Here is a 227,177-nt window from a genome sequence, read left to right as displayed (position 1 = left end):
CATGCCTTACCTTCATGACACCTTGGCTCAATTGCAGCAGAGTAGCCCGGCTCAGACCGAGTTCTATCAAGCTACCGAAGAGGTGCTCGACTCGCTGCGACCGCTGCTCGACCTCAATCCCCGGTATCATGAGCACAGCATTGTTGAGCGAATCGTTGAACCAGAGCGACAGATCATGTTTCGTGTTAGCTGGGTTGACGATCATGGCAAGGTTCAGGTCAACAAGGGTTACCGGATTCAGTTCAATTCTGCGCTGGGGCCTTATAAGGGTGGGCTGCGTTTCCATCCTAGTGTGAATGCCAGCATCATCAAGTTCCTTGGCTTCGAGCAGGTTTTCAAGAACGCTCTGACCGGACTGCCGATTGGTGGGGGAAAGGGCGGCTCCAACTTCGACCCCAAGGGCAAGTCTGATGGCGAGATCATGCGCTTCTGCCAGGCGTTCATGACAGAGCTGTATCGGCACATCGGTCCGACGGTTGACGTGCCAGCGGGAGACATCGGCGTCGGTGGCCGCGAGATCGGTTACCTGTTTGGTCAGTACAAGAGAATGACGGGTCGCTATGAAGGTGTGCTAACGGGAAAAGGGCTGGACTGGGGTGGCTCCCTGGGCCGCAAGGAAGCCACCGGATATGGTGCTGTCTACTTTGCCCAGAACATGCTGAAAGCACGCGGTGAGGAGATCGCGGGCAAGACTTGTCTGGTCTCGGGAGCTGGCAATGTGGCCATCTACACGATCGAAAAGCTGTACGACCTGGGTGCAGTTCCCATTACCTGTTCAGATTCCCAGGGTACGATTCATGACCTGCAGGGGATCAACCTAAAAACGCTCAAGTTGCTGAAAGAAGTTCGGCGAGGATCGCTACGCGAGTATGTAGAGCATCATCCGCAAGCGACCTATGTCGATGCTCAGAACTATCCCGAGGGTGGCCACGCTGTGTGGCACTTTGAAGCCCAGCTAGCCTTTCCTTGTGCGACCCAGAATGAGCTGACTGAAGTGGATGCTGTCGCTTTGCTCCAGAATGGCGTCTTCTGCATCAGTGAAGGGTCCAATATGGCCTCTACTGCCGGTGCCGTAGAGCGTGTGCTGGAAGCTAGAATCGCCTATGGTCCTGGCAAAGCCGCCAATGCCGGAGGAGTAGCGACAAGTCAGCTAGAAATGGCTCAGAACAGCAGCATGCAGCAATGGAGTCTGGAGAAGGTGGACGTCAAACTTCAAAGTATCATGGCGGATATTCATCAGCGCTGCGCACATACGGCCGAGGAGTTTGGTCAGCCGCATAACCTTGTTGTAGGAGCCAATATCGCGGGTTTTCGCAAGGTAGCCGATGCCATGATCGAGCAAGGCGTGTACTGACGATCTCTTGTCGCTCTGAAGGTAGCCCGATAAAGGACTCCTGACCCCTGGGCGCAGATATCGAGTGTAACCCTCTGAGCCGGTGTTTGGATTCAGGGTGACGTACAGGGGGCCAGAATGTGCTCTGTCGGAATTCGAGAAAGTTCTGATAAGGGTGGCTGGGCTCCCGGAAGTACCCGAACCCGGAATGTCGGTGCGGGGTCGGTTTGGTGACGCTTGGAATCTGTATGGAAACCAAGGCTGGGGAGGAGAGAATACAACGAAAAACCGCCACTCGGCATGACCCGTAAGTGGCGGTTTCTCTTGGTATCCAGTGGTCGGAGCGACAGGATTCGAACCTGCGACCTTTGCAACCCCATTGCAACGCGCTACCAAGCTGCGCCACGCTCCGACTGGGTTCTCCAACGGCGCTGGCGCTTGGCCAGTTGCCTGAGAACGAGGCGTATACTAGCGCGTTCGTTTGAAAATGAAAAGCCCTGTTTGCGCTTTTATTTCAAGCGCTTGGTCTTTTTTGCATTGCAGCAACTCGGCTCTGCCCAGGCGGAGCGCAGTCTGACACACTATAGACACCATCATTTGATCGTTACGAGAGGACCTCGCGATGCCTTTGATTGTCGGCATGAGCATGTTGCTGGCCTGTCAGTTCGTCGGAGAGTTGCTGGCTCGTACCCTGACGCTGCCGATCCCCGGGCCGGTGATTGGCATGGTGATTCTGTTATGTGCGTTGGGCGTGCGTGGCAAGGTGCCGTCGAGCCTGCGCACTACGGGCGAAGGGCTGCTGCGTTACCTCACCTTGCTGTTTGTACCGGCGGGTGTCGGCCTGATGGTGCATGCCCGGCTGATTCAGAACGACCTGATTGCCATCGTGGTGACGCTGATCGTGTCCACCGCAGTCACCCTGGCCGTCACCGCCTGGGTCATGAACTGGATGGTGCAGCGCCGAGGAGGGCGGTCATGAAGGCCGGGTCGCTGGATGAGCTATGGGTCTATCTGTCGGGGAATCCGCTGCTGTCACTGCTGGTGACCTTGCTCGCCTTTGCCTTGGCGGTTCGTATCAACAAGTGGCTCGGTGGCACCCCGCTGTTTCATACCGTCACGCTGTCGATCGTCCTGCTGATAGCATTTCTGCTGCTCACCGGGATCGACTACCCGACCTATTTCGAGGGCGCGCAGTTCATCCACTTCCTGCTCGGGCCGGCGACGGTGGCGCTGGCGATCCCCCTGTATGACCACCGGGAACGGGTGCGGCAACTGTTGGTGCCCATCACGGTGGCCTGCCTTGCTGGCATCGTTACCGCGGTGGCATCGACCCTGGGTCTGGCGATGGTGCTGGGCGCCAGCCCCGAGACGGTACTGACCCTGGCGCCGCGGTCGGTGACGTCGCCCATCGCCATGGGGATCGCAGAGATGATCGGCGGTATCCCATCGCTGGCGGCGGGCCTGGTACTGATCACAGGTTCCATCGGTTGCGCACTCGGGCCGATTGTCTTTCGGTTAGTCGGTGTGGCCGACCCGGTCGTCCAGGGCTTTACCATGGGACTGGCTGCCCATGGTTTCGGCACCGCTCAGTCCTTCGCCAAGCTGGGCGCCATGGCGGGAGCCTTCTCCGGGCTCGCGATGGGTCTGACTGGCCTCGTCACGGCCTTCCTGTTGCCGTTGATCGTGGCACTTTTCGGTCTCTGAACCGAGTCTGAACGGAGCCTTTTGCGCCCTGATTTGATGTCGGATAGCGGCCTTTGTGAAAAGGTGCCGACGGGGTCAACCGCGCTTGAGCTTACCCTGACACCCGGCACCCTGATGACGGCGTTTTATTCACTTTTGGCCCTGACCTTGGTCGTAGACGCCGGGCAGGCTGCGCGGGCCTGAGCTATGGTCAGGCGTAAGGGACGACGCCGGAGGCAGTCATGTGGAAGACCGTCAAGTCAGTGCTCGCGGCTTTTTTTGGCGTGCAGCGGGAGTCGCAGCGCCAGGAAGACTTCACCTCCGGTAAGCCCGCCAGTTTCATCCTGGTGGGTATTCTCATGGGTATCATTCTGGTGGTTCTGCTGGTTGCCATCGCCATGATGGCAGCCGGGTAATGCGTGTGTGTTGCGTTGGTTGCGTCTGGATAACGACCGTGTCGAATCGCGCCGCTCTTCTATACTCGATCCAGTAGTGACTACTACTACAACAAAAAGCTCCAGGAGGCATCGATGCGCCAGCGGCACGTATGGATGACTGCAGGATGGATGTTGATGGGTCTCGCGGGTCAGCTCCAGGCGGCAGAATGGAACATGCCGGTCGGGGTCACTGACATCAGCAGCGAGGTGTACTCGCTGCATATGACGATTTTCTGGATCTGCGTGGTGATCGGGGTCGTGGTCTTCGGTGCCATGTTCTATTCGCTGTTCCGCTACCGTCGTTCCCGCAGCCCGACCTCTGCCACCTTTCATGAACACACCACCGTCGAGGTCATCTGGACGGCGATCCCTCTGCTGATTCTCGTCGCCATGGCAGTGCCGGCCACGGCCACTCTCAAGTCTATGTACGACGCCTCTAACGCCGATCTCGATGTGATGATTACCGGGCAGCAGTGGCGTTGGCACTATTCCTATCTGGGCGAAGACGTGGACTTCACGTCTAACCTCGGGACGCCAAGAGAACAGATCAGTGGGGCGGCGGACAAGGGCGAGAACTACCTGCTCGAGGTGGATCAGCCGCTGGTCCTGCCGGTGGGCAAGAAGGTGCGTTTGCTGATGACGTCAGACGATGTCATTCACTCGTGGTGGGTGCCGGATCTGGCCGTCAAACAGGATGCCATTCCCGGCTTCGTCAATGAGAACTGGGTGCGTATCAACGAGCCTGGCGTCTATCGCGGTCAGTGCGCGGAGCTGTGTGGCAAGGATCATGGCTTCATGCCGGTGGTGGTCGAAGCGGTGGAGCAGGAGGAGTTCGATAGCTGGATGGCCGAACGCAAGGAGGCCGCGGCCGCGGAGGCGATGGGGGCGGACCGGGAGTGGGCCATGGCGGAACTGATGGAGCGTGGCGAGGCGGTGTATGGCTCCATCTGTGCCTCTTGCCACCAGGTTGAGGGCGAGGGGCTGCCGCCCGCCTTCCCGGCGCTGGCGGGCAACCAGGCGCTGCTGGATGAGCCCGAGCGCCACACGGACACGGTGGTCAACGGGGTCTCCGGTACGGCGATGCCGGCGTTCCGGACCACCTTGAACCCGGTCGAAATCGCCGCTGTGATCACCTACGAGCGTAACGCCTGGGGCAATGATACCGGCGATATCGTGCAACCCTCCGACATCGCGGCGCAGTTGGCCGAGTAAGGCCCTGCGTCGGCGCCCAGTTCGCTGGGCCGACAACCAAGGAGATCCTGGCGATGGCGACACTGCCTCCCAAGCACCGTCTGGAATATGGCGATACGGACACCGCCGGCTCTGCCGAGGTGCATCATGACCGGCCCCGGGGGTTGATGCGCTGGGTGTTGACCACCAATCACAAGGAGATCGGCACGCTCTACCTGATCTTCTCGCTGACCATGTTCTTTATCGGCGGGATCTTTGCGCTGGTGGTGAGGGCGGAGCTGTTTCAGCCCGGGCTGCAGCTGGTCCAGCCCGAGTTCTTCAATCAGATGACGACGATGCACGGCTTGATCATGGTCTTCGGGGCCGTCATGCCGGCATTTGTCGGCCTGGCAAACTGGATGGTGCCGCTGCAGATTGGGGCGCCGGACATGGCCCTGCCGCGGCTCAATAACTTCAGTTTCTGGCTGCTGCCGGTGGCGTTCGCGCTGTTGCTGTCGACGCTGATCATGCCGGGTGGCGCACCCAATTTCGGCTGGACCTTCTATGCCCCCCTGTCCACCACCTATGCGCCGCCTTCGACGACCTATTTCATCTTGTCACTGCATATCGCGGGCATCAGCTCGATCCTCGGGGCGATCAACATTATCGCCACCATCCTTAACCTGCGTGCGCCGGGTATGCGTCTGATGGATATGACGCTGTTCGTGTGGACCTGGTTGATCACCGCTTTCTTGCTGATTGCGGTCATGCCGGTGCTGGCCGGTGTGGTGACGATGATGCTGATGGACATTAATTTCGGCACCAGCTTCTTCAATGCAGGCGGCGGCGGCGACCCGGTAATGTTCCAGCACCTGTTCTGGTTCTTCGGTCATCCCGAGGTCTACATCATGATCCTGCCGGCCTTCGGCATCGTCTCGGTGATTATCCCGACCTTCGCCCGCAAGCGTTTGTTCGGCTATGCCTCCATGGTCTACGCCACCGCATCGATCGCCATCCTGTCGTTTCTGGTGTGGGCCCACCATATGTTCGCGGTTGGGCTGCCCCTGGTGGCGGAGCTGTTCTTCATGTACAGCACCATGCTGATCGCGGTGCCTACCGGGGTGAAGGTGTTCAACTGGATTACCACCCTGTTTCGAGGCTCGATCACCTTCGAGCCTGCGATGTTGTTTGCGCTGGCCTTCGTGGTGCTGTTCTCGATAGGTGGCTTTTCAGGCTTGATGCTGGCCATCGCGCCGGCAGACTTTCAGTACCATGACACCTACTTTGTGGTCGCGCATTTCCATTATGTACTGGTACCAGGAGCCATCTTCTCGATCATGGCGGCGGTCTACTACTGGTTGCCGAAGTGGACCGGGCACTATCCCCATCATCGCTTGTCGCAGTGGCATTTCTGGCTGTCGATCGTCGGCGTCAATCTGACCTTCTTCCCGATGCATTTTGCGGGGCTGGCCGGGATGCCGCGTCGGATCCCCGACTACTCGCTGCAGTTTGCCGATTTCAACATGGTCTCGAGCATCGGTGCCTTCATGTTCGGCGCCTCGCAGCTTCTGTTTGTGGTCATCGTGGTGATGTGTGTTCGCGGGGGGCGGCCGGCCCCGGCGAAGGCCTGGGATGGTGGCGAGGATCTCGAGTGGACCGTGCCGAGTCCGGCTCCGTTGCACACCTTCGAGCACCCGCCGCAGTACCGGCCCTTGAAACATGACTGACCGGCGCCGGCGTCGGTGAAAGACACGAATGGCGGCGTAAACGGTGGAGTCGAGTTCGGGAAGGAGCTTGGGACGCATGGCAACGCTAGCGGATGATAGACAGCCTCAAGTGCGGCGCACCGTGGTCAAGACCCTGGTGGTGCTGGCCGGGATGTTTGGTTTTGCCTTCGCCCTGGTGCCCCTTTATGACGTCTTCTGTCAGGTGACGGGGTTGAATGGCAAGACCACAGACACCGCCCAGTCGCTGGTTGCCCAGGATGCGGATGTGTCGCGAACCGTGACCATGCAATTCATCACCCGATCCAGCGCGGGGCTGCCCTGGCAGCTGGAATCCGATATCAGGCAGGTGAGGGTCCATCCGGGGCAGAGCACCGAGGTGTACTTCACCTTCACCAATCTCAGCAGTCACCCCAGCGTTGCCCGTGCCGTGCCCAGCGTGAGCCCCTCACAAGCGTCCCTGCACCTGCGCAAGCTGGCCTGTTTCTGCTTCGAGAATCAACGCCTCGGCCCAGGCGAGAGTTTCGAGGCACCGTTGGTCTTCCAGCTGACGCGGGAGCTTCCTGAGGAGATCAAGACCGTGACCCTGGTCTATACGCTCTACCCTCAGGACGCCGGGGAGAGCGCCTCAGGCGATGGTGCGCTGTCCTCTGGAGGCGGTGCATGAACGCTGACAACCATTGTTTCCGAAACCCACGACCCTTCGTGCTGGCCACGGGATTTCCAGGAGGTGATGCATGAGCGGCGGCAGCTACTACGTTCCGGCGACCAGCCGGTGGCCCATTCTTGGCTCATTGGCCATGGGCACGATGATGGTGGGAACCGGCACCTGGATGGTGCACGGGTCGATCGGTTCGCTGATCATGCTGGTCGGGCTGGTTGGCATCCTGGTGGTCATGGCGTTGTGGTTTCGCGACGTGATCAAGGAGTCCATGCAGGGGCTCTATGACGCCCAGATGGATCGTTCGTTTCGCTGGGGCATGGCCTGGTTCATCTTCTCAGAGGTGATGTTTTTCGGTGCCTTCTTCGGTGCATTGTTCTACGTGCGCAACCTGGCATTGCCGTGGCTCGACGGCGAAGGTGCCAAAGGTGTCGCGGCCTTGCTGTGGCCAGACTTCACCGCTAGCTGGCCGTTGATGAACCCGCCGGATCCGGCGATTTCGGGGCCTGAGCACACCCTGAGCCCGTGGCAGCTGCCGTTGGTCAATACACTGCTGCTCGTATCGTCGAGCATCACGCTTACGGTGGCCCATGAGGCGCTCAAGGACGGCGAGCGGCGCACGGCTCACAATTGGCTGTTTGGCACGGTGCTGCTCGGGGTGTGCTTCATCACTGTTCAGGCGGTCGAGTACTACGAGGCCTACCACCAGATGGGCCTGACCCTGCAAGCCGGCATCTACGGGTCTACCTTCTTCATGCTGACGGGGTTTCATGGCCTGCACGTCATCATCGGCACGATCATTCTGGCGAGCATGCTGATGCGGGTGCGGCGAGGCCACTTCGGTGCCGAGAATCACTTCGGCTTCGAGGCGGCAGCCTGGTACTGGCATTTCGTCGACGTGGTCTGGCTCGGGCTCTTCATCTTCGTATATGTGTTCTGAGCAAGGCGCAACGCTAGCCGAGTTGACCGCTGAGGAACCCGTAGGCGAGCAGTGCCAGGAGGGTCGCGGCCAGGGAGACACGAATCTTCAAAGAGGTCAGCAACCGCCGAGAGTCGCTGGTGTCCTTGAGCAAGAAGCCCACCCCGGCGGCGAGGCTGGTCAGCATGGCCACGAAGACTATTGCTATCAGGATCTTGAGCAGCATGGTGCGATTCCGTCATGGGGCAGGTGAAAAGGGTCAGGGCGCGCGGCCGCGGGGGCGGCTGGTGGGGTGGTGCCTGCTATGCCTCGCACTGATGGCCTTGGGCATAGGGTTGGGACTATGGCAGTGGGAGCGGGCCGCCGGCAAGCGCGTCTATCTCGAAAAGCTTGCCGCAGCGCCGACGCTTCAGGCGCCGGCCACGCAGCCGATGGACGGCAGCCGGGTGGTTCTGCAGGGGCGTTTCATCGCCGTGGACACGCTGTTTCTCGACAATCGGACCTTCGATGGTCGGCTGGGGGTGGCGGTACTGACCCCGCTTGTCGATCGCAGCGGACGGCGCTGGCTGGTCGACCGGGGCTTTCTGGAGATGGGGGTGTCGCGGCAAGCGCCGCGGGTCGAGACGCCTTCCGGGGAAGTGCGCATCGTGGCACGCTGGCAAGAGGCCGGCGATCGCGCGCCGATCTTCGGTGACAACCGCGAGGGAGAGCGGTTACAGCGGATCGAACTCGGCGCCTGGCGTGATGGCTTCGCCTTTCCGGGATGGCTGCATCAGGAGGCGGGCGATGGGTTTCTGGAAAGCTGGTGGACGCCCAACGTCATGCCGCCTGAGCGACACCTGGCCTACGCGTTCCAGTGGTGGGGGCTCTCGCTGGTGGCATTGGTGGCATTGGTAGTGGGGGCACGGCGCCTGTCGGCAGATCGACGCCAGACACCGTGTCCGGGAAAGCAGGGAACAGGATCCCAGGAGGCAGGCGGATGACTCATCAGGCATGGCAGAAGCTCAAGCTGATCGCGCTGATCGCGATCTTTCTCCTGCCCATGGCGGTGGCCTGGGGGATGGTGCAGTGGGGGGTCGGTATTCCGGAAGGGCGCACGGCCCATGGTGACCTCGACCTGGTCTTGCCGGAGCTCGATGACTGGCCGCTGGAGCGCAGCGGAGAAGTGGGGCCGGATGACTGGGTGATGGTGTATGCCTGCCAGGCCGGCTGCGAGCAGGACGCCGATCGCTGGTGGCGATTGCATCGTGCCCTCGGCAAGGATGCCCATCGTATCAGCCGCATTCGTATCGGCGGGCAGGACAAGGCGCTCCCTGGCGAGCGCTTAGCGCACTGGCGGGGCGAGGCGCCCAAATGGCAGGCCGGGCGCGCGCTGTGGATTGCCGATCCCGAGGGTCGTATTGCACTCGCCTATCCGGCACAGGTGGAGACGGCCGCGGTGCTCGATGATATCGAGAAGCTCTTGAAGATGAATCCGGAATCACCGATGACGCCGCTGCGCGATGAGGGGGAAGGAGGGCGAGGCGATGTCTGAGGCCATCTGTTCACGCTTGACACTGTTGCGCACACTTAGCCTGGTGGGGGCGGTCTTTACGGCGGTGGTGATTCTCGCCGGCGCCTGGACGCGGCTGCTGGATGCAGGCCTTGGCTGCCCCGACTGGCCGGGGTGCTACGGCGCGCTGGTGGTGCCCGATGCCGGCCGCGCATTGTTACATAGCCCCGAGGTGCCGCTGGAGGCCTCGAAGGCCTGGATGGAGATGATTCATCGCTATCTGGCCACCCTGCTGGGGTTGCTCGCCATGACGCTGGTGGTCTTGAGCTGGCGGTTGCGGTGCCTGTCGGGCTTTCCCTGGCGCCTGATCGTGGCGCTGTTCACGATGTTGATGATCCAGGGCGCGTTCGGTGCCTATACCGTGACGCTCAAGCTATGGCCGCAGGTCGTGACCCTGCATCTGCTGGGCGGTTTGTCGGTGATGACGCTGTTTATCTGGTTGCACCTTCGTCTACGCCGCGTGGCGCGTCGTCAAGGTCGCCTGCCGTGTCGCCCGTTGGGCCGCTTGTGGTGGCTGGCGGCGGTGTTGCTGGTGCTGCAGTTGGGGCTTGGCGGCTGGACCTCGAGCAACTACGCCGGTATCGCCTGTCAGGGGTTTCCCACCTGCAATAGTCAGTGGTGGCCCGAGACCGACTGGGGAGAAGGGTTTCATCTCACCCAGACGGTCGGTCCGAACTATCTCTATGGGCAGCTCCATGCGCAAGCTCGCAGCACCATCCACTTGGCCCATCGAGTGGGCGCATTGCTGCTGGCCGTGACGCTGGTCCTGCTGGTCGTCAGGCACTGGCAGGAAGCGCCCCTGAGGCCATGGCTTGCCAGCCTGGTGGGTGCCTTGCTCCTGCAGGTAGCGCTGGGTGTGGCCAATGTCCTGCTGTGGCTGCCGCTGGGGCTGGCGCTCTTGCATACGGCGGGCGCGGTGCTTGTGGTGTTTGCCTTCACGCTGTGTTGCTGGAAACGCCGGCAGGGCCTGAGCCTCGCCGCCGTCGCCAAGACCCAAGGAAAGCGCGGAGGCTGGCTGCATGCGTGAGTCATTGCTGTTACCCCCCCGGTCGGGCAGTCATCTCGCGGTCCTTCAGGACCTGGTGGCGTTGTGCAAGTGGCGAGTCGTGGCGGTCATGCTGGTCTGCTCCCAGGTCGGCATGCTGCTGGCCGCACCAATGCCGCCGCTGTCCACGGTGATCTTCGGGCAGCTCGGGATCGCGCTTGCCGCCGCCGGTGCCGCCGCGATCAATCATGTGGTCGACCGGCGCCTCGACGCCTTGATGCGCCGAACGTCACGCCGGCCTCTCGCCTCGGGCCGTCTCTCGCTGCCGCTGGCGCTGACCTGGGCGATGGCGCTATCGGTTTCCGGCATCGCGCTCCTGGCACTCATGGTCAATACGCTGACGGCCTGGTTGACGCTGGCTTCGCTGATCGGTTACGCCCTTGTCTATACGTTGTTTCTGAAGCGTGCCACGCCACAGAATATCGTGATTGGGGGCGTCGCCGGCGCGGCGCCGCCGCTGCTGGGGTGGACGAGTGTGACCGGTACCCTGGGGCCCGAGCCGCTGCTGCTGATGCTGATCATCTTCGCCTGGACACCACCCCATTTCTGGGCGTTGGCGATTCATAAGCGCGAGGAGTACGCCCAGGCGGGGGTGCCGATGTTGCCGGTGACCCATGGTGAAGCCTTCACCCGCTTGCAGGTCTGGCTCTACGGCTGGCTGACGGTGGCGGCGACCCTGCTGCCGTTTGCCATCGGCATGAGCGGTTGGCTCTATCTGGTCGGCGTCAGCGTATTGAATGTTCGCTTCATGGTCTGGAACCTGCGGGTGTGGCGGGGGCGTGATGAGCAGGCGCCGATCCGCGCCTTCTGGTTTTCCATCCGCTATCTGCTCGGGGTTTTCCTGCTATTGCTGGCCGATCACTACCTGGCGATGGCGTGGCATTGAGCGTGCAAGGCGTCGCGCTGACGGCAGGTTCGTGAGATCGCCTTGTTGGGCTTTTCTGCGCCGGGTGGGTGTGTAGAATGCAGCCTGCACACACCACATCGGGGAAGCTTCATGTCCATGACTCTGGCCCTGGGCCTGCTGGTCCTCGGATTCGCGATCATTGTTGCGTTGGCCTGGTATGCTTGGTCACTGCGAAAGGAAGTTGGCCGCCGGTCGGCTTTTCGTCGCGATGAAGAACGGCGCGCCCAGGAGAATGGCCTGGAGAATCTTGGATTCGTGGCGGCGGCACTCGCGCAGCGTCAAGTTGACGTTACCGAAGGTGCCTGGCGGTGCAAGGTGCTGCTCGAAGTGATCGATCCATCGTTGCTGGATCGGCAGGAATTTCAGGCCTTTGGCGAGGTTTATGAACGCACCCGGCACCTCCATACGCACCAGGCACGGAAAGCCTTGACGGCGCAGCAGCGCTTCGCCGAAGACAAGCAACGTCTGGCGGTGGAGGAGGAGTATCGGGACGCCGTGCTGGCTGCGGCACAGGCCGCGCTGGATTTTCAGGCCCGTTACCCCGACAGTCTCCACTGAGATTTGCGAACAGCGTTCGAAAGGGCGTGACAGCGCATCAATTCTTATGCATATTTGATTGTACAGAAATGATACGCCATCATGTTTTACTGCAAGGGATCGGTCGCGACGGCAGTTCGCTGCGCGATTACGCCGATGGCGAAAGGCGTTGACTTGTTCTCGTCTACAAGACTGGCTAGGCGAAACATTTCATGCTTTTCTTGCCAGTGAGGAAGTGGGGTACTTATCCTGTTTCTCGTTCGGCACATCATTGGACCCGCTGAAGAACAGGGTTACCCGGTATTCAGCATTAGTGTCAAAAGAAGAAGGAGTCTTACATGAAAAAATCAACGACTGGCTTGCTGCTCGGTTCTGCTCTGGTTGTCGGCCTTTCCGGCTGCGCCAGCTCCGCTTCACAGTCTTCCTCCGGCATGAGCGCTTCCAGCGAGAAGGCCTGGTATCAGCATCCGCTGGTCTGCGGTCTGGCTGGCGGCCTGATCGGTGGTGGTATCGGCTACGGCACCACCAGCGATTCCGATGAAGACACCGGTGCTGCTGTTGGCGCAACCGTGGGTACCGTTGCCGGTGCTCTGCTGTGTGCCGAGCCGAACAAGGAGCCGATGGAAGCCGCTCCGACCGACAGCGATGGCGACGGTGTCTATGACGCCAACGACCAGTGCCCGGGTACTCCGGCTGGTGTCGCCGTGGACGCGGTCGGCTGCCCGCTGGACTCCGACAACGACGGCGTGCCGGACTTCCAGGACCAGTGCCCGGGTACCCCGGCTGGTGTCGAAGTCAACGCTCTGGGTTGCGAGAAGGACCTGGTCCTGCGTGACGTGAACTTCGAGTTCGACTCCGCCACCCTGACTGCTCCGGCAGAACAGGTTCTGGCCGGCGTTGCCGAGCGTCTGCGTGCCAACCCGAACGTCGGCGTGCGCATCGAAGGTCACACTGACTCCGTGGGTTCTGACACCTACAACAAGCAGCTGTCCCAGGAACGCGCTACGTCCGTCGCTCGCTATCTGGCCAGCCAAGGCGTTCAGCCGAACCGCATGCGTGCCATCGGTTACGGTGAAGAGCAGCCTGTCGCTACCAATGACACCGACGCCGGCCGTGCCGAGAATCGTCGCGTGGAGCTGGGCGAGTGGCAGTAAGCCTGGTGTAAAAACCGGCTTTGACCCTTCGTGATTCCCGGTGCTGAACCGGAAGTCGCGAACTCAACGAGGCGCCTTCGGGCGCCTCGTTGCGTTTACGACCGGCTGCGCGGTGGCGGAAAGCCGGTGCAGGAGTGGCGCGGCAGCAAGCCATGGCGCACCAGGGGCCGATTCTGCTAGTCTATGGCGCTGTTTCACCCCACGAATCAATCTGATGGCGACACGTGATCCCTGGTATGGATCACCACTGCGCACAAGGACAGCCTTCATGCCCATCGTGACACTGCCCGACGGCAGTCAAAGAACCTTCGATGAACCGGTCAGCGTCATGCAGCTGGCCGAGAGTATCGGGCCGGGCCTTGCCAAGGCCTGTGTGGCCGGCAAGATCGACGGACAACTGGTCGACGCTGCCGACATGATCGATAGCGATGCGACGGTGGCGATACTGACCGCGCGCGACGAGGAGGGCGTCGAGATCATTCGCCACTCCTGTGCTCACCTGATCGGCCATGCGGTCAAGCAGCTCTACCCCGAGGCCAAGATGGCGATCGGCCCGGTCATCGACGATGGGTTCTACTACGACGTTGATTTTGGCCAGTCGATCACGCCAGACGATCTGGAGACCATCGAGAAGCGCATGAAGCAGCTGATCGATGAAGAGTACGACGTCGTTCGCGAATACGTTGATCGCGACAAGGCGATGCTGGCATTTCTGCATCGTGACGAACCGTACAAGCAGGAAATCGTGCGTGATATTCCCGAAGAGGCGACCATTCGTCTCTATCATCACCAGGAATATACCGACATGTGTCGGGGCCCCCACGTCCCCAATACGCGGCATTTGAAGGCGTTCAAGCTGACCAAGCTGGCCGGCGCGTACTGGCGGGGTAACGCCGAGAACGCGATGCTGACACGCATCTATGGCACCGCCTGGGGCGACAAGAAGCAGCTCAAGGCTTACCTGCATCGCCTCGAAGAGGCCGAAAAGCGAGATCACCGCAAGCTGGCGCGTCGTCTCGATCTCTTCCATATGCAGGAAGAGGCGCCCGGCATGGTGTTCTGGCACCCCAACGGCTGGACCCTGTGGCAGCGGGTCGAGCAGTACATGCGTGGCGTGTACAAGGAGGGCGGCTACCAGGAGATTCGTTGCCCGCAGATCATGGACGTGTCGCTGTGGAAGAAGTCGGGGCATTGGGACAACTACGCCGATGGCATGTTCTTCACCGAATCGGAGAAGCGGGAGTACGCGCTCAAGCCGATGAACTGCCCGGGCCACGTTCAGGTGTTCAATTCGGGCCTGCGCAGCTATCGCGAGCTGCCGGTGCGCTTCGGTGAGTTTGGTGGCTGCCACCGCAATGAGCCGTCCGGCGCCTTGCACGGCATCATGCGGGTGCGTGCTTTCACCCAGGATGACGGCCATGTGTTCTGCACCGAGGCTCAGGTCGAGCCCGAGGTCACGAGCTTTCATCGTCAGGCGCTCAAGGTTTACAGCGATTTCGGGTTCGACGATATCGCCATCAAGATCGCCCTGCGTCCCGACAAGCGTATCGGTGACGATGATGTCTGGGATCGCGCCGAGGACGCTTTGCGCGGTGCGCTCAGGGCCTGCGACGTCGAGTGGCAGGAACTGCCCGGCGAGGGCGCCTTCTATGGTCCCAAGATCGAGTACCACATGAAGGATTGCCTGGGGCGTGAGTGGCAGGTAGGCACCATGCAGGTCGATTTCATGATGCCCACTCGCCTCGGGGCTCAGTATGTTACCGAGGCTGGCGAGCGCAAGGCGCCGGTCATGCTGCATCGAGCCATCGTTGGTTCGATGGAGCGCTTCATCGGTATCTTGATCGAGCACTACGCCGGTGCCATGCCGCTGTGGCTTGCTCCTGAGCAGGTGGTGGTCATGATCATCACCGATGCCCAGCGCGATTACGCCGAAAAACTGACCTCTCGGCTGCAAAAAATCGGTCTTCGCGTCAAGTCGGACTTGAGGAACGAGAAGATCGGCTTTAAAATTCGCGAGCATACGTTGCAGAAGGTCCCCTATCTCCTGGTGGTCGGAGATAAGGAAGTCGAGGCCGACTCGGTGGCGGTGCGCACGCGCACCGGCGAAAATCTGGGCACCATGACGGTGGATGCCTTCATCGAGCGAGCCCAGGCCGAGCGGTACTAACGGGGAGGTGGCATGTGGCCGCCCCTCGAGCGACATCTTCCTAAGCAAAAGTGGAGACGGAACCATCAAGCGAAGCAACCCCAGAGGACGCCCCCAAGACAAGCGTCCGCCAATGAACGATCGCATCACCGAAGATCAGGTCCGCCTGATCGCCAGCGACGGCGAACAGCTCGGTATCGTAGAAACCAGCGATGCACTCGAGCGCGCCGAGTCGGAAGGGATGGATCTGGTTCAGATTTCTAATGCCGACCCCATCGTCTGCAAGATCATGGACTACGGCAAATTCGTCTTCGAGCAGAAGAAGCAGAAAGCTGCTCAGAAGAAGAAGCAGAAGCAGATCCAGGTCAAGGAAGTCAAGTTCCGGCCTGGCACCGACGAGGGCGACTATCAGGTCAAGATGAAGAACCTGATCCGGTTCCTCGAAGGTGGCGACAAGGGCAAGGTCACCCTGCGTTTTCGCGGGCGTGAAATGGCGCACCAGGACATCGGCCGCAAGCTGATGGAGCGGATCGCTGCGGACCTCGAGGAACTCGGGACCGTGGAGTCCTTCCCCAAGATGGAAGGCCGCCAGATGATCATGATCATTGCCCCCAAGAAGAAGTGATTCGACGGCCAGTCAAACGGATCGCCGACCCCAGGGTTGGCGATAGGCCCCGAATTTTCTCAATAATCCATGAGCGGAGTTTATCCTCATGCCGAAGATCAAGAGCAACAGTGGCGCCGCCAAGCGCTTCAAGAAGACCGCGAACGGCTTCAAGCACAAGCAGTCTTTCCGTAGCCACATTCTGACCAAGAAGTCCACCAAGCGTAAGCGTCAGCTGCGCGGCATGCAGCAGATCCACGATGCCGACAAGGCACTCGTGCGTCGCATGTTGCCGTACATCTAACACCCTTGGTGAACCGTTTTTAACGTCAGGAGAAAGCTATGACTCGTGTCAAGCGTGGTGTCGTCGCTCGTCGTCGTCACAAGAAGATTCTTAAGCAGGCCAAGGGTTACTACGGTGCCCGTTCGCGCGTTTTCCGCGTCGCCAAGCAGGCGGTCATCAAGGCCGGTCAGTACGCCTATCGCGACCGTCGTCAGCGTAAGCGTCAGTTCCGTGCCCTGTGGATCCAGCGTATCAACGCTGGTGCTCGTCAGCACGGTCTGTCCTATAGCCGCTTCGTCGGTGGCCTGAAGAAGGCCGGTATCGAGATCGACCGTAAGGTCCTGGCTGACCTGGCCGTTCACGAGAAGGCGGCCTTTGCTGCCATCGTCGAGAAGGCCAAGGCTGCCCAGTAAGTGAGTCCGATTATCGGACGGCGCTCTCTGGCCTGCACGCCCCCAGGGCTTGCGAGTCGAGGACACTAGCCAGTCTTGGCTAGGCTCGGAGAGAGCGCCAGACCATGATCGTCCCAGGGGAAGAGCAGCCGCTCTTCCCCTGTTTTTTTAGGCGATTCTTTTTTCTCAATGCGTCAGATCAACGATATCGGAGCTCTACGGATGGACCACCTTCCCGAACTGGTTCAACAAGCTCGTGAGGCCATCCAGGCCGCCGACGGCATCAGCGCGCTGGACGATATTCGCGTGCGCTACCTGGGCAAGAAGGGCGAGCTGACGGCGCTGCTCAAGGGGCTAGGCAAGCTGCCCCCCGAGGAGCGCCCGGCGGCGGGGGAACGCATCAACCAGGCCAAGCAGGCGCTGGCCGGCGAGCTGGAGGCCCGCCGCGAGAGGCTGGCCCAGGCCGCCCTGGACGAGCGTCTCGCCGCGGAACGCCTCGATGTCACCCTCCCAGGGCGTGGGCAGCCCGGTGGCGGTCTGCACCCGGTGACGCGCACCCTCGAGCGCATCGAGGGGCTGTTCCAGCGCATCGGCTATGACGTTGCCGTCGGTCCTGAACTCGAAGACGATTACCACAACTTCGAAGCGCTCAACATTCCGGCCCATCACCCCGCTCGGGGGATGGCCGATACGTTTTACTTCGACGCCACTCGGCTGCTGCGTACCCACACCTCACCGGTGCAGGTGCGCACCATGAAAGACGCCGAACCGCCGATCCGCATCGTGTGTCCTGGGCGCGTCTATCGCAGCGACTCCGATTTGACCCACACGCCGATGTTCCATCAGGTCGAGGGGCTGCTGATCGATGAAGGCGTCAGCTTTGCCGACCTGAAAGGCACTGTGGAAGACTTTCTGCATGCCTTCTTCGAGCGCGACGATCTTTCGGTGCGTTTCCGTCCGTCCTACTTTCCGTTTACCGAGCCGTCGGCGGAGGTCGATATCGCCTGTGTGATGTGTTCCGGCGATGGTTGCCGGGTCTGTTCGCACACCGGCTGGCTCGAGATCATGGGTTGCGGCATGGTGCACCCGGAGGTCTTTCGTCATGGCGGCATCGACCCCGAGCGCTACACCGGTTTTGCCTTCGGCATGGGGGCGGAGCGCCTGGCCATGCTGCGCTACGGCGTGAACGACCTGCGTCTGTTCTTCGACAACGACCTGCGCTTCCTGCGCCAGTTCCACTGATCCATTCGCGGCCGGGCCTGGTCATCAAGGCCCCGGCCGCCTGAACAGAACGCCTCACAGGACGCAACAGGAGTCGTCATGAAAGTTTCCGAACAGTGGCTGCGTGAGTGGGTCTCACCGCAGCTTTCGACCCAGGGCCTGGCCGACCAGATCACCATGGCGGGCCTCGAGGTCGACGCCGTCGCGCCGGTAGCCGCGGCATTTTCCGCGGTCGTGGTCGCCGAGGTGGTCGAGAAGGTCCAGCACCCGGATGCCGACAAGCTCAATGTCTGTCAGGTCGAAGACGGTAGCGGCGAGCGTGTGCAGGTCGTCTGCGGCGCACCCAACGTCGCCGTGGGTCAGCGCATTCCGTTCGCGCGGGTCGGAGCGGTGCTGCCCGGCGACTTCAAGATCAAGAAGGCCAAGCTCAGAGGCGTCGAGTCTCGCGGCATGATTTGCTCGGCCTCCGAACTCGGCCTCGAGGAGGGCACCTCCGAGGGTATTCTGGTGTTGCCCGTCGAGGCGCCGGTGGGCGATAGCCTGCGTGATTACCTCGGCCTTGACGATCACACCATCGAGGTCGACCTGACGCCCAACCGGGGTGATTGCTTGAGTGTCCAGGGCCTGGCGAGGGAGGTCGGGGTCCTGAACCGCCTCCCGCTGACCGCGCCGGCGGCGCGTGAAGTGCCGCCGACTCACGATGCGGTGTTCCCGGTTCGCGTCGATGACCCCGAGCTGTGCCCGCGCTACATCGGGCGCCTGATCAAGGGCGTCAATATCGCCGCCGCGACCCCGACCTGGATGGTCGAGCGGCTGCGTCGAAGCGGCGTACGCAGCATCGACCCGGCGGTGGATGTGACCAACTACGTGATGCTGGAGCTCGGGCAGCCGTTGCACGCCTTCGACGTGGCGAATCTCAGCGGTGGCGTTGTCGTGCGTCTGGCGCGTCAGGGCGAAGAGCTGGTGTTGCTCGACGGGCAGACCGTCGCACTCGATGCCTCGACCCTGATCATCGCCGATGACAAGGGGCCCTTGGCCCTGGCCGGTATCATGGGGGGCGAGCACTCCGGCGTTGCCACCGAGACACGCGACATCTTCCTCGAGGGTGCCTTCTTCACCCAGTTGGCGGTCGCCGGCAAGGCGCGTTCCTACGGCCTGCATACCGATGCCTCTCATCGCTTCGAGCGTGGCGTGGACCCGTCCCAGACCCGTCGAGCCATCGAGCGGGCGACCGAGCTGTTGTTGGCGATCTGCGGTGGCGAGCCGGGGCCGATCAATGATCAGGCCAGCCCCGCTCACCTGCCCGCCGTCCAGCAAGTGACGCTGCGCCGCGAGCGGCTTGCACAGGCGCTGTCCAAGCGCCTTCCCGATGCCGAGGTCGGCGAGATCCTCGAGCGGTTAGGCATGCTGGTCGAGGACGGCGACCACGGCTGGAGCGTCAAGGTGCCGTCCTGGCGCTTCGACGTGTCCATCGAGGAGGACCTCGTCGAAGAGGTCGCGCGTATCCACGGATACAACCGTTTGCCGGTGCGTCGTCCGGCGGTGCGTCTGGCGCTGAGGCCGGACGATGAGGCCGCCAGCCCGCTCGCCAGCCTGCGCCGTCAGCTGACCGCACGAGGCTATCAGGAGGCGATCACCTATAGCTTTGTGGCGCCGGAGCTGCAGCAGGTGTTGCTGCCTGAGGCGGTGTCACCGACGCTTGCCAACCCCATCTCCGCGGATCTGTCGGTGATGCGCGCCAGCCTGTTCCCGGGATTGATCCGGTCGTTGGAGCATAACCTCAATCGCCAGCAGAGCCGTGTGCGGCTGTTCGAGAGTGGCCTGGTGTTTCGCGGCGAGCTCGATGACCTGGAGCAGCTCCCGATGATCGGTGCCGTGGCCTGTGGCTCGCGGCTCCCCGAAGGCTGGACCGGCGGTCGTGAGGCGGTCGATTTCTTCGATCTCAAGGGCGACCTGGAGAGCCTGCTGGGCGTCGCTGGCGATGCCGATGCCTGGCGTTTCGAGGCCGGTGTTCATCCGTCGCTGCATCCCGGGCAGTGCGCACGGATTCTCCATCGCGGCGAGGAGGCCGGCTGGATCGGTACCCTGCATCCCGCCGTTCGCGCCAAGCTCGGCCTCAAGACCGATGCGGTGCTGTTCGAGGTGCGCCTCGATGCGTTGACGCGGGGGCGCGTCCCGGCCTTCAAGCCGTTATCGCGTTTTCCCGAGGTGCGCCGTGACCTGGCCTTCGTAGTGGATGAGCATGTCGCGGTGCAGTCTCTGCTCGATAGCGCCCGCCGTCAGGCCGGTGAATGGCTCAGCGACATCGCCCTGTTCGACGTCTATCAGGGCAAGGGGGTGGCCGATGGTCGTAAGAGTGTGGCTCTAGGCTTGACCTGGCAGCATCCTTCGCGCACGCTAAATGACGATGAAATCAATCAGTTGGTCGATGCCATCGTCGCTGCGGCTCAGCAGCAGCTCAGTGCGGAGCTGCGAGCAGGGTCGCAAGGGTGATCGCCGCCGAAGGGACCGGCGTGGACGGAGGGCTTGACCACCACCGTGAGGAACAGCACATGGGAGCGTTGACCAAGGCGGAATTGGCCGAGCATCTGCACACCGAGCTTGGCCTCTCGAAGCGTGAGGCGAAGTCCATGGTGGAAGCCTTTTTCGAGGAAATCCGCTCCTGCCTGCGGGAAAACGAGCAGGTCAAGCTGTCGGGGTTCGGCAACTTCGACCTGCGCGACAAGCGCGAACGGCCGGGGCGTAACCCCAAGACCGGGGAGGAGATTCCGATCTCTGCCCGGCGAGTGGTGACCTTTCGGCCGGGGCAGAAGTTGAAGAGTCAGGTCGGCAGCGGCGACGACGACGAATGACCCCTCGGCCAGTCCGTCTGGCCGAGGCGCTCGAGACGCTGCATTGGTAGAGAAGTGCCGGCTCCCTCAGGAGCCGGCATTTTTTATGCCCGACGCGGGCAGCCGCAAGGGCGGCGGCCGCTGAGCCGATCTCTCAACAGACCCTTGCGGTCGGCCTTTCTGGTGCGGTGCCCTGAGGGTTATCACAACGGCGCTAGCCGATAGACCGGTTGTCCGCGGCTATGGCTAGACGCCTTGGCTCTCGAGGTACCAGGTGATGACCACCTTCAGCACATAGCCGAGCATGCCGGCGCCGAGGACGATGAACAGCATGATGGTGCCGAAGCGGCCGGCCTTGGACTCGCGCGCCAGGTCCCAGATGATGAAGCACATGAAAATGATCAGGCCGCCGATCATGATCGGTGTGATCCAGGTGTCGAAGGCTGCGCGCATGGTAGGGCTCCTTGGTCGTGGTGGGGGAAGTGGGCATCGGTGTGGCGCGTGGCGCAGGCTTAGGTTGACACACAGGGCGGACGCTGGACTGCCCGGGAGTGAGCCGGGGGGGGCGGCCGCGTGGCAACCGCCGCTGATCGGTCCCCGTCGCGGTGGGCCCATGGTATCGCTTTGCGCCTTTTGGTGCAGGTTGTCCGAGGATGCGCCGGACCGTGCTTGCGTGCTAGAATCCGACCAAAATCCTCAGGTAATTCCACGACATGCCCATGCTTAAGATCCTTGTTGGCACCATGTATGGTGGTGCCCTCGACGTGGCCGAACAGGTCAAGCCGCTGTTTGAAGATGCGGGCTACGAGGTTGCCATCGTTGAGCAGCCGACGCTTGCCGACATCACCGGCGAAGACACCGACCTTGCGCTGTTCTGCCTGTCGACCACCGGTAGCGGTGATTTTCCGGGTAACTTCGTCCCCTTCGTGCGTGAACTTCAGGACAAGAGCCCAGGGCTGGCGGAGCTTCGTTATGGGCTTATTGCCCTCGGTGACAGCTCCTACGGAGACACCTTCTGCGGTGCCGGTCGGCGCCTCGATGACCTGCTTCAGGACCAGGGGGCTCAACGCCTGGATGAGCGTCTCGAGGTCGATGCCATGGAGACCTTCATGGCCGATGATGCCGCGCTTCCGTGGGTCGAGGCCTGGATTGCCGGCCAAGACCTGAAGGTGGTCTGATGGCGACCCGAATCGCGAGTGCGGCTCGCTTGAGCCTGATGGTCGGGCTGATGGTGGTGATGGCGCTGGCGGTGCCTCGCTACCAGATGGAAGGGCATGCTACCCGCGAGACCCTGATGTGGGGGATGCTCGCTGTGGTGGCGGTGGCCACCGTCATTCAATGGCGCCTGCTCGATGGCGACGGCCGCTCGCGCGTATTGCGGCTGTTGTTTATCTTGCTGGGCAGCCTGGTGCTCGGGGTGCTCGGCATGGTGCTCTACAAGCTCGTAGTCGGCGGCGTGGTGGTCAGCGTCATTACGCTTTCGCAGGGCACCACGGCGGGCCTGGTGCTGCATGCGGTGGTATTGCTGTGGCGCGAGAAGGCCTAGTCGGCTCGCGCTGAGAGGCTACGATCCCCTGACGACAACGCCCCCGATACTCGCGTATCGGGGGCGTTGTCGTTAGCGGGAGGCGTCGGGTGCCGATGCCGTCCCGTGCCTGATTCGGTGACGTCGGGCCTGATTAGGCGGTGTCGCCGCCGAGGGTGTAGCAGGGCACGTAGTCGCCGGCGAGCTTCATGCGGCCCTGGGCGACGAAGGACGTCAGCAGCGCATCGAGCTTGGCCATCAGGTCGGGCTCGGCATGCAGGCGGAAGGGGCCGTGGGCCTCGATGGCGCGGATGCCCTGTTCCTTGACGTTGCCGGCGACAATCCCGGAAAAGGCCCGACGCAGGTTGGCCGCCAGCACGTGCTTGGGCAGTTCACGCTTGAGGTCGAGTCCGGCCATGGCCTCGTGGGTAGGGATGAACGGTTCCTGGAAGTCGCGGGCGACGGTGAGGCGCCAGTTGTAGTAGAAGGCGTCCTGGCGGGCTCGGCGATATTCCGTCACCTTGTCGATGTCGGTGCGCATCAGGCGCGCGACCTCGGTGGGGTCGTCGACGACGATACGGTACAGGCGACGCACGGATTCGCCGAGGGTATAGACCAGGAACTCGTCGATGCGCTCGAAGTATGCGGCGGCGCTGGCGGGACCGGTGAAGATGACCGGTAGCTCCATGTCGGCGTTGTTCGGGTGCAGCAGAATGCCGAGCAGATAGAGGATCTCCTCGGCGGTACCGACGCCGCCGGGGAAGACGATGATGGCGTGGCCCAGGCGCACGAAGGCCTCCAGGCGCTTCTCGATATCCGGCATCACCACCAGTTCGTTGACGATGGGGTTCGGCGCCTCGGCGGCGATGATGCCGGGCTCGGAAACGCCGAGGTAGCGTCCGGGGTAGCGCCGCTGCTTGGCGTGGGCGACGTTGGCGCCCTTCATCGGGCCCTTCATGGCGCCGGGGCCGCATCCGGTGCAGATGTCCAGATCGCGCAGCCCCAGGTGATACCCCACATCCTTGGTGTATTCGTACTCTTCACGGGAGATCGAGTGGCCGCCCCAGCACACCACCAGGCTCGGGTCGCGACTCGGCTTCAGGGTGCCGGCCTTGCGCAGGATATGGAAGACGGCGTTGGTGGTGCCTTCGCCCGTCTCCAGGTCGAAGCGGTTGTGGGTCTGGATCTCGTTGTAGACGTAGACGATGTCACGCAGGACCGACGACAGGTGCTCGCGGATGCCACGAATCATGCGGCCATCGACGAAGGCCTCGGCGGGGGCATTGGTCAACTGAAGACGCACGCCGCGGTCCTGCTGGAGCACTTCGATATCGAAGTCGTGGTACATCTCCATCAGGGCCAGGCCATCGTCCATGGGGTTGCCGGAGTTGAGCACGGCCAGGGCGCAGCGCCTGAGCAGGTCGTGCAGGCCGGTGCGCGACGTATCGCGCAGGCGGTTTACCTCGTGCTGGGAGAGGATCTCAAGGCTGCCTTCCGGCGAAATCGTCGTGGAAATAGTCTCGGGCATCTAAGGCTTCCTTGTCAGGGCGTGCCGGCCTGATGGCAGGCCTGGTCGAAGAGGGTGCGCACGGCGTTCTGGTCGGCATCGCTCATGCTGTCCTGGGCGAAGCACCCCTCTAGCCATTCGTGAAATACGGCATCGAAGTCCGCCGCGCTGACGTCGGCGGGGTCGTAGTCGAGCTGGTCAACCAGCAGCGGAATCTGGGGAATCAGGTAGCCCAGAGGAAACAGGTCGTCGGCGGCGGCTTCGCGCTCCATGGTCAGCAAGGCGTTATTGACGGCGTCGGCGCGTTCGACGATGGGGTCAGACATGGGGCGAAGTTCCTGGTGATTTGGCATCGGTAAAGTCATGGTGTCGATGCTATCACGGGCCGGTTCGGGGCGCAGCGCTGCGGGGCGCAAGCCGAGGTGGTAGACTGTCCGCGCTCGCTTAGCCTTGTGTCCTTGCCCATGTTCAACGCCCAATACTTCCGAACCTTCATCACGCTGGTCGAAACCGGCAGCTTTACGCGTACGGCCCACCGGCTGGAGATGACTCAGCCGGGGGTCAGTCAGCACGTGCGCAAGTTGGAGCAGTATCTGGGTAAACCCTTGCTGGAGCGTCAGGGCCGCCGCATTCGGCTGACCGAGGCGGGGCGCAGGGCCCATGACTATGCCTTGAAACTGTTCGCCGAACATGAGGTGTTTCGCCACTCCCTGGACGACGATAGCCTCGACAGCGGTGAATGTCGGATCGCCTCGCCGGGTTCCATCGGCTTGATGCTGTATCCGTTTATCCTCGGGCAGCAGCAATTGCATACTGGACTCACCGTCAATTATTGCTTTGCTTTCCATCACGAAATCGTCACCGACGTGCTCGCCGGTCGCCATGATGTGGGGATAGTCACCGAGGCGGTCAAGGATTCGGAGCTCGATTGCACGGCGTGGCATCAGGAGCCCTTGAGCCTGGTCGTGCCGGCGGACTTTGCCGGTACCCAGCTCTCTGACTTGCTGGGTCTGGGACTCATCGGGTACTCCGATGGCCTGGACAAGGCCGCGCGTCTGCTGCGAGCCAACTTCCCCGATGACTTCCGCTCGATGACTCAGTTTCCCCGTCAGGGCTTCACCAACGAGGTCAATATGGTGCTCGATGCGGTGGCGCGGGGACTGGGCTTTACGGTGGTGTCGCGCCCGGTGCTGGAGACATCACCGTGGCAGCGCCAGGTGCGTGAACTGAGCCTGTCGCAGCCGCTGGACGAAACCCTGTACCTCATCACTCGGCGTGGCTCGCGCATGCCGAGCCGCTATACCCGCCTGCTCGACGGTTTCCGCGAACAGCGTCATCTGGAGCGCTTTGGGCACCCGGAAGGGCGCCCAGTCGTCGAGGCCTGAGCGCGGGTCGATCCCCGCTGCACGGCCCCTCGTACCGGCGTATCGCGCGACCGCGACTTCGCTGTGCAGCGTCAGGTGTCGGCTCGGCCGACCTGTGCGCGTGCCCCTTGTGTTCTGTCGGCCCGGTGCCGAGGTTGGCAGGCGTAGCATCCTAACCGCCGACACCCCGCCTTGGCGGGGTGTCGGGGACCTTCAACTAGCGCATCACGGCGGCCAGTAGCCGGGTGATGCGCTTGCGTGCGAGCTTAATCGCGGTACTCGTCAATGCTCGGGCAGCTGCAGATCAGCTGGCGGTCGCCCAGCACGTTGTCGACCCGGTTGACCGCCGGCCAGTACTTGGCCGCCTTGACCGCCTCCGACGGGAAGGCGCCTAGCTCGCGGGAGTAGGCTCGGTTCCACTCGCCGTCCATGATGTCGGCCATGGTGTGCGGTGCCTTGACCAGCGGATTGTCGTCGACGCTCCAGTCGCCGTTCTGGACCTTGGCGATCTCCGCGCGAATCGCGATCATGGCGTCGCAGAAGCGGTCCAGCTCGTAGCGGGATTCGGATTCCGTCGGCTCGATCATCAGCGTGCCCGGCACCGGGAACGACATGGTCGGGGCGTGGAAGCCGTAGTCCATCAGGCGCTTGGCGATGTCTTCTTCGCTGATGCCGGAGGCCGCCTTGAGCGGGCGGATATCGATGATGCACTCGTGGGCCACGGTGCCGTTCTCGCCCTTGTAGAGGACCGGGTAGTGGCCATCCAGGCGCCTGGCGATATAGTTGGCGCCGAGAATCGCAAGCTCGGTGGCCTCGCGCAGGCCGCGGGCGCCCATCATCTTGATGTAGGCCCAGGAGATCGGCAGGATCGAGGCGGAGCCGAACGCCGCCGCGGAGACCGCGCCGGAGGCCGCGTCGACGCCGTCCAGCGGCGTCACGACGTGGTTGGACACGTACGGCATCAGGTGCGACTTGACGCCGATGGGGCCCATGCCAGGGCCGCCGCCGCCGTGGGGGATGCAGAAGGTCTTGTGCAGGTTCAAGTGGCTGACGTCGCCGCCGAAATCCCCCGGGCGGGCCAGGCCGACCTGGGCATTCATGTTGGCGCCGTCGATGTAGACCTGGCCGCCGTTGGCGTGAACGATGTCGCAGGCGTCGCGCACGCCGGCCTCGAACACCCCGTGGGTCGACGGGTAGGTCAGCATGATCGCGGACAGCTCGCTGGCATGCTTCTCGGCCTTGGCCTTCAGATCCGCCAGATCGATGTTGCCATCCTCATCGCACTCGACGACCACCACCTTCATGCTGCACATGGCGGCCGATGCCGGGTTGGTGCCGTGGGCGGAACTCGGTATCAGGCACACGTGGCGATCGCCTTCGCCCTGGGCGGCCTGGTAGCGGCGGATGGCGACCAGGCCGGCGTACTCGCCCTGGGCACCCGAGTTGGGCTGCATCGAGATGTGGTCATAGCCGGTGATCTCGACCAGGAAAGCGGCCAGTTCATCGATCATCTGGCGGTAGCCGGCGACCTGATCCTTCGGTGCGAAGGGGTGGATGCGGGCGAACTCCGGCCAGGTGATCGGCATCATCTCGCTGGTGGCGTTGAGCTTCATGGTGCAGGAGCCCAGCGGGATCATGGCGTGGGCCAGCGACAGATCCTTGTTCTCCAGGCGCTTCAAGTAGCGCAGCATTTCGGTCTCGCTGCGGTAGCGCTGGAAGGTCGGGTGGGTCAGGAAGTCGCTCTCGCGCTGGCAAACACGCGGAATGCCGCTGGCCTTGGCCGCAACGGCGGCATCGTCCAGCTCGCGAACGCCGAGGCCATGCTCCTCGCCCAACAGGACGTCGAACAGCGTATCCAGGTCATGAGCGGTGGTGGTCTCGTCCAGGCTGACGCCGACGTCGCCATTGTCGAAGTAGCGCAGATTGACTTCGTGGGTCATGGCACGGCCGTGGATCTTGCCGCGGTCGACGCCGGACAGACGCAGGGTGTCAAACCAGCTGTCGTTGGCCAGGGTCACGCCTTTCTGGGTCAGGCCGGCGGCCAGCAGCGTGGTCAGGCGATGGATGCGCCCGGCGATGGTGCGCAGGCCCTCGGCACCATGATAAACGGCGTAGAAGCCGGCGATGTTGGCCAGCAGTGCCTGGGCAGTACAGATGTTGGAGGTGGCCTTTTCGCGGCGAATGTGCTGCTCGCGCGTCTGCATTGCCATGCGCAGGGCGGTGTTGCCACGCATGTCCTGCGAGACGCCGATGATACGCCCGGGGATGGAGCGCTTGAGCTTGTCGGTGGTGGCGAAGAAGGCGGCGTGGGGGCCGCCGAAGCCCATCGGCACACCGAAGCGCTGGGACGAGCCGACGACCATGTCGGCGCCCATCCGGCCGGGTTCCTTGAGCAGGACCAGGGCCATCAAGTCGGTGGCGACGCAGGTCATGACGCCGCGCTCGCGGGCCGCGTCGATCAGCGGCGCGAGATCGTGGACCCGACCATCGTTGCCGGGGTACTGCAGCAGGGCACCGAAGACGTCGTGTTCGACCAGGCTCTCGGCGGGGGCGGTGACGATCTCATAGCCAAACCAGGCGGCCCGGGTGCGCAGCACGTCCAGCGTCTGCGGAAAGACGTCGTCGGCGACGAAGAAGGCGTTGGACTTGGCCTTCTTGTTGGCGCGCCGGCATAGCGCCATGGCCTCGGCCGCGGCGGTCGCCTCGTCGAGCAGAGAGGCATTGGCCAGCTCCATGCCGGTCAGGTCCATGACCATCTGCTGGAAATTGAGCAGCCCTTCCAGCCGGCCTTGAGAAATCTCTGGCTGGTAGGGAGTGTAAGCGGTGTACCAGCCCGGGTTCTCCAGCACGTTGCGCTGAATGACCGCCGGCAGGTGGGTGTCATAGTAACCCTGGCCAATATAGCTGCGGGCCACGCGGTTCTGGCGGGCCAGGCGATAGAGGTAGTCCAGCGCTTCCGCTTCGGCCTTGGGCGGGTCCAGGTCCAGCTCCCTGTCGAGGCGAATGTTGGCGGGGACGGTCTTGTCGATCAGTGTCTCCACGCTGTCCATCTCAAGCGCCGACAGCATGGCGGCTCGATCGTCGGCATGCGGACCATTGTGGCGTCGAATGAAGGCATCGTGATCGGCCAGTTCGGCCAGACGGCGTGAGTCAAAAGCCATGGAACACCCTGATAGCGTGGCGGGCACGGGGCCCGGTGGATAGAAGAACAACAAGGGACAGGACGGAGGCGGTGCTCGCGGCGCCAGGCGCTGGCGACCGCCTCCTGCGCTCGGACTGCCCGGTGGGCAGCCGGGTGCATCAATCGTCGGCGTCGGCCACGGCCTGGTAGGCGTCGGCGTCGAGCAGCTCGTCGAGCACGTTCTTGTCGTCGAGACGAACCTTCATGATCCAGCCGTCCTCGTAGGGCGACTCGTTGACGGTTTCCGGTGCGTCTTCCAGGGCCTCGTTGACCTCGACGATTTCGCCGTCGATGGGCGCGTAGAGGTCGGAGGCCGCCTTGACCGATTCGATGACGCCGAACTCGTCGCCCTTGGCCAGCTGAGTACCGATCTCGGGCAGGTCGACGAAGACCACGTCACCGAGGGCTTCCTGGGCGTGGTCGGTGATGCCGATGGTCACGGTGCCGTCGCCATTGTCGAGGATCCACTCGTGGCTGGCGGCGTAACGAAGATTGGCGGGAATTGAGCTCATCGCGTTTTCCTATACGAAAAAGGTTTTCCGGTTTGGCGCATGCTAACGCCAAAGGAGTCGTTTGGCGAGTCTCTCGGGGTGGGATTTCGCCCCGAGTCAGGGTGCTTCCTCGATCAGGGTGGAACGATACGGCCTTGTCGTCCAGTGCCAAAGGGGGAGGGGCAGCGCGCGGAGCCGTGGTAGATGCCCTGGCGTACCGCGGCGCGGGGCAGGCGCACCGCCGCGTCACGCGGCTCGCTGTTCTGCGAGCGGTGCGCGGGGGCAGGAAGGCGCCCTTGGCGGCACGACGAAAGAGGGGATTGCCAAGCGCGGGATTGGACCCTAGAGTGCCGAAAGTTTCCGATAGGAAAACTATGGCGAGTTGAGAAAACACAAAGGTGTACGGTAGGCGTAGCGTGGAGTGGCTCTGCTGGTGTGACTTCGGCAGTATCCGCTATCGTTAGCGGGTCCGCGCTGGCGATCTTGCGTTGCCGAAGTGGCTTTGCCATAGGTTCAACCTCTGTGCCTATACCTTGGTCGTAGGCGTCAGTGCATAAAAATAAGCGTTAGATAGGGAGATTTCCGTGGAAACACTCAACAACATCTTCGGCGCCATCAACGGCGTGGTGTGGGGGCCGATCATGCTGGTCCTGCTGCTGGGGGTTGGCATCTATCTCCAGCTAGGGCTCAAGCTGCTGCCGATCCGCAAGCTGGGCATGGGCTTCAAGCTGATGTGGGACGGCCGTGACAAGAAGGCCGTCGCGGGCGAAGCCAAGGCCGACGACGGGGAGATATCCCCTTTCAACGCGCTGATGACGGCGCTGTCGGCCACCATCGGTACGGGTAATATCGCCGGTGTGGCGACGGCCATTGCCCTCGGTGGTCCGGGTGCCGTGTTCTGGATGTGGATCACCGCGCTGGTCGGTATGGCGACCAAGTTCGCCGAGGCGGTGCTGGCGGTGCGCTATCGCGAGACGGATGAGACCGGCTTCCATATCGGTGGCCCGATGTACTACATCAAGAACGGTCTTGGCCGAAAGTGGTTGTGGCTCGGTGGCGCCTTCGCCTTCTTCGGTGCCGTCGCGGCCTTCGGCATCGGCAACACCGTGCAGTCCAATTCCGTGGCCGATGCCCTGGAATCCAGCTTCGGGGTGCCCCACTGGGTCACCGGGGTAGTCATCATGGTGCTGGCCGGCGCCGTTATTCTCGGCGGTATCAAGCGCATCGCCAAGGTGGCGGGCAAGCTGGTACCAGTCATGGGTATCGCCTATATCATCGCCGGGCTGGTGGTGCTGGCATTCAACGCCGACCAGATCGGCGCCGCCTTCGGCAACATCTTCTTCTATGCCTTCAACCCTCATGCGGCCATGGGTGGTTTTGCCGGTGCTGCGGTCATGGCGGCCATTCGCTTTGGCGTGGCGCGGGGCATCTTCTCCAACGAGGCCGGCCTCGGTAGTGCGCCGATCGCCCATGCCGCCGCTCAGACCAAGAACCCGGTGCGTCAGGGCCTGATCGCCATGCTCGGTACCTTTATCGATACCATCATGGTGTGCACCATCACCGCGCTGGTCATTCTCACCGCGCCGATCTGGGAGACCGGCGAAGCGGGTGCCTCCTTGACCGCGCTGTCGTTCGACACCGCACTACCGGGCTTTGGTGAGGCTATTGTCGCCATTGCCCTGGCGGTGTTCGCCTTTACCACCATTCTGGGTTGGTCCTTCTACGGCGAGAAGTGCTTCCAGTTCCTGTTCGGCACGCGTTCCATCATGCTCTACCGGGTGCTGTTCGTGCTGGCGATTCCGCTGGGGGCCATGGCGCAACTGGGCTTCATCTGGCTGATGGCCGATACCTTCAACGCCATGATGGCGATTCCCAACCTGATCGCTCTGGCACTGCTGTCGCCGGTGGTGTTCAAGCTGACCAAGGACTACTTCGACGGCAAGGATATTCTGCCGGGCGAAGAACTCGATCACGATAAATCCTAGGCGTCGTCCTGGCGAGGTGCCCGAATAGGCACCTCGCCGCGCGTGGGACACGCCCAACGAGCCGCGAGTGAAATTGCTATGAGTGACCTCAAGACGACACCGCTTCACGCCCTGCACCAGGAGCTGGGCGCGAAACTGGTTCCCTTTGCCGGCTACGACATGCCGGTCCAGTACCCGCTGGGCGTGAAGAAGGAGCACGAGCACACCCGCGCCTCCTGTGGCCTCTTCGATGTCTCACACATGGCCCAGATTCTGATTCATGGCGACGATGCCCTGACGGCCCTGGAAACTCTCGTGCCGTCGGACTTGGTCGGCCTCCCCGAGGGCATGCAACGCTACGGTCTGTTTACCAGCGAAGACGGCGGCATCCTCGATGACCTGATGACCGTCAACGCCGGTGATCACCTGTATCTAGTGGTCAATGCGGCCTGTCGTGAACAGGACCTGGCGCATCTGCGTCGCGGTCTGCCGGATCACGAGGTTGAGATGCTCGATCGTGGGCTACTGGCCTTGCAGGGCCCGAAGGCGGCGTCCGTCATGCAGCGGCTGTGCCCCGAGGCATGCGCGATGGTGTTCATGCAGCACGGACGCTTCGAGATCGACGGCATGCCGGTGTGGATCAGCCGCAGCGGCTATACCGGCGAGGACGGCTTCGAGATATCGGCCGAGGCGGAGCAGACCGACCGCCTGGCACGCTTGCTGCTGGCCCAGGACGAGGTTGAGGCGATTGGCCTTGGCGCCCGGGATTCGCTGCGCCTGGAAGCCGGGCTCTGCCTGTATGGCCACGATATCGACACCACGACCACCGCGGTGGAAGCCGGGTTGATCTGGGCCATCGGCAAGCCACGCCGCCGCGGCGGTGAGCGTGCCGGTGGCTTTCCCGGTGCGGATGTCATCCTGCATCAGATCGAGGTCAAGGATCACCAACGCAAGCGTATTGGGCTGCTCGGCGAAGGCCGTGCTCCGGTGCGTGAGGGAGCAGAGCTCTACAGCGAGGACGATCTTCACCTGGGCAGCGTCACGTCCGGTGGTTTCGGGCCGAGTGTCGGCAAGCCGGTGGCCATGGGGTATGTGGCTATCGATCATGCCGACATCGGCACCACCGTCTACGCCGAGGTGCGCGGCAAGCGCCTGCCGATGACGGTGACCAAGATGCCGGTGGTGGCGCCCGGGTATTACCGGGGCTGAGGCAAGGATCCGGCGGTGGACGCGGGCGGATGACCGTCAGCGTCCCGGGACATGATCGTTATACCGTTATCTTATGGCCTTTGATTGAGTTGGCCTTTGATTGAGTTGGCCTTTGATTGAGTTGGCGCTTGATTGAGTTGGCCTCTGATTGAGTTGGCCTCTGATTGGGTTGGCCTCTGATTGGGTTGGCGCTTGATTGAGATGGCGCTTGATTGAGTTGGCGCGATGCCTTGGCATCGCGCCATTTTTTTACTCGGCGGATGGCCATCACCGCCCTGGGGCATGCCATTGGTACCCGCATCAAACGCGGCCCGGTGGCGCTGGCGCGGTGCCTTGGCATCGCGTTATTCGTGCACTTGGACGGGCCTTTGCGCCCCCGTCTCTGCCCCTCCCACGGCTGTGTGGCGGTGTGGCAGGCGGTGCCTGCGCGGGCGGTCCGACACGTCGGAACGGGCGTCGATCCCGGGGCGCGGGAGACGGGAGTGGCGCCAAGGGCGAGGGGCGCCGACGCCACGTTCGTTGCATGGGGCCGGTGTCACGGGCGTAGCGGCCGGAACACGCCGGGCCGTTCATTGGAGCCAGCGAAAGGTCAGGTTGAGGCGTTCGCCCTCGATCTTGCGTGGCAGAAGGGCGTGTTCGAGGCGCTCCTGGACACCGGCGCCCATCAGCAGCAGGCTGCCATGTTCCAGCCAGACGTTGAAGGCCGAGGCAGAACGGTCCTTGAAGCGAAAGCGTAGCGGGCGAGGCACTCCCAAGGTGACCGCCGCAATGCAAGGGGTGGGGCCGAGCTGTGGCTCGTCGTCGCTGTGCCAGCCCATTCGGTCGGTACCGTCGCGATAGCGATTGAGCAGGACGCTGTTGAAGCGCCAGGTGCCAGCCTGTGAGGCGAGGGACCGCTCCAGGTGGTCGCGTAGTTGACGGACACTGGGATGCCAGGGCGTCGGTGTGAAGGTCTTGCCGGAGTAGCGGTAAGCGCTATCGCCCATCCATACCTGTTGGCGAGGGATCGGGTGCTCGCGACCGTACAGGCGCAGCCGGGGCTGGTGCCAGGGGAGTGCGCGCGTCAACTCGGCCAGCAACCGATCGGCCTCGTCGGCCGCGAGAAAATCCGGGGCATAGTCGATGGCGGGTACGCCGAGCACCCGGCTGGTGTTCGCTCCAAGAGGGTGACTCATGGCCCCAGAATGCCATGGCGCGCCCGTCGAGGAAAAGGTGGGGCGGCTGCTTGAGATAGCCCCCGGCTCCCGGCTCCGGCCGCCGGCGCAGCTCGCGACTGGCCAGGCCTAGCCGGCGACCGTGGTGGCCAACGTCTGCACGGGCAGCGGTGTGCTGGACATGTGCAGACTCAGCACGGCGAAGCCGTAGCCCAAGGCAGCGCCGGCGGCGACGTCGGTGATGTAATGCAGGCCGAGCCCGACCCGTGAGATGGCGATCAGGACGACTATTGGCACGAGCCAGACCAGCAGGCCCGGGGTGTGGGCCGCCACCAGGACGCAGAACATGACCGCGTGCATGGTGTGGCCGCTGGGGAAGCTGTAGCGGTCCCTGGCGGGTTCGTTGCACAGTATGCAACCGTCGAAGGTAATGAAGGGCCGCTCGCGGCACAGGCGCGTCTTGACCAGCTTGTATACCGCGATCGCCACGAGGGCCGTCAGGCTGTACTCGATCATCAGGCGCAATCCGAGGTCGCGGCCGTGCAGCGCTGGCTGGGCCGCGATCACGGCGACCCACAGCGGCCAGTCGCCGAGTTTGCTGGCGATCTTCAGCGTCGACAGCCACGGACGATGAATGCTCAAGCCGGCCATGCGCTGGCAAAGTTGCCACTCGATCAGATCGAGGCGATCAAACACTTGCGGGATTCGTGAGGCCATGACGAGACTCCCTGGCGGTTTGGTGAGCGTCGAGAAAGGTCTGGGCGATGACCGGCCAGCGGTAGGTGAGGGCCCTCTCTCGTGCGGCACGCCCGAGGCGGGCATAGCGGGCCTGCTCACCGGAGAGTCGAGCGGCGGATTCCCGGAAGGCTGAGGCGTCATCGGCGTCGATGCTGATACCGTTACGGTCGTGGCTGATCAGCTCGGCGCCCGCGGCGTGGCGATAGGCCACCACCGCAAGGCCGCTGGCCATGGCTTCCAGGACCACGTTGCCCCAGGTCTCGGACAGCGACGGGAAGACGAAGAGGTCGGCACTTGCGTAGTGCACTTGAAGATCCGCCTTGTCGATGAAACCGGTGAACAGGGCATCGGGCAGGGCCTTCTGCAGGTTGGCCTTGCCAGGGCCATCGCCGACGATGACGATGCGCAGATCTGGCCGTGCCTCCTGCATGTCATGGAAGGTATCGCGCAACAACGACAGGTTCTTTTCCGGTGCCAGGCGGCCGACGTAGAGTGCGACCGGTTGATGGGGCCCCACGCCCCAGCGATCGCGCAGGGCTTGATCACGCTTGTCCGGAGTGAACTGGTCACCTTCGATGCCGCGCGCCATCACGCTCACCCGTTCGAATCCCTTGGCGGTAAGGTCCTTGGCTTGTTGATGGGTCGGCACCAGGGTCGCCGCGCAGCGATTGTGGAATCGGCGTAGGCGCTGGCGCACCAGCGGGGCCATCCAGGCGACGCCGTAGTCGCTGCAGTAGTGATCGAAGTTGGTGTGCCAGCCACTGACCACGGGAATGCCCAGGCGCTCGGCGGCGCGCAGGGCGGACCAGCCGAGGGGGCCTTCCGTCGCCACGTAGACGGCGTCGGGCCGCGTGGTCTGCCATTGGCGCCGCATGAGCCGCCCGGCGGGCATGCCAATGCGCACTTCCTTGTAGCCGGGAATAGACAAGCCGCGGACGCGGAGTTCCGTGGCCATGCCGTCGGCGGCGGGTGCCGAGGCCGCGGCGGGCCTAGGGCGGACAAGGTCCAGGGTCACGCCGCGAGCGAGGAGCTCTTGGCTGATGCGGCCCAGCGTATGGGCGACGCCGTTGATATCCGGCGACCAGGTTTCGCTGACCAGACAGATGCGCATGGGGATCCTCATCCTGTCCGGGCCCGAGTGGCCCGCTCATCCTCAGGATAGGCCCGGTGGATGACAAGCCTGGGTCAGAAGGGTGAACGGGCTGTGACGTCGGGAGCGCAGACGACTCATCGATAGCCCCGGCCGGCAGCGGCGACGGGGCTCGTTCACCGTCGCCATGCTGAGATGATGTCATCGCGTCGACCCCAGGGAGAAGGGCGACGCCGTCAGCGAAGGATGCTGTCCGGATCGACCGGCTTGCCCCCATGGCGCATGTCGAACAGCAGGTCGTAGCGCCCGGTGCTGGCATGTTTGCCGACTTCGCACAGCGGCGTGCCGGTGGTGACCTCCTGTCCGCTCTTGACCAGCAAGGTGTCACATAGGGCGTAGACGCTTTGCAGGTTGTCTGCGTGGTGGACGATGACCACCTGCCCGAGCTGGCGCATGCTGTCGGCGAAGCGTACCTCGCCGTCGGCGACCGCCTTGGCGCGAGCGCCCTCGTCGGTGGCCAGCAGCATCGGCTGCAGGGTGCCGCGCCCGTCGGCCCCGTAACGGCGCACCACCCGATAGTCATCCAGCGGCCAGGGCCAGCCGCGGGCGCGGGACGGCACCTTGCCCGGGTCGGGCAGTCGGACCGAAGGGGCCGGGGCGGTGGCCGACGACGAGCGCGAGGCGGCCGTGGAGGTGCCGGAGAGCGGGACCTGGATCAGTTGGCCGACTTTCAGGTTCGTGGCCGAGACACCGGCATTGGCCGATTGGATGCGACGCGGACTGGCACCGAAGCGTCGGCCGATGGCGCTGAAGGTGTCACCGGGGCGGACCTGGTAGCGGTAGGGGCCACCGGAGGGCGCACGTTCCTGGCGGCTGGGCACCAGGATACGCTGACCCACGGCCAGGCGACGCGAATCGGTGCCCGGGTTGAAGCGCTCGAGTCGCACCAGCGGGACGCCGGCCCGGCGAGCGATATCACCGAGGGTATCGCCTCGCTGCACGGTGACCCAGCCGCCCGCGATGCTGGTGGTGCCCACGGAGGCCGCGCGAGGACTCGTCGCGTTTCCGGGAGTACCAGCGCAGCCGACGAGCAGAAGGCTGACTACCAGCGGTGTGAGGAGAGCGAGGCATCCTTTTCTAGCCACAGCGCGTTGAGCCATGTGTGGAAGCGTTCCTTGTAGTTCGAATCGTCATGATACTGGCCGGCTAGCATCCAGTCGGGGATGGTCAGGCAGCGGGCGTCGAGGCGAATGCTGCCCTCGCGTCCGCAGAGGAAAGCCCAGAAGCTGGGGCGCGGCGATTGGTAGTCGATGGTGACGTCGATGATGCCGCCGAGGCGGTCGCCGAGCAGTCCCATGACCTGGGCGATGCCGCCTGCCTTGGGCCGCAGGAGGTTGGTAAACGGGCTCTGGCGGGCTGCCTGCTTCTGTGGGGTGAAGCGGGTCCCTTCGACGAAGTTGATGATGGCGATGGGCAGGTCCCTGGCGCGCTTGCACATGCGCTCGGTGGCGAGCCGATCGCGCTTTGCGAGCTTCGGGTGGCGTGCCAGCTGTTCCTTGGTGTAGCGGCGCATGAAGGGGAATTCGAGCGCCCACCAGGCCATGCCGACGACCGGCACCCAGATCAATTGCTGCTTGAGAAAGAAGCGTGGCATGGGAATGCGTCGATGGACCGCCATGAACAGCAGGAAGATGTCGGTCCAGCTCTTGTGGTTGGAGATGACCAGCCACCAGGTGTCGGGATGAATCTCGTCGGGCACATCGAAGGCGACGTCCGGACGTACCCAGTGCTTGATCCACCACAGGTTGAAGCCGATCCAGTTCAGCGCGACGGCGTTCAGGCCGGCGAGTACCTTGCGCTCCAGCGCGCGGCCTGGCACCACAAGCTTGAGCAGGGTCAAGACCAGCAGTGGCAGAGTCCAGAATAGGGTGTTCAAAATGAGCAGCAGGACGCTGATCAGGCCCTTCAGGGTCGACATGCCTTGGCTCCTTGCACGGTAAGGCTTACGCAGCGCAATGCTAATGGATTCCGTGGCGGCTGCCCAATTTTGTGCGCCTAGCGCGCGGCCTCGTCTTGGTCTGCGAGCAGCCCCGGCGGTGACACGTGCTCGACGAGCACGTCGACCAGGGCTCGTGCGGCCACCGACAGCTCGTGGGGTGTCCAGGTGATCACCCCGACGTTGCGCTCGATGACCGGATCCGTCAGCGGCAGGCAGACGGCACCGGTTTCCTGCATCTGGCGAATGCACAGCGACGGCACGGCGCTGACGCCGAGGCCGCTGGCGACCATGCGCCCGACGCTTGCCAACTGGTGCGTTTCGAAGGCGACCTTGAGGCCGACATGCCGCGGGCCCAGCTGTTGTTCGAGCAACCGGCGGACCATGGAAGGACGCTGCAAGGCAACGAAATCCCGGGACATGAGGGTGTCCCAATCGAGGGCCGGATGCTGGGCCAACGGCGAATCGGCAGGGACCACCGCCACGAAACGATCGCTGAACAGTGGGGTGAAGGTCAGGCTGCCGGTCGCCTCGGGCTCGAAGACGATGCCCATCTCGACCTGGCGTTGGCGCACCATGTCGATGACCTGTTCGTTGATGACATCGTGTACCGTGACGTTGATGCGCGGATGTCGGCGGCGAAAGACCATCAGCGCCTGGGGCAACAGGTTGCCGGCGAACGAAGGCATGGCGGCCAGTGACAGGCGCCCTAGTTGCAGGGTGAAGCGCTGGCGCAGCACTTCCTCGGTGCTGTCCCAGTCGGCGAGCAGGCGCTTGGCCAGCGGCACCAGGGTCTCGCCTTCCGGGGTCAGGCGCACGCTGCGTGTCGTGCGGATAAGCAGGCGCCCGCCCAGGCTCTCTTCGAGCCCTTTGATCGCCAGGCTCAGCGCGGGTTGCGAAAGGTGAAGGTATTCGCAGGCCTGGGTGAAGCTCAGGGTCCGGGCGACAGCCAGAAAGGCGCGTAGCTGCTTGACGGTCATCACATGCTACCAAGGTCAAATTTATAGGTAGAATAAAACAATCCATAAATAAAACAAACTTAACAAATATATAGTGCCGGGCAACACTGGCTTCAGTCTGATGAAACCCTCCGGTGAGGCCGATTCTGCCGCCCACCTGGCTGGCACGGGCATGGCGCTTGCCGAGCGAGATGCGGCGCGTCAGCGAGGGCCGATACGGGGTAGCGAGGGCGGTCCTTCGTCGTCTTTGCCTACACTCTTCATCGATAGACGAGTCATCCACAGATTTCACCCACAGATGAGGCGCCTCACATGGCCGGATTCGACAAGCGCGTATATTCCTACGAAGAGGCAATGGACGGCATCGAGAGCGGTATGACGGTGCTGGCCGGAGGCTTCGGTCTCTGCGGTATTCCCGAGAACCTGATCGCCGAGATCAAGCGTCGCGGGGTCAAGGACCTGACCGTGGTATCCAACAACTGTGGCGTCGACGGTTTTGGTCTTGGTGTGTTGCTTGAAGACCGCCAGATCGCCAAGATCCTGGCGTCCTATGTCGGCGAGAACGCCATGTTCGAGCGCCAGATGCTCGATGGCGAAATCGAGGTGCAGCTGACGCCCCAGGGCACCCTGGCCGAAAAGATGCGTGCCGGCGGCGCCGGTATCCCCGCCTTCTTCACGGCCACGGGTTACGGCACACCCATCGGCGAGGGCAAGGAAGTCCGTGAGTTCAATGGTCGCCCGCACATCCTCGAAGAGGCGATCACCGGAGACTTCGCCATCGTCAAGGGCTGGAAGGCCGACCGCTACGGCAACGTCATCTATCGCAAGACGGCGCGTAATTTCAACCCGATGGTCGCCACCGCGGGCCGCATCACGGTGGTCGAGGTGGAGGAAATCGTCGAGCCGGGTGAGCTGGAGCCGGACCAGATCCATACGCCTGGCATCTATGTCGACCGGGTCATTCAGGGCACCTTCGAGAAGCGGATCGAGAAGCGTACCGTGCGCGAGGGCTGACAGCCGCCGCCTGGCGCCGGCCCTGTCGACGCGGCTCAACACGGCTATGACTTCTCCACTGAACATCAAGAGGCATCAAGATGGCACTCACTCGTGAACAAATGGCGCAGCGCGTCGCCCGCGAACTCGAAGACGGCTTCTACGTCAATCTCGGCATTGGTATTCCGACCCTGGTGGCGAACTACGTGCCCGATGGCATCGACGTCATGCTGCAGTCCGAGAACGGCCTGCTGGGCATGGGCCAATTTCCCACCGAAGACGAGGTGGATGCCGACATGATCAATGCCGGCAAGCAGACCGTCACCAGTCGTCCCGGCTCGGCAATCTTTTCCTCGGCGGACTCCTTCGCCATGATTCGTGGCGGGCACGTGGACCTGACCGTGCTCGGTGCCTTCGAGGTCGATCAGAACGGCAACATCGCCTCGTGGATGATTCCCGGCAAGCTGATCAAGGGCATGGGCGGCGCCATGGACCTGGTGGCCGGTGCCGACAACATCATCTGCACCATGACCCACGCCTCCAAGGATGGCACCTCGAAGCTGCTGGAGCAGTGTTCGCTGCCGCTGACGGGGGCGGGGTGCATCAATCGGGTACTGACCGATCTTGCCTACCTGGAGATCGAGAACGGTTCGTTCGTGCTCAAGGAGCGCGCGCCGGGCGTCAGCGTCGAGGAAATCCAGGAGAAGACGGCGGGCAAGCTGATCGTGCCGGATCACGTCCCCGAAATGACCTTCGAGTGATGACCGGACGGTGGCGGCGCCCCGTCACACGACAGTAGTCCTGGATCGTCGGCGGGCCGGCTTGCTCGCTCGGTCCCCGAGGGATGACTCCTACGGCCCGGCTCGTCCGGGCCGTCCTGCGTCTGAAGGGGCGTGGCTGTCGAATTTATGACCATCTTGAGTCCGATCCCCTTGTGCCGCTGCCCGCAGCCGTTAAAACGCTATGATGCACAGCCTTATCCACAGAAATTGTGGATGAACGTTTCCAAAGAGGGATGGCGATTTGACGGCCAGCGACTACAATGCCGCCGCATCGCTGGCGCTTGCCTGATCCGCGCATCGCGGCGCGGCCATCGCTTCTTCTCATCGTTCAGAGGGTTGTCTCGTGCGTAGTTTGCCGGCCACCCTGCCGATCCTGTTCCTGTGTGAAATCTGCTTTCTGCTTGGCCACGGCCTGATCATGACCTTGCTCGGGGTCAGAATGTCGCTGGAAGGCTTTCCGTCGCAGATGGCGGGGCTGTTGATGTCGAGTTTTTCGCTGGGCTTCGTGTTTGGCAGCTATTGGCTGGAGAAACGCATCAGAAGCGTCGGGCACATCCGCGTGTTCGCCGCCTGTGCCGCGTCTCTCGCGGTGACGGCGATGCTCCATGGCTTGTGGGTCAACCCCTGGGCCTGGCTGGTGTGGCGATTGCTTGGCGGCGGCGCGACGGCAGGCCTGTTGATGGTGATGGAGTCGTGGGTCTCGGGCGAGTCGACCAACGATAATCGCGGCCGGGTGCTCGGCTGGTACATGGTCATCTCGACGATGTCCCTGGCGGGGGGCCAGTGGATGCTCAACCTGGCCGATCCGGGAGGGCAGGTGCTGTTCTCGGTGGTCGGTATGCTCTTTGCGCTATCGCTGGTACCGCTGTCGATTCATCGCATCCACGGACCGAGCCGGCACCATGATATTCAGCCGCGCAAGATTCGCCTGTCGACGCTGTATCGGCGGGCGCCGGTGGGGCTCGTCGGTGCCTTCACGGGCGGACTGATGGTTCAGGCGTTCTTCGCCATGACACCCTACTACGGCCAGGAAATCGGCCTGACGACGGGGCAGACCGCGCGCTTCATGGCCATCACGACCCTGGTGGCGCTGGTGGCTCAGTGGGGGCTCGGTCGGGTATCGGACCGGCTCGATCGGCGCCGGGTGATCCTTTGGATGGCGGTGGTGATGACCCTGACTGGAGGCATCATGTCGGCCATGGCGGATGCTCGTTTCGGCGTCCTGTTGGTGCTGGCCTGCGCCCATACCGCGATGTTGCACACGCTGTATTCCTTGAGTCTGGCGCACACCAACGATTGGCTCGATCCGGAAGAAGTCGTCGCGGCCAATGCCAAGCTGATGATGTGGTATGGCATCGGGTCGGTGATCGGCCCCTTCAGCGCTTCACTGGTGATGCAGGCAGCCGGGCCTGACGGGCTGTGGCTGTTCCTGGGCGCGGCCGCCCTGGCGCTGGCGGTTTTCGTGTGGCTGCGGCTGTGCGGTGACCGGCGCAGTGAAGGTGTCGCGCAGGAGCCCTTCGTCGCGGTGCCGGTGATGGAGACGCCTCACTTCACCGAACTGGATCCGCGGCTGGAACCTCAGCAGCTCGAGCTATCCTTCGACGATGAATGACAGGAGACTTCGCAGCGGGTGTGATGCGGTAGCAGCAGGGCTGCGCTGCGTTCGGGGCCGGTGTCGAGCTGTTTTTGCACCAGGCTCAATCCGCCAAGGCAGACGCGGTGCTCGTCGCCATCGGCGAAGGCCAGCCGTCGCGAACAGGTGGGGTAGTAGCGATGTTCGACCAGCGCCGACACCGGGAAGATGCCGGCGTCGCTCTTGGCCTGACCCAGGCCAAGGTCGGAGAGCGAGGCGTGAAGCTGGGCAACCGGGCTCCCCAGGCGGTCGCAGTCAAAGCCGACATGGTGGACCCGAGGCCCCATGATGGCTAGCCAGGCGGCCAGCGGGTGGGCGCTCATGAGGAGCTCGTAAGTGCGCCAGTCGGGCATTGGCCAGGGACGACCGGCGCCGATGGCTGGCGCCCCGGTGGCGCTGCCTTGGCCGATGAGCGAGACCAGCGCATCCCGGGGGGCGCGGGACAGCCGCGTGGTCTGGAGCTCGATCAGTATCAGGTAAGCGCCATCGTTGGGCGGGGCGAGGAGGGTAACAAGCAAGCCGCGATCTGCCATCGCGTAGCGCTCGACGTCGGTGTAGCCCAGGTCGATGAACTGCGCGGTCATCGAGTCCATGTTCCAGGGCGACTGGCTGACGGTCACCAGGGAAAAGAATTCCAGCGGCGCATCCACCGGCCACAGGCGCAGCGCACCTACGTCGGGATGGTGGTGAATGTAGTCCAGCCAGAGTTGCTGGACGAAGCGCTCCTGCTCGCTCATTTTTCGTCCCTTTGTGCTTGCCGTGTCGATGCTCGGAGTCTGAGTATAGGCGCGCCAGAGACACGCTCTTTCAACGAGGCGACGACGGTCTGCAGGGAACTCGTAGGCGAAGATATCACCTACATAAACTTAAGCGATATCGTACAAAACTAGCCGGTGATGGCGCCTTTATATTACACGCTGGCCGGCTCCCAAGGGCAGCGTTGTGGGCACGAGCTGCGTGGCCGGGCCTGTGGCACGCCCGGGGTGGCCCTCGCCGGGTGTCGGCTCCACCATTGCAACGCACAACGGCCGCCCCAGGGGGCGGCCGTTGTGATAGAGACGCTGGGCAGTGTTCCCTTGAGAGGGTGAACAGGCGTCAGGGCGCGACCGTTTCCAGGGCATTGTCGCGCACGTACTGGTCGAATTCGGTGAAGCCGCCGACGTGGGTCTGGCCGACGAAGATCTGGGGCACGGTGGTGACCGGCTTGCCGATGGTCTTTTCCATATCGGCTTTGGTGATGCCCTCTTCATGGATGTCGACGTAGCGGTAGCCCTCGATGCTGCCGGCGTCGCTCAAGTTATTGGCAAGCTCCTTGGCGCGGACGCAGAACGGGCAGCCGGGACGGCCGAAGATGACGACGAACATGGAGTCTCCTTGCATCCAGGGATGCATCGGTGAAGGGGAAGGTGGAATCGGCGCATTGTGAACGATTCCACGCTCCTTGGCTAATAGTCCCCTGTGGTCACGCCGATCGACGTTGGCTATCGCGGTCCCTGGGGCGCGGTGCTTGGGGCGCGGTGCTTGGGGCGCGGTGCCTGGGGGCGACGCGGGCGATGTTGCCCGCGCCTCGGCGTGGCCGGCCCGCGCTGCGACGATCAAAGATCGGATAGTTCGCCCGCATCGGCCTGGCGGAGCAGGTTGCCGAGCTCGTCATGAATGTCGGGCGTCGTGACCAGCAGGTTCTCGCCGTACAGGTCTTCGGGCAGGCCACAGGGGCGGATGTACAGGTGCCCGGTGCGCGCGCCTGCCTCGGCGGCGATCAACCAGCCGGCGGCAAAGTCCCAGGGCGAGACGCTCTCGTAGTAAGCGTCCAGGCGCCCACAGGCCACATCGCACAGGTCGAGTGCCGCAGCACCATTGCGGCGGATGTCGCGGCAGCGGCTGAGCACGGCAGTGAGTCGGCGCATCAGTGGCGGGCGGCTATCGCGGCGATAGGGGAAACCGGTGGCGACCAGGCTGTTGGCCAACTCGTCGGTGCCGCTGGGGCGGATCGGCTTGCCGTTGAGCAAGGCACCTTGGCCCTTCGCGGCGGTGAAGGTTTCCTCGAGGAAGGGGGCATGGACCACGCCGATCTGAGTCACGCCATCCTGGACGAAGGCGATGGACACCGCCACATGGCGCAGGCCATGAGCGAAGTTGACCGTGCCATCGATGGGGTCCACCACCCACAGCGCGCCGCCCTGCTCCACGGCATCGCGATCGGGCGCCAGCTCTTCACTAAGGCGGTCTTCGTCGGGGAAGGCGGCGTCAAGGCGCTCGCAAATCAGCTTGTCGACCGCCACGTCGGTGTCGGTGACCAGTTCCTGCCCTTCCTTGAAGTGGTGCTGCAGGTCGTCGGACTCTCGCGCCGCCAGGATCATCTGGCCGGCGGCCTTGGCGATGTCGATGGCGATCTCGAGACGTTGCTCGGGGGACATGGCGTTCTCCTGTCGTGGCGAGCTTGCGGTGGGGCGACCGTATCGGCGTCGATGCCGCATGGCTCGAATGCCGATGGGATTCGATGGTGTTGCGATGCTACCACCACCGGCATTGCGCTGCAGCGTAGAGAGCGATCGAGCACGGTGATCAATGAGCAGGGGGCGGGGCAGCCGTGGCTCGGGGAAGGCTGCGCAGCGAAGCCGCGCAGGATACCCATGACGCGGGGCAGACCCATTGGGATCAAAGGGTGGCCAGGAGAGCTGTCAGGAGAGCGGCGAGGAATGCCATCGGGAGCGAGTTCGGGCGAGCAGGCTAGCGCCGCGCAATCCGTGCGTCGGGTCACTGACCGATACCTCGGCGTCGGGCTACACTGAGCGGATTTCTTCGCGAGGACACCGCATGAGCGCGCTACCCCCTGAGCTTTACCGGCGGCTCGCCGGCCTGGCCGATGCCTGGCAGGCGCGACACTGGCGTGAGCTGAAGCGTGAGACAGGCGTTAATCCCCGACTCACGGTGGATGCGTTGTGTTTTACACCTTGCCCGCAACGTCCAGGCTGGGTGGTCGGCGCCTGGCTGACACCGAAGTGTCTGTCGCTGGCCATGGTCGGCGAGAGCGTCTCGGCCCACGACGAGGACTCGGTGATGCTGTCGCTGCCGAGTGGACGCTACCGGCTTCGGCGTGAAGCGGTGTCTGTCGATGACAGCGTCTGGCTATGTCCGCTGCTCGAGGACTTGCGCGATCTCGAGGGCCACGACGACGCCTGTCGGCTGGCGCAGCGATTGATGGCGAGCGTCATGGCCGAGCCCGGACAGACGCCGGTGGGCTAGCGAGCGCTTTCAAAGAGCGCAGGCGGCGGTGCGCTTTCAAGGAGCGCAGGCGGCGGTGCGCTTTCAAGGCGTACAGGCGGCGGTGTGTCTGTCGAGCGTGAATCGCGGCTGGCGTGGGCCTTGCGTTGATGGTGTGCCTGGGTCAATCGACACGCCGTGCTTGGCTCGGGGTCATGGCATTGCCTATGCTGGTGGCCTGTTCGTGGGCAGGCTAATGGGCTCTGTCGTCATCTACGGGCCGCTTGTGGCCTGGCCAACCTCGCTTGAGGCACCGGCGGTCTACGCGGGTGTCTTAACCGGATGTAAAAGGAGTGTTGCATGTCTCGAGCCATTACCCCCCGAGTCGCCGTTGTCACCGGCACCAGCAGTGGCATCGGCGCCGCCGTCGTGGCGCACTTTTGCCAGCAGGGTCACCAGGTGCTCGCGGTGGACTTCAATCCCGACGGTCGCGAAGTCGCCGAAGCGGCGGGGGCGGTATTCTACCAGGCCGACCTGACCGATGCGGATGCCTGCCGTAGCGCTGTCGCCGAAGCGGTCTCTCGTTTTGGTGGTGTCGATATACTGGTCAATAACGCCGGTATCCAGCATGTCGCTTCCATCGAGGACTTCCCCGAGGCCAAGTGGCGACAGATCATCGACCTGATGCTGACGGCGCCTTTTCTGTTGACTCAGGCGGCGTGGCCGTCGATGCGCGAAAAGGGGTGGGGCCGGATCGTCAACATTGCCTCGGTGCATGCCCAGGTCGCGTCACCGGGCAAGGCCGCCTACATCAGCGCCAAGCACGGGTTGATCGGCTTGACCAAGACCGCCGCGCTGGAAGGTGGCGCCCAGGGCATCACCGCCAACGCGCTCTGTCCGGCCTACGTCAAGACGCCGCTGGTGGACAATCAGATCGCCGATCAGGCCAAGTTGCATGGCATGGAAGAGCAGGAGGTCATCGAGCAGATCATGCTCAAGAATGCGGCGGTAAAGCGCTTGATCGATCCCGCCGAGGTCGCCGAACTGGTGGCGTATCTGACCTCGGATGCCGCCGGTGCGGTCACCGGGTCGAGTTGGAACATCGATCTCGGCTGGACCGCCCAGTAGCGTCATCGGCTGGCCGCCGAGCTTGGCATCAGGGCCCTGACACGAGACCGGCAAAGCCCCTGCCGGCGGTGAACGGATGACAGGGGCGCGGGGCGCGGGGCTCGTGCCGGGGTTTCTCGTTCCAGGGCTTACTCGTTCCGGGCTTTCTCGTTCCGGGGCCTTCTCGTTCCGGGCTTTCTCGTTCCGGGGCCTTCTCGTTCCGGGCTTACTCGTTCCGGCGTCTTCTCGCGCGCAGGGGAAGGCGCCGAACGCGGAGAATAAGAGGGGCGTTGCAGCTTGCTGCGTCAGGCTATTATCGCCGCACCGGACGCTTTTGCAGTTTGCGCTGCAAGGTTCGGCGGTGCATGCCGAGGGCGCGTGCCGTGGCAGAAATGTTGCCGTCGTGCTCCTGCAGGACCTTCTGGATGTGCTCCCAGGTCAGGCGGTTGATCGACGGGGGGTTATCGGCGACTTCCGCCTCCGGGTCGCCTTCGCGCTTCTCCAGCGAGGCCAGCACTTCATCGGCATCCACCGGCTTGCACAAGTAGTTGACCGCTCCCAGCTTGATCGCCTCCACGGCGGTGGCAATGCTCGAATAACCGGTCAGGACAACGATGCGACAGTTCGGCGCGACGTCAAGCAACTCCGGCAGGAGCTTGAGCCCGGACTCGTTCTCGAGCTTCAGGTCCAGGGTTGCGATCTCGGGCTGATGGCGTCGCGCCAGTTCCAGTGCCTGGGGGCCATCGTGGGCCACCGCCACGTCGTGGCCGCGGCGCTGCATGGCGCGTTCGAGCACGTGGCAGAACACGTCGTCGTCATCGATGATCAGTAGCCGTTGTGCGCTGTCTTGCATGATGTCCTCGTGGGGTGAGTGCTCAGCTCGCGCGGGGCAGGGTGACTTCTGTCAGGGTACCGCCGTCGGAGTGATTGTACAGGCTCACGCCGCCGCCGAAGCGATTGATGGTGGCGTGGGTCAGAAACAGGCCGATGCCGAGCCCCTTGCTCTTGGTCGAGACGAAGGTGTCGCCGAGTTGGTCGGCGATGGACATGGGGATGCCGGGACCATGATCGCGGATATCGATCACCACCTGCTCGGGGGTCCAGTCGAGACTGATCTCGACGTCATCTGGCCGGGCATCGGCGGCATTGTTGAGCAGGTTCGTCAGCGCCTGATCCAGGGTCGTGTCCACCGCTATGTCGGGGCGGCCACGGCGTTTGGTCACGTTGAGTCGGTGAGTGACGTCGGGGCGCAGGACCAACCAGCGGTCGATTACGGCTTTCAGCCAGGCTTCGGCATCATGTACTTCGGGCTCGGCCATGCGTCGCCGATCGGCGTTCTCCACCAGATGGCGAAGACGCGATTTGCAGGTGTCGACCTGGTCGCGCAACAGACGAATGTCCTTGCCCAGCGGGCTGTCATCGGCGACCTCCTCCTTCATCTCCGACAGCAGTACCGCCATGGTCGACAAGGGCGTACCCAGTTCGTGGGCGGTGCCGGCGGCCTGGGTGGCAACGGCCAGTACCTGTTCGCTGCGCAGGGCCGTTTCGCGGGTGCGTGACAGCGCCTGGTCACGGTAGCGCAGGGCATGGGCCATCTTGTAGATGAAGAAGGTCACGAGCCCTGCCGAGAGGAAGAAGTTGAGCCACATGCCGAGGACGTGGAGGTTGACGCTGGAGGCGTAGTGGGAGCCGAGTTGGGGCACCGGGTGGTAGACCACCATCAGGACGCTGTAAGCGCTCATGGCGGTCGCGGCCAGAATCCAGGCATAGCGCCATGGCAGCGTCGCGGCGGCGATGGTCACCGGGACGAGATAGTAGGTAATGAAGGGGTTGGTGGCGCCACCGGTGAAGTAGAACAGCAACGACAGGCCGGCGACGTCAAGCATCAGGTGAAGCAGGTACTCCTGGTGGCTGACGTCCCGGGGACGGCCGAGCCGCCACCAGGTCGCGATGTTGATCAGCCCCATGGCGACAATCACGGCGATGACCGCAGGCACGTCCAGGGCGAAACCGAGCAGTTCGATCCCGACCACGATGGCAATCAGAAAACCGGTCCAGGTGATACCGCGAACGAAGGTCAGTCGGACCAGATTGCGGTTGGGCGTCGACAGCGGTAGAGGCAGGGCGGCAGGCATGGTTTCTCCCTTCAGCGAGGCCGACATGATAGCGCATTGTGCTCGACGACGTCCCCCCGGCGCGGCCGGTGACGGCGCGCCGCGGACGACGAGGCCGCCAGCGTCGCTGCGCCTCTGGCGGCCTTGCGCCGGACAAGGCATTGCGCCGCGAGGCAGATTGGGGAACAGTGTTTGTTAATAGCTTGCCAGACAAGGACGGCATCGATGCTCAAGCGGATACTCCCCCTGGTGATTGTCGCCATCGGGGTGGCGGCCTTCGTCGCGCTCAAGGCGACCCGCCCGGCGCCGCCACCGGTGGAGGTGGAGGAACGCGAGTGGCGTGTCGATGCCGCGATGGTCTCGTTGTCCGCGCATTCCCCCGTGCTGTCGTTGTACGGCGCGGTGGTGGCCCCGGATCGGGTGACCCTGACCGCGCCCTTGGCCGGACACATCGCTCGGCGTCCGGTGCGCGATGGCCAGCGGGTGGAGGCCGGCGACCTACTGGTCGCGCTGGACGATGCCGACGTCGCGCCTGTCGTTGCCACGGCGGAGGCCGACGTACAGCGACTCGACGCCGAGATCGAGGCCGAGCGAGTGCGTTTCGAATCGGACCGGCAGGCCCTGGAACGCGAGCAGTCGTTGTTGGCCAACGCCCGCAGTCAGCTCGATCGCATGCGCTCCTTGGTGCAGCGCAACCTGGCGTCACGGGCAGAACTCGATCAAGACGAGAACGAGATCGCCAGGGCCCAGGTGACGCTGGTCACTCGCCAGGGTGAGCTCGACGGGTACCCGTCGCGGGTGGCCCAGTTGCAAGCCCAGCGAGCCAGTGCTCAGGCCGCTCTCGACGAGGCCCAGCGTGACGCTCGGCGCAGTCGGGCCGAAGCGCCCTTCGACGGTATCGTCACGGCGGTCGAGGTCGCGCCAGGGGACCGCGTGGGCGAGGGCGACGCGCTGCTCGATCTGATACCCGTGGAGGGGCTGGAGGTGAGGGCGCGTATTCCGGCCAGCGTGCAACGCGAGGTAATCGAGGCGCTGGCGTCGGCTGAGGTGCTGACCGCCGTCGATGACAACGGGGAGCGTTATCGGCTTCGGGCGTTGGCGGGCCAGGGGGATCCGGCCGGCACGGAGGGCATCTTCGATGCGCTCGACGCCAGTTCCCTGCTGCGCCCCGGGTCGCTGGTGGCGCTGGCGCTTCAGCGCCCGGCCGTGACCAGGAGCGTGGCCCTTCCCTATAGCGCGCTGTATGGCAGTGACCGGGTCTACGCCATCGACGACGGACGACTACGTGCCCTCACCATTGCCCGACGCGGTGATATCGCGGGGCCCGACGGTGCGCCATGGGTACTGGTCAGTGGCGAAGCGCTCGTCGATGGTCAACGCATCATGACCACGCATCTGCCCAACGCCGTCGACGGCTTGCGGGTTGCCCAGGCCGAGACCGGCCGGGCTTCGCCCGCGGTGAACGAGTCATCGTCGAACGCCGCGATACCGAATGCCGAGCCGTCCGGGGACGAGACAAGCGGGGCTCGCGCCGATGGCGTCGATGAGGCGGTGGCGGAAAGTGCACGCGTTGAGGACGCGCCATGAGCGACGCAACCGGTGATGGCGGCGCCGACTCTACAGGGGCCGAGTCCGCCCGCCACGGCGGCCTGATCGGCTTCTTCACCCGCCACAAGGTGGCGGCGAATCTGGTGATGTTGGTCATGCTGATGGGGGGGGCGCTCGGCCTGTCTCGCATGAACATTCAGTTCTTTCCGGACTTCGCCCTCGACATCGTATCGGTCAGTACCGTGTACAGTGGCGCCTCGGCAGAAGACGTCGAGCAGGGCATCACCATTCCCCTGGAGCAGCGCCTGCGATCGATCGATGGTCTCAAGCGCATGACCTCGACGTCGGCCCAGGGGGTGTCGAACATCACCCTGGAGTTCGAGGAAGGCAGCGATCCGATTCTGGCCCTCGATGATGCCCGGGAGCAGGTCGATGGCTTCACCAACCTGCCGGCCGACGCCGAGGAGCCCCGGGTCTCACGAGCCGAGAACTACGAACCCGTGGTGCGCCTGCTGGTGTCTGGTGATGTCGACAGTGCCGCGCTGCGCGCACTCGCCAGGCGCTTCGAGAACGAATTGCTGGAGCGCGGCATCGACCGGGTCGACATCGCCGGGTTACCGGAGCAGCAGATCAGCGTCGAGGTGCCGGTCGAACGGCTTGGCCAGCTTGACCTGACGCTGCCGGAAATCGCCGACCGCCTCGATGGCATGTCGCTGGACCTGCCGGCCGGTCTGCTCGGCGATCAGGATGGCACCCGCGAGCTGCGGGCCGTCGAGCAGCGTCGCGATGCGCAGTCGTTCGGCGACATCGCCGTGCTGGGCGGGGAACGGGTGCGCCTGGCGCTCGGGGATATCGCCGTGCTGCGCCAGGAGGCCCGGCCGCGCCAGGTGACGCTCGGCCATGCCGGCAAACCCGCCGTGGAGTTGCTGCTGCAACGTTCCGAGAGCGGCAACGTGCTGGACTCGGCCGAGGCGTTCAATCGCTGGCTCGACGAGACGCGACCGACGCTACCGGCCAGCGTGACGCTCGAGGTGCATGACGAGACCTGGGCATTGATCAGCGATCGGATTGGGCTGTTGATCAGCAACGGTATCGGCGGCCTGCTGCTGGTCCTGGTACTGCTGTATCTGTTCTTGCCGGCGCGGGTGGCGCTGTGGGTGGCGATCGGGATACCCACGGCCTTTCTGGGGGCCATGGCGGTGTTCTGGGTGATCGGTGGCTCGATCAACATGATCTCGCTGTTCGCGTTGATCATGGCGCTGGGGGTGATCGTCGATGACGCCATCGTGGTCGGGGAGGATGCCGACGCTCACCTGCGCGCCGGCGAGGCGCCGCGGTTGGCGTCGGCCGGCGCGGCGCGGCGCATGCTGTGGCCGGTGGTGGCCTCGTCGCTGACCACGGTGGCCGCGTTCATGCCGTTGCTGCTGGTGTCGGGTATCATCGGCAATATCCTCGGCGACATTCCTGTGGTGATGATCTGCGTGCTGATCGCATCGCTGCTCGAGTGCTTCGTGGTACTGCCTGCCCACCTTCGCAACGCCTTCGTCGCTCGTCGGCCCGGTGTCGAGCCACGCCACCATTGGCTGGGCCGCATCCGAGGGCGCTTCGACCAGGGCTTCGATGGCTTTCGCCAGGGCCCGTTTCGGCGCTTTTCGGCCTTCACCCTGCGCCATCGCGGCGCCACCCTGGCAAGCGCCATCGCGCTGGTGCTGTTCACCCTGGGGCTGATGGCGGGTGGCCGCCTGGCCTTCAATTTCTTTCCGACACCGGAGCCCAATGTCCTCTACGCCAACGTCAGCTTCGCCACCGGGACCTCGGAAGATCGGGTCGCCAGGATGCTGGAGGACATGAACGAGGCGTTGGCGCAGACCGAGGCAGCACTGGGACCGGGACTGATCGCGGAGTCGGTCACCCGGCATGGCGCCACCCTTGCCGCCGGCGCCGAGGGCCGTAGGGGCGACAATGTCGGCTCGATCATGGTCGAGCTCATTGCGTCTGATGATCGCAGTGTGCGCAATAGCACTTTTATTCGAGAGTGGCGCTCGCGACTGCCGCAACCGGCGGGACTCGATAGCCTGACCGTCGTCGAGCGCAGCGGCGGACCACCGGGCAAGGACGTCAACGTGCGTCTGACCGGGGACAGCGCCGAGTCGCTGAAGCTGGCGGCCCAATCCCTGACCCGTAGCCTGGGGCAGATTCCCGGCGTGCTGGATCCGGAAGACGACATGGCCTGGGGACGCGAGCAGCTGATCTATTCGGTGAATGCCTACGGCGAGGCCCTGGGGCTGACGACGCGGGAACTGGGACGCCAGTTGCGTGCCGCCTTCGACGGCGTGCTGGTGCAGAGCTACCAGGATGGGGCCGATGAAATCGAGGTCCGGGTCCTGTTGCCCGAGGCCCAACGGGAGCGCCTGGCGAGCCTGCCTCGACTCCAGATCCGGGTCGACGATGGGCGGCTGGTGCCGGTGGAACAGGTCATGCACCTGAGTCATCGCCAGGGCTTCGAGGCGTTGCGCCATGCCGACGGCGAGCTGGCGGTGGAGGTCAGCGCCGATCTCGATACCGAGATCACCGCCACGGCCACGGTGCTGGAGGCGCTGGAGGCATCGGTCCTACCGGCACTGAGCGAGCGGTATCACCTCAGCTACAGCTTCGAGGGCCAGTCGGCGGATCAGCGCGAGACCTTCGCCGACATGCGCACCGGCTTGCTGGTTGGGCTTGGGTTGATGTACGTGGTGCTAGCCTGGGTGTTTTCGTCCTGGAGCCTGCCGCTGATCGTCATGGCGACGATCCCCCTGGCGCTGGTCGGTGCCCTGCTGGGGCATTGGTTCATGGGCCTGGATCTGACCATGCTGTCGCTGTTCGGGTTGTTCGGCCTCTCCGGTATCGTGGTCAACAATGCCATCATCCTGGTGACCTTCTATCGTCACCAGCGCGATGCCGGCCTCGCGATCGACGCAGCGCTCAACGAAGCGGTGGTGCAACGGGTCAGGGCGGTGCTGCTGACGTCGATGACCACCATTGGCGGCCTGATGCCGTTGTTGTTCGAGACGTCGCTGCAAGCACAGTTTCTGATCCCCATGGCGGTGACGATTGCCTTCGGCCTTGGCATGGCGACGCTGCTGGTACTGGCGGTGATTCCGGTGCTGCTGAGCTATGTCGAGCATCTCCGGGCGGGGCTGGCTTCACGCAGCGGCAAGGGCTCGCCGCCGATCAGGGAAGGCTCGCGACGATAGCGAGCGGGGGGCGCGTCCGTCCCAGCGTTCGTTCGCAGCGACCCGCCCGTCGGGGGTAGGTCGCTGACGCCAGGCGGCTGGGTCGTCTCTCCTGGTGGCTGGCTTAGGCGTGGCGTGCTTGGGGGCTCAGCCGTTGGGTATGCAGCGTGGCGCCCGCGGCGTCCTTGAGCGTCACGGTTAGGTCATGGCTCTCGCCGTCAAGATCGACCTGGCCGAAGAACTGGTAGCCCTCAGTCGGCGGCAGGTTGACCCGGCCATCCGCCGGCGCCTTCTGGAAGACCACCTCGGGGCCGAAGGTGCCATCGAGGCCATTGGGCCCGAAGGTACCGGCATGCAGGGGGCCGCTGACGAATTCCCAGAACGGGGTGAAGTCCTTGAAGTTGGCGCGCTCTGGCGAGTAGTGATGAGCGGCGGTGTAGTGGACGTCGGCCGTCAGCCACACCACGTTGTCGATGTCCTGATCGTGGATGGCCTTCAACAGTCGCGCGATTTCATGCTCGCGGCCCTTGGGAGCAGCGTTGTCGCCATTGGCCACGGCCTCGAAATTGTCACCGTCGGCCACGACCAGGCCGATCGGCATATCCGAGGCGATCACCTTCCAGGTGGCTTGCGATGCCGCGAGGGCGGCGATGAGTTCATCGACCTGGGCGGTGCCCATCAAGGTGGCGGCGGGGTCGCCTGCGTCCTGCAGGTTGCTCGAGTTGGTCCCGCGGTGGCTGCGCATGTCGAGCATGAACATCTCGAGCCCCGGGCCGTAGCTGAAGCCTCGGTGGATGCGCTCCGGCGCGGTGGGCAACTGGCGTATCGGCATGTACTCGAGGAAGGCGCGCTTGGCCCGTGCGGCCAGCAACGAGACGTTCTTCTCCGTATAGCGCGGGTCATCGAGAAGCTCGCCGGGGTACCAGTTGTTGAGGGTCTCGTGATCGTCCCATTGGGCGAACATCGGCACCTCGGCGTTGAAGCGCTTGAGGTTCTCGTCGAGGTGGTTGTAGGCGTACTGGCCACGGAACTCGTCCAGGGTCTCGGCGACCTTGGCCTTCTCCAGGGTCATGACGTTGCGCCAGACCTCGCCCCCGGGCAGGTTGACGGTCTCCTCCAGCGGGCCATCGGCGTAGATGGTGTCGCCGGAATGGAGGAAGAAGTCCGGGGCCTGCTGGCGCATGGTCTCGTAGATGGTCATGCCGCCGCGGGCGGTGTCGATCCCCCAGCCTTGGCCGACGGTGTCACCGGACCACACGAAACGCACATCGCGGGAGGCGCTTCCCGCCAGGCGAAAGCGACCGCTGACCGCATCGCTCAAGGCGCGCTCGTCGCCCAAGGCGGCGAAGCGCACCCGATAGTGGAGCTCATCGGCACCGGCGAGGCCGGTCACGTCGAGCTTGGCGGTCATGCCGGTGGCGGGCAGGGCGGTGGGACCCTGCAGCGTCCTTGCACCGGTGAAGGCGGGGTTGTCGGCGATTTCCAGCAGCATTCGCGCCGGACGGTCGACCCGCGACCAGATCATCGCCCGATCCGCCAGCAAGTCGCCGCTCATCACGCCGGAGGTCATCACCGGTCGACGGCTGTCGGCCAGCACGATACCGGGAGCGCCGGTGATCAGGCCAAGGCCGATGCCGGTCTTGAGCCCCATGCCGAGAAATTCTCTACGTGTGCTGCGCATCTGTTATCTGCTCCTTGAGTCATCACGGTGAAGCTTCCGGCGCCCTTCTAGAATCGCCATGCCGGCGCCTGACGGGTCTCGTCTCGATACCCGGGGCATCGAGCATGACCGGCGTCCATGACAGTATCGTCGCTTTTCGGTGACGGTCGCGTGGCGGGGGATCGCCGTGCCCCGGTAGTCCCCGGGTGGCTGCTCGCGGTATCATGTCGCCGTTCAGTGCGCCCGGCGCTTTCCGGGGGCTCATCACCGTATTAGTCAGCAGGCGACATCCTTCATGCCCAACCCCAAGCAGGCCCAGGAAACCGGCCTACGGCGTACCTTTGCGATCATCAGTCACCCCGACGCCGGCAAGACCACCATCACCGAGAAGATGCTGTTGTTCGGAAACGCTATCCAGATGGCGGGTTCGGTGAAGAGCAAGCGTGATGACCGTCATGCCACCTCGGACTGGATGAAGATGGAGCAGGAGCGCGGTATCTCCGTGACCACCTCCGTGATGCAGTTTCCCTATGGCGGTCGCATGGTCAACCTGCTCGACACGCCGGGTCACGAGGACTTCTCCGAGGATACCTACCGCACCCTGACCGCCGTGGATTCGGCGCTGATGGTGATCGATGCGGCCAAGGGGGTGGAGGACCGAACCATCAAGTTGATGGAGGTCTGTCGCCTGCGTACCACGCCGATTCTGACCTTCGTCAACAAGATGGACCGCGAGACCCGTGACCCCATCGAGGTGATGGATGAAGTCGAGACGGTGCTCGATATCCAGTGCGCGCCGATGACCTGGCCGATCGGCATGGGGCGTCAGTTCAAGGGGGTCTACCACCTCTATAACGACGTCATTCACCTCTATACCCAGGGCCAGGGCAGTCGTATTCCGGATGACAAGCGCATCGAGGGCATCGACAACCCGCAAGTGGAGGAATTGCTCGGCGAAGACGTGGCCGAGGAACTGCGCATGGAAGTCGAACTGGTGCGTGGCGCGTCACACACCTTTGACCATGAGGCGTATCTGCGCGGTGAATTGACGCCGGTGTACTTCGGCACCGCGATGGGCAACTTCGGCGTACGCGAGATGCTCGACGGCTTTGTTGAGTACGCACCGCCCCCTCAGCCGCGGGAAACCGACACCCGGGAGGTGCCCGCCACCGACGAGCGCTTTACCGGCTTCGTGTTCAAGATTCAGGCCAACATGGACCCGAATCACCGTGACCGTATCGCCTTCCTGCGGGTGTGCTCCGGCAAGTACGAAAAGAACATGAAGATGCGCCATGTGCGGATCAAGAAGGATATCAAGATCGCCGATGCCCTGACCTTCATGGCCGCCGACCGCTCCCAGGTGGAAGAGGCCTGGCCCGGCGATATCATCGGCTTGCACAACCACGGCACGATTCAGATCGGCGATACCTTCTCCGTGGGCGAGGACATGCGCTTCACCGGGATCCCGCACTTCGCTCCTGAGCTGTTCAAGCGGGTGCGGCTGAAGGATCCGCTGAAGATGAAGGCACTACAGAAAGGCCTGCAACAGCTCTCCGAAGAGGGCGCTACCCAGGTGTTCATGCCGCTGGACAACAACGACCTGATCCTCGGCGCGGTGGGTACCCTGCAGTTCGACGTGGTCGCCCATCGGCTCAAGGAAGAGTACAAGGTCGACTGCATCTACGAGGGGATCAACGTCAGTACCGCACGTTGGATCTACTGCGACGATGCCAAGATGCTCGACGAATTCCGGCGCAAGGCCAGTGCCAACCTCGCCATCGATGGCGGCGGCTACTTGACCTACATCGCCCCGACCCGGGTCAATCTGCAGATGACCCAGGAGCGCTGGCCGGATGTGCGCTTCAAGGAAACGCGGGAACACTGACGCGAGCCTTGAAGGCGAAAGCCTGAAGCGGGACGCATGACCGTCGCTTACGTAGCGGCGGTTTTTTTCGCGACCTCGAGACGGCTTGCACCCGGAAGTCGTCGCCACGGTGATGGTTTCGCGGGCTCGACGGCGCGAGATCAAACCCTCGTGTGGCACGTTCTGTCGTTGCCCGCCCGATGGCACCCGGCGCAGGCGTTGTTCATATTTACGGCGCGAGCACGGCGCGAGCACGGCGCGAAAACGGCGGGCATCGATGGCGGCAGGCCGGTGTCCAAGGGGTTGACGCCGGTCCCCGGATGGTCGATCGTTTTTTCAGCTTTCAGGTTGGTGCTCCATGTCGCCCTTGATCGATGCCCATTGCCACCTCGACCTCGCCGCCTTCGATGCCGACCGCGACGAGGCGATTCGGCGTGCCCAGGACGTCGGGGTCGGGCACTTTGTGGTGCCCGGCACCACCCGTGCCAGGTGGGGTGGGGTGCTGGCGCTGGGCCGGCGTGCGGACGTCAGCGTGTGCCTGGGGCTGCATCCGTATTTCATGGCGGAGCATCGCCTCGATCGGCCCGCTGGGCATGGACGAGCGAATGACGACGACCTCGCAGCGCTGGAGGTCGCCCTCGATCAGCACCCGGAGGTCGTGGCGCTAGGAGAGTGCGGTATCGACGCACGGTTCAAGGACAGCTGGGCGGATCAGTGGCGGCTCTTCGATGCCCAGTTGCGCCTGGCGAAGGCGCGAGACTTGCCGGTGGTGATTCACTGCGTGCAGGCCAATGACGAGGTGGCCAAGCGATTGCGACAGCTGGCGCTGCCCCGCGGTGGCCTGATTCATGCGTTCGCTGGATCACCGCAACAGGCCAGTCGTTTTCTCGAGCTCGGGTACCTGCTGGGGCTGGGAGGGGCCGTGACCTTCGAGCGCGCCGCCCGGCTGAGGCGGACGGTGGCATCGCTGCCCGATGATGGGTTCGTGCTCGAGACCGATAGTCCCGACATGCCGTTGAGCGGCCATCAGGGCTCTCGCAATGAGCCTGCGCGGGTCGCCGAGGTCTGCCGGGAAATCGCACGGCTGCGCGACGTCTGCGAGGATACGGTGGCCAAGGCGTCCAGCGCCACGGCACGCCGATTGTTCCGCCTGAGCCCGGGCGAGTAAGTGTGCCCCGGACGCCGTGGGCAGGGTGTCCCGGACGCCGTGGGCAGGGTGCCCAGGACGCCCTTGGCAGCGCCCCCCCCGGGCAGACGCTCTCGGCATGGCCGAGCTGACGGTGGCAACAGGGTGACGGCCGCTTGGCGCAATTGCGTTGCACCATTGCGCCGCGCACTCGCGCCGCCGTCGGGGGAATCAGTCGGCCAGGGTTTCCGGATCCAGGCGCGTCAGCGCGTAGGGCAGGCGCAACGGCTTGACGGTCTGGCCGCCGATGGTGAGGCTGGCGCCCTCGGCCCGGGTCGACATCACCGCGAGGACCTCGGCCTGGCCGTAGGCGTCGCGCTGCGCAGCGACCACTTCGCCCACGCGCTTGCCGTCGTCGTCGATCACCTCACTGCCGAGGTCGGGGATGTCGCTGCCTTCGAGCTGGGCGCGAACCAGGCGCTTTTTCACCTGTCCGCGGAAGTGGGCGCGCGCCACCACTTCCTGGCCGGTGTAGCAGCCCTTCTTGAAGCTGATGCCGGCGAGGGCTTCCCAGTTGAACATCTGCGGCAGATAGCTGTCCTGCTGGTCGCGATCGATGAAGGCAAGGCCGGCCTGGATGTCGGCCAGACACCAGACAGCGTTGCCCACCGGGTGGGACTGGTCGGCGAGCCGTTGGAACAGCTCGGGAGCGTGCTGCTGGGGCGTGCAGACCAGGTAGCGAGGCTGTGGGCCGGGGTAGGCCAGCAGCAGCCGATCGCCGGCGCCTGCCTGGTGCCACGTCTTGGGCGGCGTCAGGTCACAGTCCACCTCGACCAGGGCCGTGGCTTCCTGTCCGATGACACCGATCAGCGCCAGGTCGTCACGTGGCGTGAGCGTCGCCTGGTAGAAGGCGGCGAACTTGCCCAGGTGCCGGGCCAGGGGCTCGACCAGGCTGGCGTGAACGATGAGGCGATACTGGTGCTCCCCGACCTTGGCCAGCTGGCCGTTGGCCAGCATCCGTCCCTTGGGCGTACAGAACGCCGTCAGGGGAGCAAGGTTGCCGTCGGCCAGGGTGAGTTGGGCACTGGTCTGGCCCTGTAGAAAGCGCTCGGCGTCCGGGCCCGTGACGTCCAGGGCTCCAAGGTGAGCCAGCGGCGTGGTCACCGTGGCCTCCTGGGCCTTGCGCTGCGAGTCCGGGGTATCGAATTCGACCCGGTAGGGCGCGGTGGTCTGGCCTCCGAGGGAGGAAATCCAGTCTGTCATGATGCCTGTCCTGTCGCGCGGGGTACTGGGTAAGTACCGGGTAAGCGAGTGTCACTCTCATGATGAGAATGTGCGGTCGCGGTGCCTGTTTTGCAAGGTCGGCACAGTGCCGTGTGGTGGATGTTGTTCGGCCAGGTGTTCGGTGTCCCGATCGAAGCAGCGTGATAAGCTGGTCCGATTGTCAAACCGCAAGGAGAGCCCGCGCCATGGCCCAACAGTCACTGACCTTCAAGGGCGTCGACGACGCCGATCAGGTCAACAAGATCACCACCGCGTTGATGATGCTTGACGGCGTCGATAGCGTGGAAGTGGGGCGCCACGGCGCCGAGGTGGACGGGCGCGTTCGGCGCGAGGCGCTGATCAAGGCCATCGAGGCCCTGAAGCTCAAGATCGAGGTGCACTGATGACGATCCACATCACCTCCGAACGCGATGGCAAGCTGCGCCAGCGCGCCGTCATCGAGAGCTTCGATGATCTGCTGGTGGACGTCCCGGTTCCCTTCGGCGGGGACGGTGAGGCGCCTGATCCTCACGATTACTTCGACATGTCGCTCGGTGCCTGCAAGGCGATCACGGCGCAGATGTATGCCAAACGCAAGGAGTGGCCCCTCGAGGGTGTGAGCGTCACCGTGACCCGGGACGAACGCGATGAACGTCGCGGTGTCTATCGCCTCGATGTGGCCATGACCTTTCACGGCATCGATGACCCCGAGCAGCAGGCGCGGCTGGAGGAAATCAGCCACAAGTGCCCGATTCATCGTCTGATGACCAGCTCCACGGTGGAAGTGACGACCCACCGTGTGGCCGCCGAGCATCACGCGCCGGCGGGCTAGCCTTGAACACCGGGTCGGCCGCCCCGACCTTGAGAGGCAGGAGCGGCTAGTCCAATGACCCCGTCGAGGCAAGCACGGGGCCGTCGACCGACGGTAGGGCGCCCGGGCCGGCTCGAAAGGCTCGGTGGCGACCTTACGGTTAAGACGTGCAGTTCGACAGTGCGACCCCGGTGGTGTGAAGCCGCCAGGGCGCCCCCACCAGTCAGACGCCGGTGACTCGGATGTCGCGAAGGCATCGCCTGGCGAGCGGGTCCGAGGCCCGTCGAGCCTCGCTGTGCTGGCCTGTCTGTCCACTTCAGGAGCCGTGATGAGCAAGCCCTTCCGACTGCAATCGAAATTTCAGCCCGCCGGCGATCAGCCCACCGCGATCGCGGGTCTGGTGGAGGGGCTTGACGCGGGGCTCGCACACCAGACGCTGCTCGGGGTCACCGGGTCCGGCAAGACCTTCACCATGGCCAATATCGTCGAGCGCCTGCAGCGCCCGACCATCGTCATGGCGCCGAACAAGACGCTCGCCGCGCAGCTCTACGGGGAATTCAAGGCGTTCTTCCCCGACAACGCGGTGGAGTACTTCGTCAGCTACTACGACTACTACCAGCCCGAGGCCTACGTGCCGTCGTCGGACACCTTCATCGAGAAGGATGCCTCGATCAACGATCACATCGAGCAGATGCGCCTGTCGGCGACCAAGGCGCTGCTCGAGCGTCGCGATGCCTTGATCGTGGTGTCGGTCTCGGCCATCTATGGCCTCGGTGACCCGGACCAGTACCTGAAGATGCGTCTGCACTTCAATCGTGGTGAGGAGATCGACCAGCGGGCGTTCTTGAGGCGCCTGGCGGAGCTTCAATACACCCGCAATGACATGGATTTCAAGCGCGGTACCTATCGGGTCCGCGGTGACGTCATCGATATCTTCCCCGCCGATGCCGAAGACGAAGCGGTGAGGGTGGAGCTGTTCGACGCCGAGATCGATTCGATCAGCCTGTTCGACCCGCTGACCGGGGAGCTCCGGGGCAAGGTCCCGCGCATGACGATCTACCCGAAGAGTCACTATGTGACCCCTCGCGAAACGATCCTTGGCGCCATCGACTCGATCAAGGGCGAGCTCGCCGAGCGGTTGACGTTCCTGCGTAAGGAAGAACGCCTGGTCGAGGCCCAGCGGCTGGAGCAGCGGTCGCTCTATGACATCGAGATGATGCTCGAATTGGGGTACTGCAACGGCATCGAGAACTACTCACGCTATCTGTCGGGACGTAATCCCGGCGAGCCGCCGCCCACCTTCTTCGACTATCTGCCGCCGGACTCGCTGCTGTTCATCGACGAATCCCACGTCAGCGTGCCGCAGGTGGGGGGCATGTATAAGGGCGACCGTTCGCGCAAGGAGACCCTGGTGGAGTATGGCTTCCGTCTGCCGTCGGCGCTGGACAACCGGCCGATGAAGTTCGAGGAGTGGGAGGCCATCTCGCCCCAGACCATCTTCGTCTCCGCGACCCCTGGTAACTATGAGGCCGAGCACGCCGGGCGGGTGGTCGAACAGGTCGTGCGTCCCACCGGTCTGCTCGATCCTGAGATCGAGGTGCGGCCGGCCTCGACCCAGGTGGATGACCTGCTGTCCGAGATCAAGCTACGCACCGAGGTCGGGGAGCGGGTGCTGGTGACCACCCTGACCAAGCGCATGGCGGAGGATTTAACCGAGTATCTCGACGAGCACGACGTCAAGGTGCGGTACTTGCACTCGGATATCGACACCGTGGAACGGGTGGAGATCATTCGCGACCTGCGCCTGGGCAAGTTCGACGTGCTTGTCGGGATCAACCTGCTGCGCGAGGGGCTGGACATCCCGGAGGTGTCGCTGGTGGCGATTCTCGACGCCGACAAGGAAGGCTTTCTGCGCGCCGAGCGGTCCTTGATTCAGACCATCGGGCGGGCCGCGCGTAATGCCCACGGCAAGGCCATCCTCTACGGCGACCGCATCACCGATTCGATGCGCCGTGCCATCGACGAGACCGAGCGGCGTCGGGCCAAGCAGGAAGCCCACAACGCGGAGCACGGGATTGTGCCGACCACAGTGACCCGCTCCGTCGCGGACATCCTCGAGGCCGCCCAGGCCCCCGGTCGCAAGGGCAAGGGGCGCCGAGGCGAGCGTAAGGTGGCGGAGAAGGAGCCGGTCTATGACCTTGCGACCCTGTCACCGGAGCAGATGCGCAAGGAAGCGACGCGGCTGGAGGATGGCATGATGGAAGCGGCGCAAAACTTGGAGTTCGAGCAAGCCGCGCGTCTGCGCGATCAGCTCCATCGGCTCAAGGAGCGTCAGTTGGCCTTCGGGGAAGCCTGATGGCGGCCGACCCCATGGCGACCCGGCGCAGGAGAGACGATGCCCGAAGGACCCGAAATACGGCGTGTCGCCGACCGTCTGGGCCGACAGCTCGTCGGGCGCCGCCTCGATCGCGTATGGTTCGCCTTCGAGGCGCTGAAGCCTGAAGCCCAAGGGTTGGTCGGGCAGCGGGTGAGTCGTATCGACAGTTGGGGCAAGGCCCTGCTGACGTACGTCGAGGATGGCCGAGTGCTGTACTCCCACAACCAACTCTACGGGCGCTGGAAGCTTCACCGGGCGGGCAGGGTGGTGCAGACGGCGAGGTCGCTGCGCGTGTATCTCGAGGCCGAGGGGCGTAGCGCGAGCCTCTATAGCGCCTCCGATGTTTCGCTGTGGCATGCGGCGCGCCTCGGCGATCATCCCTTCCTGTCGCGCCTGGGCCCTGACCTGCTGACCCACGGCGTGTGTGCCGACGCGCTTGCCGCACGCCTGGCCGATCCGCGCTGGTGCCGACGACGCCTCGGCGGCAGCCTGCTCGATCAGGGCCTCGTCGCCGGCATCGGCAACTATCTGCGCTCTGAGATCCTGTTCTTTGCCGGTGTTTCCCATCGCCTGCGGCCCATTGACCTGGAGGCGCCGGCGCTTCACCGACTGGCCACCGCCATGGTCGATGTGACGCACCAGGCGTACCGACTCGCCGGGGTGACCAATCGTGATCATTGGGTGGAGAAGGCGCGACAGTCGGGCGCATCGCGACGTGGCTGGCGCTTCGCCGTGTTCGAGCGCGACGGGCAGCCCTGTCATGCTTGCGGGACGACGATACGGCGCGACAGCGTGGCCTCCCGGCGGTTGTACTATTGTCCGACCTGCCAGTGTTTCCCCTGACAAGGTACTGCGCGCCTGGCGTAGCCTCGGTGGCGTGACAACCGCGCTCACAGGCGTCGCCGTGACGACGTCGCAAGCGCCGGACTTCGCCAGTGCCTTGCCGCCCGTTCTTTCGAGTGCGCTATGAGTCGGCGGTGCGCGGCGGCCGTTTTAGCGTTCTTTTCAGCGTTCTTTTCAGCGGCCTTCTCCATGTCTTTTTATACCGTTATCTTACGGCTTGGCTCATGCAACAGCACAGACCGGATAGCTCCCGAGATCCCGTCGAATAGGGTACACTACGTGCCCGCGCAAGCCCGCCACGCCGGTTCCCATAGGCCAAGAAGCGGGCGTCTCGACCCAGTCAAGGAGTCAGCCATGACCGTGATTCGCCAGGACGACCTCATCACCAGCGTCGCCGATGCCCTGCAGTACATCTCCTATTACCATCCCAAGGACTTCATCGACGCCATGGCGGCGGCCTATGAACGCGAGGAGAATCCGGCGGCAAAGGATGCCATCGCCCAGATCCTGATCAACTCTCGCATGTGCGCGACCGGTCACCGACCGATCTGCCAGGACACCGGCATCGTCACGGTTTTCGTCCATGTCGGCATGAACGTGCGCTTCGAGACCGACATGAGCCTGGACGACATGATCAACGAGGGCGTGCGCCGGGCCTACAAGTTCCCGGACAACGTGCTGCGTGCCTCGGTGCTGGCCGATCCGGACGGCAAGCGCCAGAACACCAAGGACAACACCCCGGCGGTGATTCACCACAAGCTGGTGCCCGGGGACAAGGTTGAGGTCCATGTGGCGGCCAAGGGTGGCGGTAGCGAGGCGAAGTCCAAGTTCGCGATGCTCAACCCATCCGACTCGGTGGTCGATTGGGTGCTCGAGCAGTTGCCGAAGATGGGCGCCGGCTGGTGTCCGCCCGGCATGCTCGGGATCGGCATCGGTGGCACCGCCGAGAAGGCCATGGAACTGGCCAAGGAGGCGCTGCTGGATCCGATCGATATCCAGGATCTGCAGGCGCGTGGCGCCGACAACCGGGCCGAGGAACTGCGCCTGGAGTTGTTCGACAAGGTCAATCAAAGCGGCATCGGTGCCCAGGGCCTCGGCGGTCTGACCACGGTTCTCGATATCAAGGTCAAGGACTATCCGACCCACGCGGCCAACAAGCCGGTGGCGATCATTCCCAACTGCGCCGCGACCCGTCATGCCCACTTTACCCTCGACGGCTCCGGACCCGCGGCACTCAAGGCACCGAAGCTCGAAGACTGGCCGGAGATCACCCGGGAGGCGGGCGGCAACGTCAAGCGCGTCAACCTTGATGAGGTGACGCCGGAGGAGGTCAAGACCTGGCAGCCCGGGGATACCATTCTGCTCAATGGCAAGCTGTTGACCGGACGTGATGCGGCCCACAAGCGGATGGTGGACATGCTGTCCAAGGGCGAGCCGCTGCCGGTCGACCTGAAGGGACGGTTTATCTATTACGTCGGCCCGGTGGATCCGATTCGTGACGAGGTGGTCGGCCCGGCCGGCCCGACCACGGCGACGCGGATGGACAAGTTCACCCGCACCATGCTCGAGCAGACCGGTTTGCTTGGCATGGTCGGCAAGGCCGAGCGCGGGCCGCTCGCCATCGAGGCGATTCGCGATAACGAAGCGGTTTACCTGATGGCGGTAGGCGGTGCGGCGTATCTGGTGTCTCAGGCGATCAAGGCATCCCGCGTCGTCGGCTTCGAGGACCTCGGCATGGAAGCGATCTACGAGTTCGAGATCGAGGACATGCCGGTGACCGTGGCGGTGGATAGCCAGGGCACCTCGGTGCACCAGACGGGCCCGGCCAAGTGGAAGGAGATCATCGCCCAGGGCGCATGATCGACCCCGCAAGTGCCTGACGACCCCGCCAACTGGCGGGGTCGTTGGTGTTGCAGGTATGCTGGACCAGCCTTGTGGGACAAGGACGATCGGAGCGGGCGCTTTCTGGCAAGTTGGCGGCCGGGTGGATAGGACTCGGACTGGGGAGCAGGCATGACCTCCTGGCTGCTAGGGTTGGCCATATTCTTGATTCATCTGGGCGGGGCTATTTCCGCGGTGATGGCGCTCATGTCGAGTCGTACCTCCCAGGGCGCCATCGCCTGGATCATTTCGCTGGTGACCTTTCCCTATTTCGCATTGCCGGCCTACTGGGTCTTCGGTCGCCCTCGGTTCTACGGTTATGTCACCGCCCGGGGCCAGCGAGATACGTTGCTCAGACAGGTGCTGCAGCGCTATCGCGACCGCTTTGACTCCTATCTGGTGCCGACCATCGATCCCGATGTCCAGGCGGTAGAGAAGCTCGCCATGATGCCGCTGACCGGCGCTAACCGCACCGAGTTGCTGGTCGACGGTGACGCGACCTTCGCGAGCCTGTTTGCCGGGATCGAATCCGCGCGCTCCTATATCCTGATCCAGTTCTTCATCGTGCGCGATGATGACCTCGGGCGTCGTCTGCACGATCACCTGGTGCGCGCGGCACGGCGCCAGGTACGGGTCTATTTCCTGTATGACGAGATCGGCAGCCGCCAGTTGAATGAAGGCTTCATCAGGGATCTGCGCGCCGCCGGGGTGAAGGTCAGCGCCTTCCACTCCTCGCGCGGGCTGCGACATCGCTTCCAGCTCAATTTTCGTAACCACCGCAAGATCCTGGTGGTCGACGGCAAAGCGGGGTGGCTCGGGGGGCTCAACGTGGGAGTGGAGTACCTTGGCCAGGACCCCCGGCACGGACACTGGCGAGACACCCACCTGAAGCTGGTCGGGCCCAGTGCGCTGGGGCTGCAGGAGGCATTCTGGGAAGACTGGCACTGGGCCACCGGCGCGATGCTGACCTTGTCCTGGTCGCCCCAGGTAGAGCCGGAGGGTGACCGCAAGGTGGTCATCGTGCCCTCTGGTCCAGCCGACCCGCAGGAAACCGCGAGCCTGCTGGTGCAACACCTGATACATAGCGCCCATCGAAGGCTTTGGGTCACGAGCCCGTATTTCGTTCCTGACGAGGGTGTGCAGGATGCCCTGCGGCTGGCGGCCATGCGGGGTGTCGATGTGCGCATCATGATGCCCGAACGGCCCGATCATCTGCTGGTGTTTCTATCGGCCTTCGCCTTCCTGCCGGACATGGTCAAGGCCGGGGTCAAGGTCTATCGCTACCAGCCCGGCTTCCTGCACCAGAAGGTGATATTGATCGATGACGAGGCGGCGAGTGTCGGCACCGTGAATCTCGACAACCGTTCCTTTCGATTGAACTTCGAGATTACAGCGCTCGTCGCCGACTCGGGCTTCGCCGCCGAGGTGGCCCAGATGCTGGAAGCGGACTTCGCCGGGTGTCGAGAAGTTGGCCTCGAGGAGCTACGCTCGCGCCCGATGTGGCGCAAGCTGGTGTCTCGGGCCGCCTATCTGCTGTCACCGATTCAGTGATGGTGGCAATGTGGGTCAAAGCGAAGGGGCGCCGCTCTGGGCATCGGCAGGACGCTATTCTCACGCCCCCCCTCGACTTGCATCGATCCGGCAACGGCGCCGGGAGGCGCAGGCGCTCGCCGCCGAGTAGCAAGGCTTGGGGCCGCCGCGAAAGCCGAGGGGCGGGCAGGCTTGGGCGCGGCGGCGCTTTGGGGTAAATTAGCGTGTTTTCGACGGCACCGGTGACAGCGCCGAGGCCGATGGCAAGGATGCACTGACTTCTCTCAGTGCCGGGCGACAGGAGCGCTGGTGAATCTCGAAACCAAATGGCTGGAAGACTTCGTGGCGTTGTCCAACACCCGCAGCTTCTCCGCCTCGGCCCGGCAGCGTCATGTGACCCAACCGGCCTTCAGCCGCCGCATCCGCTCCCTCGAGCAGGCCGTGGGTGTGACCCTGGTCGACCGTTCCACGACGCCGATCGATCTGACGCCACAGGGCCAATTGTTTCTGGTCACGGCGCGCAACATCGTCGAGCAGCTCACTGAGTCCCTGGGACACCTGCGGGGGCTCGCCATGGCCAATGAGGCCCTCGATATCGTCGCCGCTCATTCGCTGGCGTTGAGCTTCTTTCCGCCGTGGATCTCGCGCTTGCAGAAGGGCGTCGGCGAGTTGCCGACGCGGCTGTTGGCGATGAACGTCGGCGAAGCCATCCATGTGCTGCGGGAGGGCAACTGTGACTTGATGCTGGCCTACTACGATCCGTATGCCAGCATGCAGCTCGATGCCGAAGTCTTTCCCTCGTTTTCGATCGGCCAGGTCAAGATGATTCCGGTGTGTGTTCCCGATGACGAGGGCGCGCCGCGCTTCCCCCTCGATGGCAAGGAATCGATACCGTACTTGGCTTATACCCAGGGTGCCTTTCTTGGCCGCAGCGTCAGAATGCTGTTGAAGAACGATCCGGCAAGGATGCGCCTGCGCACGGTGTATGAGACCGCCATGGCCGAAGGCCTCAAGGGCATGGTCATGCAAGGGGTGGGCATGGCCTGGATTCCGGACTTCTGCCTGCGTCAGGAGCTAAAGGAGGGCCGCGTGGTGAGGGCGGCCGGCGACGCCTGGGATGTACCACTCGAGATCCGCTTGTATCGCTGCTCGCTGGTCCACAAGCCCGGCGTCGAGAAGCTGTGGCGGCAGATGATGAAACTGCCCCGGGACTTTCTCGAGGCCTGACCGTATCGCCCGAACTCGCCGTCAGAACTGAAGCAAGAACTGAAGCCAGAACTGCCCACGGCCCGCATCGGGTCATGGCGATCGCCAAGGAGGGACACAGGTAGAGCCACCGCTAGGCCCGCGGGATTCGGCCACCTTCCGCACCTTTCGCACTTTTACGCCCGTTTTCGCCAAGGCTGTGCGGTATCACCGTTGGCAGGGACCGAGTGCCGCCGGCTGGTGTGAATGCTAGCGGCATCCCATCGGTCTCCCGCGACTTGCGGGGCTCATTGTTCGGGCTCTTTGTTTGGGGCATTCGTCGCGCTGTCTCTGTAGGCCCTTACTCCACTGCCTCTTTCTCTGGGGAGTCTTGCTCTGGGGTCTCTTGCTCTGTGCATTCTATCTCGGAGCAATTTTTCCGAGCTTTCCCTGTGGGTTCTTTCTCTTCGGACTATTTTGCGGCCTAATTTTCGGACGGAAATTTCCCCGAGTTATCCCTGTAGCCGGATATTCTTCGGACTATTTCCCGGGCTATGATGTATTCGAGATATGGATTATTCGTGATATGAGCCGCGGTTATTATTCAGGCCTGTTGCTGCGAATCGTCTCTGCGAGTTGTTTGTCTCCAAGAATTATCTGCGGGCTCTATTTTGTGGTGTTTTCTCAGGGCTAGTTATTTGGGCTGGCTGTCGGAGCTAGTTGTCCGGGCTGAGCCATCGAAGGGAGACAATTTTCGCTCTTTATCCCCGGTGTCCACGCGACGCTGGTGCCTTGCGAGACAAGGGGTGATCTGCTTGGACGTGCGGTCAATTTGGTCGACTCAGTGGGGGCGAGGGACCGTCGTTTCGCGGTGTTGCCCGGTGGGATGCAACGGAATATAGCCGGCCGTCGGAGCACAGGATAGCTTTTTTTGGCATATTGTATAAGTGATTGGGTGCTACAACGTAGTCGATAACCTATAACTGAAGCGGTATTTTCCACGGTTTCTCCTACAAACAAATCCCATTGGCAGTAGATGTAAATCATTGTCTGATTTGTCATGTTTCTGTCCATTGACTAATGGTCCAATACTGACAGACTCCTGGTTACGAAAATTAACAGATCGGATCGGGGATCCTGTCATCGGACTATTGCGCAGTGAGCGCACTGGTGGCAGATCGCAGCCAGCAACGCCTGGCAGGCTCATCGTGATCCGGCATAAAAAAGCAGGAGAATGACATGGATGTCCGTTCCTTTCGTACCGTGCGTCGGTCCAAGTGGCGCCAGATCCACTGCCTGGGATTATTGGCGACCCTCGCACTGACCGGGTGCGCGGTGACCCCGGAAGTGATGACCGCACCGGCACAGGAAGCGAGGGCAGCAGGCCTGCTGGCTCGGGCGACGGCAGATCAGGAGCCGGTACTGGCGCCGATCGACCTGTACACGGCGATGGCCAGAGCCATCAAGTACAACCTGGATTATCGGGTCGAGATCATGGATGAGGCCCTCAAGATCAAGGATCTCGATCTCGCCCACTACGACATGTTGCCCAAGCTCGTCGGTTCCCTGAACTTCAATGCCCGCGACAATGAGTCGGGAAGTGTGAGCAAGTCGCTGTTGACAGGGAACACGTCCCTCGAGCCCTCGACGTCGAACGAGCGCGAGTACTTCGACGGTGACCTGACCATGAGCTGGGACGTGCTGGACTTCGGTCTGTCCTACGTGCGTGCCCAACAACGCGGTGACCAGGTACTTCAGGCCGAAGAGAACAAGCGTAAGGTCATTCAGCGCATTATCGAAGATGTTCGCTCGGCCTACTGGCGTGCCGCCAGTGCCCAGCGCCTGCTGGGCCGGGCTCGGGAGCTCGAGATCAGCACGCAAGGCGCCATCGCACAGGCCCATCGCCAGCAACGCAGCAGGTTGAGTGCTCCGCTCCCGGCCTTGAGCTACGAGCGTGAACTGCTGTCGATTCGTCGCGATCTGGAGTCGCTGACCCGAGAGCTCAATGTGGCCAAACAGCAACTGGCGGCGCTGATGAATCTGCCGCCGGACCAGGACTACCAGATCGTCGTGCCGCCGCGGGACCTCGCCTGGGATGACTTGAACCTGTCCTATAACGTGATGCTCAAGCTGGCGATTCAGAACCGTCCGGAACTTCGCGAAGTCGCCTACAAGCTGCGCAGCAATGAACGAGAGGGCACCGCGGCACTCCTCCAGGCATTGCCGAATCTCAAGGTGTTTGTCGGTGCCAACTGGAGTGACGACGACTTCCTTTATCACAGCGATTGGGCGAGCTGGGGGGCGCGGGCAAGCTGGAACCTGCTCAACGTCTTCAGCCTGCCGGCGCAGCAGGACCGGATAGACGCTCAGGGACAATTGCTTGATGCCCGTGCCCTGGCCTTGACGACCGCCGTCGCTACCCAGGTCTCCGTGTCGCGGGTTCGCTATGAACTGCGACGCGGTGAACTCGAGACGGCGGCACAGTTCCTTGCCGTTCAGGACAAGATCGAGGGGCAGGTCGAGGCCGGCTATCGGGCGGACCACGTTAGCGAACAGACCCTGATCCGGGAGCAGATGAATACACTCCTGGCCGAGGTACGCATGGATCAGGCGCTGGCCGATCTCCAGGGGGCGTACGGCAATGTCTACACCGCGACGGGCATCGATGCCGTCGACGCCGACATGAGCAGCGATGATAGCGTCTCTGAACTGGCCAGTGATCTGCGCCGGCTCTGGGCCAACCGTGGAGACGGCCTGGCCCTGGCGTGGGGAGCCAGCTCGTGAGTCTCCCTCGTCGTGGCACCGCTGTCGGCACTGTGGTGCTGACATGGGGACTGCTCGTGACAGGCATCGCCTGCGCGGACATCGCGGTGCCGGCCGGCGTCCCCGAGGTCGCCGGCCATCGATCCACGGGTGCGGGGGAGGAATCGGCTCGCGGGGTGCTGAGGGCCGAACACGAAGCGATACTGGCGAGCACCCTGTCGGCGCGGGTCGTCGAGATGCCGTTCCAGGAAGGCGATGCCTTTACCGCCGATCAATCGCTGGTCAGCTTCGACTGCTCTCGGCTGAACGCCGAGTGGCGAGCGGCGAGGGCCCAGGCGTCGGCACAGGCCCGCGACGCTCAAGTGCAGCGTGAGCTGTTGCAGATGGGCGCCACCGGCCGGGCAGACCTGGATATCGCGGTGCTCAAGGTCAGCGAACTCAGGGCGAGGGCGGCGGCCATCCACAGCGAGATCGATGGCTGTGAGGTCAAGGCGCCCTTTGCGGGACGAGTCGTGGAGCCCATGGTGCGCGCCAACGAGACGCCCGCCGCCAACGAGCCGTTGATTCATGTCGTCAGCGACGGCGCGCTGGAGCTGGACATGGTGGTGCCGTCCTGTTGGCTCGCCTGGCTGAGGCCGGGCGTTCCCTTCACCTTTGACGTTGACGAAACCGGCGATGAACTCAAGGCCAGCGTGGCGCGAATCTCCGCGTCGGTGGATCCGGTCAGTCAGACCGTCAAGGTGATCAGCCGCATCGCAGAGGTCCCGGAGCGCGTGTTGCCCGGGATGAGCGGCACCGCGACCTGGCACCGGCTGGCGGCGACGAATAGCTGTGCGGTGGGGCAGCCGTCGTGACCCACTACGAGTCCTCCCCCCAGCTGGCCGGCAGCACCGAGCATAGGCTGCAAGATGCCGAAGAGCCAAACTCGGCGCCCGAGGGGGTGTCTGGTGCCGAGCAACTGATTGCCATCGAGGGGAATCTGCGCACGTGCACCAGTTTCGAGCAACTGTGGCTGCACCTGGCCAATGAACCCTTGACGCTGCTGCCTGCCGGTCAAGCCGTGGTGCTGACGGTCGGTTCTCGCTGGCGACTCGAAGCCGCGTCCGGGGTGTCAAGGGTGCCCCGTGATGCACCGCTGGTGCTGTGGTACGAGAGACTGGTCGATGAGCGCTGGCAGGCATCGGGCGGGGCTCTGGAACCTTTGGCGTTCGAGGCATCTGAGGCCTCGTGTGACGAACGATCCGACGGCGCAGCGGCACTGCGTTACTTCCTGTGGCTTCCGCTGGCGGATGACCAACGCAGCGTCGCTGCGGGGTGGCTGCTGGCCCGCGAGATTCCTTGGGAACCCGGGCATATGGTATTGGCCCAACGACTGGCGGGTGCCTACGCCCATACCGCCGTGGCCATCAACGGCCGACGACGCCCGTTTCGACCGTGGCGCCGGCGTCAATGGTGGCTGGCCCTCGGCGTGGGGGTGACATTGGCCGCACTCCTGGCCCTGGTTCGGGTGCCGTTGACGACCCGAGCGCCGGTGGAAGTGGTTCCGCAGGCGCCCTTCGTCGTGACGGCGCCCTTGGCCGGCGTGGTCGAGCGAATCGTCGTACCACCGGGCGCGGCGGTCAGCCCGGGAGATGCACTGGTGCAGTTCGTCGATGTGGCGCTTGAGAGTGACTACGACGTGGCGCAGCGCAAGGTGGAAGTGGCCGAGGCCAAGATGTTCCGGGTGCAGCAGGCCGCCATCCGGGACCCCCAAGCCAAGCGTGAACTGGCGCTTGCCGAGAGCGAACGTCAGCTGGCCGGCACCGAGCGTGATTACGCCAGGGCGATGCTGGACAAGACGGTGATCCATGCCGTGCGCCCGGGAATCGCGTTGTACAGCGATCCGAAGGACTGGGTGGGGCGTCCGGTGGACGTGGGAGAGGCGCTGATGCAGGTTGCCGATCCCGAGCACGTGGAGTTTCGCCTTCAGGTGCCGGCCGAAGACGCCGCCACCCTGAGCCCGAATGCGCTGGTGGACGTGTTCCTCGATGCCGCACCCCTGGAACCGATCCAGGCCCATGTCGCGCGAGCGGCCTACAAGGCCGAGCCGGATGCCGCGGGTATCGCGGTGTTCGGGGTGACGGCGGTCGCCGAGTCGGGGAGCTGGACGCCGCGACTCGGCCTTCGTGGGACGGCCCGATTGCACGGCGCAAAGGTGTCGCTGTTCTACTACCTGTTTCGCAGGCCCTTGGTGGCGCTGCGTCAGCTGACGGGACTATAGGGCCATGAGCCACACCCAGGCGGTTCCTCTCCCCATCGAACAGGATACCCTTGCGCTACCGCCTCTGCGCCAGGACCTGCGGCTGTTGGCCGGTGGCGCTGAAGGCGAGTCGGTCGGTCGCTGGAAGATCCATGATCCCATCGGACAGCGTTTCTTCGAGGTCGAGCAGCGCGTCGTCGACATCCTGGCGTTGTGGCGCGAAGGCACGGCGCAGGCCTTGATCCGACGCTGGCACCGTGAGCACGGTGATGCGCTTGTCATGGCCGATGTTCAGGCGGTGCTAGAGTTCTTGAACCGTCATGAGCTGTTGCACCCCGTACCCGGTGAGAGCTACCGGCGAGCCTGGACCCGGCGCTGCCAGGGACGCCAGAGCTGCTGGCAGTGGTTGTTGCACAGCTACCTGTTCGTGCGTGTTCCGCTCGTTCGTCCAGCGATGGCCTTGCGCAAGGCCTTGCCCCTGGTCGCGCCCTTGTTTCACCCCGTGTTCTGGGGAGTCACGATGCTCGTCGCGGTCCTGGGGCTGTTTCTGGTCTCACGTCAGTGGCAGGCCTTCATCACGACGCTGCCCGAGATGTTCAGCGTCGGCGGTATCGTCGCCTTCTCGGTGAGTCTGGCGCTGATCAAGACGCTGCACGAGTTGGGCCACGGGTTCATGGCCACGCGCCTGGGGACGAACGTTACCAGCATGGGCGTGGCGCTGATCGTGATGATGCCGGTGCTGTACACCGATACCACCGATGCCTGGCGATTGACGTCGCAGCGTCACCGCGTCTTGATCGACCTGGCCGGGGTGGCCGTCGAGTTGACGGTGGCGGCCTATGCCACCCTGGCCTGGGTGTTCTTGTCCGAAGGGCCGCTGCGTTACGTGGCCTTTGCCTTGGCCACGACTGGCTGGGTGCTGAGCCTGGCGGTCAATCTCAACCCGCTGATGCGCTTCGACGGCTACTACCTGTTTAGCGATCTGCTGGGCATCGCCAACCTGCAGGAGCGCGCTTTCGCCATGGGGCGCTGGTGGCTGCGAGAGTTCCTGTTCGGCTATGGCGATCCCCGGCCGGAGGACTGCCGCCGGGCCAGGCGCGTGCTGCTGATCGGATTCGCCCTGGCGGTTTGGCTCTATCGGTTTTTCCTTTTCCTCGGCATTGCGCTGTTGGTGTATCACTACTTCTTCAAGGTCCTGGGTGTCTTCCTGTTCTGCGTGGAGATCCTGGTCTTTCTCGTCATGCCGATATGGCGAGAGCTCCGCGTGTGGTGGCAAAAACGCCAAGCGGCCGGCCGCCGTGCCTGGCTGACACTCACCGCTCTGGTCCTCGTGACGACGATACTCGTCGTGCCCTTGCCCCATCAGATTCGTATTCCCGCCGTCCTCGCCGCCAGCCAGCGCTATCCGGGCTATTCGCCGCGACCGGCGCGCATCGAGGAGGTGATGGTCAAGGTCGGCGACCGGGTCGCGGTGGGCTCGCCCCTGGTGCGGCTCGCGGCCCCGGAGCTGAACCAGCAGCAGCGCACCGCCGCTCAGCGTTTGAGCCTGGTGGACCGGCGCATCGATCGGCGCAGCGCCGATCGTCAGGATCTGTCCGAGAGCCTGGTGCTGGCCAGCGAGAAGGGCATGCAGCAGCAGACGTTGGATGGCCTTGCGCGCAAGCAGGAGCAACTGGCGGTCCGCTCGGCGATCGACGGCGTCGTGGCCGATGTGGGTGAAAATCTTCACCGCGGCCGCTGGGTCAACGCCAGCACTCGCCTGGTACTGGTGGTGGGCGACGACGGCCTGAGCGCGCGGGGTTACCTGGATAGCGAGGAGTTAAGGCGCGTTCACCCCGGGCAGGTCGGGGTGTTCATCGACGATGGCTTCCTGCGGCCACCTGTGCCGGTGGCCATGACCGATATCGCCGGGGCGGCGAGCGGCGTGCTCGATAACTGGATGCTGGCCTCGGCCCACGGCGGCAAGGTGGCCTCACGGATCGAGCAGGACAGCGCCCGGCCGGAAACCGCCGTGTTCGAGGTCGATGCCCGGGTCATGGATGCCGTCGATGTCGCCCACCAGGGGCGCGTGCGAACACCATCGCCAACCCGCCGGACCGCCACCGGTCCGATGACGGAGCTGCGTGGCGAAATTCACCTGCATGGCGAGCCGATGAGCCTTGCGGTGAGAGCGTTTACCCGAATTATCCAGGTGCTGGTCCGGGAGTGGGGCGCCTAAACGGGCTCGCGCACTCAACTCATCGCCTACTACCAGATGCGCAAGATGGATCGACAAGGAGAGTCGTGATGAAGACCAAACAGCCCAAGTCTCGCAAAAATCAGCGTAGCGGCACGGCGCACAAAGGCGCTGGCCTGCTGCTTCGCGAGCTGGAATCTCGCGTGCTGCTCGATGCCGCTGGCGCGGCCACCACCAAGGCGGTGGCGGATGACGCAAGCCACGCGCAAGGCGATGGACAGAACCCGCAGCTGACCTCGCAGGACTCGGCAGACGGTGGCGATGCCAGGGCCGTCATGCTGGCCTTGAGCGACACCCGAGCCAAGGCCCGGGCCCTGGCTGCCAGTGACATCGATTCCGATGGCGACGGCGTGTTGGATGGCCCGGATATCGACGATGACAACGATGGCATTCTCGACCAACTCGAGAGTCAGGCAACGTCCTATACGCCGGATGCGGGCTCGTCGACGGAGGCCGGCCAGAACTCACGTAATGGAATCGATCGGGCGACCGATGGGTTCACCGACGGCGCCGCGCCGCACTATTATTATTTTACCCGTTCCAATTCGATTGATCTGATGACCTTTTCCTACGATACGCCGGTCGATCAGGTCGAGGCTATTCAGATATACAACAGCTACACCATGGCAGCGACGGGGCGCAGCATTGGTTCCATTGGCGAGATCAGAATCTACGATAGCCACAACGTCTTGATCTATAGCTCGACGGCGTTCTCTGGTGCCGATTCCGTGCCCGACTCCCCGGCGGCAGATCCGTTCGTTATCGATCTGCCGCCGCTTTTCGATGTCGGCCGAATCGAGTTCAGTGATGTCGCGCGGCATACCAAGGCCTCGTCTTATGGTATCGGGCTGCGCGAGGTCAACCTGGTGAGCTATACCGATGTCGACCATGATAGCGATGGTGTCGTCGACCGGCTTGATCTTGACAGCGACAACGACGGTATCACCGACAATGTCGAGGCCCAATCGACGGGCGGCTATATCGCGCCGAGCGGCCAGGGCACCGCCATGACCGACGCCGATGGCGATGGCCTGGACGACAACTACGATGCCGACGCGGCAGACATCTGGGCCCTGGCCAGTGGGGGGCTCGAGCCGATCGATACCGAAGGTGACAAGACCGCGGACTATCTCGATACGGACTCCGACAACGACGGGGCCCTGGACATCGCCGAGCGCAGTGAGAAGGGGCCGACGTCCATTACCAGTACCACCGACAGCGATGGTGATGGCCTTCTGAACATCTTCGAGGGTAGCGATGTCAGCGATGGCTATGATGCCAATGATGAAAACGTCAAGGACGGAGTCTTTACCTTAGCCGATAGTGACGACGATATCGCTGACGATGGCAGCGATGCTGCGCCGCTGCTGTGCGACCTGGATTATCGCGATAACGGCGACGGTATCGACAGCGATGGCGACGGTCTTCTCAATAACGATGATATCGATGACGATAATGATGGGCTGCTTGATTCCGAAGAGTCCTCGATCATTGTCAGGCGCCCCGATAGCGTAACGTCCACCGGGAAAACGTGGTCGGGGTATAATCCTGGATATATGATCGATGGCAACGTTTCCTCAGGGAATTACTACGCGACGGGCGATAACGATATCGATCTTATGACGTTCGGTTTCGATGACCCGGTTACCCTGAACTCGATCGAAATCTATAACAACGGCGGTAATAATCTGTCGGATCTACAGTCCATCGATTCTATCGGTGAGATCCGCTTTTATGATGCCGACGGCAACCTTGTGTATTCGACCACGGCATACTCGGAGCGTGGCTCGATACCCGAAGGCGGGGCAGGTCGGGGATTTAAACTCGACCTGCCTGAAGATATTGCCAACGTGGCGCGCGTGGAGTTCGCCCATTGCCTGGGGCGGCCAGGCGGTAACGCCAACGTCGTGATTAGTGAGATCCGGTTCAAGGTTCGCAGTGACAGCGACGGCGATGGCAATGCCGATTCTGTTGATATCGACAGCGACAACGATGGCATCACCGATAACGTCGAGGCTCAGACGACCGAGGGCTACGTCGCACCATCAGGCGTGGATGCCGATAGAGACGGGCTGGACGATAGCTACGATAGCAACACACAAGACAAGACCGGTGCTGCCAGCGTCGGTCTGACACCGGTCGATACCGACGCTGACAAGACCGCGGACTATCTCGATGCGGACTCCGACAATGACGGGGTGCTGGACATCGCCGAGCGCAGTGAGAAGGGGCCGACGTCGATCACCGATAGCACCGATACCGACGGCGACGGCCTGCTGGACATCTTCGAGGGCACGGATGCCGACGACGGTTACGACGTCAACGATGATAACGTCACGGACGGGAACTTCACCCTGTCCGACAGCGACAACGACACCGCGGCCGATGGCTCGAACGCGAAGGCCCCGGCAATCGACTTAGACTATCGCGACAATGTCCTCCCTCCAGTGGCAACGGGGGATATCGGCGTGACCGATGAGGATACTGAACTTGTTGTCGACGCGGACGCCGGGCTACTCGCCAATGATGTCTTGAACGATGCGACGGCGATCGACAGCGTCATGATCGACACCGATGGCGATGACATTGCCGACAAGGCGCTGACCCTGGGCGTTGCCAATGAAATCGCCGACGAGAGCGGCAATGTCATCGGTCGACTGACGATCAATGCCGACGGGGCGTACAGCTTCGATCCAGCCGCCAACTTTCATGGGCTGGTGCCGCTGATCACTTACACCCTGCGCGGGGCTAGCGGTATCGCGACGGCGAATCTGACCATCACCGTGACCTCGGTGAAGGATGTTCCCATCGCAGTCAACGACACCAATACCACGGCGGAGGATACGACCATCGTCGTCAATGCCGGTAATGGGTTGCTGGCCAATGACAGCGATGGCGATGGCGATCGCCTGAGTGTCACCGGCTTTAGCATCGCGGGCATGACCGAGAGCTTCACGGCCGGTGATAGCGTCACCCTCGAGGGCGTGGGGGAGCTGACGATCAACGCCGACGGTTCCTATCGCTTCGTCCCCGCCCCGAACTACCATGGCAGCGTGCCGGTCGTGACCTACACGGTGTCCGATGGCGATGGCGGCAGCGCCACTGCCACCCTATCGCTGAGCGTGACCGCGGTCGACGATACCGTCACGCTCGGTGGCCTCGGCGATGGCAGCGTCGACGGCACCGATGGCGAGGTCGATGAAGCCAATCTGGCGGGCGGCAGCGATCCGTCGGCGGACGATCTGGCCTCCCGCGGCACCTTCAGCCTCGGCCCCATCACGAGCCTCGATAGCGTCACCATCGGCGGCACGCTGATCAGCGTCGCCGACTTGCTGGCCAGCGGTGAGTCACCGATTACCATCACCGGCGAGTTCGGCACGCTGGTGATCTCGGGCTTCGAGAAGGCCACGGGTAACGTCAGCTACGTCTATACCCTGGGCGAGGTGGCGGATCATTCGCAAGGCGCGGTCAATGACGGCTTCGTCATCGGGGTGACCGACGTCGATGGCGATATCACGGCCAACGCCGGGACCCTGGCCTTCGCGGTGATCGACGATACCCCGACGGCCGCCGCCGACCGCGATGAAACGATCAATGTCGGCAACCAGCCGAGCAGCGTCGCCGACGGTAACGTGCTCACCGGCAGCGGCGGCAAGGACCCCGATAGCCTGGATGGCAAGCCTGACAGCCTGGGTGCCGATGGCGGCGCCGTCACGGGGGTTGCGGTCGGGACCGGAGCGCCGAGTGACGCCAATGTCGGTGAGGGGCTCGCCGGCAGCTATGGCACCTTCACCCTCAACGCCGACGGCAGCTATACGTACGTGCCGGACTTCAGCGACGCCGCGGTCAGCGGCCTGCAGCCGGGAGAATCCTTGAGCGACACCTTCACCTACCGGATCACCGATGGCGATGGCGATGCGGTGACCACGACGGTGACGCTGACCCTCTATGGCTCGCCGGCCGCCGTCAGCACCGATGCGGGTAGCGTGGAGGAGGCCGAGCTTGGCGACGGCTCGGCGCCGGCCACCGGCGGGGCGGTGTATGACGGGGAGTTCATCGTCATCGACCTGGTCGATTCTCCGCTGGCAAGCATCAGCATCGGCGGCGAGACCTTTACCCTGGAGGATCTTGAGGGGTTCAGCGACAGTGCGCCCTCGGTCAAGCTCTTGACCGACCACGGCTACTTTATCCTCACCGGCTTTACGCTGGGTAGCGACAGCGGCAGTGGGGTGCGCGAGAGCACCGTCAGCTATCGCTTCGTGCTCACCGAGACGGCGCAGCATGGCAGCGACCCGGTGACGGATAGCGTCGATGTGGTGGTGACCGATTCGCTGGGCAACTCGACCAAGGACTCTCCCAAGCCGCTGGCCGTCGAGATCCTCGATGACGGGCCCGATGCCACCAAGGACGACGCGACGATCGGTGAAGACGCCTCGTCATCGACCGTGACCGGAGATCTTATCGGCAACGATACCTTTGGTGCCGACGGTGAGGCCGGTGACGGACCGGTGACGGGTGTCGGTGCGGGCAAGGCGGCGCCGAGCGGTAATGTGGGCAGCGCCGTGGAGGGGCTTTACGGCAAGCTCACGGTCAACGCCGACGGCAGCTACAGCTATGCGCTGGATAACGCGAACGCCAAGGTGAATGCCCTGCAGAAGGGCGAGACGCTGACCGAGACCTTTACCTACCAGATCACCGATGGCGATGGCGACACCACCACGGCGACCCTGACGCTGGTCATTCAGGGGGCCAATGACGCACCCACGGCGAGCGCCGACCCGATCGTTGTCGACGAGGATGGTACGGCCAGCGGCACCATTGTCGGCACCGATGTCGACGGCGATGACCTGAGCTTTACCCTCACGACCGCGCCGGAGAACGGCACCCTGACGCTGAACACCGACGGCAGCTTTACCTTCGTGCCGGATCCGGACTTCAACGGCACGGATAGCTTCGAGGTGACGGTCACCGACGGCCATGGCGGCACCACGACCATCACGGTCCCGGTGACGGTCACGCCGGTCAACGACGCCCCGGTGGCGGGTAACGACAGCGCGAGCACGGCGGAGGATACGCCGCTGACGGTTGCCGTCGACGATGGGCTGCTGGCTAACGACAGCGACGTCGATGGCGATAGCCTGAGTGTCACTGGCTTCAGCGTTGCCGGCATGACCGAGCGCTTTGCGGCCGGTGATAGTGTCACCATCGAGGGTGTGGGGGAGTTGACGATCAACGCCGATGGCTCCTATCGCTTCGTTCCGGCGCCGAACTATCACGGCGGCGTGCCTGTGGTGACCTACACCATCGCCGATGGCGATGGTCTCAGCGATAGCGCGACCCTGACGCTTGGCGTGACCGCCGTGGACGACAAGGTCACCGTCGGTGGCCTCGGCGATGGTGATCGCGACGGCACCGATGGCACGGTCGACGAATCGGCGCTCGCAAGCGGCAGCGCCCCAGGGGGCGCCGGTCTGAGCCAGAGCGGCTCCTTCACCCTTGGGCCGGCATCTTCGCTGTCCTCGGTGACGATCGGCACCACGACGATTGGCATCGACGAGCTTGCCGCCAGTGGCGATTCGCCGATCCGCGTCGAGGGGAAGTTCGGTCGCTTGATCATCGACGGCTATGACGCAACCACGGGGACAGTCAGCTACGTCTACACCTTGATGCGTGAAGCAGGCCACCGCGACGGGACGGCGTCGGATCGCTTCGTGATCGGGGTGACCGATGTCGACGGCGACACCGTCGCCAAGGCCGGTACCCTGGCGATTGCGATCCTTGATGACGCACCTACGGCAAGTGGCGATAGCCTGACGGTCGGTGAAGACGGCGACAACCCTAGTTCGGGGTCGGTGCTTTCCAACGATGTCCTTGGCGCCGATGGGGCCAAGGTGAGCGCCGTGACGTCCGGTAGCGGTATGCCGACCTCGCCGCTTGACGGCTCGGCGCTGGCGGGGAATTACGGGGCCCTGATGCTCAACCCTGACGGCAGCTACAGCTATCGCCTGGATAACGCCAATGCCGACGTCAATGGGCTGCAGAAAGGCGAGAGCCTGACCGAGACCTTCACCTATGAGATTACCGACGCCGACGGTGATACCTCGACCGCGAGACTGACGATCACCATCATGGGCGCCAATGATGGCCCCGAAGCCAGTTCATCAGCGCTGGTGACGATGGAGGGAACACCGGTCTCCGGCGCCATTGACAGCTCGGATGTGGATGGCGACCAGCTGTCGTACGGTCTCGCCGGCGATCCAGCGCATGGCGACGTGACCCTTCATCCAGATGGCACCTACACCTACACGCCCGACCCGGATTTCAACGGCACGGACAGCTTTGTCGTTACCGTCGACGATGGCAACGGTGGCAAGGTCGATGTCACGGTATCGATCACGGTCACGCCGATCAACGACGCACCGGTGGCGGCCAATGACAGCGCCAGCACGGCAGAAGACACCCCCCTGGTGGTCGACAAGGATCATGGGGTTCTGGCCAACGACAGTGATGTCGAGGGTGATCCTTTATCGGTGACCGGCTTCACGGTAGATGGGCGCCAGTACCTGCCCGGCGAAACCGCCGAGATCCCGGGCGTCGGTAGCGTGACCTTGAACAGCGATGGCTCCTACCGCTTCGATCCCGCCCCGAACTTCAATGGTGACGTGCCGCCTATTAGCTACCGGGTCGGTGACAGCAGCGGCGGCACCGATACGGGCACTCTGGCGCTTCGCGTGACGGCGGTCGATGACCAGGTTGTCATTGGCGGCCTTGGCGATGGCACCGGTGAGGCTGCGGGCAGCGATGGTCGAGTCGAAGAGTCGGCGCTGGCGACGGGTACCGACGCCGGTGGGGCGGGCTTGTCCCAGTCGGGGACCTTCAGCGTCGGCCCGGTAGACAGTCTCGACAGCATTCGCCTCGGCGGTACGACGATAAGCCTCGCGGATCTTGCGGCGAGTCATCGCTTGCCGATCAGCATCGAGGGCGAGTTTGGCCGTCTGATCATCAACGGCTTTGACTCCACCAGTGGCGTTGTCAGTTATTGCTACACCCTGACCAGAGATGCCGACCACAGCGAAGGCGATGTCGCCGAACGATTCGTGGTCGGGGTAACCGATGTCGATGGCGATGTCACCGCCGATGCCGGCACCCTGGCGATCACCATTCTCGACGACGCGCCCCTGGCGACAGACGATAGTGCCGCGCTGACGGAAGATGCCGGTGATACCCTCCTCGGCGAGGTGATGGGAAACGATGGAGAAGGTGCCGATGGCTGCACAGTAACGGGCATCGCGACCTCCGCGGGGGCGTCGGAGCCGGGGCCGGTCGGAACACCGATCCAGGGAGATTGCGGCGTCCTGGTGCTCAATGCCGACGGCAGCTACCGCTACGTCATCAATAACGACGACCCGGCGGTGAACGGCCTGCAGAAGGGCGAGAGCCTGACGGATAGCTTCACCTACTGGATCACCGACGGCGACGGGGACGTCAGCTCGGCGACGCTAACCATCACCATCGCAGGCAACAACGACATTCCGGTGGTCAGCGTCGAGCCGGTCATCGTCGATGAGGATGGCTCGAGTAGCGGAACCATCACTGCCACCGACGTGGATGGCGATGACCTGAGCTATACGCTCAAGTCGCCGCCGGCGAGCGGTACCCTGATTCTCAATGAGGATGGCACCTTCACCTTTACACCGGGACCCGGTTTCAACGGCAGTGACAGCTTCGTCGTCACCGTCAGCGACGGTCATGGGGGAACCGTCGACGTCACGGTGCCGGTGACGGTCACCGCGGTAAATGATGCGCCTGAGGCTCGTGCGCCGAGTCTCGTCACCGAGACTGGAGATCCCGTCGGGGGGACGATCGATGCCAGTGACATCGACGGCGATGATTTAACCTTTGGGCTGTCGACGCCGGCGTCCCACGGCGAGGTTAGCCTGGCGGCGGATGGTAGTTTCATCTTCGTACCGAACCCGGGCTTCAGCGGCAGCGATAGCTTCGTGGTGGCGGTTAGCGATGGCCATGGGGGAGTGACGTACGTCACCGTGGAGATCGTCGTCAAGGCGACCGATACCTTCTATCAGGGAGAGTACCGGCCAAGGGTGCCATCCCCAGTGGAAGCGCCTGACCGGTCCACCGGCGGGGATGAGTTGCGGGTGGACGGGATCGTCGAGCAGGTCGTCAACGAGGTGGGCGACCTCGGGGGCTTGCCGGATCTGGGCGCCGATGGCGTTGTCCTGACGGCGGTCAACGCCATCAGCGACCTGCAACCCGATCATGATGGCGGTAAGGCCGCGCCGATGTGGGGCGCCTCGGCGCTGTCACGACTGACGGCGGTGGAGGGACCGGGGGAGGCGCTCAACGGCTCCATTGCCAGCGCTGACGGGCGCCTGGCCATGACCCTGAACATCGAACGGGAACGGGCCTGGCTATCCGTGCAGGACAGGGGCGCCGCATCGGCTGAGGTGGGGGTGAGCCTGGCCGATGGCAGGGCGCTACCGGGGTGGATCCATGCCGACCGCCGGGGTGTCGTGACGATGGATCGGCCCGCTGGCGTCGATGTCGTCGAGCTAGGCGTTTCGGTTCCGGCGGACGACGGCGCGGTGCTGCGTTACCGCGTGCGAGTCGATCTAAATGCCGGACAGTTAAGTGTATTCGCCGAGGCCGCGGATCGTCCCACGGGCGCCTCGGCGGTGCCAAGCTTCTCCGAGCAGCTGAGCCGCGCCGGGCGAGACCGCCAAGGGAGCGATGACCTCCTGCGCCAGGCGCTTAAGGATGCGGCCGGCTAGGTGCGGCCGGCTAGATGCGGCCGGCTAGGTGCGGCCGGCTAGGTGCGGCCGGCTAGGTGCGGTGCGAGAGACCATCCGGCTGAGGCTAGGCCCTCGTGACAATGGCTCTTGCATCGCCGCTGGCCACCTTGGCGACAGTTGGCGGCCAGGGTGGCCTGGTCGCTAAATGGCAATGATCGTCCGGCAGCCCGAGAAAGCTCTGGATGTCACCGAAGGGGCCTCGAACAAGCGTTCAGATTGATGGCCAGGGTGGCCTGGTCGCTGAATGGCGATGATCGGCCGGCAGTCCGAGAAAGCTCTGGATGTCACCGAAGGGGTTTCGAACAGGCGTTCAGACTGATGGCCCGGGTGGCCTGGTCGCTGAATGGCGATGATCGGCCGGCAGTCCGAGAAAGCTCTGGATGTCACCGAAGAGTGCGTCGAACAGGCGTTCAGACTGATGGCCCGGGTGGCCTGGTCGCTGAATGGCGATGATCGGCCGGCAGTCCGAGAAAGTTCTGGATGTCACCGAAGAGCGCGTCGAACAGGCGTTCAGACTGATGGCCCGGGTGGCCTAGCTGCGATGATCGGCCGGCAGCCCGAGAAAGTTCTGGATGATAAAGAAGTGATCCTCGAACAGGCTCTCGGGCTCGAGCTCTGCCAGCGGCACCCAGCGGGCATGGTCGCCGCCCTTCACCGGCTTTAGCCTCGGCAGGTTCTGATCCGGGCGCAGGGCGAAGTAGAAGGCCTCGGCCAGTGTCCGCCCGCGCCAGCTGCGATGAGGTTCATCGAAGAGCCGCTGACCGCGGAGCGAGCCTTTCAATACCGGCTCCGGCACCTTCAGCCGAATGCGTTCGCGCAGCTCCCTCAGGCAGGCGTCCATCAGCCGTTCCTGGGAACTGATAAAGCCCCCGGGCAGGGCGTAGAGTCCCTTGCCCGGCGCCGAGGTACGGCGCACCAGCAAGACATGACCCGATTGCACCACCACGGCGCAGACGGTGACGAAGATCGGCGGATAGGGGGCCTGGGCCCAGGCTGAGCGATACTGATCGAGCAGCTGCTGTTCTTCCTCGAGCTGGCGATAGGGGTCTGTGGCCATGAAGCTACGCACACTCGAGACCACCGCCGGCGGCAGGTCATGGCTGGCGTTGGTACTCAGGTATTCCACCGCCGAGCCCTGGGAGCGAAACAGGCGTTCGCGAATCTGGCTGGCCGATATCGCCTCCACCAGGGGCACGCTGACCGATTCCCACTGCGGAAACAGCGATAAATAGTAGCTCGACTGACCGCGACTGGCGCCGATCAGGCCGATACGCGGCAGCCTAGCGCCTTCCGGGTGTGCCAGGTCGCGGACCTTGCGCTGGACGTCGTGGACCCAGACGTCGTCGTTGTACAAGGCGTCGAGCAGCGGAGCGATCTCGAGCCGGGCGTTCTCGTCGTCGTCGAAGGCGTTGCGCAACATGGTGCGCCGCTCGTCGAAGCGCCAGGGGTTGCGTAGCGAGCGCGCCTGCCAGGACGAGCCGACCAGCACGATCACCTGTCGAGCCCGCTTCAGTGCCGCGCGGATGACCGCCAGGTGGCCAAGGTGAGGCGGCTGGAAGCGACCGATGAACACCAGGCAATCGAAATCGCCCCCGGGCGAGGCGGTGTTCGGCGGTGGGCTCATGGGACGCTCCTGATCGAAAGGTGCCGCCATTATGGTGGCGACGATCACCCGCTGCAATGCGCCGGATTTTCGTTTTTGAACCGCCCCTCAACGGCCTATTTCGGTATGCTGACAGCAAATAATCGGTAGGGAACGCCATGATTATCACTTTCGTGCAGTTTTGGTGGGGCGTGCTGCGCAGCGCCGTGGCGCTGTGGCTCGAGCGCAATGCCTTCAGCTATGCGGGCTCCTTGGCCTTCTATACGCTGTTTTCTCTGGCTCCGACCGTGATCATTGCCGTCACGGTCATCGGTTTCGTGCTGGGGGAGGAGGCCGCCCAAGGGCAGATCTTCGCGCAATTGCAGGGCACCATGGGGCCCGATGCCGCTTCCGCCATCGAGCAGGCGGTCGCTCAGTCCAGCATCGATCAGTCGGGCCTGATGCCGACGCTGCTCGGGTTCGGTGCCCTGGCGATTGGCGCCACGACCGTCTTCGGGCAAATGCAGTTTTCCCTCAATACCATCTGGGGCGTGGCCGCGAGGCCGAGCAGCAATAGCCTGTGGATCTTCATCAAGAACCGCATGCTGTCGCTGACCGTGGTGTTGTCGATCGGCTTCATCCTGCTGGTGTCGCTTGGCCTCGGGGTGTTCGTCCGTGCAGCGCTCAAGGCTGCCCATGATGTCTTGCCCTACGTCAGCCTGCTGACCAAGGGCGCCGAGTTCATGGTCTCGCTCGGCGTGATCGCGGCCTTGTTTGCGACCATCTTCAAGGTGCTGCCCGATGTGGTGCTGCGCTGGCGAGACGTTCTGGTGGGAGCCGTGGTCACGGCGCTGTTGTTCGCCATCGGGCGGTCCGCGATCGCCATGTATCTCGCCTACACCGCCACCGCTTCGACGTATGGCGCCGCAGGATCGGTCGTGGTCATTCTGCTGTGGGTCTACTACTCCTCATTGATCCTGCTGTTTGGCGCCGCCTTCACTAAATGCCACCTGCTGGCGAGGCACAAACCGGTCATCCCCCGCAACAGTGCGGTACTGGTCAAGCAAGAGTTGATGGACCAGCAGAGTGTGCGTGACGCCCTGTCGAAGAGCGAACAGCAGGCGTTCGATGAAGAGCAGCGTGAGCGTGAGCACGAAGCCGCACTGGAGCAAGGCCTGCGAGACGAGCCTGAGACGCTGGCGGAACCGGGGCACGTGGCAGGTGCTGCCGATGGTCCGGCAGAGGGGCGCTCGGCCGATGCGCCGGATACCAAGGAGACGCGTTGATGTCTGCCGATGATTCGGTCTGTGTGAAGGCCCTAGTGAGCGGCCAGGTGCAAGGCGTCGGCTATCGCTGGTCCACCGAGCAGCGTGCTCTGGCAGCGGGGCTGACCGGGCATGCCTTCAACTTGCCCGATGGGCGGGTCGAAGTGCTGTTGTGTGGTGCTCCTCGAGCCGTAAAAGAAGTGGTGCAGTGGCTGCACCAGGGCCCGGAGCATGCCCATGTCAGTGACGTGGCCGTCCGCGACCTGGTGCCGCCGACCTGGCCGCAGGCGTTCCGCACGGGGTAGGTCGCGGGGTCGGCCTTCGATGCGATCGCCAGGCATTGGCCGATCGCGGGTGCCGTAGGGAGCCTGGAGCCGTTATCGAGATTGGTCCCGCAACGCGATCGTTACGCGAGCCTTGGTCCGCCAGGGTGCGCGATAGAAAACGCCGCCAGCCCTGGCGGGCGGCGGCGTTTGTGTGTAGCCCCTGGTGGGAGTTCCTCCAGGCCGGCTCTGATGCCCCCATATCACGCCAGGGTGTCGGCGATCCAGTCGCTGACCGCGTCACCATCGACACCGAGGCAGACGTCCATCTCGGGACTGGTGGACCAGCGTTTTTGGATGAAGGCACGGCCGGCGGGGGCGAAGAGTGTCTGGCCCTCGGCCAGGCCGTCGGTGACGACGCTCAAGTGGCCGCGCTGGGTCGTGAACAGTTCCGGGCGTACCAGCCAGGCCAGCGCCAGGCTATCGTGGGGGCAGCAGCCATCGATGCCGAGCGCCTGGCGATAGAACTCGCGATAGAACGCGTAGCTGCCGGCCAGCAGTCGGCCCAGCTCACCCTGGCCCGCTTCGATGCGGGCCATGTGCGCAGGGGTCAGCACGCAGCGATGGGTGACGTCGAGCCCGACCAGGGTGAGCGGCCAATCGGCGCTTAGCACCCGAGAGGCGGCGTGGGCATCGTTGAAGATGTTGGCTTCCGCCACCGGCGTGACGTTTCCGCCTTCCCGGATGGAGCCGCCCATGACGACGACGCCCTTCACCCGGGCGGTGATGCCGGGATCAATCTGCAGGGCTGCGGCGAGGTTGCCAAGCGGTCCCACCGCGACCAGGGTGATCTCGCCTGGGCGGGCGTTGACCGTATCGACAATGAACTGAGCCGCACTGCGGGCGTCGGCCTTGCCCTGAACGTCGGGCAGGTCGATGTTGCCAAGGCCGTTGTCGCCGTGGATGTGCGCAGGCGCCGGATGGCGGGGCTTGACCATTGGCGCCGCCGCGCCCTGGGCCACGGGAACCGGCTTGCCGGCGACTTCCCCAAGCAGCAGGGCATTATGGGTGGCGGTTTCGACGTCGACGTTGCCGAACGTCGTGGTCATACCCACCAGGTCGATGTCCGGGTGACGCAGGGCGATGGCGATGGCTTGGGCGTCGTCCACGCCGGGGTCGGTGTCGAAGATGATCGAATGAGCCACGAGGGTCTCCTTGACGTCGCAAAGGGGGAAGCGGTGAAAAACGGGTGAAGAGTTGGCGTGCGGGAGCCGTTAGCCGGCGAGAGAGGCATCCACTTCGGCGCGGCTTGGAATACTGGCCGCGGCGCCCTGGCGTTGCACGCCGATGGCGGCAGCGGCGGTGGCAAGGATCAAGCACGCCGGCGCCTGCGCGCCATCCTGCAGCGCGGCAAGATAGTAGCCGATAAAGGTATCCCCGGCGGCGGTGGTGTCGACGGCCTTGACCGGCAGGGCCGGCTGGAAATGGCGCGTCTGGCCGTGCTGGAACCAGGCGCCGTCGGCGCCGAGGGTCAATACGGTCTGGGTCTGGGGCAAGCGCTGCGCCAGGGCGTCGAGCAGGGCGGGCGCGTCGGCCGCCTGATCGAGTCCCGCGAGCCAGGCCGCTTCCCCGCGATTGACGAACAGCAGATCGCAGTGCTCGAGCGGCAGGTCGAGCACCGCGTCGCTCATCGGCGCCGGGTTGAAAGCGATACGCATGCCGGCCTGGTGGGCCAGCACAATGGCATCGCCCAGGGCGCTGGTCTCGTTCTGAATCAGCAGCCAGTCGCCCGGTGCCGTAGCGTCGATCAGCGCCGCCAGATCGGCGCGACGGAAGCCGTGGTTGGCACCGGGAAACAGCAGGATAGCGTTCTCTGCGGCGTCATCAACCTGGATGATCGCGTGGCCGGTCGGGCCCTCGACGTCGGTGACGCCGGTCACGCCGACGCCGGCGTCGACGAGCATGTCACGCACCCAGCCATCCTGGCCGTTGATCTGCCCCCAATGGCATACCTCGCCACCGGCTCGGGCCAGGGCGAGGGACTGATTGGCGCCCTTGCCGCCAAGGCCGACGCGATGTTCGTGGCTGGCCAAGGTTTCCCCGGGGCGGACCAGGTGGGGGACGCGATAGACGTGGTCGAGATTGATCGACCCAAAGTTATACAGCATGCAGTTTCCGAATGGCTGACTGGCAGAGAGGGGCTTCCCAGCGCAGAGTATCGGATTCCAGCGTACACGACGCAAGGTAGGGAGAAAGACAATGACGCCTTTATACCGTTATCTTGTACATCGTGACACATTTCCCCGCACCACTGTCCTTAGCCCCTGGACGGGCCATGACCGTCATCACATCACCATAAACGGCGATGCCCCGACGGCCAGGATTCTTGCTCGGGGGCACTGCCATGGACATATCAGCAGGATGGACCCCGACGATCGGCCGCTCAGGTGGCGTTGGTAAGGTTCACGGCGGTCAGGCGAATGATGTTCTGCCGCGCTTCCGGGGTGATCCAGGCGCTGTGCGGCGTCACCATGAGATTGAGCTGCGCATTGTGCATGGCATCGATCAATGCGTGGCCCTGGGTCGGCGGCTCGCTGGGCAGGACGTCCACCGCCAGCCCCCCGAGTCGCCCTTGCTGCAGGGCCGCAAGGGCGGCGTCTTCATCGATGACGCCGCCGCGGGCGCAGTTGACCAATAGCGCCCCTGGCTTGACGGTGGCCAGGTTGTCGGCGTTGATCAGGTGGTGTGTCGCGTCGGTAAGCGGGCAGTGCAGGCTGATCACATCGGCCTCGGGCAACAGGCTCGCCAACGATGCCCGGCGATCATTGGCTTCGTTGCCGGGGCGGGCAGCGAAGGTCACGTTCATGCCGAAGGCCTCGGCCAGGCGAGCGACCTGGGAGCCGAGCTCGCCTTGGCCGACGATCACCAGCTGTTTGCCCTCGAGCTGCAGTGTGGTGTGATCCATCAAGCAGAAGAACGCGCTTTTGCCCCAGCGGCCGGTGGCGACATCGCGCTGATAGAGCGGCGCCCGGGTCGCCAGGCCCAGAATGAGCATCAAGGTGTGCTGGGCAACGCTGGCGGTGCCGTAGGCATTGACGTTGTCGACGCGGATGCCTCGTTGCCGGGCCGTCTCCATGTCGATGTTGTTGGTTCCCGTGGCGAGCACACAGATATGCTTGAGCTCGGGCAGGGCATTGAGCGTTGCTGCGTCCAGCACCACCTTGTTGACGATCGCCACCTGGGCGCCGGCCAACCGCTCTCCGGCCTGTTCGGTGGTGCTGTGGGGATGCACCTCGAGGTCATCGACGCGCTCACGAATCGGGGCGAGATCGATGTCCGGGCCGAGACTATCGGCGTCGAGCAGGACGGCTTTCATGGAGGCTCCTTGTGCGGGTATTGTCGGTATCGGCAGGGCTGTGCCTGGGGACCTTCAACAGGGTATACTACGGGGCTTTGATTCTGGCTTGGAAATCTCGACTTCCGGCCCTATATCGCCAAATGGCAGACAAGGACGGCGATGGCGCATGCCATGGTCCGACCGCATTGCCGCGAGTTTCGATGCGATTTGGAGACTTCAACATGCCCATCTACGAATACCAGTGCAAGGCCTGCGGGCACCGTCTGGAAAAACTGCAGAAGATCAGTGCCGCGGCGCTGACGGATTGCCCGGCCTGCGAGACGCCGGAACTCAGCCGTCTGGTGTCCGCCGCCGGTTTCCGCCTCGCCGGCGGCGGCTGGTACGAGACCGATTTCAAGTCGGGTGGCAGCAAGAAGAATTTGGCCGGAGACGGTGGTGCCAATGACACCAGTAAGGCCGCCCCCGCCAAGTCCGGTGATAGTGCTGCTCCTGCCAAGTCCGGTGATGGCGCTACCGCCTGAGCCGACGAATTCCGCTTTTCCCTTTACGCAACAAGACAGGATCCAACATGCGCAGCCATTATTGCGGCCAGCTCAACGACACCCTGGTGGACCAGACGGTCAGCCTGTGCGGCTGGGTGCACCGCCGCCGTGACCACGGTGGAGTGATCTTCCTCGACCTGCGTGATCGTGACGGCGTCGCCCAGGTCGTGGTCGACCCTGACACCGCCGAGGCTTTCGCCACCGCCGACCGCGCTCGCAGCGAGTATGTACTGCGCATCCAGGGCCGGGTTCGCCTGCGCCCCGAAGGCACCCAGAACCCCAATATGCCGACCGGGCTGATCGAGGTCCTGGCCAAGGACGTCGAGGTGCTGAATAGTGCTGCGACGCCGCCGTTCCAGTTGGACGAGCACGGCAAGGTGGGTGAGGAGACGCGGCTCAAGCATCGCTATATCGATCTGCGTCGTCCCGAGATGATCGAGAAGCTGCGCCTGCGCTCGCGCATTTCCCACAACGTACGTGCCTTCCTCGAAGGCGAGGGTTTCCTCGACATCGAGACGCCGGTGCTGACCCGGGCGACGCCCGAAGGCGCTCGCGACTATCTGGTGCCGAGCCGCACCCACGCCGGCAGCTTCTTCGCCCTGCCGCAGTCGCCGCAGCTGTTCAAGCAGCTGTTGATGGTGGCCGGCTTCGATCGTTACTACCAGATCGCCAAGTGCTTCCGCGATGAGGACCTGCGCGCCGACCGTCAGCCCGAGTTTACCCAGATTGACCTGGAGGCCTCCTTCGTCGAGGAGTCCGACATCATGGGGATCACCGAGGCGATGATCGGCAAGCTGTTCAAGGAAGTGCTGTCGGTGGATCTCGGCGAGTTCCCGCGCATGACCTGGCACGAAGCGATGCACCGCTTCGGCTCCGACAAGCCGGACCTGCGCATCCCGCTGGAGCTGACCGACGTCGATGACCTGATGAAGGACGTCGACTTCAAGGTGTTCTCGGGCCCAGCCAACGCCGACGACGGTCGCGTCGCGGCACTCAAGGTCAGCGGCGGCGCCAAGCTCTCGCGCAAGGAGATCGACGAGTACACCAAGTTCGTCGGCATCTATGGCGCGCGCGGCCTGGCCTGGATCAAGGTCAACGAACGCGCCAAGGGCATCGAGGGCCTGCAGTCGCCGATCGTCAAGTTCATGGAAGGCGTGATCGAGACGCTGCTTGACCGCGTAGGGGCCGAGGATGGCGATATCATCTTCTTCGGTGCCGACAAGGCACGCATCGTCAATGAGGCTCTCGGGGCGCTGCGCGTGCGTCTGGGCGAAGACCTTGAGCTCTACACCCAGGAATGGGCGCCGCTGTGGGTGGTGGACTTCCCGATGTTCGAGGCCGACGACAACGGTCGCCTGAGTCCGCTGCATCACCCCTTCACGTCGCCGGCATGCAGCCCCGACGAGCTCAAGGCCAACCCGGCCGAGGCGCTGTCACGGGCCTACGACATGGTGCTCAACGGCACCGAGCTCGGTGGCGGTTCCATCCGTATCCACGACCAGTCGATGCAGAAGGTGGTGTTCGAGATTCTCGGCATCGGCGAGGAAGAGGCCCGCGAGAAGTTCGGCTTCCTGCTCGACGCGCTGCACTACGGCGCGCCGCCCCACGGTGGCCTGGCCTTCGGCCTCGACCGCCTGGTCATGCTGATGACCGGCGCGCGCACCATCCGTGAGGTCATCGCTTTCCCCAAGACCCAGAGCGCCGCGTGCCTGATGACCGATGCCCCGGGTGAGGTCAGCAGTGACCAGCTCAAGGACCTCAATATTCGCCTGCGCCAGAAGGCCAAGGTCGAAGCCGACAGCGGCGAGTAACGCGTTGCACGACTCGGGCAGGGGGCCGTGACACCGAGGCGGCCTCCTTCGCGTAGACGCATGCAGTAAATGAAAGGCCTGACGCCAAGCGTCAGGCCTTTTCGTCGTCTATCGGCAGACGCGCACGGCCTTGGCCGTGTGACGCGTTACGCAGACACCGGTGGCGCCGTCGTTGCGGCCAGCGTTTCCACGGCCTGTCGGATGCGGCGCTCGGCCTGGTCCAGCGACTCGGCGAGCCGGTCGTCGCCGAATTCATCGTACTCGACCGCAATGCAGTCGACCTTGTCGATGCCCAGGTAGCCGAAGACCGTGCGCAGGTGCGGCTCGACGTGGTTGGCGTGCGCGAGGACCCCTCCGGGGTCATAGCCGGCGTCGCCACGGGCGCTGAGGATGATCAGGTGCTTGTTGGCATCACTCAGCATCGGCCAGTAGGGCGGGCCTTGACGATTGCGGTCGAAACCGAAGGTGCGCCCGACTCTGACAATATTGTCGATGTAGGCCTTGAACCCGGCCGGAACGCCGAAGTTGTACATCGGGACGGCGGCGATGATGACGTCGGCCGCAAGCAGCTCATCCACCAGCCGGTCACTTTCCTTGAGCGCTTCGCGCATCCAGGGCTCGCGGTCTGGCTCCTTGGTGAAGGCGGCGTGAATCCAGTCCCCGCTGATGGGAGAAGGAGACTGGCGACCGATGTCGCGATAGTCGATGTGATCCGTCGGGCGCTGGCGGCGCCATTCCTCGACGAATTGCGCCGAGAGGCGGCGGGTGTGTGAGCCGTGGGGGCGGCGATCGGAACGGCCCGGACGGGCACTGGCGTCCAAATGCAATACTCTGGTCATGCTGGCGACTCCTGCGGACAAGGTAGACTCACCTGTGGTGAGCGATACCCAGCATCCTAGGAGTTGAAATCGGCGACAAACGATCTATTCTCGCCTTATGAACAAGTTCAGCTTATCCATGCGTAACCCATGAAACGACGCGACCTGCCGTTATCACAGCTGCGCGCCTTCGAGGCGGCGGCCCGCCATGGCAGCTTCAAGCTCGCCGCGCAGGAGCTTGCGGTGACGCCTGCCGCCATCAGCCAGCAGGTACGTGAACTCGAAGGGTGGTTGGGGCTGGCGTTATTCGAGCGGCGCACCAGGCAGGTGGTAATGCTCGGCTGCGCCAGGCGCCTGTATCAGGTGCTGCGCCAGGGCTTCGACGACATCGCGCTCGAAATCGGAGCACTGCGCGAGCACGAAGGTTCACCGGCGGTCACCCTGTCCTGTACGCCGGCATTCGCGACCCAGTGGTTGATGCCGCGGCTATCGGACTTTTCGCGCCGATATCCCGGGATCGATCTCCGCCTGCACGCCAGCGAAGTGCCGGTGGATCTCGATCAGGCGTCGACGCTAGCGATTCGCTATGGCCGAGGGGGCTATGCGCCCTACAGCGGTTTCCCCTTGGGCGAGGATGCGTTCGCGCTGGTGGCCAGCCCACACCTTGGCGTATGCACGCTCGATGAACTGCGCGAACAGCGCCACATCGTCATCGACTGGCATGATCCTGGTCTGGGGCAGCCCGACTGGTCGCAGTGGTATCGCGCCATGGGCCGGCAATGGGCGTATGAGGCCGGGGTGCTGACCTTCTCCAACGAGAGTCATGCCATACAGGCGGCGGTCGCGGGTGAGGGGGTGGCGTTGATTGGCGTGACCCTGATTCAGGGCGAGCTCTTGCGCGGGCACCTCGTCGCGCCCTTCGCACTTCGCCTCAATGGGCCTGGCTACCACCTGGTGGCGAGTACGACCAGCCTGCGCGATGCCAAGGTGGCGGCGACCGGCGACTGGATCCGCCAGGGCATGGGGTAGCCCATGCCCTGGCCGCTCGCTAGCGAGTCCGGTCGGACAAGACCAGGCGCGGTAGCCGGGGGTGTGGCAGGTCGGCAAGCGAGGGGACGCTGAGCGTGCCGGTCAACTGGCGCCCGATGGCACTGCGCAACGGGGCCAGCCGCTCGCCGAGCCGCAATCCGGCGTGCCGCAGTGCGCGTGCCGGCAAGCGGTCATCGGTGTAGAGGGACACGATGGCCTGGGTGGCAAGATACAGCGGCCGGGTGGCGAGGCGATGCTCCCGCTCGTAGGCCGCGAGCAGTCGGGCGCCGGCGATATCGCGCCCCTGGCGGTGCGCCGCGATCAGGCGCCGGGCGAGACGCGCCTGGCTGTGGGCGCCGAAGTTGAAGCCGTGGGCGGTGACCGGGTGCATGCCCACCGCGGCGTCGCCCACGAGCACGAAGCGGCGGGCGCAGAAACGCTCGGCGTAGACGCTGACCAAGGGATAGACGTGGGCGTCGCCCTCGAGGGTCATGGTGCCGAGGCGATGGCCGTAACGCTGGCTTAGCGCGGCGGAAAAGGCCTCGGCCGGCAGCGCCATCAAGGCGTCCATCTCGCGGCTTGGCAGGGTCACCACGGCGGACGACAGGTGCTCGGAGATCGGCAGCAGGGCCAGGGTCTGGCCGTGATCGAACCACTCCCAGGCGGATTGGTCGTGGGCGATTTCGTGGCTTATTCGGCACACCATCATCGCGCGGCCGTTGTCGCGCATCTCGGCGGCGATACCCATCTGGCGACGTGACGCCGAGAAGCGGCTATCGGCAGCCACGGCTAGGCGTGCATGGATGTCGCGCCCGTCGGCGAGACGCATGCGGGCCGCCGCGGTGTCGGTGGTGATGCTGGCGACGTCGCCTTCGAACCATTCGATGCCGTCCATGCGCTGGGCTTCGTCGAAGGCCGCGCGACGGATGCAGTGATTGGGCACCATAAAGCCCAGCGGCGCCGAGCCATCACCGCCATCGAATCCCATGCTGAAGTCTGAGGCGCCATTGAAGACCCGGGCGCGTTCGAGGGGCGCCACCTCGGCCGTGGGGATACGCTGCCACACGTCGATGTCGGCGAGCAGGTCGCAGGAGGCCTGGGTCATGGCGATCTCACGGCCGTCGACGGCCGGATTGGCCAGCGCCTCCCGGGGAATTCGGTCGATCAGCGCCACCGACATGCCTGCCCCGGCAAGGGCCCTGGCCAGGCACAGGCCAACGGGCCCCGCGCCGATAATAGCCACATCCTTCATGCTAGCCTCCTCGAAGCCGTTCGCTGGTGGACGCCAGGCACGTTAAAATGCGCCCAGATCGATAGCGGACGCTAGCACGGTTCATGGCGGTGGCGCATGGCGATCCACCCTGTCCTTGATCCGGTACAAACTTTGCCGACTCGCGCCGGGCAGGCAAGGACGCATTCGCCGCCGGTACCGCGCTTCCCATCGCAACAGGAGACGTCATGGCAGGTCACAGCAAGTGGGCCAATATCAAGCATCGCAAGGCCGCCCAGGACGCCAAGCGTGGCAAGGTGTTTTCCAAGCTGATCCGCGAGCTGAGCGTCGCTGCGCGCCACGGCGGCGCCGATCCCGCCGATAATCCGCGGCTCAGGGCGGCGATGGACAAGGCGCTGGCCAATAACATGACCAAGGATACGATTCAGCGCGCGGCCGATCGCGGGGCCGGTCACCATGACGCTGACGAGATGGAAGAGATCGTCTATGAAGGCTACGGTCCCGAGGGCGTCGCGATCCTGGTCGAGTGCATGACCGATAACCGAAACAGGACTGTCTCGGATGTACGACATGCTTTCTCCAGGCATGGCGGCAATCTTGGCACCAGCGGCTCGGTCAGCTTCCTGTTCCATCATCAAGGACGTATCGCCGTGCCCGCTGACGTCTCCGAGGAAGCCGTCATGGCGGCGACCCTGGACGCCGAGCCGGACGATCTCCTGACGCTGGGTCAGGGACGCCTGGAGGTGATTACGTCGCCGCAGCGCTACGGTGCCGTCCAGGACGCGCTGGTAGATGCCGGGATCATGCCTCTGGCAAGCGAAGTGGGGCTGTTTCCCGAGACGATGACCGTCATCGATGACCCGGATCTCGGCCGTCGGGTCATGGCGTTGATCGACTGGCTGGAAGATCTCGATGATGTGCAAAATGTTTACACCAATGCCGACGTCAATGATGCCATTCTTGAGCAGCTGGATGCGTAGTGGGTCCGGCGCGGTCAGCGCTGATCGGCGCGTGGATCATGCCATGCCCGAGCACGCCGGGAAGACCCTGGGCGACGGACCTCAGGGGGGCTCGCCATGAACAAGGATGCTTCATCTTGGTAATTCTCGGTATCGACCCTGGTTCTCGCATCACCGGCTACGGTGTCGTGGACGATTCACAGCACAACCCACGCTACCTGGCGAGCGGTTGCCTGCGGCTCAAGGATGACGATCTGGCTCAGCGCCTGGCTCAGATCTATGCCGGTATCACCGAGCTAATCGCGGTCCACCGTCCCGATGCCCTGGCCATCGAGCAGGTGTTCATGTCGAAGAACGCCGATTCGGCATTGAAGCTCGGGCAGGCGCGGGGCGTGGCGATTGTCTGCGCGGCCAATCACGGCCTGTCGGTGAGCGAGTACGGGCCGCGTCAGATCAAGCAGGCGGTGACCGGGACCGGCGCCGCCGAGAAGGCCCAGGTCCAGCACATGGTCACCGCAGTGCTGGGCCTGTCCGGAAGCCCCCAGGCCGATGCCGCCGATGCCCTGGCCATTGCGCTGACCCATATCTATGCCGGTCGCGGGTTGGTGACCAAGGGCAGTTACGGGGGGCGTCGCAGTGCGGCGAAGGGCGGTTCCTGGCGCCAGTTTCGGCCCTAGGGCCGCCGCCACGGGGAACTGTCGCCGTCGGGCGACGTGGCTGTTGTCGAACGGCGTTTTTCCGTCTGGTCAGCCACCCGGGTGGCCAGTATAGTGAGGAGCGTGTGGCCCCCTGTCGCAGGGCGACCTGAGCCCGCATCGGCCTGAAGACGCAAGAATCATCTGCACGAGCGCCAACCCTGGCGGCTCAAGGTGCTAGCAACGCAAGGATACGACGGCGCCATGATTGGACGCATCACAGGCAAGCTTCTCGAGACACAGCCGCCCTGGCTGGTGATAGACGTCGGCGGGCTCGGTTACGAGCTCGAGGCATCGATGACCACGCTGGTGGCTTTGCCGGCGGTGGGAGAGCCGGTATCCCTGTATACCCACCTGACCATTCGTGACGACGCGCACCTGCTCTACGGCTTCGTCAGGGAGCAGGAGCGGGCGCTGTTTCGCGCGCTGATCAAGGTCAACGGCATCGGGCCTAAGCTGGCCCTGGCGATTCTGTCCGGCATGGACGAAGACGCCTTCGTGCGCTGCGTGATGGAGGACGACATCAAGTCCTTGACGCGCCTGCCCGGCGTCGGCAAGAAGACCGCCGAGCGCCTGATCATCGAGATGCGCGATCGCTTTCCGCACTGGCAGCATCCCGATAGTCTGCCGCTGGAAGGGACCGTGGGCGGCGTCGCGTCCGTGGCGGCGCGGGATCCTTTGGCGGATGCCGAGGCGGCATTGGTCAGCCTCGGCTACAAGCCTACCGAGGCTAGCCGAATGCTCTCGGGTCTCGAAGGCGAGGGCAGCACCGAAGCGATCATCAAGGCGGCGCTTGCACGCCGCATGGCTGGGTGAGGTGGTGATGCGTCGATGTGTATCGCAGCCGAGAGTCGGGACGCCCCCGGAGGGAGAGAGGGCGTCGCTCGGTCGCTCGCGTACCGCTGAGCACTACCCGGAGACGACCTATGTTCAGGGAGCGAGGCCATGATCGAGACCGATCGCTTGATCGCCGGGGCCCCCCACGAGGGTGAGAGCCGCGTCGATCACGCCATTCGCCCCAAACGCCTGGCGGACTATATCGGCCAGCCACGGGTGCGAGAGCAGCTCGACATCTTCATCAACGCCGCTCGGGCCCGCGGGGAAAGTCTCGACCACACCCTGGTGTTCGGGCCGCCCGGGCTTGGCAAGACCACCTTGGCCAATATCATCGCCGCCGAGATGGATGTCGGGCTGACCTCTACCTCCGGGCCGGTGCTGGAGCGCGCAGGGGACCTGGCGGCCATGTTGACCAACCTGAAGGCCGGCGATGTCCTGTTTATCGACGAGATTCATCGCCTGTCGCCGGTGGTGGAGGAAATCCTCTATCCGGCGATGGAGGACTTTCAGCTCGATATCATGATCGGCGAAGGGCCGGCGGCACGCTCCATCAAGCTCGATTTGCCGCCCTTCACCCTGGTCGGTGCGACCACCCGGGCCGGACGCCTGACCTCACCGCTGCGTGACCGCTTCGGTATCGTTCAACGCCTCGAGTTTTACGCCATCGATGAGTTGACCGAGATCGTCACGCGTTCCGCCCGGCTACTCGGCGTCGATGCCGACGAGCAGGGCGCCCGCGAGGTCGCCAAGCGCTCGCGAGGGACGCCACGCATCGCCAACCGCCTGCTGCGCCGAGTCCGCGATTTTGCCGAGGTCCGGGCCGACGGCCACATCGATGCCGAGGTCGCCGACCAGGCGCTGAACATGCTGCATGTCGACCACCATGGCCTCGATCACATGGACCGTCGCCTGCTGCTGGCCATGATCGAGAAATTCGACGGTGGCCCGGTGGGTGTCGATTCGCTGTCCGCCGCCATCGGCGAGGAGCGCGACACCATCGAAGACGTGATCGAACCGTATCTGATCCAGCAGGGTCTGATGATGCGCACTGCCCGGGGTCGGGTGGTGACACGCCAGGCCTGGACCCACTTTGGCATCGCCCCCGATGATCGGGCGGCGGATGCCGCCAACGACTGACCCCGAGACGAGGATTGCCGTGAACGACTCCATGTCCATACCCCACCTGATCATGAACGCCAGCGGCGTCGTGCAGGTGGTCATGCTACTTCTGCTGATCGCCTCGGTGCTGTCCTGGGTGGTGGTGTTCCAGCGCAGTTTCGTGATGCGTCGTGCGCGCAAGGCCCACCGCGCCTTCGAAGACCGCTTCTGGTCCGGTGTCGACCTCAACGAGCTCTATCGGGAAACCCCGGTGGATCAGGAGACCCAAGGTGCCGAGCACCTGTTTCGGTCGGGCTTTCGCGAATTCAATCGGTTGATGCCGAAGACCCGCAGCCCACAGGCGATTCTCGACGGCGTGCAACGCAGCATGCGGGTGGCCTGGTCGCGGGAGGAGGAGCGTCTCAATCTGCACCTGGTGTTCCTGGCCACCGTGGCCTCGGCAAGCCCCTACATCGGGCTGTTCGGCACCGTGTGGGGCATCATGGGCTCGTTCCAATCGCTGTCCATGGCCCAGCAGGCCACGCTTGCCACGGTGGCGCCGTGGATCGCCGAAGCCCTGGTGGCGACGGCGATGGGCTTGTTCGCGGCCATTCCGGCGGTGATCTTCTACAACCGCCTGTCCGCGGAGTCATCGCGGATGCTTGGCAAGTACGAGGACTTTGCCGAGGAGTTCCACTCCATCTTGCACCGCAACCTGCAGGGCCGGCCCGACGCCGGCGCCGCTTGAGGGAGAGACGCCATGCTCGGACCCTTCAACCGCCGCGGCCGCAGCAAGCCCATGGGCGAAATCAACGTGGTGCCCTTCATCGATGTGATGCTGGTGCTGCTGGTGATCTTCATGATCACTGCGCCGATGCTCACACAAGGCGTGAAGGTGGAACTGCCCCAGGTGACCTCGGAGCCTATCGAGGATACCGAGAACAAGGACCCGATCATCGTCTCGGTAGATCGTGAGGGCGAGTATTTCATCTCGCTGGGCGGCGACGAGACCCAGGTCAGCCTGGAAGAGCTCAGTGATAGAGTGATCATCCTGCTGGAGCGGGAGCCCGGCACGCCCGTCATGGTGCGGGGCGATCGTAACGTGCCTTACGGGCAGGTGGTCACGCTGATGAGCACGCTGCAGGTGGCCGGTGTGGCGAATGTCGGCCTGATCTCCGAACCGCCCCCGTCCGACGGCTAGGAGAGGACATGGTGAAATCACATCGTGGCCCCCGGCGCGGACGCGTTGGTTACGGTCTGCCGACGGTACTGGCGATAGGGCTGCACCTGGGGCTGTTGATCCTGAGTGTGATCAAGTGGCCCTCCGGTGAGGTGGCGCCACCGAATAATGCCATCGTTCAGGCGACCCTGGTCAGCACGGAAACCCGCACCGATCAGGCCCAGCAGGCCGCCGAGGCACGCACTCGGGCCGCCGAGCGTGAAGCCGAAGAGGCGGCCAAGGCGGCCGCCGACGAGCAGGCGCGTCAGGAAGCCGAAGCTCAGGCCGAAGCCGAAGCTCAGGCCGAAGCCGAAGCTGAAGCCCAGGCCGAAGCCGAAGCCCAGGCCGAAGCTGAAGCCCAGGCCGAAGCCGCCGAACAGGCAGAACAGGAAGCCGAACGTCGCGCCGCCGAAGCCGAGGCCGCCGCCGAGGCAGCGGCCGAGCAGGAAGCCGAACGTCAGGAGGCGCAGGCCGAAGCCGAGCGCCAGCGTCAAGCGGAGGCCGAGCAGCGGCGCCAGCAGGAGGCCGAGCGTCAACGCCAGGCCGAAGCCGAAGCCCAGGCACGTGAAGAAGCGGCACAGCGCCAGCGTGAGGCCGAACAGGAGGCCGAACGCCAGGCAAAGCAAGAAGCCGAACGCCAGGCCCAAGAGCAAGCCGAAGCCGAGGCGGCGCGTGAAGCCCAGGAGGCAGCCGAGCAAGCAGCGCAGCGCCAGGCCGAAGCGGAAGCGGAAGCGGAGCGTAAGGCTCGCGAAGAGGCCGAGCGGCAAGCCAAGGAACAGGCCGAGCGCGAGGCCCGCGAGGAAGCCGAGAAGGCCATACAGCGCGCCATCGCCGGTGACACCGATGCGGTGTCCAACGCCGAACAGGGTAACGAGGCCGCCAACGGCTTTATTCAGTTGGTTCGGCGTGCGGTGGAGCAGGCCTGGGTGATTCCGCCCAACGTCGGCAACGGCACCACCGCCGAGGTGCAGGTTCGCCTCGGGCCCTCGGGGGAAGTGTTCGCCGTGACCATTGCGAGCTCCAGCGGTGACAGTGCTTTCGACAACTCCGCGATCCAGGCCGTGGAGGCCGCCGCGCCGTTCTCCGAACTGCGCGACCTTCCCAGCGGCGTGCAACGCGACTATCGTCAATTCAAACTACGATTCAGACCGGGAGACATTCGCTGATGAAAGCCTTGATGGGAACGTGGTTGGACATAACAGCGGGCGCGGCGGCCATCTCTGCGCTGCCGGCAGCGCGCAGAACGAGGCGGGGGGTGCGATGGATCGCCGCCCTGGTCATGCTGGTGACACCGCTCATGGCGGTGACTGCCCAGGCCGATCTGACCATCGATATCACTCGCGGCAATGAACGGGCGACGCCGATCGCGGTGGTGCCGTTCGGCGCCGAGCAGGGCAACCTGCCCGAGGATGTCGCTCAGGTGGTGGCCGACGACCTGGAGCGCAGTGGCTACTTCGAGCCACTGCCGCGCTCGGCCATGTTCGAGACGCCCACCAGCAGCGAGGAAGTCCGTTACGGGGATTGGCGCTCACTCGACACTCGCTACCTGGTCGTTGGTAACGTGAGCCAACAGGGCGGCCAGATGGAGATTCGTTTCGAGCTGCTCGACGTTAGTGGCGAGGCGCGCCTGATCGGCGAGATGGTGACCTCGACCGGCGGCGACCTGCGCCGGGCGGCGCACTACATCAGCGATCAGATCTTCGAGGAGATCACCGGGATTCGTGGTGCCTTCTCGACCCGGATCGCCTACATCACGTCTCAAGGGCTCGGAGACAGCACCCAGTATGGGCTCTACGTCGCCGATGCCGATGGTCGCAACAGCCAGCAGGTGCTGAACTCCGACGAGCCGATCATGTCGCCGGCCTGGTCGCCGGACGGTAACAAGCTGGCCTACGTGTCCTTCGAGACCGAGCGTCCGGCCATCTACGTCCAGAACGTGACCACGGGCCAGCGGGTCAAACTGACCGATTTCGAAGGGCTCAACAGCGCGCCGACCTGGTCGCCGGATGGCCGTCAGCTGGCCATGGCCCTGTCGCGTGATGGCCAGCCGGAGATCTATGTCATGGACGTCGGCTCACAAAACGTCCGGCGCCTGACCAACAGTTCCAGTATCGAGACCGAGCCCGCTTGGGCGCCGGATGGCCAGAGCCTGATCTACACCTCGGATCGGTCGGGCGGTCCGCAGATCTATCGCCAGAGCGTATCCGGCGGGGAGGCCAAGCGGCTGACCTATACCGGCAACTACAACGCCAGGGGACGCCTGTCACCCGATGGCAAGACCCTGTTTCTGATCCACCGCGGCAATAACGGCTACCAGGTGGCCAAGCAGGATCTGGACAGTGGCAGGCTGGTGGAAATCAGCGATGCTCAACAGGCGGAATCTCCCAGTGTCGCGCCCAATGGCACCATGGTAATCTTCGCCACCCAGCAGGGTAACACCGGGGTGCTGGGGGCGGTAACAGCGGATGGACGGGCCCAGTTCCGTCTTCCCGCCGCCCAGGGCGACGTGCGTGAACCCGCATGGTCTCCCTTCCTGAATTGATCGATTCGACACATTCCCATGACGCATCACGCAAGGAGTCACACGATGTTTCTCAAGCCCTACGCCCGCTCCCTGGCCATCGCCGCCTCTCTCGCCGTGCTGGCCGGTTGTTCCAGCACCGGCGGCACCCAGGACGGTAGCATGGATGGCACCGGCGGCATGGCCGGCGGCGCTGGCGTCGGTACCGGTACCGCCGGTAGCGGCCAGGCCGGCGGTACCGGCTACGGCGCCAACGGTGCTGGTCAGATGGCCGGCGAGCGTATCCCGGAAGTGCGCACCATCTACTTCAACTACGACAGCGACGCCATTCGTCCCGAGTTCGAGTCGGTGGTGAATTCCCACGCCCAGTACCTGAGCCAGAACCCCAACGCCAGCGTCGTGCTGCAGGGGCACACCGATGAGCGCGGTACCCGCGAATATAACCTCGCCCTCGGCGAGCGTCGTGCCGGCGCCGTGGAGCGTTTCCTCAGCCTCAAGGGCGTATCCCCGTCCCAGGTCGAGGTCGTCAGCTATGGTGAGGAACGCCCGGCGGCCCGTGGCAGTAACGAGGATGCCTTTGCGCAGAACCGTCGCGTGGTCTTTGCTTACTAAAGGCGGTTCGACCCAACGACGCGGGAGTTATCGATGAGACACAGTCTTAGACGACTGTGCGGCGCGGGAGCCTTGGTGCTCCCGCTGTCCGTCATGGTCACGCTACCGGCCCTGGCCCAGCAAACAACGGTCAGGGACTTGAGTGGTGGCAGCAGCTTCTACGATCAGACCGCGACCCGGGCGGAAGCCGGGGGCAGTCTGGCATTGTTCAATGAGGTCGAGCAGCACAAGCGAGAGCTGCGCGAACTGCGCGGGCAGATCGAGGAGTTGCGCTATCAGCTCGATCAGCTCAAGCAGCAGACTCGCCAGCAGTACATGGACCTGGATGGACGTCTGGCCAACATGTCCAGCCTGCCTCCTGCCCCTTCCACCGCGCAGGGGGCATCGGACACCAGCGACCAGGCCTCGTCGGGTGAGTCGTCGAGCCAGGCGTCGAACAGCGACAGCGATGCCGTGGACAGTGATGCGCGATCGGCCTACCAATCGGCGTTCGCCAAGGTGCAATCACGCGATTTCGACCAGGCGATCGGCGAGTTCGACGGCTTCGTCGAGCGCTACCCCGATAGCCCGCTGGCCGCCAACGCCTGGTATTGGCTCGGCGAGCTGCACTCTGCCCAGTCATCCTTTGCCGACTCCGAGTCCTCCTTTGCCCGTGTGCTGAGTGACTTCCCGGACAGTACCAAGGTGCCTGACGCGATGTACAAGCTTGGCCTGCTCAAGGCTCGTCAGGGCGATGAGGATGAGGGCAGGGCGCTGCTGCGCTCGCTCAAGGAAGACTATCCGGACAGCAACGCCGCCGCCTTGGCCGACGATTACCTGCGCCAGTCAGGCGCTTGATCCAGGGGGCATTCCATGAGCAGCTGCAAGTTTGACTATCAGGCACCGGCCGAGCTGTTGAAGGACCGCATCGTCCTGGTGACCGGGGCGGGTGATGGCATCGGCCGCACCGCGGCGATCACCTACGCTCGCCATGGGGCCACCGTGATCCTGCTCGGTCGTACCATCGCCAAGCTCGAGAAGGTCTACGACGAGATCGAGGCGGCAGGGGGGCCTCAACCGGCGATCTTTCCGCTGAACTTCGAAGGCGCCACGTTGAAGGATTATCATGACATGGCCGAGGCGCTCGACAAGGAGTTCGGGCGTCTCGATGGTATCCTTCACAATGCCGGCCTGCTCGGGCGGATCACCCCGTTCGAACAGTACAACCCGGAGCTGTGGGAACAGGTCATGCAGGTCAATATCAACGGCCCCATCTGGATGACCCAGGCGCTGTTGCCGTTGCTGACCCAATCCCGTGACGCCTCGGTGATCCTGACCTCGTCGAGTGTCGGGCGCAAGGGTCGAGCCTACTGGGGAGCCTACTCGGTGTCCAAGTTTGCCACCGAAGGGTTCATGGAGGTGCTGGCCGACGAGGTGGAGCACCTGGGGACACTGCGGGTCAATACCCTCAATCCCGGTGGTACACGTACGGCGATGCGCAAGACGGCCTATCCCGGCGAAGACCCCATGGCATTGCCCACCGCCGACGACATCATGCCGACGTACCTGTGGCTGATGGGAGCGGACAGCAAAGGCCACAACGGACAGCGTTTCGATGCCCAGCCGGCCAAGTCCTGACAGCAGTCTGCGGCGGGAAGGACCGGGCGCTGGGGTACCGTAGAGGTGACCGCAGAAGTGACCGCGCAGAAGTGGCAGCAGAGGTAACGTAGCTCAGCGGCAACAGAGAAGGAACAGAAACGGCGTTGTTCCACCATGCCCGTCATCGCGTCTTGCACCGGCGTATGGTCGGCCCGCACGGCGTCACCAGCAGCGCGCAGCGCCGCTGGTGACGCCGTGCGGGCCGTGGCGACGGCTGGCGTCGTCAGGCCCCCGTCGTGAGGCCCCAGGCGCTAGAGGCTGCTGCGCACCGACCAGAGTTCGGGAAAGAACTGAAGATCCAGCGCCTTGACGAGGTACTTGACCCCCGCCGTGCCGCCGGTACCGCGACGGTAGCCGATGATTCTCTCGACGGTCTTCATGTGACTGAAGCGCCACTTCTGGAAGTTGTACTCCAGGTCCAGGAGCTTTTCGGCCAGCTCATAGAGGTCCCAGTGGCTGGCGGTGTCCCGATAGATCGTCGCCCAGGCCTTCTCGACCTCGTCAGAGGCCACATAGGGATGTGCCCAGTTTCGCTCGGTGACGTCGCTGGCGATGGCAAAGCCACGTCGCCTGAGCAGGCCAAGGGTGATGTCATAGATGCTCGGTTCATTCAGCACCTGGGCCAGGCGATCGTAGTGCTGCGGATGCCCGCGATGGGCATCGATCATCTTCGCGTTCTTGTTGCCGAGCAGAAACTCCAGCTCCCGATACTGGTAGGATTGAAAGCCCGAACTCTGGCCGAGGGAATCGCGAAAACTCATGTAGTCCGAGGGGGTGAGGGTCACCAGTACCTCCCACGCCTTGATCAGCTGCTCTTGAATTCGCGCGACCCTGGTCAGCATCTTGAACGCCGGGCGCAGGTTGTCGTCACGAATGTGGGCCGCCGCCCCATGCGCTTCGTGCAGACACAGCTTGATCCACAGCTCCGACGTCTGGTGAATGACGATAAAGAGCATCTCGTCATGTTCGCTGGACCGCGGTTGCTGGCAGCCCAGCAGGGCATCGAGGTCCAGGTACTGACCATAGCTAAGGTCCTGCTCCCAGTGCACCGACTCGTTGGCCAGGTCGACCTGGCCTGGCTGGGGTGTTGTGTCGGTCATGGCGGATGCCTCCAAGCCTTGATGATGTCCAGTGACGGGCTATGGCGTCAGCGTCAGCGCCGCCACCAGCGCCTGCGTGTCGTCGAACCACAGGTCCGCCGGCCATGCCCGATAGTCGTCCTCGTCGGCGATGTAGCCATAGCCCACGGCGATCGCCTGCATGCCGGCGGCCTTGGCCGCCTGGATGTCGCGCAGGTGGTCGCCAATGTACCAGCATGACGCGCTGCTCACCTGGAGTTGCCGGGCCGCCTCCCAGAGTGGCTCAGGGTGAGGTTTCTTGACCGGCAGGTCGTCAGCGCACAGCAGCACGCCGGGGGTCAGGCCCAGGGCGTCGATCAGAGGGGCCGCGTAGGCGCGAGGCTTGTTGGTGACGATGCCCCAGGGCAATCCGGCGGCGACCCAGGCGTCTATCAGCTCATCCAGCGGCGCAAACACGCAGCTATCGATGGCCACCGCCGCACCGTAGGCATCGAGTAGACGCTGGCGGGCCTCGGCGTGGCGAGGGTGGTCCTTGCCCCAGCCCAGCGCCAGTTCGACCAGGGCGCTGCCGCCATTGGAGACCTGGGCGCGAATGACCGGGTAAGGCAGCTCGGGTAGCTCGTGGTACCGACGCAGGCTATTGGTGGCGCGTGCCAGGTCTGGCGCGGTGTCCACCAGGGTGCCGTCGAGGTCGAACAGCAAGGCTCCGGGCAATGCCGGGTGGCGGGCCGTTGTCGTCTCGTGGGTGCGGGTCATGGTGCTTCCTTCCGGCAATGCATCAGGTAGTTGACCGACACATCGGTCGCCGACAGCCGGAAACGGCGTGTCAGCGGCTGGTAGGTCAAGCCACTCTGCTCGCACACCGTCAGTCCCGCATCACGGCACCACCGTGCCAGCTCCGAAGGACGGATGAAACGGGCGTAGTCGTGGGTGCCGCGGGGAACGAGGTTCAGCACGTACTCGGCGCCGAGAATCGCCAGGGCGTAGGCCTTGGGATTACGGTTGATGGTGGAAAGGACCAGGTGGCCGCCGGGCTTCACCAGGCGCTGGCAGGCGCGCACCACGGCCTCGGGGTCCGGTACGTGCTCCAGCATCTCCAGGCAGGTCACCACATCGAAGCGCTGCGGCGCCTCCTCGGCCATCTGTTCGACGCTGATCCAGCGATACTCAAGCTCGACGCCGGTCTCCTCGGCGTGGCGTCGACCCGCTTCCAGGGCGGCCTCGGAAAGGTCGATGCCGGTGACGTTGGCCCCGCGGCGGGCCATGGCCTCAGACAGAATGCCACCGCCACAGCCCACATCGAGAACGCGCCGGCCGGCTAGGCCGACACGAGCGTCGATGAAGTCCAGGCGCAACGGGTTGATCTCATGCAGGGGCTTGAAGTCGCCTTCGGTATCCCACCAGCGATCGGCAAGTGCCGAGAACTTGTCGATTTCGTTGGGGTCAACGTTTCCAGTGTGCACGTTTGATAGCGTCATCGGTGTCTCCATGACAGGCCGGGCCAGAGTGCCAGGCCGGGTCGAGTTCGGTAATATGCGATATTCTACGCAATCCGCTGGCCGGATTCCCATGACGACGAAGTGCATGGCCTAGGTTTCGACACATTCATCGAAAAGAAAAGGAAGGATTCCATGATTCGCAAGGCCGTTCTGCCGGTTGCCGGCTTCGGGACACGCTGCCTGCCGGCGTCCAAGGCGATCCCCAAGGAAATGATCACCATCGTTGATCGGCCCGTGATCCAGTACGTGGTTCAGGAGGCCGTCGCCGCCGGGATTCGTGACATCGTGCTGGTGACCCACGGCACCAAGACGGCGATCGAGAATCACTTCGACAAGCACTTCGAACTTGAAGCCGGCCTCGAAGCCAAAGGCAAGACCGAGTTGCTCGAGGAGCTGCGCTCCATCGTGCCCGCCGACGTCAATATCATCAGCGTGCGACAACCGGAGCCGTTAGGGCTGGGGCACGCCGTGCTCTGCGCGCGCCCGGTAATCGGTGACAACGAGCCTTTCGCGGTGCTGTTGCCAGATGTCCTGGTCGATGACGACGGTCTGTCACGCAATGACCTGGCCGGCATGATCGCGGCGTTCGAGTCGAGCGGACGCTCGCAGATCATGGTCGAGGAAGTGCCCGCAGAGCTGGTCTACAAGTACGGTATCGTGGCCCCCAAAGGCGCAGCACCAGCGCCTGGCAGCAGCGGTGAGCTTGAGGGCCTGGTTGAGAAGCCCGCGGTGGAAGAGGCACCGTCCAACTTGTCGGTCATCGGTCGTTATCTGCTGCCGGGCAGTATCTTTCCGATGCTTGCCGAGACGCCGCCCGGCGCCGGCAACGAGATCCAGCTCACCGACGCCATCGAGCGGCTGCGTCGCGAACAGGGCGTCAATGCCTACCGCATGCAGGGCAAGACCTATGACTGTGGTCATCAGTTAGGCTACCTTGAGGCTATTCTCGCCTACGGTCGCCGCCACCCGCGCTACGGCAGGGGCTTCATCGAACTCGTCAAGCGTTACGCCGCAGAGGATTAACACCATGCGCGTGGTTATACATGGAAGTGAACTGTCCGCCGCCACTGCGGCAGCGGCCTTGTCCTGGGTGGGACATCAGGTCTGCTGGCAGCCGATCGGCGGCGACTGGGAAGGACTGAAGGACAGCGATTGGTTGAGCCGGGAGCCGCTGGTCGCACAGCGCATCGAGGAGGGCATCGCCAGCGGGCACCTGCGCATCGACGATGCTGCCTGTGCCGACAGCGTCGACGTGGTGTGGCTGGCCCTGTCGCCAGACCAGCGTGATGAGGCCCACCGCATCGTGATTGCGGCGGCATCCCAGATCAGTCCCACGGGCGTGGTGGTCAACAATGCGACCTTCCCGGTCGGGGAGACCGAGCGGCTCGAGGGGTTGATCGCCGATCTCGGGGTAGTGGCCGTCGCCTTGCCCGATACCCTGGAAGAGGGCCGCGCCTGGGAAACCTTTACCCGGGCCAGGCGCTGGCTGCTGGGGTGCGACAGCGATCATGGCGAAGCGCTGGTGCGTGAGCTGATGCGGGCCTTCAACCGCCGCCACGAGGTGTTTCAGCGCATGCCGCGGCGAGCCGCCGAGCTGACCAAGCTCGCCATCAACGGTATGCTGGCCACGCGCATCAGCTACATGAACGAGATGGCCGGGCTTGCCGACTCCCTCGGCGTCGATGTCGAGTTCGTCCGCCAGGGCATGGGCGCCGATCCGCGGATCGGCTATGAGTATCTCTATCCCGGGTGCGGGTTCGGCGGCCCCAACTTTAGCCGTGACCTGGTTGGGCTGGCCGATGTGCAGTCCGCCAGCGGGCGTCATTCCGAGTTGCTCGATCAGGTACTCGAGATCAACGAGCACAAGAAAGAAACGTTGTTCCGCAAGTTATGGGCGCATTTCCATGGTCGCCTCGAGGGACGCCGAGTGGCGATCTGGGGGGCCGCCTTCAAGCCAGGTACGGCGCGAATCGACCAGGCGCCGGTGCTGACCTTGCTGAGAGCACTGTGGGCCCAGGGGGTGCACGTCTGCCTGCACGATCCCGCGGCGCTGCCCGCGGTGCGCGCGGCGGTCGGCGACCACCCTTTGTTGAGTCTGTATGACGACGATCCCATGGAGGCCTGTGAGGGGGTCGACGCCTTGATGCTGGTGACCGAGTGGAAGACCTACTGGAATCCTGACTGGGCTGGGCTCCGCGATAAGCTTTCCGAACGTCTGGTGCTGGATGGTCGTAACATCTACGCCCCCGAATATGTGGCCTCTCAAGGCCTGCATTACCGCGGTATCGGGCGACGTGCCGACCCGGCTGCCTAGGATGGCTGCCTAGGATAGGTCCTGCCGTGGCGCTCGTCGCCGCTGGCAGTTCAGCAAAAAATGCGGCCCCGATGAGGGGCCGTTTTTTTGCACCGGTGGCTCACCGTCATCGTCGCGATCGGCGATTAGCGGAAATTCTGGGCCACGAAATCCCAGTTGATGATGTGCCAGAGGTTGTCGAGGTACTTGGCCCGTGCGTTGCGATAGTCAATGTAGTAAGCGTGCTCCCACACATCGACGGTCAGCAGCGGCGTCTGGCTGCCGCCAATCGGCGTGTCGGCGTTATCGGTGTTGATGATCGCGATACCCCCGTCATCGGTCTTCACAAGCCACGTCCAGCCGGCCCCGAAGTTGGCCATCGCCTGGGTGTTGAATGCCTCCTTGAAGGCGGCAAACGACCCGAAGGCAGCGCTGATCGCCTCACCGAGTGCACCGCCGGGTTCGCCGCCGCCGTGGGGCGAGAGACAGTGCCAGTAGAAGGTATGGTTCCACACCTGGGCCGCCTGGTTGAACAGGCTTCCCGTGGAGCTGGCGATGATCTCTTCCAGGGACTTGCCATCGTCATCCGTCCCTTGAATCAAGGCATTGAGCCTGGTGACGTAGGCGTAATGATGCTTGGCGTAGTGGTAGTCCAACGTCTCTGCAGAGATGTAGGGCTCCAGCGCGTTCCTTTCATAGGGCAATGCAGGAAGCTCGAAGGGCATGGGCTTCTCCTCGGTGGTGGCGGGCACGGCGGTCGATCCGTCTGCACGGGCCGAGAAGCTCGACCTGGCAAGCCCGGCATGACATCGTTGGACGCTGTCCGTGCGATTGGGTGGCAAAAAACCTTACACTATCAGGAAGCTGACGCCTCGGTGCATGCTGTGGGCATCATACCATCCGGTCGCTAGGGCGTAACTTGCCCCCAATGATGCCGACCGTTCATCCCCCAATATCCATCGTCGATGAACCAAGGAGATCGCCCATGGCTCAGCCACCGGACAACGGCCCCAGCGCACGCCCCATCGTGCCGGATCCGGGTGACAGCCTGTCGGGTGGGCGGCGGCGCTATCCGCCGCCGCCCAGGGTATGGCCGCTATGGTTACTAATTGTTGTGCTGATGGGCGTCATGGCTGGGGGGGGGTATCTGGCCTGGCAGGAGCGTGAGCGGTTTCAGCAGCAAGTGAGCGAGCTGCGCGGTGAGCTTTCCAATGTTCATGCCCGCTTTGACACCGAGCAGGGCCAGGGTGACGTCTTGGGTGACATTCAGCGCCAGCTCAAGGCCCTGGACCAAGGCGATCGCTCGCTTGCAGCACAACTCCAGGCGCTCGATGAGCGCCTGGGCGGAGAGCTCGCCGAGACGGCGGAGACTGTGCAGCAGCGACGCTATCAGATGGAGCAAGAGTGGCAGGACGAGCGCCATGAACTCGATGAACGGCTGGGCGCTCTGATGGATACCCTGTCCGCCACGCGCACCTCCTTGACTGCCGTCGAGCAGACCGGCGACAACGCCCGAGATGCGCTGGCATCACGCCTGGCACGCCAGGACGATGCCCGGGAAGCCTTCGCCGGACGCCTGGCGTCGCTGACGACTCGTGTCGACGAGGTCGTAACGCGTCTCGACAGTCGCCTCAGCCAGTTGACACCGCGGCTAGAAACCTTCGAGCAGACGCTTGATTCGCTCAATGATGACGTTGAAGCCGTGGCCCAATCGGGAGAAGATGGGCGCGAACGGCTCGCCGCTCTGACCGAGCGGGCCGACAGGCTGGCGGCGGAGGTGACCGACCTGCGCCAGTCCCAGCTTGCCCTCAGCGCCCAGATTGAGGCGCTCCGTTGAGCCGTTATGATCGTTGGGATAGCAAGGATATGCAGACACGTTTGCCGGGGTGGCAGGGACCAGGGGGTCGGACGTATAGCGACGTGGCGATCGTGGCGAAGTGTCGGCCTGCCTTCGAGCGCTGTCATGTGCTGCGCTTCGCTGGCTGCAGCCTGTTCGTCGGCATGCTCGGCCAAGCGTCGGTCGCCGTCGCGCTGGATGCTACCGTCGAGGGCGTGGACGGTGAGATCGCCGACAATATCGAGGTGTATCTGGAGGGCCTCGATGGCAAGGAGTATGGCACCGACCGCCTGCGCGCCGAGGTCGCTCGGCTGACCCAGGAAGCCACTCGCGTGTTCGGCTACTATGAGCCGCTTTTGGACATCAGCTTCGACGACCCTGAAAATCCCGACGACGTCTTCATCCGCGTCGACAAGGGCGAAGCGGTGAAGATCGAGGTCCTGGATATCACCCTCGATGGCGAAGCCGCCGAGGACGAGCCCTTTCGGCTCGCCGTCGATGCCTACCCGCAGCAGGAAGGCGACATCCTGCTGCACGCCCCCTATGACAGTCTCAAAGGCAAGCTGTCCGGTCTGACCCTGGAGCGCGGCTACTTCGACTGGAACTGGACAGATACGCGCATGGAAGTGCGCCCCTGGGCCAACAGTGCGCGCATCTATCTAGGCCTCGACAGTGGTCCTCGCTATCACTACGGCAATGTGTCCATTTCCGGCAGTCACATCGTCGAGGAGCGCCTGCGCAACCTGATGCCCTTCGAGGCAGGCGATCCTTACCTCGCCAGCGATGTGGCCGAGTACAATAACGAACTCGGCAAGACCGAGTGGTTCAAGTCGATCAGTGTCAGGCCACGCCTGGATCGTCAGAAGGGCGCCTTGGCGCTGCCAGAGCAGGATAGTTGGTGGTACGCCGTCGACACGCCTGGTATCGATGCGCCCTACACCGGGCCCCGAGTCACTCGCCAGGCGCTGGCCAGCGCCCTGGCCCTGAACCCGCCGGACTACCCCAGCATGCCTATCGATGTGGTGGTCACGCCCGCAGACCGCCATCAGTTCGAAGCGGGTATCGGTTTTGCCACCGACGTCGGCCCGCGTCTGCAGTTCTCCTGGGAGCAGCCGTGGATCAATCGTTGGGGCCATAGCCTCGACCATCAGCTTTACCTGTCCGCGCCGGACCAGCAGTTCAGTGGCACCTATAACATGCCGCTCGACGACCCACTGCGCGATAGCTATCGCCTGCAGTACGGCCTGCGTAACCAGGACATCGAGGACACCGAAAGCTTCGAGAGCACCGTGGACTTTGGCCGCCGCTGGCTGTTCGACAACGACTGGGAGCAGATCGTCTACCTGCGTGCGACCTACGAAGACTTCACCCAGGCCGACGAATCCAACCAGGTGCTGCTGCTCTACCCCGGGGTGCAATGGAGCCGTACGCGCACCCGCAATCCTCAGTTTCCGACCTGGGGCGACCGTCAAAGCCTCAACTTGCAGTACTCGAGTGAATCCTGGGGCTCGGACGCCGAATTTTTCCGCATGACCGGCGACACGGCCTGGATTCGCAAGCTCGGTGACGATAACCGTTTCATCGGCCGACTCGGGGTCGGCGTCATCGAGACCAGCGATTTCGAGGATATTCCGCCGTCCCTGAGGTTCTTCACCGGTGGTGACACCAGTGTGCGCGGTTACAGCTACGAGACCTTGTCACCCGAGGACGAGGACGGCCAGTTGACCGGTGGCCAGAACGAGTTCACCGCCAGCGTCGAAGCTCAGCGTCGTATCACCGGCAAGTGGTGGGGCGCAGCCTTCGTCGACGCCGGCGACGCCTTCGACGAGTGGTGGCCGAGCGAACTCAACAAGAGTGCCGGCCTTGGCGTGCGCTGGATCTCGCCGGTCGGGCCGATCCGCTTCGACGTTGCGCATCCCTTCGACGACGAGGACGACAACTACCGACTCCATTTCGCCATCGGCCCCGAATTCTGACGATGCCTTCGATCGCCGCCGCGAGCCGAGGTGGGTTGCTTGAGAAGCCTGGCGCCGCGCCGGTTTCTCGCGAGCTCCATCTGACGAGCCCCCGACTGGCGAAAGCGCTGATATTGAGAGCCCTTCTATTGAGAGCCCTTCCATGAAGAAAGGACGCACGATCTGGGCCCTGACCCGGCTGTTCATTTTATTGCCGCTGTGGCTGCTCGGCTTGGTCCTGCTGCTGGCAGGACTGGTGCTGAGTCCCTGGGGTACGCGAATGGCATTGGACCAGGGCCAGAACATGGGGTTGCTCGAGTATGACAGTGTCCAGGGCGCACTGCTGGACGACTTCGACCTCACCGGCTTCCGCCTGGAACTCGGTGGCCTTCGCGTCTCGGTGGACGACTTGGCGTTGTCCTGGGCAGAAGACTGCGTGTTGAAGGGACGCCTGTGCCTGGATTACCTGCGTGTGTCCGGCACCGATGTTCGGCTCGGGGAGAGCGGGGCGCCGGCGGAGCCGGTAGCCGAGGAGCCCGCGGCCGAGCCTGGTGGCCCGCTGTCGCTGCCGTTTCCGGTCGAAATACGCGAACTCGCGGTCAGCGATGTCACGGTACACCTGGCCGACGGTGCCGAGCTGTACTGGGAGCGCTTCACCACCGGAGCCGTTGCCGAGGGCGACACCCTGAGCGTGGCGCCGACTCGCCTTGCCGGCCTGCGCTTGACATTGCCGCTCACGCCCGGTGCCATGCTGGCCTTGAGCGGTGCCGAACACGAAGGCCCGGTGATGATCGCCGATGCCATCGATGCGGCCATCGCCGTGCGCTCGCCGCTGCCGAGCGAGGCCGCCGCGCAGCTCGAGGGGTTGGCGGCCAAGCCTCTCGATGAGCGCCCGCGGATCGAACTGCCAGACGTCACGCTGCCATTGGCGGTGGAAGTGCCGGAGCTGGTGATCGAGGACGCCGCGGTGGACGGAGCCTTCGAATACGGTGTCGAACGCCTCGACCTGAGTCTCAACGCCCGCGGCCAGGAGGTCACCATCGAGCCGCTGGCGGTGGCAACGGTCGATGCCAACGCCGAGTTGCAGGCCGAGGTCACGCTTAGCGGCGACTATCCTCTGACCGCCAACTTTGCCGCGGACCTTTTTCTGCCCGAGCGTTTCCCGGCATTGAGCGGCGAGCGCGTCGAGTTGGCCTTGGCGGGTAGTCTGGCGGAGCTTGGCGTCGACCTGACCACCAGTGGTCCCATCGAGACGCGGCTGGTCGCTGAACTCGATGCCCTGGATCCGACGCTGCCCTTCACCGCCAGCTTCCAGAGCCCGCGCCTGCAATGGCCGCTGCCCGGCATGGCGACAGCGCCGGAACAGCCCCCGGGCAGCGAGCAAGAAGACCAGGTGCCTGCCGAAGAACAGACCGATGAACAGGCCATGGCGGAGGCGTCTGGCGGTGAGCCGCCGTGGGTCGTTACCGATATCGACCTCAATGCCAGCGGCTCGCTGATGGATTATCAGACTCGCCTGGCGCTGACCGCCGAAGGGCCAAGCTTACCGCCAACCGAGCTGGCTCTCGAAGGCAGCGGTGATCTTCAGCACTACCGCTGGGCGCCGCTGGCGGTGACCACCGACGCCGGCAGCCTGTCCACCGAAGGCCAGGTGCGCTGGTCCGATGGGCTCGCACTCGATGCCACCCTGACACTCGACGACGTCAATCCCGAGCCCTTTGTCGAAGGACTATCCGGCAGTCTGAGTGGTAACGCCGAAGTCTCGTTCGTACAAGACGGCGACGGTTGGCGCCTCGACGTGCCGGCGCTCGATATCGCCGGCAGTCTCGATGACCGCCCACTGTCGCTGGAAGCACGGCTTAGCGGTGACAGCGCCATGCGCTGGGACATCGAGACGCTGGATTTCCGCCAGGGTGAGAATCGTATTCAACTCACTGGCCAGGTCAGCGAGACCCGGCTGGATGTCGATGGTGAACTGGACTTGCCGGCCATGGCCAGCCTCTATCCGGGCCTGGCCGGTCGCCTAAGTGGTGATATCAAGGCCAGCGGTAGCTTGAAGGCGCCGCAGCTGGACTTGGCCCTCGACGGTAGCGGCGTCGCCTTTGGCGAGAACCGGGTCGGTGAGTTGACGCTGGCCGGGCGGGTGGCCGGTATCGAGGATCCCGAACTCGATATCGGCCTTAAGGCCCGCGACGTCGAGGCCGGTGGCCAACGCTTCGCCGATATCGCCTTGGACCTCACCGGCAGGCTGTCGCAGCACCGGCTGGAGCTGTCGGTGATCGGCAGCGAGGCCGGCCCCCTCAACAAGCTGGTGGTCGCCCTCGACGGCGCGATGAACTCGGCGCGGGACCGCTACCAGGGGACGCTATCACCGCTCGAGGTCGAACTTCCTCAGGGGCGTCTGAGCCTCGATGATCCGCTGTCGTTCGAGGCCGATCTGGCGACGTCTGCGGTTACCGTAGAACCGTTCTGCCTGCGACGCGAACAGGGAGGCGCGGTGTGCTCCACCGACACCCTGAGTGCCTCGGCGGACAAGGGCAGCGCAAGCCTCGAGGTGCGCGAACTGCCGATGGATCTGGTCAATGCGTCCCTGCCCGAGGGCTGGCGGATCGAAGGTGACACTCAGGCCAGCGTGACCGCAGGCTGGTCTGCCGGGGGCAGCCGTTGGCAGGCCCAGGCCGAGCTCGGCAGTGAAGTGCGCGTCACCGGTCAGGACGCCTACGGCAACGCCTGGTCGGTGCCGGCCACCAGCCTGTCGCTGCAACTGGATGCCAGTGAAGCGCGGATAGATCTCGACGTGGCACTCGGGCTCGCCGACAGCGGCGACCTGACTCTGGACCTCACCGTGCAGGATCCGATCGGCGCGGGAGGACTCGACGGTCGCTTGACCATCGATGACGTGCGGCTGTCGCCTTATCGCCCGCTGGCCGGTGGTATCGACGAGCTCAAGGGCGGCCTCAACGGCGAGATCCGCATCCAGGGCAATCGTGAAGCCCCTAACCTGAGCGGGGATATCACCCTGTCGGGGCTGAACGTCAAGGGCGCTGGTGTGCCCCTCGTGGTGACCGACGGTCGCGTCGATATCTCCTTGAACGGTAGCAGCGCGGACATTTCCGGTTACATCGACGCCGAGGAAGGCCGCCTGAACATCAATGGTGATGCCGCCTGGCCGGGGGGGAGCTGGGAAGCCAACGTGGCGTTATCGGCGGTGCAGGATCCGCTGCTCGCCAGCATGCCGGCGTTCGGGCGGTTGAAACTGGCACCGGATCTGACCATCTCGGCCAATCCGAACCGGCTACGGGTGCGCGGAGAAGTGCGCATCCCCTGGGCCAGGCTCGAGGTCGGTAAAGTGCCGCCGTCGGCGGTGTCACCGAGCGGTGATGAGATCATCATCACCCGGGAACAGGACGAAGAGGCACGCGAGGCCGAACGGCTGGCGGCGGAGGAGCTGCCTGGCGAGTCGACCGCCGAGGCCATGGCTCAGGCCGGCATGGCCATCGATATCAAGATTCGCCTGCTCCTCGGGCCAGACATGCGCCTCGAGGCGTACGGACTCGAAACCGAACTTGAGGGCGATCTGGAAGTGCGTCAGGCCGATGGTCCGCTGCAACTGTTCGGCGACGTCAACCTGGTCGATGGCCGCTTCCGTGCCTACGGTCAGGACCTGCAGATTCGCGAGGGCAAGCTGGTGTTTGGCGGCCCACCGAGCCAGCCGTTGCTCGACTTCGAAGCGATCCGCAATCCGGCGAGTACGGCCGATGGTGTGGTCGCGGGCTTGCGCGTTACCGGGCTTGCGGCACAGCCGGATCTTGAGATCTTCTCCGAGCCGTCGATGGATGAATCTCGCGCACTGTCCTACGTTCTGCGCGGCCAGGCCCCCGAGGATGGCGGCTCCAGCGGGGCACTGACATCGGCCCTGATCGGGCTGACGCTCGGCAAGACCGGCGGGGCGGTGGGCTCCATGGGTGAAGCCTTCGGCATTCAGGACCTGAGCCTGGATACCTCTGGCGCCGGTGAGGATAGCCAGGTGGTGGTCAGCGGCAAACTGACCGACCGGCTCGAGGTCGGCTACGGCGTCGGGGTGTTCTCGCCGATTGCCGAGCTGACGCTGACCTACCAGTTGTGGCGCAGCCTGTATCTGGAAGCGGTATCGGGGACGGCCCAGGCCGTCGATCTGATCTACACTTGGAGCCTGCCGGGCAATCCGCCGGACCTGTCGGACCCCTGAGGCATCACCCGACGGAGTAACAGACGGCCGGTCCCAGAGCATTCTGGGGCCGGCCGTCGTCGTTGGTCTTGGCATTACAACCTGTTACGTGCCAGGCCCCGGCGCAGATCCATCGCAGACCCATCGCAGACCCATCGCAGACCCATAGGCCGCGTGAACGGATATGACAGCGTGAATGAGTGAGCTAGTTCGGTTGGTCGCGCCTTGACACCTGTCTCGCGCGTTCGACAACGAGGCAAGAGCCAGGGAGTGGCGGACACGCACAGCGTAGCGGGCGAATGCACGGGGGGCAGTCAGTGCAAAGCGTGGCGGCCGAATGCACGGGGTGAGGTCAGGCTAGCGTGTTGGGGGCGTCGCCTGCGCAGCCCTTGTGTTCACTCAGGGGCTCTCGGGTTGCGGGAATGCTGGACCGCCAAGCTCGTCCCGCCACGTCTTGAGCTGGTCACCGACACGCCGCCCAAGCCATGGCTCGAGGCGAGAGCCGCGCCGTTCCATGAAGCCGACGTGGCCGCCATTGCGTGCGACTTCCATGTGCAAGAGTGAAGAGCGTTCGGGAAAACGGTCGATGATGTCCGCCGGCATGAACGGGTCGTCGGCGGCGTGCAGGAGCAAGGTAGGAACACGGATATTGCCCAGCACCGGACCGCTGGACGCTTTGGCGTAGTAGTCGGCGGCGTCCTTGAATCCATGTAACGGCGCGGTGACCACGTCGTCGTAGTCACGCAGGCGCTTGAGCCTGGAAACGGTTCGCGCATCGACTGTCAGTGGCAGTTCGCCGCACTTTAATCGCTCGACGACCTTGCGTTTGAGTGAACCGAGCAGGTGCCGTTCATAGACTCGGGAGAAGCCCTGACCGAGGCGCTCGGCGCAGGCGGCGAGATCCAGCGGGGCGCTGATGGCGATGGCGCCGGATAGGCCCAGCGCATCGACCTCGGGTTCGGCGACGAGCTTGAGCAGCATGTTGCCGCCGAGGGAGACGCCGCAGGCGAATCGCGGCGCCTCGGGGTAGCGCTCCAGCAGCGCCTCGAACAACACGCGGGCATCGCCGGTATCGCCGCTGTGATAGGCCCGAGGACGCCGGTTTGGACGCGCGCCGCAGCCACGAAAGTGCATCAGTAGCGCCCGGTAACCCATGTCCTTGGCGGCACCGAGCAGGTCCCGGGCATAGGGCGAAGCGATGCTGCCTTCGAGGCCGTGAAAGAGGACGAAGAGGGGGGCCGTGGGCGACGGTGGCTCCGGAGTCACCCAGGAAAGCTCCACTTCGTCGCCGTCCGGCAGGTCGAACCATTCACTGCGCCAGCCCAGGGTGCGCGGTCGCAGCAGGCGTGGCGTCAGCGTCTGCAGGTGCGGGTTAGCGAGCCAGCGAGCCGGTCGAAAGCTTGCCAAGGCGATAGCGGGGGCTGGCGAAGGTACTGGTGACGTCATCCTGACTCCTGTTGCCGGCCGCGAATCTGGTGCCATAGGGGGTCGGTGGCGGTGCGCCTTGTGGTCAGGTGGCGATACAGGCGTATCTCGAATTCCACCGTCCAACGTGGCCCCCCCGCGTTGGCCAGGGCCCCTGATGCCAGCGCCCCGCCCAGGGTGCGCTCGGGGAGCCAGCCGAGGCCGTAACCGAGGCTGACCAGTTCGCGGATGTTGCCGCTCTGGACGCTCTCGTTGAGCACCGTCAGGGTGGGGCTATCGCCCAGGCGGTCCAATTGGGCGCGTATGGCAGCATCGATCATGCCGCGCGGATGGTAGCCGATCAATGGCAGCTTGGCGCCACGGCCGAGTTCCAGCGAAAAGCGTGGAAAGCCGGCCGAATCCGGCAGTGACACGGGAATGAAGCGTTCTCGCCCGACGACCAGGTAGTCGGTTTCCTCATTGGCGAGTTCCAACGGGCTTCCGGTGGTCGGCCAGTAGCACAGCGCCAGGTCGACTTCGCCGGAGGCCAGGCCCTGAAAATAGTCGCCGACCAGCCAGGCGGTAGCCCGCAGGTACGGCGTGAGGGGGGGCGGTTGCGTCCAGCCCGCCAGCCAACTCGGTAGAAATTCGGCCAGCAGGCTCTGGGGGGCGCCGAGGCGCAGCTGGCCAGCTTGTTCCTCGGCCATCTGCGCCAGGCGCTGGCGGGTGACTTCTACCCGGCGAGTGACGTCGTGGCACATGGCGTGGAAGGCCTCGCCGGCCGGGGTCAACGATAACGGCAGGGTCTGCCGATTGATCAGGATCGTGCCCATCTCCTCTTCGAGAAGCTTGATGCGTCGCGAAAAGGTCGGCTGGGTGACATTCTGCTCCTCGGCGGCCCGGGAGAAATGCCGAGTGCGTGCCAGTGCCAGAAAATCTTCCAGCCAGCGTATTTCCATGGAGGGTTCACCTGTCCTGCGTAGTCTCATTGTGCCAGATCGCGGCCCTCCCCGTCGCAGGAGAGCGGCAGGGTGCGTGACGGGGGACAGGGTTAGCTGAGTCGGCCCTCCTCGACGCCATGGCAGGCCACCTGACTGCCATCGTCGCTGGCGATCAGCGAGGGAACCTCCTGGCGGCAACGCTCGTTGGCGTGGGGACAGCGACCGTGGAAGACGCAACCCGAGGGCAGGTTGACCGGCGTTGGCACTTCGCCTTCCAGGCGCAGGTGCTGTGGGCGGTCGTCCTCGAGGCGCGGAATCGCCGACATCAAGGCCTGGGTATAGGGATGACGAGGACGGGAGAACAGGGTCGCCGTGGGGGCGACTTCACACACTCTCCCCAGGTACATGACCGCGACACGGGTCCCGAAGTGTTCCACCACGGCGAGATCATGGGTGATGAACAAATACGTTAGATTACGTTGCTGCTGGGCCTCCATCAGCAGGTTCAATACCTGCGCCTGGATCGATACGTCCAGCGCCGAGATGGGCTCATCGGCGACGATGAACTCCGGGTCCACGGCAAGCGCCCGGGCGATGGCGATGCGCTGTCGCTGTCCGCCGGAGAATTCGTGGCCGTAGCGCACCCCCCAGTCCGGCGCGATGCCGACGGATGTCATGACCTCGGCGACCTTGGCCTTGACCTGGTCCGGCTTCCAGTCCGGGTGGTGCAGGCGGATCGGCTCTTCCAGGGTCTGCTGGATGGTCATGCGTGGATTGAGGGACGCGTAGGGATTCTGGAAGATCATCTGCATGCGCCGACGATACGGCATCAACGCCCGGGACTCGAGATGGTCGATGCGCTCACCGTCATAGCGGATTTCGCCGGCAGAAGGGCGCAGCAATCCCATCACCGTGCGCGCCACCGTCGACTTGCCGCAGCCGGATTCGCCGACCACGCAAAGGGCCTCGCCGCGGCGGATGTCCAGATCGATGCCGTTGATGGCGTGAACATGGGCCTGTTCGCGGACGATGCGGCCGCGGCGAAACTTGAGTTGCTCGAGGAAGTCGCCCGAGAGCGAGAAGCGCTTTTCCAGGCCGCGAATCTCCAGCAGCGTTTGATCGGCGTGGGGGCGTGACGCCGGCACCGCTGCACCTGTCTCACCGCTTGCGGCAGGGGTGGGCGCGTCCTGTCGTTGTGGCATGGCGCTCATGGACGCTCCTCCGTGGCTGGAATACGGTCTTGGTTTTGCATCTCGGCGACCATATGGCAGGCCACCTGGCAGTTGCCCGATTCAACGAACCCCGGGACCTCACGCCGGCAGGGCGAACGCTCGCTGCCGTCGGCCCGTGTGGTGAAGTCGCAGCGGGGATGAAAGGCGCAGCCGCTTGGCAGCTTGTCGAGTGACGGCATGCTGCCACGGATCTGGTTGAGCCGTTGGCCCGGGGTGGCCATCTGGGGCAGGGCGTTGATCAGGCCTTGGGTATAGGGGTGCTGCGGATCGTTGATGATCTCCCGGGTGGGGCCCTGCTCGATCACCCGTCCGGCATACATCACCAGCATGCGCTGGGTGACCTGGCTGACGACGCCCAGGTCATGGGTAATCAGGATCAAGCCGACGTTGTGCTTCTCGCACAACTCCAGCAGCAGCGCCATGATCTCGGCCTGGATGGTAACGTCGAGTGCCGTGGTCGGCTCATCGGCGACGATGATGTCAGGGTCCAGCAGCAGCGCAATGGCGATGATGATGCGCTGACGCATGCCACCGGACAGCTCGTGCGGATACTGGTCGAGACGCTTCTCCGGCGAGGGAATCTGCACCTGTTCGAGCTTGCGCAGGCAAATGGCGCGGGCTTCTTTCGATGAGATGCGACGGTGAGCCTTGAGGCACTCCACCATCTGCTCACCGATCGACAGCACCGGATTGAGCGTCATCATCGGGTCCTGGAAGATCATCGAGATGCGGTGACCGCGGATCTTGCGCAGGGCCCGATCGCCCATCGAGGTCAGCTCCTGACCATCGAAGGTGATGCTGCCACCGGCGATGTAGCCTGGCTTGGCGATCAGGTTCAAGAGGGTGAATGCGGCCACCGACTTGCCGGCGCCGGATTCGCCAACGATGCCCAGTCGTTCACCGCGATCGAGGCTGAAGCAGACATCGCGCAGCGCCTTGACGTCGCCCTTGCGCAGGGCGAAGCGCACATCGAGGTTCTTTACGTCGAGTAATGCCATGGTCTCTCCTCGGCCTCAGCCCTTGTACAGTCGCGGATTGAGCACGTCGCGCAGCCAGTCGCCGAGCAGGTTGATCACCAGCACCAGCACCACCAGCACCAAGCCCGGCAGCAGCGTGATCCACCAGGAGCCCGACTGAATGTAGTCAAAGCCGGACTTGATCAACGAGCCGAGCGACGGCTGGGTCTCCGGCATGCCGAGGCCGAGAAACGAAAGCGCCGCCTCTGAGATGATGGCGTTGGCCACCTGCACCGTGGAAATGACGAAGATCGGCGACAGGGTGTTGGGCAGAATATGACGAAACATGATGCGCCGGCTTCTCAGACCCATGACCCGCGCCGCATCCACGTACTCCTTTGACCGTTCCGCCAGCACCGAGGCGCGCACGGTACGCGCGTACTGCGGCCACTCGGCCAGCCCGATGATCAGCACCAGCAGCGGCACGGCGTAGTCACCGTAGGTGGCGCCGCCGAAGATCGACTTGAACAGCGCACCGACGATGATGGCGACCATCAGGGTAGAGAACGATAGCTGGATATCGGCCAGGCGCATCAGAAAAGCATCGATACGACCGCCCATGTAGCCGGCCAGCAGGCCGAAGCAGACACCGATGGTGGCCTGCAGGATCACCGCGCCGAAGCCGATGATCAGCGATACTCGCATGCCGTAGAGAATGGTCGAGAGCATGTCGCGACCCTGGGAGTCGGTGCCCATGCTGTACATGGCGTCGGCACCCTCGACCCAGAACGGCGGAAGCTCCGAGGCCAGAATGTCGATCTGTGCCAGATCATAGGGGTCCATCGGCGCCAGCCAAGGGGCCAGCAAGGCGGCGGCCACCAGGACGATAAAGACCACCAGGCTGACCTGGGCGATCAGATCACGCTTGAAGCTGTAGAGCAGGTAGGAGTCGCGAAACCTCTCCCACCGGCCGGCCTGAGGCGTCACTTGAGTACTCATGCGGGCTTACCTGTGAGCTTGACGGTGGGATTGACCAGTCCGTAGATCAGATCGACGAGGGTATTGGTAATCACGAAGATCAGGCCGACGATCATCAGATAGGTCACGATCAGCGGAATATCGGAGCGCTCGATGGCATCGAGGAACATCAGTCCCATGCCTGGCCACTGGAAGACCGTCTCGGTGAGGATGGTGTAGGCGACCAGGGTACCGATCTGCACGCCACCGACGGTGATCACCGGCAGCATGGTGTTCTTGAGCGCATGCAGGAAGTAGATGCGTCGCATCGAGATGCCCTTGGCCCGGGCAAACTTGACGTATTCCGACTGCATGACCTCGAGCATTTCGGCGCGGATCAGGCGGATGAAGAGCGGCAGCATGATCGAGGCCAACGAAATCGCCGGGAGCACCAGATAGGTCAGCCCCTTGAGGCTCGAGAAGTTGGTGTACCAGGTGCCGAAGACATGCTCGGGGTTGCCACGCCCATACGCGGGCATGCCGCCGTCGGTGGAGATCAGGTCGTTGAGCCAGGTGCCCCAGCCGGTGTCGACGGGGAAGGGGCTCCAGCTGACCCCAATGGCGAATAGCTGGATCAGGACGATGGCGGTCAGGAAGACCGGGATGGAGATGCCGACGATGGACACCCCCATGAAGAATCGTGACAGCCAGGCGCGTGGCTTGATCGCACTGTAGACGCCGATCGGGACCGACAGCAGCACGATCAACAGGGTCGAGGCAAAGACCAGTTCAAGTGTCGCCGGCAGGTGGCGCATGATCACGTCGGTGGTCGGCTCATTGAAGACGTAGGAATAGCCGAAGTCGAACTGGGTGGCGTTGGCCGCGAAGCGCAGGTACTGGACGAAGAAGGGGTCATTGAGTCCGAGTTCCTCGCGCAGGGCCTCGCGTTCGCTCTCGGGCACCGACTGACCGACCATCTGCTGGATGGGGTCGCCGAGATTGTCCTGGATGGCGAAGGCGATCACGCTGATGACGAACATCACCAGCAGCGCGTGAAACAGGCGCTTGATCAGGAATGCGATCATGTTGGTGTACCGAAACGACAGGAACCCGCCCCCGAGGCACTAGGCCTCGGCGGCGTGTCACGCTGTGGGTGGGGTGACGACGAAAGCCGGCCCGGCAGGGCCGGCGGGCGTCCTTACTCTTGCTCGATGACCAGATCCCCTAGGTAGGGGAAGTTCATCACGTTGAGGATCGGCTCGATGTCGACGTTGGCCGCCGAGGCCCAGGCCAGGTCCTGCCAGTGCAGCGGAATGAAGGCGGCATCGTCATACAGCGACTGCTCGACCTGCTGCAGCATCTCGGCACGCTTGGCCAGGTCAACCTCGAGATTGGCCTCGGCCACCAGCTGGTCGAGTTCCGGGTTGCAGTAATTACCGGCGTTGTACTGACCGCCACCGGTTTCCGCGTTGGGACACTCGCTCAGGTACTGGAAGAAGTTCGCCGAGTCTTCGGTATCGGAATGCCAGCCGATCAACATCATGTCGGCGGCACGATCGTCGTACTCGCCCCAGTACTGGGCCTTGGGCAGGGTCTTGAGATCGACCGTCACGTTGATGCGCGCCAGCATCGCGGCCACCGCCTGGGCGATCTTGGCGTCGTTCACGTAGCGGTTGTTGGGCGCCATCATGGTGATCGAGAAGCCGTCTTCATAGCCGGCTTCGGCCATCAGTTCCTGGGCCTTCTCCAGGTCAAAGCGTGGCTCGAGACTGGCGTTGTGACCGCTGTAGCCCTCGGGGGAGAACTGGGCGGCCGGAGTGGCGAAGCCTTTCATCAGCCGATCCGCGATGCCCACCTGGTTAATCGCGTAGGTGAAGGCCTGGCGCACGCGGACGTCCTTGAACGCCTCGACTCGCTCCTGGTTCATGTGCATCAGGATGATGCGGGTGCCGGACATGGTCACTAGTTGGGTGTCTTCGTCGCTCTCGATGCGCTCCAGGTCGTTGGGCGGTACCGGGGCGATGAAGTCCACATCGCCGGACAGCAGGGCGGCGACGCGGGTAGCGTTTTCGCTGATCGGCGTCAGCACGATATTATCGACATTGCCCGGGCTCTCGGTGTCCCAGTAGTCGTCGAAGCGCTCGAACTCGACCCGCACGCCCTGCTGACGCTCGGTGACCATGAACGGACCGGTACCGGAGACGTTACGCGACGCATAGGAATTGCCGTTCTTGACGATCTCGTCGCGTGTCTTGCCATCGTCGGTCTGGCCGCTGTAGAACTCGGCGTCCATCGGGAAGATGTAGGTCGCCATGTTGAGCATCAGCGGGTTGGGCCGCTTGGAGACGATTTCCACGGTGTGGTCGTCGATGACGTTGACCGTTTCCACCGGCTCGAAGATGGCCTTGAAATCAGGGCTGCGCTTCAAGCGCTCCACGGTGAAGGCGACATCCTCGGCGGTGAACGGATTGCCGGAGTGAAAGGTCACGCCCTCGCGCAGGGTCATGCGCATGGTGGTGTCGTTGACCTGTTCCCACTCGGTGGCCAGGCGCGGCTCGAATTCGAAGTCCTTGGTCCAGCGGACCAGGGGATCGAAGGCCATGTGCGAGAGCTGAAGGATACCGCCGGAGAGTTGTTCATGGATGTCCAGCGACACCGGGTCGGCATCATAGGCCATGCGCAGCGTATTCTCGGCGAATGCCGCCTGGGGGGCGGAGGCTGCGAGCATGGCGGCGCCGAGGGCACCGGCCAGCATGGTCTTCTTGAACATGGGCTGATTGAACATGAAAGGATTCCTGCTTTATGAGGTTGTTGTGGGTAGTGCAGACCGGGCGTACGGAAATCTCCGATCCCTGCCCGGCGTCTAGCCATTGTCCTACGCCAACATAGAGATATGCAGCGTTGGAACACAATCGAAAATGTGACAGGGGCCATGCGCCTGGTGAATACGAGCGTAACAGAGGGCGAGGGAGCGCATTGTGTGAGCGTTGATAGAGCCGGCGGGAGCCGAGGCGGCGGGGAGGACGGCGCGCGGCCGAGGAGCCAAGGATAGATCGCGCGCCGGGCACCGGCCACGCCTGGCGGGGAACCCCGTCAAGCGTCGGTCCTTGACGTCAACACGGCAAACGGGGGAGTCCGCGAGCTTGCGACCGCCAGCCGTCGCCTGACCGGCCACGGGAATGAAGGGCAAGGAATGGACGGGATCGCAGGGGCAAGCGTCAGCAGGGAGCCCGACCGGAGCGGGTTCCCTGCGGCCGGGCATCAATCGTTGGGCGGGCAGACTCGATCGATGCGATACAACTGTGCGACTTGATCGAGGCCATGCACGCTGCACTCGAGATCTGTCACCCGTCCATCGCTCAAGCCGTAGACCCAGCCATGTACCGAGAGCTGCTGGCCGCGTTGCCAGGCACGTTGGATGATCTTTGTACGGCACAGGTTCTTGACCTGGGCTTCGACATTAAGCTCGCACATGCGGTCGACCTGCTCGTCCAGTGGCAGCGTCTCGAGGTCCTGGCGATAGCGACTGTAGAGTTCACGCACGCTGTGCAACCAGTAGTCGACCACGCCGCATTCGCCGCCCATTACCGCAGCGCGCACGCCGCCGCAGCCGTAGTGGCCGACGATCATGATGTGGCGTACCTTGAGCACGTCGACGGCGAACTGCACCACCGACAGGGCGTTCATGTCGTTGTGATGCAGCAAGTTGGCGACGTTGCGATGGACGAAGACCTCGCCGGGAGGCAGGTCGATGATCTGGTTGGCTGGCACACGGCTGTCCGAGCAGCCGATCCAGAGGTATTCCGGGCTTTGCTGACGGGCGAGGCGGGCGAAGAAGTCAGGGTCGTCCTGACACATCTTGTCTGCCCAGGCGCGGTTGTTGGCGAGAAGGGTATCGATATCGCTCATGGCGGGCCCTTGATCGAGAGGAGGACGAGGAGGTTTAAGGTGCCTTCTTTTACCCCTGGCGCGCGAAAGGGTCAAGCGGCCTCCCTGCGCACTACCTCTGCTGGTATGATGCGGCCCATATCAGGTTATTGCGGCAGTAGGCCAACGCCGCCGCAAGCCCGTCTCGTCTTTATCACAGCCTGCGATAGGAGAAGCACGTGTCGAATTTTGACTATGACCTCTTTGTCATCGGAGCCGGGTCCGGTGGCGTGCGCGCCGCACGCACCGCGGCGGCCACCGGAGCACGCGTCGCCGTGGCAGAGGATCGCTATCTCGGTGGCACCTGTGTCAACGTCGGCTGTGTGCCCAAGAAGTTGTACTCCTACGCGGCCCATTTCCACGAGGCCTTCGACGATGCGCGTGGCTTCGGCTGGCGGCTCGGCGAAGCGCCGACCTTCGACTGGCCGACCCTGCGTGACAACAAGATCGGCGAGATCAAGCGTCTCAATGGAATCTACGGAAAGCTGCTCGATGGTGCCGGCGTGCGCCTGATCAATGGACGCGCCAAGGTCGTGGACGAGCACACCGTTGAAGTGGCCGGCGAGCGCGTCAGCGCCGAGAAGATTCTGGTGGCCGTCGGCGGGTGGCCCTGGGTGCCGCCGTTCCCTGGCAGCGAACATGCCATGAATTCGAACCAGATCTTCGACCTGGACGAGTTTCCCCAGCGCTTCCTGGTGCTCGGCGGCGGTTATATCGCGGTGGAGTTCGCGAGCATCTTCAATGGTCTTGGCGCAGATGCCCACCTGGTCTATCGCGGCGAGCTGTTCCTGCGTAGCTTCGACCAGGAGGTTCGCGAATTTACCCGTGATGAGATGGCCAAGAAGGGCGTCAACCTGCACTTCGGCACCAACATCGAGTCCATCGAGAAGGTCGATACCGGGCTCAAGGTTAGCCTCACCAACGGCGAAAGCCTGGAGGTCGACGCCGTCCTCTCGGCCACCGGGCGCAAGCCGCACCTCGAGGGACTGGGGCTCGACAAGCTCGATATCGCCCTGAACGAGAACGGCAGCATCGAGGTCAATGATCGTTTCGAGACCTCCATACCGTCGATCATGGCGCTGGGAGACGTCACCGGGGGGCCGGAATTGACGCCGGTGGCACTGGCCGAAGCCATGCATCTGGTCGCGCACCACTACGGTGATGCCCCCAAGGCGCCGATGAACTATGACAACATCGCCACCGCGGTGTTCTGTCACCCCAATATCGGCACCGTGGGGCTGTCGGAAGAGAAGGCTCGCGAGACCCATGAGGCGATCCGCGTCTACAGTGCCGACTTCCGCCCCATGAAGCACACCCTGTCCGGCAGCGACGAGCGTTGCCTGATGAAGCTGATCGTCGACGACGCGACTGACGTTGTCGTCGGCGCTCATATGGTCGGTGAGGAAGCTGGCGAGGTCATCCAGGGCATCGCCATTGCCGTACGTGCCGGCCTGACCAAGGCGGATTTCGACGCCACCGTGGGTATCCATCCCACCGGCGCCGAAGAGTTCGTGACCATGCGCACACCGACTCGCCGCTGATCGATCTGCGTCAGACAGCTGGGTGGCGAACGTCGCGCCCAACGGGCCGCTCTCCGGAGCGGCCTTTTTTGTGCCCGCGGTGTTACACGGAGGAAGCGGCGGACCCAGTCTCAGGCGGGGGTCGCGGCCGCAGGTCCCGTCGATGGTGTCAATTTCGCACCGGGGTCTATACTCCAGATCAAGCGTCTGACCTCGGAAAAACCGAATGCATCTTTAAGGTTTGCTCCGACAAGATGTGCATAACCGAGCATGACGCCCCGGCAGGCGATGCCGAGGGTGAGATCGGTGGCAACCGCCACGGGGTATGGCACCGGCGAGGGGCCGGGTCCTGGCCTTGTGGGCAGGAGTGGACGCGCGTTGCTCCACGTCAGTGGCGTTGTGGGGGAGGGGGAACCCGCCCTAGCATAAATTTCTATTATAGTTTTGCGGCCTAAAGATAATCTCGTTTTTGAAATGTCATAATCAGCTGTTATAATGGCCCGCAAATTCGCAACAGGCGAAGCATAACGAACATGACTGCAAGCACTCAGCCGTTTACACCATCCGCCGATCTCGCTCGGCCCAGCGTGGCCGACGCGGTGGTCGGCAACGAAGCGGCACCGCTCTTCATTCGCAAGTCCAACCCCGACGACGGTTGGGGCATCTATGAGCTAGTCAAGTCGTGCCCCCCGCTGGACGTGAACTCGGCCTACGCCTACCTGCTGTTGGCGACCCAGTTCCGCGACAGCTGCGCCGTGGCCACCAACGAGGAAGGAGAAATCGTTGGCTTCGTATCGGGCTACGTGAAAAGCAACGCCCCCGACACCTATTTCTTGTGGCAGGTGGCCGTGGGTGAGAAGGCCCGCGGTACCGGCCTGGCTCGCCGGCTGGTCGAAGCCATCCTGTCGCGCCCGGAACTGATCGGGGTGCATCACCTCGAGACCACGATCACGCCTGACAACCAGGCGTCGTGGGGGCTGTTTCGCCGCCTTGCCGATCGCTGGCAGGCGCCGCTGAATAGCCGCGAATACTTCTCCACGGATCAGCTCGGTGGCGAGCACGATCCGGAAAATCTGGTGCGCATCGGTCCCTTCCAGACATCGCGCATCTGACTCCTCTTCTTGGGAATGACGCGGCAGCGAGCTGCTGCGTCGCCCATCATCGACTCACTCTTTATCCCTCAGGAGGTCGCCAATGCAGACCCAGACGCTCGAACGCATGGAATCTGAAGTTCGTACCTATTCACGCTCCTTCCCGGTGGTCTTCACCAAGGCGCTGAACGCTCGCCTGACCGATGAGGATGGCCGCGAGTACATCGACTTCCTCGCCGGCGCTGGCACCCTGAACTACGGCCATAACAACCCGCATATCAAGCAGGCGATGGTCGATTACCTGGCCACCGACGGCATCATCCATGGCCTCGACTTCTGGACAGCCGCCAAGCGCGACTATCTCGAGACCCTCGAGCAGGTCATCCTCAAGCCGCGTGGCCTGGACTACAAGGTGCACCTGCCGGGCCCGACCGGTACCAATGCCGTCGAAGCCGCTATCCGTCTCGCCCGTGTCGCCAAGGGCCGGCATAACATCGTGACGTTCACCAATGGGTTCCACGGCGTGACCATGGGTGCGCTTGCCACCACCGGTAACCGCAAGTTCCGCGAAGCCACCGGTGGCATCCCGACCCAGGGGGCGTCATTTTTGCCCTTCGATGGCTACCTGGGCGAGGCCACCGACACCCTTGATTACTTCGAGAAGCTGCTCGGCGACAAGTCCGGCGGCCTGGATGTCCCGGCCGCGGTGATCGTGGAAACCGTGCAGGGCGAGGGTGGCATCAACGTGTCGGGCCTTGAGTGGCTCAAGCGCCTGGAAGGCATCTGCCACGCCAATGACATTCTGCTGATTATCGATGATATTCAGGCGGGCTGCGGACGTACGGGCAAGTTCTTCAGCTTCGAGCACGCCGATGTGGTCCCCGACATCGTCACCAATTCAAAATCGCTGTCCGGGCTCGGCCTGCCGTTTGCCCATGTGTTGATGCGCCCGGAGCTCGACAAGTGGAAGCCCGGCCAATACAACGGCACCTTCCGTGGCTTCAACCTGGCCTTCGTCACCGCGGCGACCGCCATGCGCAAGTACTGGAGCGATGACACCTTCGAGCGCGACATCCAGCGCAAGGCTCGGATCGTCGAAGAGCGGTTTCAGAAGATTGCCGCCTGGATCAGCGAGCAGGGTATCGCGGCTTCCGAGCGGGGTCGTGGCCTGATGCGCGGTATCGACGTGGGCAGCGGTGACGTGGCCGACAAGATCACCGCCAAGTGCTTCGAGAATGGCCTGGTCATCGAGACCAGTGGCCAGGACGGTGAAGTCGTCAAGTGCCTGTGCCCGCTGACCATCCCCGATGAAGACCTGCTCGAGGGCCTGGATATTCTGGAGCGCAGCACCCACGCCGCACTGAGCTAAGGCGCTCGCAAACTCGCTGGCTGAAGCAGGGGCGGCTCACCGCCTCTGCTCGAAGCGGAGCAGGATGTGAAACTTAGGCAGCGAACTGATAGCCTGCATTTCGCCCTCGGCGAGACGCTGCGGCTGGCCTGATCGCCAGCTCGTGAAGGACCCAAACGGAGAACACCATGATCGTTCGCAATCTTGAAGAAGCCCGCAAGACGGATCGCCTGGTCAAGGCCGACAACGGTAACTGGGACAGCACTCGCCTGTCTCTCGTCGATGACGGCGGCCATTGCTCCTTCCACATTACTCGGATCTTCGAAGGGACCGAGACCCACATCCACTACAAGCATCACTTCGAAGCGGTCTACTGCATCGAAGGAGAGGGAGAAGTGGAAACTCTGGCCGACGGCAAGATCTGGCCGATCAAGCCTGGTGATATCTACATCCTGGACCAGCACGATGAACATCTGCTGCGCGCCAGCAAGACCATGCATCTCGCCTGCGTGTTCACGCCCGGCTTGAGCGGCAACGAAGTTCATCGCGAGGACGGTTCCTACGCGCCGGCTGACTGATCGCCTGCCGTAGTCTTCCTGGCGGTTCTAGACAGCGCCCCGGCCTCCACGGCCGGGGCGCTGTCGTTGGGACCCACAACGGGGACGAGTCCGGTCAGCATTCGGGAGTGCACGGAGCGCCATCCACCCCTCACCCGCGGTATAGCGAGTGGCGCCTCATTCTATTGTGCGTATTCGATCAGTCGTGAGAACCCTGACGGGTGATCATTCCATCTGCTGATATAGTTCATTCGTGTCACATCCGCCTTCAGCTCGCGTACCGGGGCTGACGCTTGATGCCCAAGGGACACGCGGCGGGCACGCCTCGGCAGCGTGCCGGGCCCGTGACTACGCCGGTTCCTTCCTTATCCCACCGCCGGGAGCGACAAGAATGGTGAAACCTTTTCTGACCTGTGTGGCTGCGCTGTTGCTGAGCGGGTGCGACAGCGGTTTCGATATCGAGTTCTTGCGTCCCGTAGGGGACCGAGTACTGGCCGAGTCTCAGGTAGAGCAAGCCCTGAAGGAGCTCGGCCATGAAGGCGTAGAGACGAAATGGAACGACGACAAGGCCCTCAGCATTACCTTCGACGACGATGACGACGTCGATACGGAAGGGCTGGGCCTGCAGCTGCGACAGCGCCTGATGCCAGAGATTGAGCCGAGCCTGGCCCTGGTCGACTTTCTGTCCGGCGCGGTGGCGCTTTCGATGCGTCAAGGCGCGAGTGCCGACAGCGTCGATGAGAACCTGATCGTCAGCGTCGGGCTCCGCTGGAAGGAAGCACAGGTGGGGCGGTTTGCTCAGTCGTCGTTGTCGTTCGAGCGGCCGGGTGGCGAACGTGTCGAGGTCACTAGCCTATGCGGGGTGAAGGTCGAGTTGTTGGTTCCGATACAGCGATCTCCCTTCCAGGACGTCGTGACGTGGGACCTGCGGTATCGCCCCGTGGCGGAGGTCGTCCAGAACCTCGACGTAGGCTGGATCAATCGTGTCTTCTATTTCCCCCCGGGAGAGATCGTACTTGCCAGTTCGCTATCAGGACGCGTCGAACCGGCGTTGGAGGATGGTGCAGGCGGCCCGTTGTTCGAGGCAACGGACTCGGACACCGCCTGTCTCGAGCAGATTGTCGAGCGTGCCAACGGCGACATTCATGGCTTACTCGACACCCGGGCGGCACTGTTCAACGTCGCTACGGTGTCTTCCGGGTGGTCAAAGTGGTGACAGGGCGGCGACGGCTGAGCCGATAGCCGGATGGTTGAATTGGCGAGCGTTTCGCAATGGCCGAGATGACAGTCGGGCGATCGCAATGACGAACTTGTCGTAACGGCCGACGTCACCGACGGCTGGTTAAAGTGGTGAGCGTGTTGCAACGGACGAAATGGCGGTCGGGCAATAGTCTTGGCAGGTATTCAACGCTACGGCAAGACGTTATCAAGGCTCGGCCTATACTGTGCTTAAAACGCTAATTCCTTCGTCCAGGATGCCACCATGCGAAGCCTGTCTTGTCGCGCCGCCATCGCCATCGCCATCGGTCTCGCCATGGCGCCGTCCGGTGCCGCCATCGCCTCCGAAGGCGGAACCAGTGTCTACCTCCCGGGTGCCTATAACGATTTCGCGGCGGGGCTGGCACCGCCGCCCGGCGTTTATGCGCGCAATGACCTGATCCGTTATGACGCCGACATTGGCGCTCGCCCGCTCGGCGGGCGCTTGTCTGCCGGCATCGACCAGACGCTATGGCTGAACCTGTTGAAGCTGACCTGGGTGTCGGAGATCGAACTGCTTGGCGCGACCTATATTGCCAGTCTGAACCTGCCCTATGTCTTCGATGTCAGCGTCGACGCCAACAGCGCTTTCGGCGACCAGGAACGTTTCAGTCAAGGCAGCAACGACGGCTTCGGCGACCCTTATCTCATTCCCATCGCGCTCAACTGGGCCAATGGCTCCCACCATACGACCGCGGCGCTGGGCATCAGCATGCCTTTCGGCCGTTACGACAGCGACGACCGAGTCAACCTGGGGCGCAACTACTGGGCCCTGGACCCGACACTGACCTACAGCTTTCTGCCCGCCAGCGGCTGGGACCTGTCGCTCACCGCGGGGCTGCTGATCAATTTCGAGAACCAGGACACGGACTACACCACCGGAGACGAGTTTCACCTCGATGTGCTGGCCGCCAGATACGTCACGCCGACCTTTGGGCTCGGCCTGGCCGGCTACTGGTACGAGCAGATCGAATCCGATAGCGGCCCGGTGCCGGATCGTCTGGAAAGTGGCTTTCGCAGCAGCGGGGCAGGGGTAGGGCCCGCGGTGATGACGAGCTTGCCCGTGGGAGGCGTGCCCTTGACGCTGATCGGCAAGTGGCTGCATGACGTCAGCGCGGAGAATCGCTTCGATGGCGATACGGTCAGCCTGTCGGCGGCCTGGGCCTTTTGAGGTAGGCCCGCTGCTCGGCTCCCGACCGTGAGCGTCCGGTGCGAGGACAATCGAGGGGGCAATGAATTACCCACGAGCCACCTTTCTCCAGTGGCTCCCCTTAGCTGCGTTGAAACTGCGTAAAGCTATCGACTTTAGGCGTAAAACTGCATTTTTCTCTTGAGTGTACGGCGGCGACTTCCTACTTTGTCATACATAGTACGTCATATAAGGCAGGCTACGGTTTTCCGTCCGTTGCAGCGTGGCGTGCCGGCATCGACGTACTCGTACTAGGGCGCTCAAGCATTTGTGACCCAATTGACACAACTGACACAACAACGCCAAGAGGTCGAACATGACACACCCGCTCTCCACTTCACTGCCCCGCACTCTGTCGTTTACTGCCCTGGCCACGGCGCTAAGCCTTGCCTCGATGTCGGCGATGGCCGATCAGTGGAGGGGCTGGAACATCCATCCGCCCGAGTACCCCAACAGCATCGCGCTGGAGAGCTTCGCCGAGGAGGTCACCGCGAACACCGAGGGTCGCGTTGAGCCGAAGGTCTATCACAACGCGGTGCTCGGCGATCAGCCCGATGCCATCGAACAGACCCGCAACGGCGCCCTGGATTTTGCCAATTTCAACATGGGGCCGATGGGACCGATCGTACCGGCGACCAATGTGCTGTCACTGCCGTTCGTGTTCAGCAGTGAAGACGACATGTATCGGCTGATGGATGGCGAGATCGGGCAACGTTTTGCCGATGCTCTTGAAGAAAAAGGCTTGGTCGCGCTGTCCTGGTTCGGCTCCGGCGCCAGAAGCCTCTACAACACCAAGCATGCCGTCGAGACGCCGGAGGATGTCCAGGGCCTGAAAGTTCGGGTGATGAACAACGACCTCTACGTGGAAATGATCGATGCCCTTGGCGGCAACGCCACACCGATGGCGTACAGCGAGGTCTATCAGTCGCTGAAGACCGGTGTTATCGACGGTGCCGAGAACAACTACCCGTCGTACGAATCCAGTGGCCACTACGAAGTGGCGGGGTACTACTCCAACACCGACCATCTGGTGTTGCCGGAGTGCCTGTGTGTCGCCAAGGCCAGTTGGGATGAGCTGTCGTCGGAAGATCAGGAGATCGTGCGCCAGGCGGCGCAGAACGCTGCGAAGGAACAGCGCCAGCTGTGGGCCGAGCGCTCCGAGGCCAGCCGAGAGAAGGTGCTTGAAGCCGGCAGTGAAATCAATGATGTGGCCGACAAGGGCGCCTTCCAGGCCGCCATGCAGCCGATCTATGACGACTTTACCGCCGCCCACCCCGACCTTGCCCCGCTGATCGACGATATCAAAGCCGCTCAGGCGGAGTGATCAGCCAGTTCGTTGACTCGCCCCGGTCGCTGAGACCGGGGCCCAACCGGGAGGTTGCAAGACGTGACTCACCCTTCTGACGTGGTGGATGCCGACGCCGAGGCACAAGGCGACCGCGGTCGCCTCGACACCTGGCTCGATGGCATCGCCCATCTTTGCATCATGGTTGCCGGTGTCTTGTTGGTCTGGTTGATTGCCACCTTTGGCTGGCTGGTATTCGGCCGCTATATCCTCAACAACACGCCCACCTGGGTCGAGCAGTCGGCGCTGCTGTGCGTGGTCTACATCACCTGTCTCGGCGCCGCCGCAGGAGTTCGCAACAACACCCATCTGAGTATCGACATGGTTCGCGAGCGCATGCCGAGTGCATGGCGCAAGGCGATGTGCCATGTCGCAGATCTCTTTGTCACCTGCTTCGGCGTGTTCATGGCCTGGCAGGGCGGTCTGCTGGTACTGGACAACCTGGAGCGTCCGATTCCGATGATCGGACTGTCGGAAAGCTGGCGCGCCGCGCCCTTGGTTATCTGTGGTCTGCTGATGGTGCTGTTTTCACTGGTCAATATTGTGCGTCGTCTGGCGCCACGCCCCAAAGGGGAGGGCTGATCATGGGCTTGACGATTCTTTTCGGTGTGTTTTTCCTCGGCTTGATCGTGGGCGCGCCGGTGGCATTCGCCGTCGGGTTGGCTGCGGTCAGTGCCTTTCTGTATGAAGGGCTACCGATGTTCGTGGCCTTCCAGCGTATCCTGTCGGGAATCTCGGTCTTCTCTTTGCTGGCCATTCCGTTCTTTATCTTCGCCGGCGAACTGATGCTTCACGGCGGTATCTCCCAGCGCTTGGTGCGCCTCGCGTCGGCGGCGGTCGGTCGAGTACGCGGGGGCCTTGGCATGGTGAACGTCAGCTCTTCGATGCTGTTTGGGGGGATATCCGGCTCTGCCGTTGCCGATACCTCGGCGCTAGGCTCCATCCTTATTCCGGTGATGCGCGAGAAGGGCTATGACGCCGACTATTCGGTCAATGTCACGGTCACCTCCTCGATCGCCGGCGTGGTCATCCCGCCCAGCCATAACATGATCCTGTACGCGGTGGCAGCCGGTGGCGGAATTTCGATCACCAAGCTGTTCATGGCGGGCATCCTGCCGGGCATTCTGATGTGTGGTCTGCTCGCGCTGGCGGCCTACGTCGTCGCCGTGAAGCGCGGTTATGCGGGTGAGCCGTTTCCGGGCTGGAAGGCACTGGCGGTGAGCTTCGCCGTCGCCTTGCCGGGCTTGATGACGGCCGTGATCATCGTCGGTGGGGTGCTGTCCGGTGTGCTCACCGTCACCGAATCGGGTGCCTTCGGCGCCATCTATGCCATCGTGGTCACCGGCCTGGTGTACCGCGAGTTGCGCTGGGAGTCGTTCAAGCTGGCGGTCTACCAGGCGGTTCGCACCACGGCGCTGGTCATGATCCTGGTCGGTTGCGCCTCGGCCTTTTCCTATCTGTTGGCCTTGTACAGCGTTCCGCAGCTGCTGACCGATGCGCTGATCGGTATCACCGACAACCCTTACATGATCCTGCTGATGCTCAACCTGATCCTGCTGGCTCTCGGCATGATCATGGACATGGCGGCGCTGATACTGATCTGCACCCCGATCTTCCTGCCGGTGGCGACCCAGTTCGGCATGGATCCGATCCAGTTCGGCATCATCATGATGATCAATCTGGGGCTTGGCCTATGCACGCCGCCAGTGGGTGCTTGCCTGTTCGTCGGTAGCGTCATCGGCAAGATCAAGATCGAGGAGGCGGTACGCACCATGTGGCCGTTCTACCTGGCGCTGTTCGCGGCCTTGATGCTGGTGACCTATGTCCCGGCTCTGTCCATGACGCTGCCGGGGCTGATCGAATGATGCGGGTTCACTCTAGTGAGCTCAACGACACGTGCCACGGGGAGGCGTGATGAAAATTGCAAGCGTCAAGACACATCTGCTCGACTATGGTCTGGATACCGCCTTCGAGAGTGCGTCGATGCGATTCGAGAGGCGCCAGCATTGCCTGGTCGAGATCACCTGCGACGATGGCACCGTCGGCTGGGGCGAGTGCCTCGGGCCGGCTCAGGCCAACGCTGCCGTGGTCAAGACCTACGCCACTGGCATGATCGGCACCGATCCACTGGCCAATGAGAAACTCTGGCTTACGCTCTACAATCGCCTGCGTGATCAGGGCCAGCGCGGCCTCAGCGTCACCGCCTTGAGCGGTATCGATATCGCGCTGTGGGACATCAAGGGCAAGCACTACGGCGCACCGATCTGCGAACTCCTTGGCGCACGCTACCGCGACAGCGTGCGTGCCTATGCCACGGGATCGTTTCGCCGTGACGGGGTCGACAGGGTTCAAGACGTGGCCGAGGAGGTCAGCGGATACGCCAAGGAGGGTTTCCACGGCGTCAAGATCAAGATCGGCTTCGACGTCGAAGAGGACCTGCGGGTAATCGCCGCCGTGCGGGAGTCGATCGGTCCGGATCGCCGCCTGATGATCGATGCCAACCATGGCTACGATCTCCTCGAAGCCCTGGAAGTTGGCCGGCGCGCGGCGGCGTTCGGCATCGACTGGTTCGAGGAGCCTGTGCTGCCCGAGCAGATTGGCACCTACCGCGCCGTGCGTGAGGGGCAGCCACTGCCGGTGGCCAGTGGCGAAAACTGGCATGGCCGCTACGCCATGCTCGAGCCGTTACAAACGCGGGCCATCGACATCTGCCAGCCAGACATCTGTGCGGTCGGAGGATTTACCGAAATCCGCAAGGTAGCTGACCTGGCGGCCATCCACGGTGTTCGGCTGGTGCCGCACGTGTGGGGCACCGCGGTGTGTATCGCCGCGAGCCTTCAGTTCATGGCGTCCTTGGCGCCCAATCCACCGCGGCGCGAACCGATCGAGCCGATCATGGAATTCGACCGCACCCGCAACCCCTTCCGTCAGGCGGTGGTCACCACCCCCCTTGAACACGTCAACGGTGTGGTCCGGATTCCCGATGGCCCGGGGCTTGGCATCGACATCGACCGCCAGGCACTGGCCGACTATGCCCTCAAGGAGCAACAAGCGTGAGCGTAATCCCAGCCAATACTCGGCCTCTGGATGGCCCCAGCCCAAGACTCAAGGCGCCGGCCGGCGCCACCGACTGTCACGTCCACCTGTATCTGCCCGAGTACGAGGCTCAACCGGGTGGGCCGGGCATCGCCGAGCTTGCTACCGTCGAGGACCTCAAGCGCTATCAGCGTTGGATGGGCCTGGAGCGAGTGGTGGTCACCCAATCCAACGCCTATCAGTTCGACAACGCGGCGCTGCTCGCGGCGCTCGACCAGATGGATGACGCTGCCGCACGTGGCGTCGCGGTCGTGACACCGGATAGCGACGCCAGAACCCTCGAGGCCTGGCATGCCAAGGGCGTTCGTGGCGCACGTATCATGAACCTCGGCGGCGGTGCCGTGCCCGTCGCTCGCATGCACGAAATCGAACCGCTGACGCGCCCCCTCGGATGGCATCTGATGGTTCAGTTCAATGGCCGCGAGCTCGACGATCATCTCGACAGCCTCAAGCGCCTGGAAGGCGACTTCATCATCGACCACCTCGGCAAGTTCATGCCCCCAGTGGCGCCTGACGATGCACGGGTCGATGCCATTGTGCGCCTGCTCGATAACGGCAACGCCTGGTTCAAGGTCTGTGCGGGATACGAGTCGAGCCAGACCGGCGCGCCTGAGTACGCCGATGTCGGCGCCGTCGCCAAGCGTGTCATCGCCCATGCGCCCGAACGGATTCTATGGGGCAGCAATTGGCCCCATGTCGGTGTGCCCCGAGCCCAGTACCCGGATGACCCCGAACAGCTGGACGTCTTGTTGGACTGGGCCACCGACGCTCAACGTCAGAAGATTCTGGTCGACAACCCGGCGACACTGTACGGCTTCTAACCTCGCGATCGCCAAGCAGGGTCCCGCACCGGCGGAGAGAGGGCGACGCGCTGCGGGAGCTTCGTTGACATCCTTCGCCGCGATGTCACGCTCAATATGAAAGTTTTTACTAATATAAACATCCAGCAAGGAGAATCATGATGCTCGATAGAATGCTCGTCACCGGCGCCGCCGGCGGACTCGGACAGGCGCTTCGTCCGCACCTCAAGCGCCTCGCGCGGACCGTGGTGTTGTCCGATATCACCGATATCACCGATCTGGCCGAACACGAAACCTTCGTTACCTGTGAGCTTTCCGACGCCGAAGCGGTATCGGCCCTGGTCGATGGCTGTGATGGCATCGTCCACCTCGGTGGGGTATCGGTGGAAAAATCCTGGGACCTGATCCTGCCGGCCAACATTGTCGGGGCCTACAACATTTACGAAGCGGCCAGGCGGCTGGGCAAACCACGCATCGTGTTCGCCAGCTCCAATCACACCATCGGCTTCTATCCGCGTACCGAGCGGCTGGACAGCAGCGTCGTTCGGCGGCCGGACTCGCTGTATGGCCTGTCCAAGTGCTTCGGTGAAGACCTGGCGAGCCTCTACCACGACAAGTTCGGCCTCGAAACGTTGTCGGTGCGCATCGGTTCGTGTTTCCCGAAACCCGCCGATACGCGAATGATGGCAACATGGATGAGCATCGAGGACTTTGTTGCCTTGCTCGAGCGCGCGTTCATCACCCCGAAGCTCGGCTACACCGTTGTCTACGGAGCCTCGAACAACAGCGAGCAGTGGTGGGACAACCACCGCGCGTCGTTTCTTGGCTGGGTACCCAAAGACAGCTCCGAGCCCTGGCGCTCAGAAACCGAGGCGAAGGACGGGCGCCTTGACCCCGATGACCCTGCGGTCGTCCACCAGGGAGGAAAGTTCGTGGCCCAGGGGCACCCTGACGACGAGTAATGGCTAGGCGACCGTACCAGAACGGCCTGTTAAACTTGCGCCAAGCCACGTATGCATTCGCGCGAATGGACGCGCGCATCGAAGAGGAATCGTTATGGTAGCCAAGCCCGAACCCCGAAGGGAGGCGCCGCCGCTCAATGTTCAGAAGCTGTCCCGAGAGGGCAGCCTGTCGCTGAACGTTGCCGACCAGCTTGAGCGGTTGATTACCGACGGGTCGATTCATGTCGGCGAGCGGTTGCCGACGGAAAGTGGACTCTGCGAGTCTTTCGGTGTCAGCCGTACCGTCATTCGTGAAGCAGTGGCGCACTTGAAATCCCTCGGCCTGGTCGAGGCTCGGCGTGGCGTCGGCACGACGGTGCTGCGCTCGACCCCCGCGGAAGCGATGCCCGCCAAACGCATTCGACCGACCACGGTGGAGGATATTCTTCACGTCCTCGAGCTACGCCTCAACCTGGAGCCAGCGGCGGCGGCGCTGGCGGCCACGCGCCATACCGAGGATGATCGGCGCGACATCGAGCAGTGTCATGCCGCCTTCGTCGTGGCCCGGGAGCAAAGGACCCTGGCACGCAATGAAGACTTTGCCTTTCACCGAGCGATCGCTGTCGCAACACACAATCCCTTTTTCAGCGTGCTGTTCGAGCAACTCAATACCAGCGCAATCCCCCGTGCCAAGCTGGTCAGTAGCGAGGTCAACACGGCATCGTCGAATAGCTACTTGAGCCGCGTGGAACAGGAACACCTTGAGGTCGTGGAAGCGATACTGGCACGCGACCCACAGGCGGCGCATGACGCCATGCGTCGCCATCTGGTACGTGCCCGTGAGACGTACCAGCAGTTCCAGATCGGACGATGAGGTGCAGCGTACTCCGCCTTCGGCGCCAGACGGTGGATCACGCCTCGAGCGATGCAAGGCACAAAACGGGCGCTGTCACCTTGTCCAGCGGCTAGCCGCGGCGGCTATCAGCAACAAGGCAGACAGCAGCAGAAGGGCACCCACGAGACTGCTCAACCCGGCGATCAACCCGATGACGGCAGGTCCTGCCAGTACGCCGGCATAACCCAGGGTGGCCACGGCGGGGACCGCGACACTTTCAGGCATCAGCGTCTGACGCCCGGCGCTGGAGAACATCACGGGAACGATATTGGCACAGCCTAGCCCGGCGAGTCCGCAGCCGAACAGGGTGACTGGCCAGGCCGGAACGAGACACATCAGCAAGATCCCACCGGCGGCTAACACGCCGCCGCAGGCCACGACGCGTACCGCGCCCAACCGCTGTATCCAACGATCTCCCTGGAGACGGCCTAGCGTCATCGCCAGGCAGAAGACTGCGTAGGCCGCTCCGGCATAGGCGGTCGGCACGCCGCGATGTTCTGCGAGCAACACGGCGGCCCAGTCGAGCATGGCGCCTTCGGTAAGAAAGCTGACGAAACAGACAAGGCCCATGACCAGCACCACCCCTCTGGGCACGGCGAACACCGGCCCCGCGGCGGCCCCCTGGGCATCGGCTATCAATCCCGGGCAAGCGACAGCGAGAGCCGCTAGCAGGGTGGCCACCAGCACCAGCGCGGTGATAAGCGGGGAGAGACCGCCGGCGAGCAGTGCGATCGCGACACCGGCACCGAGAATCGAGCCGAGGCTGAAGAGCCCGTGAAAGCCGGACATCATGGTGCGCCCGCTGTCACGTTCTACCGTCACGGCCTGCAGGTTCATGGCCACATCAAGAGAGCCGATGCCGCCACCGAACAACAGCAGACTGATGGCCAGCACCGGCATCAGGGTGGCTGCGGCCAATAGCGGCAGGCAGGTCGCCGCCAGCAGCGTCGCGACGACGATAACGCGCCGGCAGCCGAACCGAGCGACCAATGGGCCGGTGACAGGCATCGCCAGAATCGACCCGGCGCCCAGACACAGAAGCAACAGCCCCAGGGTGCCTTCGTTCAAGGCGAAGCGCTCCTTCACGTAAGGCACCAGCGGTGCCCAGGAAGCAAGGCCGACACCCGCGATCAGGAAAATCAGACGGGTCGCGCCTTGGCGGGCGCGCTGGGCGCCATGGGGCAGGGCAGAGGCAGATATCATGGGGACTCTTGAAGGTGCATTCTGCGCTCCAGTATGGCGAAGGCAAGCCTTGGCTTCGAGTGGCGTAGCGATCGGTGAGTTGCAGCGTTGCCATGCCGAGACGAAACCAATCTCGCGCTCGCGTGCTAGTGTCGTTCGAATCCCTATTGCCAACGAGCCACAGGAACGAGTCCATGTCGAACTCAGCGCAACCTGACGTCGCGGGCGCCACCGACGCGAAAGTCATTCACATCGGACACGAAGAGATCGTGATCCGCCAACGCTATGAAGTCATCAGCATCGTCAACGACCTGCTGATTGGCATCTGGTTCTTGATCGGATCGGTCTTTTTCTTCTTCGACTCTCTGGTCGACGCGGGGACCTGGCTGTTCGTGGTCGGGAGTGTCGAGATGCTCATCCGGCCCAGCATTCGCTTCGCCAGGCGCGTGCATCTGAAGAGGTTTCACCCAGAGGGGCCCGGGAGCTCGGACGCCGCGCATGACTTTTGATTCGGCGGCTGCGGTTTTGTCGGTCGCATGACTCCTACGTTGCCGATATCAAGCCGGTATCAAGGCGCAGGTATCGCGATCGCCGTTGACGCTCCGGTTGGAAGATAGGAATCAATGCCCCGGCGATGATGCTGACACCGAAGGCCCTCGGGTATCCAATCCACTGGCGGACGGTTACCAACGCGCCCGTTCCCAGTCATAAAAAGCCAAACGGGGATTGGCGTGAGCCACGCCCAGAACAGAGCCATGCCGGCCAGCACGCCGACAAACACGGATTGGTGCATCAGCCGCATGGCGCTGGTTTCTGTCGGTGATAGTGTTGGCCCCGCGACTCATGCCCGATGGTTCGCATAATGTATATTATGTTAAATTCGATACAGGGAAGGACACTCATGAGCCTCGGCGCTGCCTTCGTCAACCTTCCACGTCCTGCAGGAAACTCTTCAACACGCCTCGGCTTTGCATCAGCTTCTCCATCTTCTGATCAGCCAGACGTAGCTGTTCATGCAAAACGTTGCGCAACTCGTCACACGGCTCGAACACTGGATCATCTCCCCTCACGCACGGCAGGAACGCCCGAATCGTCGCCAGGGTCATGCCCGCCGAGCCAAGCAATTTGATCCGCTCGACGGTACGAATCTCTGCAGGTTCATAATCGCGATAGCCACTTTCCGTTCGTTTCGGCTTCAGCAATCCCTCGGCCTCATAGTAGCGCAGCATCCGCACGCTCACGCCGGTGCTGGTCGCCAGCTCGCCTATTCTCATATTTTTCTCTCGCTTCACTCAGTTGCTCTTGACCCTGACAGTACTGTCAGGGTCTAAGGTACAGGCTCTGTGAGTCACGTTCACCAAGGAGCAGAAAATCATGTCCAGCGTACCCAGACGCTATCCAGTCCAGATCAATGGCCAAGCGGTAAGCTCCCGAGAGCTGACGCCAATCGCCTTTGCAGGGTTTGCACACTTCACGGCAATGCAGGTTCGAAACCGCAAGGTCAAAGGAATGGACCTGCATCTGACTCGCCTTCGCGAAGCCTCGGTGGAATTCTTCGGTCGAGCCTTGCCCGACGAACAGGTTCGATCCTATATCGAGATGGCTATCAGCGAGGGGCCGGTAGACCAGTCATTGACGGCCACTGTCTTTTCCCGCGGCGGTGAGTTTACCGCTGACAGCATGGACGCAGATCCTGAGGTTCTCGTTCGAACAGCGGCGCCATCCAATGGCCCAGAGGGCCCGCTCAGGCTGGACGCAATACACTATGAGAGGCCGCTAGCCAAGATCAAGCATGTCGGCGAGTCTGCCAAGACCTACTATCTGCATCAAGCCATCCGCCGGGGCTTTGACGATGCCGCGTTCGTGGACCGGCAGGGACGATTGAGTGAGGCGACTATCTGGAATCTTGTCTTCCAGGATGGTGAAACGGTGGTCTGGCCAAGGGCCGAGATTCTGAAAGGGACCATGATGGGCATCGTTCAACGGCAGTTGGAACGCGCAGGTATTCCTCAGACGCATGAGAATGTCAGTTTAGCGCGGCTTGCCACGCTATCAGGCGCAGCAGTGATGAACTCCTGGACCCCCGGGATCGCCGTGACGGCCATTGGTTTACAGGAAATCCCTGAATCGGCATCCTTCATCCGTCTGCTGCACGAGTCTCTTGCATCAGAGCCCGCCCGCCACGCTTAGCCCCAAGGGAGTTGGCCTAGTCGCGACTTGGGAGTGCCCAGTGTCCTGCCGGGTCGGCACGCCCTGACCTTCCCTCCATGATTTACCGCATCAACGACGTAGCAGAGGTCATCGCGCGCTCGTCGCGCATTGTCCTGTTATTGGGACGATCCGTGTCGTATCGCCCACCTAGTGGAATTGCCGTTCTTGAAATAGGCTGCATGACATCGACGCCAAACGCCTCTCCTGTCGGTGCGAGGCCCCGGATGATGAAAGTGATCCAGACGGTTGTCGTCACACCGCGTGAGGACAGGGTTCGCAACGACTTCCTTGTGCGGTCTCTGTTCCACGACGAACCGGGCGGGGAGCCTCAGGCCTTTCCTGTTCTGGGCCATGCGGACCCCTGGTCTCAAGCCGGCCAAGCATCCACGTGGAGTACCACGGGGATGTGCGGGTAGCACCGATAGGAGGCGTCGTGTTGCCGGTGCCGGAATGGCATACCACACTGTGAGTGACTCTGGATGAGGCAGTCTTGGTCAGTAGCGGGACTATCGTCAGTGACGAGTCCGTAGCGAACTTCGAATGACATCGCCATGAACGGCACCTCGAAGCCAGTCACGAGGCCCGACTGCTACTGGCAGGCAGTGAGCCCAGCAATGAGCCAATAGAAGGCCAACGGCCCCTTCGTGATGAACACGTTTCGAGGAGGTTCACCAGGTGGTCACTGATTTCCCATAGGACAAGTACGGCGCTTAGAACAACTCGCGGGAAACGGCGTCGTGGGTGGTCCTGTCCGACAGGCAATCTGCCGGACGCTTCTCAACCTGATGAAAACGGAGAACCAATATGTCTTTTGTTTACAATCGATTGAACAAAGATGATGTGGCGCTGCTGATGATCGACCACCAAGCCGGTCTACTGTCGCTGGTGCGGGACTTCAGCCAAGATGAGTTCAAGAACAGCGTCATGGCCTTGGCGGATATAGGCGAATTCTTCGATCTCCCAACCATCCTGACCACCAGCTTCGAGGATGGTCCTAACGGGCCGATGGTGCCCGAGTTGAAAGAGAAATTTCCGCATGCGCCCTATATCGCTAGGCCTGGACAAGTCAATGCGTGGGACAATGACGACTTCGTCAAGGCCATAAAAGATACCGGTAAGAAACAACTTATCATCGCAGGCGTAGTGACAGAGGTATGCGTGGCCTTCCCTGCGCTGTCGGCTCTCGAAGAAGGCTATGAAGTATTCGTGGTCACCGACGCCTCCGGCACGTTCAATCAAACGACTCGGGATGCTGCGTGGGATCGCATGTCACAGGCTGGTGCGCAATTGATGGGATGGTTTGCGGTGGGTTGCGAACTGCATCGCGATTGGCGCAACGACATCGAAGGCTTCGGAGGCATTCTCGCGAACCACCTACCCGCTTATGCAAACCTCATTCAGAGTCGCGACTCCGCGCTTCAACATAAATAAATTCATGACGATCGGTGGCGGTCGTTCACGTATGAAATGGCTGCCATCGGTGGCACGTTACGCGAATCCATCGTCACGACGTGACGATGGTTAGCATCGGGCCAGCGCAGGCACACGAATGGGCACGACTCTGTGTCGCGTCGATGCCACGATTGAATCGCCACGAATTCTCTAGGCACCCGTCGGGCGCTGCGTGTCACGCCGTGCGCATTCAATGGGAAACTGGTCAATTGCTGGACCACGGTCTCGTTGCACGGCACTTCGCGTCCATTCCCTTGAGCGTAGCCTCAAACGATGCCACCCGAAGCCAAGCTTGACTGCCTTACCCTTCTATCTGGCCGCGGGGTTCGAAACGCCTGAAGGGTATCTCGGGGACAGGACGATGTTGCGCAAGCGTCTCGTTTGATGCTTGGCGGATGGCCTGCAAGCTCGTTGCGTCGTCGACCGACTGCCCTCGGCTGATCGGGACCGTTAGGTGGCCAGCAGCCCTTCCATCTCGCGCTCATCCACGCCCAGCATCAATAGAATCTGCTTCTGGGCCGCCTCAAGGATGTACGCCCTCTCCTCTTCGTCCGGCAGGCTCTTGGCGATCGCCACGGCGCCGACCAGTGATGCCAGAATCGCCCGTGACTTCTCGGCGATGGCGTCGCGGTCTGGCTCGAACGGCAGTTTCTTCAGTCGGCTTAAGGCGATGAGGCGGGTTTCCAGCATCTTGCGCATACGCTGGTAAGACGCCTGGAAGAGCGTCCTGATCTCGGGGTTGTCGTTGCCGATCTCGTTGAACAGTACGGTTTCCGGCCCCGGCTGGCTCTTGCGTTCGAGTTCCTGAAGGTTCCAGTAGTTGGCGACCAGCGCGGTCAGGTGCTTGATCGACAGCGGCCCCTTGACCAGTCGCGCGGCACGGCTGCCCTTCAGGGTCTCATGGACGGAGGCATTGTACAGCGCTTCCTTCGACTCGAAGTGCGAATAGAAGGCGCCATGGGTGAGCTTCGCCAGCTTCATGATCTGGCCGATGGAGACCTTATTGAAGCCGTTGCGGCAGAACAGCTCAATGGCGGACGTCAGGATCCGCTCCCGGGAACTCGCCTTGTGGTCGCTTGAGTAGGGCATGACGTCCTCGCCGTCGGCAGACAATATTATCTTGATCATATTTAGCGCGATGCTAGCGTGGCGGCAATCGTCAGCCTTCTGGAGACAGCATGCAATCACCTATCGTCATCACCGGCATGGGAATGATCAGTCCCCTCGGATGCGGCGTCAACCCGAGCTGGGAACGGCTGGTCTCCGGGCGTTCCGGCATTGGCCTGATCACGCGCTTCGATAGTGGCGACTTGCCGATCAAGATCGCCGGCCTGGTGCCTGACATCGATCAGGACCCCGACGCCGGATTCGACCCGGATCGTGTCGCCGATGCCAAGGAGCGCCGCAAGCTGGACCTGTTCAGCCTCTACGCCCTGGCCGCCGCCCACGAGGCCTTGAGTCAGGCCGACTGGTTCCCCCAAGGCGAGGCCGAGCGACGTGCCACGGCAACGATCATCGCCTCCGGCATCGGTGGCTTTCCGACCATCACCCAGGCGCAGAACACCCTGACCGAACGCGGGCACCGCCGGCTTTCGCCCTTTACCGTGCCGGCCTTTCTGGCCAACATGGCGGCCAGCAACGTTTCGATCCGCTACGGCTTTCGCGGGCCCCTTGGCTGCCCTGTCACGGCCTGCGCGGCGGGTATCCAGGCGATCGGTGACGGCATGAGGATGCTGCGCAGTGGCGAGGCCGAGGTCGCGCTCGTGGGTGGCGCCGAGGCCTGCGTCGATCCGTTGTCGCTGGCAGGCTTCCATGCGCTGAAGGCTCTGTCGACCGAGCAGGAGCATCCCGAGCGCGCCTCGAGGCCGTTCGACAAGTCGCGTAGCGGCTTCGTCATGGGCGAAGGTGCCGGGCTCATGGTCATCGAGACTCTGGCGCACGCCCAAGCCCGCGGCGCCACACCGCTGGCGGTGCTGAGCGGTTATGGCACCAGTGCCGACGCTCATCACATCACCGCCGGGCCCGAAGACGGCGCCGGGGCGGCCGATGCCATACAGGCCGCGCTGCGCATGGCGAATCTCGGCGGCGATGATATCGACTACATCAATGCCCACGCGACCTCGACGCCAGTCGGGGACCGTGCCGAGATCGCGTCGCTACGGCGCGTGTTTGGTGATGCCCTCGGTGGTATCCCGATCTCGTCGACGAAATCCGCCACCGGCCACCTGCTTGGCGCCGCCGGCGGTGTCGAGAGCCTTTTCGCGGGGCTTTCGGCTATCCACGACCGTCTTCCACCGACCCTGAACTTCCTCGGTGCCGACGACGAGATGCACGATCTGGACTTTGTGCCGGACACGGGCAGAGCGCATCGCACACGCCACGCCCTGTGCAATGGCTTTGGTTTCGGTGGCGTGAACGCGGCCCTCATTGTCAGCAAGTTGGCGTGATTCGTAACCTTCGTCATGCAGTGAGTACTGCCCGGTCATGGCGTAAGTAGAGCGCCACGATGACCGGACACCTGCAGCCAACATCGCACAGCGCCGCCCTCGCCGGTACCACCACACCCACCGGGGGCGGCCTGTCACCTTCCCAGGCCTTTTTGCCTTGTGGTGCGCCCCAGACCATCGGTCGCTGGGACTTGCCCAGTCCTCGGGGCTAATCTACCAGGGACACGGTTTTTTCCAGGACGGCAAACCCTGGGTATCTCACGTACATGCTTTGCCGTGGGCGGCGCGCGGATGACGCACCCACGACGTTGTCCTGAGCCGACCAGCGCTCGTCGCAAAGCCACCTCCAGAGCCGGCACTGCCCTTGCGCCACCCCAGGAACCATGCCCGGTGCTTAACCCAGATTCATGCCCCGCCTGACAGAATCTATGCGATTTTTGCGCTAAGCCTTTGGCGTGATGGCACCTTTTTCTTCGCCGACGGTCATATCGCCTGGATCACGTGATGCCGGTCGTCGGCACAGCCGTGGGGTGCGGTGAATCGGCAAGAGAGACACCGATTCGGTCATTCTCAGACGCTGAAACCTCGTTGGCTGCGCCAGTTCCGGCATGGACAGGAGGCGGCGCGCTCCTTATCATCGCGTCAATTTACCGATTTTCACCGGCGTTCCAGACACCGTGGATAGCGGGCTCTACACTCTGATTCATGCCGACAGAAGGACGCAAGCGCGATGCCCTTTCGACCGTTTTCCCTGATGCCCATCGTGGGCGCCATGTTACTGGGTGGGTGCGCCCTGGCTCCGGTCGATCGGACTCCTCCTCCTACGCCGGTGTCTCCGGCCCAGTTCGAGGCCGGGATCGATCGCCTTGAGGCTCAGCTCGTCGGTCAGTGTGGCCTGACCCAGGACATGCTGGCGGAGCGAGCCGGGCAAGATCGGCGCATGAGCGCCGATATTCGTGAAGTTGGCGGGTTGCTGCGCGGTTTGCGGGGGGATGTGGCGCGGCTTGACCAGGGCGATAGTGAAACGCAGACGGTCGTCAGCGAGTGCAGTGCCGAAGCGGCTGGTCTCGGCAACAAGGAGCTTGTCGGTCGCAGCGAATGGGTGGGCTTGCCGGATGTGGGGACCTATCTCAAGGCACGCATCGATTCCGGGGCCAATACCTCGTCGCTGTCCGCCACGGAGGTCACGACCTTCGAGCGTGATGGCGAGGACTGGGTGCGCTTCAAGTTGGGGCTCAGCGACGACGATGTCGTCGTCGAGAGCGTCAGGGACGAATGGATCGAGGCGCCGGTGGAGCGTGAGGTGCGCGTCGTCCAGTCTTCCGGCGAGGAGAGCCGGCCGGTCGTCAGCCTGCTGATGACGCTGGGCCCACTGCGTGAACCGGTAGAGTTCACGCTCAGTGACCGGACGCACCTGAGCTACCCCATCCTTCTTGGCCGCCGCTTCTTGATGGATATCGCCGTCATCGATGTGGCCGAGCACTATGTCCACCCCCGCCCGGAGTTTTCTGGCGGCGAATCAGCCGAAGAGGCGGATGATGACGAAGCCTCCGATCTCGACGATCAGGAACAGCCCTAGGCCATTCGTCGTCCCGCCGGGGCACTTTTCTCGCCGGCCCCGGCAGCCCGTTTTCAGCAAGGAAGAATCATGTCCAGACTGCCCTTTTATCTGATCGTCGCCCTGCTACTGGTCGTCGGGATCGTCATGAGCGTTCATCGCCACGTTCAGTTCGAGGTCCCCTGGACGCCGGGCGAACAGCGTCAGGTATGGGAGATTGAAGCCCAGGTAACCTTCGATGGCGAAGGCGAGTCGGCCAAGGTCGACATGGCCCTGCCCTCGTCTCAGCCGGGCTTTCGTGTGCTGACCGAGCATACGGCGTCACCCGGCTATGGCCTGGCGTTTTTACAGGAGAATGGGGCACGTCGTGCCGAATGGTCGACCCGTGAGGCCATCGGTGACCAGCGCCTGTACTACAGTGCCCAGGTACTCGTCGCCCCCAGCGCCCGCAAGGCAGGCTCCCTGCCACCGGCGCCGGAGGTACAGGACGTAGCCTGGGAGCGCCCCTATGACACCGCCGCCGATCAAGTCATCGCGCGGGCCTGGTCGCGTTCCTCCGATGCGTTCACCTTCGCTCGGGAACTGCTGCTCGACTTCACCGATGAGCGTCAGGGCGAGAACGCTCGCCTGCTGTTGACCCAGTTCGACCGTGTGCCGTTGCTCGTTCGCCTGCTCAACCAGGCCGGCGTCGCCGCTCAGGAAGTCAGCGGCCTGGTGCTCGATAGCGGCCGCCGTCGTCAGAGCCTGGCCTCGTGGGTGGAGGTCTATGATGGCGACAAGCGCGAGTTGTTCAATCCGGTCAATGGCGCCCAAGGCCGTCCGGATAACCTGTTGCTGTGGGAGAACGCCGGCCAGGCCGTCCTGGAGGTCGAAGGCGGCAGCAATTCACGCATCTCCTTCTCGATGCTATCGCGCAATCAGCCCGCTGCCGCCGCGGTGCGCAGCCAGTTGGCCAAGGACGAGGACACGCTGCTCAACTTTTCCATTCATAGCCTCCCGCTTGAAGAGCAGGCGCTGTTTCAGACCATCCTGCTGATTCCCATTGGGGCCTTGGTGGTCGTATTGCTGCGGGTACTGGTGGGGATCAAGACCTCGGGCACCTTCATGCCGGTATTGATCGCCCTGGCCTTCATTCAGACCACCCTGCTCACCGGCCTGGTCGGCTTTCTGCTCGTGGTCGCGGTCGGCCTTGTCATCCGAAGTTATCTTTCACACCTGAACCTGCTTCTGGTGGCGCGAGTGTCGGCGGTGATCATCACGGTCATCGCCATCATCTCTATCTTCACCGTGATGTCCTATCGCTTCGGCTTGAACGCGGGTCTCACCATCACCTTTTTCCCGATGATCATCCTGTCCTGGACCATCGAGCGGATGTCGATTCTGTGGGAAGAGGAAGGCCCCAAGCAGGTGCTGGTTCAGGGCGGCGGCAGCCTGCTGACGGCGGTGCTGGCCTACCTCGCCATGAATAACCCGTGGATTCGCCATATCACGTTCAACTTCCTCGGCGTCCAGCTGATCCTGATGGCATTCATCCTGCTGCTGGGTAACTACACCGGTTATCGCCTGCTCGAACTGCGCCGGTTCAAGCCGGTGACGGAGGACTGAGGCATGCGCAACTGGACCACGCCAGCGAAGCTCGAGGCCAAGGGCATCATCGGCATGAATCGGCGCAACATTCGCTACATCGGACGTTATAACAGCCGCAAGCTTTACCCGCTGGTCGATGACAAGCTCAAGACCAAGCTCCTGGCAGAAGAATATGGCATCGCCACACCGCGTCTGATCGGCACGGTGACCACCCAGTTCGGGGTCAAGCATATTGCCGAGATGCTCGCCGGTCAGACAGGGTTCGTGATCAAGCCGGCCAAGGGCAGTGGCGGCAAGGGCATCCTCGTCATCGAACGGGTCGAGGGCAAGCACTTCATCAAGCCCAGCGGCGCCGAGCTCGACATCGAGGATATCGAGCGGCATGTGTCCAATATCCTGTCCGGACTCTACTCGCTGGGCGGGTCGCCGGATGTCGCCCTGGTCGAGGCCCTGATCAATTTCGATACTGGGTTTGCCGCCTATAGCTACGAAGGTGTTCCGGATATTCGAGTGATCGTTTTCAAGGGCTATCCGGTGATGGCGATGATGCGGCTATCGACCGCGGCCTCGGACGGCAAGGCCAACCTGCACCAGGGTGCTGTGGGGGTCGGCATCGACATCGCCAGTGGGCGAGCCGTGCGCGGTGTTCAGTTCGACCGTTCCCGCAGTGACCATCCGGATACCGGGCATGAACTGGCCAGCCTGCAGATTGGCGGCTGGACCACCCTGCTGGAGCTGGCCTCGAGCTGCTTTGAGATGACCGGACTTGGCTATCTGGGCACCGACATGGTGCTGGATCGCGATCTCGGGCCGATGTTGCTGGAGCTCAACGCGCGCCCTGGCCTGGCGATTCAGATGGCTAACGGCGAAGGACTGCGCGGTCGCCTCGAACTGATCGAGCAACAACCGGAAGGCGTTTCGGTCGCCGAGCGCGTCGCCTTCGCCCAGCACCATTTTGCGCGACAAGGTGAATTGCAGGACGCGCCGGCCGTGGCCATCTGAATTTCTCGACGGCAGCGCAGCAGCCCCAGCCGACGAGGCCGTCGGCTGGCCGCCCCGTCGGCCAGCGGGTAGAATGGGGCTCCGCTCTTTGTGATGGGCCCTTCGCGCTTCGTGAAGTGGCCGTCCGACATCCGCTACCAGGGACGCCATGACCGACTCTGCCCTGCTTCATCAGGCCGAACAGCAATGCCAGCGACGCGGCGTTCGCTTCACCCCGATTCGTCGCCGGGTGCTCGAGCTGATCGCCGAGGCCAGCGGTGGGTTGAAAGCCTATGACCTGCTCGATCGGCTCGCCGAGGGCCATGCCGCGGCCAGGCCACCGACGGTCTATCGGGCGTTGGAGTTTCTGATCGAACAAGGGCTCGTGCATCGCATCGAGTCCCTCAACGCCTACGTGGCTTGCCCGTGTCCCGAGCACGCGCATCGCTTTCAGCTCCTGATCTGCCGCGATTGCGGCCTGGTCGAGGAGCTGCACCTGGACGAGATCAATGACCAGTTGTCGACCCAGGCCAAGGCGCTTGGGTTCAAGGTTCAGCGCCAGACCATCGAGCTGCTCGGGTTGTGTCAAGCCTGCCAACCTCATTGACCCACGTGGCGGCCCGCCGCCTCGCACTGCCTGGATCGCCCCATGTCTGAGATCTTCAAGCGCCTCGAACGCGCCGCCACCGACAGCACCATGGCCATTGGTCAGCTACTCGACGCCATACGTTTCAACGACGACGGCCTGCTGCCGGCCATCGCCCAGCAGCACGATAGCGGTGAGGTGTTAATGATGGCGTGGATGAATCATGAAGCCTTGCTGGAGACGTTGTCGACCGGTCGGGTGTGCTACTTCTCCCGCTCCCGCGCAAGACTCTGGCGCAAGGGCGAATCCTCCGGCCAGCAGCAACGGCTGGTCAGCGCGGCACTGGATTGTGATGGCGATACCCTGTTGCTGCAGGTGGATCAGACTGGGCCTGCCTGCCACACCGGGCGCAGGAGCTGCTTCTACCTGGGCCTGGAAGGCGACACCGCCCGTATCACCAGTGCCCCTCTGATCGATCCTGATGCGCTGTATGCCAACAAGGGCTGACCGGCGAAGTGATCGTCGGCGGGGGTATCGCCCATGACTCGGTTCGCGCCCCTTGTTGCCCTGCCAAGGCGATGCATAGCCGCCTTGGCCATCGGCCTGATCGCCGTCTACCAGAAGCTCTTAAGTCCCCTGCTCGGCCCACGCTGTCGCTACTGGCCGAGCTGCTCGCACTACAGCCGTGAAGCCATCGAAACTCACGGCCCGTTGCGGGGCGGCTGGTTGGCACTGAAGCGAATCCTGCGCTGCCACCCCGGCGCCGAAGGCGGCATCGACCCTGTGCCGGGAGGCCCGAGCGAGACGATCTGTCGTGAGGACCCGGATCTCGATGATCGCTACCGTCTTCGCACCGACGCATTCGGCCATGACGTGCTAGACGAGACAGCCGGTATCGATGCTAGCGCTCGAGCGGAGCGTCCATCGGAAGATAAGGCGTGCGGAGCGCGGCAAGGCCAGCGGCGCTCCTCATGATCGTCTCGCCGTTCGCGTTACTGTACTCGAGAGGGGCTTAGCGTGCCTTAGGCGATCTCTTGCCCCGCCACCTGGTAGATACGCTCGAGCATGCTGTTCAGGCCGTTGCTGCGCGTCGGTGACAAGTGCTTATCCAGGCCCAGGTCCTTGAGGAAATGGGGGCTGGTAGCGACGATGTCGGCGGGCTTGCGGTCATTGTAGATGCGCAGCAACACGGCAATCAGCCCCGAGACGATGGCGGCATCCGAGACGGCATCGAAGTGCAGTGCATCGCCGCGGCGCTCATGGCGCATCCAGACGTTGGACTGGCAGCCCTGAATCTTCAGCTCATCGGCTTTCCAGGCCTCGGGGAACTCCGCCAGCGCCTTGCCCATGTCGATGATGTACTGATAGCGATCCATCCAGTTGTCGAAAAGCTCGAATTCCTCTACCAGGTCCTGTTGAGCCTGTTCGGGGGTTATCTCGGTGGTCATGGCAACTCCTTGGGTCATCGCGCGATTATACCGTTCGCCGGCGGTCCCCGTCGTCCCCTGGTCGGCGTGACCTTCACCGTCCGCCGAGGCCAGATGCGCAAGACCCGGGCTTGGCGCAGGCGGGACAATGCTACACTGTGGCGCCCGCCTGACTCGCCGCCGACGTGTCCGCCGAGTAGCACCGCGGCTGTCGCTGTTGGGGCCGCCGGGTTCCGAGGCGTCAAGACGCGGAGGATACCCCGAGGGTCGGGGCTCGCAGAGCGAAACCGGATGCCAGGAAAGGAGTGCCAAGGATGACCACCGAGCGAAAGGACAGGAAGCTCGATGCGCTGGAACGGGAGCTGGACGAGTATCTCGACGAACCTGGCCTTGGCAGCGTCACAGAGCAATCATCGACACCCGCAAGGTCGCGGCCGTCGCTCTCGCGGCAGCAGCTCGAGGACATCATCGAGCACCTGGCCGCCGAACGGCGCGCCAAGCGCGCCGCCATCACCGCCAACCTGCTGGACCTGCTGGATCGCGCGGGGACCACCGTGGGCGCACTCTCCTTGATCGCGCTGTTCTTCGCCGACAAGGCCGGCGAGCATGGCGACCTGCTGGTCGCCAACACCGCGAAGCCGCTGTGGGGCGCGGCTATTGGCTTCGGCCTGGCCGTCGTGGCATCCTACAGCAAAGCCCTACTCACCTGGAGGGGTAAGTGATGACCTTTCATATCGCCATGTTGATCATGCTGATGGCCACGCTAGGCCTGTCCTACGCCGCCTACCGGCTCGACAAGGGCTACAAGTCAGACGTCAAGGCGCTAACCGATCACGCACAGCGCTACATGGCCCGCAAGCACGGCTCGATGAAGCCCTGACCGCTCTGCGCGGATGATTGCCCTCAGATCATGACAATCAGACCATGAACCCCCCTGCCGGTGAGCCGGCAAGGGGTTTCGTCGTGCGCCTCGGCGGCGGTGCCGACCGATGTCGCCGCCAGCACTTATCTCAGCGCTCTGCTGCGTCGGGCAGCTGATGCGCCGACTGCTGGCGATGCCATTCCTCGTCTTCGGCATGCAGGTAGCGAGCGGTGGTGTCGAGGCGCGAATGGCGTGCGGTTTCGGCCAGGTAGCGAAGCTCGACGCCGGCCTGAGCCTGGTGCGTCAGCGCCGTGTGCCGCAGCCAGTGCGGCGTCGCCTCACGCAGGCGTGCCACCGCCTGAGGACTACCCTCTTCAGCCTCCAGAGCGTCTGCGGCACGCTGGAAGGTGCCTCGAATCAATCGATATAGCTGATTGTCGCCGAGCGGCGAGAGGCCATCACGCCGCCGCAAGACCGGCCCCCGGTCTCCGGCAGGCCGGGCCGGCAATCCCCACGCCAGGCGTGACTCACCGAGCAGGTCGAGCAGGTCCGACGGCACAGGAATGCTCGCCGCCTTGCCGCCCTTGCCGACGACGTTCCACCACCAGCGCCCCTCCCTGACAATGAAGTCATCCATGCGCGCGGCGCTCATCTCGCCGATGCGCGGTGCCAGCAGGTAAGCAAACCCGAACACGAGGCGCATGCGCCGCGCCTCACGCCCTTCCGCATCGGACTGTGCCTTGTTGTCTTGCTCGCACAGCCACTGCCACAGCCAATCCCACAGCGGTCGCTCCAGGTAGCGCTCGATCCGGGCACGGCGATTGTCGAGTCGCCGGCCCTTGTCTCGCATCAAGCGAAAAGGGTTGTGGGATACCCAGCCGGCCTCGCCAAGCCAGGCCATCATGGCTTGAAGAATGACCATACTCTGCCGCCGACTCGCCGGCGACAGGGGACCGCGAAACGGGCGCCAGCGCGGGTCGGTACGTGGCCTGACCGGCCCGATCCAGCGTTCGCGGGGGGACGGATCGCCGAGAAAGCTCTCGTAATCGTCGAGGTGATGGCGGCGCAGTGCACTCAGCGTCAGGGCGTGCTCGCCAAGCCACAGCAGCAGCCGTTCGGCCTCGCGGCGATACGCACGCCGAGTGCTTGGGCTCTGTTGGTACTCGGACAGCCAGGCCGCGACGGCCTGGGCATCGGTGTCGGCGACGATGCCTGGTGCCGAGTTACCCGCAACGACCGCCCCATGCGGCAGGGCGATCGCACCGGGGCCATCGGCAGCCTCAAGCTCAGGGGAACGTCGCCTGCTCATGACATGCTCATCGGTCGGCTCCGTTGCCGGCGTTACTGCCCCCGCACTGGGGGCCGGTCCTGTTCTGACGCCCCGCTGTCAGGGGCCCCGGCTAGCGCCATACGGCGTGGAAGCCAGGCCGCGCACGCATCGATTATGCCAGATTTCGACCTCGCCGGAGAGCTGGTGGACCTCGACCGGCGCCCTTTCCTGGCGGAGGCGAGATGGCGCCCCCGCCCTTGCCGGCGGCTCCTTGCTTGCGATTGCTTGAGATAGCTGGCGCAGGCAAACTCAGTGCGACAGCATTTCCTCCACGATCTCCTCGCCATCCAGGTCGGCAGGATAGTAGGTCGGCCAGTTCGTGACCTCTTCCAGCAGCGCTTCTCGATCATCCCCCCAATAGAGGTGGTAGTGACCGGCATCGGTCGGGTAGATCGCATGATCGCTGAACTGAATGAACGCCGGAGCGCCCTGGCCATCGCCGTGTTCGAGCGCGAAGATGTACCTCACGCCCCGATTTCCGGCCTCGTACGTCAGGATCTCATAGCCATCGTAGGCGTACTCGCCAACGCTTTCGTGCCCGTCGGCAAAAAAGGAGACGGAATCGCCTTCGATCACCACGCGGTCGACGTCCGTGCGATACCCCCTGTCATAGTACTGCTTGATCTCTGCGACGGTGCTTTCGTCATTCTGCTCGACCTTGTGCGCAAAGACGTCATCGAGGGTGCCATCTTGCAGATAGGGATACACCGACTGCCAGTCGCCTTCCCAGTCGGACAGCGAGCGATCCTCGACCTGGCTATCCTCGAAGTGTCCGGCATAGATGTCGTTATCATGGTCATGGTCGTGGTCGTGTCCATGGTCATGACCGTCTTGCTCGCCGGAAGCGGATGGACCGCTCTCGGCGGTGGCTATGGGGGCTCCCGCCATGGTCAGCAAGCCGATGACAACGACACCCATGGTCTTGGGTAATACTGGATTCATGCTAAAGGTTCCTTGCCTGATTCTTGAGTAGTTCTTGCGTGGTTGATGCGTGGTTGATACGTGGTTGATGCGTGTGGTGGATGGAGAGGGCCGAGACAGGCGCTGCCGGCCTTGGGCCTGCCGCCATGGCCTAAGGCAAGCCCCGTGACGGCGAACTCTCCAAGGTATTCACTACGACGTTCTTTGTAACGTTCTCTACAACGCTCGGCGCGACGTTCTGTCTGGCGGGCCGTGCAACTTCCAATGCCATTACCAAGAGAGGACTCTGCCGCCAGGCCGATCCCCTTCCCCACCCTGTCTTGCGTAGATCACGCCAGGGGTGTGGGCGAGATATGCACGTTATGTTATCTCATATCATTAAATCTGCAAGCCTCATGGCGATGACCCCCTTCAGGCCCTCTCCTCCCAGGCCATCTCCTCCCAAGCCATCTCCTCCCAAGCCATCTCCTCCCAAGCCATCTCCTCCCAAGCCATCTCCTCCCAAGCCATCTCCTCCCAAGCCATCTCCTCCCAAGCCATCTCCTCCCAAGCCATCTCCTCCCTGGTCCTCGGCCCATCCACATGGATCATCGCTGGGCATGGAGCCGGCCGTAGTGGCATAAAATCAAGATAAGGCGCGTAATCTTGATTATATGTTCATATCCGTAATATAAATTACGTATTTAAACAATACGTAATTACAGCTATTCTGTCGTGAAACGGCGTCTCGCGCCATGCCAAGGCTCACCCGGGCGGCATGTCAGCACCCTGTCAGCACCCTGGTCCGGGCGGGTCGGCAGCCTTCGATAGCCACGGGCCGTCATCGGCGTGGCGTTAGCCGGCATCGATCAGGCATCATTCACTTACGCAGGGGAGTTCCCCTCCGCCCAAGGAGAGAGTCATGGCCCGAACCGGGATCACATTCGATGACGTGCAGCGCGCCATCGATACCCTGCTGCAACGCCAGGAGGCCCCTAGCGTGCAGAAGGTGCGCGACATTCTCGGCACCGGCAGTTTCACCACCATCAGCGATCACCTGCGGGAATGGCGAACCCAGCGCGAGCAGCGTCGCGATGTGCCGCCGCCCCAGGGCATGCCGGTGGAACTCCAGGGCCTGGCAGAAGAGCTATGGGGCCAGGCTCAGGCGCTGGCCACCGAGAATCTCGGTCACTACCGCGAGGAGGCCAACCGCCGAGTGGAGGCCGCCCAGGAGGCCGTCGCCGAGGCCAATCGCCGCGCCGAGGACGCCGAACAGCGTGAATCCGCCCTCGCCGCCCACATGGCCACCACCGACAAGCGCCTCCAGGAATGCGTGGCCGAGTTCACCCGCCTCGAGTCGACGACTCAGGGATTGGAGCAGCAGGTCGAGAAGGAGCGCCATCGGGCCGCTCAGCTGGATGACCAGCTAGGCCGTCTGCAGCAGGAGAACGAGCGTCAGGGCAAAGAACATCAGGAGGTGCTGGCGACGCACCAGGCCGAGCACAAAGAGCGCTTGCGTCAGGAAGAGCAACGCCACGAAAGTGCGGAGTCGCGCTTGATGGCCCTGCTCGATGGTGCCCGCCAGGAGCGCCAGGCCGCCGAGAAGTCTCACGCTCAGCGACTCAAGCAGGCAGAACACCGCAACGATCTCGTTCAGCAACAGCTTCATACGGCCCGCTCCGATCTGGGCGAAGAAGAGAAGCGTCATCGCGAGACACAGCTGGCGAAATCACGCGCCGACGAGAACGCCAGGGCCAAGGCCAACGAGATCGCGATGCTTAACGAGCGCATAGAGGAACAGCGGCGTCAGGCATCGATGCAGGCAGAGCGCTTGAGTGCCCTGGAGGCCAAGCTCGACGAACGGCTGTGGACCCTGACACGTGCACAGGAAGCCGAGCACAAGACCGAGCAGGAACAGAAGAGTCGCAAGCAGCGGGTCAAGGAAGACGCGCAGGCATCAAGAGACGCCGCCCGGGAGGCCGGAACCGATTCGCGTGGCGAGTAAGGGGGCTGTGTTGCGCCGGTGGCGACAAGGCGCCCCACCGGCGCGTTGAATCCCGTGCCTGGCGCTGTGACGCCCTGGTAACGCGCGAAGGTGCGAAGGTGCGAAGCCACAAGAAGGCGCAGCCCAAAAAGAGACGCGCCGCCCCCGAGGGGCGGGGCCGCCGCGTCTCGCTTCAATCTTCTATGTGCCGGGCGATCGCTCGTCGGCAAGCTGTGGGCTGTCTATTCTAACGATCACCATCAGCAATAGCCTAACGACCACCATCAGCAATGGTCTAACGACCACCATCAGCAATGGTCTAACGACCGCCATCAGCGATAGTAGGCATTGGTGGTGTCGGTATGGTCGGTGACGTCACGAATACCGGCGAGCTCGGGAATACGCTCCATCAGGGTCTTTTCGACGCCTTCCTTGAGGGTCAGGTCGACCGCCGCGCAGCCCTGGCAGCCACCACCGAAGGCGAGCACGGCAATCTGCTCCTCGGTCAGCTGGACCAGCTTGATCTCGCCACCGTGGGCGGCAAGGCCTGGGTTGATCTCGCTATACAGAATGTAGTTGATACGGTCCTCAAGCGGGCTATCGGCGTTGACCTTGGGCATCTTGGCGTTAGGCGCCTTGATGGTCAGCTGCCCACCCATGCGGTCGGCATTGAAGTCGACGACCGCCTCTTCAAGAAACGCCAGGCTGTTGGCGTCCAGATACACGGCGATCTTGTCGAGCTCCAGGCGCTCGTCGCTCGGCTCTTCCTCGCCCGGGCGACAGTAAGCCAGGCAGGTCTCGGCGTAGGGCGTGCCCGGCTGGGTGATGAAGATCCGCACCGCAATACCCTCGACGCCCTGCTTTTCGAGCAGTTCCGCCAGATAATCCTGTGCGCTGTCGGTGATCTGGATGTTCTCGCTCATGGGTCTCTCGCTACTGTTCGTCCCGCAGGTTCGGCCGTTGGCCTCGCGGGGTAAGGATGGGGTCATGGTAAGCGACACCATGCCGAGACACAATCCCGAGCAATTCACTCGGGATTGTCTTTCCCCTGCCGCCGGGCCGCGCACTTTGGTAACATGACGCGCCCCGACGAGTCCCTAGGGCCTGGCGCCTAGAGATGGGGGCACTCGTCCACCGACACAAGATCACGACCACAAGAATCTGTTCGTTGACCCTGACACTTCGCTCTTCGCTGGAGACACCTCTGCCCATGGCCGCCGTTTCGACCGCCCAGACCGCCCATCTGACCGACAGCCTCAACGAGCGCATCCTGATGCTGGATGGAGGCATGGGGACCATGCTCCAGAACGCCTCACTCAGCGAGGCCGATTTTCGCGGCGAGCGTTTCAAGGACTGGCCAAGCGATCTCAAGGGCAACAATGACCTGCTGGCGCTGACCTGCCCGGAGCTCGTCTCACGAATTCATCGCGCTTATCTCGAGGCCGGTGCCGACATCATCGAGACCAACACCTTCAACTCGACGCAGCTGTCCCAGTCCGACTACGGCATGGAAGCGCTCGCCGCCGAGTTGAATCGCGAAGCGGCGCGGCTAGCGCGCCAGGTCTGCGACGCGGTCGGCGCCGAGACCGGCATTCCTCGCTACGTGGCCGGCGTGCTGGGGCCGACCTCGCGTACGGCGTCGCTGTCCCCGGACGTCAATGATCCGGCCAAGCGCAACGTCACCTTCGACGCATTGCGCGACAACTATCGTGAAGCCGCCATTGCGCTGATCGACGGCGGGGCCGATCTGATCATGATCGAGACCATCTTCGACACCTTGAACGCCAAGGCCGCCATCTACGCCCTCGAGCAGCTCTTCGACGAAACCGGCGTGCGCCTGCCGGTGATGATCTCCGGGACCATCACCGACGCCTCCGGTCGGACGCTGTCGGGCCAGACCACCGAGGCATTCTGGAACTCGGTGCGCCACGCGCGTCCCTTGAGTGTGGGCCTCAACTGTGCCCTGGGTGCCGAGGAGCTGCGTCCGTACGTCGAGGAGCTGGCGACCAAGGCCGACACCTTCGTCTCGGCGCACCCCAACGCCGGCCTGCCCAACGAGTTCGGCGAGTACGACCAGACGCCGGAAGAGATGGCCGAGATCGTCGCCGAGTTTGCCGCCAGCGGTCTGGTCAACATCATTGGCGGCTGCTGTGGATCGACCCCGGAACATATCGCCGCGATCCACCGTGCCATCGCTGGCCTCAAGCCCCGCAAGCTGCCCGAGCGCAGCGTAGCCTGTCGGCTGTCGGGTCTCGAGCCGTTCAACATCGAGCACGAGTCGCTGTTCGTCAACGTCGGTGAGCGCACCAATATCACCGGCTCTGCCCGCTTCAAGCGCTTGATCGTGGAAGAAGACTTCACCACCGCGCTGGAGGTGGCCCTGGAACAGGTCGAGAACGGCGCCCAGGTCATCGACATCAACATGGACGAGGGCATGCTCGAGTCCCAGGAAGCCATGGTCCGCTTCCTGAACCTGATCGCCGGCGAGCCGGATATCTCCCGGGTGCCGATCATGGTCGACTCGTCCAAGTGGGAGATCATCGAAGCCGGCCTCAAGTGCATCCAGGGCAAGGCGGTGGTCAACTCGATCTCGATGAAGGAAGGTGAGGAAGCCTTTCGTCATCAGGCCACCGAGTGCCGACGCCATGGCGCGGCGGTGGTGGTCATGGCCTTCGACGAAACCGGCCAGGCGGATACCTTCGCGCGCAAGACCGAGATCTGCGAGCGGGCCTATCGCCTGCTGGTCGATGAGATCGGCTTCCCGGCCGAGGACATCATCTTCGACCCGAACATCTTCGCCATCGCCACGGGTATCGAGGAGCACGACAACTACGCCGTGGACTTCATCGAGGCGACGCGCTGGATTCGCGAGCACCTGCCCCACGCCATGGTGTCCGGTGGCGTCTCCAACGTGTCCTTCTCGTTTCGCGGGAACAACGCTGTGCGCGAGGCCATTCACTCGGTATTTCTCTATCACGCCATTCGCGCGGGACTGACCATGGGCATCGTCAATGCCGGCCAGCTGGCCGTCTACGACGACCTGCCCGAGGAGCTGCGCGAGGCGGTCGAGGACGTGGTGCTCAATCGCCGCACCGACAGCACCGAGCGCCTTCTGGAGATCGCCGACAAGTTCAAGGGTGACGGTTCCGGCGGCGAGAAGAAAGAAGACCTGGAGTGGCGCAGCTGGGAGGTCGAGAAGCGTATCGCCCACTCGCTGGTCAAGGGCATCACCGCCTACATCGTGGAAGATACCGAGCTCGCTCGCCAGCGGGCCGAGCGTCCTATTCAAGTCATCGAAGGCCCGTTGATGGACGGCATGAACGTGGTCGGCGACCTGTTCGGTGCCGGCAAGATGTTCCTGCCCCAGGTGGTCAAGTCGGCGCGGGTGATGAAACAGGCGGTGGCCTATCTGATTCCCTATATCGAAGCCGAGAAGACCGAAGACACCAAGGCCAAGGGCAAGATCGTCATGGCCACCGTCAAGGGCGACGTCCATGACATCGGCAAGAACATCGTCGGCGTGGTGCTTCAGTGCAACAACTACGATGTGGTCGACCTTGGCGTGATGGTGCCCGCCGAGAAGATCCTGCAGACCGCCCGCGAGGAGAAGGCCGACATCATCGGCCTCTCCGGCCTGATCACCCCGTCGCTGGACGAGATGGTCCACGTCGCCAAGGAAATGAAGCGCCAGGGCTTCGAGCTGCCCTTGCTGATCGGCGGGGCCACGACCTCCAAGGCCCACACCGCGGTCAAGGTCGACCCGCAGTACGACAATCCGGTGATCTACGTTACCGATGCCTCGCGTGCCGTGGGGGTCGCCGGCCGCCTGCTGTCGGGCGAATTGAAGGGGCCCTACGTCGCCGAGATCGCCGCGGAGTACGAGAAGGTTCGCGAGCGCAACGCCAAGCGACGCCCGAAGGCCGCGGATCTTGACTACGCCAGCGCCTGCGCACGCAAGCCGGCCATCGACTGGCAGGGCTATACACCGCCAGAGCCCAGCTTTACCGGTCTCAAGGTGTTCGATGACTACGACCTGCACGAATTGCTCGAGCGCATCGACTGGACGCCCTTCTTCATGAGCTGGGAGCTGGCCGGCAAGTACCCGAAGATTCTCGATGACGAGGTAGTGGGTGAGGCGGCGCGCAGTCTATTTCAGGACGCCCAGGTCATGCTCCAGCGCCTGGTCGATGAAAAGCTGATCAAGGCCCGCGGTGTCATCGGTATGTGGCCGGCTAACACCGTCGACAACGACGTGATCGAGGTCTATGGCGATGCCAGCCGCACGACGGTGGTCGAGCAGCTGCACCACATTCGCCAGCAGACCACCAAGAATCGTGAAGGTGTGTGCTACAGCCTGGCCGACTTCGTGGCACCCAAGGAAGCCGGCAAGGCCGATTGGATCGGCGGCTTTGCGGTGACCGCAGGTCACGGCGTTGAGGAGCTATCGGCGGCCTACAAGGCCAAGGGCGATGACTATAACGCGATCATGGTTCAGGCCCTGGCCGATCGCCTCGCCGAGGCCTTCGCCGAACATATCCACGAGCGTGTGCGCCGTGAGTACTGGGGCTACGTGCCGGAAGAACACCTCGACAACGAGGCCCTGATCGCCGAGAAGTACCAGGGCATCCGCCCTGCCCCCGGCTACCCGGCCTGCCCGGACCATACCGAGAAGGCGACCCTGTTCCGAATGCTCGATGCCACCGCCAACACCGGGCTCGACCTGACCGAGAGTTTCGCCATGTGGCCGGCCGCGGCGGTATCCGGCTGGTACTTCGCGCATCCGCAGTCGAAGTACTTCTCCACCGGCAAGATCACCCGCGATCAAGTCGAGGCACTGGCTCGACGCAAGAACATGCCGCTTGAAGACATGGAACGCTGGCTATCGCCGGTGCTGTCCTACGACCCGGCATGATGGTAACCGGGCCCGACTCGCCGGCGGCTAAACGGATAGACCCGCCGTCGGGTTGCACGTTCTCGAATGCTGCCCCGGGGGACGAGCCCCCCGGGTCGAGGAACGGTCCTCGCCATGCTGCCTGAGGCCAAGCGTTGCCAGACCATCGTCAGGCTGGCCCTGCCGATCGTGGCGGCGATGCTGACCCAGAGCCTTTTGAACCTGGTCGATGCGGCCATGGTCGGCACCCTCGGTGACGTTGAGCTGGCCGCGGTAGGCATCGGCGGGTACGCCACCTTCCTGATCAGCGCCTGTGTGTTCGGACTGTCGTCCGGCGTCCAGGCCCAGGTCGCACGCCGCCACGGTGAGCAAGCATTGGCGCGACGCGGCGACGGTCTGGTGGCGGGGCTGGTCATCGCGCTGGTGGTCGCACTGCCGCTGTCCGCGGCGTGCCTGTGGTGGGCGCCACGGCTGCTGAGTGCGATCAACTCGGACCCGGCAGTCACCGCGATCGCCGTCGACTACTTCCGCTGGCGGGTGGTGTCGCTGACGCCCGTGGCCTTGATCCTGTGTTTTCGCGGGTACTGGAACGGCGTGCAGCAGACCGGCATTGCCCTGCGCATCATCGTGCTCACGCATCTGGTCAATATCGTCATCAGCTACGCCTTGATCTTCGGCCACTGGGGGCTGCCTGCCATGGGAGCCAGCGGAGCCGGGCTCGGCACAGCACTATCGCTATGCGTCGGCCTCGCGGCCTGGGCCGCCATCACCATCAAGCGGGCGCCCGGCATCGCCTGGCGCCGCCCCGACCTCGCCACCCTGACGACGACGCTGCGCCTCGCCACCCCCCACTCCTTTCAGCAACTGTGGTTTGCCGCAGGCTACGCCGTCTTGTTCTGGATCCTTGGTCAGATCGGCACCAGCAGCGTGGCCGTGGGCCATGTGCTCGTCAACCTGTCACTGCTGCTGATCCTGCCCGGGGTCGGCCTTGGCATGGCGGCGATGAGCCTGGTCGGCGAGGCCCTCGGCCAGCAGACTCCCGAAGACGCCCACCGCTGGGGCTGGGACGTGGTACGCATGGCGTGGCTCAGCTTATCGACGCTGGCACTGCCGATGCTGATCTTTCCCGAAACGATACTGGCCGTGTTCCTGCACGACCCGGACTTGATCGCCCTGGGGATCGAGCCGCTGCGACTTACGGCCCTGATGATCGTCATCGACGCCGCCGCCCTGGTGTTCACCCAGGCCTTGCTGGGGGCTGGCGCCAACCGAGCCGTCATGTCCGTGACGCTCGCGACCCAGTGGCTGGTGTTCCTGCCGCTGGCCTGGTGGCTCGGCGTCCACCAGGGCCTGGGGCTGGCCGCCATCTGGTGGTGCCAGCTCGGCTATCGCGTGCTCAACTCGACGGCTTTTGTGTTGATCTGGCAACGTCGGCATTGGCAGGCGATACCGGTCTGACAGATGCCTAATTACTTTTTGCACGTAAACTATGAAGATTTATTCTTTTATAGAATAATGGCGGGCAGGTAAGGTTGCCCGCAACGTCCCGTCATTCTCAGGCTGCAGGAACGCGCTGAATGTATCGCTACGACAATCATGATCAGACCCTGGTCGACGAACGCGTCGAGCAGTTCCGTGACCAGATGCGCCGCTATCTCGAGGGCAAGATCAGTGAAGACGAGTTTCTGCCCATCCGGGTGCAGAACGGTCTTTACGTGCAGCGTTACGCTCCGATGCTGCGCATCGCCATTCCCTACGGCATGCTGGCCTCCTATCAGCTGCGTAAGCTTGGTGAGATCGCCGCACGCTACGATCGTGGCTACGGTCATTTCACGACCCGCACCAACCTGCAGTTGAACTGGCCGAAGCTCGAGGACGTGCCGGACATGCTGGCCGAGCTTGCCAGCGTCCAGATGCACGCCATTCAGACCAGCGGCAACGACATTCGCAACACCACCACCGACCAGTTCTCCGGCATCGCCGGCGACGAAGAGGTGGATCCGCGTCCGTGGTGCGAACTGATTCGCCAGTGGTCGACCTTCCACCCCGAGTTCTACTATCTGCCGCGCAAGTTCAAGATCGCCGTCACCGGTGCCGATGAGGACCGTGCCGCGATTCAGGTTCACGATGTCGGCCTTCGCCTGTGGCGTAACGATGCCGGCGACGTCCGCATCAAGGTGCTGGTCGGTGGCGGCCTCGGCCGCACGCCGATGATCGGCGCGACGATCCGCGAAGACCTCCCGTGGCAGCACCTGCTGACCTACCTGGAGGCGATCCTGCGGGTCTATAACCAGTTCGGGCGTCGCGACAACAAGTTCAAGGCGCGCATCAAGATCCTGACCAAGGCGCTCGGCATCGACGAAATGCGTCGCCGCGTCGAAGAGGAATGGGCGCATCTGAAAGACGGTGTCCAGACCCTCAATCAGCAGGCCATCGACGATATGGCCAAGCACTTCGTCGAGCCGCCGCGTCGCACCATCGACACGTCTGCCATCGAGGCCTACGAGGCCCTGCGTCGCGATAACCGCGCCTTCGCCCGCTTCGTCACCAATAACGTGACAGACCACAAGGTGGCGGGCTACAAGGCCGTTACCTTGTCGCTCAAGCGCAAGGGTCAGTCACCCGGCGACGTCACGTCCCAGCAGATGGCCGACATTGCCGATCTTGCCGATGACTACAGCTTCGGTGAACTGCGCGTGACCCACGAGCAGAATCTGGTGTTGACCGACGTCGCCGTCGACCGCATCGAGGCCCTATGGCAGCGCCTCGAGGAATTAGGCCTCGCCAACCCGACCGTGGGCACCCTGGCGGATCTGATCTGCTGCCCCGGTGGCGACTATTGCGCCCTGGCCAATGCCAAGTCGATTCCCATCGCCGAGGCCATTCAGGAACGCTTCGAGAGCCTCGATTTCCTGTATGACCTGGGGCCGCTGGATCTCAATATCTCGGGTTGCATGAACGCCTGTGGCCACCACCACGTAGGCCATATCGGCATCCTCGGCGTCGACAAGAAAGGCGAGGAGTACTACCAGATATCCCTCGGCGGCAGCCAGGGTAATAGCTCGTCGCTGGGCAAGATTCTAGGGCCGTCGTTCTTCCGTGAAGACGTGCCTTCGGTCATCGACAAGGTGCTGCAGGTGTATGTTGGCGCCCGTCAGCCCGACGAAGCCTTCATCGACACCTATCGCCGCATCGGTCTGAAGCCGTTCAAGGAGCACGTATATGCCTGAGCAGTCCACCCCACGTCCGCTGATCAAGGATCGCCAACTGGCCGAGGATGCCTGGGTCCGCCATGACGACGACGGCGCGCCGCAAGGCGTTCGGGCCATCGTGCGCCTCGACCTGTGGCTCGCGGCCGACGAGCGTGAGTCCCTTGCCCCGTGGCTGCCGAGCGACATCGAGCTCGACGAGTCCACCGTCGAGGCGCTGCGTAAGGCCCCCGTGATTGCCATCGACTTCCCCAAGTTCACCGACGGTCGTGGCTACAGCCTGGCTCGGGTGCTGCGCGAACGCCATGGCTACACAGGCGAGATCCGCGCCGTGGGCGACGTGCTGATCGACCAGCTGTTTTCCATGTCGCGCTGCGGCTTCAATGCCTTTTCGCTGCGTGAGGATCAGGTTGTCGAGGACGCGCTCAACGCCTTGAACACCTTCTCGCGCCATTACCAGGTCTCCATCGACAATCCAGAGCCGATGTTCCTGCGCCGCCAGCGTGAGGCCCGTGAACGCCAGCGTGAGACAGCCGTGGCGTGATGGGCCGATGAGCCTCGGCTCACCCGTTTCCCTAGCCGTCGCCGCAGACACGCCAACGCCGCCCTATGGGGCGGCGTTGGCGTGTCTGGGGAAGAATCGCTGGTCATCTCGCCCCTTGCTTGGCATCGCCGTCACCGACCGGCATCGGCCACCGGCGTGTCTCTGCGCGAATTGGACTACCCTTATCCGATCGGACACTTATCGAGTCGGAAAAGGGGCGGCCCGACGCTGCCCCATTGCCGCTCCATCTTGGCCGGGGCCCGACTCCGGCACGGGTTGCACCGCTGATCCTGCGCATGGGACCCAGGACCGCTGGATATCGCTATGGATACCGAAGACTCCCGCCGGCCGCAGGCGCCGGACACCGAAGCCTCGTTCCAGCGTTTCTCGACCGACAGGCTGCACCGAGATCAGCGTTTCGAGTATTGGCGCCACCTGCACCCCGGCATCCGTCTTGACGTGCCTCAGGGGCGGGCCGCTGCCGGCTACCGAGCGCAACTCCTGGTCGCCACGACGCCGCAAGGCGTCTCCTTTGGCTGGTGCCAAAATGACGATACGCTTGCGCACTTCGCTCAAGCGACCAGCGACTTCATCCTCATCAGCCAGACGCTTACCGGCGAAGCACGACTGCGCCAGAGCGGCGATAAGCGTCTGCGGGTCACCCGCGCCAGCGGCTTTGTCGTCGTGGATGGGCGACAGCCGCTGTCGAGCCTGGCGATCGATCATTCGCTGCTCTACTTGATGTTGCCCTGCGATCACGTGACGGCGTTGGCACCCAGCAGTATCGAGCGAGCCAAGGCTGGCGCCTTTAGCCTCGATGAGAATGGGCTGACTCGGGTACTGCGCGCCCACATGACGGCGCTGGCACAGGAAGGAGAGCGGCTCGATCCGGCGGCGGCAGGAGCGGCCCTTCGCTCGGCGGCGGACATGGGCATGACGGCGCTGGCGAAAGGGCTTGCTGGGCTCTCTGCGCAATGGGACCAATGCCACCCCGAGACGCTCTACCACGCCGCTCGGCGACTTATCGAAGTACGCTACGCCGACCCCGGGCTCGACGTCGACTGTCTGGCCAAGGCGCTCGGTACCTCACGTACGGCGCTGTATCGCGCCTTTTCGGGTCGGGAGCGAAGTATCGCTCAAACGCTCCGCCGAGTCCGCATAAGCCGTGCGTGTGCCCTGCTGGCCTGCCGGCGCCCACCGCATGTGGACCGCCTGGCCTATGAATGTGGCTACCTCAGTGCGGCCAGCTTTGCGCGGGCCTTTCGCCGAGAGATCGGTGTCACTCCGAGCCAGTACCGTGAACAACAGTGGACCCAACGCCTGCGTGAGCCCGGGCTCGATTGAGGGCCTGAGGCCCGCCGGAACGCCGGCATGGAGGGCCCCAGCGCCGAGGCCGGGGCAGGGTCACCGATGTCGCTCACCGAAGGCGTCATCCCGGCAGCCGGTCAAGGCAAACCGGTAGTCGTCCAGCGGCTCCAGAATGTTCGTGATGAAGAGCCTCTTCAGCAGATCACGCTGCTCGCTGGACAGTTCGGCTGTTTCTGCTTCGCCCCCCTGCTCGAGACGCGCAAGGCAGGCCGTCGAGGCCAACCAGGCGGGCTCGAGCACCGCCATGGCGTCGCCGCGTAGCTGATCCAGGCGCTGTTGCTCCCGGTCGGTGAAGACCGGACCGAACTCCGTTACCCGGCGATAGGCCCGGTCGAGCCGGTCCAGCAAGGGCATGAGGTCGTCGCAGTGCCAGTAGCGCCTCCCGACACTCGGCGTCGAGCGTGTCTTGAACAGTTTCCAGCGGTGATGAAGTTCCAGCGTCGTCATGGTCCTGCTCCCGGTGCAACAGCCTGACGTGGTGTCAGTGGCTGGTGGTGTATGCCACACCGTAGAGCAGGCGCCAGGTGCCGTTGGTACCAGAGTGATGCCGTATGTTCCGGTGTTGCACGGGCAGTACCGCCTGCGGCGCCGCCCGCGGCTTCGTCATCCGCGCCTTTTCTGCTGCCGCTCGCGATTGGCGGCACGGGCACGCTCGCTCTTTCTGAGCATGACCCAGGTCGCGCCCAGGCCGCCGTCGCCCTCGCCGGCAGAAACGAAGGCCTGGACTTCGTCGAAGGCCGGCAGCCACTTGGCTAGATAGGAGCGCAGCACGTTGGGCCCGCTGTCGATCTCGCGTCCACGGCCATGCACGATGAGTACCGAACGCAGGTCGGCAGCATAGGCATCGCGAATGAACTGGGGCAGGCTACGCCGACACTCATCCAGCGGGCGCCTTAGCAGGTGCAGACTGGCCTGGATCGGGTAGCCACCCTGGCGCAGGCGCTCGACGACACCGGTCTGGATGCCGTTGCGTCGATACTCGAGGGGGTCGAAAGGAGGCACCAGGTCGACGAAATCATCCGATAGACCATCGAGGCCGTCGCCATTGGCTTGCGCCTGGCGGCGCCTGGCTAGCTGCGACTCGCTGGGCGCGGCGCGGCGATGGCCGGTCTCGGCACGATTGAACCCTTGGGCAATCGGCCGCACATCCGCCATGAGGGCCCGAAAATCCATGTCGTCGTGGCGACTGTCTGTCATGGGGCACCTCCATCTGTCGTTCGGGAAATTTTATCCTAGCAAGCCTCGGTCCAGAACTTAACATCTGGGGACCGCCCACGGCGCTGGCCAGGGCGAGACGAGACTGGCACGATAACGGCGCCCATGCCTTCCCGAGTCCGAGCCCGAGCCCCGCCATGTCACGCCGCCACCGACCCCAGCGCCCCGCCTCGAGTCGCCCCTTGCTTCGCGCCCTCGCCTGGGCACTGAGCCTGGTACTGATCGGTATGGCGGTGGTCAGCGCCTGGCTATGGTGGACCTACAAGAGCCCCTGGACCTATCAGCGCCCCGCCGACCTGCCTGACATCACCGCCGGACCGCATCAGGTGTTCGTCTATGGCACCCTGCGCTATCCCCTGGTGCGCTGGTGGGTGATGGGCGAGCAAGGCAGCCCTGAGCCGGCTGCGCTCGACGACTTCACGCGTCGTGGCCTGGATATTGTCACCGATAGCTCGGCCCGGGTAGACGGCCTGGTGCTGGAGGTCGATGGTACAGCGCTGGCCGATCTGGATCGCTACGAGCGCCTCGGTGTCCGCTACGCGAGAACCCGCGTCACGCTGGCCGATGGCACCCAGGCCTGGGTCTACCGACGCCTGTCGCAACCCTCGACCCAACCCGCCCAGGCGCCCTGATGGCCTGCCGCGAGCGGCGCCGCCCTTGCTCCCGACCACCACCATCGCCACGCTGCCCGCGGTTGTGGCCGTCGTGATGCTAGCCCTACAATAGTCGCCATTTCAGCGCCCACTGGAGTCGCCATGTCTTCGATTACCCTGTTGCACAACCCGCGTTGCTCAAAGTCCCGTGAAGCCCTGGCACTGCTGGACGAGGCTGGCATCGATGTTTGTGTGCGCCGCTACCTCGATGACCCGCTCAACGGCGAGGAGCTTCGCGCCCTGCTCGCTCGCCTGGACGGAAGCCCCCGGGATCTGGTGCGCGCCAACGAAACCGAGTGGAAGACACTCGGCGCCGACCGGGATGACGCCGAACAGGTGATCGCCGCGATCGTGGCACACCCGCGCATTCTGCAGCGTCCCATCGCCGATGACGGCGAACGCGCCGTCATCGGACGCCCGCCGGAAAACGTTCAAGCACTGCTCGACTGATGCCGGCTCTCCGGGTGTATCAAATTGCCTCTCGACCAAGGACTTTCGATGTCTGACTCCCTGCCTTATGTGCTGGTCCTTTACTACTCTCGCCACGGGGCGACCAAGGCCTTGGCAGAACGCCTGGCCGCGGGCATTGCCTCCCAGGCAGGCATCCAGGCCCGGCTGCGTACGGTGGCGCCGGTGTCGGCGACCTGCGAAGCCGTTGACCCGGAGATTCCCGCGGAAGGTGCCGTCTACGCCAGTCTCGATGACCTTCGTCATGCCAGTGGCCTGGCCCTCGGCAGCCCGACGCGCTTTGGCAACATGGCGGCGCCGTTGAAGTACTTCATCGACTCGACCAGCGAGCTGTGGCTGTCGGGCGCCCTGATCGACAAGCCGGCCACGGCATTCACCTCGACGTCGAGCCTCCACGGTGGCCAGGAAACGACCTTGATCTCCATGCTGCTGCCTTTGCTGCACCACGGCATGGTCTATGCGGGCGTGCCTTACAGTGAGACGGCGCTCACGCGCACCCAGGGCGGCGGCACGCCATACGGCGTTAGCCATGTGGCCGGCACACGCAGCGACCGCCCGCTGGACGACGAAGAGCGCGAACTGGCATTTGCCCAGGGCGCGCGGCTGGCACGCCTGACCCTGGCGCTGGAAAACGCCCGCAGGCAGGCACCATGAGGGCCTGGCTCGAAGGGGTTGAGGCTCGCCGTGGCCTCGACCGGCTCACCGCCCAGTCGCGCCAGCTGGTATTGGCGAGCTATGTGGTCCTGATCGCCCTGATGGCCTATCGGGGCATGGCGATCGAAGCCGATGGCAATCGCTTCGGCCCGTTGATCGCCTTCGTGCTGCCGCTGGTGCTGTTTCTGCCGTCACTGCTGACCCGACGGCCGCGAGGCCATGCCTGGCTCGCCTTCGTCAGCCTGCTGTACTTCGCTCAGGGCGTCATGGTCGCCACGCTGCCGGGTCAGGGCCTGCGCGGGATGCTCGAGTCCGTCGTGTCGCTGGCGCTGTTCACCGGCTGCATGGGCTACGCGCGCTTTCGCTCCCGCCAGATGCGCAGGGACGCCTGAGGGCTAGCCTGGGGAGCGAAGCGCCGGCACGCGTGCCACCCTTCGATGCGCGCTATAGCGCACCATCGTGGCCAGCAGTGCCGTCAGCGGCCTGCTATCTTGAGGGAGTCGCGACCCGCTGCGACGCCCTTCAAGAAGCTCCCCAGGAGACACTCATGACCGTGATTCGCCGTATCTCTCGCGTGCCCAACCTCCTCGTCCTGGCACTAGCCGGCGCCTCGTTCTTCACCTGGACCACGGCCTCTGCAGACGACATCGAAGATGCCATCGAGTATCGCCAGGATGCCCTCGGTGTCATGGCCTGGCAGATCGGTCCTCTGGGCCAGATGGCTCAGGGCAAGCGTGAGTTCGATGCAGAGATCTTCGCTCAGCGTGCCGCCAACCTCGCCGCCGTCGCCCCTCTTCCCTGGGAAGGATTCGTGGAGGGCTCCTTGCAGAACGATGACCATGGGGCCGAAACCGACGCCCTCCCCGCCATCGCCGATGACCGTGCCGATTTCGATGAGCGCAATCAGGCCCTGGTCAAGGAAACCGCCACCCTCGCCGAACTGGCCCGGGGCGAAGATCGCGACGCCATGTTCGAGCAGGTGGCCAAGGTGGGAAATACCTGCAAGGGCTGCCACGATAACTTCCGCGCCGAGTAGCCAGAAGCTAGAAGCGAGAAGCGAGAAGCGAGAAGCGAGAAGCGAGAAGCGAGAAGCGAGAAGCGAGAAGCGAGAAGCGAGAAGCGAGAAGCGAGAAGCGAGACGCCAGCAGCCGGAAGCGAAAACCCAGAACCACCCAACGAGTCGCGTGCGCCAGCCCCGAAAGCTCTCTTGGCGTTCTCTCTTGGCGTTATAGCGGCTCGGTGTTGACCGGCTCGCGGGTCCTCACTGCTTGTTCTAGTGGGCCGTTTCGGCTGTCCTGGCGGTAGATCTGCCGTCGCCTTCGGCCACCGCTCGATAGAGCCGGCGGCTGGACTCCCGCGGCGCGTCAGGCCTCAAAGTCGACTCCACAGCCACACGACGATGCCGGCACTGGCCGAAGCCAACAGCAGTGCCTTCCACCACCAGTCGGCGCTCTCCTCGGCGCCAGCGACCCCTGTGAGTGCCTCGTCCTCGTGGGGCTCTACCGCCTTTTTCCCAGTCACCATGGCGCCGACCAGGTGCTCGCCCAGCAGCCTGTGAACCACCAGTGCCGTTAGATGGAGCACGATCAGGACGATCACGACCTGGCCATTGACGTGATGAATGCCAAGCAGCACATCGCTTACCGCACTCGAAACGGTGGTGTGCAAGGGCGCGTCGAAGAAGACATCATCACTGAGGAAGAGTCCCGTCAGCGCCTGCAGGGTCAGGCTGATCAGCATCGCCATGACCGCCCAGCCACCGAGCGGGTTGTGTGCGGCATGCGGTGGAGGCCGACGACGCAGCAACGCGCCGACGTAATGCCCCATTACCCGGGGGCCCGCCAGCCAGTCGCGTGCCCGCGAGTGTCGGCTACCACATATCAGCCAACCCCAACGGAACAGCAGCAAGCCAAGGCCCACCAGGCCGGCCTGAGCGTGGATCGTCTGGGGAAAGGCGAAGGGCGCTCCTTGGGTCTTCATGGTATAGAGCGACACGCAGACACTGGCAACCAGGCCCCAGTGGAAGAGCCGCAGCGGCAGGTCCCAGACGAGATAGCGGGCCGAGTGCCGTTCTGGCTCGCGGGTGGCAGCAGACTTGGGGGGCGGTGGTGGCATGCGGGTCCTCCGAACGAGTACTGGGTTTAGGTTCATCATCGAGATCGGCTCGACGCTCTTGGCTCAGGCGATATACTGGGTGCCCTCGTTCGACTACCAGTATAGAGGCCGTGACTCCGGGAAGGGTCGAGAAGCAACACCACAGGAGCGCTCCATGGAAGGTCTGTCGGCTTGGCGTAGGGCTGCGGCCACGACGCTGCCGGTCATGTTTGGCTATTTGCCCCTCGGGGCGGCGTTCGGCATCCTCGCCGTCAAGGTCGGAATCCCGCTGTGGGGAGCCATCGCGATGTCCGTGGTCATCTACGCCGGTGCGGGCCAGTTTCTGGCCGTGGCACTGCTCGGCGCCGGCGCCGGACTCGTCGAGGTCACGGTGGCCACCTTGATGCTCAACTCCCGCCACCTGTTCTACGGCCTCTCCCTGCTCAAGCGTTTCTCCGGCGCTGGGTGGCGCAAGCCGTACCTGATTTTTGCGCTGACCGACGAGACGTATTCGCTGCTGACATCCCAGGTCGCAGGGCGTCCCGGCGAGCAGGCTCAGGCGTTTCGTATCAGCCTGCTCAATCAACTCTGGTGGGTGCTGGGTTCGGTGGCGGGCGCCTTGATCGGCAGTCACGCCACCTTCAATAGCCAGGGCATCGAATTCGCGCTCACCGCTTTGTTTATCGTGCTGACCCTGGAACAGGCCAAGCGCCTGCGCCAGTGGCTGCCGTTTGCGGTGGGCTTCGGCTGTGCTCTAGCGGCTATTCTGCTACTGCCCGAGCGCCACCTTCTGCTGGCGGCCATCGGTGCTGCCACCCTGCTGTTGTGGGCGCAGTACCGGCGCGATCGCAAGAGGACTACGGCATGAGCGATTCACAGCTGTTGGCGTTCATCGGTCTGTGCGCGCTGGCCACCTTCGCCACCCGGGTCGTGCCCTTCCTGTTCCTGTCGCGTCACGCCGATCACCCGCTGATTCTGCACTTGGGCCGCTACCTGCCGCCGGCGGTGATGATGATCCTGGTGGTGTATGCCCTCCGGGATCTGAGCGTGTTCGACGCCGGCCACTTCAACGGCGCAGACAACGGCCTTCCGCTCGTCATCGCCTCCTTGACCGTCGTGGTGCTACACCTGTGGCGGCGTCATGCGCTGATCTCGATCATGGGGGGCACCTTGGTGTACATGGCTATCGTACAAATCGGGGCGACAGGCTGAGCATGAGATGCGATGATTTTCCCATTGCCCGTCCGACCGATGCCGGTCAAGACGGCGCCACGCAAATGGACACGCTACGGAGAACGACATGACGCGCAATATCGCCGACATTCGACGTGACTACGAAGGCGGCACCCTGGACCAGACGCAAGTGCCCACGGATCCTCTGGCCCTGTTTGACGAGTGGTTGACCCTGGCGCTCGACGTCGAGCCCGACGATGCCAACGCCATGACCCTGGCCACGGTAGACAGCCAAGGGATGCCCCACGCCCGCATCGTGCTGCTGAAGGGCGTCGATGACGCGGGACTGGTGTTCTACACCAATTATCACAGCCACAAGGGCAGCGAGCTGACCAACGTCCCCCATGCCGCGCTGACGTTCTGGTGGCCCAAGCTATCGCGTCAGGTACGCATCGAAGGGCGGGTGGAACGAGTCGCCGAAGCAGAGTCCGACGCCTACTTTTCGAGCCGCCCACGGGGCAGCCAACTCGGCGCCTGGATCGCGACCCAAAGTGTCGTGATCCCGGATCGCGACTGGATCGAACAACGCCAACGGCGCTTCGAGACGGCGTATGACGGCCAGGACATTCCACGCCCGGTGCATTGGGGCGGCTATCGGGTTCATCCTGAAATGATCGAGTTCTGGCAGGGCCAGCCCAGCCGCCTTCACGACCGGATCCGTTACCAGCGCCGCGACAACCAGGCCTGGGAACATTTGCGCCTGGCCCCCTGACGGGCAAGCGCGCCTCGCAGTCCTCTACGGTGAGAGCGGCGGCGAGGTCAGCGTAGCCGCTACCAGCGGGTGTCGATACGCCGGGCGTCGACACCCCGGGCGGCGTTGGTAGGACGACAGCCGCTTTGGCCGGGCTCAGCCGGCCTCCCTCCTGGGAGCGGGTTGGCCGTTCTCTTTGTTCCCAGTCGTTCCGAGTCGTTCCTAGTTGCTCACCGTGCCTGGCCTCTATTCGATCGGCCGCTCGAGGCGATGTCTCTGCCACTCGGTGCGTGGCTCATTGAGTCGCAGCACCGCATCCACCACCTGTTCTTCCATGTTGAAGGTCTGATGAAAGCCCAAGTGCTTCATCAGCGCGCGCATGGGATGGTTGTCGATCAATATCTTGCCGACCATTTCCAGTGTCCCCACGCCCTTGCAGTAGCCAATCATCTTGTTCATCAGCAAGCTGCCGATGCCGAGGCCCTGAAGGTCGTCGCGAATGATGATCGAGAACTCGGTGCGGATGTTGTCCGGGTCGTTCCAGACCCGGACCACGCCGAGCATTTCTTTGTCGCCGTCCGGGCACAGTCGCTCGGCGATGAAGGCCATCTGCCGATCGTAGTTGATATGCGAAAGGGTCGAGAGGTCACGCTGGCTCAGATCCGCCTTGTTGTGAAAGTAGCGAAAGCGAATACTCTCCTCGGACAACTGGCGGTGAAATGCCGTGATCAGGGGCGCATCCTCGGCCCGAATCGGCCGTACCTCCACCTCCCAGCCGTTCTTGAGCTCGATCCACTCCCTGAGTTCTTCCGGGTACGGCATGATCGCAAAGCGCGCTGGCTGGCCAAGATCCATGGCGAAATCCACCGCGACCATGCCGTCTCGATTGAGCAGCAACGGATTGATCTCCAGGCCCCTCAACCGCGGCAGGTCCGTCGCCATCTGTGACAGCGTCACCAGCAGTTGCGCGATGCGATCGACATCGCGTTGCGGGTCGCTTGAGTGTTCCCGAATCAGGCGGGAGGCATGGGTGCGGGCGATGGTATCCCGGGCCAAGGTCATGTTCAGGGGCGGCAGCGTCACCTGCCGGTCGGCGAGGATATTGACCTTGTAACCGCCGATGCCGAACACGATCAGCGGTCCGAAGACCGGGTCCCGGGTAATGCCGGCACACAGTTGCATGGAGTGCTTGCCGCGCTGCATGGGCTGCAGGCAGTACTCGAGAATACGCAGGCCCGGAAACTTCTCGGCCACGCGACGGCCGAGACGCTCGAGCCCGTCGACGACCTGATCGGTGCCTTCCAGATCCTGCAATAGCCCCGCCGACAGCTTGTGCGGATGCTGACGATAGCGGAACGGACGGCAGTTGCCGTCGTGGACAACCTTCAGGGCGAAGGGACCACGCAGCGCCTGGGTTGCCTCTCTGGCACTCTCGGCGTCGGTCACGTAGCGACTGCTGGCGGCCGGGATGCCATAGGCCGACAGGACCCGCGCCGTTTCCGAATGGGTGAGCCCTTCGCGGCCTTGTTCAAGCGTTTCTTCGATCAGCCGGTGGCACTCGCTGCGGATAGCCGCCGTGGTGGCAAAGGGCAGGCTCGGTGGCGTCTCCTGGAGTAGCCGTTGAACACGCTGATAATCGACCATATGCATGAAGGCCTTGACCGCCTTCTCCGGCGACAGGTAGGTCGGAATTCCCGCCTGATGACAGGCATGACGTGCCGCCAGCGCCTGGTCGAGCCCCATCCAACTGGTCAATAGATTGCGTCGAAAGCGCTTGCGGTTGTCCACCAGAGCGGCGGCGGTCGCCGCCGAGGGAGCCAGCCGCGTCGGGGCGTGCACCACCAGAACCGCGTCGACATCCGGGTCACTGGCGACGACCTCGAGGGCGGCAACGAAACGCTCCGGCGTCGCATTGCCGCCCAGGTCGACCGGGTTCTCTCCGGGCTTGCTGATATCCAGGTCGTTGTCGCGCAGTGCACGCTGGGTCGCCTTCTCGAACTGCGCCAGGCGCCCGCCTGCGTTGATCAACTTGTCGATGGCCAACATCGCCGGCCCAAGTCCGTTGCTGACGATGGCCAACCGGTCGCCCTTGAGCGGCTTCACCCGCGACAGCGTTTCGAGGGCATCGAACAGCTCATCGGAGTCGTTGACACGCACCACCCCTGCCCTGGCGAAGGCGGCATCGAAGACCTGGTCACGGTTGGGAATACCCGGGGTCGGTGGCAGGCCGGACATGTCGGAGGCCTCGGTGCGACCGCTCTTGATGGCCAGGACCAGACGGTTGCGAGAGGCATCCCGCACCGCCGTCATGAAGTGCTGGGCATCCTGAACCCGCTCCAGGTGCAGCAGGATGGCTTGGGTCGGCGAGCTCTGGTTGATGTAATCGATAAGGTCGGGAAGCATCACGTCGACGCTGTCGCCCACTGTCAGCAGATGCGAAAAGCCGATGCCGCGTCCCGCGGCCCAATCGATCATGGCATTGGCCAGCATGCCCGACTGCCCCAGGTAAGCCACTCGTCCTGGCGGCACCGTATGACTGGCGTAGGAGGCGTTGAGTCGGCTACCGGGAACGATCAGCCCCATGCATTCCGGCCCCAACACCCGCACATCGGAGGCTCTGGCGGCCTTGAGCATGCGTGAGCGAATCGATTCCTTGCCCTCTTTCTCGTCATCCAGGTGGCCGCCACCGGAGAGCACCAGCGCCGCACGCACGCCCTGGTTGCCCAGGGTGCCGATCAGCTTCGGAACGGTCTCGGCCGGCGAGCAGATGACCGCCAGGTCCACCACCTCATCGAGCTGGCTGGGCCTTGCCACGCAAGGCACGCCGTAGACCTCGGCGTAGCCTTTCGGGTTAACCGCCGACAGGCGCCCGCGGTAACCGCCGTCGAGCAAGTTGCGGATGACCTGTCCACCGACGGAATGAGGCTTCTCCGAGGCGCCGATGACGGCGATGGAGGCAGGATGGAAGAAGCGACGTAGAAATTGCGTGCTCACTCGTTGGTCTCCCTAGGCCCAGGCGTTGTGCTGCATCATACTCTTGTACCGTCGCAAGCGCCTGCCACGCGGGTCATGGTTTCGACTGCGGCACTAGGTCACGGCCATCTCCAGGCCGCGCCGGAGGCACTCAAGCGCTCGTGTAAGACCATTGGTTAGTGTCCCGGGCGACGCCCTCGCCGATATGGTGACGCGAAAGCTCCGGAGCCCACGATGATTACCTCCTATCTGACCCATCCCGACTGCCACCATCACGACATGGGCCCCGAGCATCCCGAAAGCCCGCTGCGCCTGGATGCCATACGGGCGCAGCTGATGCGCTCCGGCGTACTCCAGCACACCATGCAATCCGATGCCAAGGAAGCCAGCGCCGAACAACTGCTACGCGTTCACCCCCAGGCCCATCTGACCCGGCTCGATGCCACCGCGCCAGACACCGGCCACGCTGCGATCGATGCAGACACCCTGATGAATCCGCATAGCCTCACGGCGGCACGCCTGGCCGCGGGAGCCGCGGTCAAGGCGGTCGACCAGGTCTTTCGGGGCCAGGCCGACAACGTCTTTTGTGCGGTTCGTCCCCCCGGCCACCACGCCGAGGCAGACGATGCCATGGGCTTTTGCTTCTACAACAATGTCGCCGTCGCCGCCGCCCATGCACGGGCGAGCTACGCAGCCCGACGCATCGCCATCCTCGATTTCGATGTCCACCAGTGCAACGGCACCATCGACATCTTCAAGGACGACCCCGACATCCTGATTTGCACCAGTTTCCAGTACCCGTTCTACCCGTGGCGCTACCTGGATGCTCGCCATGACAACGTGATCAACACGCCACTGGCGGCAGGAACCGCAAGCGCGGCATTTCGCCAAGCCATCGAACGGGACTGGCTGCCGGCGCTGCATGAATTTCGCCCGGATCTCGTACTGGTCTCGGCGGGCTTCGACGCCCACCGAGAGGACCCGATGGCCGAGCTGTGCCTCGAGGATGACGACTACTACTGGATCACCCAGCTGGCAGTGGATATCGCCGCTCGCTACGCCGACGGCAAGCTGGTCTCGGTACTCGAAGGCGGCTACGACCTGAAGGCCCTGGGACGCTCCGTCGAGGCCCACCTGCGCGCCCTGCTGGGGCTGGCCGATACCGCCTGAAGCCATGACCTGAGCCCGACAACATGAAACGGGCAACCTGAGCCAGCTACCAAGAGCCACCGGGGGCGTCTGCAGCAATCATCGACTCGGCAACGGCGGGCGGGCGGGCGGGCGGGCAAGGCGAGTCGACCGCGAGTTTCCAGCCACCGAGAAACTTCCCTGCGCAGGCACGGGCTAAGCAAGGCGCTGAGGCACCAGAACATGTCGTTCAGGACCACGTAGGGAGGCTTGGCTGTGATAGCCTAGAGGAAACTTGGTTTCCTATTGTGAATTGCCCCATGTCTCAGCAAACCGACCAGCAGGCCGCCCTGCGTATCGCCTCGGGCCGTAAGGCCTTCGTGGAGCCTCTGCGTCTAGGCGAGCGCGTCAAGGAGATTCGACTGGCCAACCAATGGACGCTAGAAGACGTGAGCCAGCGTACCGGTCTTGCCCGCTCGACCCTGTCGAAGATCGAGAACGATCAGATATCGCCGACCTTCAGCGCCGTACAGAAGCTGATTTCCGGGCTTAACATCGACCTCCCGCAGCTCCTATCGCCGCCCAAGCAACAGACCCGCACCATGGGCCGGCGCGACATGACGCGCCGCGGCGAGGGGCAGCGCCATCCGACACCGACCTACGAGCACGAGTTACTTAGCTGCGAACTGGCGCAAAAACGCATGATCCCGTTCAAGACCATTGTACGGGCACGAAGCTTCGAGGAATTCAGCGAGTGGGTGCGTCACGATGGCGAAGAATTCCTGATGGTGCTGGACGGCGACATTCGACTCTATACCGAATTCTATGAACCGCTGGCCCTGACCCAGGGCGACAGCATCTACTTCGATAGCGACATGGGCCATGCGCTGGTCTCCGTCGGCGACGAGGACGCGGTGGTGCTGTCGGTGTGCACACGTCGCGAGGGCGCCTGACCCCCTAGGCTGGCGCGCTTCAGCGTCCCTCATCGCCCCCCTTCGCCGATGGTCCAGCGCCTGAGCGCCGACGGTCGCCGGGACGCTCGGGGGGCGGTGCGTCGAAGACGAAACGGTCCGCGGCGTTGATCAGCTGCAGGCGCCTGCCCTTGGCCCGGGCGATCAGCATCACGCCAAAACGTTCGGCGAGTTCAACCCCCTTCTGGGTCACACCGGAGCGAGAGATCAGCACCGAGATACCCATCTGGGCAACCTTGAGCACCATTTCCGAGGTCAGCCGCCCCGTGGTGTAGAACACATCTGCCTGACCGGATGCGGCACCATCAAGCCATTGGCGTCCGGCCAAGGTATCCACGGCGTTGTGGCGGCCAACATCCTCGACGAAATCCAACACCGTCGTCTGTCGGCACAGGGCGCAGCCATGCACGGCGCCGGCGCTACGATAGGTCTCGTTGTAGGCACCGAGATTATCGAGCAAGCCGTAAACCACCGACTGGCGTAGCGACTCGGCTGCCAGGGGAGCCTGGGGAATGGCATCCAGCAGGCGCCCAAACACGGTGCCCTGGCCGCACCCGGTGGTCACCGTGCGAGTGCTGAGGCGCTCTTCCAGGTCCTCCGGGGCATGTCGAGTCACCACCGCCGCCGCTTCCACTTCCCAGTCGACATACACCGCGTCGAGATCATCCCGCGCGGCAATCAGGCCTTGGTTGCGCAGGTAGCCGACCACCAGCGCTTCGGGATCATCACCGAGCGTCATCAGGGTGACGATTTCGCGCCGGTTCAGATACACCGTCAAGGCCCGCTCGGCCGCGATGGCCTGGACTCGGGCCTCGCCGAACTCGTCAAGCACCTGGATCTCGAGGGTGGCCGGCAACCGTTCTCTGCTGCGCTGTATCTCTCTCATTCGCGATCCTCACCCTGGGGTTCCACACTCGTTCGTTGGCGCAGACGAGCCGCCGTCCTTCCCGCTGCCGAGCTGAACTGTCGAACTGAACTGTCGAGCTCACAAGCATGGACACGAGAAGACGCTACGACGATCGTCAGGTTTGACGATAGTGGCATCTGCTCGCTCTACTGTCTGCATCGACTCATCACGGCTTTGGTCGTCACATCGGCGGCCCCTGCCATCAGCGTTCAAGGACACCGTCATGCCCGAAGTCACTAGCCATCGTTCGCTGAGCCTGTCGCTCGACGAGCAGGTGCAGGAGGTCAAGGGGTTTCGGCGCCGCGATTGGCGCGTCGGTGACGTGACAATCGGCGATGCCGGCCCCTGGGTGCTGACACTGCAACTCACGTTGACCGAGCGCGCCGCCTATCGCTTCAATCTCAGTGCCGATCAGCCCCGCCTGTTCGTTCATGCTGGGCACTGCGACGATATCGCTCGGCCCTGCTCCGTCAGCGCGAGCCAGGACGTAGCGGCCGGCTGGATGGACGGTGAGCATCGCGTTTTGGAGGTTGCGATGCCATGGGCGCTACGGGTCTGGATCGAAGCCTACCTGGCACACCACGGCGAAGCTCCCGAGGAAGGACGCAAGAAAAAGCGTCAGGGAGCCGGGCGCGCCAAGGATACCCCCACCTGAGCGCCACTCACTCAAGGAGAATGCCATGAGCCGATGGCAACGCTGGTCCCGGCGCAAACTCGGTGATGAAGATGAATCGCCAGTTGACGCCGGCGCCGCCCCCGGGTCGGGGGCCCCCCCACCTCTTGCCTGGGGCACTGACGACGCTAGCGTTGACGACGCGACTGCCACGACCGGGCGAGATACTCCACCCTCTCCGGCCCCGAAGTATCCGTCTGGTGACGAGCGCACGGACGCTAGCGTCTCGGCGGAAGGCGAATCCGGTGCCTGGGGCAGCGAGGAAGGCGTCGTCGCCGAGCTACCGGATCCAGACTCCCTGGCAGCGGGCAGCGACATCCGGGCCTATCTGGCGCCTGGCGTGGGTGAGGCGATCAGAAAGCGGGCGCTGCGCCGGCTGTTCAGCGCCGAGCGCTATGGCGTTCGTGACGGGCTTGACGACTATGACGATGACTTCCGTGCCCGCATGGCGCCGATGTCACAGGAGGTCGCCGAGCGAATGCGTCAATGGTGGCAGGACAGTCGCCGCGAGCCACCAGACGACGACATCGCCGACGCGGCAGATGGCAGCGCCACCGGCGACGGCCGCGAGACCGCGATCCAGGACCTGCCTGAGACGCCACCAGACACCCAGACCGAGGTCGACGCTGTGCCCGTGCAGGAGTCCGTGCCGCCCCCGGAACCCTCGCCGCCGTCCGGCGTTGCGGGTGCCGCCCCGCCCCCGCCCCGGTCGACGCCAGAGCATGGTTCAGACGACGAAGGCGGGCCAGAGCCGAGGTCCCGATAGGCGTGTTTTCGTTGACGCTGCGTTCACGCCTTAGACCAAGGTGGATTGGCGCCTTTGGGCATCACGGACAACACTGAGACATGGCATATAAGAAAATACACAAATGCCGGCAATGTCCCAGACCGTGAGACAGCATGAATCAACGAATCGAAGTGGCGCCGGTCGACCCGGACGCCAACTACCGAGCACGTGAGCAGGCCCGCGAGCGCGTGTCCTGGCCGATCAATCTGGCCGCCACTGGCGTGGAGTATCGTAGCCATGGGCATGCCCTGGTGATCGGCGACAGCTTGGCCTTGGGCCAGGTCCTCGCGCGCCACGCCGTGGCCGGCTCGGCACTGGCTTCTCTCACCCTGGTGACCACCGATGAGCCCGACGACGCCCTGCTTGAGCAGGTGGCGGCGCAGACCGCCGGCGAGCCAAGGACCGCATCGGTCGATGCAGCAAACGGTAGGCCAGGAGCCGCTACCGCTGCCACAGCAAGCCCTGCGCTGGCGCTGCAGCCACTCTCGATGTCACGGCTATCGAAGCTGCGCCTGGCGGGCTATCTCGGGCGATTCAGCGCCACGTTGGACACCGGCGATGGCCCCCTGAACCTCGCCAAGGCATTGATCGGTCGCGATCACTTCGATGCGGTGCTCGATCTCGCCGACCCGCCGCGTCTCGAGTTGGAGCTGCCGCCGCCAGGCTACTTGCGCCCCGCGCTTTCTCGGGAGGCGGTCATCGAGGCGCTCGGCGAGCTGACAGGTGACTTCGAGAAGCCCCGTTACTTTCAGATCCAGTCTGCGGTCTGCGCGCACTCCACCCGAGGACTGAGCGGCTGCACTCGCTGTCTCGACGTATGCCCGGCCGACGCCATCTCGAGTCGTCCCGGGCGCATCGACGCGACCATCGAGATCGACCCTCACCGCTGCCACGGCGTCGGCAGCTGCTCCAGCGCCTGCCCTACCGGTGCCATCGAATTTCGTCAGCCCCATAGTCACCACCAGCAGGACGCCCTGGTGGCGTGGCTCGCCGCCTACCACGATGCCGGCGGACGCCAGGCGGTGGTGCGCTTCGTTCAAGCCGACCCTGGCGCGGCTCCCGGGCAATCGCCCGCCACGGCGGGACACGTGATCGATGTTCCCCTCGAGGAACTGGGCGCGGCGGGTGCCGATCAGTGGCTGACGGCACTCGCGGCGGGTGCCGCCGAGGTGCGTCTGCAGCGCCACACCGAGATGCCCGCTACGCTCCAGAGCGTCCTCGAACAACAGCTGAGTGAGGCTCGCGCCTTGCTCTCGGCCCTTGGTCACGACCCGCGGCGCATCGCCTGGCTCGATATCGACGACAGCCACGGCCGCGATGCCCTGCCGCGGTTCTCGGCGCTTGTGGACACCCCGGTAGACCTGCATGCGCCGGCACGAGGCGCCGGCGAGCAGATCGCCGAACTGCCGACTCCCGGCACCAGCACAAAGACCGGCGCCCAGCAGCTGGGGAAGCCCAATGCCCATGGAGCGGCGCAGGACGACGGCAAACGCCATCGGTTCAATCGCGTACTCGACCACCTGGCGCTGCAGGGTGAGCTCGACGGTCATCGTCATGGGCTGGGGCCCAACACCGCCTTCGGTGGGCTACGGATCGATGCCGGCGCCTGTACGTTGTGCATGGGGTGCGTCGCCAGTTGCCCGACGTCAGCGTTGGAAGCCGGGGGCTCCCTGCCCCGGCTCACCTTTCGCGAAGCGGACTGCGTGCAGTGTGGCCTGTGTGAGAAGGCCTGCCCGGAGCAGGCGATTACGCTGTTGCCCGGGTTCCTGGCGTCGCCTGAGCGCTCGACGCGTCGCGTTTGCCACGAGGACTCGCCTTTTGCCTGTATCTCCTGCGGCAAGGCCTTCGCCAACACAGGCACCATCGCCGCGATCAAGACCAAATTGGCCGATCACCCCTACTTCGCCGGGGAAGCCGCCGCGAGATTGGAAATGTGCGAAGACTGCCGGGTAAAGGATGTCTGGCAGGCCTTGGCCAAGGATCCAGAATCACAGTTGAAGGTATAGACCATGACCGACCTCGCGCCTGACGCCTCCACGGCGCCGGAGGCAAGCACGGACGATCGGGCTCTCAGGGCCGACATCTACGGCTTGATCGCGGCCCTGCTACGCGCGCCACCCGAACCTGCGGACCTGGCCTGGCTCGGCGGCCTTGAGATAGACGACGATGGCTCGGCCCTGGCGATGGCATGGCGGCGACTGGCCCGCTGCGCCGCTCAAGCCGAGCCAGAAGATCTGCCACGGGCGCACTTTCGTCACCTGATCGGCGTTATTCAGGGCGACGTGCTGCCCTACGCTTCGTACTACCGCGATGGTGCCCTGATGGAAACGTCGCTGGTGGCGTTACGCCAGGACCTCAAGGCGCTGGGTATCGCACGTTCCCCGGGGATTCACGACCCGGAGGATCATCTCGCCGCCCTGTGCGACGTGATGGCGATACTGATCATGGAGGGCCCATCGGCCGAGAGCGCCTTCTTCCATCGCCACCTGGCCCCTTGGGCGGGTCGCTGCCTTGCCGACCTGGCCCTGGTGGACACCCCTTTCTACGCGGCCCTGGGGGAGCTTGGAAAAGCCTACATCGATGACGAATGCGAGCGACTCGGTGCCGCCACCGAGTCTCGCCGGATCCGCCTGATTCCGACCGACCTTCTGCCCGGCCAATACCGCGGCAACGAGCCAACGCGGCAACGAGGAGAGACTAGCCATGACCCAGACTCCGACATCTAACCCCGAGCGACGCCGATTCCTCAAGATCCTCGGCTCCGGCTCACTGGCAGCGGGTGCCGCGGCGGCGGTGGGTCACGTGACCCTGGCCCAGGCCGACAGCGCTCAGCCAGCCGCCGGAAAGCCCCGGCAGGGGTATCGCGAAACGCCTCATATCCAAGCCTTCTACGCTTCCCTGCGCGACTGACCCCGCCGGACACCTCGGGAGATCGACACCATGCGATTGACGCGAACCTCCAATACCCCCAAGGGGTCGGGACTGGGCATTTCCCGGCGCCAGTTTCTCCAGCGTAGCGCCGCCACCACCGGAGGGATAGCCGGTGCCGGCCTGGTGGGCAGCGGCATGATGCAGCGTAGCGAAGCCGCCGAGAAAACGCCGTACAGCGACGCCCCGGTGGAAACCCGCCGAACCATCTGCTCCCACTGCTCGGTGGGATGTGGTGTCTACGCCGAGATCCAGGAAGGCGTCTGGACGCGTCAGGAGCCGGCGTTCGATCACCCGATCAACCGTGGTGCCCACTGCGCCAAGGGTGCCTCCCTGCGCCAGCATGGACACTCGACGCGGCGGCTGAAGTATCCGATGAAGCTGGTCGGCGGCGAGTGGCAGCGCCTTTCCTGGGATCAGGCCATTGATGAGATCGGGGCCAAGGTGCTGGAACTCACCGAGCAGCACGGTCCGGATAGCGTCTACTGGCTCGGGTCGGCCAAGTTCAACAACGAACAGGCGTACCTGATGCGCAAGTTCGCCGCCCTGGCCGGCACCAACAATACCGACCACCAGGCCCGCATCTGTCACTCCACCACCGTTGCCGGCGTCGCCAACACCTGGGGCTACGGGGCGATGACCAACTCGCTCAACGACATACAGAACAGCCGCTCGATCATGTTTATTGGCTCGAACCCGAGCGAGGCGCACCCGGTGGCCATGCAGCATATCCTGCTGGCCAAGGAGCGCAGCCAGGCCGAGATCATCGTGGTGGATCCACGCTTTACCCGCACCGCCGCCAAGGCCGATCACTACGTTCGCATTCGCCCGGGGTCGGATGTGGCCTTCATCTGGGGATTGCTGTGGCACATCTTCGAAAACGGCTGGGAAGATCAGGAGTACATCGACCAGCGCGTCTACGCCATGGACGAGGTGCGCACCGAGGTGACGAACTACTCCCCGGCGGAAGTCGAGCGCATCACTGGGGTACCGGAAGACGTCATGCTCGACACCGCGCGTCGGCTGGCGGACAACCGACCTGGCTGCATCGTCTGGTGCATGGGCGGGACGCAGCACACCACAGGCAACAACAACACCCGGGCCTACTGCATTCTGGAACTCGCCTTGGGCAACATCGGAAAATCCGGCGGTGGCGCCAATATCTTCCGCGGTCACGACAATGTGCAGGGGGCCACCGATGTGGGACTGATGTCTCACTCGTTGCCGGGCTATTACGGGTTGGCCGAGGGGGCCTGGCGGCACTGGGCCGAGGTCTGGGATCTCGACTACGAGTGGCTCAAGAGCCGCTTCGACCAGACCGAGTACACCGACGGCTATCCGATGTACTCCAGCGGCATCACCGTCTCGCGCTGGATCGACGGGGTCCTCGAGCAGGAAGCCGACATTTCCCAACGCACCCAGCTCAAGGCGATGTTCTACTGGGGTCACGCCGTCAACTCGCAGACGCGCGGCACCGAGATGCGCCAGGCCATGAACCAGCTGGAGATGATGGTCGTCGTCGACCCCTACCCCACCGTCGCCGCCGTCATGCATGAACGCACCGATGGTGTCTACCTGTTGCCGGCCGCGACGCAGTTCGAGACCACCGGCAGCGTGACCGCGACCAACCGCTCGATTCAGTGGCGCGACCGCGTTATCGAGCCGGCCTTCGAGGCCAAGCCCGACCACACCATCATGTATCTGCTGGCACGCCGCCTCGGCTTCGACAAGGAGCTGTTCAAGAACATCCAGGTCCAGGGTGAAGAGCCGCTGATCGAGGATATCACCCGGGAGATCAATCGCGGCATGTGGACGGTCGGCTACACCGGCCAGAGCCCCGAGCGTCTCAAGGCGCATCAGAAAAACTGGCATACCTTCAGTTTCCGCACCCTCCAGGCCGAAGGCGGCCCGGCGAACGGTGACTACTACGGCCTGCCCTGGCCGTGCTGGGGGACCGCCGAGATGGGCCATCCCGGCACCCCTATTCTCTACGACACCAGCAAGCCGGTGTCCCAGGGTGGCCTGACCTTCCGGGCCCGCTTCGGGATCGAGCACAACGGCATCCCTATTCTGGCAGAGGATTCCTTCAGCGCCGGCTCAGAGCTTCAGGACGGCTACCCCGAGTTCAGCGCCGACATGCTCAAGGACCTCGGCTGGTGGGACGATCTCAGCGATGCCGAAAAGGCCGCCGCCGACGGCAAGAACTGGAAGACCGACCTGTCCGGTGGCATCCAGCGGGTGGCCATAGCCCATGAGTGCGCGCCCTTCGGCAATGCCAAGGCCCGGTGCAATGTCTGGACCTTCCCCGACCCGATTCCCAAGCACCGCGAGCCGCTGTATACCTCGCGCCGCGACCTGATCAAGGACTACCCCACCTGGGACGACGTCGCCTCCCACTATCGCCTGCCAACGCTTTACAAGAGCATTCAGGACCGAGACGCGGCAGCCGACTATCCGATCATCCTGACCTCCGGGCGACTGGTCGAGTACGAAGGGGGCGGCGAGGAAACCCGCTCAATGTCCTGGCTCGCCGAATTGCAGCAGGAGATGTTCGTCGAGATCAATCCGGCACTGGCCAATGACGTGGGGGTGAAGGATGGCGAGATGGTGTGGGTCGAGGGCGCCGAGGGCGGTCGAGTCAAGGTCAAGGCGTTGGTGACGCCACGGGTTGCACGCGAAGTGGTGTTCATGCCCTTCCACTTCGGCGGCATGTTTCAGGGGGAAAGTCTCCACGACCGCTACCCGGAAGGCGCCGCCCCTTACGTGCTTGGCGAGGCGGCCAACACCGCCACCACCTATGGCTACGATTCGGTGACTCAGATGCAGGAAACGAAATGCACCCTGTGTCGTATCGAGCGGGCCAGCTGATACGCAGCGCGAATCGAGGAGAAACACCATGGCTCAGATGAAATTCATGTGTGACGCCGAGCGCTGCATCGAATGCAATGGCTGCGTCACCGCGTGCAAGAATGCCAACGAGGTCGAGTGGGGAATTCAGCGCCGCCGCGTCGTGACGCTCAACGATGGCGAGCCGACGGAGGTCTCGATCTCCGTGGCCTGCATGCATTGTGATGATGCCCCGTGCATGGCCGTGTGTCCCACCGACTGTTTCCACAAGACCGACGATGGCATCGTCCTGCACGATAAGGACCTGTGTATCGGCTGTGGCTATTGCCTGTATGCCTGCCCCTTCGGCGCGCCACAGTTTCCTCAACAGGACGCCTTCGGTGAGCGCGGCAAGATGGACAAGTGCACCTTCTGCGCCGGCGGGCCCGCCGACAGTCCCGAAGAGGAATACGAGAAGTACGGCGCGAATCGTATCGCCGAGGGCAAGCTGCCGCTGTGTGCCGAGATGTGCTCCACCAAGGCGCTATTGGCGGGCGACGCCCAGACCGTGGCAGACATCTTTCGTGAGCGGGTCGTGCAACGCGGACACAAGGATGGTGCCTGGTCATCCATCGGCAACGGCTCGTCTTCTGCCATCGATGACATGGTTGTTGATGCCACCCGCGGCCAGTGAGGAGGTCCCATGAATCAGTCCATGACCTGGCGACGGCTACTCCCTGTCCCGTGGCTAATGCTCGTCACCGCGGTGTTCTTGAGTACGTTTCTCGGTGTTAGCGGCAATGCCCTGGCGGCGGATCCCGATGCCGAAATTGGTATTGCGGTACCGGCGGTGGACGCCGACACCTGGCGGCAGGTGAAGGACGGCGAGTCCTTCATCGATTCGCGGCATGACTCCACGTACAGCCTCATCAACCAGAGCGGCGAGACCTGGCGCTACCTGCGCAACAAGTGGGTGTCGCCGTTTGGCTTGATCGCGGTGGGGGGCATGCTGGCCATGATCCTGCTGTTCTACCTGATCGTCGGACGCAGCCGACTGGACGAGCCTCGCACGGGGCGCAAGCTGTTGCGCTGGTCGGCCCTCAGCCGCGCCTTGCACTGGACCCTTGCCAGCCTGTTCCTGGTGCTGGCGCTGACCGGACTCAACCTGCTCTACGGCAAGTTCGTCTTCAAGCCGATCTTCGGTGACGGCTTCTGGGCCGCGATGATGAGCGGCACCAAATTCCTTCACAACTACATGGGCCCGTTGTTCGGCATCCTGCTCGTGATCGTGCTGTTGCGCTTTCTCAAGCACAACTGGATCAAGCGTCACGACATCGAATGGTTCAAGCAAGGCGGCGGCATGGTCGGCAACAAGCACCCGGCCGCGGGCTTCGCCAACGGCGGCGAGAAGGCCTGGTTCTGGCTGCTGGCGACCGCCGGCATCGTGGTCATCGTCAGCGGCCTGGTGTTGGACTTCCCCAACTTCTCCCAGAGCCGGGACACCATGCAGTGGGCCAACGTCATCCATGCCCTTGGGGCGCTGGGCCTGACCGCCGTGGCCTTTGGTCATATCTACATCGGGACACTCGGTACCGAAGGGGCGCTGGAAGGCATGACCACCGGCTATGTCGACGAAACCTGGGCCAAGCAGCACCACAGCCTGTGGTACGACGAGGTCAAGGATCAAGCGGTGGATGCGGACGCCCTGGAGGCCGAGAACGGCTCCCACCCATCGGCGCCGGGAGCGCAAGGCAATGCCGCCCCGCCCCCTGGGTAGCTGGATAAGCTGGGTAGCTGGATAGCTGAGCAAGGTCGGCCGAGCCGGTCGCGCAGGGCCGACTGTCTAGGGTCGCCAACACGCAGGTGCTGACCGCTGGCGAAGCGGGCCTTGCAGAGCGCAAGGCGCATGGCCCGCCCCATCAACCACCGCCCCGACACCGTTGGGGCGGTGTTCTTTTGAAGGTCCTAAGGTAAGCTGTGTAGTCATCGTTTTTTCTCACGCTCGGAGTCACGTCATGGACCAACTCGACGACGCCACCCGTACCGAACTGGAGGCTGCTGCCTTCCGTCGCCTGCTGGAACATCTGGACAAGAACAAGGACGTACAGAACATCGACCTGATGATCCTGGCCGATTTCTGTCGCAACTGCCTGTCCAAATGGCTGGTCGCCGCCGCCGAAGAGCGCGGCGAGACGCTCGACTACGAGAGCGCCCGTGAGCATGTCTACGGCATGCCCTACAGCGAGTGGAAAGCCCAGTATCAAGCCAAGGCAACCCCCGAACAGATGGCCGCGTTCGAACAGCGCCAGAACGCCAAGACGGCCCAATCAGACCCAACTCGCCAGGAGAACAACAGCTGATGACAGCGGTGAAGGACGAAGCGATGATCGGCCTCAAGATTGCCGTTCTCACGGTCTCCGATACGCGGACCGAAGACACCGATCGTAGCGGCCAAGCGCTGGCGGAGCGGCTTACCCGTGCCGGCCACCATCTTGCCGCCAAGTGCATCGTTCCCGACGATGTCTACGCCATGCGAGCCATCGTCTCGACCTGGATAGCCGACCCGGAAGTACAGGTGATTCTCACCACCGGTGGTACCGGCTTTACCGGCCGCGACTCCACGCCGGAAGCCGTGTCCGTACTTCTCGACAAGCGCATCGAAGGGTTCGGCGAGTTGTTTCGCCAGCTCTCCTGGCAGGAAATCGGCAGCTCTACCGTGCAGAGCCGATGTCTTGGCGGCATGGCCAATGACACCGTCGTGTTCTGCCTGCCGGGGTCCACCGGTGCCTGCCGCACCGCTTGGGATGGCATCCTCGCCGAACAGCTCGATAGTCGCCACCGGCCCTGCAACTTCGCCAACCTGGTGATTCCCGAGCGAGGTCAACATGGCCTCTGACCTCAAGCCCATGTCTGAGGCACTGCTGACGCTGCTGGACGATGTGCGGCGGCTACCCAGCGAAAAGATTGCACTGTCCCGGGCCGCGGGCCGAGTACTGGCCGACGCCATGGTGGCCCGCCTCGACGTGCCGCCCTTCGACAATAGCGCCATGGATGGCTACGCCTTGCACCACGACGACGCCGGCAAGGCTCTGCCGGTCGTCGCGCGCATTGCCGCCGGCCAGGATGCCGCCCCCCTCCAGCGGGGCAGCTGTGCGCGAATCTTCACCGGGGGAGAGATTCCGCCGGGAGCGGATTGCGTGGTCATGCAGGAAGACGTCCGCCGCGAAGGCGATATCGCCGCCCTGCCGGACGGGGTACCAGCCGGCAACAACGTGCGCCGACGGGGACGGGATGTGAGTCGGGGTGACACCCTGCTGGCTGCTGGCACGCGGCTGGATGCGGCCGCCCTCGGTCACCTGGCGGGCCAGGGGATCACCGAGGTGGCGGTCGTTCGCGCGCCTCGGGTCGCCTTGCTGTCGACCGGCGACGAAATCGTCGATCCAGGCACTCCCCTGGCCCCTGGCCAGATCTACAACTCCAATCGTCCCATGCTCAGATCGCTGCTGGAACGGTTCGGCGCCGAGGTCATTACCACGATCCGGGTGCCCGACACCGCGACGAGTACCGAGCGCTGCCTGCGTGACGCCGCGACAGACGCCGATCTGGTCGTGTCCACCGGCGGCGTGAGTGTCGGCGAGGAAGACCACGTCAAGGCCGCCGTTGAACGCCTGGGCGAACTGGCGTTGTGGCGGCTGGCCATTCGTCCGGGTAAGCCACTGGCACTGGGCAAGCTTCCCCGGGGGCACGCACAAGGTCCTGACGGCGGTGATCCCGTTGAGGATAACGGCCAGGCACACTTTGTCGGTCTGCCGGGCAACCCCGTCTCCAGCTTCGTCGGCGCTTGGCTGTTCCTGCGCCCGCTGATCGGTGCCCTGCTTGGCAGCCCTGAGCTATCCGAGTTGCCTCGCGTGTGGGCGAACAGTGGCTTTGCGACGTCCACCGGACCACGCCAGCATTACATGCGAGTGCGCTTGGCGTTCAGCGCTCAAGGCGTGACCGCCGAGGCCTTCGAGGATCAGAATTCCGGAGTGCTGTCATCGTGCATCGGTGCAGATGCCTTCGCCGTGGTGCCGCCACACAGCGATGTGGCGATCGGTGACGTGGTGGAATGCCTATGGCTCAAGGTGCCCTGATGAGACGGGCGGCGCTATCCATGACCAGCTACCCATGACCGGCTACCCATGATCGGCTACCCATGATCGAGTGGGAGGCCGCAAGCGGCATTGACGCTCGGCCACAGCACCTCGAAGTCGCGCTCGAGGCGTGGGTAGTCGTCTTCCAGGTGAGGAATCAACTCTGCCAGGCGATTGGGTCCGCGTAAGCGAGTACCGATGCCGCAGATGGCTCGGCAGGTGAAACCGAAGTCGGCGTAGCGGTGTAGCCAGTCCTGTTCGATAAGCACCGGCACCATCGACGCGAGTCGTGCCGGTGCCGTCTCACGCCCCATTAGCCGATAGCTGCGCCGTATGAGCGCATCACGCTCTTGCGTCGGCAGACGGAGGGCCGCAAAGTGGTCCCAGACCAGATCGAGGGCGATGCCGGCGAAGCGCCGCTGTCCTTTTGGGGTGCGTTCAAGCGCCCCGCGCACCGTGTCATGCCGGTCGACAAAGGCATCCACGCGACGATGATGGCGAACGCCTTCGGCGAAGGGCGCCGGCCATCCTGACAAGTCGCTGCCCTTGATGCCATCGGCAACGAGGTTGCCAAGGAGAAAGGCGTCGCTGCCACCGCGAGCCAACCAGGCGTGGGCGAGAAAATTCAAACCATCGGCTCCGCAGCAACAATGAGGGTGGACACTGTTCGGTGCATGATCAGGTGATGCCTTTGCCGATGCAACGGTGGGACCCGCGCGTCACAGGCAATTGGTCGGCTTGGGCAGCCCCGCAATTCGTGCGCCGAGTTTCGGCGGGCTTCCGGGAAACAGCGTCATGAGATGAATCGACCGGCCCTTTTCCTCGCCAAGGGCCCGGCTCACGGCCTTGACCAGTGGGCGCATCGCCGGAGACTGCTCGTAGCGATCGTAGAAATCACGCAGCACCGCGATCACTTCCCAGTGCTCCGCGGTCAACGCCAGGCCTTCTTCCGCGGCCAGGCGTTCGGCGACGCTGGGTGACCACTGCGTCAGGTTGACAAGATAGCCCTCGGGGTCGAGCCCGACCGTGCCGTCGTCCGCGTCCAGATACCGGGTAATTTCGCTACTTGCCATGGGACTTGTCTCTCGCTTGCGGTTGTCGTCTCGCGCCTGCTGGTCCGCCAATATTTACCGGTCTTGTCACGTGCCAGTGGTGGCCACCCTGGGCGCCATGTCTCAGTACCAGCTGATCACCTTGTCGGCCTCGGCGGTAAGATCGACAAACCCATCGACATCGATGATCTGAATACCCTCGGCACAACGCTCGAGCAAGCCGCGCGCCTCGAGGTCCTCGCGCAACGCGAAGAGTCGTCCCTTGATCTCCGCAAACCGCCCCGCCTGGGGCGCCAGTGCTCCCTGCACGGCGTCCTCGATCAACAGCAGACGATCGTCGCCGGACATGGCCGTCAGTGCCTGACGCCAGACGTTCGATGCCAGCGGTGACCGGTTCAGGGTGTGCAGTTGCATAGGGTGCTCTCCTTCGACATGCCGGCGTCCGTAGCGGCACTCTCTATAACGTCCTATAACGTCCTATAACGTCATCGTCAGGCTAGAACGTCATCACCAGGGCATGTGCCGCGACCTGGTCAGCGACCTCCGCCGCGCTCACTGGATAGACGTCCATCTCGGCATCCGCGATGACGAGTCCGAGCCCTTCCAGGGCCTCGGCCTCGACCAACAGTGTCTCGATATCATACATTTCGAGCATGGCCAGCGTCGCATGGGTTCCCTTCTGACCCAAGGCACCCGCGGTCTGTCCAGTGACGAGCGCCGCCGCCCCTTCCCCCATGAACAGCAACGACACTCGCTTGCCGAAGGCCGCCGCCACCAATGCCGCATCGAGGCCTTCTTTCAGCAAGCTGCCACCGTGGGGACCATGACGCAGGATCACTAGCACATCGCCACCGGTCGAGACGTTATCGGTCATGATGACCTCACCATGAGCATTCCCATCGCAAGAGCTCCCTCAGGGCGCAAAAGTAACTAGCCGATCACAGGAAAGCCCCAGATCGATCAACTGACCCAGCCCAGTCAGCTCAAAGGGAGCTTCGACGCTGTGTCCCTGCTTGCCGTGGCGCTGCGCCTCGCCCTCGTCCAGAAGGCCTCGCCTCAGGGACGCCGCGATGCACACGTCGAGTCGCACATTGTGTTGGTGGTGCAGCTCCACCCAGCCATCGACGAGATGAGGTTCGTCCTGCGGCGGAGCCGCAAGACGCGCGGCGTTGTACACCCCATCATGATAGAAGAAGACGGCTTCCAGCTGGTGGCCACGAGCAATCAGCGCTTTGGCGAATCTCAAGCCGCTGTGGCTTGCTTGATGGCTGTAGGGTCCACCAAGCACGACGATGGCGTAACGCATGTCTCATCCTTTCGGCACCATGGACAACGGGAAGAGTGTACCAAAAAATAGACCCCGCCTAGGAGGCGGGGTCTGGTGTCCGGCGTAGGTTCGAAGACGGCTACCCTGACAGAAGCTGCGCGGGTAGCGGCCGTCTTAGTCCTGGCTGACGATGCCCAGCAGCGACAGCAGGCTCACGAACAGATTATAGATGGAGACATAAAGGGTGATCGTCGCGAGGATGTAGTTGGTCTCGCCCGAGCGGTGCACGATCTCACTGGTCTGGTACAGGATCGCCGCAGAGGAGAACAACACGAAGCCCGCGGAGACCATCAACGACAGCGCCGGAATCTGGAAGATCAAACCGGCCACCATCGCCAGAATCAGCACGATCGCCCCGGCCATCAGGAAATTCGCCAGGAAGCTGAAGTCCTTGCGGGTAATCAGCGCAACGGCGGAGAGACCGAAGAACGTGAGTCCGGTCATCCCCAGCGCCGTCATGATCAGTTGCGGTCCATTGGACAGCGTCAGATAGGCGCTCAGGATCGGGCCGAGCGTGAACCCCATGAAGCCAGTGAAGGCAAAGGTTGCCAGCAGCCCCATGGCCGAGTTGGCAGTCTTGTGGACGAGGAACATCAGCCCGTAGGCGCCGATAAAGAACACCAGGATGTTCAGTTGCTGGACGCCGAGGGCGACAGCCGCACTCGCGGTGAACGCTGAGAACAGCAGTGTCATCGCCAGCAAGCCGTAGGTGTTGCGCAGTACCTTGTTTGTCGCAGCAACCTGCGTGGTCTGACGATTCACCTGTGACTCTTGGTAAGCCATGTATCCAAAGCTCCCTGTTGATGGAGTAGCAATGGACACAGCATGACCCCGTGAAGTTCCCGACGCAAGCCGCTCCGGGGGTCCCTTTCAACGCCTTTCACGCGCAAAAAATGACCCGGCGCAGCACTGGCAAGGCTCGAACAGCGTTTCCTTTTGGCGACGATGCTGTCGCATTTTTGCACAATTCGGCCCTGTCGCTGGCCCCTGCTTCCTGACTCTCTTCGTTTGAGGCCCTGTCTGTGACATCGCGCTAACGTATTGATCGCACACAACTGTTGACGGCTGCGAAAAATCTGGTAGAGTACATCGCCGTAAGCCGGAGGGATGGCAGAGCGGTTGAATGCACCGGTCTTGAAAACCGGCGTAGGTTAATAGCCTACCCAGGGTTCGAATCCCTGTCCCTCCGCCACCTTATTCAAGGGGATCAGCGACTTAGCTGGTCCCCTTTTCTTTGTGTTCTGGTTAAAAAACATCCAATAGTGCAACGGGTGCAACGTTTGGCGTTGCACCGCCGCAGTTAGACCAGCAGCGAATAGACTAAAGCCTTAATCTTTAGGCGGTTCGATCGTCTTACGGCCTGGATAGAGCACCATCTTGATCCTCACCCCTCGCCAGGTCCTAGCAGGTTCTGGCACATGAGATTTAGCTGACCTACCTTGACGGCGTCATCGACAAGGATCATCTCATCAAAAATCTTATCGCCGCCTTTCTCCCTGCGATTACCGCTTTGGTCGTGAGCGCCCGTCAGGTCATCCCGCGACTTCTCGTTACGACCACCATTCGAGGTAGGCGGACAATCTTCGCGTTCACAGAAGATAATTCGTGCAATCAACAGGCAGACGCTAGGTTTGCATGAATATCCGGCTCTGCACCGCTGCGCATATCAGGACATTCCGCAAGAGGTAACCATGGACACAGAAACCATCCTTGGACTCGCCTTCACCTTGCCCCTCCTCGGGCTGCTGACGATGATCGGCGCACCCCGGGACTGGCAGAACGTGCAGGGCTGGCTAATCATCAGCTACCTGGGTATCCCCGGGTTCTTGATCATCATCGCCCTGCTCGTCAACATGCCGGCCCTCCTCTTCGGAGCGCTCTTCCTGGTCGGTATCTTTGCGGCCGGCAAGTGATCAACCAGTGCGTGCCTCCAGCACGCGCTTACCAAGAGCACGCTGAATCTGGTTTTTCATTGCCGACAGACGGTCAATGCGCTGCCGCTTAAGCTCGCCATCAATGCTAGATCGACGGATCAAATCGATTTGCTTGTTGAGGCCACTCAGGCGGCGCTGAGCACGGTTGAGGGGCTTTCGGAGGGCCAGCACATCCCGCTGAGATTCCGCCACTTCAGCGGCCTCGGCCAAGCGTCTCATCTCATGCAGTTCCTTCACATCGGCATAAGCCCTGCCGGCTTCGCGGAGCCCTTCATAGAACACCGTGCCGTATCGGGTGTATCGGTCTTCCTCGCCGAGGTCCCGGTAGAAACGGCGAATTGGCTGATACTCGTGCCAACGACTGGCCGGAGCTTCGATCCCGGTGTTGGCGCGCCATGCGACATCTCCACTGGAAGCCACCCAGGTGCCGACCTGGCCTAAGTATCCACCAATCAGGTGATCGACCTGCACCGGCGACAGTGCGAGTGGGTTCTTGTCAGGGTCGCCGATGGCGCCAACGGTATTGTTGAGCCCCTGGGAAATCCACTCGCCAACCTTCGATGTTCCCGCACGCTTGCGAAGCTCCGGACTCAGCCTATCCATGCCCATGCTCTCGATCGGTCGGCCGGTGAAGGCGTCATAGTTGGCGTAGATGTCGAGCGCCGGCTGGGCCATCTGCGGCACCGGGCTGAACGAGAAGGTGTCGGTCAGCATATGCATCAGCCGCTGACGGAAGACTTTGCCCGTGGCTTCGTCGTCCACAAACTGCTGGGTGATACGCTCTGCCATCGTGGCAATAGCCCCCACCTCGAAAGGCTTCGGGATGAAGAAGGCGTTGTCTCCAAAGCGGATAAACCAGTAAGTGTCCTTCTGCCAGTCCTCGAGCTTCTGGTATTCCTCGTCGTCCTGGTTGTGCAGGTAAAGCGCCACGGTGGCCATGGCCAGCGCCCCGCTCACCGTCCAGAAGCGCCCGGCGGCCTGCTTGTCGGTCACGTTGGCCTTGCCCTTGCCGAAGGCCTCAGCCACCACGCTGGCCCCAGGCTTCACGCCACTGCGGTAGATTTTGTCGAGACCCTGAATCCTGGCGTTGAGGAACGGCACGATGTCGATCAGGATCCGCACAGCCGGCCAGGCGCCATGGGCTGAGAAATCGATCAGGTCGCGAGCCTCGAAGGCCGCGCGCAGCTCACCACTCTCGCGGTTCTGGCTGTAGATCGCCGCGCGGTTGACGTTCTCCGCCGCGTTGTTGACGTCATTCCACCAGGCCCAGCCCTTGCGCAGCACGTTGGGCACAGCCCAAGGGCCATCCACCAGCTCGGCGTCGCGCATATTGCGCGTCAGCTGGGCGCGCAGCTCATCAGGGTTGTTGCCATAGAGGTGGCCAAAATTGAAGCTGGCCCCACTAGCCAGCATCTGGGCGCGCAGCCGCTGGTCGCGGTAGGCGCCGGCACCATCAATCACGTTCTTGAAAGAGTTCTTCGAGACGTTGTTGGTGGCGGTGGCCTGCAGCGAATCGCGGATCAGGTTGGCGACCATAAACTGCGGCGTGGTGGTGGTCAGGTTGGTAAACACGCGCTTGAAGCCGCGCATCACCTTCATCATCGCGCTGTTCATGCCGGGATGCGCCAAGGCGGTAAGCGCCTCGAAGACTAGTGGGTCGTCGATCTCGTAGAAGACCTTCTTGCCGCCCTCCATCACGAAGGTGCTCTTCTTTGTATCGCGGTTGCTCTCCGGCACCATTTCCACCATGCCGAGCTGCTTGGCGTTCTCCACCGCCTGCGCCGCCGCCTGATTCTTCAGGCTGGCATCCAGCAGGTGGTGGAAGTTCATCATGGTGTTCTGCAACAGGTCGTTGAGGTTCTGGGTGCCACCCTTCAGCCGCTTGTAGGCCTGCTGGCGGGAGAGTCCGCTGGTGGCCATCATGCCGCTGACCTGGCCGTAGTTGTCCTCGGCCAAGCGGTAGAACGGCACATAGAACTCGTCCCGCCACATCGTCCGCTGGTCGGCACTGATGATGCCGCCCTGCTCGGCCACCGCCAGTACATCATCGCGGTAGGCCTGGAATTCGTCGAACACTTCACGATAGACCGACTCACGGCTGCGCCCATCATCCATCTGGCCGCGGTTCCAGCCCTTCATCGCCTCGATGTCGCCGACGTCGAACAAGTTCTCACGGCCGTCCTGCGCCAGTCGTGCCGCCCGGTTGCCGGCGATCCAACCCATGAAGCGCTCGATCTCGGCAGCACTGCCCAGCCGGCCCAGCACCTCGCCCAGCCCCTTGGAGTCACCGTCCTGCAGGGTGATGACCTTCTGCTTGGCGTCGAGCTTGATGCGCCCGTTGTGCAGCAGGGCATGCAGGGCGCCATTCGCGGCACCGCTCATACGAGCCAGCACCCAGCTCGAGCGGGTGATGTTCTCACCCAGGGCTGACTCGCCATAGAGTCGCTCGTCGATCTCCTTGAGTGCGGCCACGCGATCCACCATGCCCTGGCGGATCTTGAGCCCGGCACGGTCGGCCTTCTCCTTGAACCAGTCCATGGCGCGATGGGGCGGCGTACGGGCGCCGATCTTGGCGGCCGCGTCCCGGTCAGCATCGGTGAAGTCGTCAAACTGGCTCTCGAAGGCGACGCGCTCCTTGCCGCGCAGGCTGTAGAGCTCGCCGTTATCGCCCCGGCGCTCGGCCTTCTGATTGCGCAGGTACTGCCGGCTCTTCTCGCCTAGGGCCAGGGCATCGGTGTGGGTCCAGCCGATGGAGGGGAGCAGCCGGCGCAGCAGATCGCGAATCTTCGCTACGGCGCGCTGCCAGGCCTTGGGCCGCAGCCCTTTCTCCAGCAGGTGGGCGACCATCTCCTCGCCGATAGTGACGCGGTCCTCGCGCTTCGATGGATCGAGGAAGGGGTAGTCACGACGCACCTCGGCGAGCGCGGCGCGGCCCTCCTTGCTGTTGGGCAGGCTGCGGAACAGCGAGAGCATCACCCGCTCGAGGTCGGCGCCCAGCACGCCTCGCATGCCCTTGTGGCCCACGGCCTCATGAACAGCAGTGCGCACGCCCTCCTGCACGCTGTCCACGTTGTCGGCGATGACGTAGAGCTGATCGCCCACGAACAGCCCGCGAACGTCGCGGGGGTTCACGCCCTGCAGCGTCATGCCGATGAGCGAGGCGGGCGGCAATTCGGACGCTGACTGAATCACCGTCACGTCCCCAAGTTCTGGGGTGCCGACCAGTGCCGCTTCGATGGCTTCCCGCCCCACCGGGCGGGCATCGCTTTGCCCAATGGCGTAGCGCTGATCGGTCTCGGTCAGGCCGTCAAGGCGCTCGGCCTCACGGGCGGCTCCTTGTGGGCCGGCCATCTGGCTGACGGCTTGTCCGTCAGGGTCGATCACCTCGTAGAGGCTGTCGTTGACCTTGGCGATGCGGTAGTCGCCCAGCTCCTGGTAGCTGCGCACGCTGCGCTCTTCGCCGGAATAGCCGGCATAGATCAGCGGCTTGTTGTGCCGCTTGGGCTTTGGCGCTTCATCGGGCTGTTCGGGTTGCTGGACAGAATCGAAAGCACTGCCGTCATCTTGCGCAGCATCGTCGGTGGTATCGGTCAGGTCCTGCTGCCCGCCGGCGGCGGCGACATCGGCGGCGCGGTCGCTCCCGGAGAGGCGGAAGTCGTCGGCCTCGGTATCGGCCTGGGCGCGATCCTCCTCTTGGCGGCGGCGGTCGGTCTCGGCATGCTCCGCCTGCTGCTGGGCATGGTCGCGGGCGGCCAGCGCCTGCTCGTCGTAGGTGGCGAGTAGCGAGGTGCTGTCGTTCACCTCGCTGCTGGGAAACTCCCGCGCCGCCTCGAGCACCTGGTCGATGGGCGCATCTAGCTGGATCACGCGGACGTCCTCGCCCTGATCAGCCCGGGCCAGCCACTGGTGGTGGCCGTCCACCACATGGCCATCGGCGGACACGAGAATGGCGCGGTCGCCACCTTCGCGGGCCTTGGCCGCCTGGACACGATCTTCGGAGAATTCGCGCTGTGTCGGACGCAAGGAGCGCGCCGGCACCGTGGCCTCGTTACTCTGGATGCCGCGGGCTGACAGGAAATTGGCTAAGGCGCCGCGGTGCTCTGCTTTGATCTGCGGCATCTCGGCACGGGGAATGCCGCGCGAGCCAGAGGCTTCTGAGAACGCTGTCCATTCTGCATCGATTGGCTGCCCTCTCAGGGCATCCGCTTGCTGGCCTTGTGCAATCCCTTGGGAATCTTCAGTTTCTCGCCCGCCGGCAGTGTTTCGTTGGCGCCGTGAAGTGCCTTGCTGAACATCTGCCTGAGGTGATCGTTGTTCGGTGCTCGCAGCTGGATCTTCGGTCTGGAAGGAGGCATTGAAGACGTCCTCGTTGGTGGTAGTGTCCTCAAACAGGGCACCGTTGCGCTCATTCTCGGCGCGCGTTCGCACAGCCTGGCCAATGTAGCGCATCGCCTCAGTCAGTGCCCGGCGGCTGCGCAAGTTGGACTGCATGGTCACCGCCAGAAGCGCAGTGGCATCGGGAACCGGTTCGCTGAACGCGTCACCCTGGCGGGTCAGCTCGCGCACGCCGATCCCATCTTGGCGAGCCTGGCGCACAATGCGGACGGCATCAATGATGGTGCCGATGGCATCACCGGCATCCTGACTGCCGGTCTCACGACCGATGGTTAGATCAGGAGCCGCGACTTGTAGCGCCGCGGTCAGGTTGCGCATCTGGTCACCCTGCTCGGTGGCCATCTCCACCATGTCGGCATCTTGAAAGGCCTTGGCGAAGACGGCTCGCTGCATGCGACTTCCTAATTCCGGGCTGGCCTGGCCATCCCGGGTGGTGTAACGAGCCGCCTCGTTATTGCCAAGACGCTGCACGAACACACGCTGGAAGTCGCGATTGCTGGCCGCCAGGGGGTCGCCCGACTGGTCCGGGGCCCAGGCTTGCACATCATCTCCGTTGAGGCTGTCGGCATCGGCCAGCGCCTGCTCGTAGGCAGTCATGCCAGCCACCTGACTTTCATTGGCGCGCCGCGCGAACTCGGCCCGATCAATGCTGGTCAGCCGCTCGCGAACCAGCACGGGGCTTGTCATCTCGTCTACTGCGACCGGGTCCATACCTAGCGCTTCGGCCTGACGCCTGACAAAAGCTCGGTAGTCGCCGGCACGTTCACTGCCTTGCCGGTAGGCCTGAGCGATCGCCATGGTTCGACCATTACCAGACTCGACTACGCCATCAGAGCCGATGATCGGCGCGCCGGCGCCGGCATCGCGACTGGAGCCCAGCCGCTCCGGGTTGAGGCGAGCGGCGATATTACGCACTTGGACCTGGCTGTTGGCGTTGGTCCGGTCACGGGGCTGAAGCTCAGCCGGATACCCAGGGTTCACGCGACCATCGGGAGTGTTCGACGGGCGCAGGTCGGCGGCCTCCGCCACACGGAAGCGGGTTCGGATGGCGGTATTATCGGGGAGGTATGCGGTTTCGCCGCGTCCCCGGGTACGGGCCAGGCGGGCGACGTCGGCGGCGTTCTGCTGCTGGCGGACGCGGGCAGCCTCAGCATCGGTGCCAACGGCGGTGTCGGTGAAGGCAGCTCGTTCGAAAGACTGATCGAGGCCGTTGTTGGCATTTCCGGCCACTGGGCCGTCACCGTAGACGATACCCTGATCGCTGATCTGTGGACGAGCATTGGCCTGTTGTTCGCGCATCCGCTCGGCTCCCTGGCGTTGAACGGCCAGAGCCTCGTCACGGCGAACCTTGCGTGCCTGAGGTTCATACTGGGTCGTATCGGCGGTGGGACCACCGGCGAAGATGGTGCCGGCATCTCCCGGCGGAAGCCGCCAACCATCCTGTTCGAGGAGCCCGGCTAACCGGTCCCGTGACGCATCATCAACAATCTCGCCTTCTGACTGCACCGGACGTTCGTCGCTTCCTGTACGAGTGAGAGCAATTCTCAGACTACCGGCAATACTTTGGGCGCGGCCGGCGAGACGAGCCGCCGAGTCAACTTGACCATTTTCGAGCGCTTGCTCGGCACGATCCAGGATCTTGCCCATGTTGCGAAGACGGGTCTGCCCTTGAAAGCTTGAGCCACGGGCGAGGTTCTGGAGTTCATCGAGCTCATCCATGGCCAGTTGGATCCGATTCCCGGCGTCCGCCATCACCGCCGGATCTTGAGGCTCCTGGACAATGGGTGAGGCTTGCTCGGCACCTTGAGCCGCCATCGATTGATCTAGAGCATCACCGCCTTGCTGTTCAGTTTCTTTGCGAGCTGCCTCAATGCGATCCACCTGCTGGCGGGCCTGGCCACGCTCGCCGATGCCAGCCGGTACACCGATGATGCCGCCCATCAGGCCGCCGGCTGCCGCCTCGTCTACCATGGCTTTAAGGTCTACGTCGGACGGATTCTGGAATAGTGACTTGCCCTCATTCTCGGACCAATAAACGGCGTGCTGTTCCATGAGGTTCTGCAGGCCTTCGGTGCCCATCTCTTGCAGAAGATTAAGCGCCAATCCGCCACCTGCGGCACGCAGAGTGCCTTGTTGGGCCTGACGTCGCAGGTCTCCTAGAACGCCATCGCTAATCTCTCTTGCTGCCTTGTCGGCCAATTCGTTTCGTCCCAGGCTGCGCAGTACCTTGACTGGCACCAGGGCGTCGGCCGCCCCCATGACGGAGGCGTGAGCCAAAGAGACGCCGGCCTCGCCGGTCTGCCCCATCAGGTTACCCGCCTCCATGCCGGTGGAGGCGGCGTAAGTGCCGAGGGCCTGGCCAGCGCGCTTGGCTCCCTCCTTGGCGGCGGCCCCGGCGAGCATTCGCGCGCCGATACCGCCCACGCCGCCCCCAGCGATAGAAGTGGCCATCATCGGCAACAGGTTACCGGCGGTGTAGGCCGCCCAGTCGAGGGCGCTAGTTTCGGGGTTAGAGAAAAGATCGGTGAAGCCATAACCAAGTGAGTTTTCAGCCGCCTCGTCCATGTTCCGCTGATACAGGCCCCGCCCCGCGTTCAAAAGTCCCTCAGACTCCAGCCCTTCGCCGGCAGCCATGACCAGGCCGCCCCCCATGGCTTGGAGCTGATCAACGCCCGCGGAAAGGCCCGCCATGAAGCCTGGATCGTCTTTCGACTCGCTTGGTCGCGCGGCGGGCGCGCCAAGTACAGCGGCGCTGAACTCATCATCTGAAAGGGATTGGAACTGTGGTTTACGGCGCAACGTCTGCGCGATCTCTTGATCACTGAACTGCTGAAGGCGCGGATTCTTACGGCGAAGATCTTCGATAAGTGCCATGTAGCGTTGTCTCCCGACAAGGCATGATAATCACCGGATGACCAGGGCGAGACACAGCCGCAGCCGCCCGGCGGACGATCAATTTTCTAGTTCAATGGGTACGCCCATATCTCGCAGGCGTATGATCCGCTCGGAAATCCACCGGCGCTGATCTTCGGACACGTACTCGCTTTTGCTGGACTCAAGCAGACGGGCAGCGACTGACGCTGCTTCGTCCAATGTTTCCTCGCTGGCACGCCCAGCCGTCCCCCTCGCGGTATTGATGCCTGCCATCATCCCACCGGACGACGCATTGCCAGCCATTTCATACTCAAGTCGGTCCAGCACATCATCAGCAGCATCACGCGCTTGTGTGGCTGCCTGACGAGCGGAATCCTCTGCCTGGCGGTTCTCTCGATCGGAGTCTGCCCGCTGGATCATGCCCGCCACACTCTCAGCGTCGCCAGTGCGATCCGCTCCCATGCCTTGCTGCAGGAGGCCTGTGCCTGCCGGCGCCGGGCCAGTGACGTCGTCGAGTGCGGCATCGATTTCTGCGTCAATGCTCTGAGTACGTTGCCCGCCGACCAATCGATCGATCTGGGAGTTGATGGTCCCCAACTGGCTATTCAGGCTCTCAGCTTCTTCAGGGCCTGGCGGAATATCACCATTCAACTGATTGGCAATCAGTTCGCGACGCGATTGCAGATCTTTGATCCGGATCTCGTCTCGAGACGTTAGTTCCTGGCCACCCATTTGGGCACCGTCAGGCAAATTCGCATCTCGATAAGCGTTGCGGCTTGGGCTCCATTGAGCATAACCATCGTCGGTTTGGACCAACTGCCAGTCGTTGCTCCCTTCCGCCTCACGAGAAGAAATCGTGCGATTGGTGCGATAGTTCTGCTGACCCTGACGATAACGCTCTTGCTGCATGCTGAGGTCATGGGTAAGGCGGGTGTTGTCCTGTTGGTAGCCTTGAAGTGTCTCGTCTCGCCCAGACTGATACTGCTCGCCAGCTACTCGCTCGCCGCGGCTAAATTCTTGCTGATCATCCTGCCGGACCATCGCTTGATCATGCTCGAGTTTGGCAAGCGCGGCTCTCCGACGACTTTCCAGTTCGCCCAGGGCATTTGTTTGAACGGCCTTGCCACCCCCAGCCACGCCGCCGGCCAGCAGCCCGCCGATCATTGCTCACCTCCCGCGCCACGCTGGGCAGCAGCTGGTTGAGCGGGTTCTTGTGCTTGCGGCCGCTGGGTACCACGGCTCTTCTGTTTCGCTTCCCGCAGTCCGCGAATCAGCTCGGCATACCGCGCTCGCTGCTCCGGTGCCATGTCTCGAGATGCCTGCTGGCCAAACTGCGCCATCGCCGCCATAAAGCCACCCTCGATGGTGTCGCCGTCTTCTGGTGAGATAATGCCCATCTTGATTGCCATTTCGCCGACCGCTTGTGCGGCAATCATTGCCGCCTGCACCATCACTCCAGGAGGAATAGTCGAGCCCTGGTCAGCAATTGCCTGGCGAACCATGAGCATTAGCTGCGCGACAAGGCGACCAATAGCCTGCTCCGGCTGGTCTCGAACCTGCTCCAGCATGTCCCGGGCTTGTTCCAGCATCGGGCCATAGAGGGATTCCAGCATCGCCTTAACGATCAGATCACGCTGTTGAGCGCCCTGACTGGGGTCCATGTCAACACGAGGGTCGCCGCCTTCTCGCTGGCCTGGTGACACCTGAGGGGATTGGCCGGGTTGGGCCTGGGGGGTAGGTGCTGATCCGCCTGAAACTTGATCAGCGCCTTGTTGCAGAAGTCCTGCCATGTGTCGTCGCCTCCCGGCGAGTTATGAGAAGAACTGTTCGGCGTAGCTGGCGTATCCGTCGAAGTCCACGGGACCATAACTGGGCGTAGGGGCAACGGACTCCGCCTGAGACGGCGATGGTGCTGCGTTACTGGCCATCATACCAGCACTGGGAGGCCCGTTCAGGCCATCTCCCATGCCATCACTAGGCCCTGGGCCCGGGCTCGGATTCAACCCCATCCCTCTACCGACACTACCACCAACCACGCCACCCATTAGTCCACCAACAAGCCCGCCATAAGGACCAGCTACCGACATGCCAAGCTCGCTACCAACTCGGCTTCCAGTCATGCCGCCGAGCGTTCCTGTCACGGTTCCCAACGCCTGCCGGCCAAAACTGTGCCCGTAGCCGTCATCGATGCTGAGACCGAATTCGGCGTTGTGATCCTGGATCGCATTCTGAGCCTCGTTGGCGGCTAAGGCCGTACTGGCCACCTTGCCCGCTACCATTCCCGGCACGCCAGTGAGTGACAGCGCGCCTTGTAATGCGGTATTCAAGAGACCAGGCCTTGCTTGGTCGTGAATATTGGCCTCGGCTTGGGTCCGGTTCGTCGCTGTGGTGGTTGATTGGGCACCGATCCGATCCATGAATCCTCTAGCCGGCTGGCGATCGGCACTGGCCTCATCCATGAAGCTCCTTTCGGCTGCCTCATCGAGGCTGGCTACAGCACCGGTTGTCACTCCACCCAGGCTAGATGTCGAGCTTTCTTCGTCGTATGCCGCTCGACGTGAACTTGTCCGCGTCTGCGTTGCCAGATCCGCACGAGAACTCGGCGTGCTGTTCGAGGGTGGTGCTGCCGGCTTGCTCGCGGCTACCGTTCGCGTGTCAGTATCTCGGCCTGTACTGGTGTGACCGCTCCCATAGCCACTGCCAGTGCCTACTGTGCCGAGCTCCGAACCCAGCCGACCGCCGCCAGCACTACTCGAATTACCGGAGCTCCCACGGCTGCTGGTGTTATCAATGTGATTGTTGCGGCTCGAAGCTGTTCGGTTGCTGCGATTTCCCGAAATGCTGGAGCCGTACGGATTGCGACTAGACGTGCGCCCTCCTCCGGCCGACCCTCGACCGCGGCTTGATGCGTCTACCGCATTACCGATGGCGCCGGAATACCCTCCGCCACCACGACCACTGGATCGGCCACCGCCGCCATATCCGCCTCCTGTAGCCGAATCAGCCCATCCCATTGCGCAGCCCTCCCGAGACCTGGCCTCTGGTGATCAGGCCATCGGTCAGCGAATTGACGTGTGTATCGTAGCCCGTCACTTCGCCCGGACGAGCGAAACGGTCTTCGCGCTCGCGGTTGTACATCTCCTGCTTAAAAGCCCATTCGTCGCGTTGCCTTTCTCGCTCGCGGTCCGCTTGCTCGCCAGCAAGGTAGGCTTGGCCGACGCCTGTGGCGATACCGCCAATTAGGTTGGCGGCTTCCGGATTGTCTCCCAGCCAATCGAAAGCAGGAGTGGCATACTTGGAGGCCGTTTTAAAGCCAGCGCTCACGGCGCTGGAAATACCATCAAACCAGCTCATGGCTTACCTCCGCTCACAAGTTGGGAAAAAGGCCAGTGTTCCGCAGATACCCTTGCAGGTTCTGGTACAGGCCTTTCTGGAAGTTGATGTCCGAGTCGCGCATAGACGTGATCTGGTTGATCATCTTGGTTTTGTCAGACGCCGAGATATCGGGATTGGCTTGGATGTTGGCGATGCCTTCCATGCCTTGAGCAACGATGTCGGTAATATTGTTGGCCATCATGCCCCAGGCATTTGCCGTGCTGGATGCTTGAAGCTCGTCCAGGCCATAGTCACGATCACGCTTCATCTGCTCGAGCGTGTTCTTCTGCTGAAGGTTGGCCATGCCTGTGTCGTACTGGTTTCCACGAGCCATCTGTTCGAGCGTGTTCTGCTGCTGCTGGGCCATCTGGCCTTTCTGAAACTGCTGACTCGCATCCTGCTGCGCGATAGGCATCGCTGCATCAATCATGGCGCCCTGGGAGGCTCCGACAGCCATAGAGCTATTGAGGAGGCCACGTCGATTGGCCTGTTGTTTGCCGAAAGTATCGGCTCGCTTCATAAGAGGGGAGTCGCTGTTCAGGATGCCATTGAGCTGGCCTTGAACAGTGTCACTTGCTGCCATTTTCGTCACCTCACGGCGAGTGGGAAGAAAGGGGCGCTTGTCTCGCACCAGGTTAGGAATGGAAGAGCCTATAATCTGCGCTCAGTTTATACGCACTATCAGTGATGCATCGTCGTTCTTCACATTGCCGACGCGCTGGCTAACCGGCCAATGGACGAGGGCATCGGACTCGATGTGCTGCACAGTGCTGCGCAGCGTCTCTCTATCCGTCAGGTCAGGGTCGAGCCACAGGGGTAGGCTTTCGCGTGTCAGGCACAGCGGCATCCTGTCGTGAACGTCACGGGCCGATCCTCGAGCAGGCTCGGTGATGATGGCACAGCCCAGGCGATCGTCCTCTCTCTGCGTCCAGAGGGCGGCAAACCACAGCAGCTCGCCGTCGCCCCTGGTGATGTAGTGAGGCTGTTTGCCGTCGGCGGTGGGGAGCCATTCATACCAGCCATTGGCCGGCACCAGGCAGCGGTGGCGGGCGAAGGCGCCGCGCCAGTACTTCGACGTGGCCACGCCCTCGACCTTGGCATTGATCGGCTGTGGCCCACCTCCATCCACCCAGGCAGGGCGGAAGCCCCACCAGAAGAGGTCTAGCTGTGGGTCAGACTCTGGATCCGGCAGGAATACGGCAGAGATGTCGGTGCCCGGGGCAACGTTGTATCGCCGAGAGGGAGGCACGACGTCGTCGAGCCCCGGTATCAGCTGCCGGAGCGTGTCGATGGCTGGCATGTCGTGGAGGTTGTAGCGTCCGCACATGGCTGAAGCATAGGCGAAATTCGGAGGAGTGGCGGTACCAGTCGTGTGTGGCGTTATCGGCGACAGAGGGCAGTCAATGATTCGCATCTAGCAACGATTCCTCACTGCCACTAAGCCCAAAGGCTGGGCTTTCTTTATGCTCTAATGCTATATGCTATGCTCGTTAGTGCACATTCACTCGTGCAGAGTAAGGATAGATATGGCCTTTCAGAGCGGAGACACAATAGCCCTTCCGCATGAGACTTATATCGAAGGGCTGGCTGTAGGCGAGAAGCGGCCCTACCACGGCATCGTTGACAGGAGCGAGCCGGGGTCGCCTCTGCAGGACCTCCTGCTCCAGGTGGTGCAGGTAGAGAAGTACGAGTACGTCTTCCAAGTCGTTGAGCTGTGGTAGCGCCTGGACCGTTGAGCCGTTCGACTCTTCGAGAGGTCGTGGTGACCTAAACTGATCTCGAGCGCGCAGACGGCGGAGGTGGCATGGAACATCAGAAAATCACCTACAAGGTCGTCGCTGGTGGGCTGCAGATGTTCTGTACGGCCTGCCAGACGCTTGAGTTCACACCATCGGGGCATCAGGGGTGGGAGCATTTCTACGTCATGCCAGCGAGTCCTCACAGCCGATCCTACTGCGTCGAGTGCAAGAGTTGTGGTAACACCTACCTCTGGGCATCGCTGATCCCAGACTGGTAGCGCCGTCCCTGGCGCCGGCTCAACCCTTCCAGGTGATCGCTTCGACAGCCTCAACCGTCTTAGCAGCAGTGATCTGCGCTGCCAGCGCTCCCTCCTGTGCAATCAGGTCACCGCGGCGAGCTGCGATATCGAGAAGCGCTTGGCGAACGTCGGCGACCGGATGGTCGGAGTGAAATTGATCATCGCTATCCTTCCACGCTGAGATGATCGTCGTGTCAGTGGCCTCGGCCAGGTCCAGCACCTCCGACAGCGCCTGCCGGTTGCTCGGATCACCAGCATAGCGGATGCCGTTCAGATTGACGCCATAGGCCTCGGCGTCTTTGCGGGACTGCTCGATTTTGGTGAGCTGCGTGATCTTGGTATCAGAGAGCTTATCCGCTTCGCTCTTGGGTGCGATCCACGATACGTTACCCATCGGCGCTCTCCTTCTTGCGAACGGTCCATCCGGTGCTGCCGGCGACATCTACGCCCTGCACGATCTCGTAGTCGTCTACGCCTGCCATGCCTGTGGGGATGACGTAGCAGGTATCGGGGTCGTAGTCAGCGGCGTCGATGAAGGGGGACTCTCGCCAGTGAGCTTTACGACCGGGGTACTGTCCGGCTATAACCTTCTGCACGAGGGTTACGTACAGCTCCCCATTGGTTCGCTCAACCCATCCGATGGCCCGTATCCCCGACGGCAGACTATCTGCCCCCTCGAATGTCCCACCTTCGGGGAAGGAGGATAGTTCGTATGCTTCTTCGTACCGATCCTCATATGCAATAACTTTTTCCCCGGAGAAGCTGTAGTGGCTGGGGGCTTGCCCGACCGCCCGTATCTTAATTTTCATCTGAGCTTCTCCTTAATTATTTCCAATCACCACGGGCAATTATCGAGTAACGCATACTCTCTTGGACCGCCCCCCATATCTGCGCATTTTCAAATCCCGTCGCATCTACAATAGGAGTTGAGAAACCGCAGCACGCATTTGCACCCGCAGTATTACCACTGACCCCTGTAGCAAACTGAGGTGTGTTTATAAAAGGCACGGGAAACGGCCTTTGAATGACCGAAGTTCTGTACGGGTCGTCGAACGTCCCAACGCCCAGGGGGCCTGGCGATACTAAAGTAGACTGCCCCGTCTCCTGGGTACCGTCAGCCCATCTTGTCCAAGCCCCGTCACTGTTACTATCCGACTCTACAATAGGCCCCCCACCGACCTCTGGCATGGTATCGAAGTTATTAGGCCCCGACAGCTGTGCATACCGCGTATCTGCCTGCGAGATATTGGGAACGTCATCCGCACCGGTGCCCACATTGGCGGTGGAGGCGGTTCCCAGCCCGTTAATCTTCTGTTGGTTGGACAGCGTCTGGCCTGCCCACTCCGCCGCGGTTCGGGTGTCGGCGGTGCCGTTGGCGGTAACATTGTGCTGATTCGGGTCCCCATAACTGGCAGCAGCTTGTGCCCAGCTCTTCGCGGACTTGCTCCCTGCCTCCGGCGCAGTATCACTCTCCGCCCACTCCTGGGCCTTATCTCGGGCCGTCCGCGCGGCAGACTGCGCCTGAATCGCCGCGGCGGCACTTTGTCCCGCGGTAGTGGCACTGTCGCCGGCATTGCTAGCTGCCTGAAGAGCCTGGTCACGCGCAGCGTTGTAGTCGGTACCTCGGAGCAGCATGCCTTCCCAATAGGTGACGCCGCCCGCGTCGTTGGGCCCGGTGCCGGTGACGTCAGCGATACAGGCATAGGACTGACCATCGTCCGTCACCACGTCGTGTTCAAGATACGGCGTGCCAGGATCATAGGGGCCACGCAGGTTGAACCGTACCCGTCCGAGATTGAGTGTTGGCATTACAGGATCACCTCCAGTTCGCCGACGTCGTTGATGGTGAAGTTGCTGGCATCCGAGTAGCCCGCGAAGTGGGCTATAAGATCAGGCCCGGACAGTTCAAAGTTGAGAAAATCCATGGTCGTGGTGTCGTTGATGCGCTGGCTGACGGATTCCGCATCGGCAGCAGCGACACTGGCGGCTTGAGCATTGGCGTTTACCTGCTGCGCCGTAGCAGTCACCACCTGCTGAGCGGCCGCAGCAGTGATGGCACTCTGTGTTGCCGTGTTGGCAGATTCAGAGGCACTTGAAGCGTGCTGTTGGGCCTGTTCTTCCAACTGCTGAACACGTTCCTGCATCGTCTCGATGTGAGCCTCAGCCGCCTGAACCTCGATCAGGTAGGCCCTGGTAGCCTGCTCATCGCCTTGGGCGCTGCGTGCGTAACCCTGGGCGTCATCTCGTGCCTGCTCGGCTGCGATCTTTGCGAGGCGCACAGTGTCCGCGTCCACGGCCAGATACCACCTAGTCGCATTGCTCAGATCCGACGTGGCTCCAGACGTCTGGCGAGCCACCGAGACGTAAAGGTTCGTGGTGACCGGATCGCGCACGATATCGTTGAGGAAGTAGTCGGTGTTCGGCTGCCAGTCGCCGCGGAAGTAGAAACCCGAGACCAGGGCCAAATTGCCTTGCTGATCAAACCCCAGCACCCGATTGCGTCGCTGCAGTGCCGTCGCCACGAACTCCTGACTCGGCATGCCGTCTTCGTAGGGAAATTTAAGTGCTCGGGTCGTATCCTTGAACGTCTCGTCCAGGCCGGTGGCAATCGCGTCAAATTTCTCATCGACCGCTTCGCCCTCGGCAGTCGTGCCGGGCTGGAATCGCTTACCCGGGTCGCTGTTGTCGAAATAGGGGTTACCCACGGCGCTGCCTCCTCAAGTCGAAATGCAGGTCGTATCCCAGAATCTCGTGCGGCGAGCTCTGTGATTCGGAGAAAAGCGAGAAGTTGACAGAGGTGCCCGTGCCGGTGATGTCCATAGTCTCCTGCCCCATGCCAGGCACGGACCAGCGGAATTCACTCCAGTTATCGACGCCCCAAAGGCCACCGCCCAGCATGAAGTCCAGATACTCCCGGCGAGGCCGGCCTGTTTGGTTGTCGCCGTAGTCGAAGTCCGGCTGCATCCAGAGCCTGGCGTCGCTGCCCGATCGGATATCCCAAAACACACGGCGAAAGCGCTTTCGAGCACTCGGCGATTGAAGATCGGTGTAGGCCAGAGTCAGGTAAGCGCGAATGGGGGTGCCGTTGAAGTCTTCGCCATCGTCCAGCCGGTAGACGTTGCCGGCATCGTCGCCGACAAGGATCTGCTCCTGGCCAGACTCAAGCTCTCCGGAGTGCGCCACTACCACCTGGTGGGGATATTCGGTGGCGGTGATTCCGTTCCCGCTCAGGTACAAGCCGGTGCGATCATCGAAGAATATCCGGTACTGCCCTTTGGAGCGGGCAATACAACTGGCGATCACGCGATTGGCCTTGCCCCCTTGGGAGAACATCGGCTCCACCACACGACCTGGGTACAGTGCTGAGAAGTCGCCATAACGCTGAGTGGCTTCGAGTGAACTGATCCCCCGCTCGCCGATAAAATAGGGCTGTTGCATGGACTGGCATGAGTTTGCTCGGGCACCACTGTTGGGCACCGTCACCTCCAGCACGAAGTCAGCCTCGCTGGTGCCCCGCAGTGTCTTAATGGAGTCACGACACAGCACATGCAGGACACCACCGACACCGGAAAGTAGCCCGGTGAGCCGGTCACTGGTACCGATCTCGCCCGCACCGCCGGTAGATGCATCCCAGTTGGCGGGATCTCCGATGCCTGAGTGCTGAACACTACCGATGGGAAAGCCCAAGAACAGGTGGTTCTGGTGGAGTGCGATCATCGTCGCGCCGCTGGGGGCATTGGCTAGCGTGGTCAAAGTGCCGTCAAGGGCCAACTCGAAGGGCTTCCCTCCGCCGACGCCGTAAAGCGACCTGCCAGAGTCAGTAGCATAGACGTTGCCTTCGATGAACTCGTGCCGGCCGGCGGCCAGGGTCCCGGCGCTACCGACAACCTCCCAGGCGTCTCCTGTGCCGCTGAGCTTGTAAAGCGTCGCAGTCTCGGCCCCGGTATCCTTGCGCGAACCGTAGGTGCCATCAGCGAAGGTCGCCACGCCCAGGGTCGGCCCCTCGCCCGGAAGCGTAGGCCCTCGTTGGGAGTAGCCATCGATTCGCCGATAGCCTCCGGTCACCGGACATTCGTAGTTGATGCAGGAAAGCGCAGCACCAGGGCGAAGCTGCTCGGGCGGCGTCACCAGGTCGATGCCCCCACCGAGGCGGATATAGGCGGAGCGACTCATACCAACGGCCCTCCGATTTCAACGGCGGGAAGCTCCCGGCGCATCATCTCAGCCGTGATCTTGGTCTCACCTGCTCGAGCGGCGGTGGCCACCTCCGGCGCGTTCTCATAGAGTGCATACGCCAGCATCGCCCGGTAAACGATCACCATGTGGTACTGCGAAGGCATCCGCGGTTGGTCGATGTTTGCCACCAGTTGCTGTGGCGTTCGCCAATACTCGAACGTCAGCCAACTCAGCTGGGCGGGACTGGAATCCATGCGCAGATTGCCGTTAGGCAGCCGAGTAATATCAGTCGGCCATTCGCGCTCACTGTCCTCTCGGTACCAATCACGAAAAACCGACCAGGCGACTTCCCGTAAGGGTCGGCCGTTGACACGTAGGGTTGAGCGATCCCAGCGATCGAGGTCAACCGGCGGCGAGTACTCGCGGAAGTCGGCATCTAGCTCGATGCTCGCCTGCGCCCAATTGAATCGCCACTCGTCCTGTTCCTGCTGGATTTCCAGCCAGGCCTGCCGAACCCAGTCGATCAATCGCTGATATTCACCATGCTGGCCAGTCACCGCCGCCGGCCCATCGCCAGCGGCACCTACCTCCTGGCGCAGCCGCTTACACAGCTGCAGGAAATTCATCGATCAGACCTCGCCGTGCGAAGTGAAGGGGTAGGAGTGAACCTCGCGTGGCTCCATGCTCTCCGGATCATGGGTGACGCGTACAGCGGTCTCGAGCACCCGTACAACGGCCTCAGGCACGACTACCTTTTTGCCGCGCTCAATAACGTACATGCGGCCATTGACGCCGACCTGCACCGGTTGTTTGTCGCGTTCATGAGTGTGGACGGTAATCTCGAAACGCTTGCTCTGGGACGGAGCAGCCGGCGCCGGGTTGTCGTTACTCGCAATTGGTGCCGGATTGCCCAGGGCCTCGTCGATCTTCTTGCGCAGGGTGTCGTCTTTGGTATTTCCCTGGAAGGAGATGTCGAGGTCTTTGGCGACAGCTTCTAGCTGATCGCGATTCATGGTGGCGGTATTGATGTCGCTCACGGGAGATACCTCTCGGCATGTCTGAAAGAGAAGGCCCGCCAGAGGGCGGGCCAGGGTGTGACGGTCAGGACAGGTCTTACGCCAGATCGGAGGCCGCGACCTCAAGTCGGGCCATCCAGCCCTCATTGAGGATTACCGCCTCGAAGTAGGCCTTCCAGCCAACGGTGCCGCGCTGACCCAACGGATCACCGCCACGCGGATTGCCGGGATTAAGCACTGACGGCTTGATGGCGTTAGCGCCCTTCAGCGGCACCAGCCCGTAGGACTCCTTGCCGATGTAGACCACCGGATAGACGTCGGCGCTGGTACCCGTGGTGGTGATGGTGCCGGAAGCCGCGCCACCGGCATCGGCCCACTTGGTCAGTACCGGGCTGAGGATGTAGCGCACGTCCTCGACCTTGCCGATCTCGTGTGGCAACGCCTTCATGGAGCCGTACTTTTCTGTCGGAGTGAAACCCTGCATGTCGCGGATATCAGCCTCGAGATCCGTGTGAGCGAAGGCAATGTAGGCCGCGTCCACAGGCTCGGTGGAGTAGTTCGGCGAACCGCCCACCATGCTGGTGACCTTCTTGGCCCGGTTACCCTTGATCGAACGGGTGATGGCCCGCTGCTTGCTCAGGCTGATAGTGGCGCTGACATCACTGCGCTGAGAGCCATTGGCGAAGAACACGTTAGTGCCTGCACGGATCGCGCCCCAAGTCTGAAGCTCGATCGTTTCCGAGGCCTGTTCACCACAGAGCTGGTTGGCATCGGCTAGTACCGGATCCTCGGACAGGTCATTGACGTAGTCAGTGATCTCAACCACATCGCCCCACTGCTTGATCTGTACAGTCACGTCTTCGTAGGCCATCTGGCGCGCGGTTGGTGTGACGCCCTCGGTCAGAGGAGTGGTGACCACCGGGAAGGGAACCGGGCGGCGGAACTTCACCGTATCGGCCTTGTTCTTCGGCAGCGGCTTGGACTGGCCAAACTTGGAAAGCACCAGAATGGGCTCTGCGTGGTTCAGCATGTCGCTGGCGGCCCAGGCGGCGGTGCGCTGGGAGATGTCACCGTAAGTAGTCGTCGGCATTGCTCAGTACCTCTCGGTCTTAGCGTTTCTGTTTGGCGAAATGGGCGAACTGCCCTTCCCAATCGTCGGGAACGGCATCGCGCTTGGCCGCGCCGCGTCGTTGCGGTGTAACGGCACCTGCCAGGCGCTGCTGGCGTTTCGCACGCTCGGCCTCGGCGGCTGCCGTGTCGCCTTGCGCACTGTCACTGCCTGCCGTCTGGCCTTTGTAGAAGTCGAGCAACGCGGACGCATCGTCGGCGTTCTCGGACTCCATCTGTTGCTGGAGCCAGATCGGCTGTTGCTGCAGCCACTGCTGAAACGCGGGCGCATTCACCACATCACGCCAGTCTGAGTGGCGGGCCTCAAGGGCGCGCATCTGACTGTCGAGGTACTGGTCATGGGCCTGCTGCTGAATGGGCTGCACGGATTGCTCAACACCAGCAATCCGCTGGTTGAGGCGCTCTTCAATCCGGCCTGTTTCTGCCAGGCGGGCATTGATCGCGCTTGCCATCTCCGGGAAGTCTTCCTCGAACGCCTTCCAGTCCTCGCTTCCGTTCTGCTCAGCGATGGCTTGCTTCTGGTCGGCTTCCGGTGACGACTTCTCGGAACTGCTCTGAGCGGGTAACTTCCCACTCGGTGATTCTTGCTGCGACCCATCGCTCTGCTGCTGAGCCAACTGACGCTTGAGTTCGTTGATCTGGCGCTGGTAGGCACCGACGCGCCCACGTTGACTGGCTTCGCTTTGGGTTAGTCGGTCCAGATTGGCCTGCAGCTCCCGCTCGCGCTCGGTCGATTCCGGCTGCTCGACGCCGCTCGGCGTGCTTTCAGCGCTCTTGCCCTCCTCACCACCAGCGCCGCCGCCCTCTCCGTTCTTCGTGTCGTCAGCGCTTCCCTCTCCATCACCACCACTGTCGTCGGCGGATAGGCTACCCGAAGAGAATGCATCGAAGTACGACTCGAAGTCGTCTTCACCAGAAGTCTCAGGGCGGTTCTCGTCGTCATTGTTCAGCGCCTGGTCTTCAGGGGCTGACGGGTTCTGGTGTGACATTTAGCGGATCTCCCGATCGGCTGGTTACAGAAGGACCCGCGCAAGGCGAGCCGGTCGTACTAATAGGACGGCTGGGGAATGCCTGGCTGGGGGTCTGAGACCAGCCCCAAAAGCTCATCCATGGACTCAATTTGGCCGCGCAGATGATCATCACGAGAGCTGCCTGCGATCAACTGATCCACGGCATCTTGACGATGCTTGGCAGCCCAGGCCGCGACTTCACGCCAGGTATCGCTATTGCAGTTGATATCAGCCATAGCTATCGAACCCCTGGTTCATATTCTGCTGCCGTGCGTGACGCTCATTCTGACGGTCTGTGAGCTCCGCGGCTTTTGCATCACGCTGGGTCTGAAGCTTGGCCGATGTCTCTCGCATCTGGAGCTCGAGCTTTTGGGACTCCAAGCCGAGCTTGGCCTCCAGCTGCGCCAAGGTGAGGTTTTGCTTGAGTGCTAGCTCGGCGCGGTCTCGCTCCTGCTGACTCTGCAGTTCGGCGGACTTGTACTGCTGCTGGAACTGCTGTTCTTGAACGCGCAACTGGTAGTCGGCCTGGTCTCGCTGAGCCTTCATCTTGAGCTCTTGGCCTTTCATCTGCTGTTCTTGTTGCTTGAGTTGCAACTCCATTTGCTTGAGCTGCATCTCCGGGGGCATCTGCTGGCCAGCCTGCTGCTTCTCTTGCTCGATCGTCTCTTCGTCCTTGAGGACATTGTCGGCCGATACCGACATGGAGCGGACGATTTCGCGATAGAGACCCTGCCACTCGGTGGACTGCGCGAACTCAGGATTTGAGGCGGCGATCTGTGCCAATGCCAACAGCTTCTCCTGCTGTTCTTGTCTGGCAATCAGCACGCTCGAGCCCCGGGCCACGATGCTGAAGTCGCCCTTGATCTCCTCACGCTCGTCGTAGGCCATGTGCCAATCGTAGAAGCGGCGCACGACCGGCTCGGTGATGCCGTCGTCGTAGTTCTTCACCGCCGAGCGGAGCACGATATTGCTATTGTTCATCAGCATCTGCATGCCGCCATACGTCTTGGCACCAGGACCGCCGCCAGCGCCCTCTCCTTGTAAAAGGATTGGCAGGTTGGTCTCAGTATCGGCCAGCTGCTGCGCGGCCTGGAAGATGCTGTAGAGGTCGCCCTGGTTGGACGGAATGTTGTAGGCGTAAAAGGCCTGGTTTAGCGGCACCTTGCCGGTGCTGATCCACACCTTGCGTGGGCGTAGCCGCCAATCTCCGTCCTGCGGGTAGACTGCACTTTTATCCACGGCAATCTGCGGACCCGCCGAAAGGCCGGCGTTATCCATGATCATGCGCCAGGCGGTGGACGCGACCTTTTGCGGGTTACGCATCAGGAACGGCACACCAAAGCCAAAAATGCTCGAAGGGTCTTCTTCCCAGTTGTGAACGCTCCAGGGCAGTTCACCACTGTCTAGCGGATTGATGGCAGCCTTGATGACATGCTCACCGACAAACAGCACGCAGCCGCTGTATTCAGCCAGCGGATCTTCGTCGATCTGGACGCCGGCAGCGATTAGCTCTTCTTTGTCCAGGGGACCCCAGTATTCCCACAACTCCCAACGCTTGTTGTTGGCGACCGTATCCACGCCGGTGATATGGCGCAGCTCGTCGCGGCGATCCTGACTGATATGAGTGCCATCTGGGTCTGTCTCGAGCACCTTGCGCAGCTGATTGTCGATGACCCCGGGCAAGTTACTCAACTCTCGCATCTGCTTCTTGTTGAGCAGCTTGCGCTCGAAGCCGAACTCGGCCTCTTCCATCGTGGCAGCACTCATGTCCGGGAAGAAGTCCCAGGCATCTACTCGCTCAAGCCCAGCGCGAAACTCCTTCTGGACCTCCATGACCTGCAAACCGCTGTTCTCGTCACGGCGCCAGGCACGGCGCTGACGATTGACCACGACGGGCCCTTTCAGAACACCGGTACCTAGCAGGCAACTATCACCGATCACGTCACGGGCCTTGCCGTTGTAGCGAGCCTCCGTGAAGTCATCATCAATGGCCGTCTGCATCAAGCGAGCTTTCTGCTCGGCACGCTCACGCTGTTGACGGGCTTGGTCTTTCTCGGCCGGGTCTCTACTGTTCGCGAGGACTGAAAGCTGAGGCTCGGGCGTTGGCTTGATGCCCCAGTTTCGGTCATCGTTGGGAAGGAGCATGTCAGATAACCGAGCAATGGCCGCCCTGGTCTTATTGCGCGTCAAGTTGACGTAGATGCTCGAGGTGCCGCTTTCCTGCATTCGAGCCAGCTCATCCGCGGTGTACTCGCCGTGGTACTGACGCAAGTCATTCAGCCACCGAGTCTCGATCAATTGTCGGGAGGACACCTGTTCGCCGGCCAATTGGCTTAGCTTGGATCCTAGGCTGGACAGCATCACGCCAAGGCGCTGCTTCTCGTCCTCCATAGACTCGATGTCGTCTGTCATCTCGACAGTCGCGTGATCGGGCATCTCAATATCCTGTTGTGGTGTCGCCGGGGCTGACGGGCATCATCGAACGATCGACGGGCCGAGTAGTGGCCTGGTGGAGCCCCATGACCAGATAGCGCGTCGCATCCATCAAGTGATCGTTCTCTTTGACGATGCGGCCCTTCTCACTGCGACGATACAGCCGGTACTCGCCGAGCCAGTGTTGGAGCGTCGAGAACACCTTGAGCCGTCCTGTCGATAGGCGGTCCAACATGGCCAGTAAACCGGCCTCCACCGCCTTATCGGCGTTGTGGAGAATCAGCCCTTCATCCTGGTAGAGGTCCATCAGTTTTTTGCCGTCGTGCTGACTTGAGCCGTGGGCCGCGGTGTCGATGACGCCGGGAATCCACTGGCCCCGCATGCGAATCGACTTGGCGTGAACGCTCGGCTCTGCCATGCCGCGATAGTGTTCGCTGTTGAGGTAAACGATATCGGTGTCGCGGTCCCAGGCGCTCCAAATAGCAGCGGTCTTCTTCCAGCCGACGTCGAGGCCATAGATGCGTGCCCACCAGGTGGGTATCTGGAACGGCTCCACCACGATGTCTTCTTCGGGAACCGGGAAGATGGCACCGGCGCCAAGGGTAGGAATCCCGTTCATACGCGCTTCCAATTGGTGAGCGGAGATCGACCCAGTCAGGTCATCGATATCTTGCTGACTCAGGTGCGGTGCATGCTTCCACCCTGCTTGCACGACGTAGCGACTCACGGCACAACCGTGAAGTCAGCTCCGGCGATCATCATCGTTTGGCCGAGCCGTGCTTGAGAATCCACCCGGCGCGCCATGCGTAGGCCGAGAGTGCCACGAGAGATGCCACGCTCCTCGACCATGTCAGCCAGGCGCTTCGCCGTGCTGGTGGTGCGACGCTGATAGGTAGCTGAGACCGGTGGCATGTCGAGGTTCGCTACGTCTTCAGGTGTCAAACGCTGGTCGGTCATAACGGCTCCTGTTCATGCATGGATTCAAGGAAGGAAACGACCAGCTCCGTGAGGCCGGACAGTGGCGTGAACGTCATCATCACGATGCCGCGGGTCGTCATCGTCCTCACCAGGGCCTCGTCGTAGACGTCCTTTGGCACCTCCTCATCCAGCCACACCACATCCTGCTCGGTCCCCTGGAAGATTCGGCGCCCCTGGTCATAGCTTCGAAGCATGAGCCGCGACCAGCTGCCACTGGTGTGCTTTACCATGATCTCTTCGTAGAGATTGGCCACGCCTCGAGCAGGCGTCGGCTTTCCAAGCAGGTGCAGCGGGACAAGGCCGGTGCCGAACTCAGGTGTGCCGTACAGGCCGCCCAGCAGCTTGCTCTGGATGATGTCTCGAGTTGTCTGGCTGGTGTCGCCGGCCGCCAGGGCTGTGACCGCTCCATCAAAGGTTCGCCCAGGCCACCACTCTGGATATTTCCCGGTGAGATGAAAGGTCAGCTCCATCCCTCCCGCTACTGTCTTTCCGCAGTTGTGGTGGTAGACGCCAGCCGCCCGGTAGTTGTTGAGCTTAGGTATATGTGCGTCTATTATTGGCTGGTAACCAATGGGTACAATGGCTTCTACTGTCTCTCCCCCTACCAAACGAGGAGTTCTCGATGGGTAGAAAATCCCCAATTGATCAGCACTTCCCTGAAATACGTCAACGCATTGAATCGGGCGAACCGACGTATCAGATTGCTGACTCTCTGGGACTGACTCGGGCATCGCTTCAGGCGTACCTGAGACGACGCGGAATATCGAACCCGGCAGGCCGTCTGCACCGGAAGCGACTTGATGATGCCGAGCTTCGTCGCCTGATCGAGTCTGAGCACCTGACGCAAGCGCAAGCCGCCGAAGCGCTCGGTGTATCCACGTCAGCGGTAGAACGTCGCTGTCGGTCGCTGCAACTGAAAACAGCGCGGACAGGGCCTCGACACGGCGACGGTCATCGAAGCTGGCAGGGTGGCCGCCGCGTTGACAAACATGGATATGTCGAGGTGTTCGCGCCTCTGCATCCGCAAGCGAAAGCGCCAAGCGGCTATGTGTTCGAACATCGTCTGGTAATGGAGGTCTCGCTGGGCCGCTACCTGACTGCCGCGGAAGTGGTCGATCATCGAGATAACCACCCGCGGCACAACTGGCCTGATAACCTCCGGCTGTATGCAACCAATGCAGACCATCTGCGCGCGACACTAACTGGTCGAGAGAAAGCCACCCCTCGTCGGTCAATACCTGGTGCCTACGGGAGCAGTCAAAGAACCGACCGCTGCCCAGCACTACACGAAACGCTGGCTCAATGCCCACCAGATGTGCGTCAACGGGTCGAACGTCACGCTCAGATCCACCAGCCCACGCCCGAAGACTACCAGCGCAGCCGAACAGCGCTTCTGAGGCGCGGACCGAACCAGACGCCGTTTCAATAAACGTCCAGGGTGTGACGCAACGGTTGCCGGCCATGAATAGCCGTTCCTTGTGAAAGGCGCCGGCGCGGAAGAACTCCATGTGCTTTGGGTAAGCGCTGCGGGCCAGCCTACCGTCCTCAGGGAACAGCTGATCGACCAGGTTGTAGCGTCGGCGTCGGTCACGCTCTTCCAGCAAACGCAGATAATCGAGACGTTCGGCCCTGGTCACGACTGGTCGTCCGCCCCCCGGGACTCATACGCCTTGATCTTGGCCTCGAGCTCGTCATCTGTGAGCGCGTGCTCAGGAGGCGTCTCCTCGCCGGCAGGAAGGTCCATGCCATAGGACTGACGCTCGAGTTTGATCACTCTCTCCAGGGCCTGAGTACCGTAACCGATGCATTTGCCGGCGTACTCGAGATCAACGTCCACCTCGATGACGTCCCCGTCTCTTGTCTCGACCTCACGCTTGCCAGTAGAAAGCTGAGTATCAAGCTGCCCCGCGAAGGTGTCTTGGATACGACGCCAGCGCTGCAGCATCTGCCGGTGGCCATTGACGACCGAAGCGTTCTCGCATGCCGCTTGCTCGATCAGTTCAGCTTCCGGGACGTCAGGTGCCGCAGACTCTGGACGGCTTAGCTTCTCCCGTGTCCGCTGTTGTACGGCACCGGTGAGATCCTTGCTCCATCCGTGGGTCGTGGCACGCTTGCTGATCGCGCCCTTGCTGGGGCCATGGCGATCGGACAACTTCTGAAGGCTGAATCGCCCCGTGCGAAAGTCGGCCTCGATAGCCTCCCAGTCATAGCGTCGTGCCATAGGTGTCTGCGCGGCCCTCACGGGCGGCGCCTCCATAAGAAGGTGCCGGGCGTCTCACGACGTGCCGGCAGGGACGCCTCACGGCGTGCCGAAACGGTTGATATAAAAAAACGCCCCGAGAAAACTCAGGGCGTGGGTTCGTGCGTGTCTGAAGGGAAATCGCTTCTTGCCTAGTACTCTAGAAAGCTGTTTGGCAAGGGAATTCTGGTGTTCCCCATGCTGGTAAAGCGCTAGCGGAGCCCTTACTTGGCAACTCAATATAGTCATTGTCGGAAGTGACTGCGGCAATGCTGTGCGCTTTGCGCAACGCATCCCAAGCAAAATAGAAGTTGTTTGACCCGACACGAGAATCCGTTTCATAAGGATATTGGACTTCCGTGCCATCTATGATCAGTGAAAAATCACCCTCGTAACCTGACCCATAGCTCCGATCACCACTGGTCAACGTCATACGCACTGGATCGTAATCGCTACACGCGATGTATAGCTCATCGCCATAAGCGTTAACCGCCGCGTACTCCGATACGCCCTGGCCCCAACCAGAGGACCAGCTGTCGGGCTCTCCAAACGCCAGAGTACTAGTCGCGGCGGCAGTGGCGGCCATGGCAAAGCAAACTGAGGCAAACGTCTTCATCGGAGTTCCTTGAATGAGATCAAAGACACTCTTATCGGCGACAATCACTGAAGCTTTAGCGATGGAAACCGAGGCGCCGACGACCCATCGTTGATAAAAGGCGTATGCTCGAGGCACTCCCATGCCCCGGCATGAATGAATCTAAGAATTCACATCCATTCATGAGCATTAGGTACCGACGTTCCCCAGCAACTATCCTCGAGAGATCACGAGACCGGAAATCCATCATGAAAATGTATGAGATCAACTTTACTCGAGACGGACAACGAGCGATGAGGTGCTGCCACTTCGATGGCCCTCCTACACTCGAGGATGCATGCACTGCACTGGTTGAGCGTCTGCAATTTCCAATCAACGATGGCCTGTCAGTTGTCGCACAACTTGACGCCCGAGGTATCACGGACGTGCAATGGAAACCCGTTGACACGCTGCCCCCGTGGCGTCCAGCACGGAGCTAGTTGGAAATGCACTGCCTTCATGCATAAACAGGGGCGGTGAAGCAGTCACCTACTGTCTCCGGAGGAAAGGTAAATCATTGCTTACCGTTCAGTCGTAGGACTGAGACATGGAGCCATCTGGTTCTTCAACCAGCCTCCTGTCTAGTGCTCAGGTTGCAAAGTGTCGTGGCCCAGTCAATCGCTGAGCAGACTCGCCGGCTCTGGCCCTTCCTCTCTGGCCAATACAGCACCTACCGCCCTCTATGTGTCTATGCGGCAGAGTGTCTAGCGAGACTATAGACGATGACTCGCACGGTCTTTTCGCTTGATTTTCCCACTCCAACCTCCTAAACCATAACCACACTCTTCATCACAAATGGTGACATATCCTAAGACTTTCTGGCCGCAAAATTGACCATGCCGGAACATCTATCGCACCAGCGAATCCGAGGTAAGAGACTGAAACAATGGTAAAATTTATCGTTACAAAGCAACCTGTCGCCGAAACCGTCGGTAGGTCTGCTTGGCACGTTCAGCGAATCGGCAGAAAGGGGGCCAAGCCAAAAACCGTATCATCTCACGAGTCATACGTAGAAGCTGTCAGCGCCGCCGCGTGCTTGGCTTTTGCAGACGAAATTGAGCATGGAAGTCTTTCGAAGAAGGTGGTTTCAGCAAGAAGCAAGAACCGAAGACTACGAGGCTTGTCTAAGGCCTTATACTAGTGGCACCTATGCCGCTCAGCCCCTGCTTCTTTCTCTTCACAATACGAAGGCGGGTCACCTTGTCTTCAGCTCACTCATGAAGCTGCGGGGCATTGGGCTGTCAATCTGCCGTTGCTTCCCGCCTAGGAAAAAACCGGTCACGCTGCCGATAAGGCCACCGGCGATACCAGTCACCGCGATATCGGCGTAGCGCTCTCCCGTGGGAGACAGCTCGACGAATGTGATGGCGCCGATGTATCCGAACACAGCGAAGATCACCACACCGGCCATCAAGTAGATGAAGTTGCGGGCCAACCATCCAGCATTCTGCGACTGGAGCACGGCCAGTTGCATGTCCCGTGCGCTCTGCTGGTCTTCCAGATAGAGGCGGGTCACCTCGATATCCAACGCTCGCAGCTTGGCCTTGGCTTCGCCCGGGCTCGCCTGTACCTCTTTAGCTACCGCTTGCGGCGTCGCCTCAGTGCCGAGCGCATCAGCGACGCGACGACCCAGAGCAGCACCGACCAAGCCACCAGCGCCAGGCAGCACGGCATTGCCAGCCGCGGCTCCAGCGACTTGGACCATGCCCGGTGCAGCTTCTTTGAGTGCTTGGCCAACGCCTGGCGCGATCTCGGACAGAAAGCCACCTACTTCGCTCCATTTCATTGCATACCTCACTTGCGCAGGCGGCCGACAAGGACCTCGTAAAGGTCGTCGGCCTTGTTGCGGATCCACTCAGTACCCAAGAAGCCCAGGAAGACGCAAGGCGCCAAGGCTAGCTCACTCGGCCACCCTCGCGACTCGGCAAGCCAGAGGAATACGGGATAAAGCCCGACCGCCAGCAAAGTGCATACAACGGCACCGAGAAAGGCTTTCTTCCAGGGACCACCGTCATGCACACCGCGGGCGAAGGCGATGCAGAATGTCAAGGCCGACATCAAGAACCAAGGAAGATGCTCGAACAATGCCTGCCAGTTGCCTGGGTCTTTATTCGGCATGCCTCGACTCTCTTTGTTGCTTCGTTTCATAGGGCGCACCTCTGGGGCCGCCTGCGTATTCAAGCTATTCATCAGGAGAGGTTCTTTTCGACCTCATCCCACCAGTGCAATGAGTCACCTGCCATCTGACCGCCTGCCGTGGTGTAGGCCTTGGCCAACCGCTCAAGTGTGTTCTCGTGCTGGCCGTAGCCGGCACCTGGCAGTGATGCCCAGATATTCCGGCAACGATCCACCGCCTCGACGAACTCACCGACCTTGATCGGGTCCAGCGCACGCTGCTCCTTGATCTGCTGAATGGCGTAGCGATCTTGGCTTTCGGGTCCGAAGTCCGGTAGGTCCAACTGATCACGGTAGTGCGGCCAGTAGCGGGACAGGATCTGATAGCGACCGGCGGCGGTAGACCAAAGCCCATCGCGGTACTCGAGGGCATGACCCCGGGGCAGCGGATGATCACCGTAGCCTGAGAACACGTGCATGGCATTGGGCAGTGATCCCACCAGCACGTCATAGCCGTCGTCAGACAAGGCCAGCATCTTCTCGCCGATCTCGGACACGGCCAGCGTATCGAGGAACGCGCAGACGTTGAGGCCGCCCGCAGCTTGGAGTGAGATACGTGGCATAAAGGTCTCCGGCGCCTCACGGCGTGAGAGAAAAAGGGCTCCGGCGCCTCACGGCGGGGGAGAAACCGAAAGGCCCCACCAGTTATGAGCTGACCCCCAATAGTTGGACGGTTCACTCAGCCGGCGCCCAAGGCCTGAGTCCTGTACTGTACGGGGCTCAGGCCTTTTAGTTTCAGGCGGATGCGTTCGTGGTTGTAGTAATGGATGTACTT

General features: G+C 63.2%; 205 protein-coding genes, 2 tRNA genes and 2 pseudogenes. 125 read left to right on the top strand and 84 right to left on the bottom strand.

Annotated features, from left to right (window positions below):
* Position 1 precedes the first annotated feature (1 nt).
* Positions 2 to 1,354, top strand: coding sequence for an NADP-specific glutamate dehydrogenase (gdhA, locus tag ACUN9Y_RS14235; protein ID WP_445461373.1), 1,353 nt, complete (start codon positions 2 to 4; stop codon positions 1,352 to 1,354).
* Between the two features lie 314 nt (positions 1,355 to 1,668).
* Here the strand turns inward: gdhA and ACUN9Y_RS14230 are convergent.
* Positions 1,669 to 1,745: transfer RNA gene (locus tag ACUN9Y_RS14230), tRNA-Pro, on the bottom strand.
* Between the two features lie 210 nt (positions 1,746 to 1,955).
* Between ACUN9Y_RS14230 and ACUN9Y_RS14225 the strand changes: the two genes are divergently transcribed.
* The 7 genes from ACUN9Y_RS14225 (at position 1,956) to ACUN9Y_RS14195 (ending at position 7,948) form a co-directional block, all read left to right on the top strand.
* On the top strand, positions 1,956 to 2,312 hold the full coding sequence (locus tag ACUN9Y_RS14225; RefSeq protein ID WP_445461372.1) for a CidA/LrgA family protein: 357 nt from the start codon (positions 1,956 to 1,958) through the stop codon (positions 2,310 to 2,312).
* The gene (locus ACUN9Y_RS14220) at positions 2,309 to 3,037 is read left to right on the top strand and encodes an LrgB family protein (protein ID WP_445461371.1); all 729 of its coding nucleotides are present in this window, start codon (positions 2,309 to 2,311) and stop codon (positions 3,035 to 3,037) included. Before ACUN9Y_RS14225 ends, ACUN9Y_RS14220 begins: the two co-directional genes overlap by 4 nt.
* Before the next feature lie 221 nt (positions 3,038 to 3,258).
* Positions 3,259 to 3,432 carry a DUF2970 domain-containing protein gene (locus ACUN9Y_RS14215; RefSeq protein ID WP_445461370.1) on the top strand — a complete coding sequence of 58 codons (174 nt, stop codon included), beginning with the start codon at positions 3,259 to 3,261 and terminating at the stop codon, positions 3,430 to 3,432.
* 114 nt (positions 3,433 to 3,546) lie between these two features.
* A complete protein-coding gene (coxB, locus tag ACUN9Y_RS14210; protein ID WP_445461369.1) occupies positions 3,547 to 4,665 on the top strand; it encodes a cytochrome c oxidase subunit II in 1,119 nt (372 codons plus the stop codon).
* 53 nt (positions 4,666 to 4,718) lie between these two features.
* Positions 4,719 to 6,350 carry a cytochrome c oxidase subunit I gene (gene ctaD / locus ACUN9Y_RS14205; RefSeq protein ID WP_445461368.1) on the top strand — a complete coding sequence of 544 codons (1,632 nt, stop codon included), beginning with the start codon at positions 4,719 to 4,721 and terminating at the stop codon, positions 6,348 to 6,350.
* A 76-nt stretch (positions 6,351 to 6,426) separates the two neighbouring features.
* Complete coding sequence (locus ACUN9Y_RS14200) at positions 6,427 to 7,014, top strand: cytochrome c oxidase assembly protein (protein WP_445461367.1); 588 nt, start codon at positions 6,427 to 6,429, stop codon at positions 7,012 to 7,014.
* Between the two features lie 70 nt (positions 7,015 to 7,084).
* Positions 7,085 to 7,948 (top strand): cytochrome c oxidase subunit 3, encoded by an 864-nt coding sequence (locus ACUN9Y_RS14195; RefSeq protein ID WP_445461366.1) that lies wholly within the window; start codon positions 7,085 to 7,087, stop codon positions 7,946 to 7,948.
* Between the two features lie 13 nt (positions 7,949 to 7,961).
* Here the strand turns inward: ACUN9Y_RS14195 and ACUN9Y_RS14190 are convergent, their stop codons facing one another.
* A complete protein-coding gene (locus ACUN9Y_RS14190; RefSeq protein ID WP_445461365.1) occupies positions 7,962 to 8,153 on the bottom strand; it encodes a DUF2909 family protein in 192 nt (63 codons plus the stop codon).
* Here ACUN9Y_RS14190 and ACUN9Y_RS14185 point away from each other — a divergent pair.
* From ACUN9Y_RS14185 to ihfA, 13 genes are all read left to right on the top strand, one after another.
* Positions 8,152 to 8,910: an SURF1 family protein gene (locus ACUN9Y_RS14185; RefSeq protein ID WP_445461364.1), complete on the top strand. Its 759-nt coding sequence runs from the start codon at positions 8,152 to 8,154 to the stop codon at positions 8,908 to 8,910. The genes ACUN9Y_RS14190 and ACUN9Y_RS14185 overlap by 2 nt on opposite strands.
* Positions 8,907 to 9,461, top strand: coding sequence for a hypothetical protein (locus ACUN9Y_RS14180; protein ID WP_445461363.1), 555 nt, complete (start codon positions 8,907 to 8,909; stop codon positions 9,459 to 9,461). The genes ACUN9Y_RS14185 and ACUN9Y_RS14180 overlap by 4 nt, the downstream gene beginning before the upstream one ends.
* Positions 9,454 to 10,506 (top strand): COX15/CtaA family protein, encoded by a 1,053-nt coding sequence (locus tag ACUN9Y_RS14175; RefSeq protein ID WP_445461362.1) that lies wholly within the window; start codon positions 9,454 to 9,456, stop codon positions 10,504 to 10,506. The genes ACUN9Y_RS14180 and ACUN9Y_RS14175 overlap by 8 nt, the downstream gene beginning before the upstream one ends.
* Entirely contained in the window at positions 10,499 to 11,410 is a 912-nt protein-coding gene (cyoE, locus tag ACUN9Y_RS14170) for a heme o synthase (RefSeq protein WP_445461361.1), read from the top strand. Before ACUN9Y_RS14175 ends, cyoE begins: the two co-directional genes overlap by 8 nt.
* A 111-nt stretch (positions 11,411 to 11,521) precedes the next feature.
* Positions 11,522 to 11,989 carry a DUF2489 domain-containing protein gene (locus ACUN9Y_RS14165; protein WP_445461360.1) on the top strand — a complete coding sequence of 156 codons (468 nt, stop codon included), beginning with the start codon at positions 11,522 to 11,524 and terminating at the stop codon, positions 11,987 to 11,989.
* Positions 11,990 to 12,306: 317 nt separating this feature from the next.
* Positions 12,307 to 13,122: an OmpA family protein gene (locus tag ACUN9Y_RS14160; protein ID WP_445461359.1), complete on the top strand. Its 816-nt coding sequence runs from the start codon at positions 12,307 to 12,309 to the stop codon at positions 13,120 to 13,122.
* A gap of 268 nt (positions 13,123 to 13,390) precedes the next feature.
* Positions 13,391 to 15,289 carry a threonine--tRNA ligase gene (gene thrS / locus ACUN9Y_RS14155; RefSeq protein ID WP_445461358.1) on the top strand — a complete coding sequence of 633 codons (1,899 nt, stop codon included), beginning with the start codon at positions 13,391 to 13,393 and terminating at the stop codon, positions 15,287 to 15,289.
* A gap of 7 nt (positions 15,290 to 15,296) precedes the next feature.
* A complete protein-coding gene (gene infC, locus ACUN9Y_RS14150) occupies positions 15,297 to 15,893 on the top strand; it encodes a translation initiation factor IF-3 (RefSeq protein ID WP_445461408.1) in 597 nt (198 codons plus the stop codon).
* Positions 15,894 to 15,981: 88 nt separating this feature from the next.
* On the top strand, positions 15,982 to 16,176 hold the full coding sequence (rpmI, locus tag ACUN9Y_RS14145; protein ID WP_021817420.1) for a 50S ribosomal protein L35: 195 nt from the start codon (positions 15,982 to 15,984) through the stop codon (positions 16,174 to 16,176).
* 38 nt (positions 16,177 to 16,214) lie between these two features.
* Entirely contained in the window at positions 16,215 to 16,568 is a 354-nt protein-coding gene (rplT, locus tag ACUN9Y_RS14140) for a 50S ribosomal protein L20 (protein WP_021817421.1), read from the top strand.
* Between the two features lie 201 nt (positions 16,569 to 16,769).
* Positions 16,770 to 17,789, top strand: coding sequence for a phenylalanine--tRNA ligase subunit alpha (gene pheS, locus ACUN9Y_RS14135; protein WP_445461357.1), 1,020 nt, complete (start codon positions 16,770 to 16,772; stop codon positions 17,787 to 17,789).
* 78 nt (positions 17,790 to 17,867) lie between these two features.
* Positions 17,868 to 20,261: a phenylalanine--tRNA ligase subunit beta gene (gene pheT / locus ACUN9Y_RS14130; protein WP_445461356.1), complete on the top strand. Its 2,394-nt coding sequence runs from the start codon at positions 17,868 to 17,870 to the stop codon at positions 20,259 to 20,261.
* Positions 20,262 to 20,320: 59 nt separating this feature from the next.
* The gene (ihfA, locus tag ACUN9Y_RS14125) at positions 20,321 to 20,620 is read left to right on the top strand and encodes an integration host factor subunit alpha (RefSeq protein ID WP_445461355.1); all 300 of its coding nucleotides are present in this window, start codon (positions 20,321 to 20,323) and stop codon (positions 20,618 to 20,620) included.
* A 225-nt stretch (positions 20,621 to 20,845) separates the two neighbouring features.
* Here ihfA and ACUN9Y_RS14120 read toward each other — a convergent pair whose 3' ends face one another.
* Positions 20,846 to 21,052 carry a DUF2788 domain-containing protein gene (locus ACUN9Y_RS14120; protein WP_445461354.1) on the bottom strand — a complete coding sequence of 69 codons (207 nt, stop codon included), beginning with the start codon at positions 21,050 to 21,052 and terminating at the stop codon, positions 20,846 to 20,848.
* 260 nt (positions 21,053 to 21,312) lie between these two features.
* Here ACUN9Y_RS14120 and ACUN9Y_RS14115 point away from each other — a divergent pair, with 260 nt between their 5' ends.
* Both ACUN9Y_RS14115 and ACUN9Y_RS14110 read left to right on the top strand, forming a co-directional pair.
* Positions 21,313 to 21,777, top strand: a complete 465-nt coding sequence (locus tag ACUN9Y_RS14115; protein ID WP_445461353.1) for a flavodoxin domain-containing protein — start codon at positions 21,313 to 21,315, stop codon at positions 21,775 to 21,777.
* Positions 21,777 to 22,145, top strand: a complete 369-nt coding sequence (locus ACUN9Y_RS14110) for a hypothetical protein (protein WP_445461352.1) — start codon at positions 21,777 to 21,779, stop codon at positions 22,143 to 22,145. Before ACUN9Y_RS14115 ends, ACUN9Y_RS14110 begins: the two co-directional genes overlap by 1 nt.
* A gap of 133 nt (positions 22,146 to 22,278) precedes the next feature.
* Here ACUN9Y_RS14110 and ppnN read toward each other — a convergent pair whose 3' ends face one another.
* Entirely contained in the window at positions 22,279 to 23,652 is a 1,374-nt protein-coding gene (gene ppnN / locus ACUN9Y_RS14105; RefSeq protein ID WP_445461351.1) for a nucleotide 5'-monophosphate nucleosidase PpnN, read from the bottom strand.
* Between the two features lie 14 nt (positions 23,653 to 23,666).
* Positions 23,667 to 23,957 (bottom strand): hypothetical protein, encoded by a 291-nt coding sequence (locus ACUN9Y_RS14100; protein WP_445461350.1) that lies wholly within the window; start codon positions 23,955 to 23,957, stop codon positions 23,667 to 23,669.
* 138 nt (positions 23,958 to 24,095) lie between these two features.
* On the opposite strand from ACUN9Y_RS14100, the gene ACUN9Y_RS14095 reads away from it, so the two are divergent.
* Positions 24,096 to 25,016, top strand: a complete 921-nt coding sequence (locus ACUN9Y_RS14095; protein WP_445461349.1) for a LysR family transcriptional regulator — start codon at positions 24,096 to 24,098, stop codon at positions 25,014 to 25,016.
* A gap of 245 nt (positions 25,017 to 25,261) precedes the next feature.
* On the opposite strand, the gene gcvP is transcribed toward ACUN9Y_RS14095, so the two are convergent.
* Both gcvP and gcvH read right to left on the bottom strand, forming a co-directional pair.
* Positions 25,262 to 28,156 (bottom strand): aminomethyl-transferring glycine dehydrogenase, encoded by a 2,895-nt coding sequence (gene gcvP, locus ACUN9Y_RS14090; protein WP_445461348.1) that lies wholly within the window; start codon positions 28,154 to 28,156, stop codon positions 25,262 to 25,264.
* Between the two features lie 139 nt (positions 28,157 to 28,295).
* Complete coding sequence (gcvH, locus tag ACUN9Y_RS14085; RefSeq protein ID WP_445461347.1) at positions 28,296 to 28,688, bottom strand: glycine cleavage system protein GcvH; 393 nt, start codon at positions 28,686 to 28,688, stop codon at positions 28,296 to 28,298.
* 563 nt (positions 28,689 to 29,251) lie between these two features.
* Between gcvH and ACUN9Y_RS14080 the strand changes: the two genes are divergently transcribed.
* A complete protein-coding gene (locus tag ACUN9Y_RS14080) occupies positions 29,252 to 30,652 on the top strand; it encodes an alanine/glycine:cation symporter family protein (protein WP_445461346.1) in 1,401 nt (466 codons plus the stop codon).
* 78 nt (positions 30,653 to 30,730) lie between these two features.
* Positions 30,731 to 31,840, top strand: a complete 1,110-nt coding sequence (gene gcvT / locus ACUN9Y_RS14075; RefSeq protein WP_445461345.1) for a glycine cleavage system aminomethyltransferase GcvT — start codon at positions 30,731 to 30,733, stop codon at positions 31,838 to 31,840.
* Positions 31,841 to 32,409: 569 nt separating this feature from the next.
* Here the strand turns inward: gcvT and ACUN9Y_RS14070 are convergent.
* The 6 genes from ACUN9Y_RS14070 to ACUN9Y_RS14045 form a co-directional block, all read right to left on the bottom strand.
* Positions 32,410 to 33,015 (bottom strand): alpha-ketoglutarate-dependent dioxygenase AlkB family protein, encoded by a 606-nt coding sequence (locus ACUN9Y_RS14070; RefSeq protein WP_445461344.1) that lies wholly within the window; start codon positions 33,013 to 33,015, stop codon positions 32,410 to 32,412.
* Between the two features lie 108 nt (positions 33,016 to 33,123).
* A complete protein-coding gene (locus ACUN9Y_RS14065) occupies positions 33,124 to 33,711 on the bottom strand; it encodes a phosphatase PAP2 family protein (RefSeq protein ID WP_445461343.1) in 588 nt (195 codons plus the stop codon).
* Positions 33,683 to 34,843 carry a glycosyltransferase family 4 protein gene (locus ACUN9Y_RS14060; RefSeq protein WP_445461342.1) on the bottom strand — a complete coding sequence of 387 codons (1,161 nt, stop codon included), beginning with the start codon at positions 34,841 to 34,843 and terminating at the stop codon, positions 33,683 to 33,685. Before ACUN9Y_RS14060 ends, ACUN9Y_RS14065 begins: the two co-directional genes overlap by 29 nt.
* A gap of 215 nt (positions 34,844 to 35,058) precedes the next feature.
* Positions 35,059 to 35,982, bottom strand: coding sequence for a LysM peptidoglycan-binding domain-containing protein (locus ACUN9Y_RS14055; protein ID WP_445461341.1), 924 nt, complete (start codon positions 35,980 to 35,982; stop codon positions 35,059 to 35,061).
* Positions 35,925 to 36,800 carry an acetyltransferase gene (locus ACUN9Y_RS14050; protein WP_445461340.1) on the bottom strand — a complete coding sequence of 292 codons (876 nt, stop codon included), beginning with the start codon at positions 36,798 to 36,800 and terminating at the stop codon, positions 35,925 to 35,927. Before ACUN9Y_RS14050 ends, ACUN9Y_RS14055 begins: the two co-directional genes overlap by 58 nt.
* Positions 36,801 to 36,877: 77 nt before the next feature.
* A complete protein-coding gene (locus ACUN9Y_RS14045) occupies positions 36,878 to 37,798 on the bottom strand; it encodes a LysR family transcriptional regulator (RefSeq protein WP_445461339.1) in 921 nt (306 codons plus the stop codon).
* A 291-nt stretch (positions 37,799 to 38,089) separates the two neighbouring features.
* Between ACUN9Y_RS14045 and ACUN9Y_RS14040 the strand changes: the two genes are divergently transcribed.
* The 3 genes from ACUN9Y_RS14040 to ACUN9Y_RS14030 all read left to right on the top strand — a co-directional run bounded on the left by ACUN9Y_RS14040 (position 38,090) and on the right by ACUN9Y_RS14030 (position 41,164).
* Positions 38,090 to 38,791, top strand: coding sequence for a CoA transferase subunit A (locus tag ACUN9Y_RS14040; protein ID WP_445461338.1), 702 nt, complete (start codon positions 38,090 to 38,092; stop codon positions 38,789 to 38,791).
* 80 nt (positions 38,792 to 38,871) lie between these two features.
* The gene (locus ACUN9Y_RS14035) at positions 38,872 to 39,531 is read left to right on the top strand and encodes a CoA transferase subunit B (RefSeq protein ID WP_445461337.1); all 660 of its coding nucleotides are present in this window, start codon (positions 38,872 to 38,874) and stop codon (positions 39,529 to 39,531) included.
* A gap of 364 nt (positions 39,532 to 39,895) precedes the next feature.
* A complete protein-coding gene (locus ACUN9Y_RS14030; RefSeq protein WP_445461336.1) occupies positions 39,896 to 41,164 on the top strand; it encodes an MFS transporter in 1,269 nt (422 codons plus the stop codon).
* Here ACUN9Y_RS14030 and ACUN9Y_RS14025 read toward each other — a convergent pair.
* From ACUN9Y_RS14025 to ACUN9Y_RS14015, 3 genes are all read right to left on the bottom strand, one after another.
* Positions 41,131 to 41,922 (bottom strand): DUF1338 domain-containing protein, encoded by a 792-nt coding sequence (locus tag ACUN9Y_RS14025; protein ID WP_445461335.1) that lies wholly within the window; start codon positions 41,920 to 41,922, stop codon positions 41,131 to 41,133. The genes ACUN9Y_RS14030 and ACUN9Y_RS14025 overlap by 34 nt on opposite strands.
* Before the next feature lie 358 nt (positions 41,923 to 42,280).
* Entirely contained in the window at positions 42,281 to 42,550 is a 270-nt protein-coding gene (locus tag ACUN9Y_RS14020) for a GrxA family glutaredoxin (protein WP_445461334.1), read from the bottom strand.
* 230 nt (positions 42,551 to 42,780) lie between these two features.
* Complete coding sequence (locus tag ACUN9Y_RS14015) at positions 42,781 to 43,602, bottom strand: inositol monophosphatase family protein (RefSeq protein WP_445461333.1); 822 nt, start codon at positions 43,600 to 43,602, stop codon at positions 42,781 to 42,783.
* A gap of 400 nt (positions 43,603 to 44,002) precedes the next feature.
* Here ACUN9Y_RS14015 and hybE point away from each other — a divergent pair, with 400 nt between their 5' ends.
* Both hybE and ACUN9Y_RS14005 read left to right on the top strand, forming a co-directional pair.
* A complete protein-coding gene (gene hybE, locus ACUN9Y_RS14010) occupies positions 44,003 to 44,431 on the top strand; it encodes a [NiFe]-hydrogenase assembly chaperone HybE (RefSeq protein ID WP_445461332.1) in 429 nt (142 codons plus the stop codon).
* Between the two features lie 318 nt (positions 44,432 to 44,749).
* The gene (locus ACUN9Y_RS14005; protein ID WP_445461331.1) at positions 44,750 to 45,517 is read left to right on the top strand and encodes a 3-hydroxybutyrate dehydrogenase; all 768 of its coding nucleotides are present in this window, start codon (positions 44,750 to 44,752) and stop codon (positions 45,515 to 45,517) included.
* Between the two features lie 292 nt (positions 45,518 to 45,809).
* Here the strand turns inward: ACUN9Y_RS14005 and ACUN9Y_RS14000 are convergent, their stop codons facing one another.
* Positions 45,810 to 46,349: a response regulator transcription factor gene (locus tag ACUN9Y_RS14000; RefSeq protein ID WP_445461330.1), complete on the bottom strand. Its 540-nt coding sequence runs from the start codon at positions 46,347 to 46,349 to the stop codon at positions 45,810 to 45,812.
* Positions 46,350 to 46,371: 22 nt separating this feature from the next.
* Complete coding sequence (locus ACUN9Y_RS13995) at positions 46,372 to 47,631, bottom strand: ATP-binding protein (protein ID WP_445461329.1); 1,260 nt, start codon at positions 47,629 to 47,631, stop codon at positions 46,372 to 46,374.
* A gap of 204 nt (positions 47,632 to 47,835) precedes the next feature.
* Here ACUN9Y_RS13995 and ACUN9Y_RS13990 point away from each other — a divergent pair, with 204 nt between their 5' ends.
* The gene (locus ACUN9Y_RS13990; RefSeq protein ID WP_445461328.1) at positions 47,836 to 49,197 is read left to right on the top strand and encodes an efflux RND transporter periplasmic adaptor subunit; all 1,362 of its coding nucleotides are present in this window, start codon (positions 47,836 to 47,838) and stop codon (positions 49,195 to 49,197) included.
* On the top strand, positions 49,194 to 52,394 hold the full coding sequence (locus ACUN9Y_RS13985; RefSeq protein WP_445461327.1) for an efflux RND transporter permease subunit: 3,201 nt from the start codon (positions 49,194 to 49,196) through the stop codon (positions 52,392 to 52,394). Before ACUN9Y_RS13990 ends, ACUN9Y_RS13985 begins: the two co-directional genes overlap by 4 nt.
* A gap of 103 nt (positions 52,395 to 52,497) precedes the next feature.
* Here ACUN9Y_RS13985 and ACUN9Y_RS13980 read toward each other — a convergent pair whose 3' ends face one another.
* A complete protein-coding gene (locus ACUN9Y_RS13980; RefSeq protein ID WP_445461326.1) occupies positions 52,498 to 54,054 on the bottom strand; it encodes an alkaline phosphatase D family protein in 1,557 nt (518 codons plus the stop codon).
* 274 nt (positions 54,055 to 54,328) lie between these two features.
* Here ACUN9Y_RS13980 and ACUN9Y_RS13975 point away from each other — a divergent pair, with 274 nt between their 5' ends.
* Complete coding sequence (locus ACUN9Y_RS13975) at positions 54,329 to 55,918, top strand: peptide chain release factor 3 (RefSeq protein ID WP_445461325.1); 1,590 nt, start codon at positions 54,329 to 54,331, stop codon at positions 55,916 to 55,918.
* Positions 55,919 to 56,255: 337 nt separating this feature from the next.
* A complete protein-coding gene (locus tag ACUN9Y_RS13970) occupies positions 56,256 to 57,065 on the top strand; it encodes a TatD family hydrolase (protein WP_445461324.1) in 810 nt (269 codons plus the stop codon).
* A gap of 189 nt (positions 57,066 to 57,254) precedes the next feature.
* On the opposite strand, the gene ygfZ is transcribed toward ACUN9Y_RS13970, so the two are convergent.
* Complete coding sequence (gene ygfZ, locus ACUN9Y_RS13965) at positions 57,255 to 58,286, bottom strand: CAF17-like 4Fe-4S cluster assembly/insertion protein YgfZ (protein WP_445461323.1); 1,032 nt, start codon at positions 58,284 to 58,286, stop codon at positions 57,255 to 57,257.
* A gap of 206 nt (positions 58,287 to 58,492) precedes the next feature.
* On the opposite strand from ygfZ, the gene ACUN9Y_RS13960 reads away from it, so the two are divergent.
* From ACUN9Y_RS13960 to ACUN9Y_RS13905, 12 genes are all read left to right on the top strand, one after another.
* Entirely contained in the window at positions 58,493 to 58,690 is a 198-nt protein-coding gene (locus ACUN9Y_RS13960; RefSeq protein ID WP_445461322.1) for a hypothetical protein, read from the top strand.
* Entirely contained in the window at positions 58,690 to 59,118 is a 429-nt protein-coding gene (locus tag ACUN9Y_RS13955; protein ID WP_445461321.1) for an OsmC family protein, read from the top strand. Before ACUN9Y_RS13960 ends, ACUN9Y_RS13955 begins: the two co-directional genes overlap by 1 nt.
* A gap of 307 nt (positions 59,119 to 59,425) precedes the next feature.
* A complete protein-coding gene (uvrB, locus tag ACUN9Y_RS13950; protein ID WP_445461320.1) occupies positions 59,426 to 61,453 on the top strand; it encodes an excinuclease ABC subunit UvrB in 2,028 nt (675 codons plus the stop codon).
* A gap of 39 nt (positions 61,454 to 61,492) precedes the next feature.
* A complete protein-coding gene (gene nei / locus ACUN9Y_RS13945; protein ID WP_445461319.1) occupies positions 61,493 to 62,317 on the top strand; it encodes an endonuclease VIII in 825 nt (274 codons plus the stop codon).
* A 354-nt stretch (positions 62,318 to 62,671) separates the two neighbouring features.
* Positions 62,672 to 64,177 (top strand): fumarate hydratase, encoded by a 1,506-nt coding sequence (locus ACUN9Y_RS13940; protein WP_445461318.1) that lies wholly within the window; start codon positions 62,672 to 62,674, stop codon positions 64,175 to 64,177.
* Between the two features lie 153 nt (positions 64,178 to 64,330).
* On the top strand, positions 64,331 to 65,749 hold the full coding sequence (cls, locus tag ACUN9Y_RS13935; RefSeq protein ID WP_445461317.1) for a cardiolipin synthase: 1,419 nt from the start codon (positions 64,331 to 64,333) through the stop codon (positions 65,747 to 65,749).
* Between the two features lie 288 nt (positions 65,750 to 66,037).
* The gene (locus ACUN9Y_RS13930; protein WP_445461316.1) at positions 66,038 to 66,955 is read left to right on the top strand and encodes a LysR substrate-binding domain-containing protein; all 918 of its coding nucleotides are present in this window, start codon (positions 66,038 to 66,040) and stop codon (positions 66,953 to 66,955) included.
* Between the two features lie 1,197 nt (positions 66,956 to 68,152).
* Positions 68,153 to 69,697, top strand: coding sequence for a TolC family protein (locus ACUN9Y_RS13925; protein WP_445461315.1), 1,545 nt, complete (start codon positions 68,153 to 68,155; stop codon positions 69,695 to 69,697).
* Positions 69,694 to 70,530 carry an efflux RND transporter periplasmic adaptor subunit gene (locus ACUN9Y_RS13920; protein ID WP_445461314.1) on the top strand — a complete coding sequence of 279 codons (837 nt, stop codon included), beginning with the start codon at positions 69,694 to 69,696 and terminating at the stop codon, positions 70,528 to 70,530. The genes ACUN9Y_RS13925 and ACUN9Y_RS13920 overlap by 4 nt, the downstream gene beginning before the upstream one ends.
* Positions 70,527 to 71,936 carry an HlyD family efflux transporter periplasmic adaptor subunit gene (locus ACUN9Y_RS13915; RefSeq protein ID WP_445461313.1) on the top strand — a complete coding sequence of 470 codons (1,410 nt, stop codon included), beginning with the start codon at positions 70,527 to 70,529 and terminating at the stop codon, positions 71,934 to 71,936. Before ACUN9Y_RS13920 ends, ACUN9Y_RS13915 begins: the two co-directional genes overlap by 4 nt.
* Positions 71,937 to 71,940: 4 nt before the next feature.
* On the top strand, positions 71,941 to 74,133 hold the full coding sequence (locus ACUN9Y_RS13910) for an HlyD family efflux transporter periplasmic adaptor subunit (protein WP_445461312.1): 2,193 nt from the start codon (positions 71,941 to 71,943) through the stop codon (positions 74,131 to 74,133).
* Positions 74,134 to 74,201: 68 nt separating this feature from the next.
* On the top strand, positions 74,202 to 82,940 hold the full coding sequence (locus tag ACUN9Y_RS13905) for an Ig-like domain-containing protein (RefSeq protein ID WP_445461311.1): 8,739 nt from the start codon (positions 74,202 to 74,204) through the stop codon (positions 82,938 to 82,940).
* A gap of 553 nt (positions 82,941 to 83,493) precedes the next feature.
* Here ACUN9Y_RS13905 and ACUN9Y_RS13900 read toward each other — a convergent pair.
* Positions 83,494 to 84,585, bottom strand: coding sequence for a bifunctional nicotinamide-nucleotide adenylyltransferase/Nudix hydroxylase (locus tag ACUN9Y_RS13900; RefSeq protein ID WP_445461310.1), 1,092 nt, complete (start codon positions 84,583 to 84,585; stop codon positions 83,494 to 83,496).
* Between the two features lie 137 nt (positions 84,586 to 84,722).
* Between ACUN9Y_RS13900 and ACUN9Y_RS13895 the strand changes: the two are divergent.
* Positions 84,723 to 85,619, top strand: a pseudogene (locus ACUN9Y_RS13895) (YihY/virulence factor BrkB family protein); the annotation flags it as partial.
* A 209-nt stretch (positions 85,620 to 85,828) separates the two neighbouring features.
* Positions 85,829 to 86,113, top strand: coding sequence for an acylphosphatase (locus ACUN9Y_RS13890; protein WP_445461309.1), 285 nt, complete (start codon positions 85,829 to 85,831; stop codon positions 86,111 to 86,113).
* A 221-nt stretch (positions 86,114 to 86,334) separates the two neighbouring features.
* On the opposite strand, the gene ACUN9Y_RS13885 is transcribed toward ACUN9Y_RS13890, so the two are convergent.
* From ACUN9Y_RS13885 to ACUN9Y_RS13875, 3 genes are all read right to left on the bottom strand, one after another.
* Positions 86,335 to 87,276: a nucleoside hydrolase gene (locus ACUN9Y_RS13885; protein ID WP_445461308.1), complete on the bottom strand. Its 942-nt coding sequence runs from the start codon at positions 87,274 to 87,276 to the stop codon at positions 86,335 to 86,337.
* A 69-nt stretch (positions 87,277 to 87,345) separates the two neighbouring features.
* Entirely contained in the window at positions 87,346 to 88,239 is an 894-nt protein-coding gene (locus ACUN9Y_RS13880) for a ribokinase (RefSeq protein ID WP_445461307.1), read from the bottom strand.
* 275 nt (positions 88,240 to 88,514) lie between these two features.
* The gene (locus ACUN9Y_RS13875; RefSeq protein ID WP_445461306.1) at positions 88,515 to 89,447 is read right to left on the bottom strand and encodes a D-2-hydroxyacid dehydrogenase; all 933 of its coding nucleotides are present in this window, start codon (positions 89,445 to 89,447) and stop codon (positions 88,515 to 88,517) included.
* Between the two features lie 203 nt (positions 89,448 to 89,650).
* On the opposite strand from ACUN9Y_RS13875, the gene ACUN9Y_RS13870 reads away from it, so the two are divergent.
* The gene (locus ACUN9Y_RS13870) at positions 89,651 to 89,950 is read left to right on the top strand and encodes an FmdB family zinc ribbon protein (RefSeq protein ID WP_445461305.1); all 300 of its coding nucleotides are present in this window, start codon (positions 89,651 to 89,653) and stop codon (positions 89,948 to 89,950) included.
* A 47-nt stretch (positions 89,951 to 89,997) separates the two neighbouring features.
* Positions 89,998 to 91,782, top strand: coding sequence for an aspartate--tRNA ligase (gene aspS, locus ACUN9Y_RS13865; RefSeq protein ID WP_445461304.1), 1,785 nt, complete (start codon positions 89,998 to 90,000; stop codon positions 91,780 to 91,782).
* A gap of 146 nt (positions 91,783 to 91,928) precedes the next feature.
* On the opposite strand, the gene ACUN9Y_RS13860 is transcribed toward aspS, so the two are convergent.
* A complete protein-coding gene (locus tag ACUN9Y_RS13860; RefSeq protein ID WP_445461303.1) occupies positions 91,929 to 92,621 on the bottom strand; it encodes an FMN-dependent NADH-azoreductase in 693 nt (230 codons plus the stop codon).
* A gap of 129 nt (positions 92,622 to 92,750) precedes the next feature.
* On the opposite strand from ACUN9Y_RS13860, the gene ACUN9Y_RS13855 reads away from it, so the two are divergent.
* Entirely contained in the window at positions 92,751 to 93,629 is an 879-nt protein-coding gene (locus tag ACUN9Y_RS13855; RefSeq protein WP_445461302.1) for a LysR substrate-binding domain-containing protein, read from the top strand.
* Positions 93,630 to 93,648: 19 nt separating this feature from the next.
* Here the strand turns inward: ACUN9Y_RS13855 and ubiM are convergent, their stop codons facing one another.
* Positions 93,649 to 94,881, bottom strand: a complete 1,233-nt coding sequence (gene ubiM, locus ACUN9Y_RS13850; RefSeq protein ID WP_445461301.1) for a 5-demethoxyubiquinol-8 5-hydroxylase UbiM — start codon at positions 94,879 to 94,881, stop codon at positions 93,649 to 93,651.
* A 206-nt stretch (positions 94,882 to 95,087) separates the two neighbouring features.
* On the opposite strand from ubiM, the gene ACUN9Y_RS13845 reads away from it, so the two are divergent.
* From ACUN9Y_RS13845 to ACUN9Y_RS13795, 11 genes are all read left to right on the top strand, one after another.
* Positions 95,088 to 95,840 carry a YebC/PmpR family DNA-binding transcriptional regulator gene (locus ACUN9Y_RS13845; protein WP_445461300.1) on the top strand — a complete coding sequence of 251 codons (753 nt, stop codon included), beginning with the start codon at positions 95,088 to 95,090 and terminating at the stop codon, positions 95,838 to 95,840.
* A gap of 116 nt (positions 95,841 to 95,956) precedes the next feature.
* Entirely contained in the window at positions 95,957 to 96,496 is a 540-nt protein-coding gene (gene ruvC, locus ACUN9Y_RS13840; RefSeq protein WP_445461299.1) for a crossover junction endodeoxyribonuclease RuvC, read from the top strand.
* Between the two features lie 222 nt (positions 96,497 to 96,718).
* Positions 96,719 to 97,330 carry a Holliday junction branch migration protein RuvA gene (gene ruvA / locus ACUN9Y_RS13835; protein ID WP_445461298.1) on the top strand — a complete coding sequence of 204 codons (612 nt, stop codon included), beginning with the start codon at positions 96,719 to 96,721 and terminating at the stop codon, positions 97,328 to 97,330.
* Between the two features lie 129 nt (positions 97,331 to 97,459).
* Positions 97,460 to 98,488 carry a Holliday junction branch migration DNA helicase RuvB gene (gene ruvB / locus ACUN9Y_RS13830; RefSeq protein WP_445461297.1) on the top strand — a complete coding sequence of 343 codons (1,029 nt, stop codon included), beginning with the start codon at positions 97,460 to 97,462 and terminating at the stop codon, positions 98,486 to 98,488.
* A 31-nt stretch (positions 98,489 to 98,519) separates the two neighbouring features.
* Positions 98,520 to 99,197, top strand: a complete 678-nt coding sequence (gene tolQ / locus ACUN9Y_RS13825) for a protein TolQ (RefSeq protein WP_445461407.1) — start codon at positions 98,520 to 98,522, stop codon at positions 99,195 to 99,197.
* Positions 99,198 to 99,209: 12 nt separating this feature from the next.
* Positions 99,210 to 99,650, top strand: a complete 441-nt coding sequence (gene tolR, locus ACUN9Y_RS13820; RefSeq protein WP_445461296.1) for a protein TolR — start codon at positions 99,210 to 99,212, stop codon at positions 99,648 to 99,650.
* An 8-nt stretch (positions 99,651 to 99,658) separates the two neighbouring features.
* Complete coding sequence (gene tolA / locus ACUN9Y_RS13815) at positions 99,659 to 100,834, top strand: cell envelope integrity protein TolA (protein ID WP_445461295.1); 1,176 nt, start codon at positions 99,659 to 99,661, stop codon at positions 100,832 to 100,834.
* Between the two features lie 113 nt (positions 100,835 to 100,947).
* Complete coding sequence (tolB, locus tag ACUN9Y_RS13810) at positions 100,948 to 102,210, top strand: Tol-Pal system beta propeller repeat protein TolB (protein ID WP_445461406.1); 1,263 nt, start codon at positions 100,948 to 100,950, stop codon at positions 102,208 to 102,210.
* Between the two features lie 45 nt (positions 102,211 to 102,255).
* The gene (gene pal, locus ACUN9Y_RS13805) at positions 102,256 to 102,801 is read left to right on the top strand and encodes a peptidoglycan-associated lipoprotein Pal (RefSeq protein WP_445461294.1); all 546 of its coding nucleotides are present in this window, start codon (positions 102,256 to 102,258) and stop codon (positions 102,799 to 102,801) included.
* 33 nt (positions 102,802 to 102,834) lie between these two features.
* A complete protein-coding gene (ybgF, locus tag ACUN9Y_RS13800) occupies positions 102,835 to 103,638 on the top strand; it encodes a tol-pal system protein YbgF (protein ID WP_445461293.1) in 804 nt (267 codons plus the stop codon).
* 15 nt (positions 103,639 to 103,653) lie between these two features.
* Complete coding sequence (locus ACUN9Y_RS13795) at positions 103,654 to 104,418, top strand: YciK family oxidoreductase (protein ID WP_445461292.1); 765 nt, start codon at positions 103,654 to 103,656, stop codon at positions 104,416 to 104,418.
* 272 nt (positions 104,419 to 104,690) lie between these two features.
* Here the strand turns inward: ACUN9Y_RS13795 and kynA are convergent, their stop codons facing one another.
* The 3 genes from kynA to ubiG are packed head-to-tail and all read right to left on the bottom strand — an operon-like array spanning position 104,691 to position 106,996.
* Positions 104,691 to 105,539 carry a tryptophan 2,3-dioxygenase gene (gene kynA / locus ACUN9Y_RS13790; protein ID WP_445461291.1) on the bottom strand — a complete coding sequence of 283 codons (849 nt, stop codon included), beginning with the start codon at positions 105,537 to 105,539 and terminating at the stop codon, positions 104,691 to 104,693.
* A 39-nt stretch (positions 105,540 to 105,578) separates the two neighbouring features.
* Positions 105,579 to 106,274 carry an HAD-IA family hydrolase gene (locus ACUN9Y_RS13785; RefSeq protein WP_445461290.1) on the bottom strand — a complete coding sequence of 232 codons (696 nt, stop codon included), beginning with the start codon at positions 106,272 to 106,274 and terminating at the stop codon, positions 105,579 to 105,581.
* The gene (ubiG, locus tag ACUN9Y_RS13780) at positions 106,271 to 106,996 is read right to left on the bottom strand and encodes a bifunctional 2-polyprenyl-6-hydroxyphenol methylase/3-demethylubiquinol 3-O-methyltransferase UbiG (RefSeq protein WP_445461289.1); all 726 of its coding nucleotides are present in this window, start codon (positions 106,994 to 106,996) and stop codon (positions 106,271 to 106,273) included. Before ubiG ends, ACUN9Y_RS13785 begins: the two co-directional genes overlap by 4 nt.
* A 153-nt stretch (positions 106,997 to 107,149) precedes the next feature.
* Here ubiG and galU point away from each other — a divergent pair, with 153 nt between their 5' ends.
* Both galU and ACUN9Y_RS13770 read left to right on the top strand, forming a co-directional pair.
* On the top strand, positions 107,150 to 108,040 hold the full coding sequence (gene galU, locus ACUN9Y_RS13775; RefSeq protein WP_445461288.1) for a UTP--glucose-1-phosphate uridylyltransferase GalU: 891 nt from the start codon (positions 107,150 to 107,152) through the stop codon (positions 108,038 to 108,040).
* Between the two features lie 4 nt (positions 108,041 to 108,044).
* Positions 108,045 to 109,331 (top strand): nucleotide sugar dehydrogenase, encoded by a 1,287-nt coding sequence (locus tag ACUN9Y_RS13770; protein ID WP_445461287.1) that lies wholly within the window; start codon positions 108,045 to 108,047, stop codon positions 109,329 to 109,331.
* Positions 109,332 to 109,456: 125 nt separating this feature from the next.
* On the opposite strand, the gene ACUN9Y_RS13765 is transcribed toward ACUN9Y_RS13770, so the two are convergent.
* Positions 109,457 to 110,035 carry a Fe-Mn family superoxide dismutase gene (locus ACUN9Y_RS13765; protein ID WP_445461286.1) on the bottom strand — a complete coding sequence of 193 codons (579 nt, stop codon included), beginning with the start codon at positions 110,033 to 110,035 and terminating at the stop codon, positions 109,457 to 109,459.
* Between the two features lie 260 nt (positions 110,036 to 110,295).
* Between ACUN9Y_RS13765 and ACUN9Y_RS13760 the strand changes: the two genes are divergently transcribed.
* The 3 genes from ACUN9Y_RS13760 to tamB all read left to right on the top strand — a co-directional run bounded on the left by ACUN9Y_RS13760 (position 110,296) and on the right by tamB (position 117,330).
* Positions 110,296 to 111,147 (top strand): hypothetical protein, encoded by an 852-nt coding sequence (locus ACUN9Y_RS13760; RefSeq protein WP_445461285.1) that lies wholly within the window; start codon positions 110,296 to 110,298, stop codon positions 111,145 to 111,147.
* Positions 111,148 to 111,239: 92 nt separating this feature from the next.
* Positions 111,240 to 113,123, top strand: coding sequence for an autotransporter assembly complex protein TamA (tamA, locus tag ACUN9Y_RS13755; RefSeq protein WP_445461284.1), 1,884 nt, complete (start codon positions 111,240 to 111,242; stop codon positions 113,121 to 113,123).
* A gap of 142 nt (positions 113,124 to 113,265) precedes the next feature.
* A complete protein-coding gene (gene tamB / locus ACUN9Y_RS13750) occupies positions 113,266 to 117,330 on the top strand; it encodes an autotransporter assembly complex protein TamB (RefSeq protein WP_445461283.1) in 4,065 nt (1,354 codons plus the stop codon).
* A 378-nt stretch (positions 117,331 to 117,708) separates the two neighbouring features.
* On the opposite strand, the gene ACUN9Y_RS13745 is transcribed toward tamB, so the two are convergent.
* The 8 genes from ACUN9Y_RS13745 to can form a co-directional block, all read right to left on the bottom strand.
* Positions 117,709 to 118,755 (bottom strand): hydrolase, encoded by a 1,047-nt coding sequence (locus ACUN9Y_RS13745; protein ID WP_445461282.1) that lies wholly within the window; start codon positions 118,753 to 118,755, stop codon positions 117,709 to 117,711.
* Positions 118,752 to 119,672, bottom strand: coding sequence for a LysR family transcriptional regulator (locus tag ACUN9Y_RS13740; RefSeq protein ID WP_445461281.1), 921 nt, complete (start codon positions 119,670 to 119,672; stop codon positions 118,752 to 118,754). Before ACUN9Y_RS13740 ends, ACUN9Y_RS13745 begins: the two co-directional genes overlap by 4 nt.
* Positions 119,673 to 119,764: 92 nt before the next feature.
* Entirely contained in the window at positions 119,765 to 120,865 is a 1,101-nt protein-coding gene (locus ACUN9Y_RS13735; RefSeq protein WP_445461280.1) for an ABC transporter ATP-binding protein, read from the bottom strand.
* The gene (locus ACUN9Y_RS13730; RefSeq protein WP_445461279.1) at positions 120,862 to 121,884 is read right to left on the bottom strand and encodes an ABC transporter ATP-binding protein; all 1,023 of its coding nucleotides are present in this window, start codon (positions 121,882 to 121,884) and stop codon (positions 120,862 to 120,864) included. Before ACUN9Y_RS13730 ends, ACUN9Y_RS13735 begins: the two co-directional genes overlap by 4 nt.
* 15 nt (positions 121,885 to 121,899) lie before the next feature.
* Complete coding sequence (locus tag ACUN9Y_RS13725) at positions 121,900 to 122,841, bottom strand: ABC transporter permease (RefSeq protein ID WP_445461278.1); 942 nt, start codon at positions 122,839 to 122,841, stop codon at positions 121,900 to 121,902.
* On the bottom strand, positions 122,838 to 123,884 hold the full coding sequence (locus ACUN9Y_RS13720; protein ID WP_445461277.1) for an ABC transporter permease: 1,047 nt from the start codon (positions 123,882 to 123,884) through the stop codon (positions 122,838 to 122,840). The genes ACUN9Y_RS13725 and ACUN9Y_RS13720 overlap by 4 nt, the downstream gene beginning before the upstream one ends.
* 113 nt (positions 123,885 to 123,997) lie before the next feature.
* The gene (locus ACUN9Y_RS13715; protein WP_445461276.1) at positions 123,998 to 125,584 is read right to left on the bottom strand and encodes an ABC transporter substrate-binding protein; all 1,587 of its coding nucleotides are present in this window, start codon (positions 125,582 to 125,584) and stop codon (positions 123,998 to 124,000) included.
* Between the two features lie 476 nt (positions 125,585 to 126,060).
* A complete protein-coding gene (gene can, locus ACUN9Y_RS13710) occupies positions 126,061 to 126,708 on the bottom strand; it encodes a carbonate dehydratase (protein WP_445461275.1) in 648 nt (215 codons plus the stop codon).
* 197 nt (positions 126,709 to 126,905) lie between these two features.
* On the opposite strand from can, the gene gorA reads away from it, so the two are divergent.
* The 13 genes from gorA (at position 126,906) to ACUN9Y_RS13645 (ending at position 140,744) form a co-directional block, all read left to right on the top strand.
* A complete protein-coding gene (gene gorA / locus ACUN9Y_RS13705; RefSeq protein WP_445461274.1) occupies positions 126,906 to 128,267 on the top strand; it encodes a glutathione-disulfide reductase in 1,362 nt (453 codons plus the stop codon).
* 512 nt (positions 128,268 to 128,779) lie between these two features.
* Positions 128,780 to 129,358: a diaminobutyrate acetyltransferase gene (gene ectA / locus ACUN9Y_RS13700; protein ID WP_445461273.1), complete on the top strand. Its 579-nt coding sequence runs from the start codon at positions 128,780 to 128,782 to the stop codon at positions 129,356 to 129,358.
* Between the two features lie 82 nt (positions 129,359 to 129,440).
* Positions 129,441 to 130,706 carry a diaminobutyrate--2-oxoglutarate transaminase gene (ectB, locus tag ACUN9Y_RS13695; RefSeq protein WP_445461272.1) on the top strand — a complete coding sequence of 422 codons (1,266 nt, stop codon included), beginning with the start codon at positions 129,441 to 129,443 and terminating at the stop codon, positions 130,704 to 130,706.
* A gap of 167 nt (positions 130,707 to 130,873) precedes the next feature.
* The gene (locus tag ACUN9Y_RS13690; protein WP_445461271.1) at positions 130,874 to 131,263 is read left to right on the top strand and encodes an ectoine synthase; all 390 of its coding nucleotides are present in this window, start codon (positions 130,874 to 130,876) and stop codon (positions 131,261 to 131,263) included.
* Positions 131,264 to 131,633: 370 nt separating this feature from the next.
* A complete protein-coding gene (locus tag ACUN9Y_RS13685; protein ID WP_445461270.1) occupies positions 131,634 to 132,458 on the top strand; it encodes a hypothetical protein in 825 nt (274 codons plus the stop codon).
* A gap of 267 nt (positions 132,459 to 132,725) precedes the next feature.
* Positions 132,726 to 133,670 carry a SphA family protein gene (locus tag ACUN9Y_RS13680; RefSeq protein ID WP_445461269.1) on the top strand — a complete coding sequence of 315 codons (945 nt, stop codon included), beginning with the start codon at positions 132,726 to 132,728 and terminating at the stop codon, positions 133,668 to 133,670.
* Between the two features lie 334 nt (positions 133,671 to 134,004).
* Positions 134,005 to 135,012 carry a TRAP transporter substrate-binding protein gene (locus tag ACUN9Y_RS13675; RefSeq protein WP_445461268.1) on the top strand — a complete coding sequence of 336 codons (1,008 nt, stop codon included), beginning with the start codon at positions 134,005 to 134,007 and terminating at the stop codon, positions 135,010 to 135,012.
* 63 nt (positions 135,013 to 135,075) lie between these two features.
* Positions 135,076 to 135,615 (top strand): TRAP transporter small permease, encoded by a 540-nt coding sequence (locus tag ACUN9Y_RS13670; protein ID WP_445461267.1) that lies wholly within the window; start codon positions 135,076 to 135,078, stop codon positions 135,613 to 135,615.
* Between the two features lie 2 nt (positions 135,616 to 135,617).
* Positions 135,618 to 136,898 carry a TRAP transporter large permease gene (locus ACUN9Y_RS13665; protein WP_445461266.1) on the top strand — a complete coding sequence of 427 codons (1,281 nt, stop codon included), beginning with the start codon at positions 135,618 to 135,620 and terminating at the stop codon, positions 136,896 to 136,898.
* A gap of 49 nt (positions 136,899 to 136,947) precedes the next feature.
* Complete coding sequence (locus tag ACUN9Y_RS13660) at positions 136,948 to 138,090, top strand: mandelate racemase/muconate lactonizing enzyme family protein (protein WP_445461265.1); 1,143 nt, start codon at positions 136,948 to 136,950, stop codon at positions 138,088 to 138,090.
* The gene (locus ACUN9Y_RS13655; protein WP_445461264.1) at positions 138,087 to 138,950 is read left to right on the top strand and encodes an amidohydrolase family protein; all 864 of its coding nucleotides are present in this window, start codon (positions 138,087 to 138,089) and stop codon (positions 138,948 to 138,950) included. The genes ACUN9Y_RS13660 and ACUN9Y_RS13655 overlap by 4 nt, the downstream gene beginning before the upstream one ends.
* A 140-nt stretch (positions 138,951 to 139,090) precedes the next feature.
* Positions 139,091 to 139,891 (top strand): NAD-dependent epimerase/dehydratase family protein, encoded by an 801-nt coding sequence (locus tag ACUN9Y_RS13650; protein WP_445461405.1) that lies wholly within the window; start codon positions 139,091 to 139,093, stop codon positions 139,889 to 139,891.
* Between the two features lie 94 nt (positions 139,892 to 139,985).
* Entirely contained in the window at positions 139,986 to 140,744 is a 759-nt protein-coding gene (locus tag ACUN9Y_RS13645; protein ID WP_445461263.1) for a FadR/GntR family transcriptional regulator, read from the top strand.
* 75 nt (positions 140,745 to 140,819) lie between these two features.
* On the opposite strand, the gene ACUN9Y_RS13640 is transcribed toward ACUN9Y_RS13645, so the two are convergent.
* On the bottom strand, positions 140,820 to 141,968 hold the full coding sequence (locus tag ACUN9Y_RS13640; RefSeq protein WP_445461262.1) for an MFS transporter: 1,149 nt from the start codon (positions 141,966 to 141,968) through the stop codon (positions 140,820 to 140,822).
* Between the two features lie 173 nt (positions 141,969 to 142,141).
* On the opposite strand from ACUN9Y_RS13640, the gene ACUN9Y_RS13635 reads away from it, so the two are divergent.
* Entirely contained in the window at positions 142,142 to 142,456 is a 315-nt protein-coding gene (locus ACUN9Y_RS13635) for a YrhK family protein (RefSeq protein ID WP_445461261.1), read from the top strand.
* A 414-nt stretch (positions 142,457 to 142,870) separates the two neighbouring features.
* On the opposite strand, the gene ACUN9Y_RS13630 is transcribed toward ACUN9Y_RS13635, so the two are convergent.
* Positions 142,871 to 143,239: a MerR family transcriptional regulator gene (locus ACUN9Y_RS13630; RefSeq protein WP_445461260.1), complete on the bottom strand. Its 369-nt coding sequence runs from the start codon at positions 143,237 to 143,239 to the stop codon at positions 142,871 to 142,873.
* Positions 143,240 to 143,321: 82 nt separating this feature from the next.
* On the opposite strand from ACUN9Y_RS13630, the gene ACUN9Y_RS13625 reads away from it, so the two are divergent.
* Together ACUN9Y_RS13625 and ycaC are read left to right on the top strand one after the other, a co-directional pair.
* Positions 143,322 to 144,137 (top strand): aminotransferase class IV family protein, encoded by an 816-nt coding sequence (locus tag ACUN9Y_RS13625; RefSeq protein WP_445461259.1) that lies wholly within the window; start codon positions 143,322 to 143,324, stop codon positions 144,135 to 144,137.
* A gap of 825 nt (positions 144,138 to 144,962) precedes the next feature.
* Positions 144,963 to 145,589, top strand: coding sequence for an isochorismate family cysteine hydrolase YcaC (ycaC, locus tag ACUN9Y_RS13620; RefSeq protein ID WP_445461258.1), 627 nt, complete (start codon positions 144,963 to 144,965; stop codon positions 145,587 to 145,589).
* 471 nt (positions 145,590 to 146,060) lie between these two features.
* On the opposite strand, the gene ACUN9Y_RS13615 is transcribed toward ycaC, so the two are convergent.
* A complete protein-coding gene (locus ACUN9Y_RS13615; RefSeq protein ID WP_445461257.1) occupies positions 146,061 to 146,699 on the bottom strand; it encodes a TetR/AcrR family transcriptional regulator in 639 nt (212 codons plus the stop codon).
* Between the two features lie 89 nt (positions 146,700 to 146,788).
* Between ACUN9Y_RS13615 and fabF the strand changes: the two genes are divergently transcribed.
* From fabF to yidD, 7 genes and pseudogenes are all read left to right on the top strand, one after another.
* Positions 146,789 to 148,057: a beta-ketoacyl-ACP synthase II gene (gene fabF, locus ACUN9Y_RS13610; RefSeq protein WP_445461256.1), complete on the top strand. Its 1,269-nt coding sequence runs from the start codon at positions 146,789 to 146,791 to the stop codon at positions 148,055 to 148,057.
* A gap of 730 nt (positions 148,058 to 148,787) precedes the next feature.
* Positions 148,788 to 149,636: an ATP-dependent zinc protease family protein gene (locus ACUN9Y_RS13605; RefSeq protein ID WP_445461255.1), complete on the top strand. Its 849-nt coding sequence runs from the start codon at positions 148,788 to 148,790 to the stop codon at positions 149,634 to 149,636.
* 69 nt (positions 149,637 to 149,705) lie between these two features.
* On the top strand, positions 149,706 to 151,220 hold the full coding sequence (locus ACUN9Y_RS13600; RefSeq protein ID WP_445461254.1) for an inactive transglutaminase family protein: 1,515 nt from the start codon (positions 149,706 to 149,708) through the stop codon (positions 151,218 to 151,220).
* 3 nt (positions 151,221 to 151,223) lie between these two features.
* Positions 151,224 to 152,204, top strand: coding sequence for an alpha-L-glutamate ligase-like protein (locus tag ACUN9Y_RS13595; protein ID WP_445461253.1), 981 nt, complete (start codon positions 151,224 to 151,226; stop codon positions 152,202 to 152,204).
* Between the two features lie 148 nt (positions 152,205 to 152,352).
* On the top strand, positions 152,353 to 152,790 hold the full coding sequence (locus ACUN9Y_RS13590; RefSeq protein WP_445461252.1) for a transcriptional repressor: 438 nt from the start codon (positions 152,353 to 152,355) through the stop codon (positions 152,788 to 152,790).
* 42 nt (positions 152,791 to 152,832) lie between these two features.
* Positions 152,833 to 153,276, top strand: coding sequence for a phosphoribosyl-AMP cyclohydrolase (gene hisI / locus ACUN9Y_RS13585; protein ID WP_445461251.1), 444 nt, complete (start codon positions 152,833 to 152,835; stop codon positions 153,274 to 153,276).
* Between the two features lie 33 nt (positions 153,277 to 153,309).
* A pseudogene (gene yidD / locus ACUN9Y_RS13580) lies at positions 153,310 to 153,600 on the top strand (membrane protein insertion efficiency factor YidD); the annotation flags it as partial.
* Between the two features lie 191 nt (positions 153,601 to 153,791).
* Here the strand turns inward: yidD and ACUN9Y_RS13575 are convergent.
* The gene (locus ACUN9Y_RS13575; RefSeq protein ID WP_445461250.1) at positions 153,792 to 154,217 is read right to left on the bottom strand and encodes a SufE family protein; all 426 of its coding nucleotides are present in this window, start codon (positions 154,215 to 154,217) and stop codon (positions 153,792 to 153,794) included.
* 293 nt (positions 154,218 to 154,510) lie between these two features.
* Between ACUN9Y_RS13575 and ACUN9Y_RS13570 the strand changes: the two genes are divergently transcribed.
* A complete protein-coding gene (locus tag ACUN9Y_RS13570; protein ID WP_445461249.1) occupies positions 154,511 to 154,918 on the top strand; it encodes a hypothetical protein in 408 nt (135 codons plus the stop codon).
* Complete coding sequence (locus ACUN9Y_RS13565; RefSeq protein ID WP_445461248.1) at positions 154,918 to 155,076, top strand: hypothetical protein; 159 nt, start codon at positions 154,918 to 154,920, stop codon at positions 155,074 to 155,076. The genes ACUN9Y_RS13570 and ACUN9Y_RS13565 overlap by 1 nt, the downstream gene beginning before the upstream one ends.
* A gap of 130 nt (positions 155,077 to 155,206) precedes the next feature.
* On the opposite strand, the gene ACUN9Y_RS13560 is transcribed toward ACUN9Y_RS13565, so the two are convergent.
* From ACUN9Y_RS13560 to ACUN9Y_RS13550, 3 genes are all read right to left on the bottom strand, one after another.
* Positions 155,207 to 156,367, bottom strand: coding sequence for a tyrosine-type recombinase/integrase (locus ACUN9Y_RS13560; protein WP_445461247.1), 1,161 nt, complete (start codon positions 156,365 to 156,367; stop codon positions 155,207 to 155,209).
* A gap of 270 nt (positions 156,368 to 156,637) precedes the next feature.
* On the bottom strand, positions 156,638 to 157,330 hold the full coding sequence (locus tag ACUN9Y_RS13555; protein WP_445461246.1) for a metal-binding protein ZinT: 693 nt from the start codon (positions 157,328 to 157,330) through the stop codon (positions 156,638 to 156,640).
* 390 nt (positions 157,331 to 157,720) lie between these two features.
* The gene (locus ACUN9Y_RS13550; RefSeq protein WP_445461245.1) at positions 157,721 to 157,864 is read right to left on the bottom strand and encodes a hypothetical protein; all 144 of its coding nucleotides are present in this window, start codon (positions 157,862 to 157,864) and stop codon (positions 157,721 to 157,723) included.
* 346 nt (positions 157,865 to 158,210) lie between these two features.
* Between ACUN9Y_RS13550 and ACUN9Y_RS13545 the strand changes: the two genes are divergently transcribed.
* Positions 158,211 to 159,293 (top strand): DNA-binding protein, encoded by a 1,083-nt coding sequence (locus ACUN9Y_RS13545; protein ID WP_445461244.1) that lies wholly within the window; start codon positions 158,211 to 158,213, stop codon positions 159,291 to 159,293.
* Between the two features lie 311 nt (positions 159,294 to 159,604).
* Here ACUN9Y_RS13545 and nfuA read toward each other — a convergent pair whose 3' ends face one another.
* Positions 159,605 to 160,195, bottom strand: a complete 591-nt coding sequence (gene nfuA, locus ACUN9Y_RS13540; protein WP_445461243.1) for a Fe-S biogenesis protein NfuA — start codon at positions 160,193 to 160,195, stop codon at positions 159,605 to 159,607.
* A gap of 287 nt (positions 160,196 to 160,482) precedes the next feature.
* Between nfuA and metH the strand changes: the two genes are divergently transcribed.
* The 5 genes from metH to ACUN9Y_RS13515 all read left to right on the top strand — a co-directional run bounded on the left by metH (position 160,483) and on the right by ACUN9Y_RS13515 (position 169,260).
* The gene (gene metH / locus ACUN9Y_RS13535; protein ID WP_445461242.1) at positions 160,483 to 164,184 is read left to right on the top strand and encodes a methionine synthase; all 3,702 of its coding nucleotides are present in this window, start codon (positions 160,483 to 160,485) and stop codon (positions 164,182 to 164,184) included.
* 114 nt (positions 164,185 to 164,298) lie between these two features.
* Positions 164,299 to 165,621 carry an MATE family efflux transporter gene (locus tag ACUN9Y_RS13530; RefSeq protein WP_445461241.1) on the top strand — a complete coding sequence of 441 codons (1,323 nt, stop codon included), beginning with the start codon at positions 164,299 to 164,301 and terminating at the stop codon, positions 165,619 to 165,621.
* A 119-nt stretch (positions 165,622 to 165,740) separates the two neighbouring features.
* Positions 165,741 to 167,393 (top strand): nitrite/sulfite reductase, encoded by a 1,653-nt coding sequence (locus tag ACUN9Y_RS13525; protein WP_445461240.1) that lies wholly within the window; start codon positions 165,741 to 165,743, stop codon positions 167,391 to 167,393.
* Positions 167,386 to 167,916 carry a DUF934 domain-containing protein gene (locus ACUN9Y_RS13520; RefSeq protein ID WP_445461239.1) on the top strand — a complete coding sequence of 177 codons (531 nt, stop codon included), beginning with the start codon at positions 167,386 to 167,388 and terminating at the stop codon, positions 167,914 to 167,916. Before ACUN9Y_RS13525 ends, ACUN9Y_RS13520 begins: the two co-directional genes overlap by 8 nt.
* Positions 167,917 to 168,240: 324 nt before the next feature.
* Positions 168,241 to 169,260, top strand: a complete 1,020-nt coding sequence (locus tag ACUN9Y_RS13515; RefSeq protein ID WP_445461238.1) for an AraC family transcriptional regulator — start codon at positions 168,241 to 168,243, stop codon at positions 169,258 to 169,260.
* A 60-nt stretch (positions 169,261 to 169,320) separates the two neighbouring features.
* Here the strand turns inward: ACUN9Y_RS13515 and ACUN9Y_RS13510 are convergent, their stop codons facing one another.
* Both ACUN9Y_RS13510 and smrA read right to left on the bottom strand, forming a co-directional pair.
* Entirely contained in the window at positions 169,321 to 169,731 is a 411-nt protein-coding gene (locus tag ACUN9Y_RS13510) for a hypothetical protein (RefSeq protein ID WP_445461237.1), read from the bottom strand.
* Between the two features lie 156 nt (positions 169,732 to 169,887).
* Positions 169,888 to 170,481, bottom strand: coding sequence for a DNA endonuclease SmrA (smrA, locus tag ACUN9Y_RS13505; RefSeq protein WP_445461236.1), 594 nt, complete (start codon positions 170,479 to 170,481; stop codon positions 169,888 to 169,890).
* A 200-nt stretch (positions 170,482 to 170,681) separates the two neighbouring features.
* Between smrA and ACUN9Y_RS13500 the strand changes: the two genes are divergently transcribed.
* From ACUN9Y_RS13500 to ACUN9Y_RS13480, 5 genes are all read left to right on the top strand, one after another.
* Positions 170,682 to 171,131: a gamma-glutamylcyclotransferase family protein gene (locus ACUN9Y_RS13500; RefSeq protein WP_445461235.1), complete on the top strand. Its 450-nt coding sequence runs from the start codon at positions 170,682 to 170,684 to the stop codon at positions 171,129 to 171,131.
* 123 nt (positions 171,132 to 171,254) lie between these two features.
* The gene (arsC, locus tag ACUN9Y_RS13495) at positions 171,255 to 171,602 is read left to right on the top strand and encodes an arsenate reductase (glutaredoxin) (protein WP_445461234.1); all 348 of its coding nucleotides are present in this window, start codon (positions 171,255 to 171,257) and stop codon (positions 171,600 to 171,602) included.
* Between the two features lie 48 nt (positions 171,603 to 171,650).
* A complete protein-coding gene (gene wrbA / locus ACUN9Y_RS13490; RefSeq protein ID WP_445461233.1) occupies positions 171,651 to 172,274 on the top strand; it encodes an NAD(P)H:quinone oxidoreductase in 624 nt (207 codons plus the stop codon).
* On the top strand, positions 172,271 to 172,666 hold the full coding sequence (locus tag ACUN9Y_RS13485) for a DUF2069 domain-containing protein (RefSeq protein WP_445461232.1): 396 nt from the start codon (positions 172,271 to 172,273) through the stop codon (positions 172,664 to 172,666). Before wrbA ends, ACUN9Y_RS13485 begins: the two co-directional genes overlap by 4 nt.
* A 155-nt stretch (positions 172,667 to 172,821) precedes the next feature.
* Positions 172,822 to 173,310, top strand: a complete 489-nt coding sequence (locus ACUN9Y_RS13480; RefSeq protein ID WP_445461231.1) for a c-type cytochrome — start codon at positions 172,822 to 172,824, stop codon at positions 173,308 to 173,310.
* Positions 173,311 to 173,645: 335 nt separating this feature from the next.
* Here the strand turns inward: ACUN9Y_RS13480 and ACUN9Y_RS13475 are convergent, their stop codons facing one another.
* Entirely contained in the window at positions 173,646 to 174,389 is a 744-nt protein-coding gene (locus tag ACUN9Y_RS13475) for a cytochrome b/b6 domain-containing protein (protein ID WP_445461230.1), read from the bottom strand.
* 154 nt (positions 174,390 to 174,543) lie between these two features.
* Here ACUN9Y_RS13475 and ACUN9Y_RS13470 point away from each other — a divergent pair, with 154 nt between their 5' ends.
* The 3 genes from ACUN9Y_RS13470 (at position 174,544) to pdxH (ending at position 176,313) form a co-directional block, all read left to right on the top strand.
* Complete coding sequence (locus tag ACUN9Y_RS13470) at positions 174,544 to 175,236, top strand: AzlC family ABC transporter permease (RefSeq protein WP_445461229.1); 693 nt, start codon at positions 174,544 to 174,546, stop codon at positions 175,234 to 175,236.
* Positions 175,233 to 175,580 (top strand): branched-chain amino acid transporter permease, encoded by a 348-nt coding sequence (locus ACUN9Y_RS13465; RefSeq protein WP_445461228.1) that lies wholly within the window; start codon positions 175,233 to 175,235, stop codon positions 175,578 to 175,580. Before ACUN9Y_RS13470 ends, ACUN9Y_RS13465 begins: the two co-directional genes overlap by 4 nt.
* Positions 175,581 to 175,668: 88 nt before the next feature.
* Positions 175,669 to 176,313: a pyridoxamine 5'-phosphate oxidase gene (pdxH, locus tag ACUN9Y_RS13460; protein ID WP_445461227.1), complete on the top strand. Its 645-nt coding sequence runs from the start codon at positions 175,669 to 175,671 to the stop codon at positions 176,311 to 176,313.
* A 225-nt stretch (positions 176,314 to 176,538) separates the two neighbouring features.
* On the opposite strand, the gene ACUN9Y_RS13455 is transcribed toward pdxH, so the two are convergent.
* On the bottom strand, positions 176,539 to 179,286 hold the full coding sequence (locus tag ACUN9Y_RS13455) for a bifunctional acetate--CoA ligase family protein/GNAT family N-acetyltransferase (protein ID WP_445461226.1): 2,748 nt from the start codon (positions 179,284 to 179,286) through the stop codon (positions 176,539 to 176,541).
* A gap of 213 nt (positions 179,287 to 179,499) precedes the next feature.
* On the opposite strand from ACUN9Y_RS13455, the gene ACUN9Y_RS13450 reads away from it, so the two are divergent.
* Together ACUN9Y_RS13450 and ACUN9Y_RS13445 are read left to right on the top strand one after the other, a co-directional pair.
* Positions 179,500 to 180,435, top strand: coding sequence for a histone deacetylase family protein (locus ACUN9Y_RS13450; RefSeq protein WP_445461225.1), 936 nt, complete (start codon positions 179,500 to 179,502; stop codon positions 180,433 to 180,435).
* A 278-nt stretch (positions 180,436 to 180,713) separates the two neighbouring features.
* Complete coding sequence (locus ACUN9Y_RS13445; RefSeq protein WP_445461224.1) at positions 180,714 to 181,346, top strand: helix-turn-helix domain-containing protein; 633 nt, start codon at positions 180,714 to 180,716, stop codon at positions 181,344 to 181,346.
* A gap of 19 nt (positions 181,347 to 181,365) precedes the next feature.
* Here the strand turns inward: ACUN9Y_RS13445 and ACUN9Y_RS13440 are convergent, their stop codons facing one another.
* Positions 181,366 to 182,250 (bottom strand): formate dehydrogenase accessory sulfurtransferase FdhD, encoded by an 885-nt coding sequence (locus ACUN9Y_RS13440; RefSeq protein ID WP_445461223.1) that lies wholly within the window; start codon positions 182,248 to 182,250, stop codon positions 181,366 to 181,368.
* Between the two features lie 244 nt (positions 182,251 to 182,494).
* On the opposite strand from ACUN9Y_RS13440, the gene ACUN9Y_RS13435 reads away from it, so the two are divergent.
* The 11 genes from ACUN9Y_RS13435 to ACUN9Y_RS13385 all read left to right on the top strand — a co-directional run bounded on the left by ACUN9Y_RS13435 (position 182,495) and on the right by ACUN9Y_RS13385 (position 193,618).
* Positions 182,495 to 182,926: a DUF3305 domain-containing protein gene (locus ACUN9Y_RS13435; RefSeq protein ID WP_445461222.1), complete on the top strand. Its 432-nt coding sequence runs from the start codon at positions 182,495 to 182,497 to the stop codon at positions 182,924 to 182,926.
* Between the two features lie 25 nt (positions 182,927 to 182,951).
* Positions 182,952 to 183,710: a DUF3306 domain-containing protein gene (locus ACUN9Y_RS13430; protein WP_445461221.1), complete on the top strand. Its 759-nt coding sequence runs from the start codon at positions 182,952 to 182,954 to the stop codon at positions 183,708 to 183,710.
* A 134-nt stretch (positions 183,711 to 183,844) separates the two neighbouring features.
* Positions 183,845 to 185,737: a 4Fe-4S binding protein gene (locus ACUN9Y_RS13425; protein ID WP_445461220.1), complete on the top strand. Its 1,893-nt coding sequence runs from the start codon at positions 183,845 to 183,847 to the stop codon at positions 185,735 to 185,737.
* 3 nt (positions 185,738 to 185,740) lie between these two features.
* Positions 185,741 to 186,457: a TorD/DmsD family molecular chaperone gene (locus tag ACUN9Y_RS13420; protein ID WP_445461219.1), complete on the top strand. Its 717-nt coding sequence runs from the start codon at positions 185,741 to 185,743 to the stop codon at positions 186,455 to 186,457.
* Positions 186,435 to 186,641 (top strand): twin-arginine translocation pathway signal, encoded by a 207-nt coding sequence (locus ACUN9Y_RS13415; RefSeq protein ID WP_445461218.1) that lies wholly within the window; start codon positions 186,435 to 186,437, stop codon positions 186,639 to 186,641. The genes ACUN9Y_RS13420 and ACUN9Y_RS13415 overlap by 23 nt, the downstream gene beginning before the upstream one ends.
* Before the next feature lie 30 nt (positions 186,642 to 186,671).
* On the top strand, positions 186,672 to 189,527 hold the full coding sequence (locus tag ACUN9Y_RS13410) for a formate dehydrogenase subunit alpha (protein WP_445461217.1): 2,856 nt from the start codon (positions 186,672 to 186,674) through the stop codon (positions 189,525 to 189,527).
* 28 nt (positions 189,528 to 189,555) lie between these two features.
* The gene (gene fdh3B, locus ACUN9Y_RS13405; protein ID WP_445461216.1) at positions 189,556 to 190,179 is read left to right on the top strand and encodes a formate dehydrogenase FDH3 subunit beta; all 624 of its coding nucleotides are present in this window, start codon (positions 189,556 to 189,558) and stop codon (positions 190,177 to 190,179) included.
* A 9-nt stretch (positions 190,180 to 190,188) separates the two neighbouring features.
* On the top strand, positions 190,189 to 191,262 hold the full coding sequence (locus ACUN9Y_RS13400; RefSeq protein WP_445461215.1) for a formate dehydrogenase subunit gamma: 1,074 nt from the start codon (positions 190,189 to 190,191) through the stop codon (positions 191,260 to 191,262).
* A 238-nt stretch (positions 191,263 to 191,500) separates the two neighbouring features.
* A complete protein-coding gene (locus ACUN9Y_RS13395) occupies positions 191,501 to 191,845 on the top strand; it encodes a DUF1244 domain-containing protein (protein ID WP_445461214.1) in 345 nt (114 codons plus the stop codon).
* The gene (gene moaB, locus ACUN9Y_RS13390) at positions 191,845 to 192,381 is read left to right on the top strand and encodes a molybdenum cofactor biosynthesis protein B (protein ID WP_445461213.1); all 537 of its coding nucleotides are present in this window, start codon (positions 191,845 to 191,847) and stop codon (positions 192,379 to 192,381) included. The genes ACUN9Y_RS13395 and moaB overlap by 1 nt, the downstream gene beginning before the upstream one ends.
* The gene (locus ACUN9Y_RS13385; RefSeq protein ID WP_445461212.1) at positions 192,371 to 193,618 is read left to right on the top strand and encodes a molybdopterin molybdotransferase MoeA; all 1,248 of its coding nucleotides are present in this window, start codon (positions 192,371 to 192,373) and stop codon (positions 193,616 to 193,618) included. The genes moaB and ACUN9Y_RS13385 overlap by 11 nt, the downstream gene beginning before the upstream one ends.
* A 56-nt stretch (positions 193,619 to 193,674) precedes the next feature.
* On the opposite strand, the gene ACUN9Y_RS13380 is transcribed toward ACUN9Y_RS13385, so the two are convergent.
* The 6 genes from ACUN9Y_RS13380 to ACUN9Y_RS13355 all read right to left on the bottom strand — a co-directional run bounded on the left by ACUN9Y_RS13380 (position 193,675) and on the right by ACUN9Y_RS13355 (position 196,780).
* Positions 193,675 to 194,247 (bottom strand): acyl carrier protein phosphodiesterase, encoded by a 573-nt coding sequence (locus tag ACUN9Y_RS13380; RefSeq protein WP_445461211.1) that lies wholly within the window; start codon positions 194,245 to 194,247, stop codon positions 193,675 to 193,677.
* Between the two features lie 90 nt (positions 194,248 to 194,337).
* Positions 194,338 to 194,691, bottom strand: a complete 354-nt coding sequence (locus ACUN9Y_RS13375; RefSeq protein ID WP_445461210.1) for a TusE/DsrC/DsvC family sulfur relay protein — start codon at positions 194,689 to 194,691, stop codon at positions 194,338 to 194,340.
* A gap of 102 nt (positions 194,692 to 194,793) precedes the next feature.
* Positions 194,794 to 195,084, bottom strand: a complete 291-nt coding sequence (gene tusB, locus ACUN9Y_RS13370) for a sulfurtransferase complex subunit TusB (RefSeq protein WP_445461209.1) — start codon at positions 195,082 to 195,084, stop codon at positions 194,794 to 194,796.
* A gap of 82 nt (positions 195,085 to 195,166) precedes the next feature.
* Positions 195,167 to 195,544, bottom strand: coding sequence for a DsrE family protein (locus ACUN9Y_RS13365; protein WP_445461208.1), 378 nt, complete (start codon positions 195,542 to 195,544; stop codon positions 195,167 to 195,169).
* Between the two features lie 39 nt (positions 195,545 to 195,583).
* Positions 195,584 to 195,976, bottom strand: coding sequence for a sulfurtransferase complex subunit TusD (tusD, locus tag ACUN9Y_RS13360; RefSeq protein WP_445461207.1), 393 nt, complete (start codon positions 195,974 to 195,976; stop codon positions 195,584 to 195,586).
* A gap of 135 nt (positions 195,977 to 196,111) precedes the next feature.
* Positions 196,112 to 196,780 (bottom strand): Bax inhibitor-1/YccA family protein, encoded by a 669-nt coding sequence (locus ACUN9Y_RS13355; RefSeq protein ID WP_445461404.1) that lies wholly within the window; start codon positions 196,778 to 196,780, stop codon positions 196,112 to 196,114.
* A 318-nt stretch (positions 196,781 to 197,098) separates the two neighbouring features.
* On the opposite strand from ACUN9Y_RS13355, the gene ACUN9Y_RS13350 reads away from it, so the two are divergent.
* A tRNA-Ser gene (locus ACUN9Y_RS13350) sits at positions 197,099 to 197,189 on the top strand.
* A 499-nt stretch (positions 197,190 to 197,688) separates the two neighbouring features.
* Positions 197,689 to 197,910 (top strand): hypothetical protein, encoded by a 222-nt coding sequence (locus ACUN9Y_RS13345; protein WP_445461206.1) that lies wholly within the window; start codon positions 197,689 to 197,691, stop codon positions 197,908 to 197,910.
* Here ACUN9Y_RS13345 and ACUN9Y_RS13340 read toward each other — a convergent pair whose 3' ends face one another.
* From ACUN9Y_RS13340 to ACUN9Y_RS13310, 7 genes are all read right to left on the bottom strand, one after another.
* On the bottom strand, positions 197,911 to 205,017 hold the full coding sequence (locus ACUN9Y_RS13340; protein WP_445461205.1) for an LPD38 domain-containing protein: 7,107 nt from the start codon (positions 205,015 to 205,017) through the stop codon (positions 197,911 to 197,913). It abuts the gene before it with no gap.
* Between the two features lie 261 nt (positions 205,018 to 205,278).
* Positions 205,279 to 206,364: a hypothetical protein gene (locus ACUN9Y_RS13335; RefSeq protein ID WP_445461204.1), complete on the bottom strand. Its 1,086-nt coding sequence runs from the start codon at positions 206,362 to 206,364 to the stop codon at positions 205,279 to 205,281.
* Complete coding sequence (locus tag ACUN9Y_RS13330) at positions 206,361 to 206,990, bottom strand: hypothetical protein (protein ID WP_445461203.1); 630 nt, start codon at positions 206,988 to 206,990, stop codon at positions 206,361 to 206,363. The genes ACUN9Y_RS13335 and ACUN9Y_RS13330 overlap by 4 nt, the downstream gene beginning before the upstream one ends.
* Before the next feature lie 21 nt (positions 206,991 to 207,011).
* Positions 207,012 to 207,659, bottom strand: coding sequence for a hypothetical protein (locus tag ACUN9Y_RS13325; RefSeq protein ID WP_445461202.1), 648 nt, complete (start codon positions 207,657 to 207,659; stop codon positions 207,012 to 207,014).
* A 541-nt stretch (positions 207,660 to 208,200) separates the two neighbouring features.
* A complete protein-coding gene (locus tag ACUN9Y_RS13320; RefSeq protein ID WP_445461201.1) occupies positions 208,201 to 208,554 on the bottom strand; it encodes a hypothetical protein in 354 nt (117 codons plus the stop codon).
* A 13-nt stretch (positions 208,555 to 208,567) separates the two neighbouring features.
* The gene (locus ACUN9Y_RS13315; protein WP_445461200.1) at positions 208,568 to 209,158 is read right to left on the bottom strand and encodes a hypothetical protein; all 591 of its coding nucleotides are present in this window, start codon (positions 209,156 to 209,158) and stop codon (positions 208,568 to 208,570) included.
* An 81-nt stretch (positions 209,159 to 209,239) separates the two neighbouring features.
* Positions 209,240 to 209,902 carry an SOS response-associated peptidase gene (locus ACUN9Y_RS13310; RefSeq protein ID WP_445461199.1) on the bottom strand — a complete coding sequence of 221 codons (663 nt, stop codon included), beginning with the start codon at positions 209,900 to 209,902 and terminating at the stop codon, positions 209,240 to 209,242.
* A gap of 199 nt (positions 209,903 to 210,101) precedes the next feature.
* Between ACUN9Y_RS13310 and ACUN9Y_RS13305 the strand changes: the two genes are divergently transcribed.
* Together ACUN9Y_RS13305 and ACUN9Y_RS13300 are read left to right on the top strand one after the other, a co-directional pair.
* Positions 210,102 to 210,296, top strand: a complete 195-nt coding sequence (locus tag ACUN9Y_RS13305; protein ID WP_445461198.1) for a hypothetical protein — start codon at positions 210,102 to 210,104, stop codon at positions 210,294 to 210,296.
* An 83-nt stretch (positions 210,297 to 210,379) separates the two neighbouring features.
* The gene (locus tag ACUN9Y_RS13300) at positions 210,380 to 210,592 is read left to right on the top strand and encodes a hypothetical protein (protein ID WP_445461197.1); all 213 of its coding nucleotides are present in this window, start codon (positions 210,380 to 210,382) and stop codon (positions 210,590 to 210,592) included.
* A gap of 19 nt (positions 210,593 to 210,611) precedes the next feature.
* On the opposite strand, the gene ACUN9Y_RS13295 is transcribed toward ACUN9Y_RS13300, so the two are convergent.
* From ACUN9Y_RS13295 to ACUN9Y_RS13230, 14 genes are all read right to left on the bottom strand, one after another.
* Positions 210,612 to 211,007, bottom strand: a complete 396-nt coding sequence (locus ACUN9Y_RS13295; protein ID WP_445461196.1) for a DUF4376 domain-containing protein — start codon at positions 211,005 to 211,007, stop codon at positions 210,612 to 210,614.
* Complete coding sequence (locus ACUN9Y_RS13290) at positions 211,000 to 211,422, bottom strand: hypothetical protein (protein WP_445461195.1); 423 nt, start codon at positions 211,420 to 211,422, stop codon at positions 211,000 to 211,002. The genes ACUN9Y_RS13295 and ACUN9Y_RS13290 overlap by 8 nt, the downstream gene beginning before the upstream one ends.
* A 16-nt stretch (positions 211,423 to 211,438) precedes the next feature.
* A complete protein-coding gene (locus ACUN9Y_RS13285; protein WP_445461194.1) occupies positions 211,439 to 212,422 on the bottom strand; it encodes a hypothetical protein in 984 nt (327 codons plus the stop codon).
* Positions 212,422 to 213,318 (bottom strand): hypothetical protein, encoded by an 897-nt coding sequence (locus tag ACUN9Y_RS13280; RefSeq protein ID WP_445461193.1) that lies wholly within the window; start codon positions 213,316 to 213,318, stop codon positions 212,422 to 212,424. Before ACUN9Y_RS13280 ends, ACUN9Y_RS13285 begins: the two co-directional genes overlap by 1 nt.
* Complete coding sequence (locus ACUN9Y_RS13275) at positions 213,311 to 214,786, bottom strand: hypothetical protein (protein ID WP_445461192.1); 1,476 nt, start codon at positions 214,784 to 214,786, stop codon at positions 213,311 to 213,313. Before ACUN9Y_RS13275 ends, ACUN9Y_RS13280 begins: the two co-directional genes overlap by 8 nt.
* Positions 214,783 to 215,415: a phage adaptor protein gene (locus ACUN9Y_RS13270; RefSeq protein WP_445461191.1), complete on the bottom strand. Its 633-nt coding sequence runs from the start codon at positions 215,413 to 215,415 to the stop codon at positions 214,783 to 214,785. The genes ACUN9Y_RS13275 and ACUN9Y_RS13270 overlap by 4 nt, the downstream gene beginning before the upstream one ends.
* Positions 215,416 to 215,418: 3 nt before the next feature.
* Entirely contained in the window at positions 215,419 to 215,826 is a 408-nt protein-coding gene (locus tag ACUN9Y_RS13265) for a hypothetical protein (RefSeq protein WP_445461190.1), read from the bottom strand.
* A 76-nt stretch (positions 215,827 to 215,902) separates the two neighbouring features.
* Positions 215,903 to 216,895: a N4-gp56 family major capsid protein gene (locus tag ACUN9Y_RS13260; protein ID WP_445461189.1), complete on the bottom strand. Its 993-nt coding sequence runs from the start codon at positions 216,893 to 216,895 to the stop codon at positions 215,903 to 215,905.
* A gap of 19 nt (positions 216,896 to 216,914) precedes the next feature.
* The gene (locus tag ACUN9Y_RS13255) at positions 216,915 to 217,922 is read right to left on the bottom strand and encodes a hypothetical protein (protein WP_445461188.1); all 1,008 of its coding nucleotides are present in this window, start codon (positions 217,920 to 217,922) and stop codon (positions 216,915 to 216,917) included.
* Positions 217,923 to 217,981: 59 nt separating this feature from the next.
* Complete coding sequence (locus tag ACUN9Y_RS13250) at positions 217,982 to 218,179, bottom strand: hypothetical protein (RefSeq protein ID WP_445461187.1); 198 nt, start codon at positions 218,177 to 218,179, stop codon at positions 217,982 to 217,984.
* Positions 218,172 to 220,379, bottom strand: coding sequence for a portal protein (locus ACUN9Y_RS13245; RefSeq protein ID WP_445461186.1), 2,208 nt, complete (start codon positions 220,377 to 220,379; stop codon positions 218,172 to 218,174). Before ACUN9Y_RS13245 ends, ACUN9Y_RS13250 begins: the two co-directional genes overlap by 8 nt.
* A 1-nt stretch (position 220,380) precedes the next feature.
* Positions 220,381 to 220,995: a phage terminase large subunit family protein gene (locus tag ACUN9Y_RS13240; RefSeq protein ID WP_445461185.1), complete on the bottom strand. Its 615-nt coding sequence runs from the start codon at positions 220,993 to 220,995 to the stop codon at positions 220,381 to 220,383.
* 104 nt (positions 220,996 to 221,099) lie between these two features.
* On the bottom strand, positions 221,100 to 221,333 hold the full coding sequence (locus ACUN9Y_RS13235; RefSeq protein WP_445461184.1) for a hypothetical protein: 234 nt from the start codon (positions 221,331 to 221,333) through the stop codon (positions 221,100 to 221,102).
* Positions 221,330 to 222,085 (bottom strand): terminase large subunit domain-containing protein, encoded by a 756-nt coding sequence (locus ACUN9Y_RS13230; protein WP_445461403.1) that lies wholly within the window; start codon positions 222,083 to 222,085, stop codon positions 221,330 to 221,332. The genes ACUN9Y_RS13235 and ACUN9Y_RS13230 overlap by 4 nt, the downstream gene beginning before the upstream one ends.
* Between ACUN9Y_RS13230 and ACUN9Y_RS13225 the strand changes: the two genes are divergently transcribed.
* Entirely contained in the window at positions 221,977 to 222,783 is an 807-nt protein-coding gene (locus ACUN9Y_RS13225; protein ID WP_445461410.1) for a hypothetical protein, read from the top strand. The two genes, ACUN9Y_RS13230 and ACUN9Y_RS13225, sit on opposite strands and share 109 nt — an antisense overlap.
* A 204-nt stretch (positions 222,784 to 222,987) precedes the next feature.
* On the opposite strand, the gene ACUN9Y_RS13220 is transcribed toward ACUN9Y_RS13225, so the two are convergent.
* From ACUN9Y_RS13220 to ACUN9Y_RS13195, 6 genes are all read right to left on the bottom strand, one after another.
* A complete protein-coding gene (locus ACUN9Y_RS13220; RefSeq protein ID WP_445461183.1) occupies positions 222,988 to 223,575 on the bottom strand; it encodes a hypothetical protein in 588 nt (195 codons plus the stop codon).
* A 178-nt stretch (positions 223,576 to 223,753) separates the two neighbouring features.
* Positions 223,754 to 224,209, bottom strand: coding sequence for a hypothetical protein (locus ACUN9Y_RS13215; protein WP_445461182.1), 456 nt, complete (start codon positions 224,207 to 224,209; stop codon positions 223,754 to 223,756).
* A gap of 1,213 nt (positions 224,210 to 225,422) precedes the next feature.
* Positions 225,423 to 226,013 carry a hypothetical protein gene (locus ACUN9Y_RS13210; protein ID WP_445461181.1) on the bottom strand — a complete coding sequence of 197 codons (591 nt, stop codon included), beginning with the start codon at positions 226,011 to 226,013 and terminating at the stop codon, positions 225,423 to 225,425.
* A gap of 8 nt (positions 226,014 to 226,021) precedes the next feature.
* Positions 226,022 to 226,417 (bottom strand): phage holin family protein, encoded by a 396-nt coding sequence (locus tag ACUN9Y_RS13205; protein WP_445461180.1) that lies wholly within the window; start codon positions 226,415 to 226,417, stop codon positions 226,022 to 226,024.
* On the bottom strand, positions 226,417 to 226,965 hold the full coding sequence (locus ACUN9Y_RS13200) for a glycoside hydrolase family 24 protein (RefSeq protein ID WP_445461179.1): 549 nt from the start codon (positions 226,963 to 226,965) through the stop codon (positions 226,417 to 226,419). Before ACUN9Y_RS13200 ends, ACUN9Y_RS13205 begins: the two co-directional genes overlap by 1 nt.
* 116 nt (positions 226,966 to 227,081) lie before the next feature.
* Positions 227,082 to 227,177 (bottom strand): IS3 family transposase (locus tag ACUN9Y_RS13195; protein WP_445461402.1); only part of this gene is annotated, 96 nt, incomplete at its 5' end.

This window comes from Halomonas sp. V046 (assembly GCF_052645355.1).
The sequence above is the reverse complement of the archived record's forward strand: the minus strand, read 5'-3'. Positions and strand labels throughout refer to the sequence as shown.

Coding starts and splice junctions, on each gene's coding strand:
- hybE (WP_445461332.1), top strand. CDS start 44,003: ATGAGCGCGCTACCCCCTGAGCTTTACCGGCGGCTCGCCGGCCTGGCC.
- ACUN9Y_RS14120 (WP_445461354.1), bottom strand. CDS start 21,052: ATGCGCGCAGCCTTCGACACCTGGATCACACCGATCATGATCGGCGGC.
- can (WP_445461275.1), bottom strand. CDS start 126,708: ATGAGCGATATCGATACCCTTCTCGCCAACAACCGCGCCTGGGCAGAC.
- arsC (WP_445461234.1), top strand. CDS start 171,255: ATGTCTTCGATTACCCTGTTGCACAACCCGCGTTGCTCAAAGTCCCGT.
- ACUN9Y_RS13910 (WP_445461312.1), top strand. CDS start 71,941: ATGAGCCACACCCAGGCGGTTCCTCTCCCCATCGAACAGGATACCCTT.
- ACUN9Y_RS13760 (WP_445461285.1), top strand. CDS start 110,296: ATGGCTCAGCCACCGGACAACGGCCCCAGCGCACGCCCCATCGTGCCG.
- ACUN9Y_RS13985 (WP_445461327.1), top strand. CDS start 49,194: ATGAGCGACGCAACCGGTGATGGCGGCGCCGACTCTACAGGGGCCGAG.
- nfuA (WP_445461243.1), bottom strand. CDS start 160,195: ATGAGCGAGAACATCCAGATCACCGACAGCGCACAGGATTATCTGGCG.
- ihfA (WP_445461355.1), top strand. CDS start 20,321: ATGGGAGCGTTGACCAAGGCGGAATTGGCCGAGCATCTGCACACCGAG.
- ACUN9Y_RS13285 (WP_445461194.1), bottom strand. CDS start 212,422: ATGCCAACACTCAATCTCGGACGGGTACGGTTCAACCTGCGTGGCCCC.
- ACUN9Y_RS13260 (WP_445461189.1), bottom strand. CDS start 216,895: ATGCCGACGACTACTTACGGTGACATCTCCCAGCGCACCGCCGCCTGG.
- ppnN (WP_445461351.1), bottom strand. CDS start 23,652: ATGCCCGAGACTATTTCCACGACGATTTCGCCGGAAGGCAGCCTTGAG.
- ACUN9Y_RS13200 (WP_445461179.1), bottom strand. CDS start 226,965: ATGCCACGTATCTCACTCCAAGCTGCGGGCGGCCTCAACGTCTGCGCG.
- ACUN9Y_RS13525 (WP_445461240.1), top strand. CDS start 165,741: ATGTATCGCTACGACAATCATGATCAGACCCTGGTCGACGAACGCGTC.
- ACUN9Y_RS13295 (WP_445461196.1), bottom strand. CDS start 211,007: ATGGGTAACGTATCGTGGATCGCACCCAAGAGCGAAGCGGATAAGCTC.
- ACUN9Y_RS13205 (WP_445461180.1), bottom strand. CDS start 226,417: ATGAATAGCTTGAATACGCAGGCGGCCCCAGAGGTGCGCCCTATGAAA.
- ACUN9Y_RS14095 (WP_445461349.1), top strand. CDS start 24,096: ATGTTCAACGCCCAATACTTCCGAACCTTCATCACGCTGGTCGAAACC.
- ACUN9Y_RS13940 (WP_445461318.1), top strand. CDS start 62,672: ATGACCGTGATTCGCCAGGACGACCTCATCACCAGCGTCGCCGATGCC.
- ACUN9Y_RS13400 (WP_445461215.1), top strand. CDS start 190,189: ATGAATCAGTCCATGACCTGGCGACGGCTACTCCCTGTCCCGTGGCTA.
- ACUN9Y_RS13290 (WP_445461195.1), bottom strand. CDS start 211,422: ATGAAAATTAAGATACGGGCGGTCGGGCAAGCCCCCAGCCACTACAGC.
- ACUN9Y_RS14225 (WP_445461372.1), top strand. CDS start 1,956: ATGCCTTTGATTGTCGGCATGAGCATGTTGCTGGCCTGTCAGTTCGTC.
- ACUN9Y_RS13680 (WP_445461269.1), top strand. CDS start 132,726: ATGCGAAGCCTGTCTTGTCGCGCCGCCATCGCCATCGCCATCGGTCTC.
- ACUN9Y_RS14220 (WP_445461371.1), top strand. CDS start 2,309: ATGAAGGCCGGGTCGCTGGATGAGCTATGGGTCTATCTGTCGGGGAAT.
- ACUN9Y_RS13340 (WP_445461205.1), bottom strand. CDS start 205,017: ATGGCGGGCCTTTCCGCGGGCGTTGATCAGCTCCAAGCCATGGGGGGC.
- ACUN9Y_RS13320 (WP_445461201.1), bottom strand. CDS start 208,554: ATGAGCTGGTTTGATGGTATTTCCAGCGCCGTGAGCGCTGGCTTTAAA.
- ACUN9Y_RS13860 (WP_445461303.1), bottom strand. CDS start 92,621: ATGACCAGAGTATTGCATTTGGACGCCAGTGCCCGTCCGGGCCGTTCC.
- ACUN9Y_RS14160 (WP_445461359.1), top strand. CDS start 12,307: ATGAAAAAATCAACGACTGGCTTGCTGCTCGGTTCTGCTCTGGTTGTC.
- ubiM (WP_445461301.1), bottom strand. CDS start 94,881: ATGAAGGATGTGGCTATTATCGGCGCGGGGCCCGTTGGCCTGTGCCTG.
- galU (WP_445461288.1), top strand. CDS start 107,150: ATGATTCGCAAGGCCGTTCTGCCGGTTGCCGGCTTCGGGACACGCTGC.
- ACUN9Y_RS13545 (WP_445461244.1), top strand. CDS start 158,211: ATGGCCCGAACCGGGATCACATTCGATGACGTGCAGCGCGCCATCGAT.
- ACUN9Y_RS13955 (WP_445461321.1), top strand. CDS start 58,690: ATGACGATCCACATCACCTCCGAACGCGATGGCAAGCTGCGCCAGCGC.
- ACUN9Y_RS13880 (WP_445461307.1), bottom strand. CDS start 88,239: ATGCTGTATAACTTTGGGTCGATCAATCTCGACCACGTCTATCGCGTC.
- ACUN9Y_RS13345 (WP_445461206.1), top strand. CDS start 197,689: ATGGACACAGAAACCATCCTTGGACTCGCCTTCACCTTGCCCCTCCTC.
- ACUN9Y_RS14025 (WP_445461335.1), bottom strand. CDS start 41,922: ATGAGCGAGCAGGAGCGCTTCGTCCAGCAACTCTGGCTGGACTACATT.
- ACUN9Y_RS13730 (WP_445461279.1), bottom strand. CDS start 121,884: ATGGCATTACTCGACGTAAAGAACCTCGATGTGCGCTTCGCCCTGCGC.
- ectB (WP_445461272.1), top strand. CDS start 129,441: ATGCAGACCCAGACGCTCGAACGCATGGAATCTGAAGTTCGTACCTAT.
- ACUN9Y_RS13230 (WP_445461403.1), bottom strand. CDS start 222,085: ATGCCCGAGTCAGTCCCAGAGAGTCAGCAATCTGATACGTCGGTTCGC.
- thrS (WP_445461358.1), top strand. CDS start 13,391: ATGCCCATCGTGACACTGCCCGACGGCAGTCAAAGAACCTTCGATGAA.
- ACUN9Y_RS13520 (WP_445461239.1), top strand. CDS start 167,386: ATGCCTGAGCAGTCCACCCCACGTCCGCTGATCAAGGATCGCCAACTG.
- ACUN9Y_RS13770 (WP_445461287.1), top strand. CDS start 108,045: ATGCGCGTGGTTATACATGGAAGTGAACTGTCCGCCGCCACTGCGGCA.
- ACUN9Y_RS13925 (WP_445461315.1), top strand. CDS start 68,153: ATGGATGTCCGTTCCTTTCGTACCGTGCGTCGGTCCAAGTGGCGCCAG.
- ACUN9Y_RS14000 (WP_445461330.1), bottom strand. CDS start 46,349: ATGCAAGACAGCGCACAACGGCTACTGATCATCGATGACGACGACGTG.
- ACUN9Y_RS13605 (WP_445461255.1), top strand. CDS start 148,788: ATGCCCTTTCGACCGTTTTCCCTGATGCCCATCGTGGGCGCCATGTTA.
- ACUN9Y_RS13365 (WP_445461208.1), bottom strand. CDS start 195,544: ATGACCGATAACGTCTCGACCGGTGGCGATGTGCTAGTGATCCTGCGT.
- ACUN9Y_RS13595 (WP_445461253.1), top strand. CDS start 151,224: ATGCGCAACTGGACCACGCCAGCGAAGCTCGAGGCCAAGGGCATCATC.
- nei (WP_445461319.1), top strand. CDS start 61,493: ATGCCCGAAGGACCCGAAATACGGCGTGTCGCCGACCGTCTGGGCCGA.
- tusD (WP_445461207.1), bottom strand. CDS start 195,976: ATGCGTTACGCCATCGTCGTGCTTGGTGGACCCTACAGCCATCAAGCA.
- ACUN9Y_RS14200 (WP_445461367.1), top strand. CDS start 6,427: ATGGCAACGCTAGCGGATGATAGACAGCCTCAAGTGCGGCGCACCGTG.
- tolQ (WP_445461407.1), top strand. CDS start 98,520: ATGTCCATACCCCACCTGATCATGAACGCCAGCGGCGTCGTGCAGGTG.
- ACUN9Y_RS13450 (WP_445461225.1), top strand. CDS start 179,500: ATGATTACCTCCTATCTGACCCATCCCGACTGCCACCATCACGACATG.
- tolB (WP_445461406.1), top strand. CDS start 100,948: ATGCTGGTGACACCGCTCATGGCGGTGACTGCCCAGGCCGATCTGACC.
- ACUN9Y_RS13650 (WP_445461405.1), top strand. CDS start 139,091: ATGCTCGATAGAATGCTCGTCACCGGCGCCGCCGGCGGACTCGGACAG.
- ACUN9Y_RS14050 (WP_445461340.1), bottom strand. CDS start 36,800: ATGTCGACCCTGAAGGGCCTGATCAGCGTCCTGCTGCTCATTTTGAAC.
- ACUN9Y_RS14115 (WP_445461353.1), top strand. CDS start 21,313: ATGCCCATGCTTAAGATCCTTGTTGGCACCATGTATGGTGGTGCCCTC.
- ACUN9Y_RS13395 (WP_445461214.1), top strand. CDS start 191,501: ATGGACCAACTCGACGACGCCACCCGTACCGAACTGGAGGCTGCTGCC.
- ACUN9Y_RS13635 (WP_445461261.1), top strand. CDS start 142,142: ATGTCGAACTCAGCGCAACCTGACGTCGCGGGCGCCACCGACGCGAAA.
- tamB (WP_445461283.1), top strand. CDS start 113,266: ATGAAGAAAGGACGCACGATCTGGGCCCTGACCCGGCTGTTCATTTTA.
- ACUN9Y_RS14175 (WP_445461362.1), top strand. CDS start 9,454: ATGTCTGAGGCCATCTGTTCACGCTTGACACTGTTGCGCACACTTAGC.
- aspS (WP_445461304.1), top strand. CDS start 89,998: ATGCGCAGCCATTATTGCGGCCAGCTCAACGACACCCTGGTGGACCAG.
- ACUN9Y_RS13225 (WP_445461410.1), top strand. CDS start 221,977: ATGGGTAGAAAATCCCCAATTGATCAGCACTTCCCTGAAATACGTCAA.
- tolR (WP_445461296.1), top strand. CDS start 99,210: ATGCTCGGACCCTTCAACCGCCGCGGCCGCAGCAAGCCCATGGGCGAA.
- ACUN9Y_RS14180 (WP_445461363.1), top strand. CDS start 8,907: ATGACTCATCAGGCATGGCAGAAGCTCAAGCTGATCGCGCTGATCGCG.
- ACUN9Y_RS14020 (WP_445461334.1), bottom strand. CDS start 42,550: ATGTTCGTCGTCATCTTCGGCCGTCCCGGCTGCCCGTTCTGCGTCCGC.
- ACUN9Y_RS13530 (WP_445461241.1), top strand. CDS start 164,299: ATGCTGCCTGAGGCCAAGCGTTGCCAGACCATCGTCAGGCTGGCCCTG.
- coxB (WP_445461369.1), top strand. CDS start 3,547: ATGCGCCAGCGGCACGTATGGATGACTGCAGGATGGATGTTGATGGGT.
- pdxH (WP_445461227.1), top strand. CDS start 175,669: ATGACGCGCAATATCGCCGACATTCGACGTGACTACGAAGGCGGCACC.
- ACUN9Y_RS13590 (WP_445461252.1), top strand. CDS start 152,353: ATGACCGACTCTGCCCTGCTTCATCAGGCCGAACAGCAATGCCAGCGA.
- ACUN9Y_RS13745 (WP_445461282.1), bottom strand. CDS start 118,755: ATGACGTCACCAGTACCTTCGCCAGCCCCCGCTATCGCCTTGGCAAGC.
- ACUN9Y_RS13990 (WP_445461328.1), top strand. CDS start 47,836: ATGCTCAAGCGGATACTCCCCCTGGTGATTGTCGCCATCGGGGTGGCG.
- ACUN9Y_RS14165 (WP_445461360.1), top strand. CDS start 11,522: ATGTCCATGACTCTGGCCCTGGGCCTGCTGGTCCTCGGATTCGCGATC.
- ACUN9Y_RS13270 (WP_445461191.1), bottom strand. CDS start 215,415: ATGAATTTCCTGCAGCTGTGTAAGCGGCTGCGCCAGGAGGTAGGTGCC.
- ACUN9Y_RS13510 (WP_445461237.1), bottom strand. CDS start 169,731: ATGACGACGCTGGAACTTCATCACCGCTGGAAACTGTTCAAGACACGC.
- ACUN9Y_RS13600 (WP_445461254.1), top strand. CDS start 149,706: ATGTCCAGACTGCCCTTTTATCTGATCGTCGCCCTGCTACTGGTCGTC.
- ACUN9Y_RS13905 (WP_445461311.1), top strand. CDS start 74,202: ATGAAGACCAAACAGCCCAAGTCTCGCAAAAATCAGCGTAGCGGCACG.
- ACUN9Y_RS13305 (WP_445461198.1), top strand. CDS start 210,102: ATGGCCTTTCAGAGCGGAGACACAATAGCCCTTCCGCATGAGACTTAT.
- ACUN9Y_RS13245 (WP_445461186.1), bottom strand. CDS start 220,379: ATGCCCGATCACGCGACTGTCGAGATGACAGACGACATCGAGTCTATG.
- ACUN9Y_RS13255 (WP_445461188.1), bottom strand. CDS start 217,922: ATGTCACACCAGAACCCGTCAGCCCCTGAAGACCAGGCGCTGAACAAT.
- ACUN9Y_RS13445 (WP_445461224.1), top strand. CDS start 180,714: ATGTCTCAGCAAACCGACCAGCAGGCCGCCCTGCGTATCGCCTCGGGC.
- tusB (WP_445461209.1), bottom strand. CDS start 195,084: ATGCAACTGCACACCCTGAACCGGTCACCGCTGGCATCGAACGTCTGG.
- ACUN9Y_RS13420 (WP_445461219.1), top strand. CDS start 185,741: ATGACCGACCTCGCGCCTGACGCCTCCACGGCGCCGGAGGCAAGCACG.
- ACUN9Y_RS13735 (WP_445461280.1), bottom strand. CDS start 120,865: ATGAGCGCCATGCCACAACGACAGGACGCGCCCACCCCTGCCGCAAGC.
- ACUN9Y_RS13570 (WP_445461249.1), top strand. CDS start 154,511: ATGACCACCGAGCGAAAGGACAGGAAGCTCGATGCGCTGGAACGGGAG.
- ACUN9Y_RS14195 (WP_445461366.1), top strand. CDS start 7,085: ATGAGCGGCGGCAGCTACTACGTTCCGGCGACCAGCCGGTGGCCCATT.
- ACUN9Y_RS13740 (WP_445461281.1), bottom strand. CDS start 119,672: ATGGAAATACGCTGGCTGGAAGATTTTCTGGCACTGGCACGCACTCGG.
- ACUN9Y_RS13625 (WP_445461259.1), top strand. CDS start 143,322: ATGTCCAGCGTACCCAGACGCTATCCAGTCCAGATCAATGGCCAAGCG.
- pheS (WP_445461357.1), top strand. CDS start 16,770: ATGGACCACCTTCCCGAACTGGTTCAACAAGCTCGTGAGGCCATCCAG.
- ACUN9Y_RS14035 (WP_445461337.1), top strand. CDS start 38,872: ATGGCACTCACTCGTGAACAAATGGCGCAGCGCGTCGCCCGCGAACTC.
- ACUN9Y_RS13715 (WP_445461276.1), bottom strand. CDS start 125,584: ATGTTCAATCAGCCCATGTTCAAGAAGACCATGCTGGCCGGTGCCCTC.
- ACUN9Y_RS13330 (WP_445461203.1), bottom strand. CDS start 206,990: ATGGCAGGACTTCTGCAACAAGGCGCTGATCAAGTTTCAGGCGGATCA.
- ACUN9Y_RS14005 (WP_445461331.1), top strand. CDS start 44,750: ATGTCTCGAGCCATTACCCCCCGAGTCGCCGTTGTCACCGGCACCAGC.
- ACUN9Y_RS13250 (WP_445461187.1), bottom strand. CDS start 218,179: ATGGCTGATATCAACTGCAATAGCGATACCTGGCGTGAAGTCGCGGCC.
- ACUN9Y_RS13435 (WP_445461222.1), top strand. CDS start 182,495: ATGCCCGAAGTCACTAGCCATCGTTCGCTGAGCCTGTCGCTCGACGAG.
- ACUN9Y_RS13975 (WP_445461325.1), top strand. CDS start 54,329: ATGCCCAACCCCAAGCAGGCCCAGGAAACCGGCCTACGGCGTACCTTT.
- ACUN9Y_RS13550 (WP_445461245.1), bottom strand. CDS start 157,864: ATGGCTTGGGAGGAGATGGCTTGGGAGGAGATGGCTTGGGAGGAGATG.
- ACUN9Y_RS13555 (WP_445461246.1), bottom strand. CDS start 157,330: ATGAATCCAGTATTACCCAAGACCATGGGTGTCGTTGTCATCGGCTTG.
- ACUN9Y_RS13240 (WP_445461185.1), bottom strand. CDS start 220,995: ATGAACGGGATTCCTACCCTTGGCGCCGGTGCCATCTTCCCGGTTCCC.
- ACUN9Y_RS13900 (WP_445461310.1), bottom strand. CDS start 84,585: ATGAGCCCACCGCCGAACACCGCCTCGCCCGGGGGCGATTTCGATTGC.
- ybgF (WP_445461293.1), top strand. CDS start 102,835: ATGAGACACAGTCTTAGACGACTGTGCGGCGCGGGAGCCTTGGTGCTC.
- ACUN9Y_RS13375 (WP_445461210.1), bottom strand. CDS start 194,691: ATGGCAAGTAGCGAAATTACCCGGTATCTGGACGCGGACGACGGCACG.
- ACUN9Y_RS13215 (WP_445461182.1), bottom strand. CDS start 224,209: ATGAAGACGTTTGCCTCAGTTTGCTTTGCCATGGCCGCCACTGCCGCC.
- ACUN9Y_RS13440 (WP_445461223.1), bottom strand. CDS start 182,250: ATGAGAGAGATACAGCGCAGCAGAGAACGGTTGCCGGCCACCCTCGAG.
- fabF (WP_445461256.1), top strand. CDS start 146,789: ATGCAATCACCTATCGTCATCACCGGCATGGGAATGATCAGTCCCCTC.
- ACUN9Y_RS13465 (WP_445461228.1), top strand. CDS start 175,233: ATGAGCGATTCACAGCTGTTGGCGTTCATCGGTCTGTGCGCGCTGGCC.
- ACUN9Y_RS13425 (WP_445461220.1), top strand. CDS start 183,845: ATGAATCAACGAATCGAAGTGGCGCCGGTCGACCCGGACGCCAACTAC.
- ACUN9Y_RS13385 (WP_445461212.1), top strand. CDS start 192,371: ATGGCCTCTGACCTCAAGCCCATGTCTGAGGCACTGCTGACGCTGCTG.
- ACUN9Y_RS13430 (WP_445461221.1), top strand. CDS start 182,952: ATGAGCCGATGGCAACGCTGGTCCCGGCGCAAACTCGGTGATGAAGAT.
- ACUN9Y_RS13560 (WP_445461247.1), bottom strand. CDS start 156,367: ATGAGCAGGCGACGTTCCCCTGAGCTTGAGGCTGCCGATGGCCCCGGT.
- ACUN9Y_RS14190 (WP_445461365.1), bottom strand. CDS start 8,153: ATGCTGCTCAAGATCCTGATAGCAATAGTCTTCGTGGCCATGCTGACC.
- ACUN9Y_RS13890 (WP_445461309.1), top strand. CDS start 85,829: ATGTCTGCCGATGATTCGGTCTGTGTGAAGGCCCTAGTGAGCGGCCAG.
- smrA (WP_445461236.1), bottom strand. CDS start 170,481: ATGACAGACAGTCGCCACGACGACATGGATTTTCGGGCCCTCATGGCG.
- hisI (WP_445461251.1), top strand. CDS start 152,833: ATGTCTGAGATCTTCAAGCGCCTCGAACGCGCCGCCACCGACAGCACC.
- ruvB (WP_445461297.1), top strand. CDS start 97,460: ATGATCGAGACCGATCGCTTGATCGCCGGGGCCCCCCACGAGGGTGAG.
- ACUN9Y_RS13765 (WP_445461286.1), bottom strand. CDS start 110,035: ATGCCCTTCGAGCTTCCTGCATTGCCCTATGAAAGGAACGCGCTGGAG.
- ACUN9Y_RS14055 (WP_445461341.1), bottom strand. CDS start 35,982: ATGGCTCAACGCGCTGTGGCTAGAAAAGGATGCCTCGCTCTCCTCACA.
- kynA (WP_445461291.1), bottom strand. CDS start 105,539: ATGACCGACACAACACCCCAGCCAGGCCAGGTCGACCTGGCCAACGAG.
- ACUN9Y_RS13960 (WP_445461322.1), top strand. CDS start 58,493: ATGGCCCAACAGTCACTGACCTTCAAGGGCGTCGACGACGCCGATCAG.
- ACUN9Y_RS13645 (WP_445461263.1), top strand. CDS start 139,986: ATGGTAGCCAAGCCCGAACCCCGAAGGGAGGCGCCGCCGCTCAATGTT.
- ectA (WP_445461273.1), top strand. CDS start 128,780: ATGACTGCAAGCACTCAGCCGTTTACACCATCCGCCGATCTCGCTCGG.
- ACUN9Y_RS13575 (WP_445461250.1), bottom strand. CDS start 154,217: ATGACCACCGAGATAACCCCCGAACAGGCTCAACAGGACCTGGTAGAG.
- ACUN9Y_RS13665 (WP_445461266.1), top strand. CDS start 135,618: ATGGGCTTGACGATTCTTTTCGGTGTGTTTTTCCTCGGCTTGATCGTG.
- ACUN9Y_RS14015 (WP_445461333.1), bottom strand. CDS start 43,602: ATGTCCCCCGAGCAACGTCTCGAGATCGCCATCGACATCGCCAAGGCC.
- uvrB (WP_445461320.1), top strand. CDS start 59,426: ATGAGCAAGCCCTTCCGACTGCAATCGAAATTTCAGCCCGCCGGCGAT.
- rpmI (WP_021817420.1), top strand. CDS start 15,982: ATGCCGAAGATCAAGAGCAACAGTGGCGCCGCCAAGCGCTTCAAGAAG.
- ACUN9Y_RS13410 (WP_445461217.1), top strand. CDS start 186,672: ATGCGATTGACGCGAACCTCCAATACCCCCAAGGGGTCGGGACTGGGC.
- ACUN9Y_RS13675 (WP_445461268.1), top strand. CDS start 134,005: ATGACACACCCGCTCTCCACTTCACTGCCCCGCACTCTGTCGTTTACT.
- ACUN9Y_RS13475 (WP_445461230.1), bottom strand. CDS start 174,389: ATGCCACCACCGCCCCCCAAGTCTGCTGCCACCCGCGAGCCAGAACGG.
- ACUN9Y_RS14045 (WP_445461339.1), bottom strand. CDS start 37,798: ATGACCGTCAAGCAGCTACGCGCCTTTCTGGCTGTCGCCCGGACCCTG.
- ACUN9Y_RS14065 (WP_445461343.1), bottom strand. CDS start 33,711: ATGGCCTCACGAATCCCGCAAGTGTTTGATCGCCTCGATCTGATCGAG.
- tolA (WP_445461295.1), top strand. CDS start 99,659: ATGGTGAAATCACATCGTGGCCCCCGGCGCGGACGCGTTGGTTACGGT.
- gcvP (WP_445461348.1), bottom strand. CDS start 28,156: ATGGCTTTTGACTCACGCCGTCTGGCCGAACTGGCCGATCACGATGCC.
- ACUN9Y_RS13785 (WP_445461290.1), bottom strand. CDS start 106,274: ATGACCCGCACCCACGAGACGACAACGGCCCGCCACCCGGCATTGCCC.
- ACUN9Y_RS13485 (WP_445461232.1), top strand. CDS start 172,271: ATGAGGGCCTGGCTCGAAGGGGTTGAGGCTCGCCGTGGCCTCGACCGG.
- pal (WP_445461294.1), top strand. CDS start 102,256: ATGTTTCTCAAGCCCTACGCCCGCTCCCTGGCCATCGCCGCCTCTCTC.
- ACUN9Y_RS13725 (WP_445461278.1), bottom strand. CDS start 122,841: ATGAGTACTCAAGTGACGCCTCAGGCCGGCCGGTGGGAGAGGTTTCGC.
- ACUN9Y_RS13855 (WP_445461302.1), top strand. CDS start 92,751: ATGAAACGACGCGACCTGCCGTTATCACAGCTGCGCGCCTTCGAGGCG.
- gcvH (WP_445461347.1), bottom strand. CDS start 28,688: ATGAGCTCAATTCCCGCCAATCTTCGTTACGCCGCCAGCCACGAGTGG.
- ACUN9Y_RS13795 (WP_445461292.1), top strand. CDS start 103,654: ATGAGCAGCTGCAAGTTTGACTATCAGGCACCGGCCGAGCTGTTGAAG.
- ACUN9Y_RS13660 (WP_445461265.1), top strand. CDS start 136,948: ATGAAAATTGCAAGCGTCAAGACACATCTGCTCGACTATGGTCTGGAT.
- metH (WP_445461242.1), top strand. CDS start 160,483: ATGGCCGCCGTTTCGACCGCCCAGACCGCCCATCTGACCGACAGCCTC.
- ruvA (WP_445461298.1), top strand. CDS start 96,719: ATGATTGGACGCATCACAGGCAAGCTTCTCGAGACACAGCCGCCCTGG.
- ACUN9Y_RS13315 (WP_445461200.1), bottom strand. CDS start 209,158: ATGGCAGCAAGTGACACTGTTCAAGGCCAGCTCAATGGCATCCTGAAC.
- gdhA (WP_445461373.1), top strand. CDS start 2: ATGCCTTACCTTCATGACACCTTGGCTCAATTGCAGCAGAGTAGCCCG.
- ACUN9Y_RS13235 (WP_445461184.1), bottom strand. CDS start 221,333: ATGACCGACCAGCGTTTGACACCTGAAGACGTAGCGAACCTCGACATG.
- ACUN9Y_RS13995 (WP_445461329.1), bottom strand. CDS start 47,631: ATGCCTGCCGCCCTGCCTCTACCGCTGTCGACGCCCAACCGCAATCTG.
- ACUN9Y_RS13970 (WP_445461324.1), top strand. CDS start 56,256: ATGTCGCCCTTGATCGATGCCCATTGCCACCTCGACCTCGCCGCCTTC.
- ACUN9Y_RS13640 (WP_445461262.1), bottom strand. CDS start 141,968: ATGATATCTGCCTCTGCCCTGCCCCATGGCGCCCAGCGCGCCCGCCAA.
- ACUN9Y_RS14060 (WP_445461342.1), bottom strand. CDS start 34,843: ATGCGCATCTGTCTGGTCAGCGAAACCTGGTCGCCGGATATCAACGGC.
- ACUN9Y_RS13870 (WP_445461305.1), top strand. CDS start 89,651: ATGCCCATCTACGAATACCAGTGCAAGGCCTGCGGGCACCGTCTGGAA.
- ACUN9Y_RS13875 (WP_445461306.1), bottom strand. CDS start 89,447: ATGAAAGCCGTCCTGCTCGACGCCGATAGTCTCGGCCCGGACATCGAT.
- ACUN9Y_RS13210 (WP_445461181.1), bottom strand. CDS start 226,013: ATGAAATGGAGCGAAGTAGGTGGCTTTCTGTCCGAGATCGCGCCAGGC.
- ACUN9Y_RS13275 (WP_445461192.1), bottom strand. CDS start 214,786: ATGAGTCGCTCCGCCTATATCCGCCTCGGTGGGGGCATCGACCTGGTG.
- ctaD (WP_445461368.1), top strand. CDS start 4,719: ATGGCGACACTGCCTCCCAAGCACCGTCTGGAATATGGCGATACGGAC.
- fdh3B (WP_445461216.1), top strand. CDS start 189,556: ATGGCTCAGATGAAATTCATGTGTGACGCCGAGCGCTGCATCGAATGC.
- pheT (WP_445461356.1), top strand. CDS start 17,868: ATGAAAGTTTCCGAACAGTGGCTGCGTGAGTGGGTCTCACCGCAGCTT.
- ACUN9Y_RS14215 (WP_445461370.1), top strand. CDS start 3,259: ATGTGGAAGACCGTCAAGTCAGTGCTCGCGGCTTTTTTTGGCGTGCAG.
- ACUN9Y_RS14040 (WP_445461338.1), top strand. CDS start 38,090: ATGGCCGGATTCGACAAGCGCGTATATTCCTACGAAGAGGCAATGGAC.
- ubiG (WP_445461289.1), bottom strand. CDS start 106,996: ATGACGCTATCAAACGTGCACACTGGAAACGTTGACCCCAACGAAATC.
- ACUN9Y_RS13470 (WP_445461229.1), top strand. CDS start 174,544: ATGGAAGGTCTGTCGGCTTGGCGTAGGGCTGCGGCCACGACGCTGCCG.
- ACUN9Y_RS13480 (WP_445461231.1), top strand. CDS start 172,822: ATGACCGTGATTCGCCGTATCTCTCGCGTGCCCAACCTCCTCGTCCTG.
- ACUN9Y_RS13355 (WP_445461404.1), bottom strand. CDS start 196,780: ATGGCTTACCAAGAGTCACAGGTGAATCGTCAGACCACGCAGGTTGCT.
- ACUN9Y_RS13980 (WP_445461326.1), bottom strand. CDS start 54,054: ATGCGCAGCACACGTAGAGAATTTCTCGGCATGGGGCTCAAGACCGGC.
- gcvT (WP_445461345.1), top strand. CDS start 30,731: ATGAGTGACCTCAAGACGACACCGCTTCACGCCCTGCACCAGGAGCTG.
- rplT (WP_021817421.1), top strand. CDS start 16,215: ATGACTCGTGTCAAGCGTGGTGTCGTCGCTCGTCGTCGTCACAAGAAG.
- ACUN9Y_RS14070 (WP_445461344.1), bottom strand. CDS start 33,015: ATGAGTCACCCTCTTGGAGCGAACACCAGCCGGGTGCTCGGCGTACCC.
- ACUN9Y_RS13565 (WP_445461248.1), top strand. CDS start 154,918: ATGACCTTTCATATCGCCATGTTGATCATGCTGATGGCCACGCTAGGC.
- ygfZ (WP_445461323.1), bottom strand. CDS start 58,286: ATGACAGACTGGATTTCCTCCCTCGGAGGCCAGACCACCGCGCCCTAC.
- ycaC (WP_445461258.1), top strand. CDS start 144,963: ATGTCTTTTGTTTACAATCGATTGAACAAAGATGATGTGGCGCTGCTG.
- ACUN9Y_RS13690 (WP_445461271.1), top strand. CDS start 130,874: ATGATCGTTCGCAATCTTGAAGAAGCCCGCAAGACGGATCGCCTGGTC.
- ACUN9Y_RS13615 (WP_445461257.1), bottom strand. CDS start 146,699: ATGCCCTACTCAAGCGACCACAAGGCGAGTTCCCGGGAGCGGATCCTG.
- ACUN9Y_RS13335 (WP_445461204.1), bottom strand. CDS start 206,364: ATGATCGGCGGGCTGCTGGCCGGCGGCGTGGCTGGGGGTGGCAAGGCC.
- wrbA (WP_445461233.1), top strand. CDS start 171,651: ATGTCTGACTCCCTGCCTTATGTGCTGGTCCTTTACTACTCTCGCCAC.
- cyoE (WP_445461361.1), top strand. CDS start 10,499: ATGCGTGAGTCATTGCTGTTACCCCCCCGGTCGGGCAGTCATCTCGCG.
- ACUN9Y_RS13845 (WP_445461300.1), top strand. CDS start 95,088: ATGGCAGGTCACAGCAAGTGGGCCAATATCAAGCATCGCAAGGCCGCC.
- ACUN9Y_RS13220 (WP_445461183.1), bottom strand. CDS start 223,575: ATGGCACGACGCTATGACTGGGAGGCTATCGAGGCCGACTTTCGCACG.
- moaB (WP_445461213.1), top strand. CDS start 191,845: ATGACAGCGGTGAAGGACGAAGCGATGATCGGCCTCAAGATTGCCGTT.
- ACUN9Y_RS13325 (WP_445461202.1), bottom strand. CDS start 207,659: ATGGATGAGGCCAGTGCCGATCGCCAGCCGGCTAGAGGATTCATGGAT.
- ACUN9Y_RS13515 (WP_445461238.1), top strand. CDS start 168,241: ATGGATACCGAAGACTCCCGCCGGCCGCAGGCGCCGGACACCGAAGCC.
- cls (WP_445461317.1), top strand. CDS start 64,331: ATGACCTCCTGGCTGCTAGGGTTGGCCATATTCTTGATTCATCTGGGC.
- ACUN9Y_RS13415 (WP_445461218.1), top strand. CDS start 186,435: ATGACCCAGACTCCGACATCTAACCCCGAGCGACGCCGATTCCTCAAG.
- ACUN9Y_RS14110 (WP_445461352.1), top strand. CDS start 21,777: ATGGCGACCCGAATCGCGAGTGCGGCTCGCTTGAGCCTGATGGTCGGG.
- ACUN9Y_RS13300 (WP_445461197.1), top strand. CDS start 210,380: ATGGAACATCAGAAAATCACCTACAAGGTCGTCGCTGGTGGGCTGCAG.
- ACUN9Y_RS13685 (WP_445461270.1), top strand. CDS start 131,634: ATGGTGAAACCTTTTCTGACCTGTGTGGCTGCGCTGTTGCTGAGCGGG.
- ACUN9Y_RS13720 (WP_445461277.1), bottom strand. CDS start 123,884: ATGATCGCATTCCTGATCAAGCGCCTGTTTCACGCGCTGCTGGTGATG.
- ACUN9Y_RS14100 (WP_445461350.1), bottom strand. CDS start 23,957: ATGTCTGACCCCATCGTCGAACGCGCCGACGCCGTCAATAACGCCTTG.
- ACUN9Y_RS14185 (WP_445461364.1), top strand. CDS start 8,152: ATGGTGCGATTCCGTCATGGGGCAGGTGAAAAGGGTCAGGGCGCGCGG.
- ACUN9Y_RS13310 (WP_445461199.1), bottom strand. CDS start 209,902: ATGTGCGGACGCTACAACCTCCACGACATGCCAGCCATCGACACGCTC.